A 193,023-nucleotide genomic window follows, 5' to 3' on the forward strand; every position below is an offset into this window, starting at 1 on the left:
TGGGGCCGGTCATGGAAGGTCATGGAAGCCCTGTAGAGGCCTCATAATCCTTTGGTTCCAGGTTCGAATCCTGGTGGGCCCACCATTGAATCAGGCGCCTGGCAGCAACCGCGCTGCCTATGCAAAGGTGCGACAGCCCCTTCCATGGTCACGGCGATGCACTTCTTTGGCTGAGAAGGTGATTTGCGAGTTCCTTGCCGCGGCGCAATTGGGCGCCGTCCAGGCCAGCTGCGGCATTGTTCAAGAACGAGGCGCCATACCGACTTGAACCTGTGCGGAAGAATGCTTCCGCGTATGCATAAGCCATGACCGGGTCTTTCGAGGCCAATATGCCGTTCTTGTAGATGTCGCTCAAACGCACGTACGCGTTTGATTCGCCGGCCGCTCCAGCGGACTCGAGGAATCTGACGGTGTTCTGTTTGTAGTCGCGGATCAGATCCGGATCCAGCGAGTTACGTTCGTCTTCAAAGATCCTCGAAGCGTATAGCGCGTAATCGAGCTGGGCGCGGATGTTTCCATGCTCGGCGGCATGGGTGATCGCGGTGAACACCTCTTCGGGACTCAGCGGCTCAAGCCAAAAATCCCGGCACAGCTCGTCGGTCGTACTCCTGATGTGACCCGCGGTGGCGGAGGCCTCGCGATCAATCTGACAACGCAGATCTGTTTCAACCAGTTCGTATGCCGACGTGGCACTGGCATCGGCAGGATGCTCGCCGCCTGCCTTCGCCGAAGGTCTGGTCGTCTGGTTCATCAGGCCTGGCGTTCTGGATGCTTCCTGATCTGATCGCGCAGCCGGGTCAGAAGCTTGCGCTGCTCCGCCAGTAGAGATTGGCAAGGGCATGGGGTTTTGCCGGGTAAGCGATAGTCCAGCGGTTGCTGACAACGCGACAGCCATGACAGACGCCGCTACAACCATCGTGCGTTTCATCGTGTATCCGGTCCCCTGAAAACCCAGCATCGGCTGAGCGTAGATGTATACGGCATCTGCTGCTCTCAGCACGCTACAGCCAGGATCGGATGCCAACGACCATGAGCCCGTTGGCGGCGCGGCATTGAATGTTTCACCGGAAACTTCTGTGGCGAGGTCCCGCACCGCATATGAAATCGCATGGAATAGGAATATACAAAGATAGAAACACGGCAGATTTCGTTTTTGTTAAGTGCGTGTCAACTATTGTTCCGCCCCGGTTTGCGGCGCCAGCAATGGCTTTGCCGATTTCGCGATGTGGTTTTTCGCATCGCTTCATGTGCGCTTGCCGGTAGTGCGGCGCAGTTTTCCATCGGCCACGTGCCGATTGGCTTTCAGAGAGGTTGAATCATGAAGTTTCTCATCATCCCGGCAGCCCTTGCCGCGTCATTGCTTGTGTCCGGGTGTACGACCAGCAGCTGGATCCAGGCCGCCGGTGGCGTGATGCAGGCAAAGGACGACTACGACAAGCAGGCGCGCCACAAGCGCATCCGCGACGCCAATGCGGCGGCCGCACGTGCGCGCCGGCAGTGAGCGCCGTCCCCATGACCCAGGCGATCCTGCTGGCGTGTGGTGTCTCCGCGAGTCTGTCCGCATGCATGCCCAGCGTTCTTCAATATGACCGCGGTAATCCGGTCGTGATGAGTTCGCTGCAGCAGGAGGCGAGCCGCGAGTCGGTCCTGAGCGCCGCGGGACGGCCGCAGGACGCAATGGTGCTCCCCGGCATCAACGGCGTCTGTTACAACTATCTCCTGCGCAACCGCGGCAACAGCTCGCCCTACTATGTGGCCTTCAACGCGCAGGGGCGCGTGGTCAACGCAGGCTATATCGCCTGCGAGAAGGCTCTCGCTGCCGGGTACCTGGATTCCAGTGAGCCGATCAAGCCGCGCTACTGATTGAACGACAACGCGATGCGCACGCGCGTCATCGCAACAGCGATGGCGCTTGGTCGATCCGCCACGAACCATTCAACGCAAGCACCACCGCGAACGTTCCGCACAGCAACACGTCGGCCTCGTTGTTCTCGCGCAGGGAGCGATCCGCCCCCGGCAGCATGAGTACCTCCACCTCGCCGATGAAGTCATGTCGCTCGTGATGCCGGGCGCGCACCATCACGCGATACGGCCCGCACAGTGTGCGCACCACCGGACGGCTGCCTGCGGCCCGTGCCGCCTTGATCAGGTCGATCACGTTGCCGCGCGGCATGCGCCAGACGATCCGCTCGGGTTGGCCGAACCACTCCAGCGCCTTCACCTCGCGGGTGTGAAGGGCGCGCTTGGCTGGCGTGCGGCTCAAGGCCAGCGCTGCGCGGCGGCTGCGCAAGGCAATCCACAGCATGCTGCCCACGATGAACAGCCCGGCGGCCAGCAGGTACACGAACACCAGCCCAAACCAGGGTGAGCTGTTGGGGATACCGAACAGCATGGCAAAGAAGATGAGCAGCATCATCCCCTTGAGCCACTCGACCTTGGTGTTCCTTGTCGCCATGCCGGATCCCTTGAGACACCCGCAACACGCGGGGAGCCGGCCATTCTGACCCGGCAGGGGGCGCTCGTCAGCGGTTGGGTGGCTTCTTTCGCAGGCTGAGGACGACGATGGCGATCACCGCTGCGATAGCGACCGGGATGAGCATCAAGCCGACGATGATGATCCAATGGTAGATACTGAAACTGCCCATGCGTAAGACCTTCCGTTGGTTGCTTCAATCCTACTATCTTGTCAGTAGGCGGCATCGGGAACTGGGTGGTGGCGCCCATAAGCCGGAACTAACTCCCGCACGGCGCCTTTGGTCCCCGTGTCATTCGGCAGGTGTCGCGGTACCGGCGCCTTGCTAAAACATCCGTCAACCACCTCTCAGGCCATGGATGATGAAGCGACGCTACTCAATGCTGTGCGGCTGCCTGGTAACGCTGCTCCCCGCGGTTACGTACGCGGCTGTGGACCTTGCGGCGCTGGACAAGGACATGGTCGGCCCACGCACCGAGGTCCTCGTGCTGGGCAGCGTGCACCTGAGCGAGCACGAGGCCTTCGATCCCAAGGCGCTGGATCCGCTGCTGGACAGGCTGGCGGCCTTCAAGCCCGGCTACATCACCATCGAAGCCATCAGCGGCGAGCAGTGCGATCTGGCCAAGCGCCATGCGGCGGTCTACGGCGATGACTACTGCGCCAGCACGGACACCGCGAAGACGGCCACGGGATTGGAGGTGCCGGCGGCGATCGTACAGGTCAACAGGACGTTGGCGGCCTGGCCGGCTGCCCCCACCGCCGCGCAGCGTCGCCAACTGGCCGCCCTGTTCCTTGCCGCTGGCGAACGGGCGTCTGTCTACGTGCAGTGGCTGCAGCTGCCCGTGGCCGAGCGACGCGCGGGCGACGGCCTGGACGGCAGCCTCGTCGAGCTGCTCAAGCAGATTCAAACGCGCAAGAACGAGAGCTACCAGATCGCTGCGGTCCTGGCCGCGCGGCTCGGTCTGCAGCGCGTGTACGCCGTCGACGACCATACCGGTGACAATCACCAGATCGCCGACCGCAAGGCGTTCAGCGCGGCGCTCCAGCAGGCGTGGAGTGGGTATGGCCCCACGTTCGATGCCATGACGGAACGCGAAGCGGCCTTCATCGCGTCCAACGATCTGCTCTCGCTGTATCGCAGCGTCAACGATCCCGCGGCGCTGCAGGTGCTCGCCGAGTCCAACGTGCGCCCGACACTGGCCGCCGTGTCACCGCAGCACTACCCCCAGATCTGGGTGCAGGGCTGGGAAATCCGCAATCTGCGCATGGTCGCCAACATTCTCGAGGTTGTGCGTGACCACCCCGGTTCCCGCGTCCTGTCCATCGTCGGCGCTTCGCACAAGCCCTGGTTTGATGGCTGGCTGGGGCAGGTCTCGGGGGTGGATATCGTGGAGGCACAGGACGTTCTCAAGGAGTAGGAGGGCGCCGCAGCACCCTCCACGCTGCCTTAGAACCGATAGCCGACTTCCGCACCGACGATGCGCGGGCGGTCGATGGGACCGTAGTAGTTGCCGTCACGGCCGAACGCCAGGTTGTCGAAGATCAACCCGTTGATGCGCCGCTTGTTGGTCAGGTTGTCGACGTACACGCGCGTGCTCCACGGCCCGGTTTCATAGCCGAGCTGCACGCCGAGGATGGCCACAGCCGGCTGGTAGGCGCGATTGCGTTCGTCCAGCGCCATGCGGCCATTGAACGATGACTCCACGCGCGCGAACAGTCCGGAGCGGTGCTGGTAGCGTGCGGCGAGATACGCCGTGTACTGCGGAGTGAGTTTGACGTCGTTGCCGGCCAGGCTTTCATTGGCGCCGACGAACAGCTTGCGGTAATCGGCGTCCACGTAGCCCGCGTTGGCGGTCAGCGTCAGGCCTGGCAGCACCTCCAGCGCGCCTTCCAGCTCCACACCGCGCGAGCGGATGGACGCATCCGAGCCTACGTAGTCGGAGGAGATCGGCCGGCCGTTGGCATCGGTGGCCAGCTGGATTTCCTGCCAGTTGTCCGAGGTGATGTGGAACACCGCGCCACCGATATGCCCCCGCCCGCCGAGCACGTTCATCTTGAAGCCGAGCTCGTGGCTCCACATCATTTCCGATTCGTAGCGCAGCACTTTGTCGTTGACGACGTCACTCTGCGCGGCCGCCAGATTGAAGCCGCCCGGAATGTAGCCCTTGGCGGATGCGGCGTAGAACGAGAGCGTGTCGCTGGCGTCGTAGCGCAGTGACACGCGTGGCAGCGTGGCAGTGAAGGTGTGTGCGAGCTCGGCATCGCGATAGAACACCAGGCCGCCCGGGCCCAGATCGAGCGTGCCTTCGCGCTGGCGGGTGGAGCGCTTGGCCTGCTCATGGCGCAGGCCAACGCTGGCGGTCAGTTTCGGCAGCGAGGGTGGGGTGTAGCTGGCCGTGCCGAACACGCTGTAGTCCTGGCCATCCGAGCCCTGCAGCGGAGCGAGGTCATAGCTGCCCAGGCCGCGAAGCGGGGGGCCGACCAGGGTACCAAGGATGGAATCCTTGTGATGCCGGTAGGTGGAGACGCCGGCGATGTAGGTCAGGGCCTGATCGCTGGGGGAGCTGAAGCGCAGCTCGCCGTTCCAGCTGTGCTGTTTGTCGTAGATGCGGCCGGCCAGCGCGGGTGTGGCGGTCATGTCGAAGTCGTAGCCGGCGGAGGTGTCTTCCTCCTGCCGGTAGGAGAGCGCGGCATCCAGGGTGCCGCCGGAGAGCTGCCACTGCGCGCTGGTGCCGGCGACGGTTTCATTCCTGGTGGTGCGCTTGGGCGCATCGTTGATGTAGGTGAAGTCACCCGCACGGCGGCCGCCGTTGTAGAGATCGCCATAGGTGCGGTTGTACAGCCCCACATCCAACGGCAGGTACTCATACTCGAACATCCCGGGCGCACGCGTGCCCAAGTGGTAGGCGATCGCGTTGATGGCCAGCGTATCGGTCGGCTTCCAGCGCAGCTTGCCCTGCAGGTAGGTCTCCTTGACCTTGCCTTTGACCCCATTGAACGGCGTGAGGTTCTTGAGGTGGCTGTCTTCGTCCGAGGCCATGAACGCGACCGAGCCGAACAGCCGGTCGCTGTCGCCCAGTCCGCCGCCGAGGAAGCCATCCACGCTGCTGCCATGGCCGTTGCCGAAGGAGGTCAGCCCGACATTCACCTCACCTTCGGTCGTCGCCGACGGTGCGCGCGTACGCACCAGCACCAGGCCGGATTCGCTGTTCGCCCCGTACAGCGTGCCCTGCGGGCCGCGCAGGATCTCCACCGACTCGACATGGTTCAACACCGCGTTGCTCAGTTCGCGGAACGGGATGCCGTCGATGTAGACCGAGGCGCGGTTGACCAGGAACGGGTTCGACTCGATCCCGCGGATGGAGATGAACATGTCGCTGAGCTGGCCCATCACGTTGAACTTCACGTTCGGCGCCAGCTTGTCGAGGTCGCGGAACTCGGTGACGTGCGCTTCCTTGAGCGCTTCGCGGTCGAGCACGGTGACCGACATGTCGCTCTTGAGGTACGGGGTATCGCGTTTGCTGCCGGTGACCACGATGCCGTCCAGCTCGGTGGCCTTGGCGGGTGGGGTGGACTGGGCCTGGGCGGGCGCACTGGGCAGCAACTGAAGCGCGGCGAGCACGGCGCCGGCAAGTACAGCGTGTTTCACGAGGAGCCTCTGGGGTGGTGGCGCGCACCACGGTGATGGGGAGGAATCGCAAATGTTATTGTGTAACAATGAGGTGCTGCCGCTCCATTCCCGGCAGGGCGGATCCAGAACTGGACACCTGATGACCTGCGCCACTGCCACGCCAGCGACAGCGGTGGCCGCCCGTGTGGCGGCCGAAGCCGGCCGTCCGCTGGACGCCTGCGTCGGCAGCGCCGACGGCTCGGTGCTGATGCTCCGCCATGCGTTTGCGGCGGCGCAGGGCACGATGGGTGAGGGTGGTGCGCTGCGCATCGGGCTGCTCACGGCGGGCGGCGGCACCCTGTATCAGCGCACGGCGCTCGGACGCATCGCGCAGCCCTGGTGCGCAGGCGCGTTCAATGTTGTGTTGCCGGACTGCCCAGGCGAATTCCGCAGCCCAGCGCTGGCGCTGCTGGGCCTGGCCATCGACGCGCGGCATCTGCAGGGGCACGACGTGCGCTTGGAGCAGCTGCATCGCGCAGCATCGGCGCTGCATGGGGACCCGGTGATCGCCTCGGTGATGGGGGCGCTATGGCACTGCGCTGAAGCGCATGCAGGCTCAGCCGCGTTCTTCGAGCACGGTGTCGATCTGGTGCTGAAGCGGTTGGCGGGACTTCCGGTTGCGTCGCCCCCGACGCGACGCGCGTTGTCGCCGGCGCACGTCAAGCGCGTGCAGGAACTGATCGATGCCCATCTCGGCGACGATCTGGGCGTCGCCCGCATGGCGCAGGAAGTCGGGCAGGAAGCCAGTGGCTTCAGTCGTGGCTTCCGGCTGGCGACCGGCATGACGCCCTACGCGTACCTCACCTGGCGCCGGATGGAAGCGGCCAAGCCGATGCTGCTGGCCGGCCGCAGCGTCACCGAGGTCGCCCTGGCGATGGGCTATGCCAACCCCGGCAAGTTCGCCGCGGCGTTCCGGCGGGTGACCGGGCAGCCACCGTCGCGCTGGGCAGGCAACGCGCGAGGTGAACTGGCTGGCCATGTTTGAGGCCATCGGAGGACTGCGCTATCCTGCGCGCCGCTTCCACTGCCCCGGCAGGACCCTTGTGATGACGCCACCCTGATACCGCGTTGACGACGCGCCGGCCCTTGCGCTGGCTCAGGGAGTGCTTTGTCTTCATCACACAACGCGCCGTGCGCATCGCCGGTGCGTGGAGTCTGTCCATGTCTGTGTCCTATCCGCTGCGCCAGCAATGGCTCGGCAACATCCGCGGTGATCTGCTGTCCGGCGCCGTGGTCGCCCTCGCGCTGATTCCCGAAGCGATCGCGTTTTCCATCATTGCCGGGGTCGACCCCAAGGTCGGTCTGTACGCTTCGTTCTGCATCGCCGTGGTCACCGCCATCGCCGGCGGCCGGCCGGGCATGATCTCCGCGGCCACCGGCGCGATGGCGCTGGTGATGGTCGATCTGGTCCGCGACCACGGCCTGCAGTATCTGCTGGCCGCGACGATCCTGGCCGGGCTGCTGCAGATCGTCGCCGGCGCGCTCAAGCTGGGTGCCCTGATGCGCTTCGTCTCGCGCTCGGTGATCACCGGCTTCGTCAACGCGTTGGCCATCCTGATCTTCCTTGCGCAGTTGCCCGAGCTGATCGGGATGCCATGGACGGTGTACGCCGTGTGCGCGGCCGGTCTGGCGATCATCTACCTGCTGCCGCTGCTGACCCGGGCGGTGCCTTCGCCGCTGGTGGCGATCGTGGTGCTCACCGGGCTGTCGATCTGGCTGGGCCTGGACATCCGCACCGTCGGCGACATGGGCGCGCTGCCGGACAGCCTGCCGACCTTCCTGCTCCCCGATGTGCCGCTCACCTGGGAGACCCTGCGCATCCTGCTGCCGGTCTCGGCCACGCTGGCGGTGGTGGGGCTGCTGGAGTCGATGATGACGGCGCAGATCGTGGAAGACATGACCGACACCCCCAGCCAGCGCAACCGTGAGTGCGCTGGACAGGGCCTGGCCAACATCACCGCCGGGCTGTTCGGCGGCATGGGCGGCTGCGCGATGATCGGGCAGTCGGTGATCAATGTGTCCTCCGGCGGCCGTGGCCGGTTGTCCTGCCTGGTGGCGGGCGTGCTGTTGCTGCTGCTGGTGGTCTACGGCGCGGAGTGGGTCCGGCAGATTCCGATGGCCGCGCTGGTCGCGGTGATGATCATGGTCAGCATCGGCACCTTCCACTGGCGCTCGTTCGCCCAGTTCCGGCTGCATCCCAAGAGCTCCTCGCTGGTGATGCTGGGCACGGTGATCGTGACGGTTGCCACGCATGACCTGGCCAAGGGCGTGCTCACCGGGGTGCTGCTGTCGGCGCTGTTCTTTGCCCGCAAGGTCGGCCGGATGCTGGACATCGCCGATGCCGAAGCCGCCGACGGCAGCCGTGTCTACACGGTCCGCGGGCAGGTGTTCTTCGCCTCGGCCGGGCAGTTCGCGGCGGCCTTCGACCTGCTGCATGTGCCTGAGCGCGTGACCATCGATCTGAGCGGCGCGCACTTCTGGGATCTCAGTGCGGTCGGTGCACTGGAGCGGGTGACCGGCAAGCTGCGCGCGCGTGGCGCCAGCGTGGAGGTGATCGGACTCAATGCCGCCAGCCAGACGCTGGTGGAGCGGCTGGGGCGTGGCGAGAGCGGCGCGGGCGTTCACTGAACACGGTCAGGAAGCGGCGCTAAACATCGGGCCGATCACGCCGTTATCCAGCTGAGTCCCTTCTCTGGGCCGGCGCCGTCAGGGTGCCGGCAGGTGGTATCTCCACAGAGCAGGGCGGTGGCATCGATCCCTGCTGGCCGCGCCGTGATGACACCGCGCGCGTGCCGGCCCGCAATGGACTGCGTGTTTCCGTGGCGGCGCACGCGTGCGTCCGCCGGTATGCCCTTTTTCCGGAACCGCCCCCCATGCCCGTGTCCCGCCCCACCGCGTCCAAGCGCCCTGGCAGCATCGCCAACCGACTGATGCTGGGTACGGCGTTGATCGCCATGCTCTGCTTCGGTGTCACCGCCGCCATCAGCTATCGCGAAGCCAGCGCGTCGCTGGTCGATGCCTCACGCCACACCATGCAGAGCGAGGCCCAGGCCGAAGCGCTGCGGGTGAGTGGTGATCTTTCCAGTGCCTTCGCCACCAGCCAGGCGCTGGCGCAGAACCTGCTGGTGCAGCGCGCCGCGGGTACGCTGTCGCGGGCGACGGTCGCCGCCGTGATCCACCAGCAGGTGCAGGTACACCCGGAGTGGGTCGGGTTCGGCACGCTGTGGGAGCCGGAAGCCTTCGATGGAAAGGACACCGAGTTCGTCGGTGCCGAGGCACACGATGATACCGGCCGCTTCATGAGCTACTGGGCCTGGCACGACGGTACGCCGATGCAGGATGCGCTGAAGGGCTACGACGTGCCCGGCGACGGCGACTGGTATCTCAAGCCAAAGGAGTTGAAGCGGCAGACGGTGGCCGAGCCTTATACGTACGAGATCGGTGGCCAGAAGGTGCTGATGACCACGCTGTCCACCCCGGTGATCGATGACGGCACCTTCCTCGGCGTGGTGACGGTGGATTTCGCGCTGGCCGCACTGCAGAAGCACCTGGCCGCGTTGCGCCCGATGGGTGAAGGTCACGTTGAACTGATCTCGCCCGGCGGCATCGTGCTGGCCGCGGAGGACCCGAACGAGATCGGCAAGCGTCGCGAGGATGCGGTGACCACGCAGGTGTTGGCCGCGGTGAAGGCGGACAAGACCTTCGATGCCTTCGAGCCGGATGCCGCCGGCAACGTGAAAACCTATGTGCCGCTGCGCATCGGTGGCAGCCAGGAGCATTTCGCGCTCGGTGTGATCGTGCCGCACGCGCTGATCACCGCGCAGGCACGTGCGTTGCTGTGGATCATTCTCGCCGTCGGCCTGGGCGCGGCGCTGGTGCTCAGCGGCAGCGTGTACGTGCTGCTGCGCCGCCAGGCGATCCGTCCGCTGGCCGATGCGGTCCGCCTTTCTGCCGAGGTGGCCGAAGGCCGTCTGGACACGCCGCTGCCGCCCGCGCGCAACGACGAAGTCGGGCGCCTGCTCGAATCGATGCAGCGCATGCGCAGCCAGTTGCGCGCCGTGATGGCGGCGCAGGGCGAGATGGCCCAGCGCCACGAGGCCGGTGAGTTGAGCTACCGCATGGACGCCCAGGCCTTCCCCGGCGAGTACGGCAAGATGGTGGAAGACACCAATCAGCTGGTTGGTGCCAACATCGCGGTCACGCGCCGTCTGGTCGACGTGATGCAGCGCTACGCGGTCGGTGACCTGAGCCAGGACATGGGCCGCCTGCCCGGCGAGCAGGCCGCCTTTACCGCAGCGATGGATACCACCAAGGCCAACCTGCGCGCCATCAATACCCAGATCGGGGACCTGGCCGGCGCGGCGGCGGTGGGCGATTTCAGCCAGCGTGGCGACGTGGTGCGCTTCGACCACGACTTCCGCGCCATGGTCGAAAACCTCAACACGATGATGCAGGTCAGTGATGACAATCTGCAGCAGATTTCCGCGCTGCTGCGCGCCATCGCAGCGGGTGATCTCACGGCACGCATGCGCGGTGAGTTCCATGGCGTGTTCGCCCGGATGCGTGACGACGCCGATACCACGGTCGCGCAGCTGACCGATATCGTCGGCCGCATCCAGCAGGCCACCGGCAGCATCAACCTGGCCGCCGGTGAGATCGCCGCGGGCAACAGCGATCTGTCGCGCCGCACCGAGCAGCAGGCCGCCAGCCTGGAAGAGACCGCCGCCTCTATGGAGGAGCTCACCTCCACGGTCCGGCAGAACGCGGACCATGCGGTGCAGGCCAACCAGCTCGCCGCCGGTGCTGCCGAGGTGGCCTCGCAGGGCGGTGTGGTGGTCGGCCAGGTGGTGACCACCATGGCCGGCATCGAGGCCTCGTCCAAGCGTATCGCCGAGATCATCTCGGTGATCGACGGCATTGCCTTCCAGACCAACATCCTGGCCTTGAACGCCGCCGTCGAAGCAGCCCGGGCCGGCGAGCAGGGCCGTGGTTTCGCGGTGGTGGCCACGGAAGTGCGCGCGCTGGCCCAGCGCTCGGCGGGCGCCGCCAAGGAGATCAAGACGTTGATCGACGACTCGGTGACCCAGGTCAGTGCGGGCTCGGCACTGGTGCAGACCGCTGGCCGCACGATGGAGGAGATCGTCACCGGCGTGCGTCGGGTCAACGACATCATGGCCGAGATCTCGGCCGCCTCGAAAGAGCAGTCTGCCGGCATCGAGCAGGTCAACCAGACCATCACCCAGATGGACGAGACCACACAGCAGAATGCCGCGCTGGTGGAGGAAGCCACGGCGGCGGCGCGTGCGATGGAGGAGCAGGCCCAGCAGCTGGGTACTGCGGTGGCGATCTTCCGCCTGCAGTCCAGTGCTGGCGCGGCCAGCACATCGGCACGCCGGGCCGCGCCCGCGCGCAGCACCGCGCGGATGCCGGCAGCGGCCGTGGCCGGAGACGGGGACGACTGGCAGACCTTCTGATCCTGCCCGGCGTGCCACATCCCATGGCGCGCCGGGTCGCGTGATTCACCGGATGCTCACCGCGCTGCATTGGTAATCGGCGCTATCCTTTGCAGGCATGGTGAGCACATGACCTCCCGTTCCGACCGGCTTGGCCTGACCGCGCTGACTGCCCTGGTGGTCGGGTCGATGATCGGTGCCGGCATCTTCTCGCTGCCGCAGAACATCGCGCGCAGCGCCGGCCCGGGCGTGGCATTGATCGGCTGGATGATCAGCGGGCTGGGCATGTTGATGCTGGCCTTCGTGTTCCAGAACCTGGCCAACCGCAAGCCCGAGCTGGATACCGGCATCTATGCGTACGCGCGGGCCGGGTTCGGCGATTACATCGGCTTCTCGGCAGCCTGGGGCTACTGGGTCTGTTCGCTGCTGGGCAACGTCAGCTATTTCGTGCTGATCTTCAGTGGCCTGGGCTATTTCGTGCCGGCCTTCGGTGAGGGCAATACCTGGCAGGCGGTGGCGTGTGCGTCCGTGCTGCTGTGGTCGATGCACGCAATGATCCTGCGCGGCATCCGCCAGGCCGCGCTGGTCAATGCCGTCGTCACCGTGGCCAAGATCGTGCCGATCGTGGTGTTCCTGATCATCGCCGCGGTCGGTTTCAAGGCCGATATCTTCACCGGCGACTTCTGGGGCACGGCAGAACTTGGCAGCGTGGGCGAACAGCTGCGCGGCATGATGCTGATCACGGTGTGGGTGTTCATCGGCATCGAGGGCGCCAGCATCTACTCGCGGCGTGCGGCCAGGCGCTCGGATGTCGGGCGCGCGACCATCATCGGGTTCCTGTGCGTGCTTGCGCTGCTGATGCTGGTCAATCTGCTCTCGATGGGGGTGCTGCGCCAGGACGCCCTGGCCCATGCACGCAACCCCTCGATGGCCTTCGTGCTGGAAGCCATCGTCGGGCCCTGGGGCGCCACCTTGATCATCATCGGCATGATCGTCTCGGTGCTGGGGGCGTTGCTGGCGTGGGTACTGCTGTGCGCCGAAGTGCTGTACGCAGCGGCGGGGGATGGCACGATGCCCGCCTTCCTCGGGCGTGAGAACGCGCGCCAGGTGCCGGCCAATGCGCTGTGGCTCACCAACGGGCTGATCCAGCTGTTTCTGATCATCACGCTGTTCAGTGCCGGCACCTATACCAGCCTGGTGCTGCTGGGCGCGTCGATGAGCCTGGTGCCGTATCTGTTCTCGGCCGGTTACGGCGCCCTGCTCGCACTGCGCGGGGAAACCTATGCCGGGCAGCGCGGGCTGCGGGCCCGCGATCTGCTGGTGGCCGGGCTGGCAACGCTGTACGCGCTGTGGCTGGTCTATGCCGGCGGGCTGTCCCAGGTGCTGCTGTCGGTACTGCTGTATGCGCCTGGCATCGCCATGTTCGCCGCCGCCAAGCACCAGCATGGGCAGCGGATATTCACCCGGGCCGAGCAGGTGATCGTGGCGGGCGTGATCGTTGTTGCCTGCTGGGCGGCGTGGGGTCTCTACCAAGGTCATCTTCACCTGGCCTGAGCGCGCCGGATCGGCTCAGCCTTCCCGGTTGCCGCGCGCCCCCCGTTCGGTCAGCAGATCGATCTGCTGTTGCTGCTGTTTCAGGTGGTGTCTGGGAAACCGCGACGTCCCAGCCGCAGCGCGAGGTGGACCAGCACGATCAGGACCGGCACTTCCACCAATGGCCCGATCACGGCGGCGAACGCGACCGGTGAGCCCAGCCCGAAGGCGGCGATCGCCACCGCGATGGCCAGCTCGAAGTTGTTGCCGGTCGCGGTGAAGGCGATCGCCGTGGTGCGCGGGTAGTCGCGTGCGATCCAGCGGCCCATGACGAAGCTCATCAGGAACTGCACGAAGAAGTAGATCGTCAGCGGGATGGTGATACGCACCGCATCCAGCGGAATGCGCAGGACGTCACCCCCCTTGAGGCTGAACATCGCCACGATGGTGAACAACAGCGCGACCAGCGTGATCGGGCTGATCGCGGGCAGGAAACGGGTTTCGTACCACGCGGCCCCGCGCAGCCGCAGCAGTACCCGTCGGCCAAGGTAGCCCGCTGCGAAGGGAATGCCCAGGTACACCAGCACCGCGCCGGCGATGGTCCATGTGCTGACATCGATCACGCTGCGCTGTAGCCCGAACAACGGCGGCAGCACGGTCAGGAACAGCCACGCATAGACGCTGAAGAAGGTGATCTGGAACAGCGAGTTGAACGCGACCAGGCCGGCCACGTACTGATTGTCGCCGCGCGCCAGCTGGTTCCAGACCAGCACCATGGCGATGCAGCGGGCCAGCCCGATCAGGATCAGCCCGGTCATGTATTCCGGCCGGTCGTGCAGGAACAGCGCGGCCAGCGCGAACATCAGCACCGGCCCCACCACCCAGTTCTGCAGCAGCGACAGCGCCAGCACGCGCTTGTCGGCGAAGACGGCGGGCAGGGCCTCGTACTTCACCTTGGCCAGCGGCGGGTACATCATCAGGATCAGCCCCGCGGCGATGGGCAGGTTGGTGCCGCCCAGGGTCATGGCCTCCAGCGCGGCGGGCAGGCCGTCGAACAGCGTCCCCAGCGTCACGCCAAGCGCCATCGCCGCGAAGATCCACAGCGTCAGCCAGCGGTCCAGGAATGACAACCGGGAAGAGGCGGGCGTCGTCATCGCAACAGGCGCGGTCATCTAGGTGTCAGCGCGGCGGCGCGCATTGGCCGCCTGGGCCACAGTCCGCCTCGCTGGCGCAGCAGTTTTCGGTCAGGTAACCGATCAGGCCATTCATCGCCTCGAAATCGGCGCGGTAGCAGATGCTGCGTCCGCGTGGCTCGGCGTTGACCAGTCCGGCTGCGCTCAGCTCCTTGAGATGGAACGACAGGGTGGCACCGGGCAGGCCCAGTTCGGTGGCGATCTCGCCGGCCAACCGGCCGCCGCGGCCGGCCTGGACCAACAGACGGAAGACACTGAGGCGGGTGGCATGGCCGAGCGCGGCCAGGGCGTGGGTTGCGGTTTTATGTTCCATGTTTCTAGAATAATCGAACAAATCATCCGGAGCAACCCGATGTCCCGCTTGCCATACCTGACCGCTGCGGCGGTCGACATCCCCAATCCCGCGCGGTTGTCGACGCGTGCCAGTGACCATCCGCCGCGCATTCTGGTTCTGTTTGGCTCACTGCGCCCGCAGTCGTACAGCCGGCGGCTCGCCAGGGAGGTGGAACGTCTTCTGCAGCACTTCGGCGCCGAGGTCCGCGTGTTCGATCCGCACGAGCTGCCGATGGTCGACGCGGTGGATGCCGACCACCCCAAGGTCCAACAGCTTCGTGCCTGGTCGCACTGGTCCGAAGGCCAGGTCTGGATCAGCCCGGAACGTCACGGCACCCTCAGTGCGGTGTTCAAGAATCAGATCGACTGGCTGCCGTTGTCCGAAGGCAGCGTACGTCCCACGCAGGGCCGCACCTTGGCGGTAATGCAGGTGTGTGGCGGCTCGCAGTCCTTCAATGTGGTCAACGCATTGCGGGTGCTCGGGCGCTGGATGCGGATGGTGACCATCCCCAACCAGTCTTCGGTTCCCAAGGCTTGGCAGGAGTTCGATACGGACGGCCGGATGAAGCCCTCGGCGTACTACGACCGCGTGGTGGACGTGGTCGAGGAGCTGGTGAAGTTCACCCTGCTGGTGCGTGACCACAGCGACTACCTGACCGACCGATACAGTGAACGCAAGGACGACGTGTACGCGGCGCAGTTGGCCCGTACTGCCGGCGTGGTGGAGCCGGTCCCGCCACCGCCGCCGCTCGCCGTGGGAGACCGCGCATGAAGGCGGTCATCTATCACAACCCCGCCTGCGCGACCTCGCGCAATGTGCTCGCGCTGATGCGCCATGCCGGCGTCGAACTGGAGGTGGTGGAGTACCTGCGGACCCCGCCGGATCGCGCGCGTTTGATCGCACTGATCGCGGCGGCGGGGCTGCAGGTGCGCGATGCGCTGCGGGAGAAGGGCACGCCCTACGCCGCACTGGGCCTGGCCGATCCGGCGCTCGACGACGCGCAGTTGCTCGATGCGATGTTCGCGCATCCGATCCTGATCAACCGGCCGTTCGTGCAGACAGATCGCGGGGTGCGCCTGGCGCGGCCCTCGGAGACCGTGCTGGAGATTCTGCCACCGGTGCATGCTCCGTTCCGCAAGGAAGACGGCGAGGTGGTGATCGACGCCCAGGGCCGGCGCCCCACAAAAAAGCCCGGTCAATGACCGGGCTCTTCATCCACGCCTGCGCGCTGCTTACCAGCGCATGCCGGCGAAGGGGTTCCAGCTGGTGTCGCCCTTCACTTTTTCCAGGTAGTACGAATAGTTGGTGGTCAGCGCGATCAACACCGACCAGGCCACCCCGATCGCACGGCCGACCACGTCCGGCAGGAACGCCACGACGACCATCAGCACCAGAGTGATGCCCAGGATGGTCAGCGCCTTGCGCCACATGCCCACGATCAGCAGGTAGATCCAGCTGAAGAACAGGGCGTAGAAGTTGAAGTTGATCTTGATCTTCTGGCCGAACGGCAGCGTCTTGTACGCCGCCTTGAAGGTCGGCGTATTGGGGGCGCCGTGCTGTTCGAAGAAGTTGAAGCGGAACTGCCACTTGGGGCTGTAGGGGGAAGCAGTGTTGGAATCCATATCCGAATCGTTTGTTGAAAACGATTACATGATACCGACAAGCTCTTGATTGGCACCAATTTTTCGACGCTTCCGGCGACGCATGGAAGGGGCTGCGGGCACCGTCACACATTCGTCCCGGTTTTCCGATAGGGTGCGCAATCCGCGCGGCCGGAAGCCCCGCGGGTCATGAGAAGTCAACGAGATGCCAGACCATGTCCATTGATGTGATGTCCCCCGAGCGCCCTGTGGCAGGACCGCAAATCACGCCGTGCCCGGTCGCCACCCAGGCGCAACACCTGCTTGCCCAGCTGCAGTTCTCGCAGGTGAGCGCGCGTGCGCTGTCGCGCCCGCCGGTCGACACCGACCTGGCCATCGCCGCCACCGTCGCCTGAGCCCAACGCGCCACCGCACGCCGGTGCGGCCGGTCGTCCAAACGCACGCCCGTTCCCCCGCCCACGGGATGGAAAACCGCGCAACATCGGCCCATCCGGCCCCGCACCCGGGCCGTTGGAACGGTGTCCATCGCCATGCGGGGCCTGGACCGGCCGCCTGCAAGATGAATGGGCAGAGGCCCATGGCACAGGGCCTGCGCGGCGGTGCCTGTGCGGGGCGCTCCACTTGTCTCGATCCAAAAGCTGAATGCGGAGAAATGCCCGGTCAGCCCTTCGCGCGCACCTTACATTTCGCGCCATAGACTGAGCCGCATTTTTCGTCTCAAGTCGGTTTGGAGAGTTCGTGGGTTCCGGTAGTCACAGACATACGCTGCGTGCCGGTCTCCGGCCCGCACCGACAGGACGCATGCGTGCCAGCGCGCACGCCGGGCTCAGGACGCCCCCTTCCGCACTTGGCACCCCCGGCCTGGCACGCCCTGCACAGGGACACCGCGCATGAGTACCCAGACCCTCAACGCCCCGCTGGATGCCGGCCGGGCGACGTTGCCGGCCGAGTCGCCGTTGCCGATGCCCGAGCAGTCGCTGCGCGAAGGCCGGCTGCAGGTGCCACGCCAGCGCACCTCGCCGCGGATGATCGGGCTGCGCCGTTTCTACATCCTGGGCGGCACCGCGGCGATGACCGCTGCAGCGAGCCGGATGATGTGGAAGGTGCTGGCCGTCAACGGCATCAGCGTGCTCGAGGCCTGCCTGCTGGTGCTGTTCGTGGGCCTGTTCGCGTGGATCGCACTGTCGTTTGCCGGCGCCGTGGCGGGCTTCCTGACCGCCGTGTTCGATCGGGGCTACAAGCTGGGCATCGACCCGGACGCACCGCTGCCGACCGTGCACACGCGCACCGCGCTGCTGATGCCCACCTACAACGAAGATCCGCGCCGGCTGCTGGCCGGCCTGCAGGCGATCTACGAGTCAGTGGCCGAGACCGGGCAGCTGGCGAACTTCGATTTCTACGTGCTCAGCGACACCCGGCGCGATGACATCGGGCAGGCCGAAGAAGCGGCCTACCGCGCCCTGTGCGATGCCGTGGGCGGCCATGACCGCATTTTCTACCGTCGCCGCGGCGACAACAGCGGGCGCAAGGCCGGCAACATCGCCGATTGGGTCCGCCGCTTCGGCGGCGCTTACCCGCAGATGCTGATCCTGGACGCCGACAGCCTGATGACCGGCGACACCATCGTGCGCCTGGTCGCAGGGATGGAGCACAACCCGGATGTCGGGCTGATCCAGACCCTGCCGGCGGTGGTCGGCGGGCGCACCCTGTTTGCCCGCATGCAGCAGTTCGGCGGGCGCGTCTACGGCCCGGTGATCGGCCGCGGCGTGGCGTGGTGGCATGGCGCGGAGAGCAACTACTGGGGCCACAACGCGATCATCCGCACCCAGGCCTTCGCCGAGCAGGCCGGCCTGCCGTCGCTGCCGGGCAAGGAGCCGTTTGGCGGGCATGTGCTCAGCCACGATTTCGTCGAAGCCGCGCTGATGCGCCGGGGCGGCTGGGCCACCCACATGGTGCCGTACCTCAAAGGCAGCTATGAGGAAGGCCCGCCGACCCTCACCGACCTGCTGGTCCGTGACCGCCGCTGGTGCCAAGGCAACCTGCAGCACGCCAAGGTGGTTGGCTCCAAGGGGCTGCACTGGGTCAGCCGCATGCACATGCTGGTCGGCATCGGTCACTACTTCACCGCGCCGATGTGGGCCATGCTGATGTTGATCGGCATCGCGATCCCGCTGTTCCAGGGCGGCATCGACCTCAATGAAGTGCTGCATCTCTCGCCGGGCGTTTACTGGCGCCACCAGGACGAGACGCAGGTGATCCGCATGTTCGCGATCACCATGGTGGTGCTGCTCTCGCCCAAGGTACTGGGCTATCTGGCCATGCTGCTGGAGCCGGTGGAACGCCGCGGCTGCGGTGGCACGATCCGCGCCTTCATCTCGATGCTGCTGGAGACCATCCTTGCCGCGCTGATGGCGCCGGTGGTGATGTACGTGCAGTCGCGCGGCGTGGCAGAAGTGCTGGCCGGCAAGGACTCGGGCTGGGATGCGCAGCAGCGCGACGATGGCGGAGTGTCCTGGCTGGCACTGGCACGTGGCTATGGCGGGCTGAGCGTGTTCGGTCTGTTCATGGGGGCACTGGCCTATGCGGTCTCGCCCTCGCTGGCGGCGTGGATGGCGCCGGTGGTGATCGGCATGGTGCTGGCGATTCCGGTGGTGGGCTTCACCTCCTCGCGCACCGCCGGCGTGTGGATGCACCGGCTGGGCCTGATGGAAATCCCGGAAGAATCGGCACCGCCCAAGGTGCTGGTGCGCGCGGCCGAGCTGCGCCGTGCGGCTGCCGAGGCGCACCCGGCCGGCTGAGCCCTGCGTTGCCGCGATCAGCGCCCCATTGCAGCGGGGCGCGGTCATAATGCGGCTTGATCGTACTGGAGCCGCCTGATGCTGGATACCGTGGAAAACGAAACCGGCGCCGACCCGCAGTGGTCGGTGCTGTGGCTGCATGGCCTGGGTGCCGATGGCCATGACTTCGCCCCGATCGTGCCCGAGCTGGTGCGCCCGCACTGGCCGGCGATCCGCTTCGTGTTCCCGCATGCGCCGGTGCAGCCGATCACGATCAACAACGGCGTGCCGATGCGCGCGTGGTACGACATCGTCAGCATGGATTTTCGCTCGCGCGCCGACAGCGCCGGCGTGGATGCCTCGATCGTGGAAGTGGAACTGCTGATCGAGCGCGAGATCGCCCGCGGCATTCCGGCCGAGCGCATCCTGCTGGCCGGCTTCTCCCAGGGCGGGGCGGTGATCCTCAGCGCGCTGCTGCGCCGCACCCGTCCGCTGGCCGGGCTGATCGCGCTGTCGACCTATCTGCCCGACCCGGCCAAGGCTGCGGCCGCGCGCGTGGCCGGCGCAATCAGCGTGCCGGTATTCATGGCCCATGGCACGCAGGATCCGGTGATTCCGGTGGCGATCGCCGAGCACACCGCACAGACGCTGAGCGCGCTCGGCCTGCCGGTGGAGTGGCACACCTATACGATGGCCCACCAGGTCTGTGCCGACGAGCTCGACGCACTGGGCAACTGGCTCGAGGCGCGCTTGGCCGCCTGACGCCATGAACGACCCGCGCCAGCAGTCCTGGTTGCCCGAGCTGTGCCGCCTGCCGCGACTGGCGGCGATGCTCGGGTTGGCCGAGCTGGTGGTCGTGGTGGTGGCGCTGGCACCCGATGGCAGCCGCCACTGGACGCTGCCGGACTTCCTGTCCGCCAGCGGCTTCGCGTTGTGGCTGGCGCTGGCAGTGACGGTCAGCCTGTGCAGCGTGCGCGCCATGCTCTCGCGCCTGCCCGAGGTGCCGGGCATGGTGCTGGTGGTGATGATGACCGGCCTGATCGCCGGCGCGTGCGCGGCGATCGTGCATGCGTTGTACGGGGTGATCGGCGGCGGCAGCTTCGCCCAGACCGTCGGCTTCTGGCGGTTCACGCTGGGCAGCGCGGCGATGACCGCATTGATCAGCGCACTGGCGCTGCGCTACTTCTACGTCAGTGATCGTGGCAGCGCGCAGATGCTGGCCAATGCACGGGCCCAGGCCGATGCGCTGCAGGCGCGGATCCGGCCGCATTTCCTCTTCAACAGCATGAACCTGATCGCCAGCCTGCTGCGCCGCGATCCGGACGTGGCCGAGCGCGCGGTCCTGGACTTGTCCGACCTGTTCCGTGCCGCGCTGGGTGCCGGCGATGGCGACTCCACCCTGCAGGCCGAGTGCGAACTGGCCGAGCAGTATCTGTCGATCGAATCGCTGCGCCTGGGCGAACGCCTGAAGGTGATCTGGCTGCGCGACGAGCCGTTGCCATGGTCGTTGCCGATGCCGCGGCTGGTGCTGCAACCGCTGGTCGAGAACGCGGTGCTGCACGGCATCTCACGGGTGCCTGCCGGCGGCACGATCGTGCTGGCGCTGTCCAGCGACGGCACCCAGCTGCGCATCCGGGTGCGCAACCCGGCGCCGGATCCGGCCACCCGCGGGCTGCCGCTGCTGCAGGGCGCAGGCCACGCACAACGCAACATCGCCCACCGCCTGGCCTGGCGCTTCGGCCCGGCCGCGCGGATGACGGGGGCGTGGGCCGACGGCTACTATGCTTGCGAAATCACGGTCCCGGTCCAGTGAGGAAACTGTCTTGAAGGTGGTGATCGCCGACGACGAACCGCTGGCCCGCGAGCGCCTGCGCTCCCTGCTTGCCGACCAGGCCGGCATCGAGGTGGTGGCCGAGGCCGAGAACGGCGAACAGGCGCTGCATGCCTGCGCCGAACTGCAACCGGACCTGGTCCTGCTCGATATCGCCATGCCCGGCCTGGACGGGCTGGAGGCCGCACGCCATCTGGCCACCTTCGAACCCCGCCCGGCCGTGGTGTTCTGCACCGCGTACGACGCGCATGCGCTGTCCGCGTTCGAAGCGGCGGCCATCGATTACCTGATGAAGCCGGTGCGCCCCGAGCGCCTGGCTGCCGCCCTTGAACGTGCGCGGACCTTCCTGGCCGGCCGCAGCGGCCCGGCGACCGCCGCCAGCCAGCAGGCGCGCACGCTGCTGTGCGCGCGCCTGCGCGGCAGCCTGCGGCTGATCCCGGTCGAGGACATCCATTACCTGCAGGCCGAAGAGAAATACGTCGTCGTGCACCACGCGCGCGGCGAAGACCTGCTGGAAGAATCGCTGAAGTCGCTGGAAGAGGAATTCGGCACCCGATTCGTGCGCATCCACCGCAATTGCCTGGTCGCCCGGCACGAACTGGTGGAGCTGCGACGAAATGGCGCAGGCCAGGTCCAGGCAGTGCTGCGCCATGGCCACGGGCCGCTGGAAGTCAGCCGCCGCTGCGTGGCCAGCCTCAAGCAGGACCTCAAACACCTGTAGGCCACGGGGATCCCATCGGGCCCGGCAGGCGCTCACCGTTGGTCGATATGCCTCCGTGCGTCGATAATGGCGCCATGAAGACCCTGCGCATCGCCACCCGAAAGAGCCCGCTTGCCCTGTGGCAGAGCGAATACGTCGCCGACCGCCTGCGCCAGGTGCACCCGGGGCTGGAGGTGGTGCTGATCCCGATGAGCACCCGCGGCGATGAGGTGCTGGACCGCTCGCTGGCGGCGATCGGCGGCAAGGGCCTGTTCCTCAAGGAACTGGAACTGGCGATGCTGCGTGGCGAAGCGGATTGCGCCGTGCACTCGCTCAAGGACGTGCCGATGGAACTGGACGCGCCCTTCGCGCTGCCAGCCATGCTGACCCGTCATGACGCGGCCGACGGGTTCATTTCAAATCTGTACGCCTCGCTGGAGGCATTGCCGATCGGCGCCCGGGTGGGCACCTCGTCGCTGCGCCGCCAGGCCCAGCTGCGCGCGCTGCGCCCGGATCTGGAGTTGCAGGACCTGCGCGGCAACGTCAACACGCGCCTGGCCAAGCTCGACAACGGCGGTTACGACGCGATCGTGCTGGCGGTCGCCGGGCTGGAACGCCTGGGCCTGGGCCACCGCATCGTGGCGCGCCTGGCCGCCCCGGACTGGTTGCCGGCCCCGGCGCAGGGCGCGGTCACGGTGGAGTGCAACGGCGAGGACGCGGCGGTGATGGGCCTGTTCGCTGCGCTGGACGATGCCGACACGCGTGCCTGCGTGGAAGCCGAGCGCGCCATGAACCGCGCGCTGCACGGCAGCTGCCATGTGCCGGTGGCCGGCTTTGCGCAATGGGAGGGCGAGGATCTGTTCCTGCAGGGCCTGGTCGGCGGGGTCGCCGATGGCCGCATCGTGCGCGCGGAAGCGCGGGGCCCGGCCAGTGATCCGGAGACGCTGGGCCAGCGCGTCGCGCGCGGCCTGCTCGATGCCGGCGCCGGGGAGCTGCTCACGGTGTAGTGCCGGCCGCTGGCCGGCATTCCAGATCGCGCGAGGTTCCCGGGTAGCCGGCCAGCAGCCGGCACTACGTCACGATGGCGGGCGCACCGGCGCCCGCAGCGATTACTTGAACTTGTAGACCACGTTCATCGTGGTCAGCGTGTCGGTCTTGCGCTTGTCATCGGCGACGTCGCTGTTGTGACGCGCCTGCCAGCCGGCCTTCAGTGCCAGATGCTCGTTCATGCTCACCGATACGCCGAAATCGTTCTGCGCGAAGGTGTTGTACGAGCCCGATTCGACCAGCAGCGTGTTCACCAGGTCGGTGTTCGGGGTCAGCGTGTACTTGAGATCGAACAGGCCGCGGCCGATCAGGCCGGTACGGGTCGAGTCGTCTTCGGTGTTGTGGGTGCGGCGCACACCCGGACCGATCTGCGCGTCCATGTAGAACCGCTCGGCGTCGATGATCCGGGTGCCGTAACCGAGACCGAACGAGCTCTGGCGGTCGTAGGTGGCGAAATCGTCGCGCTCGTAACGCACCGTGGCGGTGATCTGGCGGTGTTCGCCCAGCTGCAGCGCACTGCCGGCGCTGCCGGTGTAGCGGTTGGCGGTGGTGTTGCGGCGGCGGATGGTGGTGCCGTCGTCGTTGGTATCGGTGTACTCCGAGCGCGAGCGCAGGCCGAACAGGTCCATGCTGTGCACCCAGTCATCATCGGTGTAGCGCAGGCGCAGACGACCGTTGAAGCTCTCGGTATTGCTGTTGCCGCGGGCCGAGGCAAAGCCCAGTTCGCCGCCACTGCCGCTCCAGGGGGAGGTCATCGCCGCCAGTTCGGCAACGTCCTGTGCATAAACCGCCGGGGCGCAGAGCAGCAGGGGAACAAGCAACGAAACGCGCAGGGACATCAACGGTTCTCCGTGATCGGACAAGGGGGAGGGACAACAAGGGGGGGATGATACTTGATGCGTTCCACGTCACATTCGGCGATGGGCCGGGGCTTTAGGACCCGTTCGGCCTCGCCCCTGTTCAGGGAATATCGATCCGCAGCGAGGCGTCGTCGAAGCGCGAGTAGGTCACGGTAATCCGGAACGGCTGCCCGTTGGTCTGGCCCTTGCGCTCGATCTGCACCGGCAGGCCCTGCACATTGACCCAGTACAGCAGGCCATCGGGCGCTGCAGTGGCGTGGCGCACCTCGTATTTGTGTGCGCGCTGGCCGCCGGCGCGTTCTTCGCCGAGGTCGCGCACCTGCAGCTGCGCCGGCTCCAGATCAGCGGGCAACGGATTGCGCCACTGGGCCAGCATCCCTTCGGGCACCGGGATCTGGCGCACTTCGCCGGCACGCTGCAGGAAGAAGGTGCCGCCGATGATGGTCTGCGGGCCATCCTCGGTGACGAGGCGGTAGCGGTCCGGGGCCACGTAGTCCATCTGCGCTTCCACCGCGCGCGGGCCCTGCATTTTCATCACCGCATGGAAGCTGCGCAGCTGGCCGAAGCGCTGGCTGGCGGCCAGCACCGTGCCGACCGGGTCGGCGGCCGGTGCGGTCGCGGCAGGCACCGCAGCCACGGGCGTTTCAGTGCGCCCGCAGCCGCTGAGCAGCAGGGCGGCGGCGGACAGGGCAAGGGCGGGCAACAGGCGCATGACGGGCGGCAGCAGGCGATGGGGGCCCCACGATAGCCGAAGATGCAGCCGAAGCCGCCACAACGACGGCGACTCGGACATAATCGGGTCATGGACCGATATGAACGCATCAACGCCCTGCATCGCCTGCTCAAGTCCGCCCGTTACCCGGTAACGGTGGCGGCCCTGCAGGAAAAACTGGAGTGTTCCCGCGCGACTGTCTACCGCGACCTGGCCTTCCTGCGCGATGCGCTGATGGCGCCGGTGGAAGGCGATGGCGAGGCGGGCTTCCGCTACCAGGCCGACGAAAGCGACCGCTTCGAGCTGCCGGGCTTGTGGCTGAGCTCGGAAGAGCTGCACGCGCTGCTGGCCTCCCAGCACCTGCTTTCGCGGACAGGGGGCGGCGTGCTCTCCTCGGTGCTGGCCCCGCTGCAGCAGCGCATCGAAGGGCTGCTGGCGGCGCAGGCCGGTGTCTCCAGCTGGCCGGTCGACCGGGTCCGGGTGATTCCGCACCGCGGGCGCAAATTCGATGAGGCCAGCTTCCGCGCGGTGGCCTCGGCGGTGCTCGAGCGCAAGCAGCTGGCCTTCGAGTACCGGGCCCGCTCCACCGACGAGGCGACCCAGCGCACCGTGTCGCCGCAGCGCATGACCCACTACCGCGACAACTGGTACCTCGATGCGTGGGACCACGGCCGCGAAGGCCTGCGCAGCTTCGCCGTGGACCGCATCTACAAGGCGCGCGTGATCGATACCACCGCGCGCGATGTGGATGAGAGCGAGCTGGACGAGCAGCTCGGCGCCAGCTACGGCATCTTCTCCGGGCCGCCCAAGGGCTGGGCCACGATCGTCTTCAGTGCCAAAGCCGCGCGCTGGGTGGCCGATGAGCATTGGCATTCCAAGCAGCAGGGCCGTTTCCTGCCCGATGGCCGCTACGAGCTGAAACTGCCCTACAGCGTCTCGCGTGAGCTGCTGATGGACGTGCTGCACTACGGCTCGGACGCGGAGATCGTCGAGCCGGTGATGCTGCGCGAACAGGCCAAGGCCCTGCTGGCCCTGGCGCTGACCAGCTACGAGTAAGCCGGCCCGGCCGGCATCGGCTCATGCCGTGGGGTCATATGCCCCGGATTCCGCAAGGGCCGGGGCGTGCGGTATCGTGGGGCGTTGCTGCCCCTACGGATTCCGCTGCCCCCATGAAAAAGTACCTGCTGCTCCCGTTGCTTGCCGCCTCGCTGGCCCTGTCCGCCTGTGGCAAGCCGGCCCATGATTCCCAGAAGCTGGTGGTCGCGGCCACTGCGGTGCCGCACGCCGAGATCCTGGCCGTGGTCAAGCCGATCCTGGAGAAGGAGGGGCTGACCCTGGAGGTGCGCGTGTTCAACGATTACGTGCAGCCCAATGACCAGCTGGTGCAGAAGCAGGTCGACGTGAACTACTTCCAGACCGAGCCCTACCTGGACGCCTACAACCGCGACCGCAAGACCGACCTGGTCAAGGTGATCGGCGTGCATATCGAGCCCTTCGGTGCGTACTCGCGCCGCTTCAAATCGCTCGATGCGCTGCCCAACGGCGCCGATGTGGTGATCCCCAACGACCCGAGCAACAACAGCCGCGCGCTGATCCTGCTGCACAAGGCCGGCGTGATCACGCTCAAGGACCCGACCAACGCGTTGGCGACCCAGCGCGACATCACCGCCAACCCGAAGCAGCTCAAGTTCCGCGAGCTGGACTCGGCGATGCTGCCGCGCGTGCTGGACCAGGTCGATCTGGCCCTGATCAACACCAACTACGCGCTGGATGCCGGGCTCAACCCGACCCAGGATGCGCTGGCGATCGAGAGCAAGGATTCTCCGTACGTGAACTTCCTCGTTGCCCGCCCGGACAACAAGGACGATGCCCGCGTACAGCAGCTGGCCAAGGCCCTGACCGGCCCGGAAGTGAAGGCCTTCATCGCCGAGAAGTACAAGGGCGCCGTCCTCCCCGCGTTCTGACCGGCACCCGCGGTAGCGCCACGCCATGCGTGGCTGGCCGCGCCCCGCGCGGCAATGATCGCCGACGCGGGCGTCACCCCACGCGGAAGCCCATCGTCGCTTCCACCGCCTGCTGCCAGCCGCGGTACAGCGCCTCGCGCTGATCCGTCGGCATCTGCGGGGTGAAGCGGCGGTCCACCGCCCACTGTTCGGCGATCTCCGCCCGGCTGCTCCAGAAGCCGGTGGCCAGCCCGGCCAGATACGCGGCGCCCAGCGCGGTGGTCTCGGCCACCTGCGGGCGCAGCACCGGCACGCCCAGGATGTCGCTCTGGAACTGCGCCATGAAGTCATTGGCGATCGCACCGCCATCGGCGCGCAGTTCCTTCAGCTCGATGCCCGCATCGGCCTGCATCGCCGCCAGCACATCGCGGGTCTGGTACGCCATGGATTCCACCGCCGCGCGGATGAAGTGTTCCTTGGTGGTGCCGCGGGTCAGGCCGAACATCGCGCCACGCACATCGCTGCGCCAGTACGGTGCGCCCAGTCCCACGAACGCCGGCACCAGGTACACGCCACCGTTGTCGGCGGCGCGCTCGGCGTACGCTTGGCAATCGCTGGATTTGCCGAACATGCGCAGCCCGTCGCGCAGCCACTGCACCACCGAGCCGGCGACGAAGATCGAGCCTTCCAGTGCGTATTCCACGCGGCCATCGATGCCCCAGGCGATGGTGGTGAGCAGCCCGTTCTCGGATACCACCGCCTTGTCGCCGGTGTTCATCAGCATGAAACAGCCGGTGCCGTAGGTGTTCTTGGCCATGCCCGGCTCGAAGCAGGCCTGGCCGAACAGCGCGGCCTGCTGATCCCCTGCGATGCCGGCGATGGGCAGGTGCTGGTCGAAAAAGAACTGCGCCTGGGTGGTGGCATACACCTCGCTGGAGCTGCGGACCTGCGGCAGCATCGCGCGCGGAATGTTGAACAACGCCAGCAGCTCATCGTCCCACTGCAGCGCATGGATATCGAACAGCAGCGTGCGCGCGGCATTGGTCACGTCGGTGACGTGCGCCTGGCCGCCACTGAGGTTCCAGATCAGCCAGCTGTCGATGGTGCCGAACAGCAGCTCGCCGCGTTCGGCACGTGCCTGCGCGCCCTCGACGTGATCGAGGATCCAGCGGATCTTGGTCGCGGAAAAATAGGCATCGATCAGCAGCCCGGTCCTGCGCCGGATCAGCGGCTCGTGGCCGTCGGCCTTGAGCTGCTCGCAGATCGCATGGCTCTGCCGCGACTGCCATACCACCGCGTTATGGATCGGCTGGCCGGTGGCCTTGTCCCAGACCACGGTGGTCTCGCGCTGGTTGGTGATGCCGATCCCGGCGATCGTGCGCGGGTCCACCTGGTGGCGGTTCAACAGTTCGGTGATCGTGGTGTAGACGCTGGTCAGGATCTCGCGCGGATCGTGCTCGACCCAGCCCGGCTGGGGGAAGATCTGGGTGAACTCGCGCTGCGCGCTGCCGGCGATGCGCCCGGCACGATCAAACAGCATGGCGCGCGAACTGGTCGTGCCCTGGTCGATGGCGAGCACGTAGTGCTTGTCCATGGTCTGCTCCGTGGAATCGATGCCGTGAGGCGTGACAGACATACAGCCTACGGCATCGAAACGCGCGCCTGCACGGTGGCCGCCAGGGCCTCGCGCTGTGCAGCGTCCAGCCGCAGGCCGAGATGGCTGCGGCGCCACAGCACGTCCTCGGCGGTGCGTACCCATTCGTGCGTGATCAGGTAGTCCAGCTCGCGCTCGTGCAGGCCGCCGCCATGGTCCTGGCCCAATGCGTCGCGTGTCTGGGCGCCGGCAAGCAGGCCGCTTGCGCGCGTGCCGTAGCTGGTGGCCAGGCGCTGGAGCAGGGCAGGGGACAGGTGAGGATGATCGCGCTGCAGGGTCTCAGCCACCTGTACCGCGTCGCCACCGTCGCCACCGGGCAGCGGTGGCCCGCCGGCCGTCCAGGCCGGTCCCATCGCCGGCAGCGAGGGTGACAGGCGCCCAAGCGCTTCCTCGGCCAACGCGCGATACGTGGTGAGTTTGCCGCCCAGCACGCTCAGCAGCGGGGCGCCGGCGGTATCCAGCTCCAACCGGTAATCGCGGGTGACCTGCGATGCAGCGCGATGATGATCGGCCAGCAGCGGGCGCACGCCGCTGTAGCGCCAGACGATGTCCTCGGCCTCGACCGGCACGCGCAGGAACCGGTTCACCGCATCAAGCAGATAGGCCTGCTCCTCCGCGCGCGGTTTGACCCACGCCGGATCACCGTCGTAATCGGTATCGGTGGTGCCGATCAGGGTGAAGTCCTGCTCGAACGGGATCGCGAACACCACGCGCTGGTCGGGCTGCTGGAACAGGTAGGCGCTGTCATGTGCGAACAGGCGCGGCACCACCAGGTGGCTGCCCTGCACGAGCCGCAGCCCGAGCGGTGCATCCAGCCCCGCGCGCTGCAGCACCGTGCCGGCCCAGGGGCCGCTGGCGTTGACCACGCAGCGGGCGCGGATGCGCTGCACGTCGCCGCTGGCCGTACGCAGCACCGCCCACCAGTGGTCGCGGTGGCGGATCAACTGTTCGCAGCGGGTGCGGGTGCGGATATCGGCACCGCGCTCGTGTGCATCCAGTGCGTTGAGCACCACCAGCCGGGCATCGTTGACGCGGGCGTCCGCATACGTGAAGCCGGTCCGGTAGCCCGGCTGCAACGTCTCGCCGCGGGGATCGCGTTGCAGGTCGATGCGCTGCGAGGGCGGGAAATGCGGATTGGGGCGGCCCAGGTGGTCGTACAGCCACAGGCCGGCACGCAGCATCCAGGCCGGGCGCAGATGGCGCGCATGCGGCAGCACGAACGTAGTCGGGGCAATGAGGTGCGGGGCGAGCTGGCGCAGCGTTTCGCGTTCGTTGAGCGCCTTGCGCACCAACGCGACTTCACCCTGCTGCAGGTAGCGCAGGCCACCGTGGATCAGCTTGGTGCTGGCGCTGGAGGTGTGGGCGGCCAGGTCATCCTGCTCGCACAGACATACCGAGAGCCCGCGCCCGGCCGCATCCCGCGCGATCCCGGCGCCATTGATGCCGCCGCCCACCACCAGCATGTCGAAGGACTCGCGCATCGGTTCCCCGGGGCGGATCGGCGCGGTCCGCCGTGGTGGCCAGTGTCGGGCAGTGGTCGGCAACGCCCGATGAAAGTAGCGGGCCCCACAACGACAACGGGCCCGCAAGGGGCCCGTTGTGCGTACTGCGTGGTGCGGAAGAGGCGTGCTTAGAAGCGCGCGCCGATGCCGAAGCCCACGGTCCACGGATCCAGCTTGGCCTTGTCGCCGGTGCCTTCGCCGTTGACGGTCAGTTCCGGGCGCGAATGCATGTAGCGGGCATCGGCGCGGGCGAACCAGGTGCTGTTGATGTTCATGTCCACGCCGACGGTGCCGATCGCGCCCTTGGCGGTCTTCACACCGATGTGGCCGATGTCGCTGGCGAGGTCTTCATTGCTGAAGTTGGACTCGTAGTAACCGGCGCCCACGAACGGACGGAACACGTTGTCGGCCTGGCCGAAGTGGTACTGGCCGCTCAGCGCGATCGGCTGCTGCTCGACGGTGCCCAGGCGGGCGCCATCGGTGCCGCGCACGCGGTGGTCGAACTTGTCCGCTGCGCCCCACAGTTCCACGGCCCAGTTGTCGTTGATGTAGTAGCTGAAGCTCAGGGTCGGGGCCGGGCCACCGTCCACCTTGCGCACGCCGTCCAGCGGGTCATTCTTCGGCTGCAGCAGCGAGACGCCGCCGACCACGGCGAAGTGCTTGCCGGACGCGGTATCAACGGTGCTGTCCTGCGCGAAAGCAGCCGGCGCAAAAGCAAGAGCAGTCAGGGTAGCCAGGGTCAGAGTACGGATGGAGCGCATGGGGGAATCTCCTCAGGATGTTTTTGTTCTGGGCCCCGGTGTTGTGGGGCGAGGCAACCGTAGTCCCCGCAATATGAATCGCATCCGACGCGCGTTAAATTTTAGTTGTTTCCATTCAGCGATCAGTGCGAAACCGCTGTATTTCCGGGCGATCATGCAACCTCCGACATTCATGCATCTGGTGACCGTGTGATGGAAACAACACGCTGCATCGGCTTTCCTGCGCAGCTGAATGCAGGATGCCGCGTGCTGGTGCTCGGCTCGATGCCCGGCGTGGCGTCGCTGCAGGCCGCGCAGTACTACGCGCATCCGCGCAATCGTTTCTGGCCGTTGATGGGCGTGCTGTGCGGGATCGACGCAACGCTTGCTTATCCCGATCGCATGCATGCACTGAACGCGACCGGCGTGGGCGTGTGGGATGTGATCGGGCAGTGCGAACGGCGCGGCAGCCTGGATGCGTCGATCGTGCGTGGCAGTGAAATCCCCAATGCGCTGGGCGCACTGATCGAGGGGCTGCCCGCGCTGTGCGCGATCGCCTGCAATGGCGGCACCGCCTACCGCGCGTTCCAGCGGTTCATCGCGCCCGCGCTTGTCGGACGGGCGCAGGCGTTGCCGGTCTGGTCGCTGCCCTCCACCAGCCCCGCCAATGCGGCCTGGCCGCTGCCCCTGCTGGTGCAGGCGTGGCAGCAGCTGTTCGATGCCGTGCGCCGCTGAGGCGGGGACAGCGGCGGACAATACGGTACCGACTGGAAAATTCCGCTTTGCACTGTGCCAAGCCGAATGCGGCCAAAGCAGATGCCTGCAACAGCCTGCCCCGGGACAGGGGGGCGGAAAATTCGCCAAGCCGGTTGGCGCTGGCGCGCGATACCCCCACAATAGGCGATTCCCTACACCAGATTGCCGGAGTTTTCCCCATGGCCGAAATCAAGGAAGCACTTGTCCCCGATATCGGTGACTACAGCGATATCCCGGTAATCGAGGTACTGGTCGCCGTTGGAGATACCGTCAAGAAAGACCAGGGTCTGGTGACGCTGGAATCGGACAAGGCCACGATGGAAGTGCCGTCCTCGGTGGCCGGTATCGTCAAGGAAATCAAGGTCAAGGTCGGCGACAACCTCTCCGAGGGCAAGCTCGTGGCCCTGATCGAAGTCAGCGAAGAGGCCGCCGCGCCGGCCGCTGCGGCTGCCCCGGCCCCGGCCGCCAAGACCGAAGCGGCCGAGACCGCGACCAAGGTCGAGCCCGTCGCCGCCCCGGCCGAGCCGGACAAGCTGGCCGCCCGTGACATCGAACAGTCCGCCGCCAAGCCGACCCAGCCGGCCCCGGCCGCTGCTGCCCCGTCGGGCGGCTCGCCGACCAGCCCGCCGGTCGCCTTCAACGCCGACAGCGTGCTGCCGCAGAAGGTGCCCTACGCATCGCCGGCCGTGCGCGTGTTCGCCCGCGAGCTGGGCGTGGACCTGAACCAGCTGAGCGGCACCGAGAAGGGTGGCCGCATCACCAAGTCCGACGTGCAGAAGTTCGTCAAGTCGGCCCTGGCCGGCGGCGGCGCCGCCGCTGGCGGCACGGTGGCGGCCGGTGGCGGCCTGAACCTGCTGGCCTGGCCGAAGGTCGACTTCAGCAAGTTCGGTGAGGTCGAGGTCCAGCCGCTGTCGCGCATCAAGAAGATTTCGGGCGCGAACCTGGCCCGCAACTGGGCGATGATTCCGCACGTCACCCAGTTCGAGCAGGCTGACATCACCGAGCTGGAAGCCCTGCGCGTGGCCCTGAACAAGGAAAACGAGAAGGCCGGCATCAAGCTGACCATGCTCGCCTTCCTGGTCAAGGCCAGCGCCGCGGCACTGAAGAAGTTCCCGGAGTTCAACGCTTCGCTGGATGCCAGCGGCGAGAACCTGACCCTGAAGAAGTACTTCAACATCGGCTTCGCGGCCGATACGCCGAGCGGCCTGGTCGTGCCGGTGATCCGCGATGTCGACAAGAAGGGCGTGGTGCAGATCGCGCAGGAATCCGGCGAACTGGCCAAGAAGGCGCGTGATGGCAAGCTCGGCCCGGCGGACATGAGCGGTGGCTGCTTCTCGATCAGCTCGCTGGGCGGCATTGGTGGCACTGCGTTCACCCCGATCGTCAATGCGCCGGAAGTGGCCATCCTGGGCGTGTCCAAGTCGTCGATCCAGCCGGTCTGGAACGGCAAGGAGTTCGCGCCGAAGCTGATGCTGCCGCTGTCGCTGAGCTATGACCACCGCGTCATCGATGGCGCGCTGGCCGCCCGCTTCACCACCTACCTCTCGCAGGTGCTGGCCGACATGCGGCGCGTCCTGCTGTGAAGCAGGGCCTGGTCCTGGCCGGGCTGCTGATGGCGCTGCCGATGGTGCAGCGAGCGCAGGGCGCCGGTGCTGGACGATAACGTGCGGTCCTCCACCGTGGAGGGCCAGCGTTACAGCGGCACCGGCCTGGCGTGTGGTGCGGGCCGGCGGATGATGAAACAGGTGGCGCTGCCGATCCAGGCCAGCGACACCAGGGAAAAGAAGCTCGACCGTCGCTGGAAAGATCTGGACGAGTCGCTCGAAGAACTGCAGCAACTGCTCGGCGGCAAGGCCGGCTGAGCACCAGGAGAACACGAATGGCCGCAATTGAAATCAAGGTTCCCGACATCGGCGATTACAGCGGTGTGCCGGTGATCGAACTGCTGGTCGCCGTGGGTGACACGGTGAAGAAGGACCAGGGTCTGGTCACGCTGGAATCGGACAAGGCAACGCTGGAAGTGCCCTCGTCGGCTGCTGGCGTGGTCAAGGAAATCAAGGTCAAGCTCGGCGACAACCTCTCCGAAGGCGATGTGGTGCTGCTGCTGGAGGCTGAAGGTGAGGCGGCTGCACCGGCCGCGCCGGCCAAGGCCGAGGCACCCAAGGCCGACGCACCGGCCAGCAAGCCGCCGGTGACCCCCTCGCACCGCGCCCCGGCCGAACCGGCCGCGCCGCAGCCGGCGCTGTCCTCGGGCAAGCCGGCCGACATCGAGTGCAAGATGGTGGTGCTGGGCGCCGGCCCGGGCGGTTACACCGCTGCCTTCCGCTCGGCCGATCTGGGCGTGGACACCGTACTGGTGGAACGTTATGCCAGCCTCGGTGGCGTCTGCCTCAACGTGGGCTGCATCCCGTCCAAGGCGCTGCTGCATGCCGCCGCAGTGATCGATGAAGTTGCCCATGCCGGTGATTTCGGCGTCGAGTTCGGCAAGCCGACCATCACCCTGGACAAGCTGCGCAGCTACAAGGAAAAGGTGGTCACCCAGCTGACCAAGGGCCTGGCCGGCATGGCCAAGCAGCGCAAGGTGCGCACCATGCAGGGCCTGGCGAAGTTCGTCTCGGCCAACGAGCTGGAGATCGTCGGCGACGACGGCAAGACCCAGCTGCTGCGCTTCGAGCAGTGCATCATCGCCGCCGGTTCGCAGGCGGTGAAGCTGCCGAACTTCCCGTGGGACGACAAGCGCGTCATGGACTCCACCGATGCGCTGGAACTGGCCGACGTGCCGGGCAAGCTGCTGGTGGTCGGTGGCGGCATCATCGGCCTGGAAATGGCGACCGTGTACGGCGCGCTGGGCAGTGAAGTGACCGTGGTCGAGTTCATGGACCAGCTGATGCCGGGCGCCGACAAGGACCTGGTCAAGCCGCTGGCCGACCGCCTGAAGAAGCAGGGCATCGTGGTGCACCTGAAGACCAAGGCGACCGACGTCAAGGCCGACAAGGCCGGCATCACCGTGTCCTTCGAAGCCGCCGTGGAAGGCGAAAAGCCGGGTCTGGAGGCAACCACCTTCGACCGCGTGCTGGTCGCCGTGGGCCGCTCGCCGAACGGCAAGAAGATCGATGCCGAGAAGGCCGGCGTGCAGGTCACCGACCGTGGCTTCATCCCGGCGGACCGCCAGATGCGCACCAACGTGCCGCACATCTTTGCGATCGGCGACATCGTCGGCAACCCGATGCTGGCCCACAAGGCCACGCACGAGGGCAAGCTGGCCGCGGAAGTGGCCGCCGGCGAGAAGAAGGAATGGGTGGCGCGCGTGATTCCGTCGGTGGCCTACACCAACCCGGAAATCGCGTGGGTCGGCGTGACCGAAACCGAAGCCAAGGCCAAGGGACTGAAGGTCGGCGTAGCCAAGTTCCCGTGGGCCGCCAGCGGCCGCGCGATCGGCATCGGCCGTACCGAGGGCTTCACCAAGCTGATCTTCGACGAAGAGACCCACCGCATCATCGGTGGCGCGATCGTCGGCGTGCACGCCGGTGACCTGCTGGCCGAGATCGGCCTGGCGATCGAGATGGGCGCGGAGGCCGAGGACATCGGCCACACCATCCACGCGCATCCGACGCTGAGCGAATCGGTGGCAATGGCCGCGGAGATCTACGACGGCACGATCACCGATCTGTACATGCCGAAGAAGAAGTAACTGGTCGATCACCGCTGTTGGTGGTGGCTCCCGTTCAACGAAAAACCCCGGCGAATGCCGGGGTTTTTTGTTGCTGCTGTTGTCGATCCAGCTTCGCTCGGGCGCCTGGCGCTCTCCTGCAGGCCACCACCGGAACTTGTCGAGGCGGGTACGGATACCCTGTGGGGCGAAATCAAGGAGGAGGTGACGGCCACAGGCCGTCGCCGGGGGACATTCGCGCGACAGGGTATCCGTGCCCGCCACCCCATCACCATGCTGTTGCCCCACCCCGCAACGCAAAAAAAAGCGCGGCCCCCGATATCCCGGAGGCCGCGCTTGGAGAGAGGTGTTGCGAAGGGCTTAGAAGACGAAGCTGACGCCTGCCACCGGACCCTTGAACTCCTGCTTCAGACCGATCGTGCCATCGCTGCCGGTCTGATCGACGTCGAGCTTGAACCAGTCGTAGCCGGCGAACACGCCGAAGTTCTTGGTGAAGCGGTAATCGACGATCGCATTGGCACGGCTCAGGTCGCCGTCGTAATCATCGAAGTTGCCCCACTTGGTGTTCAGGTACTGGCCCTGGAAGGTGATCATCCACTTCTCGGACGGGGTGAAGCTCAGGCGTGCACCAACCACCGGGGCGACACCGTCGGCCTTCTCGTCCAGGAACTCGCCCTGGTACAGATCACCGACATCCGCGTAAGCCTTGGTGCTCACCTTGGCGTACTCGGCACCCAGCTGCAGGCCGAGGTCGAACTTGTCGGTGTCCACGACCGAGTAGTCGTACACCAGGCTGGCGACCTGATACTTCAGCTCACCCTTGATGAAGCTGCCGGCCGGCACGTTGGTATCGCCGAAGCTCACACCCTGGTCGAGGGTCTCGCGGCGATCCTTGTCGTACTTGAAGTAGTTGAACAGCAGGCGCTGGCGGTTGCTGATGCGGAACATGCCGTCCACGCGCGGCTCCCATTCCTTGCCACCGAGGCCGAAATCTTCGGAGAAGCCCACATCCTGGCCAGCGATGTTGGTGTTGCCTCGGATCGTGTTGTCCGAATCGATCTGCATCGCACCCAGGCGCAGGGCGAAGCGGTCATCGCCTTCGGCAGCGTGGGACGGAGCGGCGTAGGAAAGCGCGGCCAGTGCGACTGGCACGGCAAGCAGGGAGAGCATCGGGCGCATCGGGGGTCCTTGCGGTGGTTCTAGTGATGTGGCGTCACATTGCCCACTGCGACGTCCACCATTCGTGAAGGTATGGTGGAGGCTGTGTGTACCGTTCATGCACTTTCGCTTACCGCAGGGCGGTTTGCTGGCCGGTTCCCGGGCCAGACGCCGTTACACGCGCTACCCGCCGGCGTTGTTCGACCCGGCCGCCAGCGCCGCAGGCCGCAAAAAGAGGGTGGCCCCGGAGAGGGCTTCGGGGCCACCCTGTACTGGCCTGCGCGCGGGACGCCGACGAGGATTCAACGGCAGGCTGGTCGTTATGACCGGACCGTGCGACCAAAGTTCAATATGCTGCACCGCCGCATCGCGTGTCCCTTTGCGCAGTGGGATTGGCCCGGTGGTGGAACAGGTTTGCAAGAGCCGCCAACGGCGGGCTTACATCCGGGATGAACAGGCAGCGGTTGTCTCTCAAATTGTCCCATTGCTATAATTTGGCGGCTCGACGAGGCGCTAGCTTGCGACCTCGGCCTTTCCTACTCACAACCATGCAGGACATTCACGTGCTGAACTCCGTTGACGCGGGTCGGCGACTGATGCTGCGCGCAGCGGTTTACCCGCTCGTTGCAGTGGCTGTCCTGGCTCTGGCCCTGCTGCTGTGGGGAGGCCCGAAGGCAGCCCTGGGGGCGTTGCTCTCCGGCGTGGCGGTTTCGGCGGCCGGCTGGGTGGCTGCGCGGATGGCGCTGGGGGGTGGGGTGCAGGCCGCAGGCTCGGCGATGACCCGCCTGATTCTGGCGGTCGTGGCAAAGTGGGTGCTCGTATTCGGCGTCCTGATGGTGGGTTTCCTGGTCTTCAAGCTGCCTGCATTGGCGCTGCTGGCCGGTATCGCCGTCGGATTGATGTTCCAGGTCCTGGCTCTGGCCAGGCGCTGATCCAATTTTCATTTAACTCAAGGTTCCGGACACATGGCAGGCGAGGCGCTGACACCCACCTCCTACATCCAACATCACCTGCACAACCTGACGTTCCATATGCAGGAAGGTGGTTTCTGGGCGATTCACGTCGACACCATTGTGACTTCGGTCCTGATGGGCCTGTTGATGGTGTTCGGCTTCTGGATGGCAACCCGCAAGGCCACCGCCGGCGTCCCGGGCAAGTGGCAGGCATTCGTCGAGATCTGCCTGGAGTTCGTTGACCGCCAGGCCAAGGACACCTACCACGGCACCAGCAAGCTGGTGACCCCGATCGCGATCACCCTGTTCTTCTGGATCCTCATGATGAATCTCATCAAGATGATCCCGGCCGACTTCATCGCCATGCCGCTGGAAGCCCTCGGCGTGCCGTACTGGAAGCCGGTCCCCACCGCTGACGTCAATGCCACCCTGGGCATGTCGATCAGCGTGTTCTTCCTGATGCTGTTCTTCGCGCTGCGTTCCAAGGGCCTGGGTGGTTTCACCAAGGAATTCCTGACCGCGCCGTTCGGCAAGTGGATGATGCCGTTCAACCTGATCCTCAACATCGTCGAGTGGCTGAGCAAGCCGATTTCGCTGGCGATGCGACTGTTCGGCAACATGTTCGGCGGCGAAATCGTCTTCCTGCTGATCTGGGTGCTGGGCGGTGCGGGTATCGCCGGTGCCATCGCAGGCGGTGCATTCGGCCTGGGCTGGATGCTGTTCCACCTGCTGGTGATTCCGCTGCAGGCGTTCATCTTCATGATGTTGTCCATCGTGTACCTGAGCCTGTCGGAAGACGCTCACTGAGTTTCGCTTCACCCTTCATCCGTTTGTTTCTAAACCCTTAGCTATTCAAAGTTCCAGGAGAAAACCATGTACTTCGCCGTCCTGACCAACCTCGCCCAAGTCCAGAGCTCCACCGTCCTCGCCGTCGGCATCATGATCGGCCTGGCCGCGCTGGGTGCCGGTCTCGGTCTGGCCATCATGGCCGGTAAGTTCCTGGAATCGGCTGCCCGTCAGCCGGAACTGATTCCGGTTCTGCAGGTCCGCATGTTCATCACCGCCGGCCTGATCGACGCCGCGTTCATCATCTCGGTCGCCGTCGGCCTGCTGCTGGCCTTCGCCAACCCGATGATCGGCGAGTTCGTTGCACGCCTGCCGCAGGTTGCTGGTTAATCCAGCAACAGCGAAACGATCAGGCGCCGTGTGCGCCTGATCGCGGATGAAGGATCGGATGCGCCGCCAAGGCGGCCCATCCACCCCGTCACCCCCGATTGAGCGAACCCCATGGATATCGGTTTTACCCTCGTTGCCCAGGGACTGGCGTTTGCCGGTCTGATCTGGATCATCGCGACCAAGATCTGGCCGCCGTTGATGAACGCCATCGAAGAGCGTCAGCAGAAGATCGCTGAAGGCCTCGCCGCTGCCGACCGCAGCCAGAAGGATCTGGCCCAGGCGCAGGAAAAGGTCAACGATGCACTGAAGGATGCGCGCACCAAGGCCAACGAGATCATCGATCAGGCCCACGCACGCGCCAACCAGATCGTTGATGCCGCCAAGAATGAAGCCATCGTCGAAGCCAACCGCCAGAAAGACCTGGCCCACGCCGAGATCGAAGCTGCCGCCAACCGTGCCCGTGAAGATCTGCGCAAGCAGGTGTCCGCCCTGGCCGTGAGCGGTGCCGAAAAGCTGCTCAAGCGCGAAATCGACGCCAACGCCCACAAGGCGCTGCTCGACGAGCTGGCCTCGGAGATCTGATCGATGAGCCAGGCCCTCACGCTTGCACGCCCGTATGCCCGCGCCGCGTTCGCGACCGCGCGCGACGAAGGCACGTTCGCGCCGTGGTCGGACGCGCTTGCGTTCTCCGCCCACGTAGCTGCCGACCCGCGCGTGGCGGCCTTGCTGTCGAACCCGGAACTGGACCGCGACGATGCCGTCGCGATGCTGGTGCCGGAATCGTCCAGCGAGACCTTCGGTCGCTTCCTGGCCATCCTGGCCGATGCGCACCGTCTGCCGCTGCTGCCGGAAATCGCCGGCATGTACGACCAGCTGCGCGCTGAAGCCGAACACGTGGTCAAGGCCACGGTGACCTCGGCCACCGAACTGTCCGGCGCCGAACTGGACGCCATCAAGGCCGCGCTGCGCAAGCGCTTCGGCCGCGAGGTGGACGTGACGACCGCGGTCGATGCGTCGCTGATCGGCGGTGCCGTGATCGACGCCGGCGATGTGGTCATCGATGGCTCGCTCAAGGGCAAGCTGTCGCGCCTGCAGACCGCGCTCGCTAACTGAATTCATTTAACGTCCGGCGTGATTGCCGGCACTAGGACTTGACGATGGCAACCACGCTCAACCCCTCCGAAATCAGCGAACTGATCAAGAACCGCATCGAGAAGGTCAAGCTGGCCGCGGAATCGCGCAACGAAGGCACCGTGACCAGCGTGTCCGACGGCATCGTGCGCATCTTCGGTCTGGCCGACGTGATGCAGGGCGAAATGATCGAACTGCCGAACAACACCTTCGCCCTGGCCCTGAACCTGGAGCGCGACTCGGTCGGCGCCGTGGTCCTGGGTGGCTATGAGCACCTGCGCGAAGGCGACGTCGCCAAGACCACCGGCCGCATCCTGGAAGTGCCGGTCGGTCCGGAAATGCTGGGCCGCGTCGTGAACGCGCTCGGTGAGCCGATCGATGGCAAGGGCCCGATCGCGGCCAAGGCCACTGCGCCGGTGGAGCGCGTTGCGCCGGGCGTGATCTGGCGCAAGTCGGTCGACCAGCCGGTGCAGACCGGTTACAAGTCCGTCGACTCGATGATCCCGATCGGTCGCGGCCAGCGCGAGCTGGTCATCGGTGACCGCCAGACCGGCAAGACCGCCCTGGCCATCGATGCGGTGATCAACCAGAAAGAAACCGGCATCAAGTGCGTGTACGTCGCGATCGGCCAGAAGGCCTCGACCGTGGCCAACATCGTGCGCAAGCTGGAAGAGAACGGCGCCCTGGCGCACACCGTGGTGGTCGCTGCGACCGCGTCCGAATCGGCCGCGATGCAGTACATCAGCGCCTACTCGGGCTGCACCATGGGTGAGTACTTCATGGACCGCGGCGAAGACGCGCTGATCGTGTACGACGATCTGTCCAAGCAGGCTGTCGCCTACCGCCAGATCTCGCTGCTGCTGAAGCGCCCGCCGGGCCGTGAAGCCTACCCGGGTGACGTGTTCTACCTGCACTCCCGCCTGCTCGAGCGCGCTGCCCGCGTGTCCGAAGAGTATGTGGAGAAGTTCACCGACGGCGCCGTCAAGGGCAAGACCGGCTCGCTCACCGCGCTGCCGATCATCGAAACCCAGGCCGGTGACGTCTCGGCCTTCGTGCCGACCAACGTGATCTCGATCACCGACGGCCAGATCTTCCTGGAAACCGATCTGTTCAACTCGGGCATCCGCCCGGCCGTGAACGCCGGTATCTCGGTGTCGCGCGTCGGTGGTGCGGCCCAGACCAAGATCATCAAGAAGCTGTCCGGCGGCATCCGTATCTCGCTGGCCCAGTACCGTGAACTGGCTGCCTTCGCGCAGTTCGCCTCGGACCTGGACGAAGCCACCCGCAAGCAGCTCGAGCGCGGTCAGCGCGTCACCGAGCTGATGAAGCAGAAGCAGTACGCCCCGATGTCCATCGCCAACCAGGCGCTGTCGATCTACGCCGTCAACGAGGGTTACCTCGACGACGTGCCGGTCAACAAGCTGCTGGCGCTGGAAGAAGGTCTGCATGCGCACTTCGCCAACACCCAGGGCGAGCTGATCAGCAAGATCAACGCGACCGGCGGCTGGGACAATGACATCGAAGCTGCCTTCAAGAAGGGCATCACCGAGTTCAAGACCACCGGCAGCTGGTAATACCGGTCCTGTAGAGCGGAGCGTTGCTCCGCTGGGCTGAAAGCAGCGGAGCAACGCTCCGCTCTACGTCAAACGCGGGGCCTGTGCCCCGCGCCACGGGAAGAAGAGATGGCAAGCGGACGCGAAATCAAAACCAAGATCAAGAGCGTGCAGAACACCCGCAAGGTGACGCGTGCGCTCGAAATGGTCTCGGCCTCCAAGATCCGCAAGGCGCAGGAGCGGATGAAGACGTCGCGTCCGTATGCGCAGGCGATGAAGCAGGTGATCGGTCACCTGGCCCAGGCCAGCACCGACTACCAGCATCCGTTCCTGGTCCAGCGTGACGAAGTCAAGCGCGTCGGTTACATCGTGGTCTCTTCCGACCGCGGTCTGGCGGGCGGCCTGAACAACAACCTGTTCCGCAAGATGCTGGGCGAAGTGCGCCAGTGGCAGGACAAGGGCGCCGAGATCGACGTGGTCACCGTCGGCCAGAAGGCCTCGACCTTCTTCCGTCGCGTCAAGGTCAACATGGTCGGCACCGTCACCCACATGGGCGATGTGCCGCACCTGGAACAGCTGATCGGCGTGATCAAGGTGATGCTCGATGCGTTCACCGAAGGCAAGGTCGACCGCGTGTACCTGGTCTACAACCGCTTCATCAACACGATGACGCAGAAGGCCAGCTTCGATCAGCTGCTGCCGTTGCCGGCGGCTGAGAAGCAGGTCGCGCATCACGACTGGGACTACCTGTACGAACCCGACGCCGCGACCGTGCTCGAGCACGTGATGACGCGTTACGTCGAGTCGCTGGTGTACCAGGCCGTGCTGGAAAACGTCGCGTCCGAGCATGCAGCCCGCATGGTCGCGATGAAGTCGGCCAGTGACAACGCGAACAAGCTGATCGGCACCCTGCAGCTCGTCTACAACAAGGCGCGCCAGGCAGCGATCACCCAGGAAATCTCCGAAATCGTCGGCGGCGCGGCAGCAGTCTGACGCGCACAGTCAAAGCACACATTAGAGGATTGCAGCAATGAGTCAGGGCAAGATCGTTCAGATCATCGGCGCCGTCGTCGACGTCGAATTCCCCCGCGAGTCGGTGCCGAAGGTGTACCACGCGCTGAAGGTGGACAACACCGAAATCACGCTGGAAGTGCAGCAGCAGCTCGGCGACGGCGTGGTCCGTTGCATCGCGCTGGGCTCCACCGACGGCCTGAAGCGCAACCTGGTCGCCACCAACACCGAACGCGCCATCTCGGTGCCGGTCGGCGCAGGCACCCTGGGCCGCATCATGGACGTGCTCGGTCGCCCGATCGACGAAGCCGGTCCGGTGGCCGCCAGTGATACCTGGGAAATCCATCGTTCGGCCCCGTCGTACGAAGACCAGTCCCCGGCCACCGAGCTTCTGGAAACCGGCATCAAGGTCATCGACCTGATGTGCCCGTTCGCCAAGGGCGGCAAGGTCGGCCTGTTCGGCGGCGCCGGCGTCGGCAAGACCGTCAACATGATGGAACTGATCAACAACATCGCCAAGGCGCACAGCGGTCTGTCCGTGTTCGCCGGCGTGGGTGAGCGTACCCGTGAGGGCAACGACTTCTACCACGAGATGAAGGACTCCAACGTCCTGGACAAGGTCGCGATGGTGTACGGCCAGATGAACGAGCCGCCGGGCAACCGTCTGCGCGTCGCCCTGACCGGCCTGACCATGGCCGAGTACTTCCGCGACGAGAAGGACGAGAACGGCAAGGGCAAGGACGTGCTGCTGTTCGTCGACAACATCTACCGCTACACCCTGGCCGGTACCGAAGTGTCGGCACTGCTGGGTCGTATGCCCTCGGCGGTGGGTTACCAGCCGACCCTGGCCGAGGAAATGGGCGTCCTGCAGGAGCGCATCACCTCGACCAAGAATGGCTCGATCACCTCGATCCAGGCCGTGTACGTGCCCGCCGATGACTTGACCGATCCGTCGCCGGCCACCACGTTCGCCCATCTGGATTCGACCGTGACCCTGTCGCGTTCGATCGCCTCGCTGGGTATCTACCCGGCCGTGGATCCGCTGGATTCCACCAGCCGCCAGATGGACCCGCTGGTCATCGGCAACGAGCATTACGACACCGCCCAGCGCGTCCAGCAGACCTTGCAGAAGTACAAGGAACTGAAGGACATCATCGCGATCCTGGGCATGGACGAACTGTCCGAAGAAGACAAGCAGGCCGTGACCCGCGCCCGCAAGATCGAGCGCTTCTTCAGCCAGCCGTTCCACGTGGCCGAAGTGTTCACCGGCTCGCCGGGCAAGTACGTGTCGCTGAAGGACACCATCCGTGGCTTCAAGGCCATCGTCGATGGCGAATACGACCACCTGCCGGAACAGGCGTTCTACATGGTCGGCAGCATCGAAGAAGCGGTCGAGAAGGCCAAGAAGATGGCTGAAAAGGCCTGATGCGGCGGGGACGGGCGCCATGCCCGTCCCGACCCGTCACACGGGGTGGGCGCATGCCCACCGCTGAGGACATCCTGCGGTGGGCGCGAGCCCGCCCTAAAGCGAGAAGAGTTTCATGAGCACCATCCGTTGCGACATCGTCAGCGCCGAGCAGGAAATCTTCCGTGGTGAGGCGACCCTGGTCGTGGCCACCGGTGAGCTGGGTGAGCTGGGCATCGCGCCCAAGCACGCCCCGCTGATCACCCGCCTGAAGCCGGGCAAGGTGGTGGTGACCACGCCGAGCGGCGAGCAGATCGACTTCGCCATCTCCGGCGGCATTCTCGAAGTGCAGCCGCAGGTCGTGACCGTGCTGGCCGACACCGCGATCCGTGCCCAGGACATCGACGAAGCCTCGGTCCGCAAGGCCAAGGAAGAAGCCGAGCGCATCCTGGCCAACCGTGGTGAAGCAATGGAAGTGGCCGAAGCGCAGCAGCGCCTGGCGGAAGTGTCCGCCCAGCTGCAGGCGCTGGAGCGCCTGCGCAAGAACCTCAAGCACTGAGCGGAGTGGCGCGACGGCGCCATCCGCGAAGGGAAAACGCCGGCTTGCCGGCGTTTTTTTTTGCCTGCCTCCGGGGATGCCGGCTCAGCGGAAGATCAGCGTCCGCATCAGCAGGAACGACACTGCTGCGAGGCCACCTTCGACCAGGGGTTTGGCCAGCCACGCGTAGCGAAGCCCGAGATGCTCGGCCGCCAGCGTCACCAGCAGCGTACTGATCGCGGTCAGCACGCCCCACAGCAGCAGGAAGCGCACGAACCGTGGCCAGCCCAGCCGGTGTTCGCCATCGCGGGCAAAGGTGTAACGGCCATTGAGCCAGAAGCCGAGCAGCATGCCGCTCACGCGCCCCAGCAGATTGCCGGGTGCCGCAGGCATGCCCAGCGCGGTGGCAGCCACGAACACGGCCCAGTCCAGCGCGAGCTGGATCAGGCCGATGACGAGATAGCTGCTGCCTTGGCGGAGGAGACTCACGTGCGATCCGGGTGCGGGCAATCCCACATGTTAACGAGCGGCGCACTAGAATTCCCTTCTACGATTCCCGGAACGTGATCTGCCCATGACCCAGCCCCTGCACGTGATCATCCTGGCCGCCGGCGCCGGCAAGCGCATGAAGTCGGCCCTGCCGAAAGTGCTGCAGCCCATTGCCGGCCGCCCGATGCTCGCCCACGTCATCGACACCGCGCGCCAGCTGCAGCCCGAGGCGATCCACGTGGTTTATGGCCATGGCGGTGAGGCGGTGCGGCAGGCCTTCGCGGACCAGCCGGACCTGCACTGGGCAGAGCAGAGCCGGCAGCTGGGCACCGGGCATGCCGTGCTGCAGGCCATGCCCGAAGTACCGGATGCGGCAACCGTTCTGGTGTTGTACGGCGACGTGCCGTTGATCCGCGGCGAGACGCTGCGCCACCTGCTGTCGCAGCCGGGCCGCCTGGCCGTGCTGGTGGCCGAGGTCGCCGACCCGACCGGCTACGGCCGGATCGTGCGCAACGCCGAGGGCAAGGTCGGTGCGATCGTCGAACAGAAGGATGCCAGCGACGAACAGCGCAGCATCCGCACCATCAATACCGGCATCATCACCGCCGAATCGACCGCGCTGCGCCGTTGGTTGTCCCAGCTGTCCAATGCCAACGCGCAGGGCGAGTACTACCTGACCGACATCTTTGCCGCGGCAGCGAGTGACTACACCCCGGCCGAGATGGCCTTCGTGCAGGACCCGCAGGACGCCGAAGGCGCCAACGACCCGTGGCAGCTGGCCCAGCTCGAACGCGCCTGGCAGCTGCGCGAAGTGCGTGCACTGTGCGCGCAGGGCGCGCGCGTGCTGGATCCGGCGCGGCTGGATATCCGTGGCCCGGTCACCGTCGGCAGTGACGTGCAGATCGACGTCAACGTGATCCTGGAAGGGCGCGTGGTGCTGGGCGACGGCGTCAGCATCGGCGCGTTCACCCGGCTCAAGGACGTCACCCTGGCCGCGGGCACCGTGGTCAAGCCGCACTGCGACCTGGATGGCGTGATCAGCGAAGGCGCGGCGGAGATCGGTCCGTTCGCGCGCCTGCGCCCGGGTACCGTGCTGGCCGAGGGCTCGCACGTCGGCAATTTCGTGGAAACCAAGAAGGTCGTGCTCGGCGCCGGCAGCAAGGCCAACCACCTCACCTATCTGGGCGATGCGGTGATCGGCAGCAAGGTCAACATCGGCGCGGGCACCATCACCTGCAACTACGACGGCGTGAACAAGTCGCAGACCACCATTGGCGACCGGGCCTTCATCGGCTCCAACAGCTCGCTGGTCGCGCCGGTGGTGATCGGTGAAGGCGCGACTGTCGCCGCCGGCTCGGTGATCACCCGCGGCGCCCCGGCCGACAAGCTGACCGTCGCGCGCGCACGCCAGGAAACCATCGACGGCTGGAAGCGCCCCACGAAGAAGTAACGCCGGCCGCTGGCCGGCAAGCAGGCGATCCCGGGTCCACGACGGTGCCGGCCAGCGGCCGGCACTACCGGGCGTCGGCCGGCAGGAACACCGCGACGCACAGGCCGCCCTCGCGGCGGTTCTGCAGCGAAATGCGGCCGCCATGTGCCTCGACGATCTCGCGGGTAAGCGCCAGCCCCAGCCCGGTGCCGTTGCGCTTGGTCGAATAGAACGGCATCAACGCATTCTGCAGCACCGCCTCGTTCATGCCCTTGCCGCGATCCAGGACTTCCAGCCGCAACCACTGCGGCAGCCGGGTCAGGCGGACCTCGACATCGTCGTTGGGTGGTTCGGCTTCACTGCAGGCTTCATGCGCATTCTTGAGCAGGTTCAGCAGCGCCTGCCCCAGCTGGGCGATGTCCACGCGGCTGTGCAGGTCGTCGGGCACCTCGGCCATGCGGAACGGGATCTGGTGCTGCAGCCCGCCCAGGAACAGGTTCCACTGCACGGTCTGCAGCTGCGGCTGCGGCAGTTTGGCGAAGCGTGCGTAGCCGCGGATGAACCCTTCCAGGTGCCGCGCGCGCTCTTCGATCGTGCCGAACACTTCTTCCAGCCGCTCGGTCTTGCCGCGCCGGACCAGCTCGCCACCGGAGTGGGCGAGCGAGGCGATCGGGGCCAGCGAATTGTTCAACTCGTGGCTGATCACGCGGATCACCTTCTTCCAGGTCTGCACTTCCTGGCGGCGCAGTTCGGCGGTCAGCAGGCGGATCAGCAGCAGGTCGTGCGGGCGGCCGTTGAGGTGGAAGTTGCGCCGTGACAGATGGTAGATCTGCTCATCGTCTTCGTCGCGCTCATCGTCGCTGTCCTGGCCCTCGCCGCGGACCGCGAACAGGCTGTCGCCGCCACGGGCGATGGCGTCGCGCAGCTCGATCGGCATCGTCGCCATGACATCATGCATGCGCTGGCCTTCCAGCTTCCAGCCGCTGTGCAGCAGCTTGCGCGCGGCCAGGTTGGAGAACACCACGCGCTGCACGCCGTCGCCCCCGTGGGTGAGCAGGAGCATGGACACCGGCGTGTTCTGCACCATGGTGTCCAGCAGCAGTTCGCGCTGGACCAGGTCCTGGCGCTGTGCGCGCAGCACATCGCCGAGTTCGCGGTGGGCCTGGACCAGGTCGCCGAGTTCGTCGTTGGAGGGCCAGTAGATGCCGAAGTTGTATTCGCCATCGCGGTAGCTGCTGGTCGTGCCGGACAGCGCGCGCAGCAGCGAGCGGATCGGTGCGGTCGCGCGGCTCAGGCTCCACCACATCAGGCCCATCAGCACCACGGTCGAGATCGTGGTGACCGCCCAGCCATGGTCCAGCCAGTACGCCAGATACCACGGGAAGGCGGCCGCCAATGCCAGCACCGGCAGCAGGCGCAGGAACAGCCGGAAGGTGAACGAGCGCCGCTTCATTCGCGTGGAATGCCGTAGCGGTCCATGCGCCGGTACAGCGCCTGGCGGCTGAGCCCGAGTTCGGCAGCGGTCTGGGCGATGATGCCGTGGTTGTGGGCCAGCGCGGTTTCGATCCGGCTGCGGTCCGGGTCCACCGTCGGGCTCGCCGCGCGCGGGGCAGCCGCACGCGGCAGGTTGAGGTCACCGGCCTCGATGCGGGGGCCGCTGGCCAGCAGTTCGGCGCGCTGCAGCACGTTGCGCAGTTCGCGCACGTTGCCCGGCCAGGGATGCCGCTGCAGGGCGGTGGCGGCGGCGGTGGACAGCGGCTTGCCGCTGCCCAGGAAACGTTCGGCCAGGGGCAGGATGTCACCGGGGCGTTCGGCCAGTGGCGGCAGGGCCAGCTCGACGGTATTGAGGCGGTAGAACAGATCTTCGCGGAACTGGCCGTCGCGGATCATCGCCGGCAGGTCGGCATTGGTCGCACTGATCACGCGGACTTTGACCTGGCGCTCGCGGTTGGAGCCCAGCCGCTCGAATCGCCCGGTCTCGAGCACGCGCAGCAGTTTCATCTGCCCGCTGGAGGAAAGGTTGCCGATCTCGTCCAGGAACAGGGTGCCGCCGTCGGCGGCTTCAAATTTGCCTTCGCGTGCCTTGTTGGAGCCGGTGTAGGCGCCGGCCTCGGCACCGAACAGCTCGGCCTCGATCAGCTCGGCCGGAATCGCGCCGCAGTTGAGCGCGACGAACGGGCCCTTGGCGACCAGCGAATTGGCCTGGATGATCTCGGCGATCTTCTCCTTGCCCGCGCCGTTCGGGCCGGTGATCAGCACCGGCAGTGCCGAGCGCGCCACCTGGCAGGCCAGGCTGACCACGCGCTCGCTGGCCGGGTCGGCCACCACCGCACCGCGCAGATCGTACCGGGCCTCCAGCGCCGAGCGATCGCGCTGTTCGCGGTCGCGGCGGCGGTCGAGTTCGCGGCGGGTCTCGGACAGTTCCAGCAGGTTGTTGACCGTGACCAGCAGCTTGCGGTCGTCCCAGGGCTTGGCCAGGTAGTCCGCCGCGCCGGCCTTGACCAGATCCACCGCGCTGCTCAGGTGGGTCCAGGCGGTCAGCAGGATCACCGGCAGGTCCGGATGGCGTGCGCGGATCTGCTGGAACAGCGCCTCGCCTTCCTCGCCCGACGTGGTGTCTTCGGTGAAGTTCATGTCCTGGATCACCAGGTCCACCGGCTGCTGCTCCAGCAGGGCCAACCCCTGTTCGGGGGAAAGCGCGTGCAGGGTGTCGATGTCGTGCAGCGAGAACAGCACGTTCAGTGCGGTGCCGACGCTGGCGTTGTCGTCAATGATCAGGATCGAGGGCATGCGGCAACGAAGGACCGGAAGTGGGTTCAAGAGTACCGGAGCGCCGGGCCAACGGGCAGATGGCCCGGCGCGGCTGGCCTCAGCCGCCGGTGCCGGGCGCCTGCGGAATCGGCGGGGTCGGTACCGCCAGCACCTCGCTCCAGGCGGCGGTATCGACATCGACGGTCACCTGGTTGCCCTTGCGCAGCACGGTGACCGGAACCCGGGTGGCCTTGTTGCCGACCAGCGCATGGGTGAGGTCGGCCATGCGCCGTACGGGCTGGCCATCCACGCGCAGGATCCGATCGCCGCTGCGCACGCCGAAGTAGCTGCTCGGCTCGGTGGTCGTGACGCGCACGATGCCATCCTGGGCATCCACCACCAGATAGTGGCCGGCGTCACGCCACTCCAGGCGTGCGGTATCGGTCTGGGTGGCGGCCAGCGCAGGTGCGCTGGCCAGCAGGAGGGACAACAACAGGGTCGTGATGCTGGTCTTGGTCTTGGTCATGTGTTTGCTCTGGGGATGGGTCTGGTGCATTTCAGGCACTCCGGGTGGCAACGGCAGGGGGAACGGCCGCGGCGCGACGGGCCGGGCCGAAGACAGCGATCTGGCCGAGCAGCCACAGCAGCACCGCACCGATCGGCAGGTAACTGATGGGCATGCGCGGCAGCTCGTAGTTGTTCATCAGCCACAGGTTGATCGTGTAGGCCATCAACATGCCCAGCACGATGCCGACCGTGGCCAGCAGGAAGTTCTCGGTCTGGAAGTACCGCAGGATCTGGCTGCGGGTCGCGCCCAGCGCACGGCGGATGCCGATCTGCTTGGTGCGCTGCTGCACCCAGAAGCTGGCCAGGCCGACGATGCCCAGTGCGGTCACCACCAGCAGGGCCACACACACGGTGATCAGCAGGCCGACCATGGCGCGGTCATTGGCGAAGTACTTCCTGCGCTGCTCCTCGTAGGTGTACTTGCCGTGCACCAAGCGGCTTGAATCCACCCGCTCCAATGCCGCCACCGCGGACTTGAGCACTTCGTCGCGCCGGCTCGGATCGGTGACCCGGATCAGGTAGAAGCCCTCGTCATAGGTAGTGCGCAGTGGCAGGACCATCGAGAACTGTGAATCGCCTTCGCGAGCGGTCGGGCGGGCGAGTACCTTGACGATGCCGATGATGCGCAGCGGCATGGAGCCGCTATAGATCGTCTTGCCCAGTGCATCGCCGCCGGGGAACATCTTGTCCGCAATCGCCTGGGTAACGATGACGGCCGAGCCCTCGTCCGCGGCTGCTTCGTCATTCTTGACGACTTCCAGGTCCCGGTACTCATCGGGCTGGAAATCACGACCGGCGATCAGCTCCACGCCCAACGTATCCAGTGCGCCTTCGCGGCCGAAATACTGCGAAGCGCTGAGCGTCGGGCGCTCCTGGTCGGGAACCAGGCCCACGCTCGTATTCCAGGAACTGTTGCGGAACGGGATCTGGTTCAGGGTGACCGCACTCTTGACGCCCGGCAACGCCTGCAGCGCGGCAAGGTCCTCGCGGGTGCGCGCCACGGCGTTGACCTGTGGACCGATGCCGCCCAGGCGGACTTCGATCAGTTCGGTCTCGGCGATGCCGCTGGGCTGGTTGATCTTCTCGATGCGCTGCCCGATCAGGAACAGCGCATTGCAGACGATGGCGCAGGTCAGGGCGATCTCGAGCACGATCAGCGATGCGGCGGTTTTATGCCGGCGGAGCGTGGAGAGGATGGGACGGATATCCATGGTGTGCTCCGGATCCTTACTGCGATTTGAGTTGGATGGCGGGCGCGACCTGCATGGCGCGCAGCGCCGGCAGGAAACCGGCCAGCAGGCTGGCGACCAGGGTCAACGCGAAGGTCATCAGCAGCATCTGCCCATCCAGGGTGGCGAGCTTGGCGTAGTCCACCGGTTGCTGGCGCACCGCGTACAGCCCGAGCAGTGCCAGCAGCAGGCCCAGCAGGCCGCCGGCCAGACCGACGGTGCCGGCCTCGATCAGCGACTGCAGGAAGATCTGGCCGCGGCTGGCACCCAGCGCCCGGCGCACGCCGATCTCACCGCTGCGACGCAGGAACTTGGCCAGCAGCAGACCGACCGTATTGATCAGGCAGACCAGCAGGAAGCCCATTGCCAACCACAACTGCAGACGCACGTCGCCGGGGACGACCTTTTTGAAATCCAGCCATTCCATGACGTTGCGCAGCCGTACGTTGTTGGGGCGTTCGAAACGACCGGCGGCGCGCTGCTGGTCGGAGTAGTTCTCAAGATAGCGACGGTACTCCGCGGCCTGGCCGGGGTTTTCCAGCTCCACCCAGTACTGGATCCAGGTGCAGCTGGCGTTGGGACCGGTCGGGTCGGTCTCGTTGCGGCGCCCGAAGCAGTCGATGCTGCCGTTGCGGTCGAACTTCAGCTCGATCGCCGTGGAGAAGGGCAGGTAGACGTCTTCGCTGTCGCCGTAGCGGCCGGTATACAGGTCATAGAAGTGCGGGTTGGGATGCCAGTCACCCAGCACGCCCACGACGGTCATCGTGTTGCCGTTGAGGCGGACCGACTTGCCGACGCTGTTGGCGCCCTGGAACAGCTTCTGGTTGAGCGTGCTGGAAATCACCGCGACCCGACCGCGCCCGTCGTCATCGGTTTCCTTCCAGCCCTGGCCATAGAGGAACGGCGTGTCGAACATCGGGAAGAAATCGCTCGAGGTATACCGCGCATCGGTGTTGAACGGACGCAGCGTGCTGCCCTCGGGCTCGAGGGTCACACCGCCACCGGTCATCATCGCCTGCCGCTTGGCATGCTTCTCGCGCAGCAGTTTCTCAGCATCGAAGCGGGTCAACTGGTCGGCCGGTTCTTCGCCAGGCTGATAGCCCAGCGCTGACTGTGGATCGACCAGCACGCTGAACAGCCGGTCGCTCTTCTGCGGGATCGGATCACCGGACAGCACATGGAATACGGTCAGCGTGGTCATCGAGGCGCCGATGCCCAGCGCGATGGCGATCACCATCAGCGCGGTCAGCACCTTGTTGCGCCGGAAGCTGCGCAGGGCCAGTCGGAAGTAGTAAGCGATCATGGCCGGCCTCAGTCGTTGGCGATGGCAGCGGCAACCGCGGGGCGCGGCGTGGCGAGCACCGGGTCGCGCAGCAGGTCGGTGACCTGGCCATCGACGATGTGCACGTTGCGCTTGGCGCGGGCGGCCAGTTCCGGATCGTGGGTCACCATCACGATCGTGGTGCCCTTGGCATTGATTTCTTCCAGCAGCTCCATCACGCCGCGGGCCATCTGGCTGTCCAGGTTGCCGGTCGGTTCATCGGCCAGCAGCAGGCGCGGGCTGCCGGCCAGCGCACGCGCGATCGCGGCGCGCTGCTGCTGGCCGCCCGAGAGTTCGGCCGGGTAGTGCTTCATGCGCGAGCCCAGGCCGACCTGGGCCAGCGCGTGCTCGATGCGCTCCTTGCGCTCGGCCGCGGGCATGCCGCGGTAGCGCAGCGGCACATCGACGTTGTCGAACAGGTTGAGATCGGAGATCAGGTTGAAGCCCTGGAAGATGAAGCCGATCTTCTGGTTGCGCAGGCGGCTGCGCGCATCATCGCCGAGCTGGCTGACATCCTGGCCGTCGAGCAGGTAGGTGCCGCTGGTGAAGGTCTCCAGCAGGCCGGCGATGTTGAGGAAGGTGGTCTTGCCCGAACCGGACGGACCGGTCACGGCAACGAACTCGCCTTCGCGGACGTGCAGGTCCAGCGACCGCAGGGCATGGGTTTCCACCTGTTCGGTGCGGAAGACTTTGGCGACCGAGCGCATTTCAAGCATGGCTGTTTCCTTTGAGGGTCGAGAAGATCGAAAGGGACTGAATCAGTTGATGGAGACGCGCTCGGCATCGCCGAACAGATCGCTGCCGGACACCACGACGCGGTCGCCGGGCTGCAGGCCAGAGAGGATTTCCACTTCACCCAGGCTGCTCACGCCGAGCTTGACCGGGCGACGGACGGCATGGCTGCCATCCATGACATAGGCGTAGCCGTTGCCCTGTTCGACAAACGGGCCACGTTCGATCTTGAGTGCGTTGCGGCGGGTATCGAGCAGCACGCGCGCCTGCATCCGCTGGCTCTGACGCAGGCCCTGCGGCTGCTTGTCGGCGAAGCGGATGCGGGCATTGACCTCGCCGGCGACTACTTCCGGGGAGACGGCGGAAATCTCGCCGGCGAACTGGCCGCTGCCACCGGTCAGCTGCGCAGGCATGCCGATCGTCAGCTCGCGGGCGAAGCTCTCCGGCACCTTGATCTCGATCTCGAAGCGCGACAGATCGACCACGCCCAGGATCGGCGCATTGGCGACCACGTTGGTGTGCTGGGTCGCCTGCACCTGGCCGACCTGGCCATCGAAGGGCGCACGCAGCGTGAGCGCGTCGACCTGGCGCTCCACTTCGGTCACCACCGCGCGCTGGCGATCAGCCAGCAGGCGCTTGTTGCGCGCATCCAGATCGGCGCCCTGGGCCTTGAGCATGGCGTCCTTGCGGGCGTGCTCGAGCTGGATGTCGCTCTTCTTGACGGTGTCCTCGGCCTTGGCCACGTCCACCTGCGGCACCGCGCCACCATCGAAGCCGCGCTTGTAACGTTCCAGGTCACGCACCGCGGCCTGGCGTTCGATCACGGCCTGGTCGGTGTCCTTCTGCGCGGTGGCGCGCGCCAGGGTCGCATCCAGAGTCGCGCGGCTTGCCTCGGCCTGCAGGCCGGCCAGCGTGGCCTGTTCCTGGGCCAGCTTGCTGCGCAGTTCGGGGCTGTCGATCACGGCCAGTTCCTGGCCCTGCTTGACCACATCACCGGCCACGACCTTCAGGTTCACGTTGCCGGCGGAGATCGCATACAGCACCGGGTTGTTGGCGGCGATCACGCGGCCGTCGGCGGCGATGTCGCGCACCATGTCGCCTCGGGTGACCTCGGCGATGCGGACACGGGCGCTGTCGTAGGAGCGGCTGGCCCCCAGCCAGGCACGGGCGGCGAAGCCGATCGCCACCAGCACGACCAGCGCGGCGACCGCCGGCCACAGCAAGCGCTTCCACGGGGCGGGCGCGGCGTGCGAAGAAAGGGTCTGGTCCTGGGCGGAAGTGTCGCGGATCATCGGGCTCGTTCGCGGTTGGGTTGTGGAGTACCAAGCAGACTCCGTGCCAACTTTTAGCCCTTTGGAAACAACAGCTTGCAAAAAGCGGCCGGTGTCCATGTGTCCGCGGACACCTGACCGGACACTTTCGTTAAGCCGACAGCGCCCAAGCCGCCGGGGCCGCCACGCTAGAATGCGAGGCTTACCAGCAGGGATCTGAATCTATGTGCGGCATTGTGGGAGCGATCGCCCATCGCGACGTGGTACCGGTACTCATCGAAGGATTGAAGCGACTGGAATACCGGGGCTACGATTCCTCCGGCATCGCTGTGATCGATACCACCGCCGCCGAACCCGATGTCCGACGTGTGCGCCGTACCGGCCGGGTGGCGGAGATGGAGAAGGCTGCCGCGAGCGAAGGCTTCCAGTCGCTGCTCGGCATCGGCCACACCCGCTGGGCGACCCACGGGGGCGTGACCGAGGCCAATGCACACCCGCACATCAGTCACGGTGTGGCGCTGGTGCACAACGGCATCATCGAGAACCATGAAGAGCAGCGCGAGAAGCTGCGCGCGCTGGGCTACACCTTCGAGTCGCAGACCGACACCGAAGTGATCGCGCACCTGATGCACCATCACCTCAAGGAAGGCGACAGCCTGCTGTCGGCGCTGCAGCGCACGGTCAAGGAACTGACCGGCGCCTATGCGCTGGCGGTGATGAGCCGTGCCGAGCCGGACCATTTCGTCTGCGCCCGCATGGGGTGTCCGCTGCTGGTGGGCGTAGGCGAAGGCGAGAACTTCGTGGCCTCCGATGTCTCGGCGATCATCCAGGCCACCCGCAAGGTGATCTTCCTGGAAGAAGGCGACACGGCCGACATCCGCCGCGACAGCGTGCAGGTCTACGACGAGCACAACCAGCCGATCGTGCGCGATGTGCATCTGTCCGATGTGTCGCTGGCCTCGCTGGAACTGGGCCCGTACCGCCACTTCATGCAGAAGGAAATCCACGAGCAGCCGCGTGCGCTGGGTGACACCATCGAAGCGGCGATCGATGCCGGTGGCTTCCCGGCCACGCTGTTCGGCAAGAACGCCGAGGCCGTGCTGTCGGGCATCGAAGGCGTGCAGATCCTCGCCTGCGGTACCAGCTACTACGCCGGCCTGACCGCGCGTTACTGGATTGAATCCATTGCCGGCCTGCCGTGCAGCGTGGAGATCGCCAGCGAGTACCGTTACCGCGCTGCCTACGCAAACCCGAAGCACCTGATCGTCACCATCTCCCAGTCCGGCGAAACGCTGGATACGATGGAAGCACTCAAGTACGCCAAGTCGCTCGGCCACCTGCACACGCTCTCGATCTGCAACGTGCCCGAGAGCGCGATTCCGCGCGCCAGCGAACTGGTCTGCTACACCCGCGCCGGTGCCGAGATCGGCGTTGCCTCGACCAAGGCGTTCACCACCCAGCTGGCTGCCTTGTTCCAGCTCACCATGGTCCTGGGCAAGCTGCACGGCCGCATCGATGCCGCGCAGGAAGCGGACTACCTGGAACAGCTGCGTTTCCTGCCCGGCAGCGTGCAGCACGCGCTGAACCTGGAGCCGCAGATCGCGGCCTGGGCCGAGCGCTTCGCACGCAAGGCCAACGCCCTGTTCCTGGGCCGGGGCCTGCATTACCCGATCGCACTGGAAGGCGCGCTCAAGCTCAAGGAGATCTCGTACATCCACGCCGAGGCCTATCCGGCCGGCGAGCTGAAGCATGGCCCGCTGGCGCTGGTGGATGAGGACATGCCGGTGGTGGTGATCGCGCCGAACGACAGCCTGCTGGAGAAGGTCAAATCCAACATGCAGGAAGTGCGTGCACGCGGCGGTGAGCTGTTCGTGTTCGCCGACCAGGACAGCAACTTCGTCGCGTCCGAAGGCGTGCATGTGATCCGCACCCCGCGCCACGCCGGTGTGCTCAGCCCGATCGTGCACACCCTGCCGGTGCAGCTGCTGGCATACCACACCGCACTGGCTCGCGGGACAGACGTGGACAAGCCGCGCAACCTGGCCAAGAGCGTGACGGTGGAATAAACGCGCGCGTCGCGTTGTGGATGTGGAGAAGGGGGCCGCGCGGCCCCCTTTTTTGTGGGTGTCAGGTAACCGTGTTCGTCGGTTGCGCCGCGCGGTGGCTCTACCGGCGGCAGGGGGGCGTGGAACTTTAGTGGTGGGCCGCGGCGGCATTCAGCGACGGTTTTACTGGCGGTGCCATTCTCGGGGTCGTCCACTGCTTTCCACGACGAACCGTCCCAGATTTGCAAACTTTTGGCCCAGGGTGCGGTCGTAGAATCGAGTGACCGAGGACTGCGTGGCATCGCCACCGACCTCGCTGCAATCAGGCGCATCTCTCGACTTCAGTAACCTGTAACAGGAAACAAGAATGAACGTCCGCGAACTCCTGCAATCCAAGAAAGAAGCCATCGTCACCATCGATGTGGAAGACACCATCGGTGCCGCCGCGCACAAAATGAGCGCGCACAAGATCGCCGCCCTGGTGGTCATGAAGGACGATGCGCCGGTAAGGATCGTGTCCGAGAAGGACATCGTGCGCAGCCTTGCGGAAGATGGTCCCCAGGCCGGCCGACGCGTCATTTCCAGCCTGCCGTCGGCAGGGCTGGAAGGCATCGGCCCGGATGCGACGCTCAAGCAGGCGATGGCGCTGATGACGTATTCCCGCCATCGTCACCTGATGGTGACCGAGGGCGCCACGCTGGTCGGCATCCTGAGCCTGGGCGACATCGTCAAGAACCTGCTCAGTGAACTCGAGCTGGAAAAAGCGGTGCTGCAGGACATCTACATGGCAGCGCACTGACGCTGCCTGGTCCGTACTGACGGGCATTGCCGGCCGCTGGCTGGCAACCCCGGACGAGGTCAGCGTAGGCGTTTGACCTCGACAAGCTGCTGGAGGTCGCCCTTCAGCAGCTGATAGGCCCCATCGCGCGCTGCATCACCGGTTTGCCGCAACACCCACGACGGATGCACCGTCGCGAAGGCGCGCGTGCCGTCATCCAGTACGTGCCAGCGTCCGTGGTTCGCCATCAGGTTGAAGCCGGCACCGAACACCGCCGTCGCCGCGGTAGCACCGAGGCAGACGATCACCTGCGGTCGCACGTTTTCGATCTCCCCCATCAGCCACGGCCGGCAGGCGTTGACGTGGGTGATCTGCGGTTTGCTGTGGATGCGCCGCTTGCCGCGCCGTTCAAAGCGGAAGTGCTTGACCGCATTGGTCATGTACAGCGCGCTGCGCTCGATCCCCAGCTCGCGCAGCGCACGGTCGAGCAGCTGTCCTGCCGGGCCGACGAACGGGTGCCCGCTGAGGTCCTCGCTGTCGCCGGGTTGCTCACCCACCAGCATGATCGATGCGTCGGCCGGGCCCTCACCGAACACGGTCTGCGTGGCCGGTTCCCACAGGGGGCAGCGGCGACACGCCGACGCGGCGTCGCGCAGGGTATCGAGCGTGGCCGGTGCAGCCTTCGCGACGACCGGCAAGCCCGAGGCGGGTTGGGGGATGCGGCGACGCGGTGCCTGCGCTTCGCGGTCGTGCATCTCCTGCACGCGATCGCCGGCGTCCCGCACCAGCTGCGGCAGCAACGCGGCCTCCGGCAGGTGCTTCCAGTATTTGGCCGGCATCTCCTGCTGCATCATCCGGGTATTCAGCCGCGCCGGATTGAAGATGTTGGCGTAATAGGTGCGCCACAGTTCTTCGCGGGCATCATCGACAGGCGCATCGCTTTGGCGGCCGCCGGGACCGAACGACAGCGCCTGTCCATCCCAGTGTGCGCTGCGCCCCGGCGTGAGGATCGCCCAGCGCATCCCGGCGAAGCGGCGTGCGAAGAAGGGTGCCACGCGGTCGACGATATGGTGCTCGGGCTCGAACCAGGCGATGAACGCATCGTCTTCGCCCGGCACCTCGCGGAAGCGTACGAACGCCTTCATCTTGTGCGTGTCGCGGCGCACCGCCTGGCTCAGTGTCATGGCCCGCAGCACGTCCGCATCGGCCGGGTTGGAGAGCAGGCTGCGCTCGCCGTGGGTGATGCGCCAGAGCATGCGGTACAGCAGTGGCATCCGCTGTGGATCGCGATGGCACAGGCAGGTGGCGGCCAGCTCGATGAAGGCCTTGGACACGTGGATCGGTGCCTCGGCCGAGACCACGGAATCATCATCGAGCGCCGGCAATGACGGCGCATCCAGCAGCGAAATGTCCTCGCCCTGCAGCCAGTCCAGCTGATCCGGCGCAACGGCGTGGCGCAAGGCCAACCGCGCAGCCGTGCGCCACGCCTCCAGCGACCACACCGGGTCGACCCGCACGCTCCAGCGCGCCATCTCAGTGCGCGGCCGTGTCGGGGAACAGCGAGCCTTGCTGTGGCGGAGGGGCCAGCCGGGCACGCAACGCCGCCGGGTCGTCGAGTGCGCGGTGCGGGTGATGGTCGGCCAACTGCACGAACGGCAGCAGCTTGCTCATCGGTGCGCGCAGGCGCGCCACATCGGCCACGCGCAGCCGACCATGACGGCGTGCCATCAGCACCCGCTTGACGTTGCGCACGCCCAGCCCGGGTACGCGCAGCAGCAGCTCCTTGGGGGCGAGGTTGAGATCCACCGGGAAACGTTCGGGATGGCGGATCGCCCAGGCCATCTTCGGGTCGATATCCAGATCGAGCATCCCGCCCTGGGTGGTGCTGGTGATCTCGTCCACGCCGTAACCATAGAAGCGCAGCAGCCAGTCTGCCTGGTAGAGACGGTGCTCGCGGGCCAGCGGCGGCGCCTGGAGGGGCAGGGCCTTGCTGGCATCGGGGATGGGACTGAACGCGGAGTAGTAGACCCGGCGCATCCGGTAGTTGCCATACAGATTGTCGGCCGCGCCGAGGATCTGCTGGTCGCTGGCACCGTCCGCACCGACGATCATCTGCGTGCTATGGCCGGCCGGCGCGAAACGCGGCGCGCGCGCGCGGCGGCCGCGTGCCGAAGGCGCGGGCACGGGAGCCGATGCTGCGCCGGCCACTGGCTGGGCCTTGCCTGCTTCCTTGGCTTCTTCGATGCGCCAGCGCAGCTCACCCATCGCCCCGCGGATCGAGGGCAGTGATTTCTCCGGCGCGAAGCTGGCCAGCCCGGCCTCGGTCGGCAGCTCGATGTTGATCGAGAGCCGGTCCGCATGTCGCCCGGCGAGCGCGAGCAGTTCGGGCGAGGCTTCCGGAATCGTCTTGAGGTGGATGTAGCCGCTGAAGCGGCGTTCCTCGCGCAGTACGCGCGCGACCTCCACCATCTGCTCCATGGTGTAGTCGGCGTTGCGGATGATGCCGCTGGAGAGAAACAGCCCTTCGATGTAGTTGCGCTTGTAGAAATCCATCGTCAGCGCGACCACTTCCTCCACGCTGAAACGCGCACGCTGCACATTGCTCGAGACACGGTTGACGCAGTACGCGCAGTCGTAGATGCAGAAGTTGGTCAGCAGGATCTTCAGCAGCGACACGCACCGGCCGTCGGGCGTATAGCTGTGGCAGATCCCCATTCCCTCGGTGCTGCCGATGCCGCCCGAGGCACGCGAGTCGCGCTTGCCTGCACCGCTGGAGGCGCAGGACGCATCGTATTTCGCGGCATCGGCAAGGATGGCCAGTTTGCGGATCGTCTCCATGGAAAGACCGTAGCGGGGCACGATCTCATCCAGTGAGACGCTTCAATGCATCCCTGAAGAATTCAGCTTCCGGCTCAGCCTTGGAAGCTAACCTTCACCGAATCCGCGCTGTAGTCGGCCGGCCCATGGAACACCACTTCGATGTTGTTGCCATCCGGATCCAGGACGAAGGCGGCGTAATACCCCGGATGGTAGGGGCGTTCGCCGGGCGCGCCGTTGTCCTTGCCACCGTTGGCCAGCGCCGCGTGGTGGAAGGCCTCCACGGTGGCGCGGTCGCGGGCCTGGAAGGCAAGATGATGGCGGCCGGTCAGCTGGCCGAGGGCGGCCTCGCTGTCCGGTGTGGAAATGAACAGCTCATCGGCCCAGAAATACGTGTCGCCCTCGCCGGCGATCGGGATGCCGATCGCGTCGAACACGGCCTGGTAGAAGCGGCGGCTGGACGCCAGGTCCCTGACCACCAGTTGCAGGTGATCGATCAGGCGGCCGCGGTGAAGTTCCATCGTTTCCATACCTGCTCCACAGAGGGTGGGATGGGACGCAGATATACCACCGGACACAGCGTTGCGCAGGGCGGTGCCGGCGGCGGCCCTTCCGCCGGCCCGCGCAGTGACCTACGCTGCGTGCTGGCGCCATGAACGCGCAGGCGGAGGAGGCACGATGCTGTGGATGGTGATGATGGCCCAGGCGGTCGCCGGCGACGCGGGCTACCCACAGGTGCATGCCTGGGCGCAACGTGATGAGGGCAGCCTCGAACCGGCGGCGTACACGGCGATGGTGGACAGCATGAGCGCGGTTGGGGGTGCCGCCTTCACGCGCTGCATGCCGACTCCCGCGCCGCAGACGCTGGCCGCGTTCACCGTGGTGTTGCAGCTGGATGCGCAGGGCAGGGTGGTGCGCACGTGGCGCGAGGGCGAGGAGGCGGTCGCACGCTGCGTGGACGCAGGCTTCGCCGGGAAAACCCTGTTCGTGCCACCGAAGGCGCCGTTCTATGCGGCGTTCGAGTTCCAGGTCGAGCCGTAGCACCGGCAACGCACCGACCGGTGCCGGTGCGTTGCGCCGCCGCAGGGATCAGGCGATCGGCGTGTTGGAGATGATCTCCACCCAGTAGCCGTCCGGGTCCTTGATGAAGGCCAGGTGCTTCATGCGGCCGTCTTCCAGGCGCTTCTGGTAAGGCACCTGCAGCTCATCGAAGCGCTTGCAGGCGGCCTGGATGTCCGGCACGGACACGCAGATGTGGCCGAAGCCACGCGGGTCGGCATTGCCGTTGTGATAGACCGGGCCGTCCTGGTTTTCGGTGCCATGGTTGTGGGTCAGCTCGAGCACGCCGGGGATGCCGGCCATCCACACGCGGCGGGCATCGTCACCCTCGGGAATCTGCGTGCCGGCAGGCAGCAGGGCGAGGAAATACAGGCTGAATTCGGCCTCGGGGAAGTGGCGCAGGTCGATCAGGCGGAAGCCCAGCACGCGGGTGTAGAAATCCAGCGAGGCCGTGGCGTCCTTGACGCGCAGCATGGTGTGGTTGAACACGAACCCGGCGGTCTCGCCGGGCGTGGTGGCGGCAACGCCGGGAGAGTTCTGGAGGGCGGCAAGGCTCATGGGGATTCCTGGGGGGCAGGGCCGCATCAGCGCGGCGGACCCCTCATTTTACCGGTCCCGGCCGGGCCACGTGACAGGTAGAATGGTGTGTCTTCCTGACCAGCGTTCATCCATGTCCCAGCGTGAATGGGTGGCTGCGGCCATCCGCAAGATCGACGCCGATTTCAACCGTTCGGCCGATACCCACCTGATTCCGATGGACCTGCCCGGGTTCGAGGGCATCGACCTGTATTTCAAGGACGAGTCCAGCCACCCGACCGGCAGCCTCAAACATCGCCTGGCACGCTCGCTGTTCCTGTATGCACTGGCCAATGGCTGGCTGCGTGAGGGGCGCCCGGTGATCGAGGCCTCCAGCGGCTCCACGGCTGTGTCCGAGGCGTATTTCGCGCGGCTGCTGGGCCTGCCGTTCATTGCGGTGATGCCGGCCACCACCTCCCCGGAAAAAATCGCGGCGATCGAGTTCCACGGGGGCCGCTGCCATCTGGTGGAGCGCGCCTGCGACCTGAACGCCGATTCGGAAACGCTGGCCCGCGAAACCGGCGGCCATTTCATGGACCAGTTCACGTACGCCGAGCGCGCGACCGACTGGCGTGCCAACAACAACATCGCCGAATCAATCTTCAAGCAGATGGCCGAGGAGCCGCATCCGGTACCCGAGTGGATCGTGTGCAGCCCGGGCACCGGCGGCACGGCGGCCACGCTGGGCCGCTACGTGAGCTACCGCCGCCATGACACGCGCATCCTGTGCGCGGACCCGGAAATCTCCGTGTTCTATGATGGCTACTGCGCTGCGCTGGCAGGGCAGCCCTGGCGTGAGCTGACCTGCAGCGGCGGTTCGCGGGTGGAAGGCATCGGCCGGCCGCGGGTGGAATCGAGCTTCATTCCGACCAGCGTCGATGCGATGGTCAAAGTGCCCGATGCGCTGAGCCTGGCCGCGATGCGCCACGTCAGCCGCCAACTGGGGCGCCGTGTGGGCGGCTCCACCGGCACCAACTTCATCGGCGTGCTGCAGGCCGCGCAGCTGATGCGCGATGCGGGCCGCAGCGGCTCGATCGTGACCATCCTGTGTGACAGCGGTGACCGCTACGCACACAGCTACTACAACCCGGAGTGGTACCCGAAACAGGCCATCGACGTGGACGGCGCCGATGCGGTGCTTGCGGCCGCGGTGGCGGGCAAGGGGCTGCCGGTGCTGCCGTGCGTCTCGCTGGAAGCGCTGTACTGAGCGGGGCGCCCGGGCGGGCGTGAACCGGGCCCATCGGCGTACCCCGGGGGCTTGTGTGGGGTGGGGGGCAATGCCATATCGTGGGGCGATGCCGCTGCAGCGGCCCCGTTGTCTGGAGATGCCTGTGACCCCCACCAATCCTCTGCTCGATTTTTCCGGCCTGCCGCGTTTCGATGCGATCCAGCCCGAGCACATCGCCCCGGCAATCGATGCCCTGCTGGCCGACGCCGAAGCCGCGGTGAAAACCGCCGAAACGGTCTCCCCGGTCACCTGGGCGAGCTTCGCCGAGCCGCTGGATGACGCCACCGAGCGCCTGTGGCGCGCGTGGGGCCAGGTGGGCCACCTGCAGGCCGTGGTCAACACCCCGGCGCTGCGCGAGGCCTACAACGCCAACCTGCCCAAGGTGACGCGCTTCGGCAGCGCGCTGGGCCAGAACCTGGCGCTCTACCAGCAGTACCGTGCCCTGGCCGACGCGCCCGAAGCGGCGCAGTACGACGCGGCACGCCGCAAAGTGCTGGAGAACGCGCTGCGCGATTTCCGCCTGGGCGGTGCTGAACTCGATGACGCCGGCAAGGCGCGGTACAGCGCGATCCGCGAGGAGCTGTCCGCGCTGTCGGCGACGTTCTCGCAGAACGTGCTCGATGCGACCGATGCCTGGTCGCTGCACGTGCAGGACCCCGCCGAGCTCGCCGGCCTGCCGGACGATGTGATCGCCGCGGCCCGCGCTGCCGCGGAGAAGGAGGGCCTGGCCGGCTGGAAGCTGACCCTGCAGATGCCGTGCTACATCCCGGTGCAGACCTACGCCGAACATCGCCCGCTGCGCGAAGCGCTGTACCGCGCCAATGCGATCCGCGCGTCTGAATTCGGCGATGCCACGCTGGACAACAGCGGCAACATCGATCGCGTACTGGCGCTGCGCGCGGAGCTGGCCACGCTGCTGGGCTTTGCCAACTACGCCGAGTACTCGATCGCCACCAAGATGGCCGAGGATGCGCCGCAGGTACTGGGCTTCCTGCGTGATCTTGCCGCGCGTGCCAAGCCGTACGCGCAGCGCGACCGTGCCGAGCTGGAGGCCTTCGCGCGCGACGAGCTGGGCATGGCCGCGCTGGAGGCGTGGGACCTGGCGTTTGCCGCGGAGAAACTGAAACAGGCGCGTTACAGCTATTCCGAGCAGGACGTGAAGCAGTACTTCACCGAGCCGAAGGTGCTGGACGGCCTGTTCAGTGTGATCCGCAGCCTGTATGGCCTGGCGGTGCAGCCGGACAGCGCGCCGGTGTGGCATCCGGATGTGCGCTTCTTCCGCGTGGTCGATGCGCAGGGCGCGCTGGTCGGCCAGTTCTATCTGGATCTGTACGCGCGCGAAGGCAAGCGCGGTGGCGCGTGGATGGACGATTGCCGCAACCGCCGCGAGACCGCCGCCGGCGTGCAGACGCCGCTGGTGTACCTGGTCTGCAACTTCGGCAAGGGTGCACAAGGGCAGCCGGCCACCTTCAGCCACAGCGATGTGACCACGCTGTTCCATGAGATGGGGCACGGCCTGCATCAGTTGTTGACCCGCATCGGTGAGCTGGGCGTGGCCGGCATCAACGGCGTGGAGTGGGACGCGGTGGAACTGCCGAGCCAGTTCATGGAGAACTTCTGCTGGGAATGGGACCGCGTGCAGGCGATGACCGCACACGTGGCCACCGGTGAGCCGCTGCCGCGTGCGCTGTTCGACCGCATGCTGGCCGCACGCAATTTCCAGAGCGGCATGTTCACCGTGCGCCAGCTGGAATTCGCGCTGTTCGACATGCAGTTGCACAGCGAGTTCGATCCGACCCAGGACAGCGTGCAGGCGCTGTTGGAACGCGTCCGCGATGAAGTGGCCGTCAACCGGCCGCCGGCGTGGAATCGCTTCCCCAACCAGTTCAGCCACATTTTTGCCGGTGGCTATGCGGCCGGCTACTACAGCTACAAATGGGCCGAGGTGCTCAGCGCCGATGCCTACGCCGCGTTCGAGGAGGCCCCGGACAAAGTGACCGAGACCGGCCAGCGCTTCCGCGATGAAGTGCTCTCACGGGGCGGCAGCCGCAGTGCGGCCGAGAACTTCGCCGCCTTCCGTGGCCGCGCGCCGACAGTGGACGCGCTGCTGCGGCATAACGGGATGGTGTGACCCCGGCACTACCCGGCAGCGGGATCGTGTGTGCTACCGCGGCACGTTGATCACTCCGCGTAGATCATCTTCCGGCTCATGCCGCCGTCGACGATGTGGTCCTGGCCGGTGATGAAGCCGGCCAGGTCCGAGAGCAGGAAGACCGCCAACGCGCCGATGTCCGGCGGCTGGCCAACGCGGCCGACCGGGTGCTGCGCATGATCGCGACGGGACAGTTTGGGCGTGCGTCGCCGTGAGGGCGCCTGCCAGGCATCGGTGGTGATCCAGCCGGGGCTGATGCTGTTGACCCGCACGGCCGACCCTTCGCTCAACGCCAATGCATGGGTGAAGGCGACCAGCCCGCCCTTGGCCGCGGCGTAGGCTTCACTGTCCGGTTCGGACTGCCAGGCACGCGTGGAGGCGATGTTGATGATCGCCCCGGCATGCTCGCGCAGGGCGGGCAGGGCATGCTTGCTGCACAGGAAGGCGCCATGCAGGCTGGAGAGGCGGCGTTGCCACTCGGCCAGCGGCATCTGGGCCAGGGGCGTGCCATGCGCACTGGCGATGCCGGCATTGTTGACCAGGCCATCCATGCGCCCGAAGCGCTTCAGCGTCGCCTTCATCAGCGCCTGCACGCTGCGTTCGCTGGCCACGTCCGCGCGTTGGAACGCCGCGCGCTCCGGCAATGCCCATTCCTTCAGGCAGGCCTTGCCGGCATCGGCATCCAGGTCGGCGATCATCACGCTGCCGCCCGCGCCGAGCACCGATTGCGCGATGCCGCGCCCCACGCCCTGCGCACCCCCGGTGATCACCACCACGCGGTCGCGCAGCGGCTGTGCCGGCCAGTCGAGGAGGGTCGGGGTCAGTGACACGGCGGCATCTCGTTGCGGCCCAGCAGGCGCGTCCAGCCTTCGATGCCGAGTTTGTCCAGCGTCTCGATGTTGCGCTCCACGATCACGTCCGGATCCGGGAAGGCCGCGACCGCGCGCTCGACGCTGTCTTCGCGCAGCAGGTGCAGAGTCGGGTAGGGCGCGCGGTTGGTGTAATTGCTCACGTCATCCGGGGCCACGCCGGCGAACTGGTACTGCGGATGGAAGCTGGCCACCTGCAGGATGCCCTGCAGATCCAGTGCCTCGATCGCTGCATCGGCGTTGTCGAGGAAGTCGTTGTACTCCAGGAAATCGGTCAGCACGTCCGGGTGCACGATCAGGGTGGTGTCGATCTGCTCGGCGGGCGTGTCGCGCAGCAGGATCAGCTCTTCGGCCAGTTCCTCGACCAGCGCCTCCGGCGTGGTCGCATCGCTGAGCACGAACCGCACCTGGTCCTTGACGTACACCGCCTTGGCGAACGGGCACAGGTTCAGGCCGATCACGATCTGCTCCAGCCATTTCCGGGTCTCGGCAATGGGGTCGCGGGTGGCAGTGAGGAAGGCATCGTTCATGGCGGGCGGGGTCGCTGGCGGGGCCGTTGATTGTACGGCGCGGCGGTGAAGTGGACGCCCGATCGGCTCCACTGTCCATTAACTGGACACCGGTCATGCTGGAAATTCCTTATCCGGCAATCACTTGCAGTGATCCTTCCAGCGGCCAATAGGCAGTGGCCGGCTGCGGGTATCCAATGGCCGCGTACACGACGCAAGGAGTTCTCAGTGATGGCAACACATGCATTCCTGCCGACGGCCACGTGGTCCGGCAAGCTGTTCGATGGCCAGTGGGCCGCGGGTGCCGGCACCCAGCACGTGGTCGAGCCGGCGACCGGCGAGCGCCTGGGCGAGATCGCGATGGCCGACCCGGCACAGATCGCGCGCGCCGCCGCCACCGCCGCCAAGGCGCAGCGCGACTGGGCCAGCGCCCCGTATGACACCCGCGCGCAGGTGCTGCGCCGCGCGGCGCAGTTGGCCGAAGAACACAACGACGAGATCGTGCAGTGGCTGGTCCGCGAAAGCGGCTCCACCCAGCTCAAGGCCGGTTTCGAGGCCAAGGTGAACACCAAGGCGCTGCATGAGGCCGCGGCACTGCCCTCGCGCAGCATCGGCGAGGTGCTGCCGTCCGAACCGGGCCGTTTGAATCTGGCGCGCCGCCGCCCACTCGGCGTGGTCGGCGTGATCTCGCCGTTCAACTTCCCGCTGTACCTGGCCATGCGTGCGGTGGCCCCGGCGCTGGCGCTGGGCAACGCGGTGGTGCTCAAGCCCGATCCGCGCACCGCCGTGTGCGGTGGCTTCGTGATCGCGCGCCTGTTCGAACTGGCCGGGCTGCCGGCAGGCCTGCTGCACGTGCTGCCGGGCGATGGCGCCGCCGGTGCGGCGCTGACCAGTGACCCGAACATCGCGATGATCCAGTTCACCGGCTCCACCGGCGCGGGGCGCAAGGTCGGCGAAGCGGCCGGCAAGCACCTGAAGAAGGTATCGCTGGAACTGGGCGGCAAGAACTCGCTGATCGTGCTCGACGATGCCGACATGGACCTGGCCATCGCCAACACCGCGTGGGGCGTCTACCTGCACCAGGGCCAGATCTGCATGGCCACCGGCCGCGTGCTGGTCCAGCGCAGCATCCATGCGCGGTTCCTGGAAAAGCTGGTGGCCAAGGCCAAGTCGCTCAAGGTCGGCAATCCGGCCGATGGGGAGGTGGCGATCGGGCCGCTGATCAACGCCCAGCAGCGTGACCATGCCGCGCGCATCGTTGCCGAAGCGCAGGCGGCTGGTGCCACGCTCGCGACCGGCGGTGGGTACAAGGACCTGTTCTTCGAACCGACCGTGCTCAGCGATGTGGGCCGCGACAACCCGGCCTTCCACGAAGAGATCTTCGCACCGGTCGCGGTGGTCGTGCCCTTCGATACCGATGATGAGGCGGTGGAGCTGGCCAACGACAGCGAGTACGGCCTGTCGATGGCGATCGTGTCGAGCAATGTCGGCCGCGCACTGAAGCTGGGCGAACGGTTGCGCACCGGCCTGCTGCACATCAACGACCAGACCGTGAACGATGAGGTGATCAATCCGTTCGGTGGCGTCGGCGCCTCCGGCAATGGCACCAGCATCGGTGGCCCGTCCAACATCGACGAGTTCACCCAGTGGCAGTGGATGACCGTCAAGGGCGAAGCGCCCGCCTACCCGATCTGATCCAGGAGACCCTCATGACCGCAACAGCAGAACTGCGCGACATCACCGTGGCCGTGGTGCGCGAAAAAGAACAGCCTTTCACGATCGAGAAGGCGCGCATCCGTGGGCCGCAGGACGATGAAGTGCTGGTGCGCGTAGTCGCCACCGGCCTGTGCCATACCGACCTGATCGTGCGCGACCAGTACTATCCCGTGCCGCTGCCGGCGGTGCTCGGCCATGAAGGTGCGGGCATCGTTGAAGCACTCGGCCCGGGCGTGAAAGACCTCAAGGTCGGTGACCATGTCGTGCTGACCTACGGCGCCTGCGGCCACTGCAATCCCTGCAGCGGCGGCCACGGCGCGTACTGCAAGGATTTCTTCGGCCTGAACTTCGGCGGCGGTGCACGGGACGGTTCCACCGCCATCCAGGATCCGGACGGCAAGCCGCTGCACGATCATTTCTTCGCACAGTCTTCGTTCGCCACCTACGCACTGAGCCGCGAAAACAACGCGATCAAGGTGCCTGACGATGCGCCGATCGAACTGCTCGGCCCGCTCGGCTGCGGCATCCAGACCGGTGCCGGTGCCGTGATCAACTCGCTCAAGGTCACCGCCGGCAGCAGCTTCGCCAGCTTCGGTGCCGGCGCGGTCGGCCTGAGCGCGGTGATGGCCGCGCGCGTGGCCGGTGCGACCACGATCATCGCCATCGATGTGGTGCCGTCGCGCCTGGAACTGGCCAAGGAACTCGGCGCCACCCATGTGATAAACAGCCGCGAGGTCGACGTCGTCGACGCCGTGCGCGAGATCACCGGCGGCGGGGCGAACTTCGCCCTGGAATCCACCGGGCGCCCGGACGTGCTGGCCCAGGGCATCGAGGCGCTTGGGGGGCTGGGCGTGATCGGCGTGGTGGGTGCTCCGAAGCTGGGCACCAAGGCCGAGTTCGACGTCAACAACCTGCTGCTGGGCGGGCGCAGCATCCGCGGCATCGTTGAAGGCGACAGCGTGCCGAAGGTGTTCATCCCGCAGCTGGTGCAGCTGTACCAGCAGGGCCGCTTCCCGTTCGACAAACTGGTGAAGTTCTACCCGCTGGACCAGATCAACCAGGCCGCCGAGGACAGCACCCGCGGCGTGACCCTCAAGCCGATCCTGACCATCGGCGGGTGAAACGCTCCGTCGCAGGCATGCGTGCCTGCGACGACGCAGCAGTCAGCTTTGCCGGAGTAGCCTGTCGGTCCGAGGTGGAGATCGACCGATGGCCGCGATGGTTCTGGAACAGCAGCAGGTATTGGCCGCCGCCCGTCAGCGCTTTGCCGAGGGCGGCGCGCTGATGGACAGCGTGGTCAGCCCGCCGGTACTGCGCTCCTGGGAGCGTTCGCGCCAGGCCGGCGTACAGCCGCGGCAGGCGCCGTACTACGCGCCCCTTGCCGCGGGCGCCACCCGCCTGGACGACCCGGCCGACCGCCGCCTCGCACGCTGTGTGCGCGAGGACATGGACCATCTCTGGGCCGCCTTCGGTGGCCGCCAATGGACCCTGTTCTGCGTCAACGCCGACGGCCTGGTCGTCGCCCAGCGCGAACATGGCCTGGCCGACGTGCCGGTGCTGCGCCCGATCCAGATCGGCCGCCGCCTGCGCGAGATCGACATCGGCACCACGGCACCGGCCTGCAGCCTGGCCGAAGACGCGCCCGCGCTTGTACGCGGCAACGAACACTACCTGGATCGCTTCGCCACCGTGTTCTGCCTGAGCGTGCCGCTGCACGGGCTGGATGGCGAAGTGCTGGGGGCCCTGGACATCACCGGCACCGGCGAGCGCGATGCCGAGCTGCTGCACGGCTACTTCCGCCAGGCCGCCCTTTCCGCCGAAAACCGGCTGATGCAGGACCACCGTCCCTGTCATCTGCTGGCCGTCCAGCACGACGCCCGCTGGCTGCACTCCCCCCTGCAGGGACTGTTGGCCATCGAAGAAGACGGACGCGTCCGCGCCGCCAACCGCGTGGCCCGCCGCCTGTTCGGACTCCCGCGCCGCGGGCCCTTGCCGATCCTCACCCTGCACGGCCTGTTTGCCGGCGCCAGCGCCCATCAGCGCCGCCGCCTCCTGCAGACCGGCCCGGCCCACCGGGTCCGCCTGGACGAAGACACGGCCGTGCATGTCCAGTACCTGCGCGGACCACTCGCACCGCATGCCAGCCGCAAGCTCGCCGCACAGCCCGTCAACGCCGCCAACGCCTCGCTGCGTGCGCAGAACACACAGCACGTCCGCGACGCCGTGGCCGCCCACCAGGGCAACGTCAGCGCCGCCGCGCGCCAGCTCGGCATCTCACGCACCACCCTGTACAAGCTGATTCGCGCGTAGTGACCCGCGCCCGGCGGTACACACGCCGGAAGCCGCATCTTTTCGATCTGCGCAACGAGGTTGCCGGCCAGCGGCCGGCACTACCGATGGGATATCGCCTGGTCGCCGGAAGCGGCGGGCACGACCGCTTTGCCCGCCCATCCGGCGACGCAGCACACCAGCAATGAATCGCCAGCGCTCTTCGCTACAGCCCTTCGGCCAAAATCAATCGCGGAAATTATCGAACTGCAGCGGAACCTCGAAGGTCTCCTTCCGCAGCAGCGCCATCGCATCCTGCAGATCATCGCGCTTCTTGCCCGTCACCCGCAGCTTGTCGCCATTGATCTGGCTGTCCACCTTCAACTTGGCCTCCTTGATCTTCGCCGCGATCTTCTTGGCCACCTTCTGCTCGATGCCCTGCTTGACCGTGATCTTCTGCCGCGCACCGGCCAGATTCGTCTCGATATCCCCGAACTCCAGGCCCGCCGCATCGATCTTCCGCGCGATCAAGCGCTGGCGCAGGATGTCCGTCATCTGCTGCAACTGGAAATCGCTCGGCGCGGACTGGTTGATCACGCCGTCCTCCAGCACGAACTTGGCGTCCACCCCCTTGAAATCGAAGCGCGTGGACAACTCGCGGTTGGCCTGATCGACCGCGTTGGTCAGCTCGTGGGTGTCGACTTCGGAAACAACGTCAAAAGAGGGCATCGGAAAACTCCAGCGGGTGAATACCCCATTCTACCAACCCACCATGGACGGCCCGGCCAACCCGGCGATAATGGGTCATGAACACGCAACGCTCCCCCACCCGCGCCGTCGCCTGGATGCTCATGGCCGTGGCCTGCTTCTCGCTGATGGATGCCGGCATGAAGCAGCTGTCGGCCAGCTATCCCACCCTGCAGGTGACCTTCCTGCGCGGCGCGGCGTCGCTGCCGTTCGTGCTGGTCTGGGTGCTGGCCACGGCCGGCCCGCGCTCGCTGGTGCCCAGGCGCTGGGGCCTGCACCTGCTGCGCGGCGTGCTCGGCATGGCGATGATCGGCTGCTTCGTCTACGCGCTGCGCAGCCTGCCGCTGTCCACCGCCTACACCATCTACTTCGTCGCCCCGCTGCTGATCGCCGCGCTCTCGGTACCGCTGCTCGGCGAGCACGTCGGCCCGCGCCGCTGGATCGCCATCGGCATCGGCCTGATAGGCGTGCTGGTGGTGCTGCGCCCCGGCGTTGGCGGGATCATCTCCTTCCCCGGCCTGATGGTGCTGCTCGCGGCCACCGCCTATGCGCTGGCCGCGATCACGGTCAGCATGCTGACCCGGACCGATACCCCGCAGTCGATGGTGGTGTGGTTCCTGGTGATCATGGCCGTCGGCGCCGGCCTGCTCGCGATCCCGGACTGGCAGCCGCTGCAGTTGGGCCACGCGGCCCTGATCGCGGGCATGGGCCTGGCCGGGGCAGGGGGGCAGGTCGCCCTGACCCGGGCCTTCCAGCTGGGCGAAGCGTCGATGATCGCGCCGCTGGAATACACCGGGCTGGTCTGGGTGATCGGCTGGGACCTGTTGTTCTGGGGCGTGCTGCCCGACCAGGTGACCTGGCTGGGCGCAGCCATCATCGTGGCCTCGGGCCTGTACCTGCTTCACCGCGAGCGGGTCCGCCGGGTCGAGCCGCCCAGGCCGCTGGATCATCCCTGAGCCCGGCAGGCGCCCGCCAGGCCGACCGGATCACGTTCCCTTAGAACCAAACGGAATATCATTCCGCGCAACCGCACGGGCCAGGGCCGCCCCGCGCTGGTAGGCTGCACGCCCCCTCCCGTCGATGCCCCGGTTGACCGCGAAGTGATCGAGTTCCAGCGCCTGCACAAATCCTATGCCGTCGGCGGCCGCGCGATTGCCGCGCTGCAGCCGCTGGACCTGACCATCGAGGCCGGCGAAGTGTTCGGCATCATCGGCCATTCCGGCGCGGGCAAATCGACCCTGATCCGCCTGATCAACCGGCTGGAGGAACCCACCGGTGGCCGCCTGCTGATCAATGGCGAAGACGTCACCGCGCTCGACGCCGAGGGGTTGCGCGTGCTGCGCCGGAAGATCGGCATGATCTTCCAGCACTTCAACCTGCTGTCCTCGCGCACCGTGGCGGCCAATGTCGCCTTCCCGCTGGAGCTGGCCGGCACGCCGCGCGCGGAGATCGACGCACGCGTGGACGAACTGCTGCACACGGTCGGCCTGGAAGCGCACGCCAACAAGTACCCGGCGCAGCTTTCCGGCGGCCAGAAGCAGCGCGTCGGCATCGCCCGCGCGCTGGCCACCCGCCCGCAGATCCTGCTGTGCGATGAGGCCACCAGCGCGCTGGACCCGCAGACCACCGCCTCGGTGCTCAAGCTGCTGGGCAGGATCAACCGCGAGCTGGGCCTGACCATCGTGCTGATCACCCACGAGATGGACGTGATCCGCCGTGTCTGCGACCGCGTCGCCGTACTCGATGCCGGCCACCTGGTCGAAACCGGCCCGGTCACCGAGGTGTTCCTGCACCCGCAGCACCCGACCACCCGCCGCTTCGTCAGCGAGTCCGAACAGGTCGACGAGGGCGAGCTGCACAAGGATTTCGAGGCGGTGGCCGGTCGCATCGTGCGCCTGACCTTCCTCGGCGCCGATACCTATGAACCGCTGCTGGGGCGCATCGCGCGCGAGACCGGCGTGGACTACAACATCCTGTCCGGCCGTATCGACCGGATCAAGGACACCCCGTATGGGCAGCTGACCGTGTCGCTGGTCGGGGGCGACGTACAGGCCGCCCAGGCGGGCTTCGTTGCCGCCGGTGTCCATCTTGAGGAGCTGCGCCGATGATCCTGGCCACCGCAGGCGGGTTCTTCCGCCACCTCGACGCCGGCAAATGGGCCGATATCGGCCAGGCCACGCTGGATACCCTGCTGATGCTCGGCGGCTCGCTGCCGCTGACGCTGCTGATCGGCCTGCCGCTGGGCGTGCTGCTGTTCCTGACCGGCTCGCCGCAGCTGCACCGCAAGCCGGTGCTGTACGGTTCGCTCGCGCTGCTGGTGAACCTGCTGCGCTCGGTGCCCTTCATCATCCTGATGATCGTGCTGATCCCGCTCACGCTGTGGATGATGGGCACCTCGCTGGGCGTCCGTGGCGCGATCGTGCCGCTGGTGATCGGCGCAGCGCCGTTCTATGCACGTCTGGTCGAGACCGCGCTGCGTGAAGTGGACCGCGGCGTGATCGAGGCGACCCAGGCGATGGGCGCCACCACCTGGCAGCTGGTCACCCGGGTGCTGCTGCCCGAAGCGCGGCCGGGCCTGATCGCCGGTGCCACCGTCACGGTGATTGCGCTGATCGGCTTCACCGCGATGGGCGGTGCGATCGGCTCGGGCGGCCTGGGCGACCTGGCGTTCCGCGATGGCTACCAGCGCTCGCACACCGACGTGGCCCTGGTCACCGTGGTGCTGCTGCTGGTGCTGGTGCAGATTCTGCAGATGATCGGCGACCGGCTGGTCTCGCACTACAGCCGGAAGTAACCGGTAGGTACCGACCGTTGGTCGGTACGCCATGCCCAGCGGCGACCGGGCATGGCCTCAGGTCGTGCCGCCCAAGGGAGTGCCGGGGCGGCAGCACGCGCTGATTCGATTGATCAGGTGATCGACCAACGCACCATTGCGTGACGGGGAGCTGTGTTATATTCCGTTTGGCGTAATACGCTGTGCGGAATGATTCAGTCCTTCCGATGCCGCCACACGCTCGCGCTGTTTGCGGGGCGATGCCCGCGCCAATTCCGTGCGTTCCAGTCACTGGCCGAGCGCAAGCTGCAGATGCTGGATGCTGCACAGACCCTGCAGTTCCTGCGCAGCCCGCCCGCAAATCGGCTCGAAGCGCTGTGCGGTGATCGACGCGGGCAACACAGCATCCGCATCAACGCGCAGTGGCGGTTGTGTTTTGTCTGGACCGACAACGGTCCGCGTGATGTCGAGATCGTCGATTACCACTGAGGTGCCATCCATGAGCCGCCCCATCAACAACCTCAGGGCCGTCCATCCGGGCGAAATCCTGCGCGAGGAGTTTCTGCTGCCGTTGCAGCTGAGCATTACTGCGCTGGCACGGGCCTTGGATGTGCCGCCGACGCGATTGCACGCCATCGTGCATGAAACCCGTGGCGTAACGGCCGATACCGCAGTGCGCCTGGCGCGTCATTTCGGCGGGGACGCCGCGTCGTGGCTGGCCCTCCAGGCCGAGTACGATCTGAAGACGCTGCCGACCCGTCAGGAAATCGAGCGCAGGGTGCAGCCGCGCGAGGCGGCCTGAGCGCCGCCCTTACCGGACGTTCGGCACTTCAAAGCCCAGCCGGTCCACCTGCTCGGGGTGCTGCGGCACGCGCTTGAGCTTGTCGGTGTTGACCCCGTAATCGTCACGCAGGCGGGTGGCGAGCTCTTTGTAGAGCTCCTTGTCCATGTCCGGCTGGCGCGCGAAGATCCAGGCCATCTCGCGGCCCGGGTAACCCAGCATCGCCCACGAATAGTCCGGCGCGACTTCCAGCACGCGGGTGTGGGTCGGCACGATCTTGTAGAACCAGGTGCGCCAGTTGTGGTTGCCGCTCTTCTCGTCCACCGAGGCGCGGACGGTCAGTTCCTGCTGCGGTTCGGAGAAGCCGTCGCGGTAGCGGTATCTGATCGACACCTTCTGGTCTCCGCGCAGGCGGAACTCATTGACGCTGGCGACGTGGCCGCGCTCGATCGGGTTCGGCACGCGGCCGATCACGTACCAGGTGCCCATGAACCGCTGCAGGTCGATCGGCGCCGCGGCGCTGTCGACCGCGACCGGCGTCGGCGCGGGGTCCGGTTTGGTCTCATGACGGAACGCACAGGCTGACAGCAACGCCAGCGAGGAGACCAACAGGACAGCGCGAAGCGGGCGGTTCGAAGACATGCGGCGGGTGGCTCCAGTGGCTGGCAGGGGCATGGTGGGTGGGACAGCAGAGAACGTCAATGGCGGCGCGGCGGTTGCGTGACCGATTCATGCAGCCTCGGCGCCGGAGGTCCTTGCTGCCGCGGCCGACCGACAAGGTCGCAGCCGGTGAGATGGCCGCGCGGCAAGGTGACGCATCACTTTCGCACGGAGCTGTGTCATGACCCTGTCGTCTTCCCCGCGTTCGTCCGACCGTCCCGATCCGCGCGTGCTGCGCTGCGTCAGGCAGGCCGCCCTGGCCGGGGTCGCCCTGGTCCTGGTCTGGCCCGCCGCACGGGGCCACAGCGAGTGGGTCGGCTGGCTGCCGCTGTGGCTGGTCGGCATGCCCCTGGTGGCCTGGTGGAGCCTGCATCGCTTCCGCCTGCCGCTACCGGGCCTGCTCACCCGGACCGCCCGCCGCCGTCGTGGGCCGCAGGCGCGGCGCCGCGGTCGCCCGCTGCCGCGACCGGCCCGGCCTGACCTTCGACACGTGAGCCGCAGCCAGACGGTGTGATAGCGTCCCAAGGCTATGAATGCCTGGAGCTGCAATGTCACGATTCGCTTCCGCCTGCCTGGTGGCAGGTCTGATCTCCGCCAGCGCGGCGGGAACCGCCATGGCCGCTGACGCCCCCGCGGACAAGTACGCCTGGCTTGAAGATGTCACCGGCGACAAGCCGCTGGCCTGGGTCAAAGCGCAGAACGCCACGTCCGAAGGCCGCCTGGCCTCGACCCCGGCGTTCAAGCAGATGGAGACCAGCATCCGCGAGGTGCTCGATTCGGACGCCAAGATTCCCGGCGTACAGAAGATCGGCGATTACTACTACAACTTCTGGAAGGACAAGCAGCACGAGCGCGGCCTGTGGCGCCGCACCACGCTGGCCGAGTACCGCAAGGCCTCGCCGCAGTGGGAAACCGTGCTGGATCTGGATGCGCTGAACAAGGCCGAGGGCGAAAACTGGGTCTGGCACGGCGCCGACTGCCTGCGCCCGGACTATTCGCGCTGCCTGATCGCGCTCTCGCGCGGCGGCGCCGACGCCGACGTCACCCGCGAGTTCGACCTGGCCAACAAGGCCTGGATCAAGGACGGTTTCTTCCGCCCCGAGTCCAAAGGTGGCCTGAACTGGATCGACCGCGACACGGTCTTCGTCTACACCGATTTCGGCACCGGCACGATGACCACTTCCGGTTACCCGCGGGTGGCCAAGCTGTGGAAGCGTGGCACGCCGATGGCTTCGGCTTCGGTGGTCTATGAAGGCAAGCCCGATGACATGTACATCGCGGCCATGCACGACGATACCCCCGGTTACGAGCGCAACCTGGTCAGCCGAACGCTGGCCTTCTACAACAACGAGATCTTCCTGCGCGCCGACGACGGCACGCTGACCAGGATCGATGCGCCGAACTCGGCGGAGAAGGGCCTGCGCAAGCAGTGGCTTACCCTGGAGCTGCGCGAGCCGTGGACCGTGGGCGGCAAGACCTACGCCGCCGGCTCGCTGCTGGCCACCAGGCTGGACGATTACCTCGCCGGCAAGCGCGACTTCGACGTGCTGTTCGCACCGACCGACACCACCTCGCTGGCCGGCACCAGCTGGACGAAGAACCACCTGGTCCTGAACGTGCTGGACGACGTCAAGAGCCGCCTGAGCGTGCTGACCCCCACCGACAGTGGCTGGAAGACGAGTGCCTTCACCGGCGCGCCGTCGTTCGGCACCGTGGCTGTCAGCGCGGTGGATGCCGACGACAGCGATGCGGTGTGGATGACCGTCACCGATTACCTGACCCCGACCACCCTGGCCATCGCCGAGATCGGCAAGCAGCCTGAAGTGCTCAAGACCATGCCGGCGTTCTTCGATGCCGATGGCAAGGTGATCGAGCAGCACTTCGCCACCAGCAAGGACGGCACCCGCGTGCCGTACTTCGTGGTGCACCGCAAGGACATGAAGCTGGACGGTTCCAACCCGACCCTGCTGTACGGCTATGGCGGCTTTGAGATCTCGCTGACCCCGTCCTACTCCGGTGGCATGGGCCGCGCATGGCTGGAGAAGGGCGGCGTATACGTCGTGGCCAACATCCGTGGCGGTGGCGAGTACGGTCCGCGCTGGCACCAGGCAGCGCTCAAGCAGAACCGGCACAAGGCCTATGAAGACATGGCCGCGGTCGCCCGCGACCTGGCCAGCCGCAAGATCACCTCGGCCAAGCACCTGGGCGTGCAGGGCGGCAGCAACGGCGGCCTGCTCACCGGCAACATGCTGACCCAGTACCCGGAACTGTTCGGGGCGGTGGTGATCCAGGTGCCACTGCTGGACATGAAGCGCTACAGCCACCTGCTGGCCGGCGCCTCGTGGATGGCCGAATACGGCAATCCGGACACGGCCGATTGGGAGTTCATCAAGACCTTCTCGCCGTACCACCTGTTCGATGCGAAGAAGACGTACCCGCCGGTGCTGTTCACCACCTCCACGCGCGATGACCGCGTGCATCCGGCACACGCCCGCAAGATGGCGGCCATGATGATCGACGCCGGCAAGGACGTGACCTACTACGAGAACATCGAAGGTGGCCACGGCGGCGCAGCGAACAACGCGCAGGCCGCGCACATGTCGGCTTTGGCCTATAGCTTCCTGTGGGAGCAGCTCTCCAAGTAAGCTCGGGTTGCTCGACGGCCAGGGGCAGTCGAGCAGCCGGCAGGGAGTGAGCCTGCCGCAGACGTTGTAGCCCCCTGGAGCGGACTCCGGGTGGTGGGGCGTCAGGTTGGCTCCACCCCATTTTCAGCGCCACGCAGCGATGCGTGGCGTTTTTTTTCAGGGGTCGCTCAACGCACCCACGTCTCCAGCCCACGCGCGATCCGCCGCACCGCCTCTTCCAGGCGTGGCACTTCCTGCGTGTAGGCCAGCCGCACGTGCGCGTTGGCGCGGTGGTGCCCGAAGTCCAGGCCCGGGGTGAACGCGACATGCTCGGTTTCCAGGAAATGCGCACAGAAGGCCTGCGCATCCCCGGTGAACGCACTCACGTCGGCGTAGAGATAGAACGCGCCTTCCGGTTCCACTTCGATCCGGAAGCCGAGCGCCCGCAGCGCCGGCAGCAGGTAATCGCGGCGCTCGCGGAATGCCGCGCGGCGCTGCTCGAAAATCGCGATCGACTCCGGCTCGAAACATGCCAGCGCCGCATGCTGGGCGATGCTGGAGGCGCTGATGTACAGATTCTGCGCCAGCTTCTCCAGCTCCTTCACCGCCTGCGGCGGCGCGACCAGCCAGCCCAGTCGCCAGCCGGTCATCCCGTAATACTTGGAGAAGCTGTTGAGCACGAAGGCGTCATCGTCGACCTGCAGCACGCTGGCCGCGTCCATCCCGTAGGTGAGGCCGTGGTAGATCTCATCCACCACCAGGTGCCCGCCGCGCGACTTCAGTGACTGCGACAGCGCGTCCAGCTGCGCAGCGGAAAGCACGGTTCCGGTCGGGTTGGCCGGGGAGGCGACCAGGGCGCCGACACTCTCGGCGTTCCATTGCCGTGCCACCAGTTCCGGCGTGAGCTGGTACGCCGTTTCCGGGCCGACCGGTACCAGCTGCGCGGCCCCTTCCACCAGGCGCAGGAAGTGCCGGTTGCACGGGTAGCCCGGATCGGCCAGCAACCAGTGCTTGCCGGGATCGACCAGCAGGCTGCTGGCCAGCAGCAACGCGCCCGAGCCACCCGGGGTGACCAGGATCCGCTGGGGGTCGATCTGCACCTGGTAGCGGTCCTGGTAGAACCCGGCAATCGCCTCGCGCAGCGCGGGCAGCCCGCGGGCGGCGGTATAGCGCGTGTGCCCGGCCGCCAGTGCCGCCTGGCCGGCGCGCACGATCGGGGCGGCGGTGGTGAAGTCCGGCTCGCCGATCTCCAGGTGGATCACATCGTGGCCGGCCTGCTCCAGCGCCTGCGCGCGGGCCAGCAGCGACATCACGTGGAAGGGTTCGATTTCCTGGCTGCGGCGGCTGTAGCCGGTGCCGGTCGGGGGCGTGCGGGAAGTGTCCATGGCCTGATGATAGGCGCAGTGACCAACGACAGGCTTGCTGCTGGCCCACCCGGCGGCACAGACTGCACGGACACGGACGCCATTGCATTCCCCCGCCAGGAGCCTTATCTCGTGAAACCCGCCCTTTGTTTACTGGTTGCCAGCCTCATGACCTCCAACGTGCACGCCGCCCCCGCGCTGACCCCGCCCGACGCCGAGAAGCACCCGCACACGGTGAAGGCTCCCTTTGGCGCGACCCGCAGCGATGATTACTACTGGCTGCGTGACGACAAGCGCGAAGACAGGAAAATGCTGGCGTACCTGAACGCGGAGAATGCCTATACCGACCAGGTCGTGGCGCCGCTCAAGCCGCTGGAAGACACGCTGTACAAGGAGATCGTCGCCCGCATCAAGCAGGACGATGCCAGCGTGCCCTCGCGTGACCGCGGCTACTGGTATTACACCCGCTTTGAAACCGGCAAGGACTACCCGATCCAGGCACGCCGCAAGGGCAGCATGGAGGCGCCGGAAGAAATCCTGCTCGACATCAACACGATGGCCGAGGGCAAGGGCTACTTCAACGTGGGCGATGCCGATGTCAGCCAGGACAACCATCTGCTGGCCTGGGCCGAAGATGATGTGGGCCGCCGCCAGTACGTGATCCGCTTCAAGGACCTGCGCACCGGTGAAGTGCTGCCGGACCGTATCGAGAACGTCTCGCCCAACGTGGTCTGGGCCGATGACAACCGCACCCTGTTCTACGTCGAGAACGATCCGGAGACGCTGCTCACCGTGCGCGTGAAAAAACACGTGCTGGGCACCCCGGCGAGCAGTGACGTGCTGGTCTACGAAGAGAAGGACGACAGCTTCTACATGGGCGTCGGCCGCACCCGCGATGATCGTTTCCTGACCATCGAACTGCACAGCACGGTCAGCTCGGAAACGCGCTACGCCCCGGCCGCCGATCCGCAGGCATTCAAGGTGCTGGCACCGCGTGCACGCGACGTGGAATACGACGCCGACCACTTCAACGGCCGCTGGGTGATCCGCACCAACGATGCTGATGCGAAGAACTTCAAGATCGTCACCGCACCCAGTGATGCCACCACGCGCAGCCAGTGGAAAGACTGGGTCGCGCACGATGATGCGGTGCTGATCGAAGGCTTCGAGCTGTTCGATGGCTTCACCGCGATCGCCGAGCGCTCCAATGGGCTGGAGCGCGTGCGCCTGCTGTTCCCGGATGGCCGCCAGGACTACGTCAAGGCCGACGAGCCGGCCTATTCGATGGGGCTGGCCGCCAACAGCGAACACGATACGCCGTGGCTGCGGTACGCCTACACCTCGCTGACCACCCCGACCACCACCTACGAGCTCAACACCGTCACCGGTGAGCGTCGCCAGCTTAAGCAGCAGCCGGTGATCGGCTATGACCCGTCGCAGTACACCACCGAGCGTGTATGGGTGACGGCCCGCGATGGCGTCAAGGTGCCGGTGTCGCTGGTCTACCGCAACGGTTTCAAGAAGGACGGCACCGGCGCGCTGTACCAGTACGCCTACGGCAGCTACGGCATGTCGATGGATCCGGGCTTCAACCAGACCGTGGTCAGCCTGCTGGATCGCGGCGTGGTGTATGCCATCGCCCACATCCGCGGCGGCCAGGAAATGGGCCGTGCGTGGTATGAGGACGGCAAGCTGCTCAAGAAGCAGAACACCTTCAACGATTTCGTCGATGTCACCCGTGAGCTGGTCCGCCAGGGCTATGCGGCCAAGGACCGCGTCGCCGGCTCCGGTGGCAGCGCCGGTGGCCTGCTGATGGGCGCGGTCGCCAACCAGGCACCGCAGGATTACCGCGTGATGGTCGCCCAGGTGCCGTTCGTGGATGTGGTCACCACCATGCTCGATGCCAGCATCCCGCTGACGACCAACGAGTACGACGAGTGGGGCAACCCCGAGCAGCGCGAGTACTACGACTACATGCTGAAGTACTCGCCGTACGACAACGTCGCCAAGCAGGCCTATCCGGCCCTGTATGTCGGCACCGGGCTGTGGGATTCGCAGGTGCAGTACTGGGAGCCGGCCAAGTGGGTGGCCAAGCTGCGCGATGACAACACCGGTCACTTCCCGATCGTTTTCCGCACCAACATGGAAGCCGGCCACGGTGGAAAGTCCGGCCGCTTCCAGCGCTATCACGAGCTGGCCGAGTCGTATGCGTTCGTGCTCGACCAGCTGGGCGTGACCCGGACCCCGTAATGGCAGCCGCCGGCCGCCGGCCGCCGAGGGACGACGATGGCTGCTGCCCGGCCAAGGATCGTCAACCGCTCCGGTAGTGCCGGCTGCTGGCCGGCACCGCCTGGGCCCAGCAGGAGGCGGGGCTGCCGGCCAGCGCCGGCACTGCCGGGGGGCTTCCAGGGGCGCGATTTCTGCGCGGCCTGTTCATCCAGCCAGCACCCAAGCGCCCAAAGTGCGCGGCTATACTCAGGGCATGAAGACATCCCCCCGTACCCTCATCTCCCTGACGCTGGCTGCCTCGGCGCTGCTGGTGCTGTCGGCCTGTGGCAACAAGGGCCCGCTGGTCCTGCCGCAGAAGCCGGTCCCGGTCGAAGAACAACTGGTCGAACCGGCCGCCGACGACGCCACGCCGCCGGCCGCCGATGCCGATACCGATTCCCCGGTGGTTCCCGATCCCGTTGAAGCCCCGGCGCTGAAGGCCAATGACGGGAATGAGTAAGGCAAGCACGTCCGCGGCGCTGCGTTTCACCAAGATGCATGGCGCCGGCAATGATTTCGTGGTGTTGGACCTGCGCGATGGCAGCGTACCGCCGGATGCCGCACTGGCCGCGCGCCTGGCCGATCGCCATACCGGCGTGGGTTGCGACCAGATCCTGACCATCGAACCGCCCAAGGCCGAGGGCTCGGTGGCCTCCTACCGGATCTGGAATGCCGACGGCAGCCGTTCGGAGCAGTGTGGCAACGGCGCGCGCTGCGTCGCTGCCTGGCTGGTGCGCGATGGTGCGGCCACTGGCACCACGTTCGCGATCGACAGCCCGGTCACCACGCACGCGGTTGAGCGCCTGGGTGAAGACCAGTACGCGGTGGCCATGGGCGTGCCGCGTTTCGAGCCGGAGAACGTGCCGCTGATCGGCTTCGCCCGCGCCCGCGAGGAGTATCTCTTGCCGCTGCAGGGGGACACGGTGCGTTTCGGCGCGGTGTCGATGGGCAATCCGCACGCGGTCATCGAAGTGGGCCTGGTCGATGCCGCCCCGGTCGAACGCCTGGGTCCGTTGCTGCAGCAGCACGCCTCGTTCCCGAAGTCGGTCAACGTCGGCTTCGTGCAGGTGCTCGGCCCGCAGCATGCGCGCCTGCGCGTGTACGAGCGCGGTGCCGGCGAAACCCTGGCGTGCGGCAGCGGCGCGTGCGCCGCGGCCGTGGTGATGATGCAGCGCGGTCGCCTGCAGCGCGATGCCACGATGTCGCTTCCGGGTGGCGATCTGCGCATCCGCTGGCCGGCCGATGATGCACAGATCGTGATGTCCGGACCCGCAGCCTTCGTCTTTGATGGAGAGTGGAACGCATGAGCGACACCGCCGAGAAAATCGGATCGCACGAAGTAGCCGCCTGGCTGCGCCGGCATCCGACCTTCCTGAAACAGTTCCCGGACCTGGCCCTGACCCTGGTGGTGCCGCGTGATGACGGTCCCACCGCGTCGCTGGCCAGCTACCAGCTGGAAGTGCTGCGCGACAAGAACCGTGAGCTGTCGCGGCGGCTGGCCGATCTGGCCGCCAATGCGCAGATCAACGAGCGCTTGGCGGTCCGCACGCACCAGCTCACCCTGGCACTGATGAAACAGGACTCGGCGGCCGATACCCTGCGGGCGATGGCCGCCTCGCTGGAAGAAGATTTTGCTGGCGATCTGGTCCGGCTGATCGTGCTGCACCCGGTTGCGGGGCTGGAGCAGGCGCCGTGGCTGCAGGTGATCGAGGAGAGCAGCCCGTTGCTGGGGGTGTTCCGCGATTGCCTGAAAGACGGCGAGCCGATCTGTGGCCGCCTGCAGCCGGAAAAAAATACCGTGCTGTACGCGGGGCGTGCCGAGGAAGTGCAGTCCAGCGCGCTGCTGCCGCTGCCGGGCGTCGGCCTGATCGCGGTGGGCAGCCACGACGGCAACCGGTTCTACCCCGGCATGGGCACGTTGTTCCTGCGCATGATGGGCGAGTCGCTGGTCGTGGCCCTGCAGCGTTTCCCGTCGCCCTGACATTCCCTTGAGCGGAGCCGTCGTGAGTACCGCGCAGGACTTCCTGTCGCATCTGCAGGTGGAGCGCCGCATGTCGGCGCACACGCTGGATGCCTATCGTCGCGACCTGGACGCCCTGGCGGCGTGGTCGGACGGGCAGGGCGCCATCATCGACACGCTCGACAGCGCGCAGCTGCGCCAGTTCATCGCGGCCGAACACCGGCGTGGCCTGTCGCCCACCTCGCTGCAGCGCCGGCTCTCGGCGTGCCGCAGCTTCTACGCGTGGCTGCTCAAGCACCATCGCATCGCGGCCAACCCGGCCACCGGCCTGAAAGCCCCCAAGGCGCCGCGCAAGCTGCCGCAGGTGCTCGATGCCGATGAAGCCGTGCAACTGGTCGAACTGCCCACCGATGCACCGCTCGGCCTGCGCGATCGCGCGCTGCTGGAGCTGTTCTATTCCTCCGGGCTGCGCCTGAGCGAGCTGTGCGCGCTGATCTGGCGCGACCTGGATTTCGATACCGGCCTGGTCAACGTGCTGGGCAAGGGCAACCGCGAGCGCCGGGTGCCGTTCGGCTCGCATGCACGCACCGCGCTGCAGGGCTGGCGGGCCGAGAGCGGCGGCGCGGCGACCGCGCCGGTGTTCCCCGGGCGCAAGGGCGGGCCGATCACCCAGCGCGCCGTGCAGATCCGCATCCGCCAACTGGCCCAGCGCCAGGGCCTGTTCAAGCACGTGCACCCGCACATGCTGCGGCACAGCTTCGCCAGCCACATCCTGGAATCCTCCGGTGATCTGCGCGGCGTGCAGGAGCTGCTCGGTCACGCCGACATCGCCACCACGCAGATCTACACCCACCTGGATTTCCAGCACCTGGCCAAGGTCTACGATGCGGCCCACCCGCGCGCCAAGCGGCGCAAGAGCGGCAACGAAAGCTGAATCGATCCGCTGCGGCATCCGGGCGCAGGGCAGGGCGGGTTGAAGCGTCGGGCAGAGACCCCACCTCAGTCTTTGTCACCCCGGAGGCTCCATGGACCCCAGTCAGAACCCCAACGTATTTCATGCCACCACCATCATCTCGGTGCGCCGCAATGGGCATGTCGCCGTCGCCGGCGATGGCCAGGTCACGCTTGGCCACACGGTGATGAAGGGCAACGCCCGCAAGGTGCGCCGCCTGGGTCGCGAGGGCCAGGTGCTGGCCGGTTTCGCCGGTGCCGCCGCCGATGCCTTCACCCTGTTCGAGCTGTTCGAGGCCAAGCTGGAAAAGCATGGCCAGCTGCAGCGCGCTGCGGTGGAACTGGCCAAGGATTGGCGCACCGAGCGCCGCCTGGGCAAGCTTGAGGCATTGCTCGCCGTCGCCGACAAGGACACCTCGCTGATCATCAGCGGCACCGGTGATGTGATCGAGCCTGAAGACGGCATCATCGCGATCGGGTCCGGTGGCTCCTACGCCCTGTCGGCCGCCCGCGCGCTGATGGCGCACACCGAACTGGATGCCCGCACGATCGCCACCGAGTCGATCAACATCGCCGGCGACATCTGCATCTACACCAATCGCAACGTGGTGGTCGAGGAACTGTAAGCATAGTGCCGGCCGCTGGCCGGCAACCTCGAAAAACCCAATTCATCCGTGAGCACACCCATGCCGCACAAGATTGAAGTTTCTTCCGCCACCATGACCCCGCGCGAAATCGTGCAGGAACTGGACCGGCACATCGTCGGCCAGCACGACGCCAAGCGTGCGGTCGCCATCGCGCTGCGCAACCGCTGGCGCCGCATGCAGCTGCCGACCGAGCTGCGCAACGAAGTGATGCCCAAGAACATCCTGATGATCGGCCCGACCGGCGTCGGCAAGACCGAGATCGCGCGTCGCCTGGCCACGCTGGCCAATGCACCGTTCGTCAAGGTCGAAGCGACCCGCTTCACCGAGGTCGGCTATGTCGGCAAGGATGTGGAGCAGATCATCCGCGACCTGGCCGACACCGCGGTCAAGCTGTACCGCGAGCAGGCCAAGGTGCGCGTGCGCACGCAGGCCGAAGAACGCGCCGAAGACCGCATCCTGGATGCGCTGTTGCCGCGCCGCAGCACCGGCATCGGCTTCGACGCCGAAGCCGCGCGCAATGAGCCGTCCGCGCAGGACAACGAGACCCGCATCAAGTTCCGCCGCATGCTGCGCAACGGTGAGCTGGACGAGCGAGAGATCGAGCTGGAAGTGTCGGCCAACGTGAGCATGGACATCATGACCCCGCCGGGCATGGAGGAAATGGGCCAGCAGCTGCGCCAGATGTTCTCCAGCATGGGCGGCGCGAAGGCGCAGAAGCGCACGCTGTCGATCAAGGCGGCGCGCCCGCTGCTGGTCGAGGAGGAGGCCGGCAAGCTGGTCAACGAAGACGACATCCGCAGCGCGGCGATCGAGGCCTGCGAGCAGCACGGCATCGTGTTCATCGACGAGATCGACAAGGTCGCCAAGCGCGGTGACAACGTCGGTGGTGGCGATGTGTCGCGCGAGGGTGTGCAGCGCGATCTGCTGCCGCTGGTGGAAGGCTCCAACGTCTCCACCAAGTACGGCACGATCAAGACCGACCACATCCTGTTCATCGCCTCCGGTGCGTTCCACCTGGCCAAGCCCAGCGATCTGATCCCGGAGCTGCAGGGTCGTTTCCCGATCCGCGTGGAGCTGGGTGCGCTGAGCAAGCAGGACTTCGTGCGCATCCTCACCGAGCCCAAGGCTGCGCTGACCAAGCAGTATGAAGCGCTGCTGCAGACCGAGGGCGTCTCGATGAAGTTCACCGTCGATGCGGTCGACCGCCTGGCCGAGATCGCGTTCCAGGTCAACGAGCGCCAGGAAAACATCGGCGCGCGCCGCCTGCACACCGTGCTGGAGCGCCTGCTGGATACGCTGAGCTATGAAGCGCCGGATCGCGATGGCGAGACCATCAGCATCGACCAGGCCTATGTCGATGCGCATCTGGGCGAGCTGGTGCAGGATCCTGACCTGAGCCGCTACATCCTGTAACGGCACGCAACGATCGGGTGGTAGGAAGAACGGCGGCACTGCGGTGTCGCCGTTTTTTTGCTCAGGCGTCGTCGTCGGTTGGCAGGGCGGTGGGCGGGGCGCCCGGGGTGAATACACCTGGCTGCACGAATGCGCTGAGGATCGCATCCAGCGTCTGCGCGCCATCGCGCTGAATCTCGAACAGCTCCGGTTCCAGCATCGCGCTATACAGCACGCCGGTCAGGCTGGTGCTCACGATGCGCGCCACCGTGTCCACGTCTACCCCCTCGCGCAGCTGCCCCAACTCCCGCGCGCGCTGGAACGCGGCCGCGAAAATGCCCAGCTCCTCACGCGATGCCTCCAGCTGCAGCGCCTGCATCGCCTGGCTTTCCACCGACAGATCGTTGCGCAGCATGATTTCCATCATGTTGCGCAGGCGTTCGTCTTCGGCCAGTTCGCGGAAGGAGACCAGCAGCGCCGAGCGCAGGTCCAGGATCGGCGTGTTGCGCTTGGCCGAGGTGGTGCGGCGCATGCGCTCGATGAACGGCACGCGCTCGCGGTCGATCATCGCGGTCAGCACTTCGGCCTTGTTCTTGAAGTGCCAGTACACCGCGCCGCGGGTAAATCCGGCGCGCGCGCCGATCATCGCCAGGCTGGTGCCGGCGACCCCGTATTCATGGAAACAGACCTGGGCCGCATCGAGGATGCCCTCGCGGGTGGCCTGCGCCTCTTCTTTGGTTTTTCTGGCCATTGCGCTGTGCAGTTGCTGGATGAAACCGGCCTGAATTGTACCGCTTTACAAACAAACATGCATGTATGTATATTTGCGCCCCACTGATCCTCAGCGAGGACTGCCCGCGAATGCCGGCGGGTCTCGTTTCGGATATTTGCCGTCATTTGCTGCCTGTTTGTCGTCATTCTTCGCTTTTATCGGAAGTTGGGCTGCAGGCGCGCCCTTTTCCGTCTGCGAGCCCCTACCGCCATGTCCAGAACCCCGTACCGTCTTCTCGCGCTTTCCCTCGCGATCGCCCTGACCGTGTCCGCCTGTGGCGGTGGTGAGCAGGAGGGTCCACAGGGCGGGCCTGGCCAGGTCACCGTGGCCACCCTGAAAGCCGAGCAGGTCGGCCTGACGCGCGAACTGCCTGGCCGGACCAACGCGTTCCTGGTGGCCGAAGTGCGCCCGCAGGTCAACGGCATCGTGGCCAAGCGGCTGTTCACCGAAGGGGGCCTGGTCACCGCGGGGCAGCCGCTGTACCAGCTTGATGACGCCAGCTACCGGGCCCAGGCCAACAGCGCCCGCGCCCAGCTGGCGCGCGCCGAAGCCACCGCCAATGCCGCACGCCTGAGCGCCAGGCGCATCGGCGAGCTGGCCAAGGTCGAAGCGGTCAGCACCCAGGACAACGAGAACGCGATCGCCGCGCTCAAGCAGGCCGAGGCCGATGTCGGCGCTGCGCGTGCCGCGCTGGATGCGGCCAACGTGACGCTGGGCTATGCCCGCATCACCGCGCCGATCAGCGGCCGCATCGGCAAGTCCTCGGTCACCCAGGGCGCGCTGGTCAGCGCCGGCCAGGCCGAAGCGCTGGCCACCGTGCAGCAGTTGAACCCGATCTATGTCGATCTGACCCAGTCCGCCAGCGAGCTGCTGCAGCTGCGCCGCGAGCTGGCCAGCGGCCGCCTGCAGGACAACCAGACCCTGCCGGTGACGATCCTGCTCGACGACGGCACCGAGTTCGACCACAAGGGCACCCTGGAATTCTCCGAAGTCAGCGTGGACCCGACCACCGGCAGCTACGCGCTGCGGGTCAAGGTCGAGAACCCGGACCAGGTGCTGATGCCGGGCATGTACGTGCGTGCGCAGGTCGGCAGCGGCGTGCGCGAGAACGCGATCCTGGTGCCGATGCAGGGCATTGCCCGCGATCCCAAGGGCGATACCAGCGCCATGGTGGTCGGCAAGGACGACAAGGTCGAAGTGCGGCAGGTCAAGGTGAGCCGCTCGCTCGGCGACAAGTGGCTGGTGGAGGACGGGCTGAAGGCCGGTGACAAGGTCATCGTCGAAGGCCTGCAGAAGATCCAGCCGGGCATGCCCGTGCAGGCCACCGAAATGGGCGCGGCCCCGGCCAAGCCGGCCGCCGCGCCGGCGGCTCCCGCCGCCCAGCAGTAACCGGAGAATTCCATGGCACGTTTTTTCATTGATCGCCCCATCTTCGCGTGGGTGATTGCGATCATCATCATGCTCGCCGGTGGCCTGGCGGTGCTCAAGCTGCCGGTCTCGATGTACCCGGAAGTGGCACCGCCGGCCGTCGAGATCAGCGCCAGCTACCCGGGTGCATCGGCCAAGGTAGTCGAGGACTCGGTGACGCAGATCATCGAGCAGAACATGAAGGGCCTGGACGGCCTGATCTATTTCTCCTCCAACAGTTCCTCCAATGGCCAGGCCACGATCACGCTGACCTTCCAGAGCGGCACCGACCCGGACATCGCCCAGGTGCAGGTGCAGAACAAGCTGCAGCTGGCCATGCCGCTGCTGCCGCAGGAAGTGCAGCGCCAGGGCATCAACGTGGCCAAGTCGAGCAGCGGCTTCCTGCAGGTGCTCGGCTTCGTGTCTGAAGACGGCAGCATGGATGCCAACGACATCTCCGATTACGTCGGCTCCAACATCGTCGATCCGCTGAGCCGCGTGCCCGGCGTGGGCAACATCCAGGTGTTCGGTGGCAAGTACGCCATGCGCATCTGGCTGGACCCCAACAAGCTGCACACCTACAAGCTGTCCACCGCCGAAGTGATCGCGGCGATCACCGCGCAGAACGCGCAGGTCGCCATCGGCCAGCTTGGCGGTGCGCCGTCGATCAAGGGCCAGCAGCTCAACGCCACCATCAACGCGCAGGACCGCCTGCAGACCCCGGAGCAGTTCCGCAACATCATCGTGCGCAGCGCGCAGGACGGTGCCGAACTGCGCCTGGCCGACGTGGCCCGCGTGGAGCTGGGGGCCGAGTCGTACGACTTCGTGACCCGCTACAACGGCAAGCCGTCTTCAGGTATCGCGATCACCCTGGCCACCGGCGCCAACGCGCTGGCCACCGCCAACGGCGTGCGTGCCACCCTGGATGAAATGGCCCCGAACTTCCCGGCCGGCCTGAAGGCGGTGGTGCCGTATGACACCACCCCGTTCGTGCAGGTCTCGATCAAGGGCGTCATCAAGACCCTGATCGAAGCCATCGTGCTGGTGTTCCTGGTGATGTACCTGTTCCTGCAGAACTTCCGCGCGACCCTGATCCCGACGATCGCGGTGCCGGTGGTGCTGCTGGGCACGTTCGGCATCCTGGCCGCGCTGGGCTTCTCGGTGAACATGTTGACCATGTTCGCGATGGTGCTGGCGATCGGCCTGCTGGTCGATGACGCGATCGTGGTGGTGGAGAACGTCGAGCGGATCATGTCCGAGGAAGGCCTCTCGCCGCTGGAAGCCACGCGCAAATCGATGAGCCAGATCACCGGCGCGCTGGTCGGCATCGGCCTGGTGCTGTCGGCGGTGTTCGTGCCGATGGCCTTCATGAGCGGTGCCACCGGCGTCATCTACCGCCAGTTCTCGGCCACGATCGTCTCGGCGATGGCGCTGTCGGTGCTGGTCGCCATCGTGCTGACCCCGGCGCTGTGCGCCACCATGCTCAAGCCGCTCAAGAAGGGCGAGCACCACGTGACCCACAAGGGCTGGTCGGGCCGTTTCTTCAACGCGTTCAACCGCGGCTTCGACAACTCCAGCGCGAAGTATCAGCGTGGCGTGCGCGGCATCCTCGGCCGTCCGTGGCGTTTCATGGGCGTGTTCGCCGCGCTCGCGCTGGTGATGGGCCTGCTGTTCATGCGCCTGCCCAGTTCGTTCCTGCCCAATGAAGACCAGGGCATCCTGATGGCGCTGGTGCAGACCCCGGTCGGCGCCACCCAGGAACGTACCCTGGAATCGATCGACAAGCTTGAAAAGCACTTCATGGAGAACGAGGCCGACGCGATCGAGTCGATCTTCTCCGTACAGGGCTTCAGCTTCGCCGGCATGGGCCAGAACGCGGGCATGGCCTTCGTCAAGCTCAAGGACTGGAAGGACCGTGATGCCGACCAGGGTGCGATGCCGATCACCGGACGTGCCATGGCCGCGCTGGGCGGGATCAAGGACGCCTTCATCTTCGCCTTCCCGCCGCCGGCGATGCCGGAGCTGGGCATCGGCTCGGGCTATACCTTCTTCCTGAAGGACACCAGCGGTGCCGGTCACCAGGCTTTGCTGGATGCACGCAACCAGCTGCTCGGCATGGCCGGGCAGAGCAAGCTGCTGGCCAACGTGCGCCCGAACGGGCAGGAAGACACCCCGCAGCTGCGCATCGATATCGATGTCGGCAAGGCCAGCGCGCTGGGCCTGTCGCTGGAGGCGGTCAACACGACGCTGGCGGCGGCATGGGGCAGCAGCTACATCGATGACTTCATCGACCGTGGCCGGGTCAAGCGCGTGTACGTGCAGTCCGATGCGCCGTTCCGCATGAACCCGGAAGACTTCAACCTGTGGTCGGTGAAGAACACCGCCGGTGAGATGGTGCCGTTCTCGGCCTTCGCCAGCCAGCGTTGGGATTACGGCTCGCCGCGCCTGGAGCGCTACAACGGCGTCTCCGCGATGGAGATTCAGGGCGAGCCCGCTCCGGGCGTGGCCTCGGGCGATGCGATGAACGAAGTGGAGAAGCTCGCCAAGCAGCTGCCGGCCGGTTTCGACATCGAGTGGACCGCGCTGTCCTACCAGGAACGCCAGGCCGGTTCGCAGACGCCACTGCTGTACACGCTGTCGCTGCTGATCGTGTTCCTGTGCCTGGCCGCGCTGTATGAAAGCTGGAGCGTGCCGACCTCGGTGCTGCTGGTGGCGCCGCTGGGCATCCTCGGCGCGGTGCTGGCCAACACCTTCCGCGGCATGGAGCGCGACATCTACTTCCAGGTGGCGATGCTGACCACGGTGGGCCTGACCAGCAAGAACGCGATCCTGATCGTGGAGTTCGCCAAGGAGAACTTGGAGAAGGGCGCCGGCCTGATCGAAGCGACGATGCATGCCGTGCGCGACCGTCTGCGCCCGATCATCATGACCTCGCTGGCCTTCGGTCTGGGCGTGCTGCCGCTGGCTATCGCCTCCGGTGCCGGCTCTGGTGCGCAGCAGGCTATCGGCACCGGCGTGCTCGGCGGCATGGTGGTCGGCACCCTGCTGGGTGTGTTCTTCATCCCGCTGTTCTTCGTGGTGGTGCAGCGCGTGTTCAATCGCAAGAAGTACGGCAAGAACGCTGGAGGTTCCGATGCGTAAGCCCATGATGGCCAGCCTGGCGCTGGCCGTGAGCCTGGTGCTGTCCGGCTGCTCGACGCTGGAGCCGCGCAGCACCGAAGTCGCCCCGGCGATTCCCTCGCAGTGGCCGGCAACGGCTACCACGGGGGCAGTGACCGCTGCACCGATGGAAGTGGCCGACATCGGCTGGCGCGACTTCTTCGTCGACCCGCGCCTGCAGGCAGTGATCAGCCAGTCGCTGGAGAACAACCGCGACCTGCGCGTGGCCGTGCTCAACGTCGAGCGTGCCCGGGCGCAGTACCGCATCCAGCGCGCCGACCGCGTGCCGGCGATCGGCGTGCAGGGGCAGATGACCCGCAGCGGCGGTGATGCGCCGGTGACCGAGCAGTTCAGTGCCAACCTCGGCGTGGTGGAGTTCGAGCTGGATCTGTTCGGCCGCGTGCGCAACCTCAGCCAGGCCGCGCTGCAGCAGTACTTCGCCGAAGCGGCCAACCGTCGCAGCGCGCAGCTGTCGCTGGTGGCCGAGGTGGCCAACGCGTGGCTGACCCTGGGCGCGGACAGCGAACAGCTGCGGATCGCCCAGGCGACGCTGGCGACGTACGAAGATTCGCTGCGCCTGACCGAGGCACGCCGTCAGCTTGGCGGCGCCTCGGCGCTGGAACTCAGCCAGACCCGCACCCTGGTGGAAACCGCGCGCACGGATGTGGCGCGCTTTGCCGGCCAGGTCGCCCAGGACCGCAATGCACTGGTGCTGCTGGCCGGCGGGCCGGTCGATGCCGCCCTGCTGCCGCAGGCCGAGGTGACCGATGTGGCCAGTGTGCGGCCGCTGCCGGCCGGCATGCCGGGCGATGTGCTGCTGCGTCGGCCGGACGTGATGGCCGCCGAGCACGTGCTGCTCTCGGCCAACGCCAACATTGGTGCCGCGCGCGCGGCGTTCTTCCCGTCGATCAGCCTGACCGGCAACATCGGTTCGGCCTCCTCGGAGCTGTCGGGTCTGTTCGACAGCGGCACGCGCGTGTGGAGTTTCATTCCCAAGCTCAACCTGCCGATCTTCCAGGGCGGCAAGCTGCGCGCGAATCTGGGCATGGCCACCGCCGATCGCGATATCGCACTGGCGCAGTACGAGAAGGCGATCCAGTCCGGGTTCCGCGAGGCGGCCGATGCGCTGGCGCTCAACGAGAGCCTGGATGCGCAGTTGTCTTCGCAGCAGGCGCTGGTCGCCGCGGCGGAGCAGGCGCAGCGATTGTCCCAGGCGCGTTACGACGCCGGCCTGGACAGCTTCCTGACCTTGCTGGACGCACGGCGTACCGCCTACACCGCGCGGCAGTCGCTGGTCAGCACGCAGTTGGCGCAGCAGTCCAACCAGGTAGCATTGTACAAGGTGCTCGGTGGCGGCTGGCACGAGCGCGGGTAAGTCTGCGCGGGTGCGTCCGGCCGGCCGCACCCGCGCCCGTCATGGGTCGTCGGCGCGGCCATCGCCGTGGCAGCGCCGCGCGCGGTCCAGCGCATTGCCCGCCTCGCGTGCCATGCGTTCGTACTCGCGGCGGATCTCTTCCAGGCGCTCTTCGTCCAGCTCTTCCAGATCGAGCAGTTCGTTGTTGGCGCCCTTGGTGGCGCGGATCAGCCCATCAAGCTTGATCTGGATCGCGGCGGTATCCGCGTTCTGAGTGACCGCCGCCAGGAAGGTCCACGGCGTTCCCGCCGCACAGGACGCCTTCTTGGCGACCAGGATGAAGAGGCTGCGCAGTTTCATGAGGCACGGCAGACCGGGTCCGAGGTGCCTGCATCATTGGTGGGGCGCCGTGCAGGCGCTGTGCAGCCGGGGCGGGTCAGACCCGAGCATGCAACCGCGGACGCGAGGACAGGTCCTGGCGGCCGGCATGGTAGACGTGTTCCCAGCACTGGTCGACGAACTGGCGTGCCTGTTCTTCGGACAGGCGCGGCATGATCTGCAGCGCGTAGTGGGTCTGGAACATTTCATCGCGCTGCTCATCGCTGGCACGCGGTTGCGTGATCAGCGAGTCGCAGGCGAATTTGATCCACGGCACGTAATGGCCGAACGAGCCCGTCCCGAGGTTGCCGTCGGCATGACGCTGGCGCCAGTAGCTGACTTCGGCGTCGACATCGATGACGGCAGGGATGGAGATCTGGGCGGAGGACATGGTCACTTCAGTTTGGGAAGAAGGGAATCTGGATGATGGCGTAGAGCGCGGTGCAAGCGGTGTCATGGCGATGTGGAGCTGGTGTGGCGGCTTTCGCCACGTTGATCGCGCAGCAGATGAGCGTGGTGGACCACGCCGAGCCGCTCGGCCAGCGTCGCCAGCCGGTTGCAGACGGCGACACGTTGCTGGGGATGGGACCGCGTCAACTCATCCTGTATCGCCTGGTAGGCATCCCAGAAAGGCGCGGCGTTTTGGTGGCGTGCGTAGTGCACCTGCAGTCGTTCCCAGGCATCGGTCAGCTCGGGTTCGACGGAGGAGGTGCGGCGGGTTCGGGCATGCATGACGTCTCCTCGACGATGGTGCCCCCTGTGCAACCACCTTAAGCCGTTCATGCAGCGCGGTTGTTAGTGCGGCGTGTTCGCCGTGTCCGGCGACCGTCGTCGGTGCGTGAGGGCATCACGCGCAGACACCCACGGCACAGGGCCCTGCGGCCCGGCCTGCTCACTGAAGCATTCAGAACGTAGCCGTGCCCGCGCGCCACCGTTCGGCCCCGCGCGGGCATCTTCCACGCATATGCGCGCGGAAGCGGCGGCGCTTACTCGCCGATGTCTTCGTTCCAGACCTCGGGATGGGCGCTGATGAAGCCGCCGAGCAGGTCGATGCATGCCTGGCTCTGCATGTCGATCACCTTGACGCCGTTCTCGCGCAGCCACTCGATGCCACCCTGGAAGGTGACCGATTCGCCGACCACCACGGTGCCGATGTTGAACTGGCGCACCAGCCCGCTGCAGTACCAGCACGGGGCCAGGGTGGTCACCATGATGGTGTCCTGGTAGCGGCGCTGGCGGCCGGCCTTGCGGAAGGCGTCGGTCTCGCCGTGCACGGACGGGTCGCCTTCCTGCACGCGGCGGTTGTGGCCGCAGCCGAGCAGCCGGCCGTCGTTGTGGTACAGCGCGGCGCCGATCGGGATGCCGCCTTCGGCCAGGCCCTGGCGGGCTTCGGCGATGGCGGTTTCGAGCAGGGCGGCGTAGTCGGGGGTGGTGATCATGCGCAATCCAGGAACGTGAAGGCCCCCATGATAGTGGGCGGCCTGCCGCAACGGCGCCGGCGGTGCGATAATCGTCCCCATGAGCGAATCCCCCTACAAGACTGGCACCACCCATTTCGGCTTCCGCGATGTCGCTGCGAAGGACAAGCAGAAGCTGGTGGGCGAAGTGTTCACCTCGGTCGCGCGCAGCTACGACCTGATGAACGATCTGATGAGCCTGGGCATCCACCGGGCGTGGAAGCGCTACTACGTGGCCACCGCGCAGGTGAAGCCGGGCGACCGCGTGCTGGATCTGGCCGGCGGCACCGGCGATATCGCCGCGCTGATCAAGGAGCGGGTGGGTGATGAGGGTGAAGTGGTGCTGGGCGACATCAACGCCGGCATGCTCTCCGTCGGCCGTGACCGGCTGACCAACCGCGGCCTGGTCGCGGGCCTGAACTACGTGCAGTGCAACGCCGAGGCGCTGCCGTTCCCGGATGCGAGCTTCGATCTGGTCACGATCGCCTTCGGCCTGCGCAACGTCACCGACAAGGAAGCCGGCCTGCGCGAGATGCACCGCGTGCTCAAGGTGGGCGGCCAGGCGCGTGTGCTGGAGTTTTCCGAAGTCACCGCCGACTGGTTCAAGCCGATCTACGATTTCCACTCGTTCAAGATCCTGCCCAAGCTGGGCCAGCTGTTCGCGCGCGATGGCGACAGCTACCAGTACCTGGCCGAGAGCATCCGCAAGCATCCGCCGCAGGAACAGCTCAAGGCCATGATGACCGAAGCCGGTTTCGAGCGTTGCCACTACAAGAACCTGACCGGCGGCATCGTTTCGATTCACTCCGGCTACAAACTTTGAGACAGCGGTCCGGTTCCCGCTGAGGGGGCTCGGCCACACTGCAGGCAGGCTGTCGAAGAGGGCCTGCCATGCGCCTGTACCGCGGGCTTGCCCGCGTATTTCCCCGCTCATTCACCGCCAAGCTGATGGCGGTGGTGTTCCTCGGCCTGCACGTCCCGCTGCTGGTCCTGCTGCTGTGGATGGCTGCGACGGGCCACTACGCGCGCGGGGTGATGTGGACCGTGGTCGGCGTGGTGCTCCTGGCCACGCTGCTCGGCACCGCGATCGCGATGATGGCGCTGTACCGCCTGATGGCGCCGCTGCGGCAGGCGGCCGATGCGCTGGAGGCCTACTACGACGAGCAGCGCCTGCCGCACCTGCCCGACCTCGGCCATGACGAGATCGGCCGGCTGCTGCGCAGCATCAACCGCAACCTGCATGGGGTCGACGCCGGCCTGCGCGATCTGCGCCGCAGCGTGTTGCTCGATCCGCTGACCCAGGCCCTGAACCGGCGCGGCTGCGAACAGGCGCTGGCCGATTCGGCAGCGTGGGCGAGCGCACAGGCCCGCCCGCTGACCCTGTTCGTGGTCGACCTGGACAACCTCAAGCCGATCAACGACGCCCACGGCCACCTGGCCGGGGACCAGGTGCTGGTGCGGCTGGTGGAGACCGCGCGGCTGTGGCTGCGCGGCCCGGACTGGATCGGGCGCTGGGGCCGCGATGAGTTCCTGCTGGCGGTACACGCCGACAGCAACGAGGCCGGCGAGCGGGTCACCCGCTGGCTCGCACAGCTGGCGGCACCGGCGCGCGCTGGCGAGCCGCCGGTCAAAGCCAGTGCCGGCGCCGCCCGGTATCGCCCCGGTGATGACCTGCGCGAGGCCTACCGGCGCGCCGATGCGGCCATGTACCGGGCCAAGTACGCCGGGGGCGGGCGGCTGCTGCGCGCCGAGGACTGAATGCGCGAACCGCCACGCATGGCCTGCGCGGGCGCCGGAGACAGGGGGTAAACTGGTCGTTTCACCCTGATCGGTCCCGATTCATGCGATCTCCGTTCCTGTTGATTCCCCTGGCCGTCGCCCTGGCGTCCGGCTGCTCCAAAGAACCGGCGGCTCCGACCGTCGATCCCACTGCCAACGCCCCGGCGAGCACTGCCATGAAAGCCGACAGCCGCAGCCACGATGAAAGCTCCTACGCCGAGCCGGACAAGGTCGTCGTCAAGGACATCGCGCTGGACCTGAAGCTGGATTTCGACAGCAAGCAGATCGGCGGCACCGCGACCTACACGCTGGAGTGGAAGGACAAGGCGGCCAAGCAGCTGGTGCTGGACACCCGCGAGCTGACCGTGGAGAAGGTCGAGGCGATCGCCGCCGATGGCAAGACCGCGCCGCTGCCGTTCGTGCTGGCGCCGGCCGACAAGGTGTTCGGCAGCAAGCTGAGCATCGAGACGCCGGACCAGCCGGCCAAGGTCGTGATCACGTATCACACCGCGCCGACCGCCTCGGGCCTGCAGTGGCTGGAGCCGTCGATGACCGAGGGCAAGAAGCTGCCCTTCATGTTCAGCCAGTCGCAGGCGATCCACGCCCGTTCCTGGGTGCCGCTGCAGGACACCCCGAGCGTGCGCTTCACCTACAGCGCGCACGTGGCCTCGCGTCCGGACGTGATGGTGCTGATGAGCGCCGACAACGATCCCAAGGCTGCGCGTGACGGTGATTACACCTTCAAGATGCCGCAGCCTATCCCGTCCTACCTGCTGGCCATCGCCGCCGGCGACCTGGTGTTCGAGCCGATCTCCGGCCGCTCCGGCGTGTGGGCCGAACCGACCATGGTCGGCAAGGCCGCCAAGGAGTTCGAAGACACCGAGAAGATGATCGGCGCCGCCGAGAAGCTCTACGGTGAGTACCGCTGGGGCCGGTACGACATGCTGGTGCTGCCGCCGTCGTTCCCGTTCGGTGGCATGGAAAACCCGCGCCTGACCTTCGCCACCCCGACCGTGATCGTCGGCGACAAGTCGCTGGTTTCGCTGGTCGCCCATGAACTGGCACACAGCTGGTCGGGCAACCTGGTGACCAACGCCAGCTGGAAGGACATCTGGCTCAACGAAGGCTTCACCACCTACGTGCAGGGCCGCATCACCGAGGCGCTGTATGGCCAGGAGATGGCCGAGATGGAGCGCGAGATCGACCAGAACGATCTGCTCGCCGAAGTGAAGGACATGAGCCCGGCCGACCAGGCCCTGGCGCTGCCGCCGCTGAGCGAGCGTGACCCGGACGAGGCGTTGAGCCAGGTCGCCTACGTCAAGGGTGCGTGGTTCCTGCAGTTCCTGGAACAGCGCTTCGGCCGCGAGACCTTCGACCCGTTCCTGCGTGGCTGGTTCGATGACCACGCCTTCCAGAGCGCGAACACCGACCAGTTCATCGAATACCTGAAGAAAAACCTGCTGTCCAAGAAGCCCGGCGCCGTCACCGATGCCGAGCTGAAGGCGTGGCTGGACGAGCCGGGCATTCCGTCGTTCGCGACCAAGGCCCGCTCGCGCAACTTCTCCATCGTCGATACCGCCCGCATCGCCTGGCAGGGCAGCAACACGCTGCCCAACGCGCAGATCACCGGCGAGTGGGGCACCCAGGAATGGGTGCACTTCATTGACGGCCTGGGCAAGACCCTGCCGGTGGAGAAGCTGGCCGCGCTGGACAAGGCCTACCACTTCACCGGTACCGCCAACGGCGAGATCGCGATGCGCTGGTATCCGTTGACGATCCGCAGCGGCTACAGCGAAGCGAACGAAGCCGCCGGTGCGTTCATCGAGCGCGTCGGCCGTCGCAAGCTGATTATGCCGATCTACGCCGAACTGGTGAAGACACCGGAAGGCCTGGCCTTCGCCAAGGCCGCCTTCGCCAAGGCCAAGCCGGGCTACCACCCGATCACCACGGGCTCGGTGCAGGACATGCTGGAAAAGGCCGAGGCGGGCACGGCCAAGCCGTAATCGCCAGACGCATCGGTTGAACGAAAAACGGCGGGGAAACCCGCCGTTTTTTTATGCCTGGGCGCCGGCGCTCACACCGCGCGGACCGCCAGGAACATGTCCACGCAGTCGTGCATCACCTGCTGCTGCTGTGCCGGCGTGAGCGGTGGCTGCCCGAAGGTGATCTGCGGCCAGAACGCAAAGGCCTTGAGCATCGCCTGCAACTGGTGCGCGGCCTCGGCCGGCGGCATGTCCGTGCGCAGCCGGCCATCGGCCTGGGCCGCGCGGATCCAGCCGGTCAGGCCTTCTTCCTTCTCGGCCAGCTTGTCCATCATCGCGCGCGCGCGCTCGGGGGCATGGACCAGTTCGGCCATCGCGACCCGGGACAGATCGATGAAGCCGGGGTCGTCCAGCAGGTGCATCTTGCGCGCCGCGAACAGCAACAGTTGATCGCGCAGCGGCCGTGCCGGGTCGTAGGGCACGACAGCCAGCGCCTGGCTGGCCTCGAACAGCTGCCACAGGATGGCGGTGAACAACTCGTCCTTGCTGGCGAAGTGGTTGTACACGGTGCGCTTGGACACCTCGGCCGTGGCCGCGATGCGATCCATGCTGGTGCCGGCAAAGCCGAATTCGCGGAACTCGGCCACCGCGGCGCGGAGGATGGCCTCGCGTTTACGGTCGGTGAGGCGGCTGGGACGGTCGGGGGCGGTCATGCGGATTATTTTACACCGTTCAGTTTACTTTTCGGAAAAGGCAAGTAAACTCGCCGGTGTACTTTCCAGGGCAAGCCCCGCATGAAACGTCGCCTGCCTCGATTCCTCCTCCTTCTGACGGTGTTGATCGCCATGTCCATTGGCCTGTTGACCTGCGGTGCCCGCCCGGCTGCCGCCTATGACCAGTCGCCGCAATTCGGCGACGGGCACTTCCGCAATCCCGCAGGCAAGAGCGCGCTGGGCTTCGTCGGCACGCTGGGCGTGATGTGGAAAATGCTGTTTGAAAAGCCCGCCGACGCCACTCCGCTGGCCCCGATTCCGGTACAGGCGCTGAGCCGCCAGGCCCTGCTCGACGCGCCCGATGACAGCCTGTGGCGATTGGGTCACTCGACGATGCTGATGAAGCTGGACGGCCATTTCTGGCTGACCGACCCGGTCTTCGCCGAACGTGCCTCGCCGATGTCGTTCATGGGGCCCAAGCGGTTCCACGCACCGCCGTTGAGCATCGACGAACTGCCGCCGATCACCGGCGTGATCATCTCCCACGACCACTACGATCACCTCGACCACGATGCCATCCTCGCGCTCGCGCCCAAGGTGCAGCACTTCGTCACCGCGCTGGGCGTGGGCGACCGCTTGATCGGGTGGGGCGTGCCCGCCGCGAAGGTCGTGCAGCTGGACTGGTGGCAGGACACCCGCGTGGAGGGCCTGAAGATCGTCGCGACCCCGGCCCAGCACTTCTCCGGCCGCACCCTGGCCGACGGCAACCGCACGTTGTGGGCGTCGTGGGTGATCGACACCGGAAACACCCGGATCTTCTTCAGCGGCGACACCGGCTACTTCGACGGCTTTGCCCGCATCGGCGAGCGCTACGGCCCGTTCGACCTGACCATGATCGAGACCGGTGCCTACGATGCGCAGTGGCCGGATGTGCACATGCAGCCCGAACAGAGCCTGCAGGCGCATCTGGACGTGCGTGGCACGGTAATGATGCCGATCCACAACGGCACCTTCGACCTCGCGTTGCATCCGTGGACAGAACCGTTCGAACGCATCACCGCGCTGGCGCAGGAACAGGGCGTGGCGCTGACTGCGCCGCATATGGGCGAACGTCTGGATATCCGGGCACCGGCACCGTCCACCCATTGGTGGCGCGAAGGACAGCCGACCGCCAAGTAAGGCAGGCCGCCATCGCGGCGACGCCGGCATGCACCGCTTGGCGATAAAGTAGGCGCAGGCGCCTTGTGCGCCATCGACCAACACGGAGCACGCGATGAAACGACTGATCCTGGTAGCAGCCTGCGCCTTCGCGCTGGCCGCCTGCAGCAACCCCGAAGCCGAACGCCAGGCGCAGCAGGCCGCCGCGGCCGCCGCCAAGGCGCAGCAGGAAGAAAAGGCCGAAGGCGTGGCCAAGCAGTACGACATGGCCGTCGCCGCGCAGGATTGGGAGCGTGCCCGCATCCACGGTGGCTCGTTGCTGGACCAGTACAAGGACACCGATGTCGCCGCGCGGATCGAACCGGGCTACGCCGAGGTCAAGGCCAAGGCCGAGGCCGCGCGCGAAACGCGCCGCCTGCAGGCCCTGTGGCAGTACAACCAGATCCCGGTCGGTACCAAGGGCATCCAGTCCTCTGCGCAGATCTACAGCAAGGAACGCGTGGACGTGGATGGCAGCGGCGCCAAGCCGGTGCAGCTGGTATTCCGCGATCATCCCGAGTGGAAGCGGCATGCCTACCTGGTGCTGCAGGCCGGCGATTTCCGCTGCCCGAAATGCCAGGTCAAGGTGACCGTCGATGACGGCAAGCCGGTCTCGATGGCCGCCTGGCGCCCGGACACCGATGAGGCGATCGCGATGTTCATCACCGACCAGAAAGCGCTGTGGAACCTGGCGCGCAAGGCCAAGGTGATCAGCATCGAGTTCCCGGTCAAGGCCGGTGGCACGCGCACGGCCGTGTTCGAAACCGGTGGCTTGGATACGAGCAGGATGCCGCAGTGGTGGAAGTGAGCGGGCTTGCGGCGATCCGTCACTGGGTGTTCGACATGGACGGCACGCTGACCATCGCGGTGCATGATTTCCAGCGCATCAAACGCGAGCTCGCGATTCCAGCGGACGACGACATCCTGACCCACCTCGCCGCGTTGCCGCCGCAGGAGGCTGCGGCCAAGCATGCCTGGCTGCTCGCACACGAACGCGCGCTGGCCGGGCAGGCGCAGGCCGCCCCCGGCGCCGTCGCGCTGGTCCGCGCGCTGCACGCTGCGGGCTGCCGGCTGGGCATCCTCACCCGCAACGCGCGCGAACTCGCCGACGTGACCCTGCAGGCGATCGGTATCGGCGACGTCTTTGCCCGCGAGGACATCATCGGCCGCGACGAAGCCGAGCCCAAGCCGTCGCCGGTCGGGCTGCAGTACTTCGTTGAGCGCTGGCAGGCCGTTCCATCCCAGGTGGTGATGGTCGGCGACCATCGCTTCGACCTGGAATGCGGCCGCGCCGCCGGCACCCGCACCTTGCTGGTCAACACCCCGGACAACCCCTGGCCGGGCATGGCCTGCTGGCAGCTGGCCGACTGCGGGCAGGTGCTGGCGGCGTGGGAAGGGAAGCGGATGTCGGTCTGATCGCGTCGAAAGGGCCCGCGCGATCCACCGCCAGGACCCTGAAAAGCAGCCAGGCATGGCCTGGCTCTACCCTCATCACCCCTCAAGTCCCCTCTGGTGGAGAGCCCCCTTGGTGTTCAAGGGGGCGCGCCGATAGGCGGGGGGATGAGGTGGCGTGCAATTGGGACCCGCGATTCGCTAAGGCGAATCGTGGGCCGCGTTTGATCGCACTGCGATCAAACGCTAAGCGCGTAGCCGAATTGCTGCTTGAACTGCTCATTGAACTCATCGAACGTGAAGCGCTGGTTCTGGGTGCCCGGGTGCTCGACCTTCAGCGCGCCCATCAGGTTGCCCATGCGGCCGATGGTCAGCCAGTCATAGCCCTTCTCGATGCCGTAGATCAGCCCGGCGCGGAACGCATCGCCACAGCCGGTCGGGTCCACCACGCGGCGCTCGTGCGCCGGCGGGATGTCATAGGTCTTTTCCGGGGTGTGGATGACCGCGCCCTTCGGCCCGCGGGTGGTGATGTAGGCCTTGACCCGGCTCACGATCTCCTTTTCATCCCAGCCGGTGCGCTCCTGCAGCAGGTTGGACTCGTAGTCGTTGACCACGACATAGTCGGCCTGCTCGATGAAGGTGCGCAGCTCCGGGCCGTTGAACAGCGGCATGGCCTGGCCCGGGTCGAAGATGAACGGCACGCCGCCGTCGAAGAACTCCTGCGAATTCTGGATCATGCCCTCGCGCCCGTCCGGGCCGACCAGGCCCAGGGTCACGCCCGGCACATCCTTCACGTGGTTCTCGTAGGAGCGCATCATCGCGCCCGGGTGGAAGGCGGTGATCTGGTTGTTGTCGTGGTCGGTGGTGATGAACGCCTGCGGGGTGAACAGCTCATCGATCACCTTGACCCGGCTCAGGTCGATGCCCAGGCCCTGGAAGTACTCGCGGTACGGGCCGAAGTCCGAGCCCACGGTGCCCATCGGGATCGGTTCGCCGCCCAGCAGGTACAGGTTGTAGGCGATGTTGCCGGCGCACCCGCCGAATTCACGACGCATGCGCGGCACCAGGAACGACACATTCAGGATGTGCACCTTGTCCGGCAGGATGTGATTCTTGAACTGGTCCGGAAACACCATGATGGTGTCGAAGGCAAGAGAACCACAGATCAAAGCGGACATCGAGTAAGGCCTATGCGGAAGGGGGTTTGAGGCCCGTCGGGCGGGCAACGAAACGGCGCCCTGCGGCGCCCTGCGGCGCAAAGGTTAACGGGTGAGGCGGCTTTGGGCCAGAACCCGGGCTGTCCGGATTGGCCTGAATGGCCGTGAAGGCTGGCTTTCGGCCAGATTTGTCCTTGCTCGCGCACAGGGGGATTGCTAGGCTTGTCGGCCTCGAATTCTGCCCATTTTTTCGCCATCCCGCGTTGGGCGCGACACCCCTCAGGATCAACTCCCAGATGTTCAAGAAACTGCGTGGCATGTTCTCCAATGACCTGTCCATCGACCTGGGCACGGCCAACACCCTCATCTACGTGCGTGGGCAGGGGATCGTGCTGAACGAGCCGTCGGTCGTGGCCGTGCGCCAGGACCGGGCCATCGGTGGTACCCGTTCCGTGGCTGCCGTAGGCGCCGAAGCCAAGCAGATGCTCGGCCGTACCCCGGGCCATATCACCACCATCCGCCCGATGAAGGACGGCGTCATCGCCGACTTCACCTACACCGAGGCGATGCTCAAGCACTTCATCAAGAAGGTCCACAAGTCGCGCTTCCTGCGCCCGAGCCCGCGGGTGCTGGTCTGCGTGCCGGCCGGCTCGACCCAGGTCGAGCGCCGCGCCATCAAGGAATCGGCCGAGGAGGCCGGTGCGCGTGATGTGTTCCTGATCGAAGAGCCGATGGCCGCCGCGATCGGCGCCGGCATGCCGGTCACCGAGGCGCGTGGCTCGATGGTCATCGACATCGGCGGCGGCACCACCGAAGTGGCGGTCATCTCGCTCAACGGCATCGTCTACTCGGCCTCCGTGCGCATCGGTGGCGACCGCTTCGACGAGTCGATCACCAACTACGTGCGCCGCAACCACGGCATGCTGATCGGTGAAGCCACCGCCGAACGGATCAAGGTCGAGCTGGGCTGCGCCTACCCGCAGGCGGAAGTGATCGAGATGGAAATCTCCGGCCGCAACCTCGCCGAGGGCGTGCCGAAGATGATCAAGATCAACTCCAACGAGGTGCTGGAAGCCCTGCACGAGCCGCTGTCGGGCATCGTCAGCGCGGTCAAGCTGGCGCTGGAACAGACCCCGCCGGAACTGTGTGCCGACGTCGCCGAGCGCGGCATCGTGCTGACCGGTGGTGGCGCCCTGCTGCGCGACATGGACCGCCTGATCTCCGAAGAGACCGGCCTGCACGTGCAGGTGGCCGATGACCCGCTCACCTGCGTGGCCCGCGGTGGCGGTCGTGCGCTGGAGCTGGTGGACATGCACGGCAACGAGTTCTTTGCGCCGGAGTAAGCCGTACCGGCCGTGTATCGTGGACGCGCCTCTGCGGCGTGATGCCGGTGGGCCCCGCTCACCGGGCATCGCCTCGCCGGGGCGTTCTCGCATGCTGTTCCCGCTGCGCTGTGCTGCAACGCGCTTCACCCACACTTTTCCCAGTCGACGCCTGTGCCGCCTTACGCCGGTCCTCCCGTAGCCTCCCGCCAGGGCGATGCCGCCAGTCCGCTGCGCCTGCTCGCTTACCTGGCCCTGGCCATCACCCTGATCGTGCTCGATGACCAGGCCGGCTGGCTGTCGCGCCTGCGCGCGCAGGCCAACGTGCTGGTGCAGCCGGTGTGGGCGCTGGCCGGCCTGCCGGGCCGGCTCGGTACCCAGGTCAAGGACAATGCGGCCAGCCACGGCCAGCTGGTCAGCGAGAACCGCGAGCTGCGCAACCAGCTGCTCATCGCCAACGCGCGCCTGACCCGGCTGCAGACCGCCGCGCTGGACAACGCCCAGCTGCGCGAACTGCTCAACGTGGCCGAGCGCAGTGGCCTGGATGTGCAGCTCGCGCCGATCCTGGATATCGACCTGGACCCGGTGCGCCAGCGCCTGGTGTTGGCGGCCGGCACCCGCGATGGCGTGCATGTCGGCCAGGCGGTGATCGACGCCGGCGGCCTGATGGGCCAGGTGATCGCCACCACCGGCAACAGCGCGACCGTGCTGCTGCTCACCGACCCCGACCATGCCGTGCCGGTGACCGTGGCCCGCAACGGCGTGCGGCTGATCGTCTACGGCCGCGGCGACAAGCTGGAACTGCGTGACATCCCGCTCAGTGCCGGGGTGGAAGTCGGCGATGAGATCGTAACCTCCGGGCTGGGCGGTCGTTTCCCGGCCGGCTTCCCGGTCGGCAGCATCACCGCCCTGCGTCCGGATGACACCCATGCCTTCCTGGTCGGCGAACTGAAGCCGGCCGCCCAGCTGGACCGTGGCCGCGACGTGCTGCTGCTGCGCCCGGGTGAAGCAATCCACCTGCCGCCGAACCTGCGCCGCGACGCCGGGGAAGCCGGTGGCCCGGCCGCCGCGCCGTTGCAGGAGGGCACGCCGGCCGGCACCGCCGCGCCGGCCAGTACCACCCCGGCGGGTTCATCCCCGGCCACGACGGCACCTGCGGCGGCGCCCGCCAATGCACCACAGGCCAACCGGCCCGGTCCGGCCGCACCGGTACCGGTGACCGTTCCGCGCCGTGCCGCAGCCGAAGTGCCGAGCCATGCTCGGCAGGCCGAACCCGTGGAGAACCGGCCATGAGCCGCCTGCGCGACAAACCTTGGGTGCTGCCGGTCAGTCTGGTGGTAGCGCTGCTGCTCGGCCTGCTGCCGTTGCCGGCCCTGCTGCAGCCGCTGCGGCCATACTGGCTGGCGCTGGTGCTGGCCTACTGGGTGATTGAAACGCCGGACCGGGTCGGGCTGGGCATCGCCTTCGCCAGCGGCGTGATCGCCGATCTGCTGTATGGCGGCGTGCTGGGCGAGCAGGCGCTGCGGCTGGTGATCCTGACCTTCATCCTGCAGCGCTTCCGCGCGCGGATCCGCTTCTTCCCGATGTCCCAGCAGATCCTGGCGATCGGCGGGCTGCTGTTCAACGACCGCATCGTCAGCGCGGTGGTGCACATCGTGGTGGGCGAGCCGACCCTGCCGTGGTCGTACTGGTGGGCGCCGCTGCTGGGCATGGCGCTGTGGCCGCTGGTGTTCGTGCTGCTGGACGCGCTGCGCTTCGGGCGACGCGGGCGCTGACATGTACATGCGCCGCCAGGCCAAGAATCCGCATGCCGAGGCAGAACAGTTCCGGCGCCGCGCCGCGCTGGGCTTCCTCGGCGTACTGGTATGCCTGATCGGGCTGGGCGGCTGGTACTTCAAGCTGCAGGTGATGGACCACGACATCTACGCCACGCGCTCGGAGGCCAACCGGATCAAGCCGCGGCCGGTGGTGCCCGGGCGCGGGATGATCTACGACCGCAACGGTCGGCTGCTGGCCGAGAACGTGCCGGCGTTCCGCCTGGACATCACCCCGGACAAGGTCAAGGACATGGACGCCACCCTGGCCGGCCTGTCCAGGATCCTCGCGCTCAGCCCGGAAGACATCGAGACCTTCAACAAGTCGCGCAAGGCGCGCCGTAGTTTCCTGCCGGTCACGCTCAAGCTGCGTGTCACCGATGAGGAGATGGCGCGCTTTGCGGTGGACCGCTGGCGCTTCCCCGGCGTGGAGCTGGAGCCGTACCTGACCCGCCGCTATCCCTATGGCGATCTGTTCGCGCACATCATCGGCTACGTCGGCCGGGTGGATGACAAAGACCTGGAGATGCTGGGCGAGGGCAATGCCGCGCTGACCCACATCGGCAAGTCCGGGCTGGAGCGCTATTACGAGCAGCAGCTGCGCGGCAAGGTCGGTTACGAGCAGGTCGAGACCAACGTGCAGGGCCGCGCGATCCGCACCATCGGCCGGGTCGCGGCGCAGTCCGGCAGCGATCTGCGGCTGTCCATCGACGCCGATCTGCAGCGCGCGATGGTCGCCGCCTTCGGCGAGTTCGAAGGCGCAGCGGTGGCGATGGACCCGCGCACCGGCGAGGTGCTGGCGATGGTCAGCCTGCCCTCGTACGACCCCAACCTGTTCGTCAACGGCATCTCGCACGCCGATTTCAAGGCGCTCAACGACAACCCGTCGCGGCCGCAGTTCAACCGCCTGGTGCTGGGCGGCGTCGCGCCGGGCTCCACGATCAAGCCGTTGATCGGCCTGGCCGGGCTGGACAGTGGCGTGCGCCGGCCGGAGGACAAGATCCTCTCCACCGGCATGTTCTATCTGCCGGGCACCTCGCGCGGCTGGGGCGATGCCAACCGTGGCGGGCATGGCTGGACCGATCTGCGCAAGTCGATCACCCAGTCGGTCAACACGTACTACTACAAGCTCGCGCTGGATCTGGGCATCGAACGCTTTGACCACTACATGGGTTATTACGGGTTCGGTGCGCCGACCGGCATCGACCTGACCGGCGAGATCGGCGGCATCCTGCCTTCGCCGGCGGCCAAGTACAAATCGAGAAAAGAACGCTGGTATCCCGGCGACACGGTCAACGTCAGCATCGGCCAGGGCGACTGGAAGGTCACTCCGCTGCAGCTGGTGCATGGCGTGGCCGGGATCGCCGATGGCCACCTGCGCCAGCCGCACCTGGTGATGCAGCAGCGGGCCGGCTTCGACGCGGACTGGACCGCAACGCCGCCGGGTGAAAGCAAGCCGATCAGCCCCACGCCGAGCAATCTGCAGGCGGTGCGCGAGGGCATGATGGGCACCATGCAGCCGGGCGGCAGTGGCGCGCGTGCGGCTGCGGGCGCGCCGTACGTGATGGCCGGCAAGACCGGTACCGCGCAGGTGATCAGCCGCCGTGGCACGGCCGCGGTCAACCCGCGCAGCCTGCCGCTGCACCTGCGCCACCGCGCACTGTTCGTGGGCTTCGCGCCGGCCGACAACCCGGTCATCGCGGTGGCGATCGCGGTCGAGGGCGGTGGTTACGGCGGCTCGGCGGCGGCACCGATCGCACGCAAGATTTTCGATGCCTGGCTGCTCGGCAAGATGCCCGACGGCCTGGAACCGCTGGACAGCGAGCGCGGCACGACCGCGATCGGCATCACCGCCTTCGATGGTGGTGATGGCGCGGCCCGCGAGGCCGGCGATGCCGCCGTCGCTGCGCTGGAGCTGCTGCCGGTCGTGGTGGGCGTGCCGGCGCCTGCGCCTGTGCCGGAACCCGGCGCGCCCGTGCCCAGTGCCACCGCGCCCCCGACCGCACCGGAGCGGCCACGATGAAGGTCTTCCTGCGCTGGGCGGTCGATATGGCCGTCCGTTTCAGCAGCTCGCTGGACTGGGTGCTTTGCCTGGCATTGGGCGCGCTGATGCTGATCGGCCTGGCGGTGCTCAAGAGCGCCGGTGGCGACGGCTTGGTGTTCGCGCAGGGCGCGCGTTTCGCGGTCGGCCTGGCCGCGATGTGGGCGATTTCGCGGGTCTCGATCCTGCGCATCCGCTCGGCCACGCCCCTGATCTACGCGGTATCGATGATTCCGCTGCTGGCCGTGTTCGTGCTGGGCACCGGCAAGTACGGCCGGCAGTGGCTGGATCTGAAGCTGTTCTACCTGCAGCCGGCCGAGCTGCTCAAGGTCAGCCTGCCGATGATGGTGGCCTGGTACCTGCATCGCATGCCACTGCCGCCACGTTTCTCCACGGTGCTGACCAGTGCGGTGATCATCGGCGTGCCGACCGGGCTGGTGATGCTGCAGCCGGATTTCGGCACCGGCGTGCTGATCGCCGCCAGTGGCGCGTTCGTGCTGCTGCTGGCCGGGCTGCCGTGGTGGTGGGTGGGCGTGGCGGTCGGCGGGGTCGCCGCGGCCGCGCCGGTGGCCTGGTTCTGGCTGCTGCGCCCGTACCAGAAGGACCGCATCATGATGTTCATGGACCCGGAGAGCGATGCGCTCGGTGCGGGCTGGAACATCATCCAGTCCAAGATCGCGATCGGCTCGGGCGGCTTCGATGGCAAGGGCTGGGGCCAGGGCTCGCAGTCGCACCTGAACTTCATTCCCGAACAGACCACCGACTTCGCCTTCTCCGTGCTCAGTGAAGAGTTCGGCTGGATCGGCGTGGCCATCGTGCTCGCCCTGTACCTGGTGGTGATCGGGCGCTGCCTGTGGATCGCCTCGCAATCGCGCGATACCTATTCACGGCTGCTGGCCGGCGCGACCGGGCTGGCGTTCTTCGTCTATGTGCTGGTCAACGGCGGCATGATTTCCGGTTTGTTGCCGGTGGTGGGCGTGCCGATGCCCTTGATCAGTTACGGCGGCACCTCGGCGGTATCGCTGCTGGCCGGCTTCGGCCTGGTGATGGCCGTGCGTCGCCACAATCCGGTGCACGGCGGCTACGGCTGAGTGCGTGCGATGCGTACGCCGCGCACCGGCGGTACGTGTCGGCTAAGGATTGGGGTGCCCACGCGTGTTACGGTCCTGCGCTCGCGCCGGCCCGCATCGCGGGTCCGCTTTCTGTTCGCCGTGTCGCCTCCTGCTGTGCGTCGCGTCATCCACAGGAGTCGTCCGCATGGTCGAACTACTGCAGCGCGCACGCGCCGTGTTCCATTTCTTCTTCCGCACGCTGGATCTGCCGCTGCTGGGCGCCTTGTGCCTGCTGATGGTGGCCGGCCTGGCCGTGCTGCACAGCGTGGACGGGCCCGTGCATGCGCAGGCGATGCGCTACGGCGCCGGGCTTGCCGCCCTGTGGGGGCTGTCGCGGCTGCCGGTGGTGGAACTACGCGCGTGGTCGCCGTGGATCTACACCCTGTCCCTGCTGCCGCTGCTGGCGGTGTATGTGGTGGGCACCGGCAAATACGGCCAGCGCTGGTTGAACCTGGGCGTGTTCTACCTGCAGCCCTCCGAGCTGCTCAAGCTGAGCCTGCCGATGATGATGGCCTGGTACCTGCACAAGCAGCCGTTGCCGCCGCGGCCGCGTGCGGTGCTCACCGCCGCGGTGCTGATCGGTGGCCCCGCCGTGCTGATCCTGCTGCAGCCCAACCTCGGCACGGCCACGCTGGTGACCGCCAGCGGGGTGTTCGCGCTGCTGTTGGCGGGTCTGCGCTGGTGGTGGATGGCCGTGGCCCTGGGCGGGCTGTCGGTCGCTGCGCCGCTGGCCTGGTTCGGGCTGCTGCGCCAGTACCAGAAGGATCGCGTGCTGACCTTCCTGTACCCGGAGAACGATCCGCTGGGCACCGGCTGGAACATCATCCAGTCCAAGATCGCGATCGGCTCGGGCGGCATGCACGGCAAAGGCTGGGGGCAGGGGACCCAGGCCACGCTGGATTTCCTGCCCGAGTACACCACCGACTTCGCCTTCTCGGTGCTGGCCGAGGAGTTCGGCTCGGTCGGCGTGGTAGTGGTGCTCAGCCTGTTCCTGTTCGTTACCGCGCGCTGCCTGTGGATCGCCAGCCAATCGCGCTGTGGCTACTCGCGCCTGTTGGTGGGCACCACCGGCCTGGTGTTCTTCGTCTATGTGCTGGTCAACGGCGGCATGATCTCCGGCCTGCTGCCGGTGGTGGGCGTGCCGATGCCGCTGATCAGCTATGGCGGCACCTCGGCGGTCTCGCTGCTGGCCAGTTTCGGGCTGGTCATGGCCGCACGACAGCACCAGCCGGTGCATGCCACATGAGCGACGTTTGCGCAGCTGCTGCGCGGGCACCCATGGGGAAACGGTTTCAGGTGCACACGTTGTCAACGCGCGCGGGCAAAAGTGAGAAGTGGCGCACAGATATGAAGTGACTTGATCTCGATCAATGGACTTGTCGTAAACGGCCTGCACAATGGCGGCCCGCCAACAACGACGCGCTGAGCCAAGCATCGCGGAGGGGGAGTCTGGCGGGGAGTAGTTGACCTCACAGGCAGAGGGGCGAAGCGCGCGCTGGGGAGATGCGCGCCGCGCCGCTGCCGATCAGGTCCGGTTTGGCCGGTTGCGTCTGCGGGGATGGGGACGCAACCGGCGAACCTCTTGTGCCGTCCCTACCAACTTCCAAAAGTGAGACGTGCATTGCGTGGCCGCCCTTGCTGGGCTGCCCCGGCCGCTTGGTGGCGGGCCGTGCCGCACACCGGTACCGCCGCGATCATGGCGCCCCTGCAGCAATACATGAATGGGCGCCGGTCATGCGCCTGTCTACACACGGCCTTAACGGCAGTGGAGAAACTCGGGCAATCCGTTGAGATTCATGGTCTTAGGGGTTTTAATTCATCCATGACCTGCTAACCTGCCGCGATGATTCGACGCTCCCTGGCCTGCATGCTCACGCTCGGTTTGGTCGCTTGTGCGACCCAGCCGCAGACTCCTTCACCGACGCCGCAGGCCTCGGGTGTTCCCGTCACGCCGGCCCCCGGCAGCAAGGGTCCGGCCGAAGCTGCCCCGGAGGCAGCTGGGGCCAACGCCGCCCCGGTGGATCTGACCCCGGTGCCCTTCGAGGTGGCCCGCGCCAACTTCGTGCGCGATACCGCCGCCCGTTACGGCATTCCGGCCGCGCAGATCGAGGCGACACTTGCCCAGGCGCAGATCCGTGATCCGATCATCGCCGCGATGTCGCGCCCGGCCGAGCGGGTCAAACCGTGGAACGAGTACCGGCCGATGTTCATCAGACAGGCGCGGATCGAGGGCGGAAAGAAATTCCTCGCCCAGCACCGCGATGAGTTGATGCGCGTGCAGCAGCGCACCGGCGTCCCGGCCGAGGTGATCGTGGCGATCATCGGCGTGGAAACCAGCTACGGCGGCAATACCGGCAACTACCCCGTGCTCGATGCGCTGTACACACTGGCCTTCAAGTACCCGCGCAGCGGCGACCCGGCCAAGCTTGAACGTGAAGTGCGCCGCGAGCTGTTCTTCCGCGACGAGCTGTCGCGCCTGTTCGCGCTGACCCGCGATGAAAAGCTGGACATCACCGCGATCAAGGGCAGCTACGCCGGCGCGATGGGCATGGGCCAGTTCATGCCCTCCAGCTATCTGGACTATGCGGTGGACGGCAACGGCGATGGCCGCCGCGATCTGTTCAACAGCTACGACGACGTGTTCTCGTCGATCGCCAATTACTTCGTCAAGAAGGGCGGTTGGGTCCGGGGTGGCCCGGTGGCCGTGCCAGCCACGCTGCAGGCCGGTCGCGAGGAATTCAATCCGACCGAATGGGCGCCGACCTGGACGCTGCCGCAGCTGGCCCAGCGGGGGTACCAGCCCAGCGTGCCGGTCGCCGCGGGCCTGACCGCCACCCCGATCACGCTGGAAGGCAGCACCGGCAAGCAGTACTGGCTGGGCTTCCAGAACTACTACGCCATTACCCGTTACAACCTCTCGAAAATGTATGCGATGGCCGTGTACCAGCTGTCCCAGGCCATTGCTGGACAGGAGTTGCCGCCGGCATGAACACGATCGCACGCTCCAGATGGCTGATCCCGGGTCTGTTGATACTGGCACTGGCCGCCTGCAGCAGTGCGCCGAAGAAACCCGGTGCCAGCAGCGCCGGCAGCAGCAAGCCGTCCGCCGCGGTGGTGCAGGGCAAGGGCGGGCGCCCGGCGCATTGTCCGGAAGGCTCTCCCTACAAGGCGGCTGCTGAAGATCCCAGCACGCGCGGCGATTACCGCGCCGGCGGTCTGTACAAGCCGGGCGTGAATGACAGCACCCCCACCTACATCCCGAACGTGGCCTGCATTCCCGAGCCGGAAGTGGTCGATCTGCCGCGCTCGCCGATCGGCAACAAATCGCCGTACGTGGTGCTGGGCAAGCAGTACCAGGTGATGGACAAGACCCGCGGCTATGCCGAGAAGGGCACTGCTTCCTACTATGGCGCCAAGTTCCACGGCCGCCTGACCTCCAACCGCGAGGTGTACGACATGTACGCCTTCACCGCCGCGCACAAGACACTGCCGCTGCCGAGCTTTGCCCGGGTGACCAACCTGGACAACGGCGAATCGGTGATCGTGCGCGTCAACGATCGCGGCCCGTTCCACGATGGGCGCGTGGTCGATCTCAGTTATGCCGCCGCCGTGCGCCTGGGTATCACCCAGCGCGGCACTGGCAACGTGGAGGTGCGTGCGCTGGCACCGGGGGATGACAACCTGATGGTCGACAAGCCCAGCCGCCGCGAGCGCCGCGAGGTCGCCGCCGCTGCGGCTGCCGCCGCCTCCGCGCCCGCCGCTGCCGTGCGCAGTGCCAGCGAGATGGATGCGCTGGTCGGCAAGCTGCCGGCCGCCACGGCGACCGCCGCCGCCAAACCGGCCGGCGAGAAGTACCGCTACCGCGTGGCCGATTCGGCCAAGCCGGGCAACGCCGACAACTTTGATCACTGGATGCGCGACAACGGTGTGCGCGTTGCCACCGGCAAGCCCGCCACCACCCAGGCTGCCAGCGTCAACAGTGCGCCGGTGGCGGTGGCCGCATTGCCCGCCGCCGCACCCGCGGCGCGTCCGGCACCGGCCCCCGGTGCAACGCTTTCCCAGCAGGTGCTCGGCAGCGTGCTGCTGCAGGTCGCCAGCTTCGCCAGCCGTGACAACGCCACCCGCGCGCTCGGCCAGCTGTCCTCGGCGGGCATCGCCGGGGCCAGCATCAGCGACATCGTCAGTGGCGGGCGCACCCTGTGGCGCCTGCGCGTGCCGGCCCCCGACCATGCCAGCGCCTCGGAACTTGCCGGCCGGATTGCCGGTCTGGGCTTCGGGGCGCCGCAGATCGTGAAGGACTGAGCCTTCCACTGCCCGCGGCACGCCAGCGCGTGCCGCCGCTCCTTGGGCCTACAATGCCCGTTATCCCTCATCCACCCCTTGGCGCCCTCCAGGAGCTTGCTGTCCGATGAAATTCCGCTTTGCCGCCGCTGCCATGGCCACGACCCTGTTCGTGGGCATGGTTTCCGCCCAGACCCCTGCGCCGACCCCGGCACCGGCGCCTGCTCCCGCCGCCGCCGCTCCGGCCACCGTGGCGACCCCGCCGGCCCCCAAGCCCAGCGTCTCCAAGGCCTGGATCCTGATGGATTACGCCACCGGGCAGGTCCTGGCCGGTGAAAACGTGCACGAACAACTGGCCCCGGCCAGCATCACCAAGGTGATGACGTCGTATGTCGTGGCCGCCGAGGTCAAGAACGGCAAGGTCCGCACCGATGACCAGGTGATGATGAGCGAGCGCGCCTGGCGCGAGGGCGGCGCCGGCACCGACGGCAGCTACAGCGGCTTCCCGGTCAACCAGACCGCACGCCTGGAAGACATGGAAAAGGGCATGGCGATCCAGTCCGGCAACGATGCCGCGATCGCCCTGGCCGAACACGTGGCCGGCAGCGAAGAGGCCTTCGCCTCGCTGATGAACAGCTACGCGGCCAAGATCGGCATGAAGGATTCCCACTTCGTCAACGCCCATGGCCTGAGCGCCCCGGGCCACCACACCACCGCGTACGACCTGGCCCTGCTGGGCCGCGCGATGGTGCGTGACTATCCGGAAACCTACGCCTACAACAAGGTGAAGGAATTCACCGTCGGCAACATCACCCAGCCCAACCGCAACCTGCTGCTGTGGCGCGACCAGAGCGTGGACGGCATCAAGACCGGCCATACCTCCGAAGCCGGCTACTGCCTGATGAGCTCGGCCCAGCGGGGTGACCAGCGCCTGGTCGCCGTGGTGCTCGGTGGCGGCTCGGAAAAGCAGCGCGCCGATGACAGCCTGGCGCTGCTCAACTGGGGCTTCCGCTTCTTCGAAACCCACCGCATGTACGAGCCGGGCAAGGTCGTGGCCGAGCACAAGGTGTGGAAGGGCAAGACCGACAAGCTGCAGCTGGGCGTGGCCCAGCCGATGCTGGTCAGCGTCCCGCGCGGCCGCTACAACGATCTCAAGCCGAGCATCGATGTGCCCAAGACCCTCGAAGCGCCGTTCACCGCCGGCCAGCAGGTCGGCACCCTGAAGGTGATGCTGGACAACCAGGTCGTCGCCCAGGCCCCGCTGGTGGCCGTGGCCGCCGTGGAAGAAGCCGGCTTCTTCAAGCGCCTGTGGGACAGCTTCTGGATGTGGTGGGAATCGGAGTAATCCGGTTCGACCGCACTGAAAAAAGACCGGCGAAAGCCGGTCTTTTTTTGGGGTGGGCGATGAGCCGACCAACGGTCGGCAGCTACCCGCTTCACGATCAGTCGCTCGCTTACAGCGACCGGCTGATCGTGAAGCTGCCGAACACCGGCGCCTCACGCTGCCCATCGAACTCGCGCGTGCTGTGGTAACGGGCCAGCGCGAACTTCCAGCGACCGCGCATCACCGCCAGCCCGTAACCGGCCGTCCCTACCACGTGGCGCTTGTCCACGCTGTGGCTGTTGCGGAAGGTATTGCCGTCCAGCGTGATATCGCGGATCACCCACGCCGCATCCGTGGTGGCGAACAGATGCCACGACCAGCCGCTCGGCTTGCCGCCGCGCGTCGGCGCAGTGTTCTCACCGGCCGGGCGCAGCGGCGTGCTGCCGAAATCGTCCGGCAACTTCCAACCAAAGCGCACCTCGCCACCGGCATTGAGGTGCGTGGCCAGATTGCCCACCGCGCCACCGTAGTGGCTGATCGCATCCCAGCCCCAGCCCCCCAGGTTCTCACTGGCGTCGGCTGGCCACCGGCGCATCCGCTCGTGCGTGAGCATGATCACCGGCTCGTTGTGCAGCTGGTTGTCCCAGCCCTGGAACTTCTCATCGCCCAGCAGCTCGTGCACCGCGTTCTGGACTTCCTCACCCTGGGCCCACGGCCCCACCACGCCCAACGCCAGCTGCGTGGTCTGCAACCGGTCGCCGCGACGCGCGTTGTAACCGAAGCTGCCGATCAGCACGCCCGCATACGGCCGGTCATCCTCGATCAGGTCCTTCCGGGTGAAATCGGTGGGAGTGAAGATGCCCTGGGCCAGGCTGAAGATCATGTTCTGCTGTTCGTACTCGCCCGGATGCAGCCGCTCCAGGTGGCTGTTGACCCAGCGCGCCAGGCGCGGCAGGCACGGGTCATCGGTGTAATCGACCAGATTCGGCGAGACGAAGGTGATCTGGGCCCCGTTGGTATAGCCCTGGTCCTGGTCTTTGCCACCGAAGAGGTCGTTGTCGACGCGGAAATTGACCTGCGGCGGGTGCTCGCGCATCGCATCGGGCCCGCATTGAGTGGCGGCGTGGGCGGCAGGCGCGGCCAGGGCCAGGACACCGGCGAGTGCGGCCGGCAGCGCAAAGGGCTTCAGAGACATGGGATACCAGACGGGGATTTATTCTTTCTTAAGCCGGTACAGCGTAATCAGAGCGTGATGTCGTGAACAGCACTGCGCACGCACTGCTGCGTATCAGTGGCGATACAGGCGTTTTCACGGGCCGTTCGGCGCCGCTGTGCGCACGATCAAGCAGCGCTTGGGTTCGGGCGCAGGCATCCCCATAATCCCGGTCATGGAGATCAAGTCTGACAACCCCGACCACGGCTTCCAGTTTCCCGGCCAGTTCGAACTCAGCGCCATGGGCGCAGCCGGCAAGGACCTGGAACGCGAACTGCCGCGCCTGCTCGAGCTGGCCGGCGTGGATGTGCTGAGCGAGCGCATCAGCTGGAAACACTCGTCCAACGGCAAGTATGTGTCGGTGCGGCTGGTGTTCAAGGCGGATAACCGCGACCAGTACGACGCCGCCCACAACGCCCTGCGCGACCACCCGGAAGTGAAGTGGACGCTGTAACCAGCTGCGCCACCGCTGCGGCCCCGGGTGACCGGGCGCCGCAACCGGCCATTGTGCGCGACCTCGGCCGCCAGCCCTATGCCCCGGTCTGGCACGCGATGCAGCGCTTCACCGATGCCCGCACCGAGGACACCCCCGACGAGCTGTGGGTGGTCGAGCACGACCAGGTGTTCACCCTGGGCCAGGCCGGCAAGGACGAGCACGTGCTCGCCCCCGGCGATATTCCCGTTCTGCATGTCGACCGCGGCGGCCAGGTGACCTACCACGGCCCCGGCCAGCTGGTGATCTACCCGCTGCTGCAGCTGCGTCGGCTGGGGATCGGCGTGCGCGACTACGTCTGCCGCATCGAGCAGGCCATCATCGACACCCTCGGCGACTGGAACATCGGCGCCGAGCGGCTGGAGGGCGCGCCCGGGGTCTACGTGGGCGGGGCGAAGGTCGCCGCCCTGGGCATCCGCGTCCGCCGTGGCTGCACCTTCCATGGCCTGTCCTTCAATGTGGCCATGGACCTGGAACCGTTCCGCCGGATCAACCCCTGTGGCTATCAAGGGCTGCAGGTGACCTCGGTGGTAGACTTGGGGGGACCGTCCGGCATGGCAGCCGTCACGCCGGTGCTGCTGGGCCATCTTGCCCGCCAGTTCGGCCTGGCCCTCGAGCCGGCCGCTGAATTACCCGATTTGACTGACGCGGCGTGAACGCCGCCGACCAAGGCCATGACTGAAACCACCGCTCGCCTCATTCCCCTGCAGGTTGTGCAGGGCGACACGCCGTCCGCCGCCCCGTTGCAGACGGGCGTCAAACAGATCGGCGGTGACAAGATCGGCCGCTCCCCGGTGCAGTTCGCCGACGTGCCGGTGCTGCGCAAGCCGTCGTGGATCCGCGTGCGGATTCCCTCCGGCAATGCCGTGCAGAACCTCAAGGCCAAGCTGCGCGAAAACCGCCTGGTCACGGTCTGCGAGGAAGCCAGCTGCCCCAACATCCACGAGTGCTTCAGCCACGGCACCGCGACCTTCATGATCCTCGGCGAGGTCTGCACCCGCCGCTGCTCGTTCTGCGACGTCGCCCACGGCCGGCCCAAGCCGCCGGATGCCAACGAGCCGGCCAGCCTGTCCCAGACGGTGGCGGACATGGGCCTGAAGTATGTCGTGGTGACCAGCGTGGACCGCGATGACCTGCGCGACGGCGGTGCCCAGCACTTCGCCGACTGCATCGGTGCCATCCGCGCCAGGTCGCCCAACACCAAGATCGAAGTGCTGACCCCGGATTTCCGTGGCAAGGGCCGCATGGAGCGCGCGCTGGAGATCCTGGCGACCAACCCGCCGGATGTGTTCAACCACAACATCGAAACCGTGCCGGACCTGTACCGCAATGTGCGCCCGGGCGCGGACTACCAGTGGTCGCTGACCCTGCTCAAGAAGTTCAAGGCCCAGCACCCGGAGATCGCCACCAAGTCCGGCATCATGCTCGGCCTCGGCGAGACCCTGGAGCAGGTCCAGGCCACGCTGCGCGACCTGCGCGAGCACGATGTGGACATGATCACGATCGGCCAGTACCTGCAGCCGACCGCGCATCACCACCCGGTGCTGCGTTACTGGACCCCCGAGGAGTACAAGGCGCTGGAGGAGTACGGCAATGCGCTGGGCTTCAGCCACGTCGCCTCCGGTCCGATGGTGCGCTCGTCCTACCATGCCGACCGCCAGGCGGCCGACGCCGGCGTCGCCGGTTGATCCAGCGGGCCCTTCGGGGCCCGTTCTGCCAATCCACTCCGTCTTTCCCCGGCCGCGGCCCTGAACCGCGGATGGCCGCAGGCCTGTGCCTGCCTGCCGATCCCGCCGGTATTCACAAATTTCTCCAACGGCCTCGGTAGGCTGAAGGCCCCGGTGACAAACGCGGCAACTTTCGGCACTGTCGTGGTGTCTGTAATGCACGCAGTCTCTCCCTTGGCAAGGTGCCACGAGCTAGTCCATGAAATTCAAAGCCCCCGCATTCCTGATGGCCCTGGCGCTCACCGCGCCGATGGCACTGGCCGCCTACGCCGATTCGCCCGCGCTGCCTTCGGCGGCAACACCCGACCAGGTGACCACCTCCAAGCTGGTCTACGGGCTGCTGTCGGACAGCCGATACGCCTACCGGCCGCGCGCACTGGATGCCGCGACCTCCAAGGACGTCTTCAAGCGCTATCTGGAATCGCTCGATAGCAGCAAGCAGTTCTTCACCCAGGCCGACATCACCCGCTTCGCCCCGTTCGAGGCCAACATCGCCACCGCCATCCGCGGCGGCGAGCTGGAGCCGGCGTTCCAGGTGTTCGCGGTCTACAAGCAGCGCGTGGGCGAGCGCGTCGGGTATGCGCGCAAGCTGCTCAAGCAGGACTTCGATTTCAGCACCGACGAAAAGTTCGAGTACGACCGCAAGGACGTGCCGTGGGCCGCGAGCAGCGCCGAACTGGACGATCTGTGGCGCAAGTCGGTCAAGAATGATTGGCTGCGCCTGAAGCTGGCCGGCAAGCAGCCGGCCGAGATCCGCAAGACGCTGGACAAGCGCTACGCGACGCTGGAAAAGTCGGTCAATGAGTTGAAGGGCGAGGACGTGTTCCAGTTCTTCCTCAACGCCTACACCAGCGCCGTGGACCCGCACACGGATTACTTCACCCCGCGCACCGCCGAGAACTTCAACCAGGCGATGTCGCTGTCGCTGGAAGGCATCGGCGCGCAGCTGCAGCGCCAGGACGACATGGTGGTGATCCGCGAGGTCATCGCCGGCGGTCCGGCCGCGGTCAATGGCACGCTCAAGCCGGGCGACCGCATCGTCGGCGTCGGCCAGGGCAAGTCCGGTCCGCTGGAAGACGTGATCGGCTGGCGCATCGATGACGTGGTGGCCAAGATCCGTGGCAAGAGCGATACCCAGGTCCGCCTGGAGTTCATCCCGGCCGAAGAAGGCGTGGACGGCAAGCACCACACCCTGGTGCTGACCCGCCAGAAGGTGCGTCTGGCCGAACAGGCCGCCAAGGGCGAGACCCTGACCATTCCGGCCAAGGATGGAGAGCCCGAGCGCAAGGTGGGCGTGATCAAGCTGCCCACCTTCTACCAGGACTTTGAAGGCCGCCGCCGCAATGCCGCGGACTACGCGTCGGCGACGCGCGACGTGGCCAAGCTGTTGGCCGGCTTCAAGGCCGACAAGCTCGACGGCGTGGTGCTGGACCTGCGCAACAACGGCGGTGGTTCGCTGGATGAAGCGATCGAACTGACCGGTCTGTTCATCGAACAGGGCCCGGTGGTCCAGGTCCGCGAATCCGGTGGCCGCGTCACCGTCAACAGCGACCGCAGCGAAGTGGTCGCGTGGGATGGCCCGCTGGCCGTGCTGATCAACCGCGGTTCGGCCTCGGCCTCGGAGATCTTCGCCGGCGCCATCCAGGATTACGGCCGTGGCCTGGTGATCGGTGAGACCACCTTCGGCAAGGGCACCGTGCAGAACATCGTCGATCTGGACCGGTGGCCGAGTGGCGAGACCCAGCGCTTCGGCCAGGTCAAGCTGACCATCGCCCAGTTCTTCCGCGTTAGCGGCAGCAGCACCCAGCACAAGGGCGTGGTGCCCGATCTGGCCTTCCCGGCCAGCGTGGACGCCAGCGAGTACGGCGAAAGCACCTACGACAACGCGCTGCCGTGGACCCGCATCGCCGCGGTGCCGCACACCCAGTACGGCAACTTCGGCCCGCTGCTGCCCAAGCTGGAAAGCCGCCACGACACGCGTATCGCCGCCGACAAGGAGTTCCAGTGGTGGAACGAGGATGTCGAGCAGTTCCGGGCGGAGAAGGCCAAGAAGTACATCTCGCTCAACGAGGCCGAGCGCCGCGCCGAGCGCGAGAAGCAGGACAAGCAGCGCACCGATCGCCAGGCGATCCGCAAGCAGCTGGGCCTGGATCTGGACCCGCTGGCCGACGACAGCAATGACGACGGCCTGACCGGCAACGAACGCGACATCGTCAAGGATGCCGCCCGCGAGAAGGCCGCCGAAAAGCGCCCGGATCCGCTGCTGCGCGAGTCGGCGGCGATCCTGGCCGATGCGGTGAACCTGCTCGAGGCCGACCGCCCGCTGTCGGCCCAGGTCCTGCCACAGTCGACTGCCGCGGGCCGCTGGGCGGACTGACCACCGGCCGCCACCAGCTGAACAGGTGACAACTCCACAGGCCGCCCTTCGGGGCGGCCTGTGCGTATCCACCTCCTGCCAACGCGCACGGGTCTATCCTTGGAGGCTGGATTTCCGCAGGAGCGGCCATGCGCTTTCGTCGTGTACGTTCGATCCCGCTGCTGGCGGTGTTCGCCGCCTTGACCGCCTGTGGCGGCCGCGCCGCCGACAGCACCCTGATCCGTGAGTCGTTCGACTCCGGCGATACCTATTCGCGCACGGTGCCCGGCCCGCCTGCCCAGGCCTGCGAGGCCGCCCGCCGCACCCTGCTCAGCCAGGGCTATGCGATCGCCCGCGCCGGCGATGATGCCGTGGAAGGCAACAAGAACTTCCAGCCCAGGGATGAAGAGCACGAGCAGCTGGTGCTGCGTATTTCGTGCGCGCCGCGCGGTGACCAGGCGCTGGTGTTCGTCAGCGCGGTGCAGGACCGCTACGCGTTGAAGAAAAGCCCGACCTCGGCCAGCGTCGGCGTCGGCGCGCTGGGCTCGGTCTCGCTGCCGTTCGGCAGCAATGACGACTCGCTGGTGAAAGTGGCCAGCAGTACCGTGCAGGACGCCACCTTCTATCGCCGCTTCTTCGAGCGCCTGCAGCAGTACCTGCCGGCAGCGGCCGTGCCCGAGCCCAGCCCGGCTGCCGCGCCGGCGACCGCCCCCGCTGCGGCGGTGGAGCCGACGCCAGCCACGGTGGTGAGCGATACCCCGGCCTCCCTGCGCTGAGCGGGCGGGGGTGCGGCGCGCCATGGCAGCAGGATCGCGGCGCTGGCGCCGCTGTGCGCTCGCGGTGCTGCTGGGGCTGATCCCGGCGGCCAGTGCGTGGAGCGCGGCGTCGTGCGCGCAGGGCGTGCTGGAAGCGCTGGGCTGGCAGTTCAGTGAGGCGGACGTCGCTGCGCCGGTGGTCCATGCCGGACCGGTGTGCGAGCGCGCCGACCTGCGCCAGGCGCAGGCCGCAGGTGACCTGCGCGTACGGCTGCCGCGGCAGTGGTCGGCGCAGCAGCGCCAGGCCTGGCTGCCGACCCTGTTCGATGACCCGGGCACGGTCTGTGCGTATGCATTCAAGCTGGGCGCGGCCACGCGCCGGGCCACCACCGCCCTGCAGAACAACGACGGCTTCCGCTTCTCGGCCTTGCAGCTGGGCTGGATCGGTTTCGGTGCAGGCGGCGCGCAGGCCAAGGGCTGGGAGCGCTTCCGCAGCTTCGGTCGCGGCTATCAGCCGGCCGAGGCCAACAGCGCGGCACTGCAGACCTTCTACGAGGGCCGCGTACGGGCCGAATGCGGGGTCGGCCGCCAGGTCGCGCAGTTGGCGACCCAGCGCGAGCTGTACGGCGATGCCGCGTTCGATCGCGAGTTCTCGGCCGATGAGCTCTCCATCGGCACCTTCCTGACCCTGCACGAGACCGACAGCATCCTGCTGGGCCGGCACGCCGGTGAGTTCCTGGCCGATGGCAAGGCGAAGCAGACCGCCCTGCGCGGGCGGCAGGCCTTCGTCGGCACGCCCGGTTTCATCGAGCACGTGTTCGAGCGGAAGTACCTGGACGACATCAACAACCAGGCCGAGAACTTCGTAGTGGTCGATGTCAGCGATGCCGCGGCGCGCGCGCTGCGCGAGCACGACGGCTTTGCCTACTACGACCAGATCAACCGGCGCATCTGGTCACTGGCCCAGCGCATGCCGGGCCCGGGGCCGCGCCGCTTCGAGCGGCTGCTGATCGAGCGGGATCCGATCTGGCGGCGCGAGGTACCGGCCGAGCAGCAACCGCTGCTGAAGGAACTGGATGCGTTGCTGGACGATCCGTTCTACCAGGGGTTCCTGATTTACGTGCATCCTCGCGGTATACGTCCTATCGGATATCACATCGCGCGCCTGCTCGATCGCAATCCGCGCACGCCGTTCGCGATCGAGCTGGGGCTGCACAATCTGCACACCACGTTGTACCGGCGCTGGGTCCAGGCGCAGCTGCGGCAATGCGCGGCAGCGACGGTACCTCCTGTTACACAACCGCATTCGCAAGCTGAGCAAAGGTGAGTCATGGATATTGCAATGATTGGGCTGGGCCGCATGGGCGCCAACATGGCCGAGCGCCTGCATCGCGGCGGGCACCACGTGATCGGTGTCGATCCCGGTGAGGCCGCGCGTACCGCGGCCGCCGAGCGCGGTTTCGAGGTCAGTGCCTCGATCGCCGAGACGCTTGCGGCGCTGCCGGTGCCGCACGTGGTGTGGCTGATGGTGCCGGCCGGCGTGGTTGACCAGACCCTGGCGTCGCTCTCGCCGCATCTGTCCGAAGGCGACGTGGTGATCGACGGCGGCAACTCGTATTACAAGGATTCCATGCGCCGCAGCGAGCAGCTGCAGGGCGAGGACGTGACCTACATCGACTGCGGCACCAGTGGAGGGGTGTGGGGCCTGCAGGAGGGCTACAGCCTGATGATCGGCGGCGACAAGGCCGCGGTCGAGCGGATCGGGGCGATCTTCCGCACGCTGGCACCGGCCGAGGACCGTGGTTGGGCGCACGTCGGCCCGAGCGGGGCAGGGCACTTCTGCAAGATGGTCCACAACGGCATCGAGTACGGGATGATGCAGGCCTATGCTGAAGGCTTCGCGCTGATGCAGCACAAGACCGACTTCAATCTCGATCTGGCGCAGGTGGCCAAGGGCTGGCAGCACGGCAGCGTGGTGCGCTCGTGGCTGCTCGACCTCAGTGCCGATGCACTGGGCCGCAACCCGCAGCTGGAGGGCATCGCGCCGTATGTCGAAGACTCCGGCGAGGGCCGCTGGACCGTGGCCGAGGCGATCGATCTGGACGTGCCGGCGCCGGTGATCACGCTGTCCCTGCTCGAACGCCTGCGCTCGCGCGAGAAGAATTCCTTCAGCGACCGCCTGCTGGCGGCGATGCGTAATGAGTTCGGTGGTCACGCGATCAAGACCACGTAAGCCGGACCAATGCGGGCCGGCGAAGGTGATCGTCCGGCCCGTGGCCGCCAGCGCTGGATCCCCCGGCCAGAGTGAGTGAGCCAGGGCGTTGCCTCAGAGCGTTATCCGTCGCCCGCTGCGCGCACTTTCCGCACCGGCCTCCAGCAGGCGCATCAGCTGCAGCGCCTGCGCGGTGCTGACCGGTGCCTCTGCCACGCCCAGCATCGCATCGCGGAACTGCGCATAGAACGCACGGTAATCACCGGGCACGTTGTCCACGGTGCTGCGCTGGGTGTGACCCTCGGCGTCGACCCGCACCAGATGCCCGTGCTGCGGGTCCAGGCCCCAGCCCGGCGCACCCGGTGCGATACCGCGGCGCAGCTGGTCTTCCTGCACGTCCAGCCCGTCTTTCAGATAGCTGCCGGCATCGCCATGCACGATGAAGCGCGGGCCGGAGGCGGCCACCAGCGAGCCGGCGTGCAGGATCGCGCGGTGCCGCGGGTAGTGCAGCACCGCGTGGAAATAGTCGTTGCCCAGCGCGTGCTCACGCTGCGCCATCAGGTCCACGCTGATCGCGCCGGGCCAGCCAAACAACTGCAGCATCTGATCCAGCAGATGGGGGCCCAGATCCATCCACAGGCCGCTGCCGGGCGCATCGCTTTCGCGCCAGCGCTCGCGCACCTGCGGGCGGAAGCGGTCGAAGTGGGAATGGCATTCGGCGACGCGACCGATCCGGCCCTCGTCGATCACCTGCTTGAGGGTGAGGAAGTCGGCGTCATGGCGGCGGTTCTGGAAGACGGTGACCACGCGTTCGGCCGCCTGCGCGGCCCGCACCACCGATTCGGCCTCCGCAACGGACAGCGCGAACGGCTTGTCGACCAGTACATGCTTGCCCGCCGCGAGTGCAGCGCGCGCCAGAGGGGCATGCGCATCGTTCGGCGTGGCGATCACCACCGCATCCACCGCCGGGTCGTCGAACAGCTGCTGCGGGTCCGCGCAGATGCGCACATCGGTGAAGCTGCGCAGCAACCGGTCGCGCTGCGAGCTGACGATGCTGTGCAACGCCAGGCCCGGCGTGTGCAGGATCAACGGCGCATGGAAGACGCTGCCGGCCAAGCCATAACCGATCAATCCCACCTGCAGTACGGCGGCCATGGTGCGCTCCAACATAACGGGGCAGGACAGCGTAACGGCTGGGCGTGCGCGGCGGAAATCTGAACGGTTCGGCAGGAAGCTGAGTGGTTCACGGCAGCGTTATGCGGCGCCCACGTCCCGTCCACGGCCCGGCACGGACACTGGCTGCACATCCGCAAAGGAATTCGAACATGACCAACACGACCCGTAATCTGCTTGCTGCTTCGCTGGCCCTGGGCATGGTGCTGGGCACCTCTTCCGCCATGGCCAAGGATCCGCCGAAAACCACCGATCATGCCGCGATGACCCACGCCGATACCCACGATTCGGCTGAGCCGGTCACCGACAGCTGGATCACCACCAAGGTCAAGACCGACCTGCTGACCAGCAAAAACGTCCCGGGTACCGAAGTGAAGGTGGAGACCGTCAATGGCGTGGTCACCCTCACCGGCACCGTTGCCAGCCAGGCCGAGCATGACAAGGCCGTCCGTGTAACCCAGCAGATCAAGGGCGTCAAGCGTGTCGACGCCGCTGGCCTGAAGGTCGCCGCGACCGCCGCCAAGCGCTGAGTCCTGCTGCACCGTTGAACAGAGCGCGCCTTCGGGCGCGCTTTTTTGTGCGCGCTTGCCGGGCCCGCGCGCTGTTCAGTCAGGTGAGCGAGCGCGTATTCACAAAGGGGTGGAGTATATTCAGCGCTTCGCCATCGCCGTGCGGTGCGCATGCCGGCTGTACGCGCATGGGCAGGACCGGGTGTGGCACCGAGCTGAAGAGGGACTATGGCGCTGGTGTTCAGTGATCAAATCTGGGACCGCTGGCGATTGCCGGCACTGGCCCTGGCGGCGGTAGCCATCATCGTGGTGCCGTGGCTCACCCTGCGCAAGCTGGCCGATGACAACATCGATGCGATGAACTGGGTCACCCACACCCAGGATGTCGGCGTGGCTGTATACCAATTGCAGGCCGACGTGCGCGATGTCGAATCGGCCGCGTTGACCATGTCCAAGGGCATCGATGCGCCTGGCCTGCGCGAACGCCTGGCCCAGGCCGACGATATCCCCGGGCGGCTGGCCCGGCTGGCCGAGCTGACCCGTGACAATCCGGATCAGCTGATCCGCATCGGTCGCATCCAGTCCATGCTCGAACGCCGCATGGAGCTGGCCAAGCAGCTGGCCCGCTCGGCGCCCGATGCCGACCAGCGGCAGCTGGTGGCCGACCTGACCACCCGCTATCCGATCCGCAACCTGGTCGAAGAACTGCAGGCCACCGAAGAGCAGCTGCTCGCCAAGCGCTCGGCGCTGTTCGCGGCCCAGCAGCGCCAGGGCGAGTTCATTTCCTGGTCGGCGCTGGTGGTGCAGCTGCTGCTGCTCGGCCTGGTGCTGTGGCTGCTGCAACGCCAGATCCGCCATCGTCTCAGCGCCGAACGCGCCTCGCTGCGCGCGGCCGGACGTGCCGCGTCGGTGCTGCACACGGTGCGCGAGCCGATCGTGCTGCTGGACCGCAGCCTGCGCGTGCAGATGCACAATCCCGCGTTCGCCGAACTGTACGGGCTGGACGAGGAAACCTCGGCCGAAGGGCTGCCGCTGGACAGCATCGGCGACGGGGCCTGGGCCGATGCGGTGGTCCGCCAGCGCCTGACCGACGTGCTGCTGCGCGGCCGCGAGCTGTGGGATTACGAACACGAACAGCGCACCGCCGATGACGTGGTGCGGATCATGCTGATCAACGCGCGGCGCATGCCGCTGCCGGACAAGGACGATGAAGTGGTGCTGATGACGGTCAGCGATGTCACCGTGCAGCGCGCCGTACAACTGCGGGTGGAGGAACTGAACCGCCAGCTGGAAGGCAAGGTCGAGCAGGTCTCGGAGGTGAATCGCGAACTGGAAGCCTTCAGTTACTCGGTCTCGCACGATCTGCGCGCGCCGTTGCGCCACGTGGCCGGCTTCTCCGACAAGCTCACCCGCCACCTGGGCGACGAGGCCGACGAGAAGTCCCTGCATTACCTGGGCGTGATTTCCAATTCCGCCCGGCGCATGGCCGCGCTGATCGACGATCTGCTGGTCTATTCGCGCCTGGGCCGGGCGGCGATGCGGCTGCAGGCGGTGGACATGCAGTCGCTGGTCGCCGATACCCGCGCCATGCTCGATGCCAACCAGCAGAGCGAGGCCGAGAGCACCGGCGTGCCGCACCATGTCGACTGGAAGATCGCGCCGCTGCCGATCATCGTTTCCGATGAAAACATGATGCGCCAGGTCTGGCTGAATCTGCTCGGCAACGCGATCAAGTATTCTTCCAACCGCGAGCCGGCCCGGATCGAGGTCGACTACAAGCTGCAGCCTGACGGCAGCCACCTGTTCACGGTGCGCGACAACGGCGCCGGGTTCGACATGGCCTATGCCGGCAAGCTGTTCGGGGTGTTCCAGCGGCTGCACAAGGCCAGCGACTACCCGGGCACGGGCATCGGCCTGGCCAGTGTCCGCCGGGTGCTGACCCGCCACGGCGGTCGCATCTGGGCCGAATCGGCGGTCGATCAAGGCGCCACGTTCCACTTCGTTCTTCCACCCGCGCTCGACGCAATCAACAAGGGCTCCGCCGCATGACCGCTCTCCGTACCATCCTCCTTGCCGAGGACAGCCCCGCCGACGCCGAGATGGCCATCGACGCCCTGAAGGAGGCCCGCCTGGCCAACCCGATCGTGCACGTCGAAGACGGCGTGGAAGCGATGGACTACCTGCTGCGCCGTGGCGCCTTCGCCAACCGCGACGAAGGCCTGCCGGCGGTGCTGCTGCTGGACATCAAGATGCCGCGCATGGACGGCCTGGAAGTGCTCAAGGAAATCCGCAACACCGAGGAGCTCAAGCGGCTGCCGGTGGTGATCCTGTCCTCCTCGCGCGAAGAAAGCGATCTGGCGCGCAGCTGGGACATGGGCGTGAACGCGTACGTGGTCAAGCCGGTGGACGTGGACCAGTTCTTCGGCGCCGTGCAGACCCTGGGCAAGTTCTGGGGCCTGATCAACCAGGCACCGGAGATCGAGTAAGCCCATGCCGCTGACCGGCCCTGCGTTGGGTGCCCTGCGGATCCTGCTGATCGAGGATTCGCCGGAAGACGCCGAACTGATGTGCGAACAGATGCTCGACGCTGGCCTGGAAGCCAGCTTCGAGCGGGTGGAGAGCGCGCAGGAACTGCGTGAGGCGCTCGAGCGCGCCGCGCCGGACATCGTGCTCTCCGACCTGAGCATGCCCGGCTTCTCCGGCAACGAGGCGCTGCAGATCGTGCGCGCTGCCTTGCCCGAGGTGCCCTTCATCTTCGTGTCCGGCACGATGGGTGAGGAAAACGCCGTGGCGGCCCTGCACCAGGGCGCCAACGACTACATCATCAAGCACCAGCCGGCGCGTCTGCCCTCGGCGGTGGCCCGTGCAGTGCGCGAAGCGCGCAGCGCGATCGACCGCCAGCGCGTGGAAGCCGAGCTGATGCGTGCCCAGCGGCTGGAAAGCCTGTCGCTGCTGGCGGCCGGGCTCAGCCACGACCTGCGCAACATCCTGCAGCCGCTGCTGATCATGCCCGACCTGATGAAGGCGCGGACCGAAGACCCGCAGCTGCACCACCTGGCCGACATCATCGCCGAGTGCGGCCGGCGTGGTCATGAGATGGCCGAGTCGATGCTGTCCTTCGTGCGCGGGTCGCGCAAGCCCAGCGAACACATCTGCCTGGTCCACCTGTTCGAAGGCGTGGAGCTGCTCCTGCGCAGCAACCTGCCGGCCAAGGTCACCCTGCACCTGGAGGTGGCCGACGGCCTGGCGGTGGATGCCAATTACACCGAGCTGCAGCAGGTACTGCTCAACCTGTCCCTGAATGCCATCCAGGCCATGCCCAATGGCGGCCGTCTGACCCTGCGTGCCGCCCCTGCGGCCGATACCCATGGCGACGACTGGCTGCGCATCTCGGTGACCGACGAGGGCATCGGCATGGATGCGGACACGCTGTCGCACCTGTTCAATCCCTTCTTCACCACCAAGGCGACCGGCACCGGCCTGGGCCTGATCTCGTGCAAGCGCATCATCGAGGGCGCGCACGGCAGCATCCACGTCGACAGCCAGCCCGGTGTGGGCACGCGCTTCGATCTGCTGCTGCCGATGCGCGAGATCACCGACACCGCCGACGCCGTGGATGGGCCGATCGCCGCTGGTGCCGGCCAGTCGATCCTGGTCGTGGATGGTGAGGCGACGCGCCTGTCGCTGCTGGGCAACGCGCTCTCCAGCCAGGGTTACCACCTGCAGCTGGCCTCCGATGGCGCGGCCGCGCTGCGCTGGATGCAGCAGGAAAGCATGCCCGCGCTGGTGATCGCCGATGCCGGTTCCAAGCTGCTCTCGGCCAGCCACCTGCTGGGCGAGATGGCCACGCTGGGCTATCGCGGTCCGGCGCTGGTGCTGGAAGAAGCCGATGTCACCGTGCCGCTGGCGGTGTTCCCGCCCGGCATCAACGTGCACGTACTGCGCAAGCCGCTGGAAATGCAGCAGGTATTCCGTTCGGTGGCCGAGGCGCTGGAAACCGCCTGATCAGCCTTCCCACGGAAAGCGTGGGAGGCTGGCCACGGCCTGTTCGAGTTTGTACGACCAGTTGCCGTGGATCTCGGCATACAGCGGGCTGTCGCCGGCCAGGCGCATGCGCTGGGTGATGCGCAGGTCATCCTTGCGGATCAGCACCAGATCCACCGGCAAGCCCACCGAGAGATTGGACCGGATCGTGGAGTCCAGCGAGACGATGGCGGTGCGCGCGGCATCTTCCAGGCGGGTCTGAGGGCGCAGGATCCTGTCCAAAATCGGCTTGCCGTACTTGGATTCGCCGATCTGCAGGAACGGGGTTTCCGGCGAGGCCGCGATGGCATTGCCGAGCGGATAGATCATGTACAGCCCGGGGTGCTCGCCGCCGATCTGGCCACCGAGGATCAGCGTCGCCTGGGTCACGATGCCGTCCTGGCCCGCCTCATGCGTGCTGGATTTGACCTGGCTGTCGAGCAGGACCCGGCCCACGTACTCGGCCACTTCGAACAGATGCCGGTAGGCGCGCAGGTTTTCCGGCCGCTGCTCTTCCACGTCACGGCGCAGCCGCGAGATCAGCAGCTGGGTGGTCGCCAGGTTGCCGGCGGCCATGATCACGAAGGCCGCCTCCCCGGGGAACTCGAACTCGTGCAGCTTGCGGTGCACGCGCACGTCGTCCAGCGACGCGTTGGTACGGGTATCGGCGGCGAAGACCAGGCCTTCGTCCACCTCGATGCCGACGCAATAGGTCATGTCGGTGTCCTATGATGTGCACCCCGATTCTATGCGCTGGCCCTGTTGGCCCGGTGTGGAATCGCCCCACGTACGCTGAATACCATGACCACTGCGCTCCTGAGCCTGGGCAGCAACCTGCAGCCGCAACAGCACCTTCACGCCGCGGTGGAGGCCCTGCGCGCGCGCTTCGGCACGATCGCGGTCTCGCCGGCCTACCGCACCGCCGCGGTGGGCTTCGATGGCCCGGATTTCCTCAACAATGCGGTGGCGATCGAGACCGACCTGCCATTGCAGACGCTGGATGATTGGCTGCATGCGCTGGAAGACGCCCACGGGCGCGACCGCAGCGGCCCGCGCTTCAGCGACCGCACCCTGGACATCGATGTGGTGTTCTACGGCGACCTGATCGTGGAGGGCCCCGGCCATCTGCGCATTCCGCGCCCCGAACTCAAGCATGCTTTCGTGCTCAAGCCGCTGGCCGATATCGCGCCGGCGTTCCGCGATCCGGTCAGCGGGTTGACCCTGGAGGCGCTGTGGCGTGCCCACCGGCAGTTCGGCGAGCCGTTCGACACGATGGACCTGTTGCCCGCGTAATCATGCACCGGGCAGTGCCGGCCGCTGGCCGGCACTGCGACAACACCTGATTCATGCGGAGCCGGCCAGCGGCCTGTACTGCGGCCACGTCGGGTTCACGAGGAGCCGGCCAGCGGCCGGCACTACCGGGGCGGTCCAACGGGTGTTCAGGACAACGTCCGCCCGCCATCCACGCGCAGGGTGTGCCCGGTCACGAACGCCGCATCCGTGGCCAGCCAGTACACCGCTTCGGCGATCTCCTCCACGGTGCCGGTGCGGGCCAGCGGGGTACGCGCCAGCAGCGCCTGCTGGGCGAAATCATCCTTGCCCTGTTCCGGCCACAGGATCGCCCCGGGCGCGACCGCGTTGACCCGTACCTTGGGCGCCAGTTCCAGCGCCAGCGAGCGGGTCACCATTTCCAGCGCCGCCTTGGCGGCCGCGTACACCGGGTGGTCGCGCATCGGCTGGGTGCCATGCAGATCGGTCAGGTTGACGATGCTGCCCTGCTGGCGGCGCAAGTGCGGCGCGGCGGCCTGGGCCAGCAGCAGCGGGGCACGCGCATTGACCGCGAACAGGTCATCCCACTGGGCGGCGGTGATCTGGCCAAGCAGGGTGGGGTAGAAGTTGGAGGCATTGTTGACCAGCGTGTCCAGCCGGCCGAACTGGGCCACGGTCTGGTCGATCAGATCGGGCAGGGCCTCGGCATCGCGCAAGTCGGCCTGCAGCGCCAGCACGCTGCCCGGGCGCAGCATGTCCATGTCGAAGGCCATCTGCTGCAGCTCGGTGGTGGAGGTGTGGGCGTGCAGCACCACCGACCAGCCACAGGCGTGGAACTGGCGGGCGATGGCCGCGCCGATCCGGCGCGCGCTGCCGGTGATCAGCGCCACGGGCGCGGTATCGGTCATCGGGGGTACTCCCTGCTCAGGCTATGCTGTGCATTGTCACCGCAATCGCCCGCGCCATGCATTCCCCACTGCCCCTCCCCGAATCCGACGCCCTGGCCCACAGCGACGAGCTGGCTGCGGCGCTGCGCGCTGAAATCCTTGCCAACGGCGGCGCGATGCCGTTCTCCCGCTTCATGGAGCTGAGCCTGTACGCGCCCGGTTGGGGCTACTACAGCGCCGGTGCCAGCAAGTTCGGGGCCGCCGGCGATTTCACCACCTCGCCGGAAATCGGCGCGCTGTTCGCCGCCACGCTGGCCAATGCGATCGCCCCGGTGATGCAGCAGCTCGGGCCGCAGGCGCGCTTCATGGAGGTCGGTGGCGGCAGCGGCGCGTTTGCCGAAGTGATGCTCAAGCGCATGCTGGAACTGGACGCGCTGCCCGAGCGCTACGCGATCCTGGAACCCAGCGCGGACCTGCGGCAGCGCCAGCGGGAGCGCCTGGAAAAGGCGTTGATTCCACCGGTGTTCGCCCTGGTGGAATGGCTGAACGGCCCGTTCGATGATGACTGGGATGGCATGGTCTTCGCCAACGAAGTGATCGACGCGCTGCCGACGCCGCGCTTCCTGGCGCGCGACGGCATGGTCTATGAAGAGACCGTCGAACTGGATGCCGACGGCGCCTTCGTGCGTGGCGCGCAGCCGGCCGATGCGATGCTCAGTGCCGCGGTCCGCCACGTCGAGCATTACCGCGAAAAGCCCTTCGCCGACGGCTACCGTTCCGAACTGCTGCCGCAACTGCCGTACTGGATCCAGGCCATTGCCGGCGGCTTGAAGCGCGGCGCGATGCTGTTCGTCGATTACGGCTACCCGCGCAACGAGTATTACCAGGACGACCGCGACGACGGCACCGTGCGCGCGTTCTACCGCCACCACGTGCACAACGACCTGTATCGCTGGCCGGGCCTTCAGGACCTCACCGCCTCGGTGGACTTCACCGCGCTGGCCGAAGCCGGCACGGGCGCCGGTTTCGAGCTGGCCGGTTACTGCACCCAGGCCAGTTTCCTGCTCGGCAACGGGCTGGATGCGCTGTTGCAAAAAGCCGATGCGCGCACCGACGAGATCGGCCGTGTGCGGCTGCGCGACCAGGTGAAAAAGCTGACGTTGCCGACCGGGATGGGCGAGCGCTTCCAGGTCATGGGCTTCCAGCGCGATGTCGATTTCGAACCGGCGTTCGCGCTCGGCGATCTGACCTGGCGCCTGTAACGTGGCCGCCACGAACCTGTTGAAGCCGCTGCGCTGGCCGCGGTTCTGGCTGGCGCTGTGGTGGGGGGCGGTGTTGGGCACGATCGTGGTCTGTCTGATCCCGCCGCCGCCGCTCACGTTGCCGGAGAACAGCGACAAGATCGAACACTTCCTCGCGTACTTCCTGCTGGCCTCGTCGGCAGTGCAGATCTACCAGCGACGCGCGGCCCTGATCTGGGCCGCGGTCGGCCTGGTCGCGCTGGGTATTGGCATCGAATTCGCGCAGGGCGCCTTGACCGTCAACCGCATGGCCGACCCGATGGATGCGCTCGCCAACAGCGTTGGCGTGCTGGCCGGCATGGCGATCGTGTTGACCCCGTTGCGCGATCTGCTGGTACGCCTGCGCGGGTAATGCGGCAGCGGTACTGCCGCCCGTACGACGCATGACGGGTAGTGCCGGCCGCTGGCCGGCAACCTGGCGATGCCGGATTCATGAAGTGCCGGCCAGCGGCCGGCACGACCGCCTGCGGCTGCGGCGTCACCGCGGCAGCAAGGTCATCTCATCCAGCACCCACATCGTCGGCCGGGTATCGCCAGTGAAGCGCACGCACAGGTTCTGCGTGCCCTTCAGCGACCGCGGCAATGCAGCCTCCAGGGTGATGAAGCCATCGGCGCCCGGGGCGGCCGGCAGCGTCACGCTGGCCAGCGGCTTGCCATCGCACTGCCCGCCGAGGATGTCCATCTCCCCGTGTGCGCTGCGCTTGGGCGCGAAGCGGCGGTTCGGCTCATCGTGGGCCAGCTGGAAGTAGTACGGAATCTGTCCGGCACGCACGCGCAGCTTGGCGATGCCGTCCACGTCCGCATCCTTCCACAGCCAGCACGGGTTGAAGATGTCCACGTTGAAGATCGCCCGCTTGCCCTCGGCCGGGCCGTCGTCTTCCAGGCGCAGCAGCAGCTGGCCTTCGCCCGGGCACTGCGCGAGCTGCTCGTCGGTGCGCGACAGCAGCGAGGTAGCGGTGATGTCGAAGCGGCTGGCCGCCTTGGCCAGTGCCTGGCCATTGAAGAACGTGGCCGCCTGCAGCGCCACCGGCAGCGGCTGCTGCAGCGGGGCGGTGTAGCGCGGTGAGCGGGCGGTGACCGCGCTGCCGTCCACGCTGTAGTGGATGTCGTAGCCGAGGGGGCTGCGCAGGGCCAGCGTCGCGGTGCCGGCGCTACGGTCATCGCGGTTGTCCAGCTCCACCTGGAACGGGGTCTGTGCGTACGCAATGCCCATGGCCTGGTATCGCTGCAGCTGCGCCGGCAGGCGCGCCAGGAAATCGGCGTAGTCGCGTCGTTCGCGCGGCGACCAGCCGGTCTCGGCCACGGCGGCCAGGCGCGGGAACAGGTTGTGCTGCAGGCGGGCGTAGCTGCGGGTGTGCTCGGTGAACATGTTGGCCTGCAGGCCGAGGATGTGGTGCTGCTTGTCCTTGGCCAGTGCATCGGGCACCGGCTCGAAACCGTACACGCGCGCCAGCGGAATCGTCGCCGGGCGGCCCGGCGGCTCGTTCGGCGAGTTGGTCTGCAGGTAATCCATGTACATGTCCGTCACCGGCGACATCACCACGTCATGGCCCTCGCTGGCCGCCTTGAGGCCGCCTTCGGTGCCGCGCCAGGACATCACCGTGGCCTCCGGCGGCAGGCCGCCCTCGAGGATCTCGTCCCAGCCGATCAGCCGCCTGTCGTGCTTTTCCAGGAAGATCTCCAGGCGTTTGATGATGTGGCTCTGCATTTCCATCTCATCACCGGCGCCCAGCTCGCGCATGCGCGCCTGCACCCGCGCGGAGGCTTCCCACTGGTCCTTAACCGCTTCGTCGCCGCCCACGTGTACGTACTTGGCCGGGAACAGCGCGATGACCTCTTCCAGCACGTTCTCGAGAAACGCGAAGGTGCTGTCTTCGGTGTTGAACAGGTTCGGGAACACGCCCCATTCGCTCAACGGCCTGAGCGGCGTGTCGAGGGTGCCAAGCTCGGGATAGGCCGCGATCGCCGCGGTCGCGTGGCCCGGGACGTCGATCTCCGGAATGACCTGGATGTGGCGTGCAGCCGCATACGCGATCACCTCGCGGATCTGGTCCTGCGTATAGAAGCCGCAGTACGGGCGCTCGGCGCCGGTGACCGGATCGCGGCCGCCATCGCCGGCCGGAATGCGGCAGCTGCCGACGCCGGTCAGTTTCGGGTAGCGCTTGATCTCCATGCGCCAGCCCTGGTCATCGGTGAGATGCCAATGGAAGGTGTTGAGCTTCTGCTCGGCCATCGCATCGAGGACCTGCTTGATCTCATCCAGGCTCTGGAAGTGGCGGGCCGAATCGAGCATCAGGCCGCGCCAGCTGAAACGGGGGGCATCGTCGATGCGCAGCGCCGGGAGTTGCCCCTGGCTGCCACCGGTGAGCAGCTGCGAGAGCGTGGCCGCACCGTAGAACAGTCCGGCTTCGGTTGCGGCCTGCACTGTTGCGCCGCGCGCGTCCGAACGCAGCTGGTAGCCCTCGGCGCCGGTCTTGAGCGTGGCGTCGAGTACGAAGCGGATGCCGTCCTTGCCGCGTCCTTCGCTGACCGTCACCGCCGGGCCACCGCTGTTGCGCAGCAGGGTGGCGAACTGGGCAGCAACGCGGCCGGCGGCCTGGCCCTGCGCATGCACCGGGGTGGCCGCGCTCACCGTATAGCCGGCGCCGTCGAGGCGGTCGACCCTGGCCGGTGCGGGAATCAGCATCAGCGAGCCGGGCAGGGCCTGCGGGCCGTTCGGTGCCTGTGCGTCGGTGGCCTGGGCCAGCGGGGCGAGGGAAAGTGCCAGTGCGAAGGACAGCAGCGACAGCGAGGTACGACGGGTGCGGGTGTGCATCGGGTCATTCCTTTGTAGCGAATCGGGTTCCACCTGCGAAACGGGCCCGGAAATCCGGGCCCGTTTCAGGTGTGCAGCGTGTTACCGCGGCGATCAGTACTTGAAGCGGAAGTTCAGATAGTACTGGCGGCCGTTGGAGTAGAACGAGGTCGGAATCAGCGCGCTCTGGTAGTACTTGTAGGTCGGGTTGTTGAGGTTCAGGCCATCCAGGCTGATGCTCAGCCAGTCCGTCGCCTTGTAGCTGAGCGACGCCGACAGCGTGCCGAAGTCATCCTGGTAGTACGGGTTGGTACCGGACAGGCTGATCAGGAACGAAGAGCGGCGGGTGTAGCTGACGCGGGCGCCGAAGCGCTCGTTCTCGAAGTAGGCACCCACGTTGTAGGTGTTCTTCGACGTGCCCAGCAGGTTGTTGCTGCCATCGGCCCAGGTGTGGTCGGTCTTGCCGTTGGCGTAGGTGTAGTTGGCATTGACGCCGAAGTACTCGCCGATCGGCTGCTCGTAAGCCACTTCCACGCCGGTGACCTGCCCGTCGGCATTGATCGGGGTGGAGATGTCGTAGGTTTCAAGCTGGTTGGTCAGTTCGCTGAACAGCTGGCGCTGGACCACGTCGAAGGCGATGTAGTCCTTCAGGCGCATATGGTACGCGCCCACCGACACCAGGCCGCGCGGCATGAAGTACCACTCCAGGTTGGCGTCCAGGTTGCTGGACAGGGTCGGCTTCAGGTCGGGGTTGCCGCCACCGCCGGTCTTGTTCAGATCCGAACCCCACGAGGACGCACCCAGTGCCGAGTAGTCCGGCAGCGTCTGGGTCTGCGATGCGGCCACGCGCAGCACGAGGTCGTCGTCCAGGTCGAACTTGATGTTGGCGCTCGGCAGCACGCGGTCGTGCTTGTTCTCGAAGGCCTGGCGCTGCCACATGCCGAACAGGCTGCGCACGTCGGCGCGGGCCGGGTCGCTGACGGCCAGGTAGGTATCGATGTCCTGCTTGATGTTGACGTAGCGCAGGCCGAGGTTGCCGCTCCACCAGTCACCGGCGAAGTTGGCCTGCACGTAACCGGCGAAGTTCTTTTCCTTCACCTTCCACTCGGCGCCGTAGTTGTGGCGGCCGTCGGGACCGTCATTGCCGGCCAGCCAGGTCGAGTTGTTGATGATGGCGTTCTTCAGCGCATCCGGGGTGTAGTACCAGATGTTGCGCGGGAAGGTGCCGCCCACGCCGCTGGCGAAGTTGCCCGGGTACTGCCCGGTGGCGCTGCCGCGCAGCGCCGACCAGATGTCGCCCGGGGAGGCGCCTTCCGGCGACAGGGCCTCACGTTCGTGGTCGGCGAAACGCAGGCCGAAGTCGATCGAGCTCAGCGCGCCGCCGTCGCTGAAGTACTGATTGAAATCCACCGACGCCCAGTCTTCCTTGTCTTCGGCCTTGACCAGCTGGTTGCCCCAGGTGCCGAAGCTGGTGACGCCTGCTTCGCTCAGGTCGCCGCCGATGTTCCAGTCGACCGGGGAGCCGGCGCCGTGGCTGGCGTAGGACGCGCCGCCACCCTGGCCGACGGTGACTTCGGCGATGAACTGGCGCGGGGTTTCGCCGGTGCCCTTGGTGGTGCCGGCCTGGAACTTTGCGTTCAGGTTGTCGTTGATCTGCCAGTCCGCGTCGAAGGTGACGTAGCTGCTCTTGGCGGTGGCCTCGCGGTAGATCATGTCGTACACGCCGTAGTTCGTACCGGGAACGCCGGTGTACGTCGCGTTGGTGATCACGCCATCGACCACGGTGTAACCCGGATCGGGGGCCTGGCTCCGGCCGAAGCCGCTGCCGAACATCATGAAGTTGCGGTTGTAGTTGTTCGCTTCCAGTTCGGAGGTGAAGCCGCTCAGGCCCAGGGTCAGCGTGTCGATCGGCTTCCACTGCAGGGTGACCATGCCACCCTTGCGCTTGCGGGTCTGCTCGAACAGGGTCGAACCCAGCAGGCCGGGAATGGACAGGCCTTCCAGGTCCGGGCGCGGCGCCTGCAGGAACTGGCCCGGATTGGCCGGGTCGGGGATGCCGGCCACGACCGGATCGGTTGCCTTGAGTGCGAAGAAGCCGCCGGGGATTTCCTGCGCTTCACGGCGCAGTTCGCGCTCCTGGTAGAAGCCCTGCACCAGCACACCGAACGTGTTGGCGTCATTCTTGTAGTTGAACAGCGCCGAGTACTGCGGATCGGTCGAGTCGGCCTGGTCCGAACGCACGGCGCCCACCGATGCCTCGGCCGTGAACTGCTTGGCGAACTGCAGCGGGGTACGGGTAATGATGTTGACGGTGCCGGTGGTACCGCCGTCCTGCAGCTTGGCCTGCGAGGACTTGTTTACTTCCACCGAGCTGACCAGCTCGGACGGCAGCAACGAATAGCTCACGCTGCGGCCGACGTTGTTGCCCTGGCTGAGCACGAACCAGTCGGCCGAGCCGACGCTGTGGCCGTTGATGAGGGTCTGGGTCAGGCTCGGGCTGGTGCCGCGCAGGCTGACACGGTCGGCTTCATCGAAGCCGCCTTCGTCGGCGCTGGACGAGCTGATGTTCACACCGGGCAGGCGCTGCAGGGTGTCGGCGACGTTGTGTGCGGGCAGCTTGCCCACGTCTTCGGCGGTGACCACTTCCAGGCGCGCATTGGCATCGCGCTTGGTATCCAGCGACTTTTCCATCGAGCCACGGATGCCGGTGACCTGCACGGTGTCCAGATCGGTGGCGGTGGGGGCGGCTTGCTGCGCGTGGGCGCTGAAGGCCAGGCAGCTGACGATGGCTGCGGAAAGCAGGGTCTTGCGGGTGTTCATGATGTCTCTCCTCATCACTCGATGGTCGCCGGCGACGGCGTCGGTTTGCTTGCGTCTGGTACGACTGTGCCGCGCGCCTGTTGTCCGGGTGCGCCTTGGGTGCTACGTACTGCGTGGTGCGGTGTCCGCAGCGCCGATTCCGGCGCCGTGGCAGGTCAGGTTTCCGAGCGGCCGAGGTACCAGCTGGCGGCGCCGATGACGCCCAGCTGCCCGTGCTCGACCACTTTCACGGGAATACGTTCCAGTGCCTCGCGCATCGGCCCCTTGTTGAGGTACCGCTCGACGAAGGTGCTGTTCAACAGGAAGTCGCGGATCTGCGGCAGGATGCCGCCGGCCAGGTAGACACCGCCGGTGACGCCGTACTGCAGCGCCATGTCGCCGATCGTGCTGCCGAGCAGGCCGCAGAACACATCCAGGCTCTGCCGTGCGAGCGGATCCTGGTCGGCCATCGCAGCAGCGGTGATCGCATCCGGGGTGGTCAGCGCGGGGGTCTGGCCGTTCAATGCGCACAGCGCGCGGTACAGGTTCATCAGGCCGGGGCCGGACAGCGCCTGCTCGACCGAGACGTGCGAGCGATCGCGCAGCATCTGCCGCACGATCGCCATCTCCAGTTCGGTGGTGGTGGCCAGGGTCGGCTGGCCGGCTTCGGTCGCCAGGACCACGGCGCCGTGGGCGGTCGGGATCCACACGGCCGCGCCGAGGCCGGTACCGGGGCCGACCACCAGGGTCGGGCCGCGCGGTGCGGTGGCCGGGCCGGTCAGCTGCAGCACGCCGCTGGCATCGACCTGCGCGGCGGCGTAGGCCACGGCCTCGAAGTCGTTGACGATATAGACCTGGTCCAGGCCGACATCACGTTCGATCTGACGTGCCGACAGTGGCCAGGGCAGGTTGGCGGTGATCACCGTGCCGTCTTCGCGGGCATAGCCGGCGGTGGCGACCACGCAATGGGACGGACGCGGGCCATCGGCCAGGAAGTCGGACAGGATCGCGCTGAGGCCGGCGTAATCGGCATTGCGGAATTTGCGGTAGTCCAGCAGCTGGACCGGATGGGCCGGATCGGCACTGGCCTGGACCCGGCCAACCCGCACATGCGTGCCGCCCACGTCGGCGGCCAGGAACGGTGGCATCGCGGCGGGCAGGGCATGGGCCGGAACAGCGTGGGCGGCGTTGGTCACACGGACTCCATCGGTTGGGCGTGGCCAGGGCTGACCCGGCGATTGAGGCGGAGTCTGTAATCGTTCTGACAACGATGTCAACGATAACCTCACACTTTCGATGCTGCGCCGCAACGCGGGTTTGCGCGGGAAAACGTTTTCATCACGCTGCCGTCATGTTTTCGCAAACTGCCGTGAATAGGGCCTCGGCTCCGGTAACGGCCAGCGCTGCCGCCAGATTGCGCAGGTGCAGCAGAAGAAAATGCGCGGTCCCGGCGTGAACCAGTTGTTGACAAACCCGGCGGCGGCAACGAATAAATGTGACAACGTTGTTCCCAGCCACTCTTCCGACGCCGCTCCGGTGCCGTCGATGCAGGAGCCTCCTTGATGTCTGCCGTGCCTGCTGCCTCCGCGCGTTCGAGCGTGCTTACCTCGATCCTGATCATCGGCGTGCTGTTCTTCCTGATCGGCTTTTTCACCTGGCTCAACGGGCCGTTGATCACCTTCGTCAAGCTGGCCTTCGAGCTGGACGAGGTCGGCGCCTTCTTGGTGCTGATGGTCTTCTACCTGTCGTACTTCTTCCTGGCGCTGCCGGCCTCGTGGATCCTCAAGCGCACCGGCATGAAGAAGGGCCTGAGCCTGAGCCTGCTGGTGATGGCGGCCGGCGCGGTGGTGTTCGCCCACTTCGCGCAGCAGCGCTGGTATCCAGGCGCACTCAGCGGCCTGTTCGTCATCGGCAGTGGCCTGGCCCTGCTGCAGACGGCGGTCAATCCGTACATCAGCATCCTTGGCCCGATCGAGACCGCGGCCCGGCGCATCGCGCTGATGGGTATCTGCAACAAGATCGCCGGCATGCTCGCGCCGGTGCTGATCGGTACGCTGGTGCTGCACGGCATCGGCGATCTGGATGCCCAGGTGAAGGTCGCCGACGCAGCGGCCAAGACCGTCCTGCTCAACGACTTCGCCGCCAAGATCCAGCTGCCGTACATGGCCATGGCCGGGCTGCTGGTGGTGCTGGCGGTGGGCGTGCTGTTCTCGCCGCTGCCCGAGTTGAAGACCTCCGAAGCCAACGCCACGCCGGCCCGCGCGCCGGGGGTGGCCGAGCGCACCAGCATCTTCCAGTTCCCGCACCTGTGGCTGGGCGTGCTGTGCCTGTTCGTCTATGTCGGCGTGGAAGTGATGGCCGGCGATGCGATCGGCACTTACGGCCATGGCTTCGACCTGCCGCTGGACCAGACCAAGATGTTCACCTCGATCACCCTGGGCGCGATGCTCATCGGTTATCTGGCCGGCCTGGCCTTGATCCCGCACCTGGTTTCGCAGTCGCGCTACCTGAGCATTTCCGCCGTACTCGGCGTGGTGTTCTGCATCGGCGCGCTGTTCACCCACGGCTACGTGTCGGTGGGCTTCGTGGCGGCCCTGGGCTTTGCCAACGCGATGATGTGGCCGGCGATCTTCCCGCTGGCGATCCGCGGCCTGGGCCGCTTCACCGAGACCGGCTCGGCCCTGCTGGTGATGGCCATCGCCGGTGGCGCGATCATTCCCCAGCTGTTTGCCGTGCTCAAGCAGCACTTCGATTTCCAGTGGGTGTTCGCCGGCCTGATGGTGCCCTGCTACCTGTACATCCTGTTCTATTCGGTGCGCGGCCACCGCGTCGGGTTGTCCCGCGACGGGCAGTGATCGGCGATCATGGACGCTCAACCGGTCAGCCAGGAAAAGACGATGCGTAGAGCGACCATCAAGGATGTCGCCGAACGGGCCAAGGTATCGCTGAAGACGGTCTCGCGGGTCATCAACAACGAGCCCTCGGTGATGCAGGCCACCCGTGCACGGGTGCTGCGTGCGATCGCCGAGCTGGACTACGAGCCCGATCCGGCCGCGCGCAACCTGCGCACCGGCACCACGCTGGTGGTCGGGCTGGTCTACGACAACCCCAACCCGTACCACATCATCGGCGTGCAGAACGGCGTGCTCGCCGCGTGCCGTGAAACCGGGTTCGGGCTGCAGATCCACCCCTGCGACTCCAGCTCGCCGATGCTGGCCGAAGAGCTGGCCGACTGGGTGCAGCGCTCGCGCCTTGCCGGGCTGGTGCTGACCGCGCCGATGTCCGAGCGCAAGGATCTGGTGGCTGCGCTCACCGCGCGCGGAATCAAGCTGGTGCGCATCATCGCCGCCACCGCCGATCCCGAAGATGGTGCCTGCGTGTTCGTTGACGACCGCGAGGCCGCCTATGAAATCACCGAGCACCTGATCCAGCTCGGTCACCAGCGCATCGGTTTCCTCTGGGGCGGCACTTCGCACCGCTCCAGTGGCGAGCGCTATGCCGGCTATGAAGCGGCGCTGCGCGATTACGGCATGACCATCGACAAGCACCTGGTGGTGCAGGGCGATTACACCTTCGATGACGGCTTCCGTGGGGCGCGCCGCCTGCTGGCGCTGCGCGAACCGCCCACCGCCATCTTCGGCTCCAACGATGAAATCGCCGCCGGCGTGCTGGCCGCCGCCAAGTCCACCGGCATGAACGTGCCCTACGACCTGTCCATCGCCGGCTTCGAGGACAGTCCGTTCTCGCGCCAGTCCTGGCCGCCGCTGACCACCGCCAAGCAGGCCACCGAAGACATCGCCCGGCATGCCGCGCGCCTGCTGATCGCGCAGTTGCGCAGCGATGCCTACGACGACGCGCCACTGCAGCTGCAGAACCAGGGCTTCGTGCCGCAGCTGGTGGTGCGCGGCTCCACCGCGCCGATGCGCCCGCAGGGTGCACGGCTTCCCTCTCCTGAAACGACCTGAGTCCCCATGTCCCTGCCTGCTCCCCACGACACCCTGATGTACCGCGAAGCCGCCGAGGCTGCCGATGTGATCGCCGCGCAGTTCGCGCGCAACCAGGTGGCCGTGGAGACGCTGGCCGCCAGCCTGCGCGCGGCGCCGCCGCCGTTCGTGGTGACCTGCGCGCGGGGCAGCTCGGACCATGCCGCCACCTACGCCAAGTACCTGCTGGAAACGCGCCTCGGGCTGGTGACTGCCTCGGCGTCGCCGTCGGTCGGCTCGGTCTACGAAGCGCCATTGAAGCTGCGCGGCGCGCTGTACATCGTGATTTCGCAGTCGGGCAAGAGCCCGGACCTGCTGCGCAATGCCGAAGCCGCACGTGCGGCCGGCGCGCGCGTGGTGGCACTGGTCAATGTCGAAGATTCGCCGCTGGCGCAGCTGGCCGAGACGGTGATCCCGCTGGGCGCCGGTGCCGAGCGCAGCGTGGCAGCGACCAAGAGCTACCTGGCCTCGCTGTCGGCCATTCTGCAACTGGTCGCGTACTGGACCCAGGACGTGGGCCTGATCGCTTCGCTGCGTGCGCTGCCCGATGCCCTGCGCGAGGCCTGGAACAACGATTGGTCGTCGCTGACCGAGGGCCTGGTGCCGGCCCACAATCTGTTCGTGCTGGGGCGTGGCCTGGGCCTGGCCGCCGCGCAGGAAGCAGCGCTGAAGTTCAAGGAAACCTGCGGCCTGCACGCCGAGGCCTACAGCTCGGCCGAGGTCAAGCACGGGCCGATGGCACTGGTCGGCCCGGGCTTCCCAGTGCTGGCCTTTGCCCAGCCGGATGAAACCGGCGCCGGTACCCGCGCGGTGCTGAGCGAGTTCGCTGCGCGCGATGCACAGGTGTGGCTGGCCGATGTCGGCGGCGATCTGCCGCTGCCGGTCGCCCCGCACCCGGCGTGCGCGCCACTGTTGACCATCCAGAGCTTCTACCGCGCGATCAACGCGCTGGCGCTGCGCCGCGGCCACAACCCCGACCTGCCGCCGCATCTGAACAAGGTGACGGAAACCGTCTGATGAAAACTGTCCTGCGCAACGCGCGCATCCTGGCTGGCGACGACTTCCGCGACGACCTGGCGCTGGTGATCGAGAGTGGCCGGATCACCGCGCTGGTATCCGATGCCGCACCGATGCTCGGCCAGGCCGACGAGCAGGTGGACCTGGGCGGTGGCTGGCTGCTGCCAGGCTTCATCGATGCCCAGGTCAACGGTGGCGGCGGCGCGCTGTTCAACAACAGCCCCGATGTCGCCACGCTGCGCACGCTGGCCCAGGCGCACCGCCGTTTCGGCACCACCGGCCTGCTGCCGACGCTGATCAGCGACGATGTGCAGGTGATGCGTGCGGCGATCGCTGCGACCCGCCAGGCCATCAGCGAAGGCGTACCGGGCGTGCTCGGTATCCATCTGGAAGGCCCGTACATCGCGCCGGCGCGCAAGGGCACCCATGACGCCAACAAATTCCGCGTGCCCGACGCTGACGAGATCGCGATGGCGGCCTCGCTCGACAACGGCGTGACCCTGTTGACCCTGGCCCCCGAACGGGTGCCGCTGGAGAGCATCCGCGCGCTGGTCGAACGCGGCGTGATCGTGGCCGCCGGGCATACCGCCGCCAGTTACGAAGAAGCGCGCGCCGGTCTGGACGCCGGCATCCGCGGTTTCACCCATCTCTACAACGCGATGTCGCCGTTGACCGGGCGCGAGCCAGGTGCGGTGGGCGCGGCGCTGGAAGACCGCGACAGCTGGATCGGCATCATCGCCGACGGCGTGCACGTGCACCCGGCCAGCCTGCGCGTGGCGCTGGCGGCCAAGCCGCGCGGCAAGGTGATGCTGGTCACCGACGCGATGCCGCCGGTGGGTGCCGACAGCCCCAGCTATGAGCTGTATGGCGAAGTGATCACGGCCGTGGACGGCGTGGTGCGCAATGCCGCCGGTTCGCTGGCGGGCTCGGCGCTGGACATGGCCACGGCGGTGCGCAACGCGGTGCACCTGCTCGGCCTGCCGCTGGACGAGGCCGCACGCATGGCCTCGCGTTACCCGGCGCAGTTCCTCAACCTGGACGACCGCCTGGGCGAGATCGCCGAGGGCTACCAGGCCGACCTGGTGCTGCTCGACGACGCACTGCAGGTGCGCGCCACCTGGATTGCCGGCGAGCGCGAGGACGCATGACCGCCTCCCCATCGCCGCGCATGGGCTCGATCGATGCCCTGCGCGGGCTGACCGTGGCGGCGATGCTGCTGGTCAACAACCCCGGCGACTGGGGCCATGTGTATGCACCGCTGCTGCATGCGGACTGGCACGGCTTCACGCCCACCGACCTGATCTTCCCGCTGTTCCTGTTCATTGCCGGCGTGTCGATGGCCTTCAGCCTGTCGCCGCGCGCGGGCGAGCCTGCGTTGCGCCCGGCCCTGCGCAGTGGCCTGCTGCAGCGTGCGCTGCGCATCGCGGTGGCCGGCGCGGTGCTGCACCTGCTGGCGTGGTGGCTGATGGACCTGCCGGCCTACCGGCTGTGGGGCGTGCTGCAACGGATCGCGCTGTGCGTGGCGGTGGTCGGGCTGCTGGCGATCCAGACGCGCGCGCGCACGCAATGGGCGGTGCTGGTCGCGCTGCTGCTGGCGTACGCGGCGATCCTGCTGGGGGCCGGTTCGCTGGCACCGTGGGTCAACCCGGCCAGCCGCCTGGATACCGGGTTGTTCGCGCCGCTGCTCTACAAGTACGACCCGCTGACCGGGCTCGGCCACGACCCGGAAGGGCTGCTGAGCAGCCTGGGCGCGCTCGCCAGCACGCTGCTGGGGCTGCGTGCGGGCGCGTGGCTGCGGGTGGGGCAGGTGGGTGGGCTGGCGGCGCTGGCAACTGCATGCCTGCTCCTGGGCGGCGTGGCCGCGTTGTGGCTGCCCCTCAACAAGCAGCTGTGGACCCCCAGTTTCGTGCTGTGGACGGGCGGGATGTCGGTGGCGGCCTTGCTGCTGGCCCACCTGCTGGTGGATCGCTGGGGTGCGCCGGCGCTGGGCCGACGCTTTGGCGTCAACGCCATTGCCGCCTACCTCGGCTCGTCAGCGATGGCGCTGCTGCTGATGGCCAGCGGCGCGTGGGGATGGCTGTATCAAGCCCTATCGACGCTGCTGCCGACGGCCCCCGCACTGGCCTCGCTGCTGTGTGCGCTCGGCTTCGTGGCGGTGTGGTGGGGCGTGGTGTGGGCGCTGGACGCGCGGCGCATCTACCTCAAAATTTAGGATGGGCATCACGTACGTTTACCCCCCCATCACGGCACGGCGGTAAAAGTACTGACGCCGGTCTGCGTAGAAGCACTGGGCCGTTGCCGTACCCCCTCTTGTAGAACAGGAAAGGCGTATGCGCTCGATGCCCGTTTCGCCGGCACGCACCGTGCTGGCAGACCGTATTTCACATTGGCTGCGTCGGGGCTGCGGGGGCGCGCTGGGCACGGTCCTGCTGGCCGGTACCGCGCCGGCCTGGGCCGGCTGCGACAACCCCGCGCCCGGGCAGGACCAGACGGTGACCTGCTCGACCGCAGCGCCCAATCCGGATCCGGTGGCGATCGTCACCGCTGGTGTCGCGTCCAACACCACCATCAACGTGCTGGCCAACGCGCAGATCGGTATCGCCAGCGGCAACGCCATCACCGTGCAGGCCGGCACCGGGCATGTCATCAACAACGATGGCAGCATCATCGCCAACGCCGGCCGCGCGCTGCAGCTCAACGGGGCCACCTACCTGACCAACCGCGGCACCATTGCCGGCAGTACCGGCGGCGTCGTGTCAGGTGCCGGCAACGACCGCATCGACATGCTCGGCGGCAGCATCCAGGGCGGTGTGCTGCAGGGCGCGGGCAACGACACCCTGGTGATCCGCGACGGCGTAATCGACAGCGTCGACCAGGGCGATGGCGAGGACAGCCTGGAGATCAGTGGCGGCAGCGTGACCGGCACGGTGCAGCAGGGGTCGGGCATCGACACCTTCCTGATGACCGGCGGCAGCATCGGTGCCCTGCTGCAGGGCGATGCGCTGGACCGTTTCCGCATGACCGGCGGCCGCATCGTCGGCGCGTTCGACGATGGCGACTACGCCGAAATGACCGGCGGCGGCATCGGCCGGGTCAACATGAAGCTGGACGACAACACCTTCCTGATGTCCGGCGGCACCATCGATGGCAACCTGGTGACCGGCTTCGGCCGCGACACCATCGTGCTGTCCGACGGCTACATCGGCGGCAACATCAGCGTCAGTGGCGGCGATGACGCGGTGACCATCACCGGCGGCACCGTGCGCGGCGAAATCCGGCTGAGCTTCGGCAACGACAGCCTGACCTGGAACGGCGGTGGCGTGGTGCACGGCGCCATCGATTTCGGCGAAGGCGATGACGTCGCGCAGCTGACCAACCTCAATACCGCCCACCTGGGCGCGCTGCCGGTGTTCGACGGTGGGCTGGGCAACGACGTGCTCGGCTTCGACAACGTCAAGACCGGGGGCGTGGCGCGCTTTGCCAACTGGGAACAGGTGGCGCTGCGCGACGACACCCAGCTGGCCTTCGACGGCACCCTGGTGCTGGGCGACAGCGCCAGCGGCACCGGCCGCCTGGACATCGATGCCACCAGCGCGGTGTTCGGCGGTGGCAGCAACGGCGGCGTCGCCCCGTTCACGGCCGGGCAGCTGGCCACGCTCACCAACGCCGGTCGTATCGATCTGAGCAACGGCGGCGGCGCGGGCGACACCTTCACCGTGGTCGGCAATTACGTTGGCAATGGCGGCGCGCTGTATCTCAACACGGTGCTGGGCGACGACAGTTCGGCGTCGGACAAGCTGGTGATCTCCACCGGCAGCGCCAGCGGCACCACCGGCGTGGGCATCCTCAACGCTGGCGGTGCCGGTGCGTCCACCGTGGCCGACGGCATCCTGGTGGTGCAGGCGATCAACGGCGCCACCACCGCGCCCACCGCGTTCGCGTTGTACAACCCGGTCGCTGTTGGTGCCTACGAGTATTTCCTGTTCAAGGGCGGCGTCAGCGGCGGCACCAGCGAGAACTGGTATCTGCGCTCGACCCTGGTGGCCAGCGTGACCCCGGCGCCCACACCGCCGCCGGGTGGAGTCACCACGCCGCCGCCCCCGCCGCCGGAGGGCGCCGGGACCCCGCCGGCGGAGCTGCCACCGGCGCCGCCACCGCCGCCGGACGTCAATCCGCCGGATGATCCCAACCCGGCCGCGCCCGAGCCGGCGCCACCGCCGGAGCCGGCCGATCCCGCCGACGTGGCGCCGCCCACCATCGACACCCCGCCGCCGGTGCCCACCGACGTGGCGGCGGTGCCCGGGCCGCTGGCGGTGCCGCCCACGCCCGGTGCGCGCCCGGCGCAGGGTGACATTATTCCGCTGTACCGCTTCGAGACCGGCCTGTACTCGGTGGTGCCGCCGCTGCTGCGCGAAACCAGCCTGGCCAGCGTGGGCACCTTCCACGAACGCCAGGGCGAGCAGCGTCTGCTGGCCGGGCAGGGCGGCGTGCGTGCGGCCTGGGCGAGGCTGGTGGGGCAGAGCCACGAACAGCAGTGGGACGGCGACGCGCAGCCCGGCTTCGATGGCGATATCCAGGGCATCCAGGCCGGCCTGGACCTGTACGCCAACGCGGGCGATAGCCATCGCGACCAGTTCGGCGTGTTTGTCGGGCGCACCCGTGCGCAGGGTAACGTGACCGGTTTTGCGATCGGCTGGGAAAACGTTGCGGTGGGCCGCACGCGGCTGGATGACAAACACGTGGGCGTGTACTGGACCCGCGCCGGCAGCGCCGGTGGCTACCTGGACGCGGTGGTGATGCAGAGCCGCTACGACGGCGACGCAACCTCCTCGCGCGGGCTGGGCATCGACGTGCGTGGCGATGGCACTACCGCCTCGCTGGAAGTGGGCAAGCCGCTGCTGCGCTTCGGGCAGAGTGCGTGGTGGCTGGAGCCCCAGCTGCAGGTGATCTGGCAGCGCACGTCGGTGGATGATGCCGGCGACGCGGTGTCCGCGTTGCGCTTTGACAACGACAACGCCTGGACCGGACGCGTCGGCCTGCGCCTGGCTGCCGACTACGACATCGCCGGCAACGGCTGGCAGCCGTACATCAAGCTCAACTACTGGCAGACTCTGGACGGCGAAGACCGCATCGATTTCGATACCAACCGCATCCTCAACCAGCAGGATGCGCGTGCGCTGGAAGTGGGCATGGGCGTGGTGGCGCGTTTCAACAGCAACGTCAGTGCGTTTGCGGTGGCCGATTACACACATGACCTGGAAAGCAGCGCACGCAAGGAACGCAAGGTGATCGAAGGGAATATCGGGCTGCGGCTGGACTGGTAGGGCGACGGCAGGCAGGAATCCGCGGCGGCACGCCGGACGGAATCGGCGATGCCGGCTGCGTTGCAGTGTCACGCGTCGCTGGTGATGTGAACGGTGCACTGTGCCAATGACCGCGTGCAGCGCTAAGCTGCGGCCTCTTCACTACAGGGATGTAGCACGATGATCGCAGGACGTGGTTGGCTGTTGATGGTGGCGCTTGCAACGGCAAGTGGCGCTGCACATGCACAGGAGGTGCCCAGCGCCGAGGCACAGGCGCGGATCCTGGATCTGCTGCAGCAGCAGTCGCTGTATCGCGACCGCGTGGACTGGTCCAAGGCCCGCGCGGAGTTGGCGGCTGCGCGTGACCCGGCGCAGACGCGGCGGCTGCTGGACGATGTGATCCAGCGCAGCAGTGGCGGGCACGGGCGTTGGATATCGGCCAGCCAGTTGCGCACGGAGTCGAAACGCGCACCGGCCACGCAGGCAGCGATGGGCGCTGCGCCCCTTCAGACAGAGGACGCCAGCACGGGACCGACAGCGCGGCTGGGGTGGATCAACGTCGGCGCCTACATGGACGACCAGACCCAGCCCCAGGAAGTGCAGTACCAGGCCCGCAAGCAGGCGGCCATTGCGCTGCAGGCGCGCATCCAGGCGCAGGACGATGGCAACCGCTGTGGCTGGGTGGTCGACCTGCGCGGCAACAGTGGCGGCAATATGTGGCCCATGTTGCTGGGCCTGGGCCCGTTGCTGGGCGATGCCAAGGGAAGTGATCCGGTCGGCATGTCCCTTCGCGCGGACAAACAGCAGCCGTGGGCGTATCGCGATGGCGCGATCTGGTCGGACGGGAACGGGATGTTGGGATCGAGCAACACGCGGTACACGCTGCGCCACCCGGGCGCGCCGGTGGCCGTCCTGTTCGGGCCGCGCACTGCCAGTTCCGGCGAGGCATCGGTGCTGGCCTTCCGCGGCCGGGCAGCCTCGCGCAGCTTCGGCCAGCCCAGTGCCGGCTATTCCACCTCCAATACCCCGCAGCGTCTGCCCGATGGCAGCCTGCTGCTGTTGACCGGCAGCGTGATGGCCGACCGCAACGGCGTAGGCGATGGCAACCGCCTGCAGCCCGACGTGATTGTGGCCGAGGGGCAGGATGCAACGACGGCCGCGCAGGCGTGGCTGTTGGCGCAACCGGCCTGCAAGCTGCCCTGAAAGGTCGTCGCCCCGGTCTGGCGTGTTGCTATTGGTGGCATTACCCGCGGGGGGGAAGTACGCTTTCCCGATGCGAACCAAGCCCAATGCACAGCCCAACCAGAGCCTGATCGACGGCATCGCCACGCTGCAGGCGCTGGCCTCTTCCCCCGAGCCGGTCGGTTGCCGTGAACTGGCCCGGCAGCTGGACGCCAACCCGACCCGGGTCAACCGGCTGCTCAAGACCCTGGCCTACCTCGGCATTGCGCGGCAGACCGCCGATCGCAAGTACACCGCGGGCCCGGGCATGCACGTGCTTGCCGCGCAGAGCCTGTTTGCCTCCGGGTTGATCCGGCGCGCGCTGCCGGTGCTGGAACACCTGCGCCGGTTCGGCCACACGGTGGCGCTGGGGGTGCTCTGGAACGACAGCGTGAGCTACCTGTTCCATGCCCCGCCGGGCATCGAGGCGGCACGCGGGCTGGGTCGCATCGGGCTGCTGCCGGCCACCACCAGCGGCATCGGCATCGCGCTGTTGGCCCAGCTGGGCGACGAGGACGTGCGCGAGCTGTATGCCGACCGGCCGATTCCCATGTTCCCCGAGGGCATCGAGCAACTGCTGGGCACCCTGGCCATTACCCGTGCGCAGGGCTACGCGCGCGTGCATGTGGCCGACGAACGTGACCACCACATCGTGGCCATCGCGATGGGCGATCCGGTGCATGCCGGCATTGCCGTGTCCGGCTGGATCCCGGAAGCGGCCACCGAGGAACTGGTGGCGGCGCTGCGCGCGGCGGCGGCGGAAATCGGCTGAGCGATTGCCGCAGTGCGGTTTGACATGTTGCTACAATAGCAATACGTTGCAGCCTTCCGATGGGGAGGCATCAGCGATGTCCAAGCGTGCAGGCGCGTGAGCGGGACCGGGAAAACCAAGTGGGTGCTGCTGGCGCTGCTGTTCTTCTCGACCGTCATCAACTACCTGGACCGGCAGGCGCTGTCGATCCTGGCGACGACCATCCAGGCCGACCTGAAGATGACCGACCTGGAATATGCGCGCGTAGTGCAGGTGTTCCTGTTCGCCTACGCGGCCGCCTATGTCATGGCGGGGCGGGTCACCGACTGGCTTGGCGCGCGCGTGGCACTGCTGCTGTTCGTGGGCTGGTGGTCGCTGGCCAACATCGCCACCGGGTTCGTGCGCAGTGCGGTGGAGCTGGGCGCGGCCCGCTTCGCGCTGGGCCTGGGCGAGCCGGGCAACTACACGGTGGGCACCAAGGTGGTGTCCGAGCAGTTTCCCGCACCGCAACGCGGCCTGGCACTGGGGCTGTACACGGCTGGCGCGATGATCGGCGCCACGCTGGCGCCGCCGCTGATTGGCGGCATCGCCCTGACCTACGGCTGGCGCAGTGCGTTCTGGATCACCGGCGTGGCCGGACTGCTGTGGATGCTGGCGTGGTGGTGGGCCTATCCGCGCAAGGCGCAGGTGCCGGCTGCAACGCCGCAGACCGAGGCCGTCGCTGCAGCCGAGGCCAGCGCGACGCCGGCACTGGAAACGCCGGTGCCGGTTGCGCCGCCCACCTCGATGAAAGGCGTGTGGGGGCGGCTGGCGCGCGACCGTACCGTGTGGGCACTGGTGGCGTCGCGCGCGGTTGCCGATCCGGTCTGGTACTTCTACCTGTTCTGGTTCCCCAAATATCTGGGGGACGCACGCGGCATGAGCCTGGCGATGATCGCGTCGGTGGCGTGGATCGTGTACGTGGCCGCTGATATCGGCAGCGTGGGCGGCGGGCTGATTTCCGGCCGGCTGGTGAAGCGCGGCATGCACCCGGTGCGTGCGCGCCTGACCACCATGATGGGCGCGGCGTGCCTGGCACCGGTCGGGCTGTTCGTGGCGATGCATCCGCCGATTCCGCTGCTGCTGGCGCTGGCCTGCGTGGTGACCTTCGCCCACCTTACCTACCAGATCAACCTGACCACGATGACCGTGGACCTGTTCCCGTCGCGCTATATCGCCTCGGTCGCCGGCCTGGTCGGCTGCGGCAGCGCGCTGGGCGGCATGGTGTCGGCGCAGGTGGTGGGGCACCTGGTGGCCGACGGCAACTTCGATCGCGCCTTCGTGCTGATGGCCTTCCTGCATCCCATCGCGGTGCTGTTGGCGTGGACCGCGTTGAAGCAGGCGCGCCGCTCGAAGATGACCTTGATCGGCCCGCAGGCTGCGGCGGTTGCGGCCGGCTGAGAAACGCCGCGCGTCTCGCCAATGAACCGCGCGCGGATCATGCCGCGTCGCCACGCGACCAGCAAACGAAACGCCATCGCACGTAGCGCCGGGCTCTGCCCGGCTGCCTTCATCAGCCCATGCCAGAAAAAAGGTTCTTCGCGCATACGCGGGGCAAGCAGAAGCGTGCTTTGACGCTTTCCAGGTGCAGCCGTCGGTGGCTCGGGCGCTGGGCCCCCATGCCCTTTTCGGCGAATGTCCTCCGGCGTCGGCCTGCGGCCGCCCCCTCCCCCTTTATTTCGTCTCCAAGGGCATGGGGGCCCTCACGCTCGCGACCGCCCCGATCGGAGACGCCGGCCGATCCAAACGGCGCTTGCACATCCGGCCATCCGCGTAGCGTCGTGCGCACTCTGCGACGGCCGTTGGAACAATACGCTCCCCTCAAAGGGGCGAAGAACCAAAAAGGAGCGCCTGCGAACAGTAGCCGGGCAGAGCCCGGCGCTACGTGCAATGGCATCTTGTTTACTGGGCGCGTGGCGACGCGTTCGTCATCCGCTTGCCGTAGGGACACCGGGGCGCGGCAGAGCCCGGCACTACGCTACCGCTTCGGTGTGGTCCCAGAAACGGGCGTTCGGCACCGCGCCCAGGCCGGGGCCGCTGGGCAGGCGATAGCCGTCGTGCGCGTAGGCCATGTCGGTGTCCAGCATCTCCACCGAACGCGAGAAGATCGAGTGCTGCCACTCGTGCCGCCACAGCCCGTCGATCACCGCCGATGCATGCAGGCTGGCGGCCATGAAGATGCCGCCGCCAATGGTCGCGTGCGGTGCAACCTGCACGCCACGGCGCGCTGCCAGCCTGGCGATGCGCAGGAACTGGGTGATGCCGGTGTGGCCCATCTCCGGTTGCACGTACGCCAGCGTGCCGCCGTCCAGCCGCAGGCGTGCCACGTAGTCGGTGGGCCACTCTTCGCCTGCCGCCACCGGGATCGGACTGTCTGCCCCGAGGGCGATCAGACCCGCCACGTCCTCCGGCTTCAACGGCGCTTCGATGAAGGTCAGTCGACTGGGCAGAAGCTCGTGCGCCAGTGCGAGGGCCTGGGCATGGTCGAACTTCCAGTGCAGGTCGACCATCAGCTGCACCTGCTCGCCCAGCGCGGCACGCAGCGCGGCCATTTCCTCGGCGATGCCGTCGTGGCTGACCACGGCATGCACCTTGAACGCGTCATGCCCCTGTGCGGCAAACGTGCGGGCCATGGCCACCTTCTCGTCCACGGTGGCCGCCGGCAGGCCGGACACATAGCCGGCAATGCTGTCGCGTTGGCGCGTGCCGAGCAGCGCCCACAGCGGTTGCCCCGCCGCACGTGCGCGCAGGTCCCAGAGGGCGATGTCCAGCGCAGCCAGCGCGTCGGTATGGAAACCGCTGCCGCAGCCGCGCACGCGCATCAACCCGTACAGGTCATCCCAGATCGTTTCCACGTCCTGCGGATCGCGACCCACCAGTTCCGGGGCCAGCAGGTCATTGATGATCTCGCAGGTGGCACGCGGTGCGCAGATGCCATAGGTTTCGCCCCAGCCCACCGCGCCATCGGCGGTGGTGACCCGTACCAGCACCGAGCGGTCCACGGTGGGGTACAGCGTGCCGTTGCCGCGGCGTACCAGATAGCCCCGCGCGTTGACCCGTTCGCCCGCGCCGAGCGGACCCAGGTACGGCGTGGTGCGTGGCACGGTGAGGATGAAGGTCTCGACCTTGCTGACAACGCTCATGCGGAATGTCTCGTGGCCTGGCCGGGAACGGTATCCATCGGCAGCAGGTCGCCGATGCGGTCCAGCAGGATAGTCAGTTCCTGCTGGTCATGCCGGTCCAGCGACGGGCCCGGCGCGCGCACGTGGTCGCTGCCGATCAGGCCACGCCGCAGCAGGATCGCCTTGGTCAGGCGCCAGCGGAACACCGCCTGCATGCTCAGCAGGGGCAGGGTGCGTTCGAACAGGTCGCGCGCGCGGTCGCGGTCGCCGTCGGCCCAGGCGGCCAACATCGCCACATGCACTTCAGTGATCTCACAGGCCGGCATCGTGCCCACCGCGCCGCGTGCCAGTTCGTCCAGCACGTAGCGTGCTCCGGCACCGCCGAACACCGCTTGCACGCTGTCGCCGGCACGTTCGGACAATGCGGTGATGCGATGGCCCGACGGCATGGTTTCCTCCTTGACGTAGGCGATGGCCGGCACCTGCGCGGTCAGTGCCACCACCTCGTCCACGCCCAGCCCCACGCCCATCGGGGCGGGCGCGTTCTGCAACATCACCGCCACGCCCGACTCGCTGCCCAGCCGGGCAAAGAACGCCGCCATCGCCGCGGCATCGCCGGCCAGCGCATGCGGGGTCAACACCATCGCCGCCTCGGCCCCGGCCTCGCCACCGGCACGCGCCAGCCGTACCGCATCCTCCAGCGTCTTCGCGCTGGCGCCGACGATGAAGGGCACCCGGCCGCGGTTCCAGCGCCCGATGCACGCGGTCAGGTGCAACCGCTCCTCCAACGACAGCATGTCGTACTCGCTGGCCAGGCCCGGGAACACCACGCCGGCCGCACCCGCGGCCAGGATGTACTCGAATACCGCCTCGGTGCCGCGTTCATCGAGGGCGCCGTGCGCGTCGAAGATCGTGGGGAGGATGGGGAAGACACCTTGCAGAACGGCCATTGCGCCGGGTCCTTGTTGAACTGTGTGTGCCGTGGATAGCAACACTATGGAGGGGAGGTTCCCGCACATGCCGCAAAGGAACCATCAGTTTTCGCTGCATTGCAGCGTGCGCGGCCAAAACATATTGCTATATTAGCTACACGCTGCCAAGCCGCAGCGCAGCAGCAATGACGGAAAAGCGCTGGATCCAGCCGGCAGTCCGGTCTGGGTCCCTACCTTGGGAGAGGGTCCGATCCATGCATCGTTTTCGACGTTCCACCTTGTTCATCGCCCTGGGCACCTGCCTGCTGGCGCCCGTGCTGGCAACGGCGCAGGACGCCCCGGCCCCCCCAACCACCGAACAGCAGGCGCAGACCCTGGACGCGGTCAGCGTCGTGGGCATCCGCGGCAGCCTGGAAGCCTCGCGGGATCTCAAACGTGACTCGGCGCAGATCGTCGACGCGATTGTGGCCGACGACATCGGCAAACTGCCCGACACCAACGTGGCCGAGTCACTCGGGCGCGTGGCCGGCGTGCAGCTCGAGCGCGGCATGGGCGAGGGCAGCGACATCCTGGTGCGCGGCCTGAAAGAAAACGTGCTGCTCTACAACGGCCGCCAGATCGTCGACGCCACCGGGCGCGGCGGCAACGGCCTGGACCAGTTGGCCACCTCCACCTACGGCCTGCTCTCGCTGGTGCCTTCCGAGCTGATCTCGCGTCTGGAGGTGACCAAGCTGGCTGGCGCCGACCAGCTCTCCGGTGGGCTGGGCGGCATCGTGGACATCCACACCCGCCAGCCGTTGTCCGGCGACAGCGACCAGAACGTGGTGAGCCTGGCCGGCACCTACGATGAAATGTCCGACGCCTGGGGGCACAACGCGTTCGGGCTGATCTCACGGCGCAGCGACGACCGCCGCTTCGGTGCGCTGCTGTCGGCCACCTACGGTCGCCGCAACGTGGTGCAGCAGGGCCTGGACACCTTCTCCGGGTATGCGCGCTATACCGACCCCGCCGAACCTACCCGCACCCGCTTCGGCAGCACCGACATGCGTGCGCAGAACATCGACGATGACCGCACCAAGGTCGGCGTCAGCGCGGTGCTGCAATGGCGGCCGACCGACGGGGTGGAGCTCACCTGGGATACGTTCTATTCGCGCCAGAAGGCCGAGCGTGACCGCTACTGGATCGCCTTCAATCCCTCGGCGGGGTTGAGCAACGCGGTCTACTCCGACCACGACATCCTGCTGGCGGGGCGCTCCACCGGCACGGTGCTGCTCAATGCCGAATCGGCTGATATCGATTCGGACACGCTGTCCACCGCGCTGCGCGCGGGCTTCCGCGTCGGTGATCGCCTGGATGGCTCGGCCGAGCTGGACTGGGGCCGCTCCACCGCCAACTACAACCAGCGCTATATGCGCCTGGCGCCGATGGCCGGGCGCAGTTCGGTCACCGACTTCGACCTGCGTAGCGGCAGCTTCGGCAGCTTCAACGTCAGCGGCATCGACCTGACCGATCCATCGCAGTGGCGCATGACCATCATGTTCGACAACGACTGGCGCGCACAGACCGATTCGCGCGCGCTGCGCACCGACTGGAGCCTGGCCTTCGGCGATGGCCCGTTGCGCTCGCTGGACTTCGGTGCACGCTTCAGCCGCCTGGAAAGCCTGCAGGATCCGCGCCGCGCCGATATCCGGCCGGTTGGCGGGGTGCCGGTCACGCAGATGGCGCCGTACATCCGCGTGTACAGCAACAACGACTTCCTGCCGGGCGAGTTCAGTGGTCTGCCGCGTGCCTACCTCGGGCCGTTCCGCAGCACCTTCGGGGGCTGTGAAAGCTTCACCACGCTGCCGCAGATCTCACAGAACGCGCAGTGCCTGGACCCGCGCAACAACGCGCTGGCCTACGCGGCCACCTTCAGCGTCGACGAGGATTTCCTGGAGGCCTACACCAAGCTCAACTGGGACACCGACGTGGCCGGCATGCCGCTGGGCGGCAACCTGGGCGTGCGCTTCGTCGGCCGCGACCTGACCTCGCGCGGCAACCTGATCAGCGGCAGCGGCGCATTGAGCCCCTCGCGGTTCGAGCGCGACGATCGCGAGGTGCTGCCCTCGGCGGTGGCCAAGCTGCAGATCACTGACAGCCTGATACTGCGCGGCGGCGCGGCCAAGGTGGTGGCCTTCCCCAACACCGAAGACCTCAACAACGGCGTCACCCTCAACAACAACGCGGTGTTCGACAGCAACGGTGTGCAGACCTCGCCGGGCACCGGCAGCGGCGGCGCCCCGGACCTGGATCCGTTCAAGGCCACCCAGTACGACCTGTCGCTGGAGTGGTACTACGGCGGCCAGGGGCTGCTGTCGGCCGGCCTGTTCTACAAGGATGTCTCCACCTTCATTGTCCAGCGCCAGAGCGCGGAGACCTACAACAACGTCAACTACCTGGTGCTGCGCAAGATCAACGGCGACAAGGCCAAGGTAAAAGGCGTGGAGCTGTTGGCGCAGGTGCCCTTCAGCGGCATGTTCGACGGCTTCGGGGTGGTCGCCACTTACACGTGGATCGATTCGGAAACGCCGATCACCGACATCAACGGCAGCGCGTTGACCTTCCCGGGCCTGTCCAAGAACAACGCCAACCTGATCGGCTACTACGAGAACGGTCCGTTCGGCATCCGCGTGGCCTACAACTGGCGTGACGAATACCTGGTCGGCCTGTCGGCCGCGTCCACCGGCATCTACAACGACACCTACAAGGATCTGTCGGCATCGATGAGCTACGATTTCAGCGACCGCCTGTCCCTGAAGGTGGAAGGCAACAACCTGTTGGACAGCGAGCAGCGCACCTTCGATGGATATGCCGAAGGGCTGCGCACCAACGTGGTATTCGGCCGGTCCTACAAGGCCAGCCTGACCTACCGGTTCTGAGCATGGATCTTCTGGAAGGAAAGGGCAGGGCATGAGCGATACGGCAATGCACGGGCGCGTGGCGCTGGTGACCGGCGCGGCCAGTGGCATCGGCGCGGCGGTGGTGGCGCGGTTGCGTGCCGACGGCGCCACGGTGGCCACGCTGGACCAGGTTGCCAGCGACGGCGGGCAGGCCACCGCGATCGCCGACCTGCGGTCGGCCGAGGCGGTTACCGCCGCGATCGGGCAGCTGCGTGCTGCGGTGGGTCCGTTTGATGCCCTGGTACATTGCGCCGGCATCTGCCCGGCCGGTGGCACCCTGGCACACGACGATGCGGTGTGGCTGGATGTGTACTCGGTCAACGTGCTGGGCGCGCTGCGGGTGATCCGGCAGGTGGTGCCGGACATGCGCGGTCGCGATGGCAGCATCGTGCTGGTGTCGTCGATCAACGCCCGCTTCGCCACGCCCGGATTGGCGGCCTACGCGGCCTCCAAGGCCGCACTGGAGGAACTGGCGCGCACCGCCGCGCTGGAGTTTGCGGCCGATGGCATCCGGGTCAATACCATCGCCCCGGCGTCGGTGGATACGCCGATGTTGCAGGCCTCGTTCGCACGCGCCGCCGACCCGGCTGGCGCCCGCCACGCCAACGTGCAGCGACATCCGCTGGGGCGCCTGGGCACGCCGGCCGATGCGGCCGAGCTGGCGCTGTTCCTTGCGTCACCGCGCAGCAGCTGGATCACCGGCGCGGTGTTTCCCCTGGACGGTGGCGCAGGAGTGACCCGGCAATGAGTGAGGCAGCCACGCCGTACATCATCGGCATCAACTGGGGCAGCACCAATTTCCGCGCGTTCCGCATCGGCCACGACGGCCAGGTGACCGGCGCGATCGAACAGCCGCGCGGCATTGCGGGGCTGGAGCGGGCACAGATGCAGGCGCTGCTGGAGGATGTGGTGGCGCAGTGGCCGCAGGCCACGCGCATCTACGCCAGTGGCATGGTGGGCTCCAACATCGGCTGGAGCGATGCGGGCTATGTGGAATGTCCGGCCACGCTGGACGCGTTGGCCGGCCAACTGCACCCGGTCCAGATAGGGGCGCATGCCGTGGCGATCGTGCCCGGCCTGGCCTGTCGGCGGCCGGACGGCGCGCCGGACATCATGCGCGGCGAGGAAACCGAATTGCTCGGCCTGGTCGCCGCCGGTGCGGTGCCCGACACCGGCGTGGTCGCGCTGCCGGGCACGCACAGCAAATGGGTGCAGCTGGAGGGCGGCACGGTGGTGGCCTTCATGACCGCGATGTCCGGTGAAATATTCGATCGCCTCACCGCCGCCGGCCTGCTTGCCTCGGTGGTCGATGGGCCGGCGCACGACGGGGCGGCCTTCATCGATGGCCTGCATGCCGCGCACGACGGCGGCATGGGCTTGGGCACGTTGCTGTTTGGTGCGCGGGCGAAGGTGATCCGCGGCGACCTGCCACGGCGTGATGGCGCGGCCTATCTGCGCGGGCTGCTGATCGGCGCCGAGCTGTCCGATGTGCGCCGGCAGTGGCCGCAGGCCCTGCACGCCGTGCCGCTGGTGGGGGCCGCCCCGGTCTGCGCGCTGTATGCACGCGCATTGGTCGAACTGGGCGGCGGCAGCCGCTCCATTCCCTCGCAGGACGCCTCCACCCGCGGCTTCCTTGCATTGCATCAGGCAGCCGGAGCGTTGGCATGAATGACGAGCACGCAGAAACATTCGACGCCGCGCTGGCGCGTACCGGCATCATCGCGATCCTGCGCGGCCTGCCCGGTGACGAGGCGATCGCGGTGGTCGAGGCGCTGTACGCCGCCGGCGTGCGGCTGGCCGAAGTGCCGCTGAATTCACCGGACCCGCTGCGCACCATCCGCACCCTGGCGGCGCATTTCCAGGGGCGCATGCTGATCGGCGCGGGGACCGTGGTCAGCACCGCAGCGGTCGAGCAGTTGGCCGCCACCGGCTGCGCCTTCTGCGTGGCCCCCAACACCGATGCAGCGGTGATCGCCGCGTCGATCGCGCACGGCATGGTGCCGGTGCCGGGGTTTGCCACGGCCTCCGAAGCCTTCGCCGCAATCGCCGCCGGTGCGCGCCATCTGAAGGCGTTCCCGGCCAACGGTGCGCAGCCGCGCCTGCAGGCGTTGTCGGCGGTGTTGCCGGCCGGGGTTACCTTGATCGCCGTCGGCGGCGTCGCTCCCGCGCAGGTTGCTGAGTTCCGCGAGGCGGGGGTAAGCGCCTTCGGCGTGGGCACCGACCTGTACCGGCCCGGCCGCAGTGCCGAGGCGGTGGGGGAGCGTGCCTCCCGCTGGATGCACGCCGTGCAGGCGGCGGCACCGGCGCGCGCTACCCTGGTGTGCGACGCGCGCACCACCGTGGGCGAATCGCCCGTGTTCGGTGCCGACGGTGTCCTGCGCTGGGTCGATCCGACTGCGCCCTGCCTGTTGCGTTGGGACGGGACCCAGTGCGAACGGGTGCCGCTGCCCGAGCCGGTCTGGTCGCTGGCCATGGCCGACGGCACGCTGGTGGGCAACGGCGAAACGCACTTTGTCGCGTTTGCGCCCGACGGGCCGCTGCAGGCGGGCCCGGAAGTGGACGTCGGCGCAGGGTGCCGGCTCAATGATCTGGTCACCGACAGCCGCGGCGGGTTGTGGGGCGGGTCGATGCATCAAGGCCTGCTCACTGGACGCGGCGCACTATTCCATGCGCCGGCCGTGGATGCGCCGGCGCGGCGCGTGGCCGACGGCCTGGGCGTGGCCAACGGCATGGCGTTCTCGGCTGACGAAACCACCCTGTTCGTGATCGACACCTTGGCCCGCACCCTGCTCGCCTACCCGGCCGATGTGGTGGCAGGCACGTTGGGCGAGCCGAAGGTGGTCACCGATTTCCTGGGCGTGCCGGGCAAGCCCGACGGCATGGCGATGGCGCGCGATGGCCACCTGTGGGTGGCGATGTGGGGCGGCCATTCGGTGGTGGAGTTGGCCGCCAACGGCGCCGTCCTGCGCACGCTCGCGGTACCGGCGCCGCACGTGGGCAGCCTGTGCTTCGCGCCCGACGGACGGCTGTTCATCAGCACCGCGCGTGCACGACTGGGCGAGCAGGCGTTGGCACAGTGGCCCGGTTCCGGCGGATTGTTCGCGGTCCAGCCGTGAGTCGGCAGCGGCCTGCCGGGCGGGTCGGCGTGCTGCTCATTGCGCTTTTTGCGGTGGCGGCGACTCACGCAGCGCCGGCCCTGCTGGACGCGCCGTTCACCGACCACATGGTGGTGCAGCGCGACCGCCCGATTGCCGTATGGGGCGCGGCGGCACCGGGCGCACGGGTGGACCTGCAGCTGGCCGGGCATGCGCAACGCGTGCGCGCCGATCGCAGCGGCCGCTGGCAGGCGACCCTGCCCGCGTTGCCGGCCGGCGGCCCGCATGTGTTGAACGTGGCCTCGCAGGGGCGGCAACAGCGCGTGGATGACGTGCTCATCGGTGACGTGTGGCTGTGCAGTGGCCAATCCAACATGGCCCTGCCGGTAGAGCGCACGCTGGACGCTCGCGCCGAAGTGGCGGCAGCCACCCACGGTCGCATCCGCCTGCTGCAGATTCCCACCCAGGACAGCGCGGTGCCGAGGCAGCGCTTCGCGGATGTACCGCAGTGGCAGCCCGCCACGCCCGACACCGTGCGGGGGTTTTCGGCCACCTGTTACTACTTCGCGCGCGAACTGCAACGCGACGTGGATGTGCCGATGGGGCTGATCAATGCGTCGTGGAACGGGTCGCGCATCGAGGCCTGGACACGCGCCGATGCGCTGCGCCGGGTCGATGGGCAGGCGCCGGCCCTGGCCGTGCTGGACCAGTACGCGCAGGACCCGGCGGCGGCACTGGTGGCCTGGGGCGCGCAGTGGGAACAGGCCTGGCAGCGCGATAGTGCCGATATGCGCCAGCCATGGCGCGTTGACGATACCGGTCCCTGGCAGAGGGCGTCCCCCACGACGGCGTGGGTTGCGCCGGCACTGGCCGACCACCTTGGCATGGGCTGGTACCGCACCACGCTGCAGCTTGACGCCGCGCAGGCCGGGCAGCCCAGCGTGCTGGAGTTGGGGCGGATCGACGAACTGGACACCACCTGGATCAACGGTCGCATCGTGGGCAGCAGCTTCGGTGCCGGGCTGGCGCGACGCTATGTGCTGCCGGCCGGCACGCTGCACGCCGGTGCGAACACGCTGGTGGTCAACGTGCTCAACACGTATCGCGAAGGGGGCCTGCCGGTGGAGCCGCGCGCACTGGGGTTGGCTGACGGGTCACGCCTGCCGCTTGCCGGCCCGTGGGACTACCAGACAGTACCGGCAGCCCAGCGCATGCCACCGACCGCGCCATGGCTGTCGTCGTGGGGCATGGGCACCCTCCACAACGGCATGGTGGCGCCGCTGGCCGGGTATGGCCTGCGGGGCGCGCTGTGGTACCAGGGGGAATCCAATACTTTCGAGGCTGGGGCCTATGCCGCGAAATTGGCCGCCTATCGAACCAGCCTGCGCACCAGCTTCGGCAGCACGCTGCCGCTGCTGGTAGTGCAGTTGGCCGGCTTCGGCCCGGCGCCGTTGCAACCAGAGGCCAGCGACTGGGCGCAGCTACGGGAGGCGCAGCGCAGGGTTGTGGCGGCCGATCCGCACGCGGCGCTGGTGGTGGCGCTGGATATCGGCGAGCACGACGACCTGCACCCGGCCAACAAGCAGGCAGTGGGGCAACGCCTGGCGCGTGCCGCGCTTCATCTGGCCTACGCCGATCCTGCGCCAGCGTCCGGGCCGGTGCCGGTGCAGGCACGCCGCGGTGGCAACGGCGTGCGTGTTGCCTTTGCCGACATCGAGAGCGGACTGGTCGCTCACGGAGGACTGTCGCCGGTCGGTTTTGAACTCTGCGGGGATACCCAGGCCAGCTGCCGCTACGCGCAGGCGCATATAGACGGCAACGACGTGGTGCTTGAGGCTGACGGCGCAGGGCAGGTCACCCGGGTCCGGTATGGATGGGCGGGCAGCCCGGTCATTACGCTCTACGACCGCAACGGCTTGCCCGCCGGGCCGTTCGAGGTGCCCATCCGGTAGCGCCCGCGTTGCATATGGCCTTGAGAAGATAACCCTCTCTGATGTGCTCGAACGGTTTCTGCAGCCGCCGTGGCGTGTCGCCGCGGCCGGCTGATCCCATAGGTCAACGCACCGCCGCAATCGCCCGCGTACGCGCTTTGGCCAGCGCTTCACCCACAGCCGGTCCCTTCAGGTGGGTGAGGTCCAGGTCGCGCGCTTGGATCGCCAGCGCCGCCTGGTGCAGGCGCGTGAGCGTTTCGCCCTGCGGATAATCGCTGTCTTCAAACCCCAGCCGGCCACGCTTGTCGGCCTCGCAGCACAGCGCGATCTGCGCGATCCGCTCCGGGCGGCGGAAGCCGTCGCAGCGGGCCAGCAGTTCCAGCACGGTGGCATCGCGCAGTTCGTCGATGCGGTGCACGTTGAGATGATCGCGGCAGACCGCTTCGGCCAACTGGCGGTGATCGACCGGCACCTTCAAGCGCTCGGCCAGGGCACGCAGTGGGGCCACCCCGCGCTGCTCATGCATGATGTGGCGCGGCCATTCCTCTGGCGGGGTCAGGCCCTTCCCGAGGTCGTGGGTCAGCGCGGCGAAGCCGATCAGGTCATCGCCCGGTGCCAGCTGCGCGGCCAGGTCGCTGACCATTTCCTGGTGCACGCCGGTATCCACTTCGGGGTGGAACTCCGCGCGCTGCGGCACCCCATACAGTGCTTCCAGCTCGGGCAGGATCGGGCCCAGTGCATGGGCATCATGCAGCGTGCGCAGGAAGGCGGACGGCCGCGCGGAGGCGAGGGCGCGTCGCAGCTCCTGCCAGACACGTTCGGGCACCAGTGCCTCAAGCTCACCGCTGGCGGCGATCTGCTGCATAAGGGCCATCGTCTCCTCGGCCACGGTGAAGCCGAGCGGGGCGAAGCGCGCCATGAAGCGGGCCGCACGCAGCACGCGCAGCGGATCTTCGATGAAGGCCGGGCCGACGTGGCGCAGCACGCGTTGCTCGATATCCCGCACGCCGCCATAGGGATCCACCAACGTGCCGGTGGCCTCGTCGCAGGCGATGGCGTTGATGGTGAAGTCGCGGCGCTGCAGGTCTTCTTCCAGCGTCACCGACGGGTCCGCATCGACCACGAAACCGCGGTAGCCGCGTCCGGATTTGCGCTCGGTGCGGGCCAGCGCATATTCCTCGCCGCTGTCCGGATGCAGGAACACCGGGAAATCACGGCCCACGGCCTTGTAGCCCTGCGCTTCCATCTGCGCCTGGGTGGCCCCGACGACAACCCAGTCGCGGTCGCCGGGGGAACGCTGCAAGAGGCGGTCGCGCACGGCGCCGCCAACCAGATAGATTTTCATGTGCCCATGATGCCGCAGTGGACCAAGGCCACGCCAACCGGTTCGCATACCGGAGCCGGTCAGTCGCCACCCTTGTCGGCATTGGCCGCGCAGGCGAAGGTCTTGCGCTTGACCTGCAGACGGCCGTTCATGCGGTCGGTCACCGGCAGCGCATCGCCGTTCAAGCGCCAGTCGTAGATCACGCTGAAGGCCAGGATGCGCGCGACATACTCGCGGGTTTCCTTGTAGCTGATGGTCTCGATCCAGATGTCCGGATCGAACCCCGGGCGCTGCGACTGCCAGCGGGCGGTCGGGGTCGGGCCGGCGTTGTAGGCGGCGATGGTGACGTAGGGCAGGCCCTCGTATTTGTTCATCAGCTGGCGCAGGTAGGCGGTGCCGATGGCGATGTTGGTGTCCGGATCGTAGAGGCTGGCGGCACCCCCGTAGTTGGTCAGGCCGATCGACTTGGCCACGGCCGCGCCGGTCGCCGGCAGCACCTGCATCAGGCCCATCGCGTTGGCGGGCGAGCGCGCCTTCGGGTTGAAGATGCTTTCGGCGCGGATCTCCGCGGCCACCCAGGCCGGGTCGATCGCGTTGCGCGCCGATTCGCGGCGGATGCTGTCATCGTGGTGCAGCGGGAAGCGCAGCGAATACAGGCGCTGCTCGTCCGGGGTCTTGCCGAGCGAGAACACCGCACGGTCGAACCAGCCGTTGTCGCGCGCCACTTCCACGGCCAGGCGACGCTGCGTGTTGTCGTAGCGGCTCAGCGCGTCGTTCCACTCGGCCACGGCCCAGCCGGCACGCTCGATCTTGAACAGTTCCATGGCCCGCACGATCGCCGGGTCACGGGCGACTGCCGCCTGCGCCTGGGCACTGTCATTGGGTTCCCACGGGCACAGCGTGTAGTTCTGGCCGAGCTGGTCGGCCGCCAGGAAGCCATGGAAGGTGGCCGCGCGGGCTGCCTCACGGAAGGCGGCCTGCGCCTCGCTGCGCTTGCCGGTTTTGTCCAGCATGCGCGCTTCGAAATAACGCCAGCGCGAGTCGGCCCGCTGGGTGGGGCCCATCTTGCGGATGGCGGTCAGCGCCGCCGGCCAGTCGCCGCGCGACAGCGCCTCACGTGCGCGCCACTCGTGCAGGCGTTCGTCGTAGGCGGACTCGGGCACTGCATTGAGGCGGCGGGCGGATTCGGGACCGTAGGAAGCCACCGTCCACAGCGCGATCTGATACAGCACCTGCGCGCGCTGGGCGGCGCTCAGCTGCAGGGCGTCGGCGTACTGCGGCAGCTGCTGCTCGGTCGCACCCGGGTCGGCCTTGGCCAGCTTGGCCAGGCCGTCAGTGGCGATGCGGCGGCTGCGCTCGTTGCGCGGCCAGTTCAAGGCGCTGGCGTTGGGCCTGTCGACGAAGGCGGCATAGGTGTTGGCCAACGCCAGGTCGGCAGCGGGCAGGCCGCGCGCGGCGCTGCGCATCACCGCCGGCTGCTGCTCATCGGCAGCGGCATCGATGCGCGCCCAGCGCAGTTCGGCGTTCATGCCGCCCTTGGCGTCCAGCACCGCGAACACCGGATCGCAGGCATCGGGCAGCGATTTGCCGGTACTGCGCCAGATCGCCTGCGCCTCGCTGACCCACTGCGCATCGGCCTTGCCGGTAGCCTGGCGTGCGTTGAGCTGGGCGCAGCGCAGGCCGACGTTGGTCGTGTCGGTCCAGTTGGCGAGCAGCGTCGGCCAATCCTGGCGCCGCGCCACCGCGGGCAGCCATACGTTGCGGAAGCTGGTGGCCACCGCCTGGCCGTTGTAGCGCTTCAGGAAATCCTGCGCCTGCACGTTGCTGACGGTATCGATGTTGCGCCGCAGGTTGGCGAATTCGACCCAGCCATACAGCGGGTGCCTGCTCAGTGCCGCCGCCTGGGCAGGATCGAACTGGCCGCGCTCGGCATTGTCGATCACGGCCTTGAGCTGCGCGCGCTGGGCATCCAGGTTCTGGGCATCGGCCACCGGGCTGACCCCGGTGCAGGCCAGCAGGACGGTCGCGCTGAAGAAATACAGGGGAAGTCGAGTCATGCCGGAAAGCATAACGGCGCGGGGTGAAAGGGAGTGAGGGCAAGCCGACTCGAGGATGAACAGCTGCCGCTTAGGCGCGCCATTCGCATCACCGTTCCATCGCTCCACGGGTGACCACGGACGTGGGAAGCACGTGCCGATCGCGATCCCACCGCATCATGGGCGGTGTAGCACGTGGATGCCCGTGCGGGCGACGTTCAACGGCTGCGCACTGAAGCCGATTCCGACGCGCTGGATGGCGCAAATGCCAAGGTTCCGGTCGCCACCCGAATCCTGGCATCAAGCGGATGGCGTTCGCGCAGCAGCGGCACGACGCCCGCCTTGGATGCCTTCAACGACCCTTGAAAACAGCGACATTTGCGTTCCTACGCGTCGCACGGGAGATGCCTCCATAGCTGGACCCTGCGCAGTCGGTTTTGTCGAATTCCCGTGAAAGCGAGGCGCACGTCACTCCTTCACATTTACAGGTTGTTTACAAAGGAGACGCTGCCGCCATGCAGGGGGCGCGGCAGCCCAGCCCGACATTCCTTTGGAGAGAGAGCGAATGAACAACCCGCATCACCGCCCGCTGGCGGTTGCCGTATCGCTGTGCCTGCTGCTGGCTGCGCCGGCCTTGGCCAGCACGCAGGACGCGCCCCGCAGCACGACCGATCTGGACCGGGTGGAAGTGACCGGCAGCCGCATCAAGCGGGCCGAGGTGGAAGGGCAGGTGCCGATCCAGACCCTCACCCGCACCGAGATCGAACGTACCGGCCTGACCTCGATCGGCGATGTGCTGCAGCAGCTGACCGGCTCCGGTTCGGCGCTCAATGCGAAGTTCAATTCCTCGGGCAACTTCGGCTTCCCGCCGGATGGCAGCGGGGTGGGCGCGGGCTCGGCCCAGGTCGATCTGCGGCACCTGGGTGCCAAGCGCGTGCTGGTGCTGGTCGACGGCATCCGGTGGGTCAACGAATCCTCCGCCTCCGGCGTGGGCGCGGCGACAGACTTGAACACCATCCCGCTGGCCATCGTCGAGCGCATCGAAGTACTCGAAGACGGCGCGTCGTCGCTGTACGGCTCCGACGCCATCGCCGGTGTGGTCAACATCATCACCCGCCGAGAATTCGACGGCGCGCAGGTGACGATGAATTACGGCGAGTACACCAAGGGCGATGGCACCCAGAAGGGCGTGGACCTGGCCTGGGGCACCAGCGGTGACCGCTACACCCTGTTCCTGGGGGCGAGCTGGACCAAGCAGGACCCGGTGTATGCGCGCGATCGCGAGCAGTCGCGCTTCCCGATTCCCGGCACCGGGCTGGCCTTCGGCAGCGGTGGCATTCCGCAGGGACGCTTCTCTTTCGTCGACCCCAACACCGGTGCGAAGCAGGACATCGTGCCCAATACCGGCGTAAGCAGCCCGCGTTACGACGGCAGCGCCGGCTGCACCCGCAGCGATGACTACCACTGCTTCACCTCGGCCGACCGGTTCAACTTCGCCGAGTACAACATGGTGCTCACGCCGTCCGAGCGGAAGGGCATCTTCGGCCAGTTCCGCTTCGACCTCACCGATGACATCCAGTGGTACATCAAGGCACTGGGCAACCGTCGCGAGTCCACCAACCAGGCCGCACCGGAGCCGCTGTTCTTCGGGCCCGATGGCGCCACCGGTAATCCGCTGGCGGACAACATCGTCGTCTCCGGGCTCAATCCCTACAACCCGTTCGGCTTCGATCTGGTCGCCTCGGGCAACATGAGCCTGATCGGCCGTCGCCCGGTCGAAGGCGGCGCGCGCGTGTTCGAGCAGGAGGTCAATACCCAGTACTTCGCCACCGGCCTGGTCGGCCAGTTCCAGGCCGCCGACCGCAGCTGGTTCTGGGACCTCAACGGCATGTACAGCAAGAACAAGGCCGAGCAGACCAACTACGGCAGCTACGACATCTACAAGGTCAACATGGCGCTGGGTGATCCCGCGTTGTGTGCGGCCACGCCCGGCTGCGTACCGTTGAACATCTTCGGTGGCGTCGGCTCGATCACCCCGGAGATGCTGCGCTGGATCCAGCCGGTGGTGCGCGACCGCAGCCAGAACGAGTTGAGCCTGTTCACCGCCAACCTGAGCAGCGAACTGTTCACCCTGCCGGCCGGCCCGGTCTCCTTCGCCACCGGCTATGAATACCGCAAGTACGAGGGCCGCTACGATCCGGATCCGCTGACCGTGATCGGCCACTACAACGGCGTGCCGTCGTTGCCCACCTCCGGTTCCTACGATGTCAACGAGGCCTACCTGGAGCTGAGCGTGCCGATCTTCGCCAAGAGCGCGCTCGGCGAGAAGCTCGACCTGAGCCTGGCCGGTCGCTACTCGGACTACTCCACCTTTGGCGGCGAGTTCACCCCCAAGTACGGCCTGCGCTGGCAGGTGACCAATGACTTCGTGCTGCGCACCAGCTACGCCGAAGGCTTCCGCGCACCCTCCATCGGCGAGCTGTACGGCTCGGCCGCGCGCGCCGACCTGCAGCTGTTCGATCCCTGCTCGGTAGGGCTCGGCGGTACGCCGCCGCGCGGCAGTGCCGCCAACTGCGCCGCACTCGGCGTGCCGGACGGCTTCCAGCAGGCTAACTCGCAGATCTCGGTCACCACCGGCGGCAACGCAGAGCTGGATCCGGAGCGCTCGCGCAGCTTCAGCGCCGGCTTCGTGTGGAGCCCGTGGTTCGGCAGCAATGCGTCCTGGTCGGAGCGATTCGACGTGGAGGTGACGTTCTACCGCCACCACATCGAAGGTGCGATCCAGGCCATCAACGCGCAGACCCAGCTCGACCTGTGCGTGGATACGCTGGACCCGCTGTACTGCGACGGCATCACCCGTGCCGGCACCGGTGCGGTCAGCGGCTTCAACAACCGGCTGACCAACCTGGGGTCCATCAAGACCGATGGCTGGGACGTGGATCTGTTCTGGACCCTGCCGCAGACGGAGATCGGGCAGTTCAAGCTCGGTTGGCAGAACACCTTCGTCGGCCGCTATGAGGCATTGGGGGCAGCCGGCCAGAAGCAGCCGCAGGAGCCGGGTGTGGAAGTGGCCGACAGCTCGATCCCGGAGTGGACCAGCAATGCCACGCTGAGCTGGAACCTGTCCAACTGGAACGCCTCCTGGACGGTGCGCCACATCTCCAAGCTCACCGAGGAGTGCGGCGATGTGGCCGCCTTCCCGATCTGCAGCAACCAGGCCGAAGGCACCAATGAACTGTCGGCCACCACCTTCCACGACATGCAGGTGGGCTACAAGGTCGACTGGATGAAGGGTCTTCAACTCAGCGCCGGCCTGAACAACGTGTTCGACAAGGATCCGCCGATCTGCCTGTCGTGCTCGCTCAACGGCTATGACGCGTCCACCTACGACATTCCGCGCGGGCGCTACTGGTACGTGCGCGCGGACCTGCGGTTCTGATCGCGGGCTGATGCGAAGGTGACACACCGGGGCGCCATCAGGGCGCCCCGGTGCCGGCTTGCAGCAGTGCCGGTCAGGCCCCGCTGCGTGCAGGGACGGACAAATGCGTTGCGCACACCGGCCACCGCGCGTGCCTGGCATGCCGGTGCTGTCTGCGTGAGGCATCATGGGGAGCCGGCCAGCGGCCGGCACTACCTCTCCTGAACGGCATTGCCATGAACCTGCATACCTGGTGGATCTTCGCCGTCACCGTGTTCGTCCTGTGCGGCACGCCCGGCCCGAACATGCTGCACGTGATGACCCGCAGCGTGCGCGTGGGTTTCCGTCGCAGTATCGCCGCCATGGCCGGCTGCCTGACCGCGCTGGTACTGGCCCTGGCGATCTCCGCCGCCGGGCTGGGCGCGGTGCTCAAGGCCTCGCCGATGGTGTTCGACGTGCTGCGCTACGCGGGCGTGGCGTACCTGGTGTACCTGGGGATCAAGGCCTGGCGCGGCGGTGATGCGCCGATCGATGTGGGCAGCACCACGGCGCTGGTGCCCAGTTCACGTACCGTGCTGTTCCGCGATGGATTCATCATCGGCATCAGCAACCCCAAGTTGCTGCTGTTCGCCTCGGCGTTCCTGCCGCAGTTCGTTGATCTCACCCAGCCGCAGCTGCCGCAGTTCGTGATCCTGGTGGGCACCTTCGCGGTGATGGAGATGTTCTGGTACACGGTGTATGCCGCCGGTGGCCGCGGGCTGGCCGGGCATCTGGCCAAGCCGGGGCTGCGCAAGGTGTTCGACCGTGTGGTCGGCACGATCTTCATCGGGTTTGGACTGGCGCTGCTGCGCGCAAGGCCGTGATGATCTGGCGCTGCGCGCGCGGCGTTTATGGTAGTGCCGGCCGCTGGCCGGCAACCAGGCAGGACCGTCATCGTTCATGAAGCTGCCGGCCGCTGGCCGGCAACCAGGCAGGACTTTCATCGTTCATGAGGCTGCCGGCCAGCGGCCGGCACTACCGGGGCCCGGCGCTGGTGCTGCGCGCACGGCCTTGATGGTAGTGCCGGCCGCTGGCCGGCTCTCGACCCATCTGCCGGGTCCCCAAACACAGAGAGCCGGGCAATGCCCGGCTCTCCTTGGTGACGCGCTGCGATCAATGACCGATCAGAACGACCAGGTGAACGTCAGGCCGCCATTGCGACCATCACCGTACGCGCCGTACCCGTTAATCTGCGAGAAGTACGTCTTGTCCAGCAGATTGTTGAGGTTGGCCTGCACGCTGAACGCCGGCGAGATGCGGTAGCGCACGAACGCGCTGACCAGCGCATAGCCACCCTGCTCGATACGGCCATAGGCCGGCACCGGATAGTAGATGCCGTTCTGCCAGTTGGCACCGCCACCGACCGTCAGCGCGCTCAGCGACTGCGGGGTGTAGCTGGTGAACAGCTTGATGGTGGTCTGCGGCAGGTTGGTGTTGATGTCCGCATCGTTGATGTCCTTGGCCACGTAGCGCGAGGCACCGAAGGTCGCGTTCCAGCCCGGCGCGAGTTCGCCGTTGAGCTCGAACTCGAAACCGCGGCTCACCGTGCCGCGCGCGGCGATGTAGGCGAACTCATTAGGACTGCCTTGGACGGGCTCGGTGGTGGCCTGGCCGACGTTGTCCTGCTCGATGCGGAACACCGCCAGCGACGCGTTCAGGCGGTTGTCGAACCACGCGCCTTTGACGCCCACTTCGTAGCTCTTGCCGTCCACCGGATCCAAGTAGCTGCCCGCGCGGTTCTTCAGCGTCTGCGGCTGGAAGATCTCGGTGTAGCTGGCGTAAGTGGAGTAGGTGTCGTTGAGGTCGAAGACCAGGCCTGCGTACGGGGTGGTGACCTTGTGGCTAAAGCGACTGACGACTGCGCCCTCCAGACCGTCCAAGCTCCAGTCGGTATAGCGCGCACCAATGATCAGCTTCAGCGGATCGGCCAACGACAGGCGAGTCGCCGCGTAACCTGCCTTTTGAGTGATCGTGCCACGGCTCTGCAGCTTCATTGCACGCCATTCTGGTTCAGGGAAATTGCCGTTCCAGCCGAGATAGTTGGGCAGCGGTAGGTATGGCGCAATCGGATCACTGAAGAAATCCGGCTGGTAATCACCTTTGTTGGAGTACTCCCGCTTGTTGTAGCTCAAGCCGGCCATGAACTGATGCTCGCGGCCAAACAGCTGAAATGGACCGTCGACGAAGCCATCGACCGCGCTGACTTTGCGCTCCGTGTTGTAGAAGCCTGCAGAAGGCGTGATACCAGCGCCGGTTTCTTTGTCAAAGTAGGACGCGCCAGTCATCCAGTCGTTGTAGGCGGTGTAGAACAGCTTGTCATCGGCCTTGGTTTCGTCATGCGTAGCGCCGACTTTGAACTTCCAGCCGCTGGCAAACCCGTGTTCGAGAGTGGCGAAGGCCCGCTTGCTGGTAGTATCCCAATACGTCCAGCCGGGGTTCGGGTTGAACGATTCGTCGTAACCGGTGGAGGTGCCATCGGAGAACAGCATCGGGAAACCACCCCAGGTCGCGCCGTTGGCGCGCTTCTGCTGGTAGTCGTAGCCCACGCTCAGCTGCGTGTCCGGGGTCAGGTCGGCGTCGATCACCGCATAGCCCAGCGTCTTGTGCTGGTCGTAGCGGTCCATCTGTGATTCGGTATCCAGGTAGCTGCCGATCACGCGCGCGCGCACCGAGCCGCTGGCGTTCAGCGGGGTGGTCACATCCACCGTGCTGCGGGTGCGGCCCCAGCTGCCGACGTTCACCGACACGCTGCCGGTCAGTTCGGCACTGTCGGCATGCTTGCGGATCAGGTTCACCGAGGCGGACGGGTTGCCGGCACCGCTGAGCAGGCCGGTGGCGCCACGCACCACTTCCACGCGGTCATACAGGGCCAGGTCCAGGCCGGAATCGCCGTAGCTCCAGTTCTGCACCATCTGGGTCGGCAGGCCGTCGAACTGATAGCTGTCGATGTAAAACCCGCGCGCGTAGAACTCGGTGCGCTCGGTATCGGACTGGGTGCTGCTGATGCCGGTGGTGTTGCCCAGCACGTCGATGATGTCATCCAGGTTCTGATCCTCGATGCGCTGGTGGCTGATGATGCTCACCGACTGCGGGATCTCGCGCGGGGCCAGATCGAAGCGGGTACCGGCCGAGGTCTTGCGGACCGAATAGCCTTCGGCGCGCTCGCCCTTGACCACGATCTTGTCCAGGGTGGTGGCGTCGGGGGCGGCGTCCTGCGCGAATGCGGGGGCGGCGGCGAGGGTGCACAACGCCAGCATCAATGCCTGCGGCAGCGGGCGACGGAGCATCGACGGGCGGGACAGCACGTGGGCGGAGCGGGTCATCGGCGTTTCCAGAAGGGCGGCAACGGGCATGGCCGGCGTCCTGGGTGGCCTGCGGCGGAGCGGGGGTGGGGGCAGGAAGCGGCTGGCGGGGGCGGTGACCCGGCGCGGGCTCGATAACTGTTCACGGGTGCGCATCCCTTGCGCGACCCGGGTCACACTATCGTAATGGCAATCATTCGCATCATCAACCGCATCGGTCATCGGCACCGATGCGCAAGGCCGGCGACTCCAGGCGCTCTCGTATTCATACTTCCCGCTGCCGAGCCTCCGCGGGCGCAGGCGCGCCTCGTGCGTCGCCGTAGCTATCCGCGCGCTGGGTTAACAGCCCCGTCGCTACCCTGAGCCTGCGCTGGGTGGACAGCCTGAGCCTCCGCGCGATTCGGCGGCCCCGCGCAGGCCAGGCCGCCTTCCTCCGCTGCAGGAGATGCCCATGGTCAGCAAGAATACGATCTGCCTCTGGTTCGACGGTACCGCGCTGGACGCCGCCACCTTCTACGCCGCCACCTTCCCGGACAGCGCGGTGCACGCGGTGCATCACGCACCGGGCGACTTCCCCTCCGGCAAGCAGGGGGACGTACTCACCGTCGATTTCACCGTCGCCGGCATTCCCTGCCTCGGGCTCAACGGCGGACCGGCGTTCAAGCACAGCGAAGCCTTCTCCTTCCAGATCGCGACCGATGACCAGGCCGAGACCGACCGGCTCTGGAACGCGATCGTCGGCAACGGCGGCGAGGAAAGCGCCTGCGGCTGGTGCCGCGACAAGTGGGGCCTGTCCTGGCAGATCACCCCGCGGGTATTGACCGACGCGGTGACCAGCAAAGACCCCGCCGTGGCCCGGCGCGCGTTCGAGGCGATGATGACCATGCGCAGGATCGACGTGGCGGCCATCGAAGCGGCGGTGAGGGGCTGAGACAACAGGCGCGGCGCGTTGCAGCGGACAGCAAGAACGATCAAATGGCGCGGCGCGCGCTGGGTTACGCTGCGGTCCCGTTCATCGGCATGGATCTGGCGGTATGGGTGCGGCACGCAGGGCCCTGTGGTACATCGAAAGCCACTTCGCTGAAAACCCGTCGCTGGCCGATATCGCCGGCGTGGTGGGGCTGTCGCCGTTCCATCTCTCGCGGCTGTTCCAGCTCAGCACCGGGACCTCGGTGGTGCGCTATCTGCGAGGCCGCCGGCTGACCCACGCCGCGCACCAGCTGGCGGCCGGGGCCGATGGCATTCTCGAGGTGGCCATTGCTGCCGGCTACGCCTCACACGCGGCCTTTACCCGCGCATTTTCCGAGCAGTTCGGACGTTCGCCCGAGCAGGTGCGCGAGCAGGGGCTGGCCGGCATGGTGTTGGTCGAGGCATTGAAGCTGATCGATCCCTCGACACCCTGCAGGATCGAACCCCATCGCGCGCACCGCGGTGCCCTGCGCGTGGCCGGCATCGGTGCACGCCATACCGCCGCGACCGTCGCATCGATTCCTTCGCAATGGCAGCGCCTGGACGAGGCGCATGGGTTGGGCGCGCAGATCGCCTACGGCGTGTGCGGCAACAATGACGCTGACGGCGGCTTTGACTACATCGCCGGCGTGGAGATCCGTGCCTCCGCGCCCGTGCCCTCCGGCTGGCAGGCGATCTCGATCGCGCCTCGCGAGTATCTGGTGGCCTGGCATGCCGGGCACATTTCCGCGATCCGCTCCACCTGGTTCTGGCTGTTGAATGACTATCTGCCGGCGTCCGGCCTGACCCTGGCCGACGCACCGGACCTGGAGCGCTACGACGCGCGCTTCGATGACCGCAGCGGCCACGGCGGGGTGGAGATCTGGCTGCCGCTGGCCGACACGTTGCACCTCAAGGAGATTGACCCATGCGAATGACCGCCCGTTGTTGTGCCGCGCTGCTGGCGCTGTGCCTGCCCCTGTTTGCCGCTGGGGCCGTGCCGCCCGTTGGCGAGCGGCACGGCGTTGCACATACGCCCAGTGCGGCCGTGCGCGATGCCGACCACCGCGACAACGTGCGCTACACCGTGTGGTACCCGGCCCAGCCCGATGCGCAGGAAACCGCGCTGACGATCGGCCCGCCGGGGGCGCCCTTGTTCGAGGTCGGTACGGCGGCCGCCGATGCCGCCATCGCCAAAGGACGCTGGCCGGTCCTGCTGCTCTCGCACGGCAACGGGGGCAGTGCCCGGATGATGGGCTGGTTCGGCACCGCGATGGCGCGGGCCGGATACGTGGTGATCGCAGTTGATCATCCCGGCAACAACGGGGTGGACCCGATGACCGAGGCCGCCAGCATCCTGATGTGGAACCGCGTGGATGACCTGGCTGCCGCGCTGGCCGCGGTGCAGGCCGACCCGGCGCTGGCCGCGGAGATCGATGCCACCCGGTTGGGCATCGCGGGCTATTCGGCCGGCGGGTTCACTGCCCTGGTCGCCGCGGGCGTACGCCCGGACGTGAAGCGGCTGCTGGCGTTCTGCCGCGCATATCCCGCCGATGGGGTATGCGCCCCGCAGGCGGAGAACCCGGCGCTGATGCTTGCCCGCCGGATGGCGGCTGCAGACACACCGGAACTGGCCCCATGGGTGGCCAAGGCCGGTGAGGATCGCGCCATCCCAGGCGTGGACGCCGTGTTCCTGATTGCGCCGGCCATGGTGCAGGCCTTCGCCCCGGAGGAACTGGAGAAGGTCACGCCGCCGGTCTCGATCATCGTCGGTGCAGCCGACACCGTGGCCTCGCCGGCCACCAACAGCGACGTGGCCGCTTCGGCACTTCCGAAGGCGACGCTGACCACCTTGCCGGCGGTGGGACACTACGACTTCCTGTCCAGCTGCACCGCTTTGGGCCAGACGCGCGTCGGCGCACTCTGCCAGGTGGCGGCCGACAAGCAGGCCACACACGGGGCCGCGATCACGGAAGCGACGGCATTGTTCGATGCTGCGCTGTCGGCCACGCGCTGACGCAGGTAGCTCCGCCCGGGCAACGTTCAGCGCCTTCCGAGCGCCGCACATCGAGCCCGCCGTCAGGGCCAGCAGCAAGGCGGCGTCGGCAGGCGATCCGCAATATCCTGTGCGCATGTCGACCTCCCGCCTCTCTACGTTCTTTCCCGCCCTGGCCGTGCTGGGCTCGGTCACCTCGCTGGCCGTCGGCACCTCGTATGCCAAACAGCTGTTCCCGCTGATCGGTGCGCAGGGCACCAGCGCACTGCGCGTGGGTTTCTCGGCGCTGGTGCTGCTGATGGTGTTCCGGCCGTGGCGCTGGACCACCTCGCGCGCGGATGCGGGGGCGATCTTCCGCTATGGCATCACGCTGGGGGTGATGAACCTGCTGTTCTACATGGCGCTGCGCACGATCCCGTTCGGCATCGCGGTGGCGATCGAATTCTGCGGGCCGCTGGCGGTGGCGATGTGTTCCTCGCGGCGGCCGGTCGATTTCGTCTGGGTCGGCTGCGCGCTGGTCGGGCTGTTGCTGCTGCTGCCGCTGGGCCATGGCGAGCCGCTGGACCCGGTGGGGGTGATGTTCGCGCTGGGCGCGGCGGTGTGCTGGGCGCTGTACATCATCTTCGGCAAGCGCGCCGGGCATCTGCCGGCCGGGCATACGGTCTCGCTGGGGCTGTGCGCGGCCGCGCTGGTGGTGGTGCCGGTCGGCGTGGCGCACGCGGGCATGGCGCTGCTGGAGCCGAGGATCCTGCTGTTCGGCCTGGGAGTGGCGATCGTCTCCAGCGCGATCCCGATGTCGCTGGAAATGATGGCGCTCAAGCGGCTGCCGAAAGAGACCTTCGGCATCCTGATCAGCATGGAACCGGCGGTCGCCGCGCTGCTGGCGATGGGGCTGCTGGCCGAGCACCTGACCCCGCTGCAATGGGCGGCGATCGGTTGCACGGTGGTGGCGTCGGTGGGCAGTACGTTGACTGCGAAACGGGCGGTGGTGCCGTTGCCCGGTGCGCCGGCGTAATCGCGCGCGATGGTATCGGTAGTGCCGGCCGCTGGCCGGCTCCTCATGATCCAACGGTGCTGCGGAGCCGGCCAGCGGCCGGCACTACCAGGATTCGCGCGGAGCCGGCCAGCGGCCGGCACTACCAGGATGCGAGGAGCCGGCATTGCCGGGAATCGCGCACCGACCAACGGTCGGCGCTACCCATGGATCGCCGCGCCCTCAGCGCCGTGCCGGTGCGTCCCCGGCGACGTAATACGCCGCCGTGCTGCGCGGCAGCGGGGCACGCCCGCGGATCCGGTCGGCGATCTTCTCGGCGATCATGATCGTGGTGGCGTTGAGGTTGCCGGTGATGATGCGCGGCATGATCGAAGCATCCACCACGCGCAGGCTTTCCATGCCATGTACGCGGCCCTGGCCATCGACCACGCTCATCGCATCGGTGCCCATCGCGCACGAGCAGGAGGGGTGGTAGGCGGTTTCGGCATGCGCGCGCACGAACGCGTCGAGTTCCGCATCGGTCTGGCACGCGGCGCTCGGGCTGATCTCGCGGCCACGGTATTCGTCCAGCGCGGGCTGGGCGATGATCTCGCGGGTGATGCGGATCGCGTCGCGGAACTCCTGCCAGTCCTGGTCGGTGGACTGGTAGTTGAACAGGATGGAAGGGTGCTCGCGCGGGTCCAGCGACTTCGCATGCACGCGGCCGCGGCTGGGCGTGCGCATCGAACCCACGTGCGCCTGGAAACCGTGCTCCTTGACCGCGTTGGTGCCGTTGTAATTGATCGCCACCGGCAGGAAGTGGTACTGGATGTTCGGCCAGTCGAACTCCTCCCGGGTACGGATGAAGCCACCGGCTTCGAACTGGTTGCTGGCGCCGATCCCGGTGCCGGCGAACAGCCACTCCGCACCGATCGCCGGCTGGTTCCACCACTGCAGCGCCGGGTACAGCGAGACCGGCTTCTTGCAGGCGTACTGCATGTACACCTCCAGGTGGTCCTGCAGGTTCTCGCCGACGCCGGGCAGGTCGTGCACCAGTGGAACGCCGAGGGCGGCCAGCAATGCCGGCGCGCCCACGCCGGAGCGCTGCAGGATCTGCGGCGAGGCGATCGCACCGGCGCACAGCAGCACCTCGCGGCGTGCGGTGGCGTCGATCGGCTCGGCGCTGTTGCCGGCCAGGTAGCGCACGCCCACCGCGCGCTTGCCGGCGAACAGGATGCGGTCGGTGGTGGCGTGCACCACGATCTCCAGTCCCTCGCGGTCCTTGGCCATGTCCAGGTAACCGCGCGCGGTACTGGAGCGGCGCCCGCGCGGGGTCACCGTGCGGTCCATCGGGCCGAAGCCTTCCTGCTGGTAGCCGTTGAGGTCGTCGGTGCGCGGGTAGCCGGCCTGCACGCCGGCCTCGACCATCGCGTGGAACAGCACGTTGTTGCCGTTCTTCGGCGTGGCCACGCTGACCGGGCCGTCGCCGCCGTGATAATCGTTGGCGCCGATGTCGCGCGTTTCCGCCTTGCGGAAGTAGGGCAGCACGTCGTGGTAGCTCCAGTCCTCCAGGCCGTCGAAGCTGGCCCACTGGTCGAAGTCCATCGCGTTGCCGCGGATGTAGCACATGCCGTTGATCAGCGAGGAACCGCCCAGGCCCTTGCCGCGGCCGCACTCCATGCGCCGGTTGTCCATGTAGGGTTCCGGCTCGGTTTCATACGCCCAGTTGTAACGCCGGCCCTGCAGCGGATAGGCCAGTGCGGCCGGCATCTGGGTAGGGAAATCCATCCGGTAATCCGGCCCACCGGCTTCCAGCAGCAGCACGCTGACGCCGGCGTCTTCGGTCAGGCGCGCGGCCAGCGTGTTGCCGGCCGAACCGGCGCCGATGATGATGTAGTCGTACTCGCGCTTCATCGCGGTGTCTCCTGGTAAGGCCGGTTCAGAACACCGACGCGTAGCGGTCCAGTTCGATCTGGATGGACTTGGTGCGGGTATAGGCGCGCAGCGTGGCCAGGCCGTTTTCGCGGCCGACACCGGACTGCTTGTAACCGCCCACCGGCATCTGTGCCGGCGATTCGCCCCAGCTGTTGACCCAGCAGATGCCGGCCTCGAGCTGATGGATCAGGCGATGCGCGCGCGCCAGGTCCGGCGTCACCACACCGGCGGCGAGACCGTAATCGGTGTCGTTGGCGCGGCGCATGGCCTCGTCTTCGTCGTCGTACGCCAACAGGCTCATCACCGGTCCGAAAATCTCTTCGCGCACGATGCGCATGTCATCGCGGCAATCGCTGAAGATCGTCGGTGCCACATAGCAACCCTTGCCCAGCGCGCCGTCGGTCAGCCGTTCGCCGCCGCAGACCAGCCGTGCACCCTCGGCCTTGCCGCTGGCGATGTGCTCAAGCACGCGCTGCATGTGCGCGGCGCTGACCAGCGGGCCGAAGTTGGTGTCCTTGGCCAGCGGGTCGCCGATACGGATGCGCTTGACCCGTTCCAGCAGTTTGGCTTCGAACGCGGCCAGGATGCTGCGCGGCACGAACACGCGGGTGCCGTTGGTGCACACCTGGCCGGAGCTGTAGAAATTGGCCATCATCGCCACGTCGGCGGCCAGATCCAGATCGGCGTCGGCGCAGATGATCAGCGGCGACTTGCCCCCCAGCTCCATGGTGACGTCTTTGAGCGTGGAGCTGGAGGCACTGGCCATCACCTTGCGGCCGGTGGCGGTGCCGCCGGTGAAGGAGATCTTCTCGATCAGCGGGTGCTCGGTCAATGCCGAGCCGACGCCGGCGCCATCGCCAGGCAGCACGTTGAACACGCCATCGGGCAGGCCGGCCTCGGTGAAGATTTCCGCCAGCTTCAGCGCGGTCAGCGGCGTCACTTCGCTGGGCTTGAAGATCATCGCGTTGCCGGCGGCCAGCGCGGGGGCGGCCTTCCACAGCGCGATCTGGATCGGGTAGTTCCAGGCACCGATCGCGCCGACCACGCCAAGGGGCTCCTGCCGGGTGTAGAAGAAGCTGCTCTCACGCAGCGGCACCTGGCTACCTTCCAGCCCGTGCATGACGCCGGCGTAGTACTCCAGCACGTCTGCACCGGTGACCACGTCCACGCTGAGCGTTTCGCTCAGGGCCTTGCCGGTGTTGCGCGATTCCAGCTCGGCCAGTGCATCGTTGCGCTCGCGCAGCAGCGCGACCGCCCGCAGCAGGATGCGCGAGCGCTCCACGGTGGTCAGCGCGGCCCATGCTTTCTGGCCGGCTTGGGCGCTCTCCACGGCAGCGTCGAGATCGTCGCTGTTGGCGCTGTGGACGTTGGCGAGCAGCTCGCCGTTGGCCGGATTGATGACCTGGAAGGTCTGTCCGCCCTGGGAGGGAACGTAGCGGCCGCCGATGTAGAGCAGCTGGTCGGGGAGGGTAGGCATGTCGGTGACTCCTTTGCAGCGGGAGATCAGTGCGTCAACGCGTGAGATGCAGGAACTGCAGGTGACGCTCGTACTGATCGATGATGTCGTTGATGATCTGCTGGCGGCTGTAGCCGAACAGCTCGTAGTCCTGTCCACCTTCATAAAGATGCACTTCGGCGCGGTAGTAACGCTGGTTGCGGAAGCGCTGCGCGGCGAACGAAGGCGTGAGGTAGCCGCGCATGATCACCTGGTAGGTGAACACCTGCTGCTCGCCATGGTCCACCAGCAGTTCCATGTGGCCCGGCTCGAACTTCGTCTGCACGTCCAGGCCCTGTTCGAGCAGCTGCGCGGCAACTGCTTCGATCGCCGGCTTCACATCGGTATCCATGAACCGGTACACCTCGTCGCGTACCGGGAAATGCACTGCCTGGGTGATGCGCTGGCGCCAGCCGCGCTGATGCCGCGATTGCCCGATCAACGGGATCGGCGAGTACTGCGAGGCCTTCTTGCGCTGCGACTCTTCGCCCAGCGCACGGGTCAGCCCCCACAGCATCAGCAGCAGCACCACCGAGAACGGCAGCGAAGCCAGCACCACGGCGGATTTGAGTGCATCCATGCTGCCGGCCAGCAGCAGCCCGGCGGTGACCAGGCCGGTCATCACGCCCCAGAACACGCGCAGCCAGCGCGGGCCGTCGTCTTCGGGATTGCCGCCCTGCGAGGACAGCGTGGACAGCACGACCGTGCCGGAATCGGCCGAGGTGACGAAGAAGATGAAGCTGACGATCACCGTGACGGCGATGACGGCGCGGCTCCACGGGTAGCTTTCCAGCAGCGCGTACAGCACGGTCGGTGGGTTCTCCACCGCCATCTGCGCCAGGTGCACCTGGTCATGGTGCAGGATCTGGTCCAGCGCGCTGTTGCCGAAGATCGACAGCCAGGCCAGGGTGAACCCCAGCGGGATCAGCAGCACGCCGAGCACGAACTCACGGATGGTGCGGCCGCGCGAGATGCGCGCGATGAACAGGCCCACGAACGGCGCCCAGCCGATCCACCAAGCCCAGTAGAACACCGTCCAGTTGCCCAGCCAGTCCGGGCGCCCGCCGTAGGCGTACACATCGAAACTCTTGCCGACCACGTTGCCCAGGTAGTCGCCCATGTTCTGGATGAAGGCGTTGAGCAGGTACTGGGTGGGGCCGGCGAACAGCATGAACAGCAGCAGCGAGATCGCCAGTAGCATGTTGATGTTGGACATCCAGCGCACGCCTTTCTCCACCCCGGAGACGGCCACGGTGATCGCCGCGCCCATCATCAGCACGATCAGCCCGACCTGCACCCAGGCCGCATGCGGCACCGGGAACAAGGTGTTCAAGCCGGCGTTGAGATGCAGCACGCCAAAGCCCATGTCCGCGCCGAGGCCGAACACGGTGGCCACGATGCCCAAGGCATCCACGGTGTAGCCGATCGGCCCGTTGATGCGCTTGCCGATCAGCGGATACAGCGCCGAGCGCAGTGCCAGCGGCAGGTTGTGGCGGTAGGCGAAGTAGGCCAGCGCCATCGCCGCCAGCGCGAACACGCCCCAGCCATGCAGGCCCCAGTGCAGGAACAGCAGCTGCATCGCCTGGCGCGCGCTGGCCTCGCCACTGCCGGTGCCGCCCTGCGGCGGCAGCAGGTAATGGGTCAGCGGCTCGGAGACGCAGAAGAAGAACAGGGTGATGCTGATGCCGGCGGCGAACAGCATGCCGGCCCAGGACAGATAGCTGAACTCCGGTTCGTCATGGTCCGCGCCCAGCTTGACGCTGCCATAGCCTGACAACGCCACGCCGACCACGAACACCAGGTACACGGTCATCGCCAACAGGTAATACCAGCCGACATTGCGCGAGGCCCAGGTCTGGGCATCGAGCAGCATCACGCCGGCATCGATGGGAAACACGGTGACCAGAATGGCGAATGCCGCCACGATCGTGGCGGCAAGCAGGAACACGGGTCGAAGCGTGCGCACCTCGGACAGAGGCGGCTCCACGGTACTCATGGGGTGGGGGATACTCCCGGTGCCGGAGCGGCAGACGGCGGGATTTATCGCACAGGCGCTGTGGACAGCCTGTTTACACGCTCACGATGCCCGCCGCGCAAGGGCGGCGGGTGACCAGGGGGTCAGCGCAGCGCGCTGCTCGGTACATCGATCGACATCGCCAGCGCGAGGTGATCGGAGAACGCGGCCGGCACGGCTTCTGCACTGCGTTGCTGCAGGCCGTCGCTGAGCAGGATGTGGTCGATCGCCCGGTCCGGGCGCCAGCTGGGGAAGGTCGGCACCACGCAGCCCGGCGGCTGCAGCGTCGTCTTCTGGTACAGCACCTGCATTTCCGGCCGTTCGGCCAGGCAGTTGAAATCGCCCATCAGCACGGCGTTGGGGTGGTCGGAGAGCAGATCGGCAATGAAGGCCAATTGCGACATGCGCGAATTGGTCCCCAAGGACAGATGCGCCACCGCCACCGCCAGGCCCTGGCTGCCTTCACCGAACTTGGCCAGCAGCACGCCGCGCCCGCCGATCCGGCCGGGCAGGGCGTGGTCCTGGACCTCGACCGGCTCGAGTTTGCTGAGCAGGCCGTTGGCGCTGGAGGCGACCCCACCCATCCGGCGGTTGGGCTGGTGGCTCCAGTAATTGAAGCCGGCACGCTCGGCCAGATAGTGGGTCTGGTTGGTGAAGCCCGAGCGCAGGCTGCCCGGGTCGGCCTCCTGCAGGCCGACGATGTCGTGTTCGCGGGCCATCTGCGCGATGGCATCCAGGCTGGTTCGCTTGCGCCCGGCCGGCAGTGCGTGCGACCAGCTGCGGGTCACGTAGTCACTGTAACGGCGGGTGCTCGAACCGGCCTGGATGTTGGCCGTCAGCAGGCGCAGGGTCCGCGTGTGGGGGGAGGTCACGACGGTTGGCTATCGCAGGATCAGTTGGCCTTGGCCGCGCGTTCGCGCGCGATCAGGTGATCGGCGATGCGCAGCATGTCCGGGAAGCCCTTGCCCTTGACCAGGTACTTGCCATTGACGATCACCGACGGGGTGCCGCTGATCTTGCTGCGCTGGGCGAACTGCTTGGCCGAGTTGGTCTTGGCGTTGATGGCGAAGCTGCCCATCATCGCGGCGAACTGCTTCGGGTCGGCGCCGTGCTTGCCGTAGAAGTTGGCGATATCTTCGACCGAATCACGGCCGCGCTCGCCCTTCAGGCTTTGCTCGGCGTGGATCGCCGCGTACATGGCTTCGTGGGTCTTTTCCTGCAGGCCCATGGCCTGCGCGGCATAGAACGCACGGCCGTAGTCATCCCAGGTACCGCCGAACATGGCCGGCACGTAGACGAAGCTGACGTCGCTCGGCAGGCCGGCCTTCCACGGTCCGATCAGCGGCTGGAACGCGGCGCAGGCCGGGCACACGTAACCGAAGATCTCGGCTACTTCGATCTTGCCGGTGGCCGGCTGGAACGGCTGGCCGTTTTCGATCACCACGTAGTCGGTGCCGGCGACCGGTTCCGGGCCGGTCGGGCGCGAGGAGGCGGGGGCGGGCGCCGGGGTGGTGGCTTCGGCAGCGGCGGTCTCGGCGGCGGCGGTTTCACCGCTGGCGGCCGGGGCCTGCTCGGTCGGCGTGGCCGTTTCGGTAGCCGGGGTGCTGCTCGGGGCGGCCGGTTCGGCCGGGGCGGTGGTGTTGGCGGTACCGTCCTGGGCCTTGCAGGCGGCCAGGATCGGCAGCAGGGCCATGAGCGTAATGGCGAAACGGGTCTTCATCGAAGCATCTCCAGCGGATGAGCATGTTGGGGCCGACGCTGGGAGCGTCGGCCAGGGAAGCATGATGACACGCGGAAACGAGCGTCCCGCGTGCACGGTGCGTGATGGTTCAGCGAGCGCTGTCAGAGCGCCTTGCCGCTGCGCGCGCGGGCGATCAGGGCATCTGCATTGCGCAACATGGACTCGAACGAGTCGCCTTTGACCAGGTACACGCCGTTGACGATCAGCGTCGGCGTACCCGGCACCTTGGTGCGCAGGGCGAAGGCGCGGGCGGCCTTGACCTTGGCATCCACCGCATCGCTCCTGAGCGCGGCGATGTACTGCGGCGGCGCCACGCCGAAGCCCTGGTAGAACGCGGCCAGTTCGTCCGGCGAGACGTTCTGCATCGGCAGCGAGCCCTTCTCATGCAGGGCATCGAACATCGCGCGGTGGCTGCGCTTGGCCACGCCCAGCTGATCGGCAGCGTAGTAGGCGCGGGCAAACGAATCCCACACACCGCCGAAGGCGGCCGGCACCGGGGTGAAACGGACGTCCTTGGGCAGCTTGGCGGCCCAGGCTTCCAACTTCGGCTCGAAATGCGCGCAGTGCGGGCAGGTGTAGCCGAACATCTCCACGACTTCGATCTTGCCGGCCAGCGGCGCGAACGGTCCGGCGTCGGCGATGCGGTCGTAATCCTTGCCCTCCACCAGCGGGGCCGGGGGGGCAGCGAGGGTGCTCAACGGGCTCAGGGCCAGCAGCAACAGCATCAGGCGGGGCATCAACGTCATCTACATCCATCTCCATACAGAAAAAACGACGCCGGCCCAGTCGCCGGCGTGGCAGTGAACATACCCCGCCAGCCAAGGCGGCCGCATCTGTCATCCGACCAAGGGGATGCGCTGCGGTGTGGGCGGTGGTCAGGGTGCCTGCGCGCCCCCCGCGACCGGCGTTGCCGCAGCCACGTCATCGGCGCGGTTGTGCAGGCCCTGCAGGTAACTGGCCAAGGCCTGGATTTCCTGCTCGGTCAACGACTTGGCGATCGTGGCCATGATCTGGAAGTGGGCCTTGTCGGTTTCCTGGGTGGTCCCGGCCTGGTACTCCTGCAGGCGACGCGCGACATAGGCCGCGTGCTGGCCACTGATATGCGGGTAGGCCGGGCCCGGGTTGCCGGCGCCGGTCGGGCCATGGCAGGCCATGCAGGCCGGGATGCCACGCTCGGCATCGCCGCCGCGATACAGCTGCTGGCCGATCTCATAGAACTTCTTGCCGGCATACGGGCCTTCGGTGACCGCGCCATCGTCGGCGATGCCGGCCGTGGCCTTCTGCGTGGCGAAATAGGCGCCGATGTCGCGCATGTCCTGCGGGGTAAGGTCCTGCACGAACGGCACCATCGCCGCCGAGGCGCCGGAGGTGCGCTGGCCATTGGCGATCAGGGCCATCTGCTGGGCGCTGTAGCGCTCGCTCTGGCCGGCGATGCTCGGGTACATCTCCACCGTGGAGTTGCCATCGGCCGAGTGGCAGGCTGCGCAGGCCGCGGCCTTGGTCTGCCCGGCCTTGGGATCGCCCCAGGTGGTTTTGCTGAAATCGACCTCCAGCGAGGCGGTCCTGATCGGCCCGTTGTCCGGCAACGGGGTGATCGAGGTCTGGGCAACGGCAACGGCGGCGAGCAGCGAGACAGCAAGTGCGGAAACGGCAAGAACGCGAGCATGGCGCATGCGGAAGCTCCGTGTGGACCGGCCTGGCGGTTGCGGGACCGCAACCACGGGGATCGCCCGATTATCAACGCCGTTTCACGCCACGGTCAACGCAGGGTGCAGCAAAACCGGGGGCGGACAGCGCGGAGGAGCCCCGGACATGCGATCCTATGCCCATGTCATTGCTCCTCGAACGCGCCCAATACCTGCTTTCGGCCCACAACACCCGGCAATTGCCGGAAGACGTGGGCGCGGAAGTCGCCTTTGCCGGTCGCTCCAACGCCGGCAAATCCAGTGCCCTCAACGCCCTCACCCGCCAGAACAGCCTGGCCCGGGTCTCCAAGACCCCCGGCCGCACCCAGCAGCTGGTGTTCTTCGAGGTCACCCCGGAGGCCAAGCTGGTCGATCTGCCCGGTTACGGCTACGCCAAGGTCCCGCTGGACCTGCAGGCGCACTGGCAGGCCTTCATCGACCAGTACTTCCGTACCCGCGAGGCCCTGCGTGGCCTGGTGGTGGTGATGGACATCCGTCACCCGCTGAAGGACTACGATCGCCAGATGCTGGCCTATGCCGTGCAGCGCGGCCTGCCCGCGCATGCGCTGCTGACCAAGGCCGACAAGCTTGGCCGTGGCCAGCAGGGCATCGCCCTGCAGAAGGTGCGCAAGGAACTGCATTCCTCGTTCGGCGATACCGTCAGCGTGCAGACCTTCTCCGGCCCCGCCCGCCAGGGCGTGGATGAAGCCCGCGGGATCATCGGCGGCTGGCTGGGCCTGAACAAGCCGGCGCCCGAAGCGGCCTGATCCGGGCGTTGCCGCGGTCCAACGGGCCGCGCGGCGCCGGGTAGTGCCGGCCGCTGGCCGGCTGCTCTTTCCATCAGATGTATCGGGAGCCGGCCAGCGGCTGGCACTACCCGAGTGCGCCTGACGCCCCGTGTACGGCGCGGTCGTGTCCCCTCATTTCGCCGGTAACGGCGCGAATTCGCCCGGCACCCAGGCGAACGCCTCTCCTTCACGCCGGACATGGCCCAGCCCTGGGAACGGCAAGTGTGCGCCGGCCACCCACCAGCCCTGATCCGCAGCCTGCGCCATCATCCGGCGCCGACTGGCGATCGCAGCCGTGCGGTCGCTGTCGGCTTCATAGGAGGCCTGCGGCTGGGCGAACTGCACGGCATGGAAATGCACGATGTCGCCCCACACCAGCAGCTGCTGGCCGGCGCCACCATCGATCCGATAAGACACATGCCCGACGGTGTGGCCGTGGCTGTCCAATGCGGTGATCCCGGTCGGCAACGTGTCGCCAGGGGCAAAGCGCTTCAATTTCCCGCTCGCTTCATACGGTGCCACCGCCTTGCGTGCCAATGCGAAGGCAAACCGGACGCCCTGCGGCGCGGTGGCTTCACTGGCCGGATCCAGCCAGAACGCCGCATCGGCGGCGGACAGCCACACCGTGGCATTCGGGTAGGCCAGCGTGTCCTGCGCATCCAGCAGGCCACACAGGTGGTCGGGGTGGGCGTGGGTCAGCACGACATCATCCACCTCGGCCGGGTCATAGCCGGCCTTGCGCAGGTTGCCCAGCACCTGGCCCAGCCCGGGGCCGAAGCACTGCGCGGTGCCGGTATCGACCAATGTCAGGTGATCGCCCTGCTGCACCAGGTAGGCGTTGACCGCGGTCTGCAGGCCTTTGCCATCCTCGGGCACGTAGCGGTGATCGAGCAGGCGGGTGACCGCGCCGGGAGCGATCCCGACGAGTTCCTGTCGGCCCAGTGCGACCGTGCCGTCGAACAGGGCAGTGACCTGCAACGTGCCGATCTGCTGGTGGTAGACGCCGGGCACCTGCCCGCGCGGGGTGTGTGTGGTGGTGGCCAGTGCCGGGCTGGCGGCAACGGCCAGCAGCAGCGCCGTGGCGAGCGTGCGAATGCGGGGAAACGACATGTCAGGATCCGAACGGAGCGGCAGTGCCGCGGTGTGTCCATGCTGCGCGTGCCGCCTGCTGCGTTCCGCTCAGAATGCCGCGCGATCCGCTCGCCTCAGCTGTTGCCGATCGCCGCCGGTTCCAACCCGTAACGTTCGGCGAAGCGCTTGTTGAAGCTGCCCAGCGAGCGGTAGCCCACGCGCGCGGCCACCGTTTTCAGCGGCAACCGGGTGGTGTAGAGCAGGCTCATGGCATGCGCCAGCCGCGCATCGGTGATCAGCTCGCGCACGCTGGACTGCTCGCTGGCCAAGCGCCGCCGCAGGGTCGCACCGCTGAGCCCGAGCTGCGCTTCGAAATCGCGTGACTGCCAGTCGCGCTCGGGCTGGGCCGCGATCAGATCGCGGATGCGATCAGCCACGCTGGGCTCGGGTGGAATCAGCAGGCTGCCGTGCCCGCGCCGGCAGAACGCCACGGCAAGCGATGCCAGGGCCAAGCGTGCTTCGGTGTATTGGCCGTGTTCCAGTGCCTGCCGCCACTGCAGCAGGGTCGCCCCATGCTCGACCAGTGGCAGCCTGGCCAGTGCATCACCGGCCTGCGGCAGCGGCTCGTTCCACAGCGCCCGGGCGGCAGTGAGCGCCTCGGCACACATCGGCACGATCGCACTGAGATAGAGGCCGCTATGCGGATCGGGAATGTTGACCACATCGATGCGGCAGCGCCGGGTGATGAGGAACAGATCGCCCGGTGCGAATTCCAGCGATTGCTGCGCGGTACGCACCTGCTTGCGCCCCTGCAGCAGGATCGCGAACTGCGGCTGCGGAATCTCCACGGAGGAGGCGCCATGCTCGCGGCGCGCGGTGATGCAGGCGTAGCCATCGGCGCGCTGGCAGTCAGCCAGGCTGGCCATTGTCGCCAGCAGCGAGGAGGTCGTATCGATCGACGCGGACACCGCTCAGCCCGCCACGTTGAACAGTCGGCCGACCAGCGCGGCCGCGGCCATCGCGATCGCACCCCAGAAGGTGACGCGCACCGCACCGCGCAGACGTGGGGCACCGCCGGCATGGGCGGCCAGGGTGCCGGTCAGGCACAGCCCTAGCAGCGTCACCACGGTGGTGGCCTGGCCGACGACAGCATGCGGCGCGAGCAGGGCGGTCAGCACCGGCAACGCGGCGCCACTGACGAAGGCGCCGGCGGAGGCCATGGCCGCCTGCATCGGGCGCGCCCGCAGCTCCTCGGTGATGCCCAGCTCATCGCGGGCATGTGCCCCCAGTGCGTCGTGCGCGGTGAGCTGGGTGGCCACCTCATGCGCCAGGTCGGGGCTCAGCCCGCGATGGCGGTAGATCGCGGCCAGCTCTTCCAGCTCGCTGTGCGGGTCTTCGTGCAGCTCGCGCTTTTCCACCGCCAGGTCGGCCAGCTCGGTATCGGCCTGCGACTGCACCGAAACATACTCGCCAGCCGCCATCGACATCGCACCGGCCACGGTCCCGGCGATGCCGGTGGCCAGGATCGTGGCGGCCGAGGCGCCGCTCGCCGCGATGCCGACCACCAGGCCGGCTACCGAGACAATGCCGTCATTGGCGCCGAGCACCGCGGCACGCAGCCAGCCGACACGGTCGGAGCGATGTACTTCCGGATGTCGGGATCGGCTCATCGAATCAGTGTAGGGGCTGGCGGCGGCCAACAGCGGAATGACTCGCAGCCGCGGCGGGGCCGGCGCAGCGTCAAGCCCATGCCAGTAGGACGCTGAAAACCGTCACGGTGACACGACGGCAGGGGACGCCACGATATAGTGCGCCCTTGCGATGCGGGGGCGTGAACCCCACATCCCCGCCCTGACCAGAATTCTGCGAGCCTCCCCTTGTCGAGCCCCAGCCACGTCGCCGAGACGCCGATCACCGACCGTAATGAACTGGTCGCCACGTTGGCCTCCGGCGAAAAGCCCCAGGCGCAGTGGCGCATCGGCACCGAGCACGAGAAGTTCGGCTTCCGCCTGGATGACCTGCGCCCGCCCACCTTCGACGGTGACCGCGGCATCGAAGCGCTGCTCAACGGCCTGACCCGCTTCGGCTGGGATCCGGTGCAGGAAGAGGGCCGCACGATAGCGCTGCTGCGCGACAACGCCTCGGTGACGCTGGAGCCGGCCGGCCAGCTGGAACTGTCCGGCGCGGCGGTGGAGACCATCCACCAGACCTGCGTGGAAACCGGCACCCATCTCAATGAAGTGGCGCAGGTCGCCGGCGAACTGCAGCTGGGCTTCCTTGGCATGGGCTTCCAGCCGAAGTGGACGCGCGATGAGATGCCGTGGATGCCCAAGGGGCGCTACAAGATCATGCGCGAGTACATGCCCAAGGTCGGCACGCTCGGCCTGGACATGATGACCCGCACCTGCACGGTGCAGGTCAACCTGGACTACGCCACCGAAGCGGACATGGTGAAGAAGTTCCGGGTGTCGCTGGCGCTGCAGCCGATCGCCACCGCGCTGTTCGCCGATTCGCCGTTCACCGAAGGCGCGCCGAACGGCTACCAGAGCTACCGCTCGCACATCTGGACCGACACCGACAACGATCGCACCGGCATGCTCGACTTCGTGTTCGAAGACGGCTTCGGTTACGAGCGTTACGTGGATTACCTGCTTGATGTGCCGATGTACTTCTCCTACCGCGATGGCAGGTACCACGATGCCAGCGGCCAGAGCTTCCGCGATTTCATGGTCGGCAAGCTGCCGGTGCTGCCGGGCCAGCTGCCCACGCTGCGCGACTGGTCGGACCACATGACCACCGCCTTCCCCGAGGTGCGGTTGAAGAAGTACCTGGAAATGCGCGGCGCCGATGCCGGCCCGTGGAGCCGCCTGTGCGCGCTGCCCGCGTTCTGGGTGGGCCTGCTGTACGACGACGCCGCGCTGGATGCCGCCTGGGACCTGGTGCGTGATTTCAGCCTGGTCGAACGCAACGTCCTGCGTGATGGCGTGCCGCGCCATGGGCTGAAGCTGCCGTTCCGCAACGGCACCGTGCTGGATCTGTCGCGCGAAGCGTTGAAGATCGCCGTGGCCGGCCTCAAGCGCCGCGCCGCGCGCAATGCCGATGGTCAGGACGAAAGCAAGTTCCTGGAAGTGCTGCAGGAGATCGTCGATTCCGGGTTGACCCCGGCCGATCGCAAGCTGGCGCTGTTCCATGGCGAGTGGGGCGGCAACATCGATCCGGTGTTCAAGGAATTCGCGTACTGAGTTCGCATTGATCAACAAAAAACCCCGGCATTGCCGGGGTTTTTTCATGCCTGTGCGGAAGGATCAGGCCGCCTTTTCCAGCGTGGCCATGTCGATCACGAAGCGGTAGCGCACATCGTTCCTGGCCATGCGCTCCCAGGCCTCGTTGACGGTCTTGATGTCGATCACTTCCACATCGCTGACGATGTTGTGCTCGGCACAGAAGTCCATCATTTCCTGCGTTTCGGCCATGCCGCCGATCGCCGAGCCGGTGATGTGCTTGCGGCCGAACATCACCGAAGCGCCCATCAGCGGCGGATCCAGCTCGGTCAGCACGCCGACCAGGCACATCGTGGCATCGCGCTTGAGCAGGGACATGTACGGGTTGGTGTCGTGGCTGACCGGGATGGTGTTGAGCAGGAAATCGAAGCTGCCCGCATGTGCCTTCATCTGCGCCGGATCGCGCGAGACCAGCACTTCATCGGCCCCCAGACGCTTGGCATCAGCGCCCTTTTCCGGGGTGGTGGTGATCATCACCACGGTGGCACCCATCGCCTTGGCGAACTTCACACCCATGTGGCCCAGGCCACCCAGGCCGATCACGCCGACCTTCTGGCCGGGGCCGACCTTCCAGTGGCGCAGCGGCGAATAGGTGGTGATGCCAGCGCACAGCAGCGGCGCGGCGGCCTTCAGGTCGAGGGTCTCGGACACCTTCACCACGAAGCGCTGCTCGACCACGATGTGGTCGGAGTAACCACCAAAGGTCGGCTGGCCGCTCTCGCGCTCGGTGCTGTTGTAGGTGAAGGTCGCGCCCTTCTCGCAGTACTGCTCCAGGTTTTCATCGCAGGCGGCGCAGTGGCGGCAGGAATCGACCATGCAGCCGACGCCGGCGAAGTCGCCGACCTTGAAGGCGGTGACGTTGGCGCCGACCTCGGTCACGCGGCCGATGATCTCGTGGCCCGGCACCATCGGGAACTTGGAACCACCCCAGTCGTCACGGGCCTGATGCAGATCGGAGTGGCAGATGCCACTGAAGAGAATCTCGATGCGCACGTCATCGGGACCGGCCGGGCGGCGTTCAAAGGAGAACGGCACCAGCGGCGCGGTCTGGTCGTGCACGGCATAACCATGGGCGAGGGACATGGGGAATCCTTGGCAGGTTTGTAGAAAGGCGCTTTACAATACGCCCCGATCCCGTGCACAAAAAGTCAGGATATCGGCATGATTCATCAAGTGAAACGGGATAATCATGGCCACTGACAACCTGACCCATCTGGCCGCCTTCGCCGCCGTGGCGCGCCACCGCAGCTTCCGCAAGGCGGGGGCCGAGCTGGCGCTGTCCACCTCGGCGGTCAGTTACGCGATCCGCGCGCTGGAAGAACGGCTGGGGGTGGGCCTGTTCCATCGCACCACCCGCAGCGTGGCCCTCACCGAAGCCGGCCAGCGCCTGCTCGAACGGCTGCAGCCGGCCCTGGATCAGGTGCATGACGCGCTGGAGGAAATGAATCACTTCCGCGCCGCCCCGGCCGGCCTGCTGCGCATCAACGCCACCCGCGCCGCCGTGCAGACCCAGCTCGGTCCGCGCCTGGCGCGGTTCCTGCAAGCCCACCCCGACGTGCGCATTGAACTGGCGCAGGACGATGGCCTGGTGGATATCGTCGCCAAGGGATTCGATGCCGGCGTGCGCCTGCACGAGTCGGTGCCCGAAGACATGGTGGCGGTGCCGCTGGGCCCGCCGCTGCGCGGCCTGATCGTGGGCGCGCCGTCCTACCTGCAGCGCCGCGGCATTCCAGCGCATCCGCACGAACTGGCGCAGCATGAGTGCGTGCGCTTCCGTTTCGCCAGCGGCCATCTGTACAAGTGGCAGTTCGAACGGGACGGCCAGGAACTGGACGTGGACGTGCCCGGCCGGCTCACCCTGGGCGATCAGCACACCATCCTGCAGGCCGTGGTCGACGGCCTTGGCCTGGCCTACGTGCTGGAAGACTCCGCGCGCCCGTACCTGGACGATGGCCGCCTGGTGGCGGTGCTGGAAGACTGGAGTGAGCCGTTCCCCGGCTTCGTCCTGTATTACCCGCGGCAACGGCAGATGTCGTCGGCGCTGCGCGCATTCGTGGATATGGTGCGGGCGACGGTTTGAAGTGCGAAGTGGTTGCCGCGGCTACACCGCCAGTGGCACGCTTGCCCGCCGCATCGGATGCACCCTGGCATGCCCATCGCAACGCCCCACGACATCGAACAGCAGCTCGGCCAGGCGTTTCCCGCGCTGTACCACCAACTGCAGGGTGATCGCATGCTGGACTGGGGCACGTTCTGCCACGGCTGGGTCACCAGCGTGTACCCGACGCTGCGTGCGCGCCCGCCGCTGCTGTTGTACGCGCGTGAGTTCGAGCTGATCGCGCCGGCCGATATCGTGGGCCACGCCGAACAGTTCACCGATGAAGACAGTCACGTGCGCCTGCGCGAGCGCCTGCAGCTGTTGCCATTCGGTAGTACCGGGGCGGGCGACTACTACTGCTTCTGGCAAGATCCGAGTGCACCGGGCGAGCCGCGCGTGGTGCTGCTCTGGCACGACGATGACCGCGTGGACCTGCTAGCGACCAACCTGCAGGACTTCATCTTCCGGATGATGGTCGATGCGGTGGCCGACCTTGACGACTGCTTGCTGGAAGAAGGCGATATCGCCGACAACCTGCAGCGTTGGCTGAGGTCGCATCGCCCCTATCTGCGCGCAGCGCAGGTGCAGGCGTTGGAAGAGCTGTATGCCGATCCTGCGATCCATGCCGGTGGCGTGGGCGAGGATGTCGCCACCGCGTTGATCCGTCGCGTGATCGGCTTCGAGGGCATCGATACCCACTTCAGCTACGTACCGGCATGACGGCTGCCATGCCGGCGTCTGCTGCACTCAGCGACGCGGACGTCCGCCAGCTGGCCGACCATCTGCTGGCGTTGGATGCCGGACGGTTGCCGGCGCCGTTGCCGCCGCACCTGCGCGCGCACCCGGTGGCTACCCTGGCCGCCACCGGGCAACTCGACGCGGCGGTGGTGGCTCTAATGGGCGATGTACCCAACCCCCCGGCCGGGCCTGCTGTTGCGATGACCCCGCAGGTCGGACGGTAGAGCCACCCCATGGGTGGCTGCACGCAGCGCAGACGTCGAAAATCCAGCCACGCATGGCGTGGCTCTTATCTCTTGCCGATCTGGC

Annotated in this window: 171 protein-coding genes and 1 tRNA gene; 112 read left to right on the top strand and 60 right to left on the bottom strand. The window is 67.2% G+C overall.

Features of this window, described 5'->3' with window-relative positions:
- Positions 1–2: 2 nt before the first annotated feature.
- Positions 3–85: transfer RNA gene (locus C0R07_RS19935), tRNA-Ile, on the top strand.
- A gap of 63 nt (positions 86–148) precedes the next feature.
- Here the strand turns inward: C0R07_RS19935 and C0R07_RS15280 are convergent.
- Complete coding sequence (locus tag C0R07_RS15280) at positions 149–928, bottom strand: hypothetical protein (protein ID WP_167390390.1); 780 nt, start codon at positions 926–928, stop codon at positions 149–151.
- 390 nt (positions 929–1,318) lie between these two features.
- Between C0R07_RS15280 and C0R07_RS15285 the strand changes: the two genes are divergently transcribed.
- Positions 1,319–1,501 (top strand): hypothetical protein, encoded by a 183-nt coding sequence (locus C0R07_RS15285; protein WP_102789351.1) that lies wholly within the window; start codon positions 1,319–1,321, stop codon positions 1,499–1,501.
- An 11-nt stretch (positions 1,502–1,512) separates the two neighbouring features.
- On the top strand, positions 1,513–1,863 hold the full coding sequence (locus tag C0R07_RS15290) for a hypothetical protein (protein ID WP_146027624.1): 351 nt from the start codon (positions 1,513–1,515) through the stop codon (positions 1,861–1,863).
- 28 nt (positions 1,864–1,891) lie between these two features.
- Here C0R07_RS15290 and C0R07_RS15295 read toward each other — a convergent pair whose 3' ends face one another.
- Both C0R07_RS15295 and C0R07_RS20230 read right to left on the bottom strand, forming a co-directional pair.
- Positions 1,892–2,455, bottom strand: coding sequence for a hypothetical protein (locus C0R07_RS15295; protein WP_146027625.1), 564 nt, complete (start codon positions 2,453–2,455; stop codon positions 1,892–1,894).
- 67 nt (positions 2,456–2,522) lie between these two features.
- Positions 2,523–2,645: a hypothetical protein gene (locus C0R07_RS20230; protein WP_302476396.1), complete on the bottom strand. Its 123-nt coding sequence runs from the start codon at positions 2,643–2,645 to the stop codon at positions 2,523–2,525.
- Between the two features lie 208 nt (positions 2,646–2,853).
- On the opposite strand from C0R07_RS20230, the gene C0R07_RS15300 reads away from it, so the two are divergent.
- The gene (locus tag C0R07_RS15300) at positions 2,854–3,891 is read left to right on the top strand and encodes a DUF5694 domain-containing protein (RefSeq protein ID WP_102789354.1); all 1,038 of its coding nucleotides are present in this window, start codon (positions 2,854–2,856) and stop codon (positions 3,889–3,891) included.
- Between the two features lie 29 nt (positions 3,892–3,920).
- Here the strand turns inward: C0R07_RS15300 and C0R07_RS15305 are convergent, their stop codons facing one another.
- On the bottom strand, positions 3,921–6,122 hold the full coding sequence (locus C0R07_RS15305) for a TonB-dependent receptor (protein WP_102789355.1): 2,202 nt from the start codon (positions 6,120–6,122) through the stop codon (positions 3,921–3,923).
- Between the two features lie 121 nt (positions 6,123–6,243).
- Between C0R07_RS15305 and C0R07_RS15310 the strand changes: the two genes are divergently transcribed.
- The 4 genes from C0R07_RS15310 (at position 6,244) to arcD (ending at position 13,150) form a co-directional block, all read left to right on the top strand.
- Positions 6,244–7,128, top strand: a complete 885-nt coding sequence (locus C0R07_RS15310; protein ID WP_070471874.1) for a helix-turn-helix domain-containing protein — start codon at positions 6,244–6,246, stop codon at positions 7,126–7,128.
- 176 nt (positions 7,129–7,304) lie between these two features.
- Entirely contained in the window at positions 7,305–8,771 is a 1,467-nt protein-coding gene (locus C0R07_RS15315) for a SulP family inorganic anion transporter (RefSeq protein WP_102789356.1), read from the top strand.
- 245 nt (positions 8,772–9,016) lie between these two features.
- A complete protein-coding gene (locus C0R07_RS15320; protein WP_102789357.1) occupies positions 9,017–11,617 on the top strand; it encodes a methyl-accepting chemotaxis protein in 2,601 nt (866 codons plus the stop codon).
- A 108-nt stretch (positions 11,618–11,725) separates the two neighbouring features.
- Positions 11,726–13,150 carry an arginine-ornithine antiporter gene (gene arcD, locus C0R07_RS15325; protein WP_102789358.1) on the top strand — a complete coding sequence of 475 codons (1,425 nt, stop codon included), beginning with the start codon at positions 11,726–11,728 and terminating at the stop codon, positions 13,148–13,150.
- An 80-nt stretch (positions 13,151–13,230) separates the two neighbouring features.
- Here the strand turns inward: arcD and arsB are convergent, their stop codons facing one another.
- Together arsB and C0R07_RS15335 are read right to left on the bottom strand one after the other, a co-directional pair.
- Complete coding sequence (gene arsB / locus C0R07_RS15330; protein WP_428991914.1) at positions 13,231–14,301, bottom strand: ACR3 family arsenite efflux transporter; 1,071 nt, start codon at positions 14,299–14,301, stop codon at positions 13,231–13,233.
- Between the two features lie 7 nt (positions 14,302–14,308).
- Complete coding sequence (locus C0R07_RS15335) at positions 14,309–14,635, bottom strand: ArsR/SmtB family transcription factor (protein ID WP_102789359.1); 327 nt, start codon at positions 14,633–14,635, stop codon at positions 14,309–14,311.
- A 39-nt stretch (positions 14,636–14,674) separates the two neighbouring features.
- Here C0R07_RS15335 and arsH point away from each other — a divergent pair, with 39 nt between their 5' ends.
- Together arsH and arsC are read left to right on the top strand one after the other, a co-directional pair.
- Positions 14,675–15,427 (top strand): arsenical resistance protein ArsH, encoded by a 753-nt coding sequence (gene arsH / locus C0R07_RS15340; protein WP_102789360.1) that lies wholly within the window; start codon positions 14,675–14,677, stop codon positions 15,425–15,427.
- Entirely contained in the window at positions 15,424–15,858 is a 435-nt protein-coding gene (arsC, locus tag C0R07_RS15345; protein ID WP_102789361.1) for an arsenate reductase (glutaredoxin), read from the top strand. Before arsH ends, arsC begins: the two co-directional genes overlap by 4 nt.
- Positions 15,859–15,888: 30 nt before the next feature.
- Here arsC and C0R07_RS15350 read toward each other — a convergent pair whose 3' ends face one another.
- On the bottom strand, positions 15,889–16,278 hold the full coding sequence (locus tag C0R07_RS15350; RefSeq protein ID WP_102789362.1) for a DUF2628 domain-containing protein: 390 nt from the start codon (positions 16,276–16,278) through the stop codon (positions 15,889–15,891).
- Between the two features lie 194 nt (positions 16,279–16,472).
- Here C0R07_RS15350 and C0R07_RS15355 point away from each other — a divergent pair, with 194 nt between their 5' ends.
- The 6 genes from C0R07_RS15355 (at position 16,473) to hemC (ending at position 22,572) form a co-directional block, all read left to right on the top strand.
- Entirely contained in the window at positions 16,473–16,652 is a 180-nt protein-coding gene (locus tag C0R07_RS15355; RefSeq protein WP_019183611.1) for a hypothetical protein, read from the top strand.
- A gap of 495 nt (positions 16,653–17,147) precedes the next feature.
- Positions 17,148–19,055 (top strand): glucans biosynthesis glucosyltransferase MdoH, encoded by a 1,908-nt coding sequence (gene mdoH, locus C0R07_RS15360; RefSeq protein WP_019183612.1) that lies wholly within the window; start codon positions 17,148–17,150, stop codon positions 19,053–19,055.
- A 75-nt stretch (positions 19,056–19,130) separates the two neighbouring features.
- A complete protein-coding gene (locus tag C0R07_RS15365) occupies positions 19,131–19,796 on the top strand; it encodes an alpha/beta hydrolase (RefSeq protein ID WP_174704364.1) in 666 nt (221 codons plus the stop codon).
- Positions 19,797–19,800: 4 nt separating this feature from the next.
- Entirely contained in the window at positions 19,801–20,847 is a 1,047-nt protein-coding gene (locus C0R07_RS15370) for a sensor histidine kinase (protein ID WP_070426004.1), read from the top strand.
- 10 nt (positions 20,848–20,857) lie between these two features.
- A complete protein-coding gene (locus C0R07_RS15375; RefSeq protein WP_019183615.1) occupies positions 20,858–21,586 on the top strand; it encodes a LytR/AlgR family response regulator transcription factor in 729 nt (242 codons plus the stop codon).
- A 74-nt stretch (positions 21,587–21,660) separates the two neighbouring features.
- Positions 21,661–22,572 carry a hydroxymethylbilane synthase gene (gene hemC, locus C0R07_RS15380; protein ID WP_102789364.1) on the top strand — a complete coding sequence of 304 codons (912 nt, stop codon included), beginning with the start codon at positions 21,661–21,663 and terminating at the stop codon, positions 22,570–22,572.
- 102 nt (positions 22,573–22,674) lie between these two features.
- On the opposite strand, the gene C0R07_RS15385 is transcribed toward hemC, so the two are convergent.
- Positions 22,675–23,451: a DUF481 domain-containing protein gene (locus C0R07_RS15385; protein WP_019183617.1), complete on the bottom strand. Its 777-nt coding sequence runs from the start codon at positions 23,449–23,451 to the stop codon at positions 22,675–22,677.
- 121 nt (positions 23,452–23,572) lie between these two features.
- A complete protein-coding gene (locus C0R07_RS15390) occupies positions 23,573–24,184 on the bottom strand; it encodes a hypothetical protein (RefSeq protein ID WP_102789365.1) in 612 nt (203 codons plus the stop codon).
- Positions 24,185–24,274: 90 nt separating this feature from the next.
- On the opposite strand from C0R07_RS15390, the gene C0R07_RS15395 reads away from it, so the two are divergent.
- Together C0R07_RS15395 and C0R07_RS15400 are read left to right on the top strand one after the other, a co-directional pair.
- On the top strand, positions 24,275–25,240 hold the full coding sequence (locus C0R07_RS15395) for a helix-turn-helix transcriptional regulator (RefSeq protein WP_019183619.1): 966 nt from the start codon (positions 24,275–24,277) through the stop codon (positions 25,238–25,240).
- Positions 25,241–25,353: 113 nt separating this feature from the next.
- Positions 25,354–26,148 carry a MetQ/NlpA family ABC transporter substrate-binding protein gene (locus C0R07_RS15400; protein ID WP_070426001.1) on the top strand — a complete coding sequence of 265 codons (795 nt, stop codon included), beginning with the start codon at positions 25,354–25,356 and terminating at the stop codon, positions 26,146–26,148.
- A 73-nt stretch (positions 26,149–26,221) separates the two neighbouring features.
- On the opposite strand, the gene glpK is transcribed toward C0R07_RS15400, so the two are convergent.
- The 3 genes from glpK to C0R07_RS15415 form a co-directional block, all read right to left on the bottom strand.
- Positions 26,222–27,721, bottom strand: coding sequence for a glycerol kinase GlpK (glpK, locus tag C0R07_RS15405; RefSeq protein ID WP_070471885.1), 1,500 nt, complete (start codon positions 27,719–27,721; stop codon positions 26,222–26,224).
- 47 nt (positions 27,722–27,768) lie between these two features.
- Positions 27,769–29,262, bottom strand: a complete 1,494-nt coding sequence (glpD, locus tag C0R07_RS15410; RefSeq protein ID WP_102789366.1) for a glycerol-3-phosphate dehydrogenase — start codon at positions 29,260–29,262, stop codon at positions 27,769–27,771.
- A gap of 149 nt (positions 29,263–29,411) precedes the next feature.
- Complete coding sequence (locus C0R07_RS15415; RefSeq protein WP_019183623.1) at positions 29,412–30,044, bottom strand: OmpW/AlkL family protein; 633 nt, start codon at positions 30,042–30,044, stop codon at positions 29,412–29,414.
- 192 nt (positions 30,045–30,236) lie between these two features.
- Here C0R07_RS15415 and C0R07_RS15420 point away from each other — a divergent pair, with 192 nt between their 5' ends.
- The 4 genes from C0R07_RS15420 (at position 30,237) to lpdA (ending at position 34,470) form a co-directional block, all read left to right on the top strand.
- Entirely contained in the window at positions 30,237–30,758 is a 522-nt protein-coding gene (locus C0R07_RS15420) for a DNA-deoxyinosine glycosylase (RefSeq protein WP_174704361.1), read from the top strand.
- A gap of 200 nt (positions 30,759–30,958) precedes the next feature.
- Positions 30,959–32,362, top strand: coding sequence for a dihydrolipoyllysine-residue acetyltransferase (aceF, locus tag C0R07_RS15425; protein WP_019183625.1), 1,404 nt, complete (start codon positions 30,959–30,961; stop codon positions 32,360–32,362).
- Between the two features lie 81 nt (positions 32,363–32,443).
- Positions 32,444–32,641, top strand: coding sequence for a hypothetical protein (locus C0R07_RS15430; RefSeq protein WP_102789368.1), 198 nt, complete (start codon positions 32,444–32,446; stop codon positions 32,639–32,641).
- A 17-nt stretch (positions 32,642–32,658) separates the two neighbouring features.
- Positions 32,659–34,470 carry a dihydrolipoyl dehydrogenase gene (gene lpdA, locus C0R07_RS15435; RefSeq protein WP_102789369.1) on the top strand — a complete coding sequence of 604 codons (1,812 nt, stop codon included), beginning with the start codon at positions 32,659–32,661 and terminating at the stop codon, positions 34,468–34,470.
- 339 nt (positions 34,471–34,809) lie between these two features.
- Here lpdA and C0R07_RS15440 read toward each other — a convergent pair whose 3' ends face one another.
- A complete protein-coding gene (locus C0R07_RS15440; protein WP_019183629.1) occupies positions 34,810–35,628 on the bottom strand; it encodes a hypothetical protein in 819 nt (272 codons plus the stop codon).
- Positions 35,629–36,170: 542 nt separating this feature from the next.
- Between C0R07_RS15440 and C0R07_RS15445 the strand changes: the two genes are divergently transcribed.
- From C0R07_RS15445 to C0R07_RS15485, 9 genes are all read left to right on the top strand, one after another.
- On the top strand, positions 36,171–36,539 hold the full coding sequence (locus C0R07_RS15445; RefSeq protein WP_026069845.1) for a hypothetical protein: 369 nt from the start codon (positions 36,171–36,173) through the stop codon (positions 36,537–36,539).
- A gap of 33 nt (positions 36,540–36,572) precedes the next feature.
- Positions 36,573–37,367: a F0F1 ATP synthase subunit A gene (gene atpB / locus C0R07_RS15450; protein ID WP_046273137.1), complete on the top strand. Its 795-nt coding sequence runs from the start codon at positions 36,573–36,575 to the stop codon at positions 37,365–37,367.
- A 66-nt stretch (positions 37,368–37,433) separates the two neighbouring features.
- Positions 37,434–37,736 carry a F0F1 ATP synthase subunit C gene (gene atpE / locus C0R07_RS15455; RefSeq protein ID WP_017354883.1) on the top strand — a complete coding sequence of 101 codons (303 nt, stop codon included), beginning with the start codon at positions 37,434–37,436 and terminating at the stop codon, positions 37,734–37,736.
- Between the two features lie 111 nt (positions 37,737–37,847).
- Positions 37,848–38,318 carry a F0F1 ATP synthase subunit B gene (locus C0R07_RS15460; protein WP_019183632.1) on the top strand — a complete coding sequence of 157 codons (471 nt, stop codon included), beginning with the start codon at positions 37,848–37,850 and terminating at the stop codon, positions 38,316–38,318.
- A 3-nt stretch (positions 38,319–38,321) separates the two neighbouring features.
- A complete protein-coding gene (locus tag C0R07_RS15465; protein WP_019183633.1) occupies positions 38,322–38,849 on the top strand; it encodes a F0F1 ATP synthase subunit delta in 528 nt (175 codons plus the stop codon).
- Positions 38,850–38,893: 44 nt separating this feature from the next.
- On the top strand, positions 38,894–40,441 hold the full coding sequence (atpA, locus tag C0R07_RS15470) for a F0F1 ATP synthase subunit alpha (RefSeq protein ID WP_019183634.1): 1,548 nt from the start codon (positions 38,894–38,896) through the stop codon (positions 40,439–40,441).
- A 108-nt stretch (positions 40,442–40,549) separates the two neighbouring features.
- Positions 40,550–41,413, top strand: coding sequence for a F0F1 ATP synthase subunit gamma (gene atpG / locus C0R07_RS15475; RefSeq protein ID WP_019183635.1), 864 nt, complete (start codon positions 40,550–40,552; stop codon positions 41,411–41,413).
- 37 nt (positions 41,414–41,450) lie between these two features.
- Positions 41,451–42,857, top strand: a complete 1,407-nt coding sequence (gene atpD, locus C0R07_RS15480; RefSeq protein WP_019183636.1) for a F0F1 ATP synthase subunit beta — start codon at positions 41,451–41,453, stop codon at positions 42,855–42,857.
- A 115-nt stretch (positions 42,858–42,972) separates the two neighbouring features.
- A complete protein-coding gene (locus tag C0R07_RS15485) occupies positions 42,973–43,395 on the top strand; it encodes a F0F1 ATP synthase subunit epsilon (protein WP_019183637.1) in 423 nt (140 codons plus the stop codon).
- A gap of 84 nt (positions 43,396–43,479) precedes the next feature.
- On the opposite strand, the gene C0R07_RS15490 is transcribed toward C0R07_RS15485, so the two are convergent.
- Positions 43,480–43,863 (bottom strand): GtrA family protein, encoded by a 384-nt coding sequence (locus tag C0R07_RS15490; RefSeq protein ID WP_019183638.1) that lies wholly within the window; start codon positions 43,861–43,863, stop codon positions 43,480–43,482.
- A gap of 85 nt (positions 43,864–43,948) precedes the next feature.
- Here C0R07_RS15490 and glmU point away from each other — a divergent pair, with 85 nt between their 5' ends.
- Positions 43,949–45,313, top strand: a complete 1,365-nt coding sequence (glmU, locus tag C0R07_RS15495; RefSeq protein WP_070425991.1) for a bifunctional UDP-N-acetylglucosamine diphosphorylase/glucosamine-1-phosphate N-acetyltransferase GlmU — start codon at positions 43,949–43,951, stop codon at positions 45,311–45,313.
- A gap of 64 nt (positions 45,314–45,377) precedes the next feature.
- Here the strand turns inward: glmU and C0R07_RS15500 are convergent, their stop codons facing one another.
- From C0R07_RS15500 to C0R07_RS15530, 7 genes are all read right to left on the bottom strand, one after another.
- Positions 45,378–46,745, bottom strand: coding sequence for a sensor histidine kinase (locus C0R07_RS15500; RefSeq protein ID WP_070471890.1), 1,368 nt, complete (start codon positions 46,743–46,745; stop codon positions 45,378–45,380).
- Positions 46,742–48,082, bottom strand: coding sequence for a sigma-54-dependent transcriptional regulator (locus tag C0R07_RS15505; RefSeq protein WP_102789370.1), 1,341 nt, complete (start codon positions 48,080–48,082; stop codon positions 46,742–46,744). Before C0R07_RS15505 ends, C0R07_RS15500 begins: the two co-directional genes overlap by 4 nt.
- 79 nt (positions 48,083–48,161) lie before the next feature.
- Entirely contained in the window at positions 48,162–48,569 is a 408-nt protein-coding gene (locus tag C0R07_RS15510) for a PDZ domain-containing protein (RefSeq protein WP_254427877.1), read from the bottom strand.
- A gap of 31 nt (positions 48,570–48,600) precedes the next feature.
- A complete protein-coding gene (locus C0R07_RS15515; protein ID WP_070471891.1) occupies positions 48,601–49,821 on the bottom strand; it encodes an ABC transporter permease in 1,221 nt (406 codons plus the stop codon).
- A gap of 16 nt (positions 49,822–49,837) precedes the next feature.
- Positions 49,838–51,142: an ABC transporter permease gene (locus tag C0R07_RS15520; protein ID WP_019183644.1), complete on the bottom strand. Its 1,305-nt coding sequence runs from the start codon at positions 51,140–51,142 to the stop codon at positions 49,838–49,840.
- Between the two features lie 8 nt (positions 51,143–51,150).
- Entirely contained in the window at positions 51,151–51,876 is a 726-nt protein-coding gene (locus C0R07_RS15525; protein ID WP_019183645.1) for an ABC transporter ATP-binding protein, read from the bottom strand.
- 42 nt (positions 51,877–51,918) lie between these two features.
- Entirely contained in the window at positions 51,919–53,184 is a 1,266-nt protein-coding gene (locus C0R07_RS15530) for an efflux RND transporter periplasmic adaptor subunit (RefSeq protein WP_102789372.1), read from the bottom strand.
- A gap of 203 nt (positions 53,185–53,387) precedes the next feature.
- Between C0R07_RS15530 and glmS the strand changes: the two genes are divergently transcribed.
- Both glmS and C0R07_RS15540 read left to right on the top strand, forming a co-directional pair.
- Positions 53,388–55,229, top strand: a complete 1,842-nt coding sequence (gene glmS, locus C0R07_RS15535; RefSeq protein ID WP_019183647.1) for a glutamine--fructose-6-phosphate transaminase (isomerizing) — start codon at positions 53,388–53,390, stop codon at positions 55,227–55,229.
- Between the two features lie 346 nt (positions 55,230–55,575).
- Positions 55,576–56,007: a CBS domain-containing protein gene (locus C0R07_RS15540; RefSeq protein WP_070425985.1), complete on the top strand. Its 432-nt coding sequence runs from the start codon at positions 55,576–55,578 to the stop codon at positions 56,005–56,007.
- A 59-nt stretch (positions 56,008–56,066) separates the two neighbouring features.
- Here C0R07_RS15540 and C0R07_RS15545 read toward each other — a convergent pair whose 3' ends face one another.
- The 3 genes from C0R07_RS15545 to C0R07_RS15555 all read right to left on the bottom strand — a co-directional run bounded on the left by C0R07_RS15545 (position 56,067) and on the right by C0R07_RS15555 (position 59,333).
- Positions 56,067–57,518 carry a UdgX family uracil-DNA binding protein gene (locus C0R07_RS15545; protein ID WP_102789373.1) on the bottom strand — a complete coding sequence of 484 codons (1,452 nt, stop codon included), beginning with the start codon at positions 57,516–57,518 and terminating at the stop codon, positions 56,067–56,069.
- 1 nt (position 57,519) lies between these two features.
- On the bottom strand, positions 57,520–58,824 hold the full coding sequence (locus tag C0R07_RS15550; protein WP_102789374.1) for a putative DNA modification/repair radical SAM protein: 1,305 nt from the start codon (positions 58,822–58,824) through the stop codon (positions 57,520–57,522).
- 74 nt (positions 58,825–58,898) lie between these two features.
- A complete protein-coding gene (locus C0R07_RS15555) occupies positions 58,899–59,333 on the bottom strand; it encodes a VOC family protein (protein WP_102789375.1) in 435 nt (144 codons plus the stop codon).
- 148 nt (positions 59,334–59,481) lie between these two features.
- Here C0R07_RS15555 and C0R07_RS15560 point away from each other — a divergent pair, with 148 nt between their 5' ends.
- The gene (locus C0R07_RS15560) at positions 59,482–59,844 is read left to right on the top strand and encodes a hypothetical protein (protein WP_102789376.1); all 363 of its coding nucleotides are present in this window, start codon (positions 59,482–59,484) and stop codon (positions 59,842–59,844) included.
- Positions 59,845–59,892: 48 nt separating this feature from the next.
- Here the strand turns inward: C0R07_RS15560 and gloA are convergent, their stop codons facing one another.
- Positions 59,893–60,420 carry a lactoylglutathione lyase gene (gene gloA, locus C0R07_RS15565; protein WP_102789377.1) on the bottom strand — a complete coding sequence of 176 codons (528 nt, stop codon included), beginning with the start codon at positions 60,418–60,420 and terminating at the stop codon, positions 59,893–59,895.
- A gap of 112 nt (positions 60,421–60,532) precedes the next feature.
- Here gloA and C0R07_RS15570 point away from each other — a divergent pair, with 112 nt between their 5' ends.
- Both C0R07_RS15570 and C0R07_RS15575 read left to right on the top strand, forming a co-directional pair.
- Positions 60,533–61,645: a PLP-dependent cysteine synthase family protein gene (locus C0R07_RS15570; RefSeq protein ID WP_019183654.1), complete on the top strand. Its 1,113-nt coding sequence runs from the start codon at positions 60,533–60,535 to the stop codon at positions 61,643–61,645.
- A gap of 118 nt (positions 61,646–61,763) precedes the next feature.
- Complete coding sequence (locus C0R07_RS15575) at positions 61,764–63,797, top strand: M3 family metallopeptidase (RefSeq protein ID WP_070471900.1); 2,034 nt, start codon at positions 61,764–61,766, stop codon at positions 63,795–63,797.
- A gap of 50 nt (positions 63,798–63,847) precedes the next feature.
- Here the strand turns inward: C0R07_RS15575 and C0R07_RS15580 are convergent, their stop codons facing one another.
- A complete protein-coding gene (locus tag C0R07_RS15580; protein ID WP_102789378.1) occupies positions 63,848–64,648 on the bottom strand; it encodes an SDR family oxidoreductase in 801 nt (266 codons plus the stop codon).
- Positions 64,639–65,217, bottom strand: coding sequence for a DUF1415 domain-containing protein (locus C0R07_RS15585; protein WP_026069847.1), 579 nt, complete (start codon positions 65,215–65,217; stop codon positions 64,639–64,641). The genes C0R07_RS15580 and C0R07_RS15585 overlap by 10 nt, the downstream gene beginning before the upstream one ends.
- Positions 65,218–65,427: 210 nt before the next feature.
- On the opposite strand from C0R07_RS15585, the gene C0R07_RS15590 reads away from it, so the two are divergent.
- From C0R07_RS15590 to C0R07_RS15600, 3 genes are all read left to right on the top strand, one after another.
- Positions 65,428–66,891 (top strand): benzaldehyde dehydrogenase, encoded by a 1,464-nt coding sequence (locus C0R07_RS15590; protein WP_174704362.1) that lies wholly within the window; start codon positions 65,428–65,430, stop codon positions 66,889–66,891.
- Positions 66,892–66,905: 14 nt separating this feature from the next.
- Positions 66,906–68,033, top strand: a complete 1,128-nt coding sequence (locus C0R07_RS15595) for an NAD(P)-dependent alcohol dehydrogenase (protein WP_102789380.1) — start codon at positions 66,906–66,908, stop codon at positions 68,031–68,033.
- A gap of 88 nt (positions 68,034–68,121) precedes the next feature.
- On the top strand, positions 68,122–69,222 hold the full coding sequence (locus C0R07_RS15600; RefSeq protein ID WP_102789381.1) for a helix-turn-helix domain-containing protein: 1,101 nt from the start codon (positions 68,122–68,124) through the stop codon (positions 69,220–69,222).
- Positions 69,223–69,426: 204 nt separating this feature from the next.
- On the opposite strand, the gene C0R07_RS15605 is transcribed toward C0R07_RS15600, so the two are convergent.
- Positions 69,427–69,909, bottom strand: a complete 483-nt coding sequence (locus tag C0R07_RS15605) for a YajQ family cyclic di-GMP-binding protein (RefSeq protein WP_102789382.1) — start codon at positions 69,907–69,909, stop codon at positions 69,427–69,429.
- Between the two features lie 77 nt (positions 69,910–69,986).
- Between C0R07_RS15605 and C0R07_RS15610 the strand changes: the two genes are divergently transcribed.
- The 5 genes from C0R07_RS15610 to C0R07_RS15630 all read left to right on the top strand — a co-directional run bounded on the left by C0R07_RS15610 (position 69,987) and on the right by C0R07_RS15630 (position 73,502).
- Positions 69,987–70,883 carry a DMT family transporter gene (locus C0R07_RS15610; protein WP_019183662.1) on the top strand — a complete coding sequence of 299 codons (897 nt, stop codon included), beginning with the start codon at positions 69,987–69,989 and terminating at the stop codon, positions 70,881–70,883.
- A 144-nt stretch (positions 70,884–71,027) separates the two neighbouring features.
- The gene (locus C0R07_RS15615; protein WP_019183663.1) at positions 71,028–72,035 is read left to right on the top strand and encodes a methionine ABC transporter ATP-binding protein; all 1,008 of its coding nucleotides are present in this window, start codon (positions 71,028–71,030) and stop codon (positions 72,033–72,035) included.
- Positions 72,032–72,721 (top strand): methionine ABC transporter permease, encoded by a 690-nt coding sequence (locus C0R07_RS15620; protein WP_019183664.1) that lies wholly within the window; start codon positions 72,032–72,034, stop codon positions 72,719–72,721. The genes C0R07_RS15615 and C0R07_RS15620 overlap by 4 nt, the downstream gene beginning before the upstream one ends.
- 189 nt (positions 72,722–72,910) lie before the next feature.
- Positions 72,911–73,189 (top strand): type II toxin-antitoxin system RelE/ParE family toxin, encoded by a 279-nt coding sequence (locus C0R07_RS15625; protein ID WP_070471909.1) that lies wholly within the window; start codon positions 72,911–72,913, stop codon positions 73,187–73,189.
- Between the two features lie 10 nt (positions 73,190–73,199).
- Positions 73,200–73,502 (top strand): HigA family addiction module antitoxin, encoded by a 303-nt coding sequence (locus tag C0R07_RS15630; protein WP_019183666.1) that lies wholly within the window; start codon positions 73,200–73,202, stop codon positions 73,500–73,502.
- A gap of 9 nt (positions 73,503–73,511) precedes the next feature.
- Here C0R07_RS15630 and C0R07_RS15635 read toward each other — a convergent pair whose 3' ends face one another.
- Positions 73,512–74,123, bottom strand: coding sequence for a lipocalin family protein (locus C0R07_RS15635; RefSeq protein ID WP_019183667.1), 612 nt, complete (start codon positions 74,121–74,123; stop codon positions 73,512–73,514).
- Positions 74,124–74,328: 205 nt separating this feature from the next.
- On the opposite strand from C0R07_RS15635, the gene C0R07_RS15640 reads away from it, so the two are divergent.
- Both C0R07_RS15640 and C0R07_RS15645 read left to right on the top strand, forming a co-directional pair.
- Entirely contained in the window at positions 74,329–74,655 is a 327-nt protein-coding gene (locus C0R07_RS15640; protein ID WP_083279926.1) for a hypothetical protein, read from the top strand.
- A 34-nt stretch (positions 74,656–74,689) separates the two neighbouring features.
- Positions 74,690–76,786 carry a prolyl oligopeptidase family serine peptidase gene (locus C0R07_RS15645; RefSeq protein WP_102789383.1) on the top strand — a complete coding sequence of 699 codons (2,097 nt, stop codon included), beginning with the start codon at positions 74,690–74,692 and terminating at the stop codon, positions 76,784–76,786.
- 167 nt (positions 76,787–76,953) lie between these two features.
- On the opposite strand, the gene C0R07_RS15650 is transcribed toward C0R07_RS15645, so the two are convergent.
- On the bottom strand, positions 76,954–78,150 hold the full coding sequence (locus C0R07_RS15650; RefSeq protein ID WP_019183670.1) for a pyridoxal phosphate-dependent aminotransferase: 1,197 nt from the start codon (positions 78,148–78,150) through the stop codon (positions 76,954–76,956).
- Positions 78,151–78,261: 111 nt separating this feature from the next.
- Here C0R07_RS15650 and C0R07_RS15655 point away from each other — a divergent pair, with 111 nt between their 5' ends.
- The 7 genes from C0R07_RS15655 to hslU all read left to right on the top strand — a co-directional run bounded on the left by C0R07_RS15655 (position 78,262) and on the right by hslU (position 85,368).
- Positions 78,262–80,379, top strand: a complete 2,118-nt coding sequence (locus C0R07_RS15655; protein ID WP_070471915.1) for a S9 family peptidase — start codon at positions 78,262–78,264, stop codon at positions 80,377–80,379.
- 232 nt (positions 80,380–80,611) lie between these two features.
- A complete protein-coding gene (gene lptM / locus C0R07_RS15660) occupies positions 80,612–80,857 on the top strand; it encodes an LPS translocon maturation chaperone LptM (protein WP_019183672.1) in 246 nt (81 codons plus the stop codon).
- A complete protein-coding gene (gene dapF / locus C0R07_RS15665; protein WP_070471917.1) occupies positions 80,850–81,704 on the top strand; it encodes a diaminopimelate epimerase in 855 nt (284 codons plus the stop codon). The genes lptM and dapF overlap by 8 nt, the downstream gene beginning before the upstream one ends.
- Positions 81,701–82,378: a DUF484 family protein gene (locus C0R07_RS15670; RefSeq protein WP_019183674.1), complete on the top strand. Its 678-nt coding sequence runs from the start codon at positions 81,701–81,703 to the stop codon at positions 82,376–82,378. Before dapF ends, C0R07_RS15670 begins: the two co-directional genes overlap by 4 nt.
- Positions 82,379–82,400: 22 nt before the next feature.
- On the top strand, positions 82,401–83,291 hold the full coding sequence (xerC, locus tag C0R07_RS15675) for a tyrosine recombinase XerC (RefSeq protein ID WP_019183675.1): 891 nt from the start codon (positions 82,401–82,403) through the stop codon (positions 83,289–83,291).
- Between the two features lie 91 nt (positions 83,292–83,382).
- Positions 83,383–83,934, top strand: a complete 552-nt coding sequence (gene hslV / locus C0R07_RS15680; RefSeq protein ID WP_019183676.1) for an ATP-dependent protease subunit HslV — start codon at positions 83,383–83,385, stop codon at positions 83,932–83,934.
- A gap of 60 nt (positions 83,935–83,994) precedes the next feature.
- Positions 83,995–85,368, top strand: a complete 1,374-nt coding sequence (gene hslU / locus C0R07_RS15685) for an ATP-dependent protease ATPase subunit HslU (protein ID WP_019183677.1) — start codon at positions 83,995–83,997, stop codon at positions 85,366–85,368.
- A 61-nt stretch (positions 85,369–85,429) separates the two neighbouring features.
- On the opposite strand, the gene C0R07_RS15690 is transcribed toward hslU, so the two are convergent.
- Positions 85,430–86,098, bottom strand: coding sequence for a TetR family transcriptional regulator (locus C0R07_RS15690; protein ID WP_070471919.1), 669 nt, complete (start codon positions 86,096–86,098; stop codon positions 85,430–85,432).
- A gap of 231 nt (positions 86,099–86,329) precedes the next feature.
- Here C0R07_RS15690 and smeD point away from each other — a divergent pair, with 231 nt between their 5' ends.
- Genes smeD through C0R07_RS15705 form a run of 3 tightly spaced genes read left to right on the top strand, consistent with a single transcriptional unit; the run spans position 86,330 to position 92,060 of the window.
- Positions 86,330–87,508, top strand: coding sequence for a multidrug efflux RND transporter periplasmic adaptor subunit SmeD (gene smeD, locus C0R07_RS15695; protein ID WP_070471921.1), 1,179 nt, complete (start codon positions 86,330–86,332; stop codon positions 87,506–87,508).
- 12 nt (positions 87,509–87,520) lie between these two features.
- Complete coding sequence (gene smeE / locus C0R07_RS15700; protein WP_102789384.1) at positions 87,521–90,667, top strand: multidrug efflux RND transporter permease subunit SmeE; 3,147 nt, start codon at positions 87,521–87,523, stop codon at positions 90,665–90,667.
- Positions 90,660–92,060: an efflux transporter outer membrane subunit gene (locus tag C0R07_RS15705; RefSeq protein ID WP_139146337.1), complete on the top strand. Its 1,401-nt coding sequence runs from the start codon at positions 90,660–90,662 to the stop codon at positions 92,058–92,060. The genes smeE and C0R07_RS15705 overlap by 8 nt, the downstream gene beginning before the upstream one ends.
- Positions 92,061–92,099: 39 nt before the next feature.
- On the opposite strand, the gene C0R07_RS15710 is transcribed toward C0R07_RS15705, so the two are convergent.
- From C0R07_RS15710 to C0R07_RS15725, 4 genes are all read right to left on the bottom strand, one after another.
- Positions 92,100–92,399 (bottom strand): low affinity iron permease family protein, encoded by a 300-nt coding sequence (locus C0R07_RS15710; protein WP_102789385.1) that lies wholly within the window; start codon positions 92,397–92,399, stop codon positions 92,100–92,102.
- Between the two features lie 76 nt (positions 92,400–92,475).
- Positions 92,476–92,808, bottom strand: coding sequence for a hypothetical protein (locus tag C0R07_RS15715; protein WP_019186055.1), 333 nt, complete (start codon positions 92,806–92,808; stop codon positions 92,476–92,478).
- A gap of 62 nt (positions 92,809–92,870) precedes the next feature.
- On the bottom strand, positions 92,871–93,149 hold the full coding sequence (locus tag C0R07_RS15720) for a hypothetical protein (RefSeq protein WP_083298761.1): 279 nt from the start codon (positions 93,147–93,149) through the stop codon (positions 92,871–92,873).
- 254 nt (positions 93,150–93,403) lie between these two features.
- Positions 93,404–93,856, bottom strand: coding sequence for a nucleoside deaminase (locus C0R07_RS15725; RefSeq protein WP_019186053.1), 453 nt, complete (start codon positions 93,854–93,856; stop codon positions 93,404–93,406).
- A 79-nt stretch (positions 93,857–93,935) separates the two neighbouring features.
- Here C0R07_RS15725 and ubiE point away from each other — a divergent pair, with 79 nt between their 5' ends.
- The 3 genes from ubiE to C0R07_RS15740 all read left to right on the top strand — a co-directional run bounded on the left by ubiE (position 93,936) and on the right by C0R07_RS15740 (position 97,656).
- Positions 93,936–94,697 (top strand): bifunctional demethylmenaquinone methyltransferase/2-methoxy-6-polyprenyl-1,4-benzoquinol methylase UbiE, encoded by a 762-nt coding sequence (ubiE, locus tag C0R07_RS15730; protein ID WP_102789386.1) that lies wholly within the window; start codon positions 93,936–93,938, stop codon positions 94,695–94,697.
- 68 nt (positions 94,698–94,765) lie between these two features.
- Positions 94,766–95,632, top strand: a complete 867-nt coding sequence (locus tag C0R07_RS15735) for a GGDEF domain-containing protein (RefSeq protein WP_102789387.1) — start codon at positions 94,766–94,768, stop codon at positions 95,630–95,632.
- Positions 95,633–95,715: 83 nt separating this feature from the next.
- The gene (locus tag C0R07_RS15740; protein ID WP_102789388.1) at positions 95,716–97,656 is read left to right on the top strand and encodes a M1 family metallopeptidase; all 1,941 of its coding nucleotides are present in this window, start codon (positions 95,716–95,718) and stop codon (positions 97,654–97,656) included.
- A 71-nt stretch (positions 97,657–97,727) separates the two neighbouring features.
- Here the strand turns inward: C0R07_RS15740 and C0R07_RS15745 are convergent, their stop codons facing one another.
- Entirely contained in the window at positions 97,728–98,348 is a 621-nt protein-coding gene (locus C0R07_RS15745; protein WP_102789389.1) for a TetR/AcrR family transcriptional regulator, read from the bottom strand.
- Between the two features lie 93 nt (positions 98,349–98,441).
- Here C0R07_RS15745 and C0R07_RS15750 point away from each other — a divergent pair, with 93 nt between their 5' ends.
- The 3 genes from C0R07_RS15750 (at position 98,442) to C0R07_RS15760 (ending at position 100,961) form a co-directional block, all read left to right on the top strand.
- Complete coding sequence (locus C0R07_RS15750; RefSeq protein ID WP_428991916.1) at positions 98,442–99,527, top strand: MBL fold metallo-hydrolase; 1,086 nt, start codon at positions 98,442–98,444, stop codon at positions 99,525–99,527.
- A 94-nt stretch (positions 99,528–99,621) separates the two neighbouring features.
- Positions 99,622–100,353: a hypothetical protein gene (locus C0R07_RS15755; RefSeq protein ID WP_070471939.1), complete on the top strand. Its 732-nt coding sequence runs from the start codon at positions 99,622–99,624 to the stop codon at positions 100,351–100,353.
- 35 nt (positions 100,354–100,388) lie between these two features.
- Complete coding sequence (locus C0R07_RS15760) at positions 100,389–100,961, top strand: HAD family hydrolase (RefSeq protein ID WP_102789429.1); 573 nt, start codon at positions 100,389–100,391, stop codon at positions 100,959–100,961.
- A 215-nt stretch (positions 100,962–101,176) separates the two neighbouring features.
- Here the strand turns inward: C0R07_RS15760 and C0R07_RS15765 are convergent, their stop codons facing one another.
- Positions 101,177–102,115 carry a carbohydrate kinase family protein gene (locus C0R07_RS15765; protein ID WP_070425958.1) on the bottom strand — a complete coding sequence of 313 codons (939 nt, stop codon included), beginning with the start codon at positions 102,113–102,115 and terminating at the stop codon, positions 101,177–101,179.
- A 275-nt stretch (positions 102,116–102,390) separates the two neighbouring features.
- Between C0R07_RS15765 and C0R07_RS15770 the strand changes: the two genes are divergently transcribed.
- The 9 genes from C0R07_RS15770 to C0R07_RS15810 all read left to right on the top strand — a co-directional run bounded on the left by C0R07_RS15770 (position 102,391) and on the right by C0R07_RS15810 (position 114,009).
- The gene (locus tag C0R07_RS15770; RefSeq protein ID WP_019186044.1) at positions 102,391–103,437 is read left to right on the top strand and encodes a rod shape-determining protein; all 1,047 of its coding nucleotides are present in this window, start codon (positions 102,391–102,393) and stop codon (positions 103,435–103,437) included.
- Between the two features lie 153 nt (positions 103,438–103,590).
- Positions 103,591–104,709: a rod shape-determining protein MreC gene (mreC, locus tag C0R07_RS15775; protein ID WP_102789391.1), complete on the top strand. Its 1,119-nt coding sequence runs from the start codon at positions 103,591–103,593 to the stop codon at positions 104,707–104,709.
- On the top strand, positions 104,706–105,191 hold the full coding sequence (mreD, locus tag C0R07_RS15780) for a rod shape-determining protein MreD (protein ID WP_019186042.1): 486 nt from the start codon (positions 104,706–104,708) through the stop codon (positions 105,189–105,191). Before mreC ends, mreD begins: the two co-directional genes overlap by 4 nt.
- Before the next feature lies 1 nt (position 105,192).
- Entirely contained in the window at positions 105,193–107,253 is a 2,061-nt protein-coding gene (mrdA, locus tag C0R07_RS15785; protein ID WP_070471943.1) for a penicillin-binding protein 2, read from the top strand.
- Positions 107,250–108,362, top strand: coding sequence for a rod shape-determining protein RodA (rodA, locus tag C0R07_RS15790; protein ID WP_019186040.1), 1,113 nt, complete (start codon positions 107,250–107,252; stop codon positions 108,360–108,362). The genes mrdA and rodA (C0R07_RS15790) overlap by 4 nt, the downstream gene beginning before the upstream one ends.
- 166 nt (positions 108,363–108,528) lie before the next feature.
- Positions 108,529–109,629 carry a rod shape-determining protein RodA gene (gene rodA / locus C0R07_RS15795; RefSeq protein WP_102789392.1) on the top strand — a complete coding sequence of 367 codons (1,101 nt, stop codon included), beginning with the start codon at positions 108,529–108,531 and terminating at the stop codon, positions 109,627–109,629.
- Positions 109,630–110,226: 597 nt separating this feature from the next.
- Positions 110,227–111,372 carry a lytic murein transglycosylase B gene (mltB, locus tag C0R07_RS15800; protein ID WP_102789393.1) on the top strand — a complete coding sequence of 382 codons (1,146 nt, stop codon included), beginning with the start codon at positions 110,227–110,229 and terminating at the stop codon, positions 111,370–111,372.
- A complete protein-coding gene (locus C0R07_RS15805; protein WP_019186037.1) occupies positions 111,369–112,685 on the top strand; it encodes a septal ring lytic transglycosylase RlpA family protein in 1,317 nt (438 codons plus the stop codon). Before mltB ends, C0R07_RS15805 begins: the two co-directional genes overlap by 4 nt.
- 106 nt (positions 112,686–112,791) lie before the next feature.
- Complete coding sequence (locus C0R07_RS15810; protein ID WP_070471949.1) at positions 112,792–114,009, top strand: D-alanyl-D-alanine carboxypeptidase family protein; 1,218 nt, start codon at positions 112,792–112,794, stop codon at positions 114,007–114,009.
- 109 nt (positions 114,010–114,118) lie between these two features.
- On the opposite strand, the gene C0R07_RS15815 is transcribed toward C0R07_RS15810, so the two are convergent.
- Entirely contained in the window at positions 114,119–115,183 is a 1,065-nt protein-coding gene (locus C0R07_RS15815; RefSeq protein ID WP_019186035.1) for a lipid A deacylase LpxR family protein, read from the bottom strand.
- A 193-nt stretch (positions 115,184–115,376) separates the two neighbouring features.
- Here C0R07_RS15815 and C0R07_RS15820 point away from each other — a divergent pair, with 193 nt between their 5' ends.
- From C0R07_RS15820 to gnd, 7 genes are all read left to right on the top strand, one after another.
- The gene (locus C0R07_RS15820) at positions 115,377–115,655 is read left to right on the top strand and encodes a DUF493 family protein (RefSeq protein WP_019186034.1); all 279 of its coding nucleotides are present in this window, start codon (positions 115,377–115,379) and stop codon (positions 115,653–115,655) included.
- Entirely contained in the window at positions 115,643–116,350 is a 708-nt protein-coding gene (gene lipB, locus C0R07_RS15825) for a lipoyl(octanoyl) transferase LipB (protein ID WP_070471951.1), read from the top strand. Before C0R07_RS15820 ends, lipB begins: the two co-directional genes overlap by 13 nt.
- 18 nt (positions 116,351–116,368) lie before the next feature.
- On the top strand, positions 116,369–117,382 hold the full coding sequence (lipA, locus tag C0R07_RS15830) for a lipoyl synthase (protein WP_070471954.1): 1,014 nt from the start codon (positions 116,369–116,371) through the stop codon (positions 117,380–117,382).
- 238 nt (positions 117,383–117,620) lie between these two features.
- Positions 117,621–119,798 carry a carboxy terminal-processing peptidase gene (locus tag C0R07_RS15835; RefSeq protein ID WP_019186031.1) on the top strand — a complete coding sequence of 726 codons (2,178 nt, stop codon included), beginning with the start codon at positions 117,621–117,623 and terminating at the stop codon, positions 119,796–119,798.
- Positions 119,799–119,926: 128 nt separating this feature from the next.
- Entirely contained in the window at positions 119,927–120,553 is a 627-nt protein-coding gene (locus tag C0R07_RS15840) for a DUF2242 domain-containing protein (protein WP_070425951.1), read from the top strand.
- A gap of 22 nt (positions 120,554–120,575) precedes the next feature.
- Complete coding sequence (locus C0R07_RS15845) at positions 120,576–121,859, top strand: hypothetical protein (protein WP_254427878.1); 1,284 nt, start codon at positions 120,576–120,578, stop codon at positions 121,857–121,859.
- Positions 121,860–121,862: 3 nt separating this feature from the next.
- The gene (gene gnd, locus C0R07_RS15850; RefSeq protein ID WP_102789395.1) at positions 121,863–122,765 is read left to right on the top strand and encodes a phosphogluconate dehydrogenase (NAD(+)-dependent, decarboxylating); all 903 of its coding nucleotides are present in this window, start codon (positions 121,863–121,865) and stop codon (positions 122,763–122,765) included.
- 93 nt (positions 122,766–122,858) lie between these two features.
- On the opposite strand, the gene C0R07_RS15855 is transcribed toward gnd, so the two are convergent.
- Positions 122,859–123,899, bottom strand: coding sequence for an oxidoreductase (locus C0R07_RS15855; protein ID WP_046274278.1), 1,041 nt, complete (start codon positions 123,897–123,899; stop codon positions 122,859–122,861).
- A 170-nt stretch (positions 123,900–124,069) separates the two neighbouring features.
- On the opposite strand from C0R07_RS15855, the gene C0R07_RS15860 reads away from it, so the two are divergent.
- The 4 genes from C0R07_RS15860 (at position 124,070) to C0R07_RS15875 (ending at position 128,431) form a co-directional block, all read left to right on the top strand.
- Entirely contained in the window at positions 124,070–124,447 is a 378-nt protein-coding gene (locus tag C0R07_RS15860; protein ID WP_019186026.1) for a BON domain-containing protein, read from the top strand.
- A 207-nt stretch (positions 124,448–124,654) separates the two neighbouring features.
- Positions 124,655–126,475: a sensor histidine kinase gene (locus tag C0R07_RS15865; protein ID WP_102789396.1), complete on the top strand. Its 1,821-nt coding sequence runs from the start codon at positions 124,655–124,657 to the stop codon at positions 126,473–126,475.
- Entirely contained in the window at positions 126,472–126,912 is a 441-nt protein-coding gene (locus C0R07_RS15870; protein WP_019186024.1) for a response regulator, read from the top strand. The genes C0R07_RS15865 and C0R07_RS15870 overlap by 4 nt, the downstream gene beginning before the upstream one ends.
- 4 nt (positions 126,913–126,916) lie before the next feature.
- A complete protein-coding gene (locus C0R07_RS15875) occupies positions 126,917–128,431 on the top strand; it encodes an ATP-binding response regulator (RefSeq protein WP_019186023.1) in 1,515 nt (504 codons plus the stop codon).
- Here the strand turns inward: C0R07_RS15875 and C0R07_RS15880 are convergent, their stop codons facing one another.
- Positions 128,432–129,166 carry a 20S proteasome subunits A/B gene (locus tag C0R07_RS15880; protein WP_046274261.1) on the bottom strand — a complete coding sequence of 245 codons (735 nt, stop codon included), beginning with the start codon at positions 129,164–129,166 and terminating at the stop codon, positions 128,432–128,434.
- Between the two features lie 84 nt (positions 129,167–129,250).
- Here C0R07_RS15880 and folK point away from each other — a divergent pair, with 84 nt between their 5' ends.
- On the top strand, positions 129,251–129,742 hold the full coding sequence (gene folK, locus C0R07_RS15885; RefSeq protein ID WP_046274262.1) for a 2-amino-4-hydroxy-6-hydroxymethyldihydropteridine diphosphokinase: 492 nt from the start codon (positions 129,251–129,253) through the stop codon (positions 129,740–129,742).
- A gap of 146 nt (positions 129,743–129,888) precedes the next feature.
- On the opposite strand, the gene C0R07_RS15890 is transcribed toward folK, so the two are convergent.
- Positions 129,889–130,626, bottom strand: a complete 738-nt coding sequence (locus tag C0R07_RS15890) for a pteridine reductase (RefSeq protein ID WP_019186020.1) — start codon at positions 130,624–130,626, stop codon at positions 129,889–129,891.
- A gap of 56 nt (positions 130,627–130,682) precedes the next feature.
- Here C0R07_RS15890 and C0R07_RS15895 point away from each other — a divergent pair, with 56 nt between their 5' ends.
- Together C0R07_RS15895 and C0R07_RS15900 are read left to right on the top strand one after the other, a co-directional pair.
- Positions 130,683–131,867, top strand: a complete 1,185-nt coding sequence (locus C0R07_RS15895; RefSeq protein ID WP_102789430.1) for a class I SAM-dependent methyltransferase — start codon at positions 130,683–130,685, stop codon at positions 131,865–131,867.
- 1 nt (position 131,868) lies between these two features.
- Positions 131,869–132,258 (top strand): hypothetical protein, encoded by a 390-nt coding sequence (locus tag C0R07_RS15900; protein WP_102789397.1) that lies wholly within the window; start codon positions 131,869–131,871, stop codon positions 132,256–132,258.
- A 126-nt stretch (positions 132,259–132,384) separates the two neighbouring features.
- Here C0R07_RS15900 and C0R07_RS15905 read toward each other — a convergent pair whose 3' ends face one another.
- The 3 genes from C0R07_RS15905 to C0R07_RS15915 all read right to left on the bottom strand — a co-directional run bounded on the left by C0R07_RS15905 (position 132,385) and on the right by C0R07_RS15915 (position 138,647).
- Entirely contained in the window at positions 132,385–134,721 is a 2,337-nt protein-coding gene (locus C0R07_RS15905; protein WP_102789398.1) for a family 20 glycosylhydrolase, read from the bottom strand.
- Positions 134,722–134,814: 93 nt separating this feature from the next.
- Positions 134,815–137,520, bottom strand: a complete 2,706-nt coding sequence (locus C0R07_RS15910) for a TonB-dependent receptor (protein ID WP_102789399.1) — start codon at positions 137,518–137,520, stop codon at positions 134,815–134,817.
- A gap of 155 nt (positions 137,521–137,675) precedes the next feature.
- Positions 137,676–138,647, bottom strand: coding sequence for a glucokinase family protein (locus C0R07_RS15915; protein WP_019186015.1), 972 nt, complete (start codon positions 138,645–138,647; stop codon positions 137,676–137,678).
- Positions 138,648–139,061: 414 nt separating this feature from the next.
- Between C0R07_RS15915 and C0R07_RS15920 the strand changes: the two genes are divergently transcribed.
- The 9 genes from C0R07_RS15920 to C0R07_RS15960 all read left to right on the top strand — a co-directional run bounded on the left by C0R07_RS15920 (position 139,062) and on the right by C0R07_RS15960 (position 151,214).
- Complete coding sequence (locus C0R07_RS15920; RefSeq protein ID WP_102789400.1) at positions 139,062–140,354, top strand: sugar MFS transporter; 1,293 nt, start codon at positions 139,062–139,064, stop codon at positions 140,352–140,354.
- Positions 140,355–140,396: 42 nt separating this feature from the next.
- Positions 140,397–141,464, top strand: a complete 1,068-nt coding sequence (locus C0R07_RS15925) for a LacI family DNA-binding transcriptional regulator (RefSeq protein ID WP_019186013.1) — start codon at positions 140,397–140,399, stop codon at positions 141,462–141,464.
- A gap of 6 nt (positions 141,465–141,470) precedes the next feature.
- Positions 141,471–142,499: an SIS domain-containing protein gene (locus tag C0R07_RS15930; RefSeq protein ID WP_046274268.1), complete on the top strand. Its 1,029-nt coding sequence runs from the start codon at positions 141,471–141,473 to the stop codon at positions 142,497–142,499.
- Positions 142,499–143,647, top strand: a complete 1,149-nt coding sequence (gene nagA, locus C0R07_RS15935; protein ID WP_102789401.1) for an N-acetylglucosamine-6-phosphate deacetylase — start codon at positions 142,499–142,501, stop codon at positions 143,645–143,647. Before C0R07_RS15930 ends, nagA begins: the two co-directional genes overlap by 1 nt.
- A complete protein-coding gene (locus C0R07_RS15940) occupies positions 143,644–144,711 on the top strand; it encodes an acyltransferase family protein (RefSeq protein ID WP_102789402.1) in 1,068 nt (355 codons plus the stop codon). The genes nagA and C0R07_RS15940 overlap by 4 nt, the downstream gene beginning before the upstream one ends.
- A gap of 118 nt (positions 144,712–144,829) precedes the next feature.
- Positions 144,830–147,823: an autotransporter domain-containing protein gene (locus tag C0R07_RS15945; protein ID WP_254427879.1), complete on the top strand. Its 2,994-nt coding sequence runs from the start codon at positions 144,830–144,832 to the stop codon at positions 147,821–147,823.
- Positions 147,824–147,982: 159 nt separating this feature from the next.
- Complete coding sequence (locus C0R07_RS15950; RefSeq protein ID WP_102789403.1) at positions 147,983–149,005, top strand: S41 family peptidase; 1,023 nt, start codon at positions 147,983–147,985, stop codon at positions 149,003–149,005.
- Between the two features lie 70 nt (positions 149,006–149,075).
- The gene (locus C0R07_RS15955; RefSeq protein ID WP_102789404.1) at positions 149,076–149,795 is read left to right on the top strand and encodes an IclR family transcriptional regulator; all 720 of its coding nucleotides are present in this window, start codon (positions 149,076–149,078) and stop codon (positions 149,793–149,795) included.
- Positions 149,796–149,891: 96 nt separating this feature from the next.
- Entirely contained in the window at positions 149,892–151,214 is a 1,323-nt protein-coding gene (locus tag C0R07_RS15960) for an MFS transporter (protein ID WP_102789405.1), read from the top strand.
- 572 nt (positions 151,215–151,786) lie between these two features.
- Here C0R07_RS15960 and C0R07_RS15965 read toward each other — a convergent pair.
- Together C0R07_RS15965 and C0R07_RS15970 are read right to left on the bottom strand one after the other, a co-directional pair.
- Positions 151,787–152,956: a mandelate racemase/muconate lactonizing enzyme family protein gene (locus C0R07_RS15965; protein WP_102789406.1), complete on the bottom strand. Its 1,170-nt coding sequence runs from the start codon at positions 152,954–152,956 to the stop codon at positions 151,787–151,789.
- A complete protein-coding gene (locus C0R07_RS15970) occupies positions 152,953–153,885 on the bottom strand; it encodes a dihydrodipicolinate synthase family protein (protein WP_102789407.1) in 933 nt (310 codons plus the stop codon). The genes C0R07_RS15965 and C0R07_RS15970 overlap by 4 nt, the downstream gene beginning before the upstream one ends.
- A gap of 236 nt (positions 153,886–154,121) precedes the next feature.
- Here C0R07_RS15970 and C0R07_RS15975 point away from each other — a divergent pair, with 236 nt between their 5' ends.
- Genes C0R07_RS15975 through C0R07_RS15995 form a run of 5 tightly spaced genes read left to right on the top strand, consistent with a single transcriptional unit; the run spans position 154,122 to position 161,853 of the window.
- The gene (locus C0R07_RS15975) at positions 154,122–156,785 is read left to right on the top strand and encodes a TonB-dependent receptor (protein WP_167390392.1); all 2,664 of its coding nucleotides are present in this window, start codon (positions 154,122–154,124) and stop codon (positions 156,783–156,785) included.
- 31 nt (positions 156,786–156,816) lie between these two features.
- Positions 156,817–157,554: an SDR family NAD(P)-dependent oxidoreductase gene (locus C0R07_RS15980; RefSeq protein WP_217350031.1), complete on the top strand. Its 738-nt coding sequence runs from the start codon at positions 156,817–156,819 to the stop codon at positions 157,552–157,554.
- Positions 157,551–158,474: a 2-dehydro-3-deoxygalactonokinase gene (locus C0R07_RS15985; protein WP_102789409.1), complete on the top strand. Its 924-nt coding sequence runs from the start codon at positions 157,551–157,553 to the stop codon at positions 158,472–158,474. Before C0R07_RS15980 ends, C0R07_RS15985 begins: the two co-directional genes overlap by 4 nt.
- Complete coding sequence (locus C0R07_RS19940; RefSeq protein ID WP_167390393.1) at positions 158,471–159,922, top strand: 2-dehydro-3-deoxy-6-phosphogalactonate aldolase; 1,452 nt, start codon at positions 158,471–158,473, stop codon at positions 159,920–159,922. Before C0R07_RS15985 ends, C0R07_RS19940 begins: the two co-directional genes overlap by 4 nt.
- The gene (locus tag C0R07_RS15995) at positions 159,919–161,853 is read left to right on the top strand and encodes a sialate O-acetylesterase (RefSeq protein ID WP_254427880.1); all 1,935 of its coding nucleotides are present in this window, start codon (positions 159,919–159,921) and stop codon (positions 161,851–161,853) included. The genes C0R07_RS19940 and C0R07_RS15995 overlap by 4 nt, the downstream gene beginning before the upstream one ends.
- Positions 161,854–161,956: 103 nt before the next feature.
- Here C0R07_RS15995 and C0R07_RS16000 read toward each other — a convergent pair whose 3' ends face one another.
- Positions 161,957–163,177 (bottom strand): multifunctional CCA addition/repair protein, encoded by a 1,221-nt coding sequence (locus C0R07_RS16000; protein ID WP_102789410.1) that lies wholly within the window; start codon positions 163,175–163,177, stop codon positions 161,957–161,959.
- 59 nt (positions 163,178–163,236) lie between these two features.
- Positions 163,237–165,225, bottom strand: coding sequence for a transglycosylase SLT domain-containing protein (locus tag C0R07_RS16005; protein ID WP_428991915.1), 1,989 nt, complete (start codon positions 165,223–165,225; stop codon positions 163,237–163,239).
- A gap of 162 nt (positions 165,226–165,387) precedes the next feature.
- On the opposite strand from C0R07_RS16005, the gene C0R07_RS19945 reads away from it, so the two are divergent.
- The 3 genes from C0R07_RS19945 (at position 165,388) to C0R07_RS16015 (ending at position 169,473) form a co-directional block, all read left to right on the top strand.
- A complete protein-coding gene (locus tag C0R07_RS19945) occupies positions 165,388–165,558 on the top strand; it encodes a hypothetical protein (protein WP_167390394.1) in 171 nt (56 codons plus the stop codon).
- Between the two features lie 199 nt (positions 165,559–165,757).
- A complete protein-coding gene (locus C0R07_RS16010; RefSeq protein WP_102789411.1) occupies positions 165,758–168,631 on the top strand; it encodes a TonB-dependent receptor in 2,874 nt (957 codons plus the stop codon).
- A 215-nt stretch (positions 168,632–168,846) separates the two neighbouring features.
- A complete protein-coding gene (locus C0R07_RS16015; RefSeq protein ID WP_102789412.1) occupies positions 168,847–169,473 on the top strand; it encodes a LysE family translocator in 627 nt (208 codons plus the stop codon).
- Positions 169,474–169,773: 300 nt separating this feature from the next.
- Here C0R07_RS16015 and fhuE read toward each other — a convergent pair whose 3' ends face one another.
- Positions 169,774–171,972 (bottom strand): ferric-rhodotorulic acid/ferric-coprogen receptor FhuE, encoded by a 2,199-nt coding sequence (fhuE, locus tag C0R07_RS16020; protein WP_102789413.1) that lies wholly within the window; start codon positions 171,970–171,972, stop codon positions 169,774–169,776.
- 430 nt (positions 171,973–172,402) lie between these two features.
- On the opposite strand from fhuE, the gene C0R07_RS16025 reads away from it, so the two are divergent.
- The 4 genes from C0R07_RS16025 to C0R07_RS16040 all read left to right on the top strand — a co-directional run bounded on the left by C0R07_RS16025 (position 172,403) and on the right by C0R07_RS16040 (position 175,910).
- Complete coding sequence (locus C0R07_RS16025; RefSeq protein ID WP_070471854.1) at positions 172,403–172,882, top strand: VOC family protein; 480 nt, start codon at positions 172,403–172,405, stop codon at positions 172,880–172,882.
- A 103-nt stretch (positions 172,883–172,985) separates the two neighbouring features.
- Positions 172,986–173,837, top strand: a complete 852-nt coding sequence (locus C0R07_RS16030) for an AraC family transcriptional regulator (RefSeq protein ID WP_102789414.1) — start codon at positions 172,986–172,988, stop codon at positions 173,835–173,837.
- The gene (locus tag C0R07_RS16035) at positions 173,828–174,916 is read left to right on the top strand and encodes an alpha/beta hydrolase family protein (protein WP_070471852.1); all 1,089 of its coding nucleotides are present in this window, start codon (positions 173,828–173,830) and stop codon (positions 174,914–174,916) included. Before C0R07_RS16030 ends, C0R07_RS16035 begins: the two co-directional genes overlap by 10 nt.
- 115 nt (positions 174,917–175,031) lie before the next feature.
- Positions 175,032–175,910, top strand: a complete 879-nt coding sequence (locus C0R07_RS16040; RefSeq protein ID WP_102789415.1) for an EamA family transporter — start codon at positions 175,032–175,034, stop codon at positions 175,908–175,910.
- A 201-nt stretch (positions 175,911–176,111) separates the two neighbouring features.
- On the opposite strand, the gene betA is transcribed toward C0R07_RS16040, so the two are convergent.
- From betA to C0R07_RS16075, 7 genes are all read right to left on the bottom strand, one after another.
- Positions 176,112–177,782 (bottom strand): choline dehydrogenase, encoded by a 1,671-nt coding sequence (gene betA, locus C0R07_RS16045; protein ID WP_102789416.1) that lies wholly within the window; start codon positions 177,780–177,782, stop codon positions 176,112–176,114.
- A gap of 25 nt (positions 177,783–177,807) precedes the next feature.
- Complete coding sequence (gene betB / locus C0R07_RS16050; RefSeq protein ID WP_102789417.1) at positions 177,808–179,280, bottom strand: betaine-aldehyde dehydrogenase; 1,473 nt, start codon at positions 179,278–179,280, stop codon at positions 177,808–177,810.
- A 34-nt stretch (positions 179,281–179,314) separates the two neighbouring features.
- Positions 179,315–181,294 (bottom strand): choline BCCT transporter BetT, encoded by a 1,980-nt coding sequence (gene betT, locus C0R07_RS16055; protein ID WP_019183734.1) that lies wholly within the window; start codon positions 181,292–181,294, stop codon positions 179,315–179,317.
- A gap of 122 nt (positions 181,295–181,416) precedes the next feature.
- Entirely contained in the window at positions 181,417–182,154 is a 738-nt protein-coding gene (locus C0R07_RS16060) for an endonuclease/exonuclease/phosphatase family protein (RefSeq protein WP_172838073.1), read from the bottom strand.
- A 50-nt stretch (positions 182,155–182,204) separates the two neighbouring features.
- On the bottom strand, positions 182,205–183,032 hold the full coding sequence (locus tag C0R07_RS16065) for a thiol:disulfide interchange protein DsbA/DsbL (RefSeq protein WP_070425927.1): 828 nt from the start codon (positions 183,030–183,032) through the stop codon (positions 182,205–182,207).
- A gap of 122 nt (positions 183,033–183,154) precedes the next feature.
- On the bottom strand, positions 183,155–183,799 hold the full coding sequence (locus tag C0R07_RS16070) for a thiol:disulfide interchange protein DsbA/DsbL (protein WP_102789418.1): 645 nt from the start codon (positions 183,797–183,799) through the stop codon (positions 183,155–183,157).
- A 129-nt stretch (positions 183,800–183,928) separates the two neighbouring features.
- A complete protein-coding gene (locus tag C0R07_RS16075; RefSeq protein ID WP_019183738.1) occupies positions 183,929–184,726 on the bottom strand; it encodes a c-type cytochrome in 798 nt (265 codons plus the stop codon).
- A 155-nt stretch (positions 184,727–184,881) separates the two neighbouring features.
- Here C0R07_RS16075 and yihA point away from each other — a divergent pair, with 155 nt between their 5' ends.
- Complete coding sequence (gene yihA, locus C0R07_RS16080) at positions 184,882–185,505, top strand: ribosome biogenesis GTP-binding protein YihA/YsxC (RefSeq protein ID WP_019183739.1); 624 nt, start codon at positions 184,882–184,884, stop codon at positions 185,503–185,505.
- A 153-nt stretch (positions 185,506–185,658) separates the two neighbouring features.
- Here yihA and C0R07_RS16085 read toward each other — a convergent pair whose 3' ends face one another.
- The 3 genes from C0R07_RS16085 to C0R07_RS16095 form a co-directional block, all read right to left on the bottom strand.
- On the bottom strand, positions 185,659–186,636 hold the full coding sequence (locus tag C0R07_RS16085; RefSeq protein ID WP_102789419.1) for an MBL fold metallo-hydrolase: 978 nt from the start codon (positions 186,634–186,636) through the stop codon (positions 185,659–185,661).
- Positions 186,637–186,731: 95 nt separating this feature from the next.
- Entirely contained in the window at positions 186,732–187,523 is a 792-nt protein-coding gene (locus C0R07_RS16090) for a helix-turn-helix transcriptional regulator (RefSeq protein WP_102789420.1), read from the bottom strand.
- Positions 187,524–187,568: 45 nt separating this feature from the next.
- Positions 187,569–188,267: a VIT1/CCC1 transporter family protein gene (locus C0R07_RS16095; RefSeq protein WP_102789421.1), complete on the bottom strand. Its 699-nt coding sequence runs from the start codon at positions 188,265–188,267 to the stop codon at positions 187,569–187,571.
- 207 nt (positions 188,268–188,474) lie between these two features.
- On the opposite strand from C0R07_RS16095, the gene C0R07_RS16100 reads away from it, so the two are divergent.
- The gene (locus tag C0R07_RS16100) at positions 188,475–189,839 is read left to right on the top strand and encodes a glutamate--cysteine ligase (protein ID WP_102789422.1); all 1,365 of its coding nucleotides are present in this window, start codon (positions 188,475–188,477) and stop codon (positions 189,837–189,839) included.
- A gap of 63 nt (positions 189,840–189,902) precedes the next feature.
- On the opposite strand, the gene C0R07_RS16105 is transcribed toward C0R07_RS16100, so the two are convergent.
- On the bottom strand, positions 189,903–190,961 hold the full coding sequence (locus C0R07_RS16105; protein ID WP_102789423.1) for an NAD(P)-dependent alcohol dehydrogenase: 1,059 nt from the start codon (positions 190,959–190,961) through the stop codon (positions 189,903–189,905).
- A 106-nt stretch (positions 190,962–191,067) separates the two neighbouring features.
- Here C0R07_RS16105 and C0R07_RS16110 point away from each other — a divergent pair, with 106 nt between their 5' ends.
- The 3 genes from C0R07_RS16110 (at position 191,068) to C0R07_RS16120 (ending at position 192,938) form a co-directional block, all read left to right on the top strand.
- A complete protein-coding gene (locus tag C0R07_RS16110) occupies positions 191,068–191,958 on the top strand; it encodes a LysR family transcriptional regulator (protein WP_102789424.1) in 891 nt (296 codons plus the stop codon).
- Positions 191,959–192,027: 69 nt separating this feature from the next.
- Positions 192,028–192,696, top strand: coding sequence for an SMI1/KNR4 family protein (locus tag C0R07_RS16115; protein ID WP_102789425.1), 669 nt, complete (start codon positions 192,028–192,030; stop codon positions 192,694–192,696).
- A gap of 8 nt (positions 192,697–192,704) precedes the next feature.
- Positions 192,705–192,938 (top strand): hypothetical protein, encoded by a 234-nt coding sequence (locus C0R07_RS16120; RefSeq protein WP_102789426.1) that lies wholly within the window; start codon positions 192,705–192,707, stop codon positions 192,936–192,938.
- The last annotated feature ends 85 nt before the right edge of the window (positions 192,939–193,023 follow it).

Source organism: Stenotrophomonas bentonitica, assembly GCF_002887735.1.
Lineage (GTDB): Bacteria > Pseudomonadota > Gammaproteobacteria > Xanthomonadales > Xanthomonadaceae > Stenotrophomonas > Stenotrophomonas bentonitica_A.

Excerpts from the sequence above, each read along its gene's own strand:
- C0R07_RS15690 (WP_070471919.1), bottom strand. The coding sequence starts at position 86,098 with ATGGCCAGAAAAACCAAAGAAGAGGCGCAGGCCACCCGCGAGGGCATC.
- C0R07_RS15605 (WP_102789382.1), bottom strand. The coding sequence starts at position 69,909 with ATGCCCTCTTTTGACGTTGTTTCCGAAGTCGACACCCACGAGCTGACC.
- C0R07_RS16115 (WP_102789425.1), top strand. The coding sequence starts at position 192,028 with ATGCCCATCGCAACGCCCCACGACATCGAACAGCAGCTCGGCCAGGCG.
- C0R07_RS15930 (WP_046274268.1), top strand. The coding sequence starts at position 141,471 with ATGTCCCTGCCTGCTCCCCACGACACCCTGATGTACCGCGAAGCCGCC.
- lptM (WP_019183672.1), top strand. The coding sequence starts at position 80,612 with ATGAAGACATCCCCCCGTACCCTCATCTCCCTGACGCTGGCTGCCTCG.
- mrdA (WP_070471943.1), top strand. The coding sequence starts at position 105,193 with ATGTACATGCGCCGCCAGGCCAAGAATCCGCATGCCGAGGCAGAACAG.
- C0R07_RS15350 (WP_102789362.1), bottom strand. The coding sequence starts at position 16,278 with ATGGATTCCAACACTGCTTCCCCCTACAGCCCCAAGTGGCAGTTCCGC.
- C0R07_RS15545 (WP_102789373.1), bottom strand. The coding sequence starts at position 57,518 with ATGGCGCGCTGGAGCGTGCGGGTCGACCCGGTGTGGTCGCTGGAGGCG.
- C0R07_RS15295 (WP_146027625.1), bottom strand. The coding sequence starts at position 2,455 with ATGGCGACAAGGAACACCAAGGTCGAGTGGCTCAAGGGGATGATGCTG.
- C0R07_RS15965 (WP_102789406.1), bottom strand. The coding sequence starts at position 152,956 with ATGAGCGTTGTCAGCAAGGTCGAGACCTTCATCCTCACCGTGCCACGC.
- glmU (WP_070425991.1), top strand. The coding sequence starts at position 43,949 with ATGACCCAGCCCCTGCACGTGATCATCCTGGCCGCCGGCGCCGGCAAG.
- hslU (WP_019183677.1), top strand. The coding sequence starts at position 83,995 with ATGCCGCACAAGATTGAAGTTTCTTCCGCCACCATGACCCCGCGCGAA.
- C0R07_RS15925 (WP_019186013.1), top strand. The coding sequence starts at position 140,397 with ATGCGTAGAGCGACCATCAAGGATGTCGCCGAACGGGCCAAGGTATCG.
- arcD (WP_102789358.1), top strand. The coding sequence starts at position 11,726 with ATGACCTCCCGTTCCGACCGGCTTGGCCTGACCGCGCTGACTGCCCTG.
- C0R07_RS15575 (WP_070471900.1), top strand. The coding sequence starts at position 61,764 with ATGCCTGTGACCCCCACCAATCCTCTGCTCGATTTTTCCGGCCTGCCG.
- betA (WP_102789416.1), bottom strand. The coding sequence starts at position 177,782 with ATGAAGCGCGAGTACGACTACATCATCATCGGCGCCGGTTCGGCCGGC.
- C0R07_RS15555 (WP_102789375.1), bottom strand. The coding sequence starts at position 59,333 with ATGGAAACGATGGAACTTCACCGCGGCCGCCTGATCGATCACCTGCAA.
- atpD (WP_019183636.1), top strand. The coding sequence starts at position 41,451 with ATGAGTCAGGGCAAGATCGTTCAGATCATCGGCGCCGTCGTCGACGTC.
- C0R07_RS15910 (WP_102789399.1), bottom strand. The coding sequence starts at position 137,520 with ATGAACACCCGCAAGACCCTGCTTTCCGCAGCCATCGTCAGCTGCCTG.
- C0R07_RS15630 (WP_019183666.1), top strand. The coding sequence starts at position 73,200 with ATGAGCCGCCCCATCAACAACCTCAGGGCCGTCCATCCGGGCGAAATC.
- C0R07_RS15865 (WP_102789396.1), top strand. The coding sequence starts at position 124,655 with ATGGCGCTGGTGTTCAGTGATCAAATCTGGGACCGCTGGCGATTGCCG.
- C0R07_RS15855 (WP_046274278.1), bottom strand. The coding sequence starts at position 123,899 with ATGGCCGCCGTACTGCAGGTGGGATTGATCGGTTATGGCTTGGCCGGC.
- C0R07_RS15810 (WP_070471949.1), top strand. The coding sequence starts at position 112,792 with ATGAAATTCCGCTTTGCCGCCGCTGCCATGGCCACGACCCTGTTCGTG.
- glmS (WP_019183647.1), top strand. The coding sequence starts at position 53,388 with ATGTGCGGCATTGTGGGAGCGATCGCCCATCGCGACGTGGTACCGGTA.
- C0R07_RS15520 (WP_019183644.1), bottom strand. The coding sequence starts at position 51,142 with ATGATCGCTTACTACTTCCGACTGGCCCTGCGCAGCTTCCGGCGCAAC.
- C0R07_RS15980 (WP_217350031.1), top strand. The coding sequence starts at position 156,817 with ATGAGCGATACGGCAATGCACGGGCGCGTGGCGCTGGTGACCGGCGCG.
- C0R07_RS15570 (WP_019183654.1), top strand. The coding sequence starts at position 60,533 with ATGTCCCAGCGTGAATGGGTGGCTGCGGCCATCCGCAAGATCGACGCC.
- C0R07_RS15440 (WP_019183629.1), bottom strand. The coding sequence starts at position 35,628 with ATGCGCCCGATGCTCTCCCTGCTTGCCGTGCCAGTCGCACTGGCCGCG.
- C0R07_RS15890 (WP_019186020.1), bottom strand. The coding sequence starts at position 130,626 with ATGACCGATACCGCGCCCGTGGCGCTGATCACCGGCAGCGCGCGCCGG.
- C0R07_RS15525 (WP_019183645.1), bottom strand. The coding sequence starts at position 51,876 with ATGCTTGAAATGCGCTCGGTCGCCAAAGTCTTCCGCACCGAACAGGTG.
- gnd (WP_102789395.1), top strand. The coding sequence starts at position 121,863 with ATGGATATTGCAATGATTGGGCTGGGCCGCATGGGCGCCAACATGGCC.
- C0R07_RS15895 (WP_102789430.1), top strand. The coding sequence starts at position 130,683 with ATGCATTCCCCACTGCCCCTCCCCGAATCCGACGCCCTGGCCCACAGC.
- ubiE (WP_102789386.1), top strand. The coding sequence starts at position 93,936 with ATGAGCGAATCCCCCTACAAGACTGGCACCACCCATTTCGGCTTCCGC.
- dapF (WP_070471917.1), top strand. The coding sequence starts at position 80,850 with ATGAGTAAGGCAAGCACGTCCGCGGCGCTGCGTTTCACCAAGATGCAT.
- C0R07_RS15940 (WP_102789402.1), top strand. The coding sequence starts at position 143,644 with ATGACCGCCTCCCCATCGCCGCGCATGGGCTCGATCGATGCCCTGCGC.
- C0R07_RS15415 (WP_019183623.1), bottom strand. The coding sequence starts at position 30,044 with ATGCGCTCCATCCGTACTCTGACCCTGGCTACCCTGACTGCTCTTGCT.
- C0R07_RS16090 (WP_102789420.1), bottom strand. The coding sequence starts at position 187,523 with ATGGCCAGCCTGGCTGACTGCCAGCGCGCCGATGGCTACGCCTGCATC.
- C0R07_RS16015 (WP_102789412.1), top strand. The coding sequence starts at position 168,847 with ATGAACCTGCATACCTGGTGGATCTTCGCCGTCACCGTGTTCGTCCTG.
- C0R07_RS15705 (WP_139146337.1), top strand. The coding sequence starts at position 90,660 with ATGCGTAAGCCCATGATGGCCAGCCTGGCGCTGGCCGTGAGCCTGGTG.
- C0R07_RS15915 (WP_019186015.1), bottom strand. The coding sequence starts at position 138,647 with ATGCCACCGTTCCTGGCCGCCGACGTGGGCGGCACGCATGTGCGGGTT.
- C0R07_RS15420 (WP_174704361.1), top strand. The coding sequence starts at position 30,237 with ATGGAAACAACACGCTGCATCGGCTTTCCTGCGCAGCTGAATGCAGGA.
- atpA (WP_019183634.1), top strand. The coding sequence starts at position 38,894 with ATGGCAACCACGCTCAACCCCTCCGAAATCAGCGAACTGATCAAGAAC.
- mreD (WP_019186042.1), top strand. The coding sequence starts at position 104,706 with ATGAGCCGCCTGCGCGACAAACCTTGGGTGCTGCCGGTCAGTCTGGTG.
- mltB (WP_102789393.1), top strand. The coding sequence starts at position 110,227 with ATGATTCGACGCTCCCTGGCCTGCATGCTCACGCTCGGTTTGGTCGCT.
- C0R07_RS15735 (WP_102789387.1), top strand. The coding sequence starts at position 94,766 with ATGCGCCTGTACCGCGGGCTTGCCCGCGTATTTCCCCGCTCATTCACC.
- C0R07_RS15985 (WP_102789409.1), top strand. The coding sequence starts at position 157,551 with ATGAGTGAGGCAGCCACGCCGTACATCATCGGCATCAACTGGGGCAGC.
- atpE (WP_017354883.1), top strand. The coding sequence starts at position 37,434 with ATGTACTTCGCCGTCCTGACCAACCTCGCCCAAGTCCAGAGCTCCACC.
- C0R07_RS15585 (WP_026069847.1), bottom strand. The coding sequence starts at position 65,217 with ATGAACGATGCCTTCCTCACTGCCACCCGCGACCCCATTGCCGAGACC.
- lpdA (WP_102789369.1), top strand. The coding sequence starts at position 32,659 with ATGGCCGCAATTGAAATCAAGGTTCCCGACATCGGCGATTACAGCGGT.
- smeD (WP_070471921.1), top strand. The coding sequence starts at position 86,330 with ATGTCCAGAACCCCGTACCGTCTTCTCGCGCTTTCCCTCGCGATCGCC.
- C0R07_RS15740 (WP_102789388.1), top strand. The coding sequence starts at position 95,716 with ATGCGATCTCCGTTCCTGTTGATTCCCCTGGCCGTCGCCCTGGCGTCC.
- lipA (WP_070471954.1), top strand. The coding sequence starts at position 116,369 with ATGACTGAAACCACCGCTCGCCTCATTCCCCTGCAGGTTGTGCAGGGC.
- C0R07_RS15860 (WP_019186026.1), top strand. The coding sequence starts at position 124,070 with ATGACCAACACGACCCGTAATCTGCTTGCTGCTTCGCTGGCCCTGGGC.
- C0R07_RS15765 (WP_070425958.1), bottom strand. The coding sequence starts at position 102,115 with ATGTCCGCTTTGATCTGTGGTTCTCTTGCCTTCGACACCATCATGGTG.
- C0R07_RS15820 (WP_019186034.1), top strand. The coding sequence starts at position 115,377 with ATGGAGATCAAGTCTGACAACCCCGACCACGGCTTCCAGTTTCCCGGC.
- C0R07_RS15595 (WP_102789380.1), top strand. The coding sequence starts at position 66,906 with ATGACCGCAACAGCAGAACTGCGCGACATCACCGTGGCCGTGGTGCGC.
- C0R07_RS16075 (WP_019183738.1), bottom strand. The coding sequence starts at position 184,726 with ATGCGCCATGCTCGCGTTCTTGCCGTTTCCGCACTTGCTGTCTCGCTG.
- C0R07_RS15550 (WP_102789374.1), bottom strand. The coding sequence starts at position 58,824 with ATGGAGACGATCCGCAAACTGGCCATCCTTGCCGATGCCGCGAAATAC.
- C0R07_RS15745 (WP_102789389.1), bottom strand. The coding sequence starts at position 98,348 with ATGACCGCCCCCGACCGTCCCAGCCGCCTCACCGACCGTAAACGCGAG.
- C0R07_RS15300 (WP_102789354.1), top strand. The coding sequence starts at position 2,854 with ATGCTGTGCGGCTGCCTGGTAACGCTGCTCCCCGCGGTTACGTACGCG.
- gloA (WP_102789377.1), bottom strand. The coding sequence starts at position 60,420 with ATGAGCCTTGCCGCCCTCCAGAACTCTCCCGGCGTTGCCGCCACCACG.
- C0R07_RS15845 (WP_254427878.1), top strand. The coding sequence starts at position 120,576 with ATGGCAGCAGGATCGCGGCGCTGGCGCCGCTGTGCGCTCGCGGTGCTG.
- C0R07_RS15400 (WP_070426001.1), top strand. The coding sequence starts at position 25,354 with ATGAAAAAGTACCTGCTGCTCCCGTTGCTTGCCGCCTCGCTGGCCCTG.
- folK (WP_046274262.1), top strand. The coding sequence starts at position 129,251 with ATGACCACTGCGCTCCTGAGCCTGGGCAGCAACCTGCAGCCGCAACAG.
- C0R07_RS15515 (WP_070471891.1), bottom strand. The coding sequence starts at position 49,821 with ATGGATATCCGTCCCATCCTCTCCACGCTCCGCCGGCATAAAACCGCC.
- C0R07_RS15390 (WP_102789365.1), bottom strand. The coding sequence starts at position 24,184 with ATGCGCCTGTTGCCCGCCCTTGCCCTGTCCGCCGCCGCCCTGCTGCTC.
- betT (WP_019183734.1), bottom strand. The coding sequence starts at position 181,294 with ATGAGTACCGTGGAGCCGCCTCTGTCCGAGGTGCGCACGCTTCGACCC.
- C0R07_RS15880 (WP_046274261.1), bottom strand. The coding sequence starts at position 129,166 with ATGACCTATTGCGTCGGCATCGAGGTGGACGAAGGCCTGGTCTTCGCC.
- C0R07_RS15335 (WP_102789359.1), bottom strand. The coding sequence starts at position 14,635 with ATGGAACATAAAACCGCAACCCACGCCCTGGCCGCGCTCGGCCATGCC.
- C0R07_RS15620 (WP_019183664.1), top strand. The coding sequence starts at position 72,032 with ATGATCCTGGCCACCGCAGGCGGGTTCTTCCGCCACCTCGACGCCGGC.
- C0R07_RS16110 (WP_102789424.1), top strand. The coding sequence starts at position 191,068 with ATGGCCACTGACAACCTGACCCATCTGGCCGCCTTCGCCGCCGTGGCG.
- C0R07_RS15540 (WP_070425985.1), top strand. The coding sequence starts at position 55,576 with ATGAACGTCCGCGAACTCCTGCAATCCAAGAAAGAAGCCATCGTCACC.
- hslV (WP_019183676.1), top strand. The coding sequence starts at position 83,383 with ATGGACCCCAGTCAGAACCCCAACGTATTTCATGCCACCACCATCATC.
- C0R07_RS16005 (WP_428991915.1), bottom strand. The coding sequence starts at position 165,225 with ATGCTTTCCGGCATGACTCGACTTCCCCTGTATTTCTTCAGCGCGACC.
- C0R07_RS15670 (WP_019183674.1), top strand. The coding sequence starts at position 81,701 with ATGAGCGACACCGCCGAGAAAATCGGATCGCACGAAGTAGCCGCCTGG.
- C0R07_RS19940 (WP_167390393.1), top strand. The coding sequence starts at position 158,471 with ATGAATGACGAGCACGCAGAAACATTCGACGCCGCGCTGGCGCGTACC.
- C0R07_RS15590 (WP_174704362.1), top strand. The coding sequence starts at position 65,428 with ATGGCAACACATGCATTCCTGCCGACGGCCACGTGGTCCGGCAAGCTG.
- C0R07_RS16000 (WP_102789410.1), bottom strand. The coding sequence starts at position 163,177 with ATGAAAATCTATCTGGTTGGCGGCGCCGTGCGCGACCGCCTCTTGCAG.
- C0R07_RS20230 (WP_302476396.1), bottom strand. The coding sequence starts at position 2,645 with ATGGGCAGTTTCAGTATCTACCATTGGATCATCATCGTCGGCTTGATG.
- C0R07_RS15315 (WP_102789356.1), top strand. The coding sequence starts at position 7,305 with ATGTCTGTGTCCTATCCGCTGCGCCAGCAATGGCTCGGCAACATCCGC.
- C0R07_RS15500 (WP_070471890.1), bottom strand. The coding sequence starts at position 46,745 with ATGAAGCGGCGCTCGTTCACCTTCCGGCTGTTCCTGCGCCTGCTGCCG.
- C0R07_RS15715 (WP_019186055.1), bottom strand. The coding sequence starts at position 92,808 with ATGTCCTCCGCCCAGATCTCCATCCCTGCCGTCATCGATGTCGACGCC.
- C0R07_RS15905 (WP_102789398.1), bottom strand. The coding sequence starts at position 134,721 with ATGCACACCCGCACCCGTCGTACCTCGCTGTCGCTGCTGTCCTTCGCA.
- betB (WP_102789417.1), bottom strand. The coding sequence starts at position 179,280 with ATGCCTACCCTCCCCGACCAGCTGCTCTACATCGGCGGCCGCTACGTT.
- C0R07_RS16030 (WP_102789414.1), top strand. The coding sequence starts at position 172,986 with ATGGGTGCGGCACGCAGGGCCCTGTGGTACATCGAAAGCCACTTCGCT.
- C0R07_RS15955 (WP_102789404.1), top strand. The coding sequence starts at position 149,076 with ATGCGAACCAAGCCCAATGCACAGCCCAACCAGAGCCTGATCGACGGC.
- arsH (WP_102789360.1), top strand. The coding sequence starts at position 14,675 with ATGTCCCGCTTGCCATACCTGACCGCTGCGGCGGTCGACATCCCCAAT.
- C0R07_RS15760 (WP_102789429.1), top strand. The coding sequence starts at position 100,389 with ATGGACGGCACGCTGACCATCGCGGTGCATGATTTCCAGCGCATCAAA.
- C0R07_RS15645 (WP_102789383.1), top strand. The coding sequence starts at position 74,690 with ATGTCACGATTCGCTTCCGCCTGCCTGGTGGCAGGTCTGATCTCCGCC.
- C0R07_RS16025 (WP_070471854.1), top strand. The coding sequence starts at position 172,403 with ATGGTCAGCAAGAATACGATCTGCCTCTGGTTCGACGGTACCGCGCTG.
- C0R07_RS15385 (WP_019183617.1), bottom strand. The coding sequence starts at position 23,451 with ATGTCCCTGCGCGTTTCGTTGCTTGTTCCCCTGCTGCTCTGCGCCCCG.
- aceF (WP_019183625.1), top strand. The coding sequence starts at position 30,959 with ATGGCCGAAATCAAGGAAGCACTTGTCCCCGATATCGGTGACTACAGC.
- C0R07_RS15505 (WP_102789370.1), bottom strand. The coding sequence starts at position 48,082 with ATGCCCTCGATCCTGATCATTGACGACAACGCCAGCGTCGGCACCGCA.
- C0R07_RS15840 (WP_070425951.1), top strand. The coding sequence starts at position 119,927 with ATGCGCTTTCGTCGTGTACGTTCGATCCCGCTGCTGGCGGTGTTCGCC.
- C0R07_RS16010 (WP_102789411.1), top strand. The coding sequence starts at position 165,758 with ATGAACAACCCGCATCACCGCCCGCTGGCGGTTGCCGTATCGCTGTGC.
- hemC (WP_102789364.1), top strand. The coding sequence starts at position 21,661 with ATGAAGACCCTGCGCATCGCCACCCGAAAGAGCCCGCTTGCCCTGTGG.
- C0R07_RS15920 (WP_102789400.1), top strand. The coding sequence starts at position 139,062 with ATGTCTGCCGTGCCTGCTGCCTCCGCGCGTTCGAGCGTGCTTACCTCG.
- C0R07_RS16070 (WP_102789418.1), bottom strand. The coding sequence starts at position 183,799 with ATGACGTTGATGCCCCGCCTGATGCTGTTGCTGCTGGCCCTGAGCCCG.
- C0R07_RS15610 (WP_019183662.1), top strand. The coding sequence starts at position 69,987 with ATGAACACGCAACGCTCCCCCACCCGCGCCGTCGCCTGGATGCTCATG.
- C0R07_RS15285 (WP_102789351.1), top strand. The coding sequence starts at position 1,319 with ATGAAGTTTCTCATCATCCCGGCAGCCCTTGCCGCGTCATTGCTTGTG.
- C0R07_RS16085 (WP_102789419.1), bottom strand. The coding sequence starts at position 186,636 with ATGTCGTTTCCCCGCATTCGCACGCTCGCCACGGCGCTGCTGCTGGCC.
- C0R07_RS15720 (WP_083298761.1), bottom strand. The coding sequence starts at position 93,149 with ATGCATGCCCGAACCCGCCGCACCTCCTCCGTCGAACCCGAGCTGACC.
- C0R07_RS15460 (WP_019183632.1), top strand. The coding sequence starts at position 37,848 with ATGGATATCGGTTTTACCCTCGTTGCCCAGGGACTGGCGTTTGCCGGT.
- C0R07_RS15650 (WP_019183670.1), bottom strand. The coding sequence starts at position 78,150 with ATGGACACTTCCCGCACGCCCCCGACCGGCACCGGCTACAGCCGCCGC.
- C0R07_RS15725 (WP_019186053.1), bottom strand. The coding sequence starts at position 93,856 with ATGATCACCACCCCCGACTACGCCGCCCTGCTCGAAACCGCCATCGCC.
- C0R07_RS15560 (WP_102789376.1), top strand. The coding sequence starts at position 59,482 with ATGCTGTGGATGGTGATGATGGCCCAGGCGGTCGCCGGCGACGCGGGC.
- C0R07_RS15530 (WP_102789372.1), bottom strand. The coding sequence starts at position 53,184 with ATGATCCGCGACACTTCCGCCCAGGACCAGACCCTTTCTTCGCACGCC.
- C0R07_RS15805 (WP_019186037.1), top strand. The coding sequence starts at position 111,369 with ATGAACACGATCGCACGCTCCAGATGGCTGATCCCGGGTCTGTTGATA.
- C0R07_RS15465 (WP_019183633.1), top strand. The coding sequence starts at position 38,322 with ATGAGCCAGGCCCTCACGCTTGCACGCCCGTATGCCCGCGCCGCGTTC.
- rodA (WP_102789392.1), top strand. The coding sequence starts at position 108,529 with ATGGTCGAACTACTGCAGCGCGCACGCGCCGTGTTCCATTTCTTCTTC.
- C0R07_RS16040 (WP_102789415.1), top strand. The coding sequence starts at position 175,032 with ATGTCGACCTCCCGCCTCTCTACGTTCTTTCCCGCCCTGGCCGTGCTG.
- C0R07_RS15970 (WP_102789407.1), bottom strand. The coding sequence starts at position 153,885 with ATGGCCGTTCTGCAAGGTGTCTTCCCCATCCTCCCCACGATCTTCGAC.
- C0R07_RS15355 (WP_019183611.1), top strand. The coding sequence starts at position 16,473 with ATGTCCATTGATGTGATGTCCCCCGAGCGCCCTGTGGCAGGACCGCAA.
- atpB (WP_046273137.1), top strand. The coding sequence starts at position 36,573 with ATGGCAGGCGAGGCGCTGACACCCACCTCCTACATCCAACATCACCTG.
- C0R07_RS15280 (WP_167390390.1), bottom strand. The coding sequence starts at position 928 with ATGAAACGCACGATGGTTGTAGCGGCGTCTGTCATGGCTGTCGCGTTG.
- C0R07_RS15395 (WP_019183619.1), top strand. The coding sequence starts at position 24,275 with ATGGACCGATATGAACGCATCAACGCCCTGCATCGCCTGCTCAAGTCC.
- fhuE (WP_102789413.1), bottom strand. The coding sequence starts at position 171,972 with ATGACCCGCTCCGCCCACGTGCTGTCCCGCCCGTCGATGCTCCGTCGC.
- C0R07_RS15950 (WP_102789403.1), top strand. The coding sequence starts at position 147,983 with ATGATCGCAGGACGTGGTTGGCTGTTGATGGTGGCGCTTGCAACGGCA.
- C0R07_RS15510 (WP_254427877.1), bottom strand. The coding sequence starts at position 48,569 with ATGACCAAGACCAAGACCAGCATCACGACCCTGTTGTTGTCCCTCCTG.
- glpD (WP_102789366.1), bottom strand. The coding sequence starts at position 29,262 with ATGCGCGAGTCCTTCGACATGCTGGTGGTGGGCGGCGGCATCAATGGC.
- C0R07_RS15710 (WP_102789385.1), bottom strand. The coding sequence starts at position 92,399 with ATGAAACTGCGCAGCCTCTTCATCCTGGTCGCCAAGAAGGCGTCCTGT.
- rodA (WP_019186040.1), top strand. The coding sequence starts at position 107,250 with ATGAAGGTCTTCCTGCGCTGGGCGGTCGATATGGCCGTCCGTTTCAGC.
- C0R07_RS16120 (WP_102789426.1), top strand. The coding sequence starts at position 192,705 with ATGCCGGCGTCTGCTGCACTCAGCGACGCGGACGTCCGCCAGCTGGCC.
- C0R07_RS16095 (WP_102789421.1), bottom strand. The coding sequence starts at position 188,267 with ATGAGCCGATCCCGACATCCGGAAGTACATCGCTCCGACCGTGTCGGC.
- C0R07_RS15870 (WP_019186024.1), top strand. The coding sequence starts at position 126,472 with ATGACCGCTCTCCGTACCATCCTCCTTGCCGAGGACAGCCCCGCCGAC.
- C0R07_RS15625 (WP_070471909.1), top strand. The coding sequence starts at position 72,911 with ATGATTCAGTCCTTCCGATGCCGCCACACGCTCGCGCTGTTTGCGGGG.
- glpK (WP_070471885.1), bottom strand. The coding sequence starts at position 27,721 with ATGGACAAGCACTACGTGCTCGCCATCGACCAGGGCACGACCAGTTCG.
- atpG (WP_019183635.1), top strand. The coding sequence starts at position 40,550 with ATGGCAAGCGGACGCGAAATCAAAACCAAGATCAAGAGCGTGCAGAAC.
- C0R07_RS15975 (WP_167390392.1), top strand. The coding sequence starts at position 154,122 with ATGCATCGTTTTCGACGTTCCACCTTGTTCATCGCCCTGGGCACCTGC.
- mdoH (WP_019183612.1), top strand. The coding sequence starts at position 17,148 with ATGAGTACCCAGACCCTCAACGCCCCGCTGGATGCCGGCCGGGCGACG.
- C0R07_RS16105 (WP_102789423.1), bottom strand. The coding sequence starts at position 190,961 with ATGTCCCTCGCCCATGGTTATGCCGTGCACGACCAGACCGCGCCGCTG.
- C0R07_RS15945 (WP_254427879.1), top strand. The coding sequence starts at position 144,830 with ATGCGCTCGATGCCCGTTTCGCCGGCACGCACCGTGCTGGCAGACCGT.
- C0R07_RS15635 (WP_019183667.1), bottom strand. The coding sequence starts at position 74,123 with ATGTCTTCGAACCGCCCGCTTCGCGCTGTCCTGTTGGTCTCCTCGCTG.
- C0R07_RS15370 (WP_070426004.1), top strand. The coding sequence starts at position 19,801 with ATGAACGACCCGCGCCAGCAGTCCTGGTTGCCCGAGCTGTGCCGCCTG.
- arsB (WP_428991914.1), bottom strand. The coding sequence starts at position 14,301 with ATGACCGCGCCTGTTGCGATGACGACGCCCGCCTCTTCCCGGTTGTCA.
- C0R07_RS16035 (WP_070471852.1), top strand. The coding sequence starts at position 173,828 with ATGCGAATGACCGCCCGTTGTTGTGCCGCGCTGCTGGCGCTGTGCCTG.
- C0R07_RS15290 (WP_146027624.1), top strand. The coding sequence starts at position 1,513 with ATGACCCAGGCGATCCTGCTGGCGTGTGGTGTCTCCGCGAGTCTGTCC.
- C0R07_RS15320 (WP_102789357.1), top strand. The coding sequence starts at position 9,017 with ATGCCCGTGTCCCGCCCCACCGCGTCCAAGCGCCCTGGCAGCATCGCC.
- C0R07_RS15310 (WP_070471874.1), top strand. The coding sequence starts at position 6,244 with ATGACCTGCGCCACTGCCACGCCAGCGACAGCGGTGGCCGCCCGTGTG.
- C0R07_RS15815 (WP_019186035.1), bottom strand. The coding sequence starts at position 115,183 with ATGTCTCTGAAGCCCTTTGCGCTGCCGGCCGCACTCGCCGGTGTCCTG.
- yihA (WP_019183739.1), top strand. The coding sequence starts at position 184,882 with ATGTCATTGCTCCTCGAACGCGCCCAATACCTGCTTTCGGCCCACAAC.
- C0R07_RS15755 (WP_070471939.1), top strand. The coding sequence starts at position 99,622 with ATGAAACGACTGATCCTGGTAGCAGCCTGCGCCTTCGCGCTGGCCGCC.
- arsC (WP_102789361.1), top strand. The coding sequence starts at position 15,424 with ATGAAGGCGGTCATCTATCACAACCCCGCCTGCGCGACCTCGCGCAAT.
- C0R07_RS15600 (WP_102789381.1), top strand. The coding sequence starts at position 68,122 with ATGGCCGCGATGGTTCTGGAACAGCAGCAGGTATTGGCCGCCGCCCGT.
- C0R07_RS15485 (WP_019183637.1), top strand. The coding sequence starts at position 42,973 with ATGAGCACCATCCGTTGCGACATCGTCAGCGCCGAGCAGGAAATCTTC.
- C0R07_RS15770 (WP_019186044.1), top strand. The coding sequence starts at position 102,391 with ATGTTCAAGAAACTGCGTGGCATGTTCTCCAATGACCTGTCCATCGAC.
- C0R07_RS15875 (WP_019186023.1), top strand. The coding sequence starts at position 126,917 with ATGCCGCTGACCGGCCCTGCGTTGGGTGCCCTGCGGATCCTGCTGATC.
- C0R07_RS15835 (WP_019186031.1), top strand. The coding sequence starts at position 117,621 with ATGAAATTCAAAGCCCCCGCATTCCTGATGGCCCTGGCGCTCACCGCG.
- smeE (WP_102789384.1), top strand. The coding sequence starts at position 87,521 with ATGGCACGTTTTTTCATTGATCGCCCCATCTTCGCGTGGGTGATTGCG.
- C0R07_RS16065 (WP_070425927.1), bottom strand. The coding sequence starts at position 183,032 with ATGAAGACCCGTTTCGCCATTACGCTCATGGCCCTGCTGCCGATCCTG.
- nagA (WP_102789401.1), top strand. The coding sequence starts at position 142,499 with ATGAAAACTGTCCTGCGCAACGCGCGCATCCTGGCTGGCGACGACTTC.